Annotated in this window: 212 protein-coding genes and 6 pseudogenes (1 of these 218 cut by a window edge); 114 read left to right on the top strand and 104 right to left on the bottom strand. The window is 64.7% G+C overall.

Annotation, left to right across the window (positions count from 1 at the left end):
• A protein-coding gene (locus tag ACIBI6_RS08975) for an ATP-binding protein (RefSeq protein ID WP_396955711.1) crosses the window boundary here: on the top strand, positions 1-1,601 show its 3' portion. It extends 715 nt beyond the left edge of the window; the window shows 1,601 of its 2,316 coding nt (coding positions 716-2,316); the start codon falls outside the window, past its left edge; it ends in the stop codon at positions 1,599-1,601.
• Between the two features lie 1,037 nt (positions 1,602-2,638).
• On the opposite strand, the gene ACIBI6_RS08970 is transcribed toward ACIBI6_RS08975, so the two are convergent.
• The gene (locus ACIBI6_RS08970; protein WP_396955710.1) at positions 2,639-3,130 is read right to left on the bottom strand and encodes a MarR family winged helix-turn-helix transcriptional regulator; all 492 of its coding nucleotides are present in this window, start codon (positions 3,128-3,130) and stop codon (positions 2,639-2,641) included.
• A gap of 80 nt (positions 3,131-3,210) precedes the next feature.
• Here ACIBI6_RS08970 and ACIBI6_RS08965 point away from each other — a divergent pair, with 80 nt between their 5' ends.
• From ACIBI6_RS08965 to ACIBI6_RS08950, 4 genes are all read left to right on the top strand, one after another.
• Positions 3,211-4,584 (top strand): chloride channel protein, encoded by a 1,374-nt coding sequence (locus tag ACIBI6_RS08965; RefSeq protein ID WP_396955709.1) that lies wholly within the window; start codon positions 3,211-3,213, stop codon positions 4,582-4,584.
• A gap of 111 nt (positions 4,585-4,695) precedes the next feature.
• Positions 4,696-5,322, top strand: coding sequence for a TetR/AcrR family transcriptional regulator (locus tag ACIBI6_RS08960; protein WP_396955708.1), 627 nt, complete (start codon positions 4,696-4,698; stop codon positions 5,320-5,322).
• Positions 5,297-6,034 (top strand): ABC transporter ATP-binding protein, encoded by a 738-nt coding sequence (locus ACIBI6_RS08955; protein WP_396955983.1) that lies wholly within the window; start codon positions 5,297-5,299, stop codon positions 6,032-6,034. Before ACIBI6_RS08960 ends, ACIBI6_RS08955 begins: the two co-directional genes overlap by 26 nt.
• Before the next feature lie 92 nt (positions 6,035-6,126).
• Positions 6,127-6,603, top strand: a complete 477-nt coding sequence (locus tag ACIBI6_RS08950) for a nitroreductase family deazaflavin-dependent oxidoreductase (protein WP_396955707.1) — start codon at positions 6,127-6,129, stop codon at positions 6,601-6,603.
• On the opposite strand, the gene ACIBI6_RS08945 is transcribed toward ACIBI6_RS08950, so the two are convergent.
• Positions 6,604-6,720 (bottom strand): multicopper oxidase domain-containing protein, encoded by a 117-nt coding sequence (locus ACIBI6_RS08945; protein ID WP_364346596.1) that lies wholly within the window; start codon positions 6,718-6,720, stop codon positions 6,604-6,606.
• A gap of 253 nt (positions 6,721-6,973) precedes the next feature.
• On the opposite strand from ACIBI6_RS08945, the gene ACIBI6_RS08940 reads away from it, so the two are divergent.
• Positions 6,974-9,127: a hypothetical protein gene (locus tag ACIBI6_RS08940; protein WP_396955982.1), complete on the top strand. Its 2,154-nt coding sequence runs from the start codon at positions 6,974-6,976 to the stop codon at positions 9,125-9,127.
• A 464-nt stretch (positions 9,128-9,591) separates the two neighbouring features.
• Here ACIBI6_RS08940 and ACIBI6_RS08935 read toward each other — a convergent pair.
• Positions 9,592-10,805: pseudogene (locus ACIBI6_RS08935) on the bottom strand (FAD-dependent monooxygenase).
• Between the two features lie 313 nt (positions 10,806-11,118).
• Here ACIBI6_RS08935 and ACIBI6_RS08930 point away from each other — a divergent pair.
• Genes ACIBI6_RS08930 through ACIBI6_RS08920 form a run of 3 tightly spaced genes read left to right on the top strand, consistent with a single transcriptional unit; the run spans position 11,119 to position 13,458 of the window.
• On the top strand, positions 11,119-11,571 hold the full coding sequence (locus ACIBI6_RS08930; RefSeq protein ID WP_396955706.1) for a CBS domain-containing protein: 453 nt from the start codon (positions 11,119-11,121) through the stop codon (positions 11,569-11,571).
• A gap of 28 nt (positions 11,572-11,599) precedes the next feature.
• Positions 11,600-12,889, top strand: a complete 1,290-nt coding sequence (locus ACIBI6_RS08925) for an SLC13 family permease (RefSeq protein ID WP_396955705.1) — start codon at positions 11,600-11,602, stop codon at positions 12,887-12,889.
• Positions 12,890-12,906: 17 nt separating this feature from the next.
• Positions 12,907-13,458 (top strand): TerD family protein, encoded by a 552-nt coding sequence (locus ACIBI6_RS08920; protein WP_396955704.1) that lies wholly within the window; start codon positions 12,907-12,909, stop codon positions 13,456-13,458.
• Positions 13,459-13,641: 183 nt separating this feature from the next.
• Here ACIBI6_RS08920 and ACIBI6_RS08915 read toward each other — a convergent pair whose 3' ends face one another.
• Positions 13,642-14,280, bottom strand: coding sequence for a winged helix-turn-helix transcriptional regulator (locus ACIBI6_RS08915; RefSeq protein WP_396955703.1), 639 nt, complete (start codon positions 14,278-14,280; stop codon positions 13,642-13,644).
• A gap of 68 nt (positions 14,281-14,348) precedes the next feature.
• Between ACIBI6_RS08915 and ACIBI6_RS08910 the strand changes: the two genes are divergently transcribed.
• Together ACIBI6_RS08910 and ACIBI6_RS08905 are read left to right on the top strand one after the other, a co-directional pair.
• The gene (locus ACIBI6_RS08910; protein WP_396955702.1) at positions 14,349-15,230 is read left to right on the top strand and encodes an alpha/beta fold hydrolase; all 882 of its coding nucleotides are present in this window, start codon (positions 14,349-14,351) and stop codon (positions 15,228-15,230) included.
• Positions 15,227-16,753, top strand: coding sequence for an MFS transporter (locus ACIBI6_RS08905; RefSeq protein WP_396955701.1), 1,527 nt, complete (start codon positions 15,227-15,229; stop codon positions 16,751-16,753). The genes ACIBI6_RS08910 and ACIBI6_RS08905 overlap by 4 nt, the downstream gene beginning before the upstream one ends.
• 128 nt (positions 16,754-16,881) lie before the next feature.
• On the opposite strand, the gene ACIBI6_RS08900 is transcribed toward ACIBI6_RS08905, so the two are convergent.
• From ACIBI6_RS08900 to ACIBI6_RS08890, 3 genes are all read right to left on the bottom strand, one after another.
• Positions 16,882-17,415, bottom strand: coding sequence for a hypothetical protein (locus tag ACIBI6_RS08900; protein WP_396955700.1), 534 nt, complete (start codon positions 17,413-17,415; stop codon positions 16,882-16,884).
• Positions 17,416-17,432: 17 nt separating this feature from the next.
• Positions 17,433-17,867 (bottom strand): MarR family transcriptional regulator, encoded by a 435-nt coding sequence (locus tag ACIBI6_RS08895; RefSeq protein ID WP_396955699.1) that lies wholly within the window; start codon positions 17,865-17,867, stop codon positions 17,433-17,435.
• Positions 17,868-18,151: 284 nt separating this feature from the next.
• Entirely contained in the window at positions 18,152-19,084 is a 933-nt protein-coding gene (locus ACIBI6_RS08890) for a haloalkane dehalogenase (protein WP_396955981.1), read from the bottom strand.
• Between the two features lie 216 nt (positions 19,085-19,300).
• On the opposite strand from ACIBI6_RS08890, the gene ACIBI6_RS08885 reads away from it, so the two are divergent.
• A complete protein-coding gene (locus ACIBI6_RS08885; RefSeq protein WP_396955698.1) occupies positions 19,301-19,495 on the top strand; it encodes a hypothetical protein in 195 nt (64 codons plus the stop codon).
• Between the two features lie 438 nt (positions 19,496-19,933).
• Here the strand turns inward: ACIBI6_RS08885 and ACIBI6_RS08880 are convergent, their stop codons facing one another.
• From ACIBI6_RS08880 to ACIBI6_RS08870, 3 genes are all read right to left on the bottom strand, one after another.
• Complete coding sequence (locus ACIBI6_RS08880; RefSeq protein WP_396955697.1) at positions 19,934-20,767, bottom strand: SDR family oxidoreductase; 834 nt, start codon at positions 20,765-20,767, stop codon at positions 19,934-19,936.
• A gap of 490 nt (positions 20,768-21,257) precedes the next feature.
• The gene (locus tag ACIBI6_RS08875) at positions 21,258-21,974 is read right to left on the bottom strand and encodes a class I SAM-dependent methyltransferase (protein WP_396955696.1); all 717 of its coding nucleotides are present in this window, start codon (positions 21,972-21,974) and stop codon (positions 21,258-21,260) included.
• Between the two features lie 215 nt (positions 21,975-22,189).
• On the bottom strand, positions 22,190-22,924 hold the full coding sequence (locus tag ACIBI6_RS08870; protein ID WP_396955695.1) for an SDR family oxidoreductase: 735 nt from the start codon (positions 22,922-22,924) through the stop codon (positions 22,190-22,192).
• A gap of 316 nt (positions 22,925-23,240) precedes the next feature.
• Between ACIBI6_RS08870 and ACIBI6_RS08865 the strand changes: the two genes are divergently transcribed.
• Positions 23,241-23,402, top strand: coding sequence for a hypothetical protein (locus tag ACIBI6_RS08865; RefSeq protein ID WP_396955694.1), 162 nt, complete (start codon positions 23,241-23,243; stop codon positions 23,400-23,402).
• A 354-nt stretch (positions 23,403-23,756) separates the two neighbouring features.
• Here ACIBI6_RS08865 and ACIBI6_RS08860 read toward each other — a convergent pair whose 3' ends face one another.
• Together ACIBI6_RS08860 and ACIBI6_RS08855 are read right to left on the bottom strand one after the other, a co-directional pair.
• Positions 23,757-23,960: a hypothetical protein gene (locus ACIBI6_RS08860; protein WP_396955693.1), complete on the bottom strand. Its 204-nt coding sequence runs from the start codon at positions 23,958-23,960 to the stop codon at positions 23,757-23,759.
• Positions 23,961-24,182: 222 nt separating this feature from the next.
• A complete protein-coding gene (locus ACIBI6_RS08855; RefSeq protein ID WP_396955692.1) occupies positions 24,183-26,921 on the bottom strand; it encodes a LuxR C-terminal-related transcriptional regulator in 2,739 nt (912 codons plus the stop codon).
• A gap of 473 nt (positions 26,922-27,394) precedes the next feature.
• Between ACIBI6_RS08855 and ACIBI6_RS08850 the strand changes: the two genes are divergently transcribed.
• The 7 genes and pseudogenes from ACIBI6_RS08850 to ACIBI6_RS08820 all read left to right on the top strand — a co-directional run bounded on the left by ACIBI6_RS08850 (position 27,395) and on the right by ACIBI6_RS08820 (position 32,250).
• The gene (locus ACIBI6_RS08850) at positions 27,395-27,634 is read left to right on the top strand and encodes a hypothetical protein (protein ID WP_364346563.1); all 240 of its coding nucleotides are present in this window, start codon (positions 27,395-27,397) and stop codon (positions 27,632-27,634) included.
• 157 nt (positions 27,635-27,791) lie between these two features.
• The gene (locus ACIBI6_RS08845; RefSeq protein ID WP_364346561.1) at positions 27,792-28,760 is read left to right on the top strand and encodes an alpha/beta fold hydrolase; all 969 of its coding nucleotides are present in this window, start codon (positions 27,792-27,794) and stop codon (positions 28,758-28,760) included.
• Positions 28,757-29,647, top strand: coding sequence for an alpha/beta fold hydrolase (locus ACIBI6_RS08840; RefSeq protein ID WP_396955691.1), 891 nt, complete (start codon positions 28,757-28,759; stop codon positions 29,645-29,647). Before ACIBI6_RS08845 ends, ACIBI6_RS08840 begins: the two co-directional genes overlap by 4 nt.
• A 450-nt stretch (positions 29,648-30,097) precedes the next feature.
• Positions 30,098-30,583 (top strand): anthrone oxygenase family protein, encoded by a 486-nt coding sequence (locus ACIBI6_RS08835; protein WP_396955690.1) that lies wholly within the window; start codon positions 30,098-30,100, stop codon positions 30,581-30,583.
• A 92-nt stretch (positions 30,584-30,675) separates the two neighbouring features.
• Positions 30,676-30,804 (top strand): annotated as a pseudogene (locus ACIBI6_RS08830) (TetR/AcrR family transcriptional regulator); the annotation flags it as partial.
• 121 nt (positions 30,805-30,925) lie between these two features.
• Positions 30,926-31,531: a hemerythrin domain-containing protein gene (locus ACIBI6_RS08825; RefSeq protein WP_396955689.1), complete on the top strand. Its 606-nt coding sequence runs from the start codon at positions 30,926-30,928 to the stop codon at positions 31,529-31,531.
• 86 nt (positions 31,532-31,617) lie between these two features.
• The gene (locus ACIBI6_RS08820) at positions 31,618-32,250 is read left to right on the top strand and encodes an MspA family porin (protein ID WP_396955688.1); all 633 of its coding nucleotides are present in this window, start codon (positions 31,618-31,620) and stop codon (positions 32,248-32,250) included.
• Positions 32,251-32,898: 648 nt separating this feature from the next.
• On the opposite strand, the gene ACIBI6_RS08815 is transcribed toward ACIBI6_RS08820, so the two are convergent.
• The 5 genes from ACIBI6_RS08815 to ACIBI6_RS08795 all read right to left on the bottom strand — a co-directional run bounded on the left by ACIBI6_RS08815 (position 32,899) and on the right by ACIBI6_RS08795 (position 37,552).
• The gene (locus ACIBI6_RS08815) at positions 32,899-33,987 is read right to left on the bottom strand and encodes a serine hydrolase domain-containing protein (RefSeq protein WP_396955687.1); all 1,089 of its coding nucleotides are present in this window, start codon (positions 33,985-33,987) and stop codon (positions 32,899-32,901) included.
• Entirely contained in the window at positions 33,987-34,514 is a 528-nt protein-coding gene (locus ACIBI6_RS08810; protein WP_396955686.1) for a pyridoxamine 5'-phosphate oxidase family protein, read from the bottom strand. Before ACIBI6_RS08810 ends, ACIBI6_RS08815 begins: the two co-directional genes overlap by 1 nt.
• 257 nt (positions 34,515-34,771) lie before the next feature.
• Complete coding sequence (locus ACIBI6_RS08805) at positions 34,772-35,716, bottom strand: transposase (RefSeq protein ID WP_396955685.1); 945 nt, start codon at positions 35,714-35,716, stop codon at positions 34,772-34,774.
• Positions 35,717-35,730: 14 nt separating this feature from the next.
• Positions 35,731-35,853 carry a hypothetical protein gene (locus tag ACIBI6_RS08800; RefSeq protein WP_396956002.1) on the bottom strand — a complete coding sequence of 41 codons (123 nt, stop codon included), beginning with the start codon at positions 35,851-35,853 and terminating at the stop codon, positions 35,731-35,733.
• 358 nt (positions 35,854-36,211) lie between these two features.
• Positions 36,212-37,552 (bottom strand): lipase family protein, encoded by a 1,341-nt coding sequence (locus tag ACIBI6_RS08795; RefSeq protein WP_364346553.1) that lies wholly within the window; start codon positions 37,550-37,552, stop codon positions 36,212-36,214.
• A 358-nt stretch (positions 37,553-37,910) separates the two neighbouring features.
• Between ACIBI6_RS08795 and ACIBI6_RS08790 the strand changes: the two genes are divergently transcribed.
• The 3 genes from ACIBI6_RS08790 to ACIBI6_RS08780 all read left to right on the top strand — a co-directional run bounded on the left by ACIBI6_RS08790 (position 37,911) and on the right by ACIBI6_RS08780 (position 41,081).
• Positions 37,911-39,140 carry an NAD(P)/FAD-dependent oxidoreductase gene (locus ACIBI6_RS08790; RefSeq protein ID WP_396955980.1) on the top strand — a complete coding sequence of 410 codons (1,230 nt, stop codon included), beginning with the start codon at positions 37,911-37,913 and terminating at the stop codon, positions 39,138-39,140.
• A 278-nt stretch (positions 39,141-39,418) separates the two neighbouring features.
• Positions 39,419-39,763, top strand: a complete 345-nt coding sequence (locus tag ACIBI6_RS08785) for a hypothetical protein (RefSeq protein ID WP_396955684.1) — start codon at positions 39,419-39,421, stop codon at positions 39,761-39,763.
• A 103-nt stretch (positions 39,764-39,866) separates the two neighbouring features.
• Complete coding sequence (locus ACIBI6_RS08780) at positions 39,867-41,081, top strand: FAD-dependent monooxygenase (protein WP_364350171.1); 1,215 nt, start codon at positions 39,867-39,869, stop codon at positions 41,079-41,081.
• A 191-nt stretch (positions 41,082-41,272) separates the two neighbouring features.
• Here ACIBI6_RS08780 and ACIBI6_RS08775 read toward each other — a convergent pair whose 3' ends face one another.
• The 6 genes from ACIBI6_RS08775 to ACIBI6_RS08750 form a co-directional block, all read right to left on the bottom strand.
• Positions 41,273-42,268 carry a hypothetical protein gene (locus ACIBI6_RS08775; protein WP_396955683.1) on the bottom strand — a complete coding sequence of 332 codons (996 nt, stop codon included), beginning with the start codon at positions 42,266-42,268 and terminating at the stop codon, positions 41,273-41,275.
• Between the two features lie 11 nt (positions 42,269-42,279).
• Positions 42,280-42,921 (bottom strand): hypothetical protein, encoded by a 642-nt coding sequence (locus ACIBI6_RS08770; protein ID WP_396955682.1) that lies wholly within the window; start codon positions 42,919-42,921, stop codon positions 42,280-42,282.
• The gene (locus tag ACIBI6_RS08765) at positions 42,914-44,182 is read right to left on the bottom strand and encodes a hypothetical protein (protein ID WP_396955681.1); all 1,269 of its coding nucleotides are present in this window, start codon (positions 44,180-44,182) and stop codon (positions 42,914-42,916) included. The genes ACIBI6_RS08770 and ACIBI6_RS08765 overlap by 8 nt, the downstream gene beginning before the upstream one ends.
• Positions 44,179-44,493 (bottom strand): hypothetical protein, encoded by a 315-nt coding sequence (locus ACIBI6_RS08760; RefSeq protein ID WP_364350183.1) that lies wholly within the window; start codon positions 44,491-44,493, stop codon positions 44,179-44,181. The genes ACIBI6_RS08765 and ACIBI6_RS08760 overlap by 4 nt, the downstream gene beginning before the upstream one ends.
• 234 nt (positions 44,494-44,727) lie before the next feature.
• The gene (locus ACIBI6_RS08755; protein WP_396955680.1) at positions 44,728-44,883 is read right to left on the bottom strand and encodes a hypothetical protein; all 156 of its coding nucleotides are present in this window, start codon (positions 44,881-44,883) and stop codon (positions 44,728-44,730) included.
• A gap of 729 nt (positions 44,884-45,612) precedes the next feature.
• Positions 45,613-46,539: an LppP/LprE family lipoprotein gene (locus ACIBI6_RS08750; protein ID WP_364350189.1), complete on the bottom strand. Its 927-nt coding sequence runs from the start codon at positions 46,537-46,539 to the stop codon at positions 45,613-45,615.
• 713 nt (positions 46,540-47,252) lie between these two features.
• On the opposite strand from ACIBI6_RS08750, the gene ACIBI6_RS08745 reads away from it, so the two are divergent.
• Positions 47,253-48,008, top strand: coding sequence for an alpha/beta hydrolase (locus tag ACIBI6_RS08745; protein WP_364350192.1), 756 nt, complete (start codon positions 47,253-47,255; stop codon positions 48,006-48,008).
• Positions 48,009-48,286: 278 nt separating this feature from the next.
• Here ACIBI6_RS08745 and ACIBI6_RS08740 read toward each other — a convergent pair whose 3' ends face one another.
• The 5 genes from ACIBI6_RS08740 to ACIBI6_RS08720 form a co-directional block, all read right to left on the bottom strand.
• Positions 48,287-49,510 carry a Fic family protein gene (locus tag ACIBI6_RS08740; protein WP_396955679.1) on the bottom strand — a complete coding sequence of 408 codons (1,224 nt, stop codon included), beginning with the start codon at positions 49,508-49,510 and terminating at the stop codon, positions 48,287-48,289.
• 58 nt (positions 49,511-49,568) lie between these two features.
• On the bottom strand, positions 49,569-50,777 hold the full coding sequence (locus ACIBI6_RS08735) for an AI-2E family transporter (protein WP_364350199.1): 1,209 nt from the start codon (positions 50,775-50,777) through the stop codon (positions 49,569-49,571).
• 16 nt (positions 50,778-50,793) lie between these two features.
• Positions 50,794-50,997 (bottom strand): hypothetical protein, encoded by a 204-nt coding sequence (locus ACIBI6_RS08730; protein ID WP_364350202.1) that lies wholly within the window; start codon positions 50,995-50,997, stop codon positions 50,794-50,796.
• 287 nt (positions 50,998-51,284) lie between these two features.
• On the bottom strand, positions 51,285-52,118 hold the full coding sequence (locus tag ACIBI6_RS08725) for an RNA polymerase sigma factor SigF (RefSeq protein ID WP_364350205.1): 834 nt from the start codon (positions 52,116-52,118) through the stop codon (positions 51,285-51,287).
• Positions 52,119-52,295: 177 nt separating this feature from the next.
• Positions 52,296-52,676, bottom strand: coding sequence for a hypothetical protein (locus tag ACIBI6_RS08720; protein WP_364350208.1), 381 nt, complete (start codon positions 52,674-52,676; stop codon positions 52,296-52,298).
• A 172-nt stretch (positions 52,677-52,848) separates the two neighbouring features.
• On the opposite strand from ACIBI6_RS08720, the gene ACIBI6_RS08715 reads away from it, so the two are divergent.
• From ACIBI6_RS08715 to ACIBI6_RS08705, 3 genes and pseudogenes are all read left to right on the top strand, one after another.
• On the top strand, positions 52,849-53,712 hold the full coding sequence (locus ACIBI6_RS08715; protein ID WP_364350666.1) for a DUF1206 domain-containing protein: 864 nt from the start codon (positions 52,849-52,851) through the stop codon (positions 53,710-53,712).
• A gap of 335 nt (positions 53,713-54,047) precedes the next feature.
• Entirely contained in the window at positions 54,048-54,476 is a 429-nt protein-coding gene (locus tag ACIBI6_RS08710) for a hypothetical protein (RefSeq protein WP_364350211.1), read from the top strand.
• A gap of 14 nt (positions 54,477-54,490) precedes the next feature.
• Positions 54,491-58,768, top strand: a pseudogene (locus ACIBI6_RS08705) (HAD-IC family P-type ATPase); the annotation flags it as partial.
• Positions 58,769-58,791: 23 nt separating this feature from the next.
• Here the strand turns inward: ACIBI6_RS08705 and ACIBI6_RS08700 are convergent.
• Positions 58,792-58,917, bottom strand: a complete 126-nt coding sequence (locus ACIBI6_RS08700; protein WP_396955979.1) for an Rv1535 domain-containing protein — start codon at positions 58,915-58,917, stop codon at positions 58,792-58,794.
• A gap of 66 nt (positions 58,918-58,983) precedes the next feature.
• Here ACIBI6_RS08700 and ACIBI6_RS08695 point away from each other — a divergent pair, with 66 nt between their 5' ends.
• Positions 58,984-59,250: a hypothetical protein gene (locus ACIBI6_RS08695; RefSeq protein WP_364350214.1), complete on the top strand. Its 267-nt coding sequence runs from the start codon at positions 58,984-58,986 to the stop codon at positions 59,248-59,250.
• Positions 59,251-59,841: 591 nt separating this feature from the next.
• Here ACIBI6_RS08695 and ACIBI6_RS08690 read toward each other — a convergent pair.
• Positions 59,842-60,561, bottom strand: a complete 720-nt coding sequence (locus ACIBI6_RS08690; protein WP_364350217.1) for a helix-turn-helix domain-containing protein — start codon at positions 60,559-60,561, stop codon at positions 59,842-59,844.
• A 121-nt stretch (positions 60,562-60,682) separates the two neighbouring features.
• On the opposite strand from ACIBI6_RS08690, the gene ACIBI6_RS08685 reads away from it, so the two are divergent.
• The 3 genes from ACIBI6_RS08685 (at position 60,683) to ACIBI6_RS08675 (ending at position 62,238) form a co-directional block, all read left to right on the top strand.
• Positions 60,683-61,108, top strand: coding sequence for a hypothetical protein (locus tag ACIBI6_RS08685; protein ID WP_364350220.1), 426 nt, complete (start codon positions 60,683-60,685; stop codon positions 61,106-61,108).
• Between the two features lie 5 nt (positions 61,109-61,113).
• A complete protein-coding gene (gene folE / locus ACIBI6_RS08680; protein WP_396955678.1) occupies positions 61,114-61,710 on the top strand; it encodes a GTP cyclohydrolase I FolE in 597 nt (198 codons plus the stop codon).
• Positions 61,711-61,827: 117 nt separating this feature from the next.
• A complete protein-coding gene (locus tag ACIBI6_RS08675; RefSeq protein WP_364350226.1) occupies positions 61,828-62,238 on the top strand; it encodes a hypothetical protein in 411 nt (136 codons plus the stop codon).
• A 91-nt stretch (positions 62,239-62,329) separates the two neighbouring features.
• Here the strand turns inward: ACIBI6_RS08675 and ACIBI6_RS08670 are convergent, their stop codons facing one another.
• Complete coding sequence (locus ACIBI6_RS08670; RefSeq protein ID WP_364350672.1) at positions 62,330-62,599, bottom strand: DUF1876 domain-containing protein; 270 nt, start codon at positions 62,597-62,599, stop codon at positions 62,330-62,332.
• A 234-nt stretch (positions 62,600-62,833) separates the two neighbouring features.
• Between ACIBI6_RS08670 and ACIBI6_RS08665 the strand changes: the two genes are divergently transcribed.
• The gene (locus tag ACIBI6_RS08665) at positions 62,834-65,068 is read left to right on the top strand and encodes a protein kinase (RefSeq protein WP_396955677.1); all 2,235 of its coding nucleotides are present in this window, start codon (positions 62,834-62,836) and stop codon (positions 65,066-65,068) included.
• Here ACIBI6_RS08665 and ACIBI6_RS08660 read toward each other — a convergent pair whose 3' ends face one another.
• Complete coding sequence (locus tag ACIBI6_RS08660; RefSeq protein ID WP_364350232.1) at positions 65,069-65,791, bottom strand: TetR/AcrR family transcriptional regulator; 723 nt, start codon at positions 65,789-65,791, stop codon at positions 65,069-65,071. It lies immediately after the preceding gene.
• A 217-nt stretch (positions 65,792-66,008) separates the two neighbouring features.
• Between ACIBI6_RS08660 and ACIBI6_RS08655 the strand changes: the two genes are divergently transcribed.
• The 4 genes from ACIBI6_RS08655 to ACIBI6_RS08640 all read left to right on the top strand — a co-directional run bounded on the left by ACIBI6_RS08655 (position 66,009) and on the right by ACIBI6_RS08640 (position 70,011).
• On the top strand, positions 66,009-66,686 hold the full coding sequence (locus ACIBI6_RS08655; RefSeq protein WP_364350235.1) for a hypothetical protein: 678 nt from the start codon (positions 66,009-66,011) through the stop codon (positions 66,684-66,686).
• 222 nt (positions 66,687-66,908) lie between these two features.
• Positions 66,909-67,199, top strand: a complete 291-nt coding sequence (locus ACIBI6_RS08650) for a hypothetical protein (RefSeq protein WP_364350238.1) — start codon at positions 66,909-66,911, stop codon at positions 67,197-67,199.
• Between the two features lie 310 nt (positions 67,200-67,509).
• A complete protein-coding gene (locus ACIBI6_RS08645) occupies positions 67,510-68,616 on the top strand; it encodes a terpene synthase family protein (protein ID WP_396955676.1) in 1,107 nt (368 codons plus the stop codon).
• Between the two features lie 117 nt (positions 68,617-68,733).
• Positions 68,734-70,011, top strand: a complete 1,278-nt coding sequence (locus ACIBI6_RS08640) for a sensor domain-containing diguanylate cyclase (RefSeq protein ID WP_364350244.1) — start codon at positions 68,734-68,736, stop codon at positions 70,009-70,011.
• Positions 70,012-70,145: 134 nt separating this feature from the next.
• On the opposite strand, the gene ACIBI6_RS08635 is transcribed toward ACIBI6_RS08640, so the two are convergent.
• Positions 70,146-71,429: a helix-turn-helix domain-containing protein gene (locus tag ACIBI6_RS08635; protein ID WP_364350247.1), complete on the bottom strand. Its 1,284-nt coding sequence runs from the start codon at positions 71,427-71,429 to the stop codon at positions 70,146-70,148.
• Positions 71,430-71,487: 58 nt separating this feature from the next.
• Positions 71,488-72,396: an AMP-binding protein gene (locus ACIBI6_RS08630; RefSeq protein WP_364350250.1), complete on the bottom strand. Its 909-nt coding sequence runs from the start codon at positions 72,394-72,396 to the stop codon at positions 71,488-71,490.
• A 301-nt stretch (positions 72,397-72,697) separates the two neighbouring features.
• Here ACIBI6_RS08630 and ACIBI6_RS08625 point away from each other — a divergent pair, with 301 nt between their 5' ends.
• Entirely contained in the window at positions 72,698-72,904 is a 207-nt protein-coding gene (locus ACIBI6_RS08625) for a hypothetical protein (protein ID WP_364350253.1), read from the top strand.
• 47 nt (positions 72,905-72,951) lie between these two features.
• Positions 72,952-73,110: pseudogene (locus tag ACIBI6_RS08620) on the top strand (glycosyltransferase family 1 protein); the annotation flags it as partial.
• A gap of 125 nt (positions 73,111-73,235) precedes the next feature.
• Here the strand turns inward: ACIBI6_RS08620 and ACIBI6_RS08615 are convergent.
• Positions 73,236-75,455 (bottom strand): MMPL family transporter, encoded by a 2,220-nt coding sequence (locus tag ACIBI6_RS08615; protein ID WP_396955675.1) that lies wholly within the window; start codon positions 75,453-75,455, stop codon positions 73,236-73,238.
• Between the two features lie 276 nt (positions 75,456-75,731).
• On the opposite strand from ACIBI6_RS08615, the gene ACIBI6_RS08610 reads away from it, so the two are divergent.
• The 4 genes from ACIBI6_RS08610 to ACIBI6_RS08595 are packed head-to-tail and all read left to right on the top strand — an operon-like array spanning position 75,732 to position 77,483.
• A complete protein-coding gene (locus ACIBI6_RS08610) occupies positions 75,732-76,157 on the top strand; it encodes a hypothetical protein (RefSeq protein WP_364350259.1) in 426 nt (141 codons plus the stop codon).
• A complete protein-coding gene (locus ACIBI6_RS08605) occupies positions 76,154-76,453 on the top strand; it encodes an SH3-like domain-containing protein (RefSeq protein WP_364350262.1) in 300 nt (99 codons plus the stop codon). The genes ACIBI6_RS08610 and ACIBI6_RS08605 overlap by 4 nt, the downstream gene beginning before the upstream one ends.
• Positions 76,450-77,157 carry a thiocyanate hydrolase subunit gamma gene (gene scnC / locus ACIBI6_RS08600; RefSeq protein WP_364350265.1) on the top strand — a complete coding sequence of 236 codons (708 nt, stop codon included), beginning with the start codon at positions 76,450-76,452 and terminating at the stop codon, positions 77,155-77,157. The genes ACIBI6_RS08605 and scnC overlap by 4 nt, the downstream gene beginning before the upstream one ends.
• The gene (locus tag ACIBI6_RS08595) at positions 77,154-77,483 is read left to right on the top strand and encodes a ScnB (protein ID WP_364350268.1); all 330 of its coding nucleotides are present in this window, start codon (positions 77,154-77,156) and stop codon (positions 77,481-77,483) included. Before scnC ends, ACIBI6_RS08595 begins: the two co-directional genes overlap by 4 nt.
• 18 nt (positions 77,484-77,501) lie before the next feature.
• Here the strand turns inward: ACIBI6_RS08595 and ACIBI6_RS08590 are convergent, their stop codons facing one another.
• Both ACIBI6_RS08590 and ACIBI6_RS08585 read right to left on the bottom strand, forming a co-directional pair.
• Positions 77,502-77,831 carry a cupin domain-containing protein gene (locus ACIBI6_RS08590; protein WP_364350271.1) on the bottom strand — a complete coding sequence of 110 codons (330 nt, stop codon included), beginning with the start codon at positions 77,829-77,831 and terminating at the stop codon, positions 77,502-77,504.
• Between the two features lie 1,290 nt (positions 77,832-79,121).
• Positions 79,122-79,616, bottom strand: coding sequence for a MarR family winged helix-turn-helix transcriptional regulator (locus tag ACIBI6_RS08585; protein WP_396955674.1), 495 nt, complete (start codon positions 79,614-79,616; stop codon positions 79,122-79,124).
• A gap of 253 nt (positions 79,617-79,869) precedes the next feature.
• Between ACIBI6_RS08585 and ACIBI6_RS08580 the strand changes: the two genes are divergently transcribed.
• Positions 79,870-80,304, top strand: coding sequence for a helix-turn-helix domain-containing protein (locus ACIBI6_RS08580; RefSeq protein WP_364350277.1), 435 nt, complete (start codon positions 79,870-79,872; stop codon positions 80,302-80,304).
• Here ACIBI6_RS08580 and ACIBI6_RS08575 read toward each other — a convergent pair.
• The 4 genes from ACIBI6_RS08575 to ACIBI6_RS08560 all read right to left on the bottom strand — a co-directional run bounded on the left by ACIBI6_RS08575 (position 80,284) and on the right by ACIBI6_RS08560 (position 85,918).
• On the bottom strand, positions 80,284-81,513 hold the full coding sequence (locus ACIBI6_RS08575; protein ID WP_396955673.1) for a helix-turn-helix domain-containing protein: 1,230 nt from the start codon (positions 81,511-81,513) through the stop codon (positions 80,284-80,286). The genes ACIBI6_RS08580 and ACIBI6_RS08575 overlap by 21 nt on opposite strands.
• Positions 81,514-81,722: 209 nt before the next feature.
• On the bottom strand, positions 81,723-82,754 hold the full coding sequence (locus ACIBI6_RS08570) for an alpha/beta hydrolase (protein WP_396955672.1): 1,032 nt from the start codon (positions 82,752-82,754) through the stop codon (positions 81,723-81,725).
• A gap of 250 nt (positions 82,755-83,004) precedes the next feature.
• On the bottom strand, positions 83,005-84,552 hold the full coding sequence (locus ACIBI6_RS08565; RefSeq protein ID WP_396955671.1) for a glycosyltransferase family 39 protein: 1,548 nt from the start codon (positions 84,550-84,552) through the stop codon (positions 83,005-83,007).
• Positions 84,553-84,613: 61 nt separating this feature from the next.
• On the bottom strand, positions 84,614-85,918 hold the full coding sequence (locus ACIBI6_RS08560; RefSeq protein WP_396955670.1) for a condensation domain-containing protein: 1,305 nt from the start codon (positions 85,916-85,918) through the stop codon (positions 84,614-84,616).
• Positions 85,919-86,249: 331 nt separating this feature from the next.
• Between ACIBI6_RS08560 and ACIBI6_RS08555 the strand changes: the two genes are divergently transcribed.
• A complete protein-coding gene (locus ACIBI6_RS08555; protein ID WP_396955977.1) occupies positions 86,250-87,266 on the top strand; it encodes an alpha/beta hydrolase in 1,017 nt (338 codons plus the stop codon).
• 9 nt (positions 87,267-87,275) lie between these two features.
• Here the strand turns inward: ACIBI6_RS08555 and ACIBI6_RS08550 are convergent, their stop codons facing one another.
• Together ACIBI6_RS08550 and ACIBI6_RS08545 are read right to left on the bottom strand one after the other, a co-directional pair.
• A complete protein-coding gene (locus tag ACIBI6_RS08550; RefSeq protein ID WP_364350292.1) occupies positions 87,276-89,711 on the bottom strand; it encodes a hypothetical protein in 2,436 nt (811 codons plus the stop codon).
• A 504-nt stretch (positions 89,712-90,215) separates the two neighbouring features.
• Positions 90,216-91,772, bottom strand: a complete 1,557-nt coding sequence (locus tag ACIBI6_RS08545) for an amino acid permease (protein ID WP_364350295.1) — start codon at positions 91,770-91,772, stop codon at positions 90,216-90,218.
• A 344-nt stretch (positions 91,773-92,116) separates the two neighbouring features.
• Here ACIBI6_RS08545 and ACIBI6_RS08540 point away from each other — a divergent pair, with 344 nt between their 5' ends.
• A complete protein-coding gene (locus tag ACIBI6_RS08540; protein ID WP_364350678.1) occupies positions 92,117-93,394 on the top strand; it encodes a lipase family protein in 1,278 nt (425 codons plus the stop codon).
• On the opposite strand, the gene ACIBI6_RS08535 is transcribed toward ACIBI6_RS08540, so the two are convergent.
• Positions 93,348-94,385, bottom strand: coding sequence for a GlxA family transcriptional regulator (locus ACIBI6_RS08535; protein WP_396955669.1), 1,038 nt, complete (start codon positions 94,383-94,385; stop codon positions 93,348-93,350). The genes ACIBI6_RS08540 and ACIBI6_RS08535 overlap by 47 nt on opposite strands.
• Positions 94,386-94,438: 53 nt before the next feature.
• Positions 94,439-95,317: an alpha/beta fold hydrolase gene (locus ACIBI6_RS08530; RefSeq protein WP_396955668.1), complete on the bottom strand. Its 879-nt coding sequence runs from the start codon at positions 95,315-95,317 to the stop codon at positions 94,439-94,441.
• A 257-nt stretch (positions 95,318-95,574) separates the two neighbouring features.
• Between ACIBI6_RS08530 and ACIBI6_RS08525 the strand changes: the two genes are divergently transcribed.
• Positions 95,575-95,937, top strand: a complete 363-nt coding sequence (locus ACIBI6_RS08525) for a cupin domain-containing protein (protein WP_364350304.1) — start codon at positions 95,575-95,577, stop codon at positions 95,935-95,937.
• A gap of 4 nt (positions 95,938-95,941) precedes the next feature.
• Here ACIBI6_RS08525 and ACIBI6_RS08520 read toward each other — a convergent pair whose 3' ends face one another.
• Both ACIBI6_RS08520 and ACIBI6_RS08515 read right to left on the bottom strand, forming a co-directional pair.
• Positions 95,942-97,228 carry a hypothetical protein gene (locus ACIBI6_RS08520; RefSeq protein WP_364350307.1) on the bottom strand — a complete coding sequence of 429 codons (1,287 nt, stop codon included), beginning with the start codon at positions 97,226-97,228 and terminating at the stop codon, positions 95,942-95,944.
• Entirely contained in the window at positions 97,228-97,449 is a 222-nt protein-coding gene (locus ACIBI6_RS08515) for a hypothetical protein (RefSeq protein WP_364350310.1), read from the bottom strand. The genes ACIBI6_RS08520 and ACIBI6_RS08515 overlap by 1 nt, the downstream gene beginning before the upstream one ends.
• Before the next feature lie 289 nt (positions 97,450-97,738).
• On the opposite strand from ACIBI6_RS08515, the gene ACIBI6_RS08510 reads away from it, so the two are divergent.
• Genes ACIBI6_RS08510 through ACIBI6_RS08495 form a run of 4 tightly spaced genes read left to right on the top strand, consistent with a single transcriptional unit; the run spans position 97,739 to position 101,883 of the window.
• A complete protein-coding gene (locus ACIBI6_RS08510; RefSeq protein ID WP_396955667.1) occupies positions 97,739-99,046 on the top strand; it encodes an ABC transporter substrate-binding protein in 1,308 nt (435 codons plus the stop codon).
• A 2-nt stretch (positions 99,047-99,048) separates the two neighbouring features.
• Positions 99,049-99,894 (top strand): carbohydrate ABC transporter permease, encoded by an 846-nt coding sequence (locus ACIBI6_RS08505; protein ID WP_396955666.1) that lies wholly within the window; start codon positions 99,049-99,051, stop codon positions 99,892-99,894.
• Entirely contained in the window at positions 99,891-100,745 is an 855-nt protein-coding gene (locus ACIBI6_RS08500) for a carbohydrate ABC transporter permease (RefSeq protein WP_364350319.1), read from the top strand. Before ACIBI6_RS08505 ends, ACIBI6_RS08500 begins: the two co-directional genes overlap by 4 nt.
• Before the next feature lie 46 nt (positions 100,746-100,791).
• Positions 100,792-101,883: an ABC transporter ATP-binding protein gene (locus ACIBI6_RS08495; RefSeq protein ID WP_364350322.1), complete on the top strand. Its 1,092-nt coding sequence runs from the start codon at positions 100,792-100,794 to the stop codon at positions 101,881-101,883.
• Here ACIBI6_RS08495 and ACIBI6_RS08490 read toward each other — a convergent pair.
• Positions 101,875-102,111, bottom strand: a complete 237-nt coding sequence (locus tag ACIBI6_RS08490) for a hypothetical protein (RefSeq protein WP_396955665.1) — start codon at positions 102,109-102,111, stop codon at positions 101,875-101,877. The two genes, ACIBI6_RS08495 and ACIBI6_RS08490, sit on opposite strands and share 9 nt — an antisense overlap.
• A 6-nt stretch (positions 102,112-102,117) precedes the next feature.
• Positions 102,118-102,747, bottom strand: a complete 630-nt coding sequence (locus ACIBI6_RS08485; RefSeq protein WP_364350328.1) for a hypothetical protein — start codon at positions 102,745-102,747, stop codon at positions 102,118-102,120.
• 712 nt (positions 102,748-103,459) lie between these two features.
• Between ACIBI6_RS08485 and ACIBI6_RS08480 the strand changes: the two genes are divergently transcribed.
• The 8 genes from ACIBI6_RS08480 (at position 103,460) to ACIBI6_RS08445 (ending at position 112,170) form a co-directional block, all read left to right on the top strand.
• Positions 103,460-104,260: a DUF1460 domain-containing protein gene (locus tag ACIBI6_RS08480; protein WP_396955664.1), complete on the top strand. Its 801-nt coding sequence runs from the start codon at positions 103,460-103,462 to the stop codon at positions 104,258-104,260.
• 131 nt (positions 104,261-104,391) lie between these two features.
• On the top strand, positions 104,392-105,393 hold the full coding sequence (locus tag ACIBI6_RS08475; protein WP_396955663.1) for an Acg family FMN-binding oxidoreductase: 1,002 nt from the start codon (positions 104,392-104,394) through the stop codon (positions 105,391-105,393).
• Positions 105,390-105,608 carry a hypothetical protein gene (locus tag ACIBI6_RS08470; protein ID WP_364350337.1) on the top strand — a complete coding sequence of 73 codons (219 nt, stop codon included), beginning with the start codon at positions 105,390-105,392 and terminating at the stop codon, positions 105,606-105,608. Before ACIBI6_RS08475 ends, ACIBI6_RS08470 begins: the two co-directional genes overlap by 4 nt.
• A gap of 68 nt (positions 105,609-105,676) precedes the next feature.
• Complete coding sequence (locus tag ACIBI6_RS08465) at positions 105,677-107,413, top strand: GAF domain-containing sensor histidine kinase (RefSeq protein WP_364350340.1); 1,737 nt, start codon at positions 105,677-105,679, stop codon at positions 107,411-107,413.
• 139 nt (positions 107,414-107,552) lie between these two features.
• Positions 107,553-108,467, top strand: a complete 915-nt coding sequence (locus tag ACIBI6_RS08460) for a universal stress protein (RefSeq protein WP_396955662.1) — start codon at positions 107,553-107,555, stop codon at positions 108,465-108,467.
• A gap of 129 nt (positions 108,468-108,596) precedes the next feature.
• The gene (locus tag ACIBI6_RS08455; protein ID WP_364350346.1) at positions 108,597-109,937 is read left to right on the top strand and encodes a DUF5933 domain-containing protein; all 1,341 of its coding nucleotides are present in this window, start codon (positions 108,597-108,599) and stop codon (positions 109,935-109,937) included.
• A 151-nt stretch (positions 109,938-110,088) separates the two neighbouring features.
• Positions 110,089-111,231: an AI-2E family transporter gene (locus ACIBI6_RS08450; protein WP_364350349.1), complete on the top strand. Its 1,143-nt coding sequence runs from the start codon at positions 110,089-110,091 to the stop codon at positions 111,229-111,231.
• Between the two features lie 150 nt (positions 111,232-111,381).
• Positions 111,382-112,170 carry a glutamate racemase gene (locus ACIBI6_RS08445; RefSeq protein WP_396955661.1) on the top strand — a complete coding sequence of 263 codons (789 nt, stop codon included), beginning with the start codon at positions 111,382-111,384 and terminating at the stop codon, positions 112,168-112,170.
• Positions 112,171-112,175: 5 nt separating this feature from the next.
• On the opposite strand, the gene ACIBI6_RS08440 is transcribed toward ACIBI6_RS08445, so the two are convergent.
• On the bottom strand, positions 112,176-113,024 hold the full coding sequence (locus ACIBI6_RS08440) for a 3-hydroxyacyl-CoA dehydrogenase (protein WP_396955660.1): 849 nt from the start codon (positions 113,022-113,024) through the stop codon (positions 112,176-112,178).
• Between the two features lie 284 nt (positions 113,025-113,308).
• Here ACIBI6_RS08440 and ACIBI6_RS08435 point away from each other — a divergent pair, with 284 nt between their 5' ends.
• Both ACIBI6_RS08435 and ACIBI6_RS08430 read left to right on the top strand, forming a co-directional pair.
• The gene (locus ACIBI6_RS08435; RefSeq protein ID WP_396955659.1) at positions 113,309-113,548 is read left to right on the top strand and encodes a hypothetical protein; all 240 of its coding nucleotides are present in this window, start codon (positions 113,309-113,311) and stop codon (positions 113,546-113,548) included.
• Between the two features lie 118 nt (positions 113,549-113,666).
• Positions 113,667-114,029, top strand: a complete 363-nt coding sequence (locus tag ACIBI6_RS08430) for a helix-turn-helix domain-containing protein (RefSeq protein ID WP_396955658.1) — start codon at positions 113,667-113,669, stop codon at positions 114,027-114,029.
• A gap of 189 nt (positions 114,030-114,218) precedes the next feature.
• Here the strand turns inward: ACIBI6_RS08430 and ACIBI6_RS08425 are convergent, their stop codons facing one another.
• From ACIBI6_RS08425 to ACIBI6_RS08405, 5 genes are all read right to left on the bottom strand, one after another.
• Positions 114,219-114,812 (bottom strand): ATP-dependent Clp protease proteolytic subunit, encoded by a 594-nt coding sequence (locus ACIBI6_RS08425; RefSeq protein ID WP_364350364.1) that lies wholly within the window; start codon positions 114,810-114,812, stop codon positions 114,219-114,221.
• Positions 114,809-115,414: an ATP-dependent Clp protease proteolytic subunit gene (locus ACIBI6_RS08420; RefSeq protein WP_364350367.1), complete on the bottom strand. Its 606-nt coding sequence runs from the start codon at positions 115,412-115,414 to the stop codon at positions 114,809-114,811. Before ACIBI6_RS08420 ends, ACIBI6_RS08425 begins: the two co-directional genes overlap by 4 nt.
• 72 nt (positions 115,415-115,486) lie before the next feature.
• Positions 115,487-115,762 carry a DUF2277 domain-containing protein gene (locus ACIBI6_RS08415; RefSeq protein WP_364350370.1) on the bottom strand — a complete coding sequence of 92 codons (276 nt, stop codon included), beginning with the start codon at positions 115,760-115,762 and terminating at the stop codon, positions 115,487-115,489.
• Positions 115,763-115,836: 74 nt separating this feature from the next.
• Positions 115,837-117,432, bottom strand: a complete 1,596-nt coding sequence (locus tag ACIBI6_RS08410) for an SMP-30/gluconolactonase/LRE family protein (RefSeq protein WP_396955657.1) — start codon at positions 117,430-117,432, stop codon at positions 115,837-115,839.
• A gap of 12 nt (positions 117,433-117,444) precedes the next feature.
• Positions 117,445-118,284, bottom strand: a complete 840-nt coding sequence (locus tag ACIBI6_RS08405) for a mycofactocin-coupled SDR family oxidoreductase (RefSeq protein ID WP_364350376.1) — start codon at positions 118,282-118,284, stop codon at positions 117,445-117,447.
• Positions 118,285-118,464: 180 nt separating this feature from the next.
• Here ACIBI6_RS08405 and ACIBI6_RS08400 point away from each other — a divergent pair, with 180 nt between their 5' ends.
• The 9 genes and pseudogenes from ACIBI6_RS08400 (at position 118,465) to ACIBI6_RS08360 (ending at position 128,407) form a co-directional block, all read left to right on the top strand.
• On the top strand, positions 118,465-119,739 hold the full coding sequence (locus tag ACIBI6_RS08400) for a cytochrome P450 (protein ID WP_396955656.1): 1,275 nt from the start codon (positions 118,465-118,467) through the stop codon (positions 119,737-119,739).
• Between the two features lie 100 nt (positions 119,740-119,839).
• Positions 119,840-121,051, top strand: a complete 1,212-nt coding sequence (locus ACIBI6_RS08395) for a CaiB/BaiF CoA transferase family protein (protein ID WP_396955655.1) — start codon at positions 119,840-119,842, stop codon at positions 121,049-121,051.
• A complete protein-coding gene (locus ACIBI6_RS08390) occupies positions 121,048-121,494 on the top strand; it encodes a Zn-ribbon domain-containing OB-fold protein (protein WP_396955654.1) in 447 nt (148 codons plus the stop codon). Before ACIBI6_RS08395 ends, ACIBI6_RS08390 begins: the two co-directional genes overlap by 4 nt.
• The gene (locus ACIBI6_RS08385) at positions 121,491-122,690 is read left to right on the top strand and encodes a thiolase family protein (protein WP_396955653.1); all 1,200 of its coding nucleotides are present in this window, start codon (positions 121,491-121,493) and stop codon (positions 122,688-122,690) included. The genes ACIBI6_RS08390 and ACIBI6_RS08385 overlap by 4 nt, the downstream gene beginning before the upstream one ends.
• A gap of 31 nt (positions 122,691-122,721) precedes the next feature.
• Positions 122,722-124,190 (top strand): annotated as a pseudogene (locus ACIBI6_RS08380) (aldehyde dehydrogenase family protein).
• On the top strand, positions 124,187-125,425 hold the full coding sequence (locus tag ACIBI6_RS08375; RefSeq protein ID WP_364350394.1) for an amidohydrolase family protein: 1,239 nt from the start codon (positions 124,187-124,189) through the stop codon (positions 125,423-125,425). The pseudogene ACIBI6_RS08380 and the gene ACIBI6_RS08375 overlap by 4 nt, the downstream one beginning before the upstream one ends.
• A gap of 255 nt (positions 125,426-125,680) precedes the next feature.
• The gene (locus ACIBI6_RS08370; RefSeq protein WP_364350397.1) at positions 125,681-126,292 is read left to right on the top strand and encodes a TetR/AcrR family transcriptional regulator; all 612 of its coding nucleotides are present in this window, start codon (positions 125,681-125,683) and stop codon (positions 126,290-126,292) included.
• A gap of 10 nt (positions 126,293-126,302) precedes the next feature.
• Complete coding sequence (locus ACIBI6_RS08365) at positions 126,303-127,373, top strand: phosphotransferase family protein (RefSeq protein ID WP_396955652.1); 1,071 nt, start codon at positions 126,303-126,305, stop codon at positions 127,371-127,373.
• A complete protein-coding gene (locus ACIBI6_RS08360; protein WP_396955651.1) occupies positions 127,370-128,407 on the top strand; it encodes a phosphotransferase in 1,038 nt (345 codons plus the stop codon). Before ACIBI6_RS08365 ends, ACIBI6_RS08360 begins: the two co-directional genes overlap by 4 nt.
• A gap of 87 nt (positions 128,408-128,494) precedes the next feature.
• Here ACIBI6_RS08360 and ACIBI6_RS08355 read toward each other — a convergent pair whose 3' ends face one another.
• From ACIBI6_RS08355 to ACIBI6_RS08345, 3 genes are all read right to left on the bottom strand, one after another.
• Positions 128,495-130,111 (bottom strand): MFS transporter, encoded by a 1,617-nt coding sequence (locus ACIBI6_RS08355; RefSeq protein WP_396955650.1) that lies wholly within the window; start codon positions 130,109-130,111, stop codon positions 128,495-128,497.
• A gap of 49 nt (positions 130,112-130,160) precedes the next feature.
• Complete coding sequence (locus ACIBI6_RS08350; RefSeq protein WP_396955649.1) at positions 130,161-131,708, bottom strand: AMP-binding protein; 1,548 nt, start codon at positions 131,706-131,708, stop codon at positions 130,161-130,163.
• A 348-nt stretch (positions 131,709-132,056) separates the two neighbouring features.
• Positions 132,057-133,904, bottom strand: a complete 1,848-nt coding sequence (locus ACIBI6_RS08345; protein ID WP_396955648.1) for a hypothetical protein — start codon at positions 133,902-133,904, stop codon at positions 132,057-132,059.
• Between the two features lie 268 nt (positions 133,905-134,172).
• Between ACIBI6_RS08345 and ACIBI6_RS08340 the strand changes: the two genes are divergently transcribed.
• Positions 134,173-138,948, top strand: a complete 4,776-nt coding sequence (locus ACIBI6_RS08340) for an HAD-IC family P-type ATPase (protein WP_396955647.1) — start codon at positions 134,173-134,175, stop codon at positions 138,946-138,948.
• Positions 138,949-139,109: 161 nt separating this feature from the next.
• Here ACIBI6_RS08340 and ACIBI6_RS08335 read toward each other — a convergent pair whose 3' ends face one another.
• Genes ACIBI6_RS08335 through ACIBI6_RS08295 form a run of 9 tightly spaced genes read right to left on the bottom strand, consistent with a single transcriptional unit; the run spans position 139,110 to position 145,637 of the window.
• Entirely contained in the window at positions 139,110-140,936 is a 1,827-nt protein-coding gene (locus ACIBI6_RS08335) for a complex I subunit 5 family protein (RefSeq protein ID WP_364350417.1), read from the bottom strand.
• Positions 140,936-141,283 (bottom strand): cation:proton antiporter subunit C, encoded by a 348-nt coding sequence (locus tag ACIBI6_RS08330; protein ID WP_364350420.1) that lies wholly within the window; start codon positions 141,281-141,283, stop codon positions 140,936-140,938. Before ACIBI6_RS08330 ends, ACIBI6_RS08335 begins: the two co-directional genes overlap by 1 nt.
• Positions 141,280-142,020 carry an MnhB domain-containing protein gene (locus ACIBI6_RS08325; protein WP_396955646.1) on the bottom strand — a complete coding sequence of 247 codons (741 nt, stop codon included), beginning with the start codon at positions 142,018-142,020 and terminating at the stop codon, positions 141,280-141,282. Before ACIBI6_RS08325 ends, ACIBI6_RS08330 begins: the two co-directional genes overlap by 4 nt.
• The gene (locus ACIBI6_RS08320) at positions 142,017-142,259 is read right to left on the bottom strand and encodes a hydrogenase subunit MbhD domain-containing protein (protein WP_364350426.1); all 243 of its coding nucleotides are present in this window, start codon (positions 142,257-142,259) and stop codon (positions 142,017-142,019) included. The genes ACIBI6_RS08325 and ACIBI6_RS08320 overlap by 4 nt, the downstream gene beginning before the upstream one ends.
• On the bottom strand, positions 142,256-142,552 hold the full coding sequence (locus ACIBI6_RS08315; protein WP_364350429.1) for a monovalent cation/H(+) antiporter subunit G: 297 nt from the start codon (positions 142,550-142,552) through the stop codon (positions 142,256-142,258). Before ACIBI6_RS08315 ends, ACIBI6_RS08320 begins: the two co-directional genes overlap by 4 nt.
• Positions 142,545-142,808, bottom strand: coding sequence for a monovalent cation/H+ antiporter complex subunit F (locus tag ACIBI6_RS08310; RefSeq protein ID WP_364350432.1), 264 nt, complete (start codon positions 142,806-142,808; stop codon positions 142,545-142,547). Before ACIBI6_RS08310 ends, ACIBI6_RS08315 begins: the two co-directional genes overlap by 8 nt.
• A gap of 5 nt (positions 142,809-142,813) precedes the next feature.
• The gene (locus tag ACIBI6_RS08305) at positions 142,814-143,278 is read right to left on the bottom strand and encodes a Na+/H+ antiporter subunit E (RefSeq protein WP_364350435.1); all 465 of its coding nucleotides are present in this window, start codon (positions 143,276-143,278) and stop codon (positions 142,814-142,816) included.
• Positions 143,275-143,841 carry a hemerythrin domain-containing protein gene (locus ACIBI6_RS08300; RefSeq protein WP_364350438.1) on the bottom strand — a complete coding sequence of 189 codons (567 nt, stop codon included), beginning with the start codon at positions 143,839-143,841 and terminating at the stop codon, positions 143,275-143,277. The genes ACIBI6_RS08305 and ACIBI6_RS08300 overlap by 4 nt, the downstream gene beginning before the upstream one ends.
• Positions 143,838-145,637, bottom strand: coding sequence for a thiamine pyrophosphate-requiring protein (locus ACIBI6_RS08295; RefSeq protein ID WP_364350441.1), 1,800 nt, complete (start codon positions 145,635-145,637; stop codon positions 143,838-143,840). The genes ACIBI6_RS08300 and ACIBI6_RS08295 overlap by 4 nt, the downstream gene beginning before the upstream one ends.
• 123 nt (positions 145,638-145,760) lie before the next feature.
• On the opposite strand from ACIBI6_RS08295, the gene ACIBI6_RS08290 reads away from it, so the two are divergent.
• On the top strand, positions 145,761-148,610 hold the full coding sequence (locus ACIBI6_RS08290) for an FAD-binding and (Fe-S)-binding domain-containing protein (RefSeq protein WP_396955645.1): 2,850 nt from the start codon (positions 145,761-145,763) through the stop codon (positions 148,608-148,610).
• 1 nt (position 148,611) lies between these two features.
• Here ACIBI6_RS08290 and ACIBI6_RS08285 read toward each other — a convergent pair whose 3' ends face one another.
• On the bottom strand, positions 148,612-149,868 hold the full coding sequence (locus ACIBI6_RS08285; RefSeq protein ID WP_396955644.1) for a serine hydrolase domain-containing protein: 1,257 nt from the start codon (positions 149,866-149,868) through the stop codon (positions 148,612-148,614).
• A 101-nt stretch (positions 149,869-149,969) separates the two neighbouring features.
• On the opposite strand from ACIBI6_RS08285, the gene ACIBI6_RS08280 reads away from it, so the two are divergent.
• The 8 genes from ACIBI6_RS08280 to ACIBI6_RS08245 all read left to right on the top strand — a co-directional run bounded on the left by ACIBI6_RS08280 (position 149,970) and on the right by ACIBI6_RS08245 (position 155,774).
• The gene (locus tag ACIBI6_RS08280) at positions 149,970-150,299 is read left to right on the top strand and encodes a plasmid stabilization protein (protein WP_364350450.1); all 330 of its coding nucleotides are present in this window, start codon (positions 149,970-149,972) and stop codon (positions 150,297-150,299) included.
• Positions 150,300-150,306: 7 nt separating this feature from the next.
• Positions 150,307-150,933, top strand: coding sequence for a UdgX family uracil-DNA binding protein (locus ACIBI6_RS08275; RefSeq protein ID WP_396955643.1), 627 nt, complete (start codon positions 150,307-150,309; stop codon positions 150,931-150,933).
• On the top strand, positions 150,930-152,690 hold the full coding sequence (locus tag ACIBI6_RS08270) for a glycoside hydrolase family 15 protein (protein WP_364350456.1): 1,761 nt from the start codon (positions 150,930-150,932) through the stop codon (positions 152,688-152,690). Before ACIBI6_RS08275 ends, ACIBI6_RS08270 begins: the two co-directional genes overlap by 4 nt.
• Before the next feature lie 9 nt (positions 152,691-152,699).
• Positions 152,700-153,671 (top strand): SDR family oxidoreductase, encoded by a 972-nt coding sequence (locus ACIBI6_RS08265; RefSeq protein ID WP_364350459.1) that lies wholly within the window; start codon positions 152,700-152,702, stop codon positions 153,669-153,671.
• A gap of 74 nt (positions 153,672-153,745) precedes the next feature.
• Complete coding sequence (locus tag ACIBI6_RS08260) at positions 153,746-154,309, top strand: hypothetical protein (RefSeq protein WP_396955642.1); 564 nt, start codon at positions 153,746-153,748, stop codon at positions 154,307-154,309.
• On the top strand, positions 154,310-154,561 hold the full coding sequence (locus tag ACIBI6_RS08255; RefSeq protein WP_396955641.1) for a BON domain-containing protein: 252 nt from the start codon (positions 154,310-154,312) through the stop codon (positions 154,559-154,561).
• Positions 154,562-154,583: 22 nt separating this feature from the next.
• Positions 154,584-155,306 (top strand): metallophosphoesterase, encoded by a 723-nt coding sequence (locus tag ACIBI6_RS08250; protein ID WP_364350468.1) that lies wholly within the window; start codon positions 154,584-154,586, stop codon positions 155,304-155,306.
• A 12-nt stretch (positions 155,307-155,318) separates the two neighbouring features.
• Positions 155,319-155,774, top strand: a complete 456-nt coding sequence (locus ACIBI6_RS08245) for a hypothetical protein (protein WP_364350471.1) — start codon at positions 155,319-155,321, stop codon at positions 155,772-155,774.
• Positions 155,775-155,778: 4 nt separating this feature from the next.
• On the opposite strand, the gene ACIBI6_RS08240 is transcribed toward ACIBI6_RS08245, so the two are convergent.
• A complete protein-coding gene (locus ACIBI6_RS08240; RefSeq protein ID WP_396955640.1) occupies positions 155,779-156,420 on the bottom strand; it encodes a TetR/AcrR family transcriptional regulator C-terminal domain-containing protein in 642 nt (213 codons plus the stop codon).
• A 92-nt stretch (positions 156,421-156,512) separates the two neighbouring features.
• On the opposite strand from ACIBI6_RS08240, the gene ACIBI6_RS08235 reads away from it, so the two are divergent.
• The 7 genes from ACIBI6_RS08235 (at position 156,513) to ACIBI6_RS08205 (ending at position 161,882) form a co-directional block, all read left to right on the top strand.
• Complete coding sequence (locus ACIBI6_RS08235) at positions 156,513-158,015, top strand: FAD-dependent monooxygenase (RefSeq protein ID WP_396955639.1); 1,503 nt, start codon at positions 156,513-156,515, stop codon at positions 158,013-158,015.
• Between the two features lie 451 nt (positions 158,016-158,466).
• Entirely contained in the window at positions 158,467-158,871 is a 405-nt protein-coding gene (locus ACIBI6_RS08230) for a hypothetical protein (RefSeq protein ID WP_364350480.1), read from the top strand.
• 113 nt (positions 158,872-158,984) lie between these two features.
• A complete protein-coding gene (gene atpB, locus ACIBI6_RS08225) occupies positions 158,985-159,656 on the top strand; it encodes a F0F1 ATP synthase subunit A (RefSeq protein WP_364350681.1) in 672 nt (223 codons plus the stop codon).
• An 83-nt stretch (positions 159,657-159,739) separates the two neighbouring features.
• On the top strand, positions 159,740-159,997 hold the full coding sequence (locus ACIBI6_RS08220) for a F0F1 ATP synthase subunit C (protein ID WP_040687366.1): 258 nt from the start codon (positions 159,740-159,742) through the stop codon (positions 159,995-159,997).
• 6 nt (positions 159,998-160,003) lie between these two features.
• Positions 160,004-160,507: a F0F1 ATP synthase subunit B gene (locus ACIBI6_RS08215; RefSeq protein WP_364350484.1), complete on the top strand. Its 504-nt coding sequence runs from the start codon at positions 160,004-160,006 to the stop codon at positions 160,505-160,507.
• Between the two features lie 3 nt (positions 160,508-160,510).
• Positions 160,511-161,119, top strand: coding sequence for a hypothetical protein (locus tag ACIBI6_RS08210; protein WP_364350487.1), 609 nt, complete (start codon positions 160,511-160,513; stop codon positions 161,117-161,119).
• Between the two features lie 43 nt (positions 161,120-161,162).
• Positions 161,163-161,882: a Mut7-C RNAse domain-containing protein gene (locus tag ACIBI6_RS08205; RefSeq protein WP_396955638.1), complete on the top strand. Its 720-nt coding sequence runs from the start codon at positions 161,163-161,165 to the stop codon at positions 161,880-161,882.
• Positions 161,883-162,216: 334 nt separating this feature from the next.
• Here the strand turns inward: ACIBI6_RS08205 and hutC are convergent, their stop codons facing one another.
• Entirely contained in the window at positions 162,217-162,972 is a 756-nt protein-coding gene (gene hutC / locus ACIBI6_RS08200) for a histidine utilization repressor (RefSeq protein WP_364350493.1), read from the bottom strand.
• A gap of 125 nt (positions 162,973-163,097) precedes the next feature.
• On the opposite strand from hutC, the gene ACIBI6_RS08195 reads away from it, so the two are divergent.
• Entirely contained in the window at positions 163,098-164,531 is a 1,434-nt protein-coding gene (locus tag ACIBI6_RS08195; RefSeq protein ID WP_396955637.1) for a purine-cytosine permease family protein, read from the top strand.
• A 241-nt stretch (positions 164,532-164,772) separates the two neighbouring features.
• Here ACIBI6_RS08195 and ACIBI6_RS08190 read toward each other — a convergent pair whose 3' ends face one another.
• From ACIBI6_RS08190 to ACIBI6_RS08170, 5 genes are all read right to left on the bottom strand, one after another.
• Positions 164,773-165,072, bottom strand: coding sequence for a hypothetical protein (locus ACIBI6_RS08190; protein WP_364350499.1), 300 nt, complete (start codon positions 165,070-165,072; stop codon positions 164,773-164,775).
• A gap of 345 nt (positions 165,073-165,417) precedes the next feature.
• Positions 165,418-166,719: a glycosyltransferase 87 family protein gene (locus ACIBI6_RS08185; protein WP_364350502.1), complete on the bottom strand. Its 1,302-nt coding sequence runs from the start codon at positions 166,717-166,719 to the stop codon at positions 165,418-165,420.
• 197 nt (positions 166,720-166,916) lie between these two features.
• A complete protein-coding gene (locus ACIBI6_RS08180; protein ID WP_364350505.1) occupies positions 166,917-168,491 on the bottom strand; it encodes a hypothetical protein in 1,575 nt (524 codons plus the stop codon).
• Positions 168,492-169,030: 539 nt separating this feature from the next.
• The gene (locus ACIBI6_RS08175; protein WP_364350508.1) at positions 169,031-169,432 is read right to left on the bottom strand and encodes a nuclear transport factor 2 family protein; all 402 of its coding nucleotides are present in this window, start codon (positions 169,430-169,432) and stop codon (positions 169,031-169,033) included.
• A gap of 68 nt (positions 169,433-169,500) precedes the next feature.
• Entirely contained in the window at positions 169,501-170,796 is a 1,296-nt protein-coding gene (locus tag ACIBI6_RS08170; RefSeq protein WP_396955636.1) for an MFS transporter, read from the bottom strand.
• Between the two features lie 164 nt (positions 170,797-170,960).
• On the opposite strand from ACIBI6_RS08170, the gene ACIBI6_RS08165 reads away from it, so the two are divergent.
• The 4 genes from ACIBI6_RS08165 to ACIBI6_RS08150 are packed head-to-tail and all read left to right on the top strand — an operon-like array spanning position 170,961 to position 173,963.
• Positions 170,961-171,977, top strand: coding sequence for an alpha/beta hydrolase (locus ACIBI6_RS08165; RefSeq protein WP_396955635.1), 1,017 nt, complete (start codon positions 170,961-170,963; stop codon positions 171,975-171,977).
• Positions 171,978-171,988: 11 nt separating this feature from the next.
• The gene (locus ACIBI6_RS08160) at positions 171,989-172,246 is read left to right on the top strand and encodes a hypothetical protein (protein WP_396955634.1); all 258 of its coding nucleotides are present in this window, start codon (positions 171,989-171,991) and stop codon (positions 172,244-172,246) included.
• An 8-nt stretch (positions 172,247-172,254) separates the two neighbouring features.
• Complete coding sequence (locus ACIBI6_RS08155; protein WP_364350520.1) at positions 172,255-173,340, top strand: S-(hydroxymethyl)mycothiol dehydrogenase; 1,086 nt, start codon at positions 172,255-172,257, stop codon at positions 173,338-173,340.
• Complete coding sequence (locus ACIBI6_RS08150) at positions 173,337-173,963, top strand: MBL fold metallo-hydrolase (protein ID WP_396955633.1); 627 nt, start codon at positions 173,337-173,339, stop codon at positions 173,961-173,963. Before ACIBI6_RS08155 ends, ACIBI6_RS08150 begins: the two co-directional genes overlap by 4 nt.
• On the opposite strand, the gene ACIBI6_RS08145 is transcribed toward ACIBI6_RS08150, so the two are convergent.
• The 3 genes from ACIBI6_RS08145 to ACIBI6_RS08135 all read right to left on the bottom strand — a co-directional run bounded on the left by ACIBI6_RS08145 (position 173,964) and on the right by ACIBI6_RS08135 (position 176,232).
• On the bottom strand, positions 173,964-174,422 hold the full coding sequence (locus ACIBI6_RS08145) for an SRPBCC family protein (protein WP_396955632.1): 459 nt from the start codon (positions 174,420-174,422) through the stop codon (positions 173,964-173,966).
• A gap of 38 nt (positions 174,423-174,460) precedes the next feature.
• Positions 174,461-175,303, bottom strand: a complete 843-nt coding sequence (locus tag ACIBI6_RS08140) for an alpha/beta fold hydrolase (RefSeq protein ID WP_396955631.1) — start codon at positions 175,301-175,303, stop codon at positions 174,461-174,463.
• Between the two features lie 89 nt (positions 175,304-175,392).
• Positions 175,393-176,232, bottom strand: a complete 840-nt coding sequence (locus tag ACIBI6_RS08135) for a DUF72 domain-containing protein (RefSeq protein WP_396955630.1) — start codon at positions 176,230-176,232, stop codon at positions 175,393-175,395.
• A gap of 99 nt (positions 176,233-176,331) precedes the next feature.
• Here ACIBI6_RS08135 and ACIBI6_RS08130 point away from each other — a divergent pair, with 99 nt between their 5' ends.
• Positions 176,332-176,643: a pyrimidine/purine nucleoside phosphorylase gene (locus ACIBI6_RS08130; protein ID WP_364350535.1), complete on the top strand. Its 312-nt coding sequence runs from the start codon at positions 176,332-176,334 to the stop codon at positions 176,641-176,643.
• A 5-nt stretch (positions 176,644-176,648) separates the two neighbouring features.
• On the opposite strand, the gene ACIBI6_RS08125 is transcribed toward ACIBI6_RS08130, so the two are convergent.
• The 4 genes from ACIBI6_RS08125 to ACIBI6_RS08110 form a co-directional block, all read right to left on the bottom strand.
• A complete protein-coding gene (locus tag ACIBI6_RS08125; protein WP_364350538.1) occupies positions 176,649-177,497 on the bottom strand; it encodes an NAD-dependent protein deacetylase in 849 nt (282 codons plus the stop codon).
• A 58-nt stretch (positions 177,498-177,555) separates the two neighbouring features.
• Positions 177,556-178,104 (bottom strand): YceI family protein, encoded by a 549-nt coding sequence (locus ACIBI6_RS08120; RefSeq protein WP_364350541.1) that lies wholly within the window; start codon positions 178,102-178,104, stop codon positions 177,556-177,558.
• A gap of 100 nt (positions 178,105-178,204) precedes the next feature.
• Positions 178,205-179,305: an LLM class flavin-dependent oxidoreductase gene (locus tag ACIBI6_RS08115; protein WP_396955629.1), complete on the bottom strand. Its 1,101-nt coding sequence runs from the start codon at positions 179,303-179,305 to the stop codon at positions 178,205-178,207.
• A gap of 88 nt (positions 179,306-179,393) precedes the next feature.
• Entirely contained in the window at positions 179,394-180,095 is a 702-nt protein-coding gene (locus ACIBI6_RS08110) for a TetR/AcrR family transcriptional regulator C-terminal domain-containing protein (RefSeq protein ID WP_364350547.1), read from the bottom strand.
• A 53-nt stretch (positions 180,096-180,148) separates the two neighbouring features.
• Between ACIBI6_RS08110 and ACIBI6_RS08105 the strand changes: the two genes are divergently transcribed.
• From ACIBI6_RS08105 to ACIBI6_RS08095, 3 genes are all read left to right on the top strand, one after another.
• On the top strand, positions 180,149-181,606 hold the full coding sequence (locus ACIBI6_RS08105; RefSeq protein WP_364350550.1) for an MFS transporter: 1,458 nt from the start codon (positions 180,149-180,151) through the stop codon (positions 181,604-181,606).
• 181 nt (positions 181,607-181,787) lie between these two features.
• Complete coding sequence (locus ACIBI6_RS08100) at positions 181,788-182,576, top strand: hypothetical protein (protein ID WP_364350553.1); 789 nt, start codon at positions 181,788-181,790, stop codon at positions 182,574-182,576.
• A gap of 162 nt (positions 182,577-182,738) precedes the next feature.
• On the top strand, positions 182,739-182,870 hold the full coding sequence (locus tag ACIBI6_RS08095; protein WP_396955628.1) for a hypothetical protein: 132 nt from the start codon (positions 182,739-182,741) through the stop codon (positions 182,868-182,870).
• Between the two features lie 5 nt (positions 182,871-182,875).
• Here the strand turns inward: ACIBI6_RS08095 and ACIBI6_RS08090 are convergent, their stop codons facing one another.
• The gene (locus ACIBI6_RS08090) at positions 182,876-184,006 is read right to left on the bottom strand and encodes a serine hydrolase domain-containing protein (protein ID WP_364350559.1); all 1,131 of its coding nucleotides are present in this window, start codon (positions 184,004-184,006) and stop codon (positions 182,876-182,878) included.
• A 127-nt stretch (positions 184,007-184,133) separates the two neighbouring features.
• Positions 184,134-184,787 (bottom strand): SDR family NAD(P)-dependent oxidoreductase, encoded by a 654-nt coding sequence (locus tag ACIBI6_RS08085; RefSeq protein ID WP_396955627.1) that lies wholly within the window; start codon positions 184,785-184,787, stop codon positions 184,134-184,136.
• Between the two features lie 205 nt (positions 184,788-184,992).
• On the opposite strand from ACIBI6_RS08085, the gene ACIBI6_RS08080 reads away from it, so the two are divergent.
• The 3 genes from ACIBI6_RS08080 to ACIBI6_RS08070 all read left to right on the top strand — a co-directional run bounded on the left by ACIBI6_RS08080 (position 184,993) and on the right by ACIBI6_RS08070 (position 188,651).
• Positions 184,993-186,537, top strand: a complete 1,545-nt coding sequence (locus ACIBI6_RS08080) for an LCP family protein (protein ID WP_396955626.1) — start codon at positions 184,993-184,995, stop codon at positions 186,535-186,537.
• Between the two features lie 125 nt (positions 186,538-186,662).
• Positions 186,663-187,877: an Ig-like domain-containing protein gene (locus ACIBI6_RS08075; RefSeq protein WP_364350568.1), complete on the top strand. Its 1,215-nt coding sequence runs from the start codon at positions 186,663-186,665 to the stop codon at positions 187,875-187,877.
• Between the two features lie 138 nt (positions 187,878-188,015).
• Positions 188,016-188,651, top strand: coding sequence for a TetR/AcrR family transcriptional regulator (locus ACIBI6_RS08070; protein ID WP_396955625.1), 636 nt, complete (start codon positions 188,016-188,018; stop codon positions 188,649-188,651).
• Between the two features lie 46 nt (positions 188,652-188,697).
• On the opposite strand, the gene ACIBI6_RS08065 is transcribed toward ACIBI6_RS08070, so the two are convergent.
• The 4 genes from ACIBI6_RS08065 to ACIBI6_RS08050 form a co-directional block, all read right to left on the bottom strand.
• On the bottom strand, positions 188,698-190,728 hold the full coding sequence (locus tag ACIBI6_RS08065; RefSeq protein WP_396955624.1) for a CocE/NonD family hydrolase: 2,031 nt from the start codon (positions 190,726-190,728) through the stop codon (positions 188,698-188,700).
• A gap of 240 nt (positions 190,729-190,968) precedes the next feature.
• The gene (locus ACIBI6_RS08060; protein ID WP_396955623.1) at positions 190,969-192,426 is read right to left on the bottom strand and encodes a flavin-containing monooxygenase; all 1,458 of its coding nucleotides are present in this window, start codon (positions 192,424-192,426) and stop codon (positions 190,969-190,971) included.
• On the bottom strand, positions 192,426-193,826 hold the full coding sequence (locus tag ACIBI6_RS08055; protein ID WP_396955622.1) for a wax ester/triacylglycerol synthase family O-acyltransferase: 1,401 nt from the start codon (positions 193,824-193,826) through the stop codon (positions 192,426-192,428). Before ACIBI6_RS08055 ends, ACIBI6_RS08060 begins: the two co-directional genes overlap by 1 nt.
• Positions 193,827-193,860: 34 nt before the next feature.
• Positions 193,861-195,186, bottom strand: a complete 1,326-nt coding sequence (locus tag ACIBI6_RS08050; protein ID WP_396955976.1) for a cytochrome P450 — start codon at positions 195,184-195,186, stop codon at positions 193,861-193,863.
• Between the two features lie 620 nt (positions 195,187-195,806).
• On the opposite strand from ACIBI6_RS08050, the gene ACIBI6_RS08045 reads away from it, so the two are divergent.
• From ACIBI6_RS08045 to ACIBI6_RS08030, 4 genes are all read left to right on the top strand, one after another.
• Positions 195,807-196,712: an SGNH/GDSL hydrolase family protein gene (locus ACIBI6_RS08045; protein ID WP_396955621.1), complete on the top strand. Its 906-nt coding sequence runs from the start codon at positions 195,807-195,809 to the stop codon at positions 196,710-196,712.
• Between the two features lie 238 nt (positions 196,713-196,950).
• Complete coding sequence (locus ACIBI6_RS08040; RefSeq protein WP_364350586.1) at positions 196,951-197,541, top strand: TetR/AcrR family transcriptional regulator; 591 nt, start codon at positions 196,951-196,953, stop codon at positions 197,539-197,541.
• 97 nt (positions 197,542-197,638) lie between these two features.
• On the top strand, positions 197,639-200,086 hold the full coding sequence (locus ACIBI6_RS08035; protein WP_364350589.1) for a glycoside hydrolase family 3 C-terminal domain-containing protein: 2,448 nt from the start codon (positions 197,639-197,641) through the stop codon (positions 200,084-200,086).
• A complete protein-coding gene (locus ACIBI6_RS08030) occupies positions 200,083-201,003 on the top strand; it encodes an alpha/beta fold hydrolase (protein WP_364350592.1) in 921 nt (306 codons plus the stop codon). Before ACIBI6_RS08035 ends, ACIBI6_RS08030 begins: the two co-directional genes overlap by 4 nt.
• 1 nt (position 201,004) lies before the next feature.
• Here the strand turns inward: ACIBI6_RS08030 and ACIBI6_RS08025 are convergent, their stop codons facing one another.
• Together ACIBI6_RS08025 and ACIBI6_RS08020 are read right to left on the bottom strand one after the other, a co-directional pair.
• Entirely contained in the window at positions 201,005-201,802 is a 798-nt protein-coding gene (locus ACIBI6_RS08025) for a helix-turn-helix domain-containing protein (protein ID WP_364350687.1), read from the bottom strand.
• 51 nt (positions 201,803-201,853) lie between these two features.
• A pseudogene (locus tag ACIBI6_RS08020) lies at positions 201,854-201,988 on the bottom strand (Ada metal-binding domain-containing protein); the annotation flags it as partial.
• A 104-nt stretch (positions 201,989-202,092) separates the two neighbouring features.
• Between ACIBI6_RS08020 and ACIBI6_RS08015 the strand changes: the two are divergent.
• Positions 202,093-202,512 (top strand): nuclear transport factor 2 family protein, encoded by a 420-nt coding sequence (locus tag ACIBI6_RS08015; RefSeq protein WP_364350595.1) that lies wholly within the window; start codon positions 202,093-202,095, stop codon positions 202,510-202,512.
• An 85-nt stretch (positions 202,513-202,597) separates the two neighbouring features.
• Here the strand turns inward: ACIBI6_RS08015 and ACIBI6_RS08010 are convergent, their stop codons facing one another.
• Positions 202,598-203,959, bottom strand: coding sequence for a lipase family protein (locus tag ACIBI6_RS08010; RefSeq protein WP_396955974.1), 1,362 nt, complete (start codon positions 203,957-203,959; stop codon positions 202,598-202,600).
• Between the two features lie 487 nt (positions 203,960-204,446).
• On the opposite strand from ACIBI6_RS08010, the gene ACIBI6_RS08005 reads away from it, so the two are divergent.
• The gene (locus ACIBI6_RS08005; RefSeq protein WP_364350601.1) at positions 204,447-205,079 is read left to right on the top strand and encodes a TetR/AcrR family transcriptional regulator; all 633 of its coding nucleotides are present in this window, start codon (positions 204,447-204,449) and stop codon (positions 205,077-205,079) included.
• A 32-nt stretch (positions 205,080-205,111) separates the two neighbouring features.
• The gene (locus ACIBI6_RS08000) at positions 205,112-205,966 is read left to right on the top strand and encodes an SAM-dependent methyltransferase (RefSeq protein ID WP_364350604.1); all 855 of its coding nucleotides are present in this window, start codon (positions 205,112-205,114) and stop codon (positions 205,964-205,966) included.
• A 1-nt stretch (position 205,967) separates the two neighbouring features.
• Here the strand turns inward: ACIBI6_RS08000 and ACIBI6_RS07995 are convergent, their stop codons facing one another.
• From ACIBI6_RS07995 to ACIBI6_RS07965, 7 genes are all read right to left on the bottom strand, one after another.
• Entirely contained in the window at positions 205,968-206,678 is a 711-nt protein-coding gene (locus ACIBI6_RS07995) for a haloacid dehalogenase type II (RefSeq protein ID WP_364350607.1), read from the bottom strand.
• Positions 206,679-206,681: 3 nt separating this feature from the next.
• Positions 206,682-207,320, bottom strand: a complete 639-nt coding sequence (locus tag ACIBI6_RS07990; RefSeq protein WP_364350610.1) for a class I SAM-dependent methyltransferase — start codon at positions 207,318-207,320, stop codon at positions 206,682-206,684.
• A 394-nt stretch (positions 207,321-207,714) separates the two neighbouring features.
• Entirely contained in the window at positions 207,715-208,179 is a 465-nt protein-coding gene (locus tag ACIBI6_RS07985) for an Rv3235 family protein (RefSeq protein ID WP_364350613.1), read from the bottom strand.
• Between the two features lie 270 nt (positions 208,180-208,449).
• Complete coding sequence (locus tag ACIBI6_RS07980; RefSeq protein ID WP_364350616.1) at positions 208,450-209,643, bottom strand: ROK family protein; 1,194 nt, start codon at positions 209,641-209,643, stop codon at positions 208,450-208,452.
• A 27-nt stretch (positions 209,644-209,670) separates the two neighbouring features.
• Complete coding sequence (locus tag ACIBI6_RS07975; RefSeq protein ID WP_364350619.1) at positions 209,671-210,912, bottom strand: ABC transporter permease; 1,242 nt, start codon at positions 210,910-210,912, stop codon at positions 209,671-209,673.
• Entirely contained in the window at positions 210,909-211,679 is a 771-nt protein-coding gene (locus ACIBI6_RS07970; RefSeq protein ID WP_364350622.1) for an ATP-binding cassette domain-containing protein, read from the bottom strand. Before ACIBI6_RS07970 ends, ACIBI6_RS07975 begins: the two co-directional genes overlap by 4 nt.
• 76 nt (positions 211,680-211,755) lie before the next feature.
• Positions 211,756-212,838: a substrate-binding domain-containing protein gene (locus tag ACIBI6_RS07965; protein WP_364350625.1), complete on the bottom strand. Its 1,083-nt coding sequence runs from the start codon at positions 212,836-212,838 to the stop codon at positions 211,756-211,758.
• A 239-nt stretch (positions 212,839-213,077) separates the two neighbouring features.
• Between ACIBI6_RS07965 and ACIBI6_RS07960 the strand changes: the two genes are divergently transcribed.
• The 3 genes from ACIBI6_RS07960 (at position 213,078) to ACIBI6_RS07950 (ending at position 215,232) form a co-directional block, all read left to right on the top strand.
• Entirely contained in the window at positions 213,078-213,344 is a 267-nt protein-coding gene (locus ACIBI6_RS07960) for a hypothetical protein (RefSeq protein WP_364350628.1), read from the top strand.
• 673 nt (positions 213,345-214,017) lie between these two features.
• Complete coding sequence (locus tag ACIBI6_RS07955) at positions 214,018-214,797, top strand: hypothetical protein (RefSeq protein ID WP_396955620.1); 780 nt, start codon at positions 214,018-214,020, stop codon at positions 214,795-214,797.
• A gap of 36 nt (positions 214,798-214,833) precedes the next feature.
• A complete protein-coding gene (locus ACIBI6_RS07950; RefSeq protein WP_396955619.1) occupies positions 214,834-215,232 on the top strand; it encodes a hypothetical protein in 399 nt (132 codons plus the stop codon).
• Positions 215,233-215,294: 62 nt separating this feature from the next.
• Here ACIBI6_RS07950 and ACIBI6_RS07945 read toward each other — a convergent pair whose 3' ends face one another.
• From ACIBI6_RS07945 to ACIBI6_RS07930, 4 genes are all read right to left on the bottom strand, one after another.
• The gene (locus ACIBI6_RS07945) at positions 215,295-215,795 is read right to left on the bottom strand and encodes a CGNR zinc finger domain-containing protein (protein ID WP_396955618.1); all 501 of its coding nucleotides are present in this window, start codon (positions 215,793-215,795) and stop codon (positions 215,295-215,297) included.
• A gap of 175 nt (positions 215,796-215,970) precedes the next feature.
• Complete coding sequence (locus tag ACIBI6_RS07940; protein ID WP_396955972.1) at positions 215,971-216,318, bottom strand: GNAT family N-acetyltransferase; 348 nt, start codon at positions 216,316-216,318, stop codon at positions 215,971-215,973.
• A 28-nt stretch (positions 216,319-216,346) separates the two neighbouring features.
• Entirely contained in the window at positions 216,347-217,627 is a 1,281-nt protein-coding gene (locus ACIBI6_RS07935) for a sensor domain-containing diguanylate cyclase (protein WP_364350640.1), read from the bottom strand.
• A 24-nt stretch (positions 217,628-217,651) separates the two neighbouring features.
• Entirely contained in the window at positions 217,652-218,461 is an 810-nt protein-coding gene (locus ACIBI6_RS07930) for an SAM-dependent methyltransferase (RefSeq protein ID WP_364350643.1), read from the bottom strand.
• 302 nt (positions 218,462-218,763) lie between these two features.
• Here ACIBI6_RS07930 and ACIBI6_RS07925 point away from each other — a divergent pair, with 302 nt between their 5' ends.
• From ACIBI6_RS07925 to ACIBI6_RS07910, 4 genes are read left to right on the top strand one after another with little or no spacing between them, the layout of a single operon-like run.
• A complete protein-coding gene (locus ACIBI6_RS07925) occupies positions 218,764-219,735 on the top strand; it encodes a cation diffusion facilitator family transporter (RefSeq protein WP_364350693.1) in 972 nt (323 codons plus the stop codon).
• A 45-nt stretch (positions 219,736-219,780) separates the two neighbouring features.
• On the top strand, positions 219,781-220,872 hold the full coding sequence (locus ACIBI6_RS07920) for a MerR family transcriptional regulator (RefSeq protein WP_396955617.1): 1,092 nt from the start codon (positions 219,781-219,783) through the stop codon (positions 220,870-220,872).
• Positions 220,869-221,366 carry a hypothetical protein gene (locus ACIBI6_RS07915; protein WP_364350649.1) on the top strand — a complete coding sequence of 166 codons (498 nt, stop codon included), beginning with the start codon at positions 220,869-220,871 and terminating at the stop codon, positions 221,364-221,366. The genes ACIBI6_RS07920 and ACIBI6_RS07915 overlap by 4 nt, the downstream gene beginning before the upstream one ends.
• 6 nt (positions 221,367-221,372) lie before the next feature.
• Positions 221,373-221,915, top strand: a complete 543-nt coding sequence (locus ACIBI6_RS07910) for an AAA family ATPase (RefSeq protein ID WP_396955616.1) — start codon at positions 221,373-221,375, stop codon at positions 221,913-221,915.
• 115 nt (positions 221,916-222,030) lie between these two features.
• Here ACIBI6_RS07910 and ACIBI6_RS07905 read toward each other — a convergent pair whose 3' ends face one another.
• Positions 222,031-222,921 (bottom strand): sigma-70 family RNA polymerase sigma factor, encoded by an 891-nt coding sequence (locus ACIBI6_RS07905; protein ID WP_396955615.1) that lies wholly within the window; start codon positions 222,919-222,921, stop codon positions 222,031-222,033.
• A 125-nt stretch (positions 222,922-223,046) separates the two neighbouring features.
• On the opposite strand from ACIBI6_RS07905, the gene ACIBI6_RS07900 reads away from it, so the two are divergent.
• Both ACIBI6_RS07900 and ACIBI6_RS07895 read left to right on the top strand, forming a co-directional pair.
• Positions 223,047-224,750, top strand: coding sequence for an MFS transporter (locus ACIBI6_RS07900; protein ID WP_396955614.1), 1,704 nt, complete (start codon positions 223,047-223,049; stop codon positions 224,748-224,750).
• Between the two features lie 268 nt (positions 224,751-225,018).
• Positions 225,019-225,774 carry an alpha/beta fold hydrolase gene (locus ACIBI6_RS07895; protein ID WP_364350660.1) on the top strand — a complete coding sequence of 252 codons (756 nt, stop codon included), beginning with the start codon at positions 225,019-225,021 and terminating at the stop codon, positions 225,772-225,774.
• Between the two features lie 70 nt (positions 225,775-225,844).
• On the opposite strand, the gene ACIBI6_RS07890 is transcribed toward ACIBI6_RS07895, so the two are convergent.
• Positions 225,845-229,591 carry a type I polyketide synthase gene (locus ACIBI6_RS07890; RefSeq protein WP_396955613.1) on the bottom strand — a complete coding sequence of 1,249 codons (3,747 nt, stop codon included), beginning with the start codon at positions 229,589-229,591 and terminating at the stop codon, positions 225,845-225,847.
• Between the last annotated feature and the right edge of the window lie 9 nt (positions 229,592-229,600).

The raw sequence follows: 229,600 nt of genomic DNA, 5'->3' as shown, positions 1-229,600 counted from the left end.
TGGTTCAACGGTTCGGCCAACGGATTACCGAGCTCGCCGCAGCGCACGGCCTGCAGGGTTCCCGACACCGATCACTGCGGTCGATGGTCGACTGGAGTTTCGAACTGTGCACCACCACCGGCCAGGTGCTGTGGCGGCGGATGGCGGTCTTTCCCGCGACTTTCGACCTTGACCTGGCGGAGTCGGTGTGTGCATTCGGCGAGCTGCAACCTGCCGACGTGATCGACGCCATCGAGCGTCTTGTCGGGCAATCGGTTCTGTTGACTGATCGCGGCGCGGGCACCATGCGATACCGGTTGCCCGCAGCGGTCCGGGAGGTTGCGGCCGAACTGGCCGAGAACGCTGGAGAAACCACGCAACTGCAGCGCCGTCACCGCGACGCCATGCTGGAGCGGGCCGAGCGCACTGTACAGCGATGGTGTGGGCCCCAGCAGGCTGTCCTGATCGAACGGATGCGACTTGACCACGCCAACTACGTTGCGGCACTGCAATGGAGCGCGACGACGGCAGGTGAGGAGCGGACCGCTCTGCGGCTCATCGCAGCGCTTCGCTACCACTGGATGTCAGGAGGGCATCTGGCCGAGGGCCGCATGCGGGCCCAAACGATGTTGGCGACGACAAGCCAGACATCTCCCGACCGGTTCGACTGTCTGTGGGTGGCGACATGGATCGCGCTGATACAGGGCGACTATGGTCAAGCCAAACAGTGGCTTGATGAACTCACCGCCCTTGCAACGGAACTGGGCATCCCAGGGCTGGAGCGCTATGTCGATCATTGGACGGCGTTGCTGGCGATGTTCACCGGCGATGTCGACCATGCGCTGCCGCTTTTCGAACGCGCGGTCGACCGACACCGCGCCGCGGGGGACCTGGAAATGGAACTCACCGCACGGTACATGCTCGTCGGCGAGCTCGCGTTGGCCGGCCGGGCCGAGGAGGCTCTGGCGCTGAGCTCCGACACCGTGACGTTGTGCGACCGGCATGGAGAGAAAAACGCACGAGCGTACTCGGATTGGGGTGCGGGAGTGGCCTTATGGACGCTCGGGAAGTTCGACGAGGCCGAGCAGCACGCTCGCCGCGTGTTGACTGTTGATCGAACGATGTCCGATGGCATTGGCGTTGCACTCTCGACCGAACTGCTGTCCTGGATAGCCCGCGATCGCAAACAGGTCGCCCGTGCCCGCACGCTCTCGGCGGCCGCGCGCCACGTGTGGCGCTCGTTGGGCACGTCGATCAACGCCTTCGGACCGCAACTGTCGGGATTCGTCGAAGCCAACGCCCGGCCTCCGCAGGGCGGAACACCGGAGGTCGATTCAGAGGATGTGCCGCGCCGGTTCCGCGATCTCGACGATGTGATCGATTTCGTTCTCGGCGTTGCCGCGGGTCGCCGCGGCGTCCGCTCAGCCACTATGAGCCTGCTGACGCCGCGGGAACTGGAGGTGGCTGGTCTCATCGAATCGGGACTGTCGAATCGCGAAATCGCGCAGCGACTTGTGATCTCCAAGCGCACCGCGGACGGCCACGTCGAACGGATCCTCGCCAAGCTGGGATTCAGTTCGCGCGCGCAGGTCGCCGCATGGATGGCACGGCGCGCGTCATAACGACAAATCATAGCCACGACCGACAGCCGGAATCCATGTCACTCCGGGCCTTTGGCCGTATCGGGCCGCACGGCGCAGCCGCCAGCGAGTGTGCACTCCTCAGTGTCTGAACGGCATCCGATCCACCGTCAGGGCAAGGCAGTACTGCACGCTGCCACTGCCGCACCGAGGTTCTCAAAGACATCAAGCACCACCGCGCCTAGCACACGCTGTGACGTGAAGTCAGATATGTCAACAGGTATGGGTGCAGGCAATCGCAGCGGTGCGGCGCCCCTCACGTAGAGGGGACGGTGGGAGCGTGCAACACAGTGACGATTACTCGGTCAGCCAGGTCGCGGTAGATCCGCCGACGTGTTGGTGTCGCCGAATTCCGTCTGACGAAACAGTAAGGCCGACAGCCATGTCCGAATACCTCTCCGCCACGGCCATTTTGATGTTGGTGCTGTCTCCGCTCATCATCCCGCTCGCGGTAGCCGTGATGCACGGACTTGCCCGCGGGGTTTCGACGGCACGTGCCGCTCGCATTCAGGCGATCGAATCGGCGCAAACGGCGTCACGGAAGAGACCGCAACCGGTCACTACGCAGCTGACGCACGGTCGTTGCACAGTTGAGGCACCCGGAATGTTTGCTGCAGAGCATCGAAGACCCCCATACCTCCTAACCTCACCGACGATCGACGACGTGTCGGTGCCGCCGTGTCCCCACCGAGGCGCAGATAGTCGGGATCTGATCGGGAAGGCTTCACTGCCCGCCAAAGGCAAATTCATCACCGCCGACTGATCCCAGACTCCGAATTATCGGCCGCCCGACCGAGGCTGGATGCGCCTGACTCCGAATGCATCGGTACCAGGCCCCCTGTCGTCCTGTGCGTGATGCCGTGTTCGACGGCGATGACCGACTTGCTCGCCGAAGCCATGGTCAGCATCACAGAGCCGACCGAGAAGGCTCGTGGCTGCCGGAGCCACTGCTCACCACTGCGGGATGTGGCCGCGGACGTCGTACTCTCCGAAAGCGTGTCGATGGCGCTGATGCTCGTTTACAGCAGGTACGGGTGACTGCTGTCGACTGTGGTGAGCTGGCCGCCGGCTGTGGTGAATGCGTTCAGGGCTTTCACGAGTCCATGCCGTTGCGCCGCCGGCATCTTCTCTACGACACCTTCGATTTCGCTGCGGCGGCGCGCGGTGACCTCATCGAGAACATCGCGTCCACGCGGGGTCAGATCGATGATCAATTCGCGGCGGGTCTGCGGATTCGGTTGGCGGGTGATCAGTTCCGCGGCCAGCAGCCGTTCCACCATGCGGGTCGCCGTCGAGGGCTGCACGTCGAGTTGATGGGCCAGGGTCGCGAGCTTCACAGGTCCCTGGGTTGCGAGGATCACCAGGGTGCGGAACTGCGCCAAAGTGATCGTGTCGTCGACATGTGCGATCGACCGCGCCGAGATGGCCACCAGTAGTCGCGAAGCGGTGAGCAGGGCATCGGTGACCTCGTCGACCGAGTCCTGGGTGATAGAGCGGGCTGGCGTCGCCATCGTCCTCCTGTGTCAGAGTGGGCGAACAGATTTTACCGCCTAGCAATGATTGTCTATAGCAACTGTTGCATACTGCCAGGATGGATCGCGCGGACGAGCGCAGGCGAGCACGGCGCTCGGTCCCGCCGCCGCAACGCGCGTCGGCGCTCCGATGGCTGCGGGAAAGCTCCTCGGCGGCAGCGCTTATGGCAGTGCCGATCGGCGCGATAAGCGGGTTCGGTGGGGTCGCATTCCGCTATTTGGTGGCGGGCTTCACTTGGGTGTTCACCGGACGGGCGGACTATCCGGGGTTGGACCGCGTGGCGGGTACGCCGTGGCCGGAAGTGTGGTTTCTATTGCTGGCTCCGGTGGTGGCCGGAGCCGTGTACGGGCCCATCCTGCATCGCTTCGCAGCCGACGCTCACGGTCATGGAGTGCCCGAGGTGATACACGCGGTCGCCGAGCACGACGGCCGCATTGCGCCGCGGGCAACGCTGGTGCGAGCGCTAGCGTCGGCGGTGTGCATCGGCGGCGGTGGGTCGGCGGGTCTAATCGGGCCGGTCGTACAGATCGGATCGGCGACCGGATCGGCTGTGGCGCAGACCTTTCGGCTCGACGCGTCGCGGATGCGGCTGTTGGTCGCCTGTGGGGCCGCTGGGGGTGTCGCGGCCGCGGTCAACGCTCCCTTGGCCGGGGCGTTCCTGGCGTTGGAGTTGATTCTGCACAGTTACACCGTTGAATCGGTTATCGCGGTCGCGTTGTCGAGTGCGGCGGCCAGCGTCATCGGGCAGGCGATGCGCAGCGATGAGCCGTTGCTGTCGCTGCCACAGTTCGCTGTTCACGATCCGGTCGAATACGTCCTGTATCCGACGCTCGGCATTACCGCCGGAGTCGTCGGCGTGTGCTTTTCGAAAGTGCTGTTTCTGGTGCGACGCCTGTGCGATCGGGTGTGGCGAGGACCGGAGTGGGCACGTCCCGCCGTGAGCGGGCTGGCGTTGGGGGCAATGCTGCTGGCACTGCCACAGCTGTATGGGGTGGGCTATCCAGTGCTCGAGGCCGCGATCCGAGGCCGCTACGCGATCGGGCTGGTGCTGGTGTTGCTGGTGGCAAAGATGCTCGCGACCAGCCTGACCCTCGGCATCGGCGGTTCCGGTGGCGTATTCGCACCGACGCTGTTCATCGGCGCAATGGCCGGAGTCGCGTTCGGGGATATCGCCCATCATCTATTGCCCGATGCCACCGCATCCGCAGGCTCCTACGGCTTGATCGGCATGGGCGCCGCGCTCGGCGCCGCCACCCGCGCCCCGATCACAGCGGTGACCATCGTGTTCGAGCTCACCGGCGAATACCCGAGGATCCTGCCACTGCTGGCCGCGGTCACGATGGCCACTCTCACGGCACGACTGTTGTCGAAGGACACGATCTGCACGCGGACTGTGTCGCGAGACGACACCGATGTCGAACGCGCGCATTGAAAGGCCGATCACCAGAAATTGCCTATAGCAATTGTTGCATAGTGCTACTATTGTTGATTGGGTAACCGCCCAAGGCGATTGCCCAATACGGGCTCCGATGGGAGGAAATCCGTGGTTACGGCGGCTGAGCAGGGACAGGAAACGCGCGCCAAGCTGATGGCGGCGGCTGTTGAGCTGATCGCGGAGCAGGGATGGGGTGCGGTGACCACTCGGATGGTCGCCGAACGCGCGGGTGTGCGCCCAGGTTTGGTGCACTACCACTTCCCATCGGTGACCGACCTGCTGGTCGATGCGTCGTTGCAGTTGGCACGCACGGAATACGACGCCGTGATGGCCGGGGTGCTCGCGGCATCCGGACCTGCCGCGATGACGCAGATGCTCATCGCGATCGGTTCCTACACCGGGAAGGACACGGCAACGGTGGCGATGAGCGAGATCATGCTGGCCGCCACCCGCCATGAGCGGCTGCGAATCGAGTTGGGGCGCTTCGTCGCCGAAGCGCGCGCCGCGATGACCGCATGGCTGCGTGAGCAGGGATCGACCGTGGACCCGGAAGCCACCGCAGCGGTGGTATTAGCACTTGTCGACGGCCTGATCCTGCACCGCATCATAGACCCCACCTTGCGCGCGGTGAACGTGACCGGCCCGCTGCTCCGGGCGGCGGGATTGACCGAAATCCCAGATAGCGAAGGAATTTCCGGTGACCGAACAGATGCATACGAGCTCACCGACGACTGACCGACCGCGCGGTGGATTCCACCTGCACGCAGTGTGCAAGACCTACGGCAAGGGCGAGGCCGCCGTGCACGCCCTCACCGATATCGACCTCGACGTCGCACCGGGCGAGCTGGTGGCGATACTGGGTGCCAGCGGCTCGGGCAAGACCACGCTGCTCAATATCATCGGCGGCATCGAATCAGCCGACAGTGGATCGGTAATCGTTGCGGGCCAAGATATTTCGGGAAAACACCCGGCGGCTCTCGGGGAGTTCCGGCGCGATCACGTCGGCTTCGTGTTCCAGTTCTTCAATCTGATCGCGAGTCTCACCGCGCGGGAGAATGTCGAGGTCATCGTCGAGCTGACCGGCCGCGGCGAGCGGCGCCAGGTTCCGGATCTGCTGGCGGCGGTCGGGCTGAGCGACCGCGCGGATCACTTCCCGGCCCAGATGTCGGGCGGTCAGCAGCAGCGGGTGTCGATCGCGCGTGCGCTGGCGACCGACCCGGACCTGGTACTGGCCGATGAACCCACCGGTGCGCTGGATGTCGCCACCGGACGCGGTGTACTCGGGTTGCTGCAGCGCACCAGCCGCGCGGGCCGCGGTGTGGTGATGGTTACCCACAACGAGGTTGCCGCCGAGATCGCCGACCGCGTGGTCCGTATGCGCGACGGCCGCATCGTCTCTGCCGACACCAACGCCGCCCCCGTCGATGCCGCGACCATCAGGTGGTGATCGGTGTGCTCCTGGCATCGAATCGCGTGCTGCCCAAGAAGATGCTGCGCCCAGTAAGCCCGGCTGCTGAAACCTACTGGAGGAGAACGGAAATGGCCTCACCGAACCTCGCCACCCAGCTCGGTGCCCGAGCCCTGCAGACCCGATGGCTGGTGCGAGCGCCCATCTGGCTCTACCGAGCCGGGCTCGGATTCCTGTTCGGCACACGGATGCTCATGCTGCAACACATCGGGCGCACATCCGGCGAACGCCGATTCGTCGTACTCGAGGTCGTCGACCGGCCCGCGCCCGACGAGTTCGTCATCGTCTCCGGATTCGGCACGAAAGCCCAGTGGTACCGCAATATCCAGGCACATCCACACGTCCGGATCTCCATCGGCATCCGACGCAACCTCGCCGCGACCGCGACTCCGATGACCAACGACGAATCGTCCACCGCGCTCGAACATTACATCCACCACCACCCCGGCGCCTGGGACAAGCTGCGCGAGACCATCGAACACGCAACCGGCAGACCGGTCGACACGCTGCCGATGGTACGGCTGAACGTATCGAGGGCCGCGTCCTGATCACGATCGAGCACGGACCTCGCGGCGAGTGGTCATACCTTCCATCATGTGGTCGTCGACATGGCAGCGGAATTTCCCGGATACCGGGTTATCGGGGCGCATGTCCGCGGTAATCATGCCGGCGGCAGTAGCACGGCGACGTCGGTGCGATGGCCCGGGATCACGACGGTGCTGCCATGCCGGTGCGGGGTGTGCGGTCGGTCTCGCTGCGCCGCCGACCGCCCGAGAAATATGCATATGGCAACTGTTGCAGAGTGCCTCTTTCCGGTAGGGTCTGGAGCTCGTGGTGGCTGGCGCGGCAATCGAATCGCGGAAAGACGTGGGCAGATGGGCGGCGATTACCGCACTGGGTGTGGTCACGGGCTATGCGATGGTGCTGCTCGCCAACGCCCGCCACTTCTACACCGACGACACCGAATCCCAGTACGGCCCGATGTGGGTGATGCTCGGCAGGCAGCTGCGCGGGGGCCACTTCCCCGCGCTCGTGCCATGGGAATGGATGTCGGGCAACTACTCGATGGAAGAGGCGGGCCTCTACAACCCGCCGCAACTGCTGGTCGATCTGATCGCGCCCTCGGTCGACAATCTCGCCCTCTACGTCACCGTGGTGAAGCTGATCTTCTCGATCATCGCCGCGCTCGGGGCCTACCGGATCTGCCTGGTCTACAGCGCCCGCCCGCAATGGGCCGCGGTCGCGGGTGTGGCCTTCCCGTTGAGCGGATGGTTCCTGTTCTTCGACGAGGCCAGTTGGGCAACCTCGCTCACCGGTACCGCGTGGATGGTGCACGCCTGGGCGTCGGCGGTCCGCTACGCGCGGGGTCGTAGTGGACCGATTCCGGTCTTTGTCTTCCTGTATCTGGCGATCTCGGTCCAATATGTGTTTCCCGCAGTCGAATCCGCGTTGATGATCGTCGCGGTCGCGGTGGGTGAGGCGATCTACCAGCGGCGGTGGGCACCATCGCTGCGGCTGCTGCTCGCCGCCGGATGCGCGGGCTTGGCGGGCCTGGAAACCTACCTGCCCGGAATGCTGTCCTCGCCGGTGACCTGGCGGGGAAACGAACGAATTCTCAACGACCCCTTTCTGACCGTGCCGTGGTCGGAATCGCTGAACGCGAGCCTGCCCAGTACCGTGCCCGCGTTCACCGGCTGGTGGGGATATGTGCAGCCGCTGCCGATGGTCTATATCGCCTGGTTCGTTATTCCGGCGCTGGCGTTCATCGACTGGCGGGCAGCTCGAGCCTCGGCACGCGAGCTCAGCGGGGTCACTCTCTTCGCGACAGCGGTACTGATGTGGTGCGCCGGGCCGGGCCGCATCGGGCCACTACGGTGGCCGGCACGCGTGCTGCCGATGGTCGCTCTCGCACTACTGGTGCTGGTGTGCGTATTGCTCAGCCGCTACGGCAGCTTCGCGCACTGGCGCCAACGCGGGATCGCCGCTGGCGTGCTGATCGGATTGCTATTCGTGCGTTCCTTTTCCGCGGACCCGCACGATGTGCTGCGGCATCTCGCCGCCGCCGCGGCGGTCGCGGCGCTCGGGGCCGCCGCGGTCTGGCTCGTCCGCACCCGAGGCGTCGCCATCGGATGCGTGCTGACCATCGTGTCCATGTTCCCGATCGCCTACTGGCAGGTGCACAGTGCGCCACCAACGCCGATGTCCTACGGCTTCCCGGAGCGGCGTTCGGAAATGACGGCCACGTTCCCCCATTTCGACGGTGTCACACTGCAACTCGCCGACCGCGCGCTGTTGCGGGGTGACGACATGAGCCTGGCCGGCGCCTACGGATCCCTGTCCTTCGGCAACTACGCGAAGAACATGGGACTGGACTACGTCAACGCCTACACCCCGATCGGCTATGCGGCGTTCAGCGCCATTCTGTGCATGGGCTGGGACGGCAGCACCTGCCCGGACGCCTACCGACGCGCCTTCGATACCGAATCATCCACGGGCCGAACGATTGTCGACCTGATGAAGGTCGACAGGGTTGTGCTGCAACGGGCGCAGTATCCGGAGGCGGGCAACCATCCCGCGCCGCCCGGCTGGAATTGGGTCGACTATCCAGGTCACGAGCGCTACATCTGGGTCCTCGAACGAGACGGCGGCCCGATCTCGACCAAGAACGGCCTCATCGCCGACACCACCGACGTCACCGCCACCTCGGCCGAGCGCACCAGCCTCACCAGCAGGATCCGGGTGACCTCGGCCAACGGCGGCCGGGTCGTCTTCGCACGGCTAGCCTGGCCCGGCTACCGAGCCACCCTCGACGGCCGCGACATCCCATACCATATGGTGGCGAAAACTTTTGTCGCCCTCGATATTCCAGCTGGCACGAACAACAGCGAACTGATCCTCACCTGGCGACCACCAGGCTGGAAAATCGGCATCGCGACCGCGCTGGCCGCGATCGCGGGAATCTGCGCATTGCAGTGGGGACACCTCCGACCGCGACGGCGTGACGAAGACCTGCCGTCGTCGCAGGACCACGTACCGGACGAGCCAGAGCGGGTATTGGCGAGCGTCTCATAGCAGCTGGGGCTACTTCCCGAACTCCGACGCTGATCATGCCATCGTTCGCCGAAATACTCGTCGTCGGCCCTCGATGATGTCCTCGGACAGCTGTCACGGCTGGTGCTCCTGGATTGGTCATGCAGATGCGGGAGCCGGTTCAGGATCTGGCGTCTGAGGCTCGAGCCCAGGAGCGGGTGCCGGTGGTTGGCTGCGCAGCCTTGCCAGTTCCGGCCTGCGCTTGCTCTGCCAACTGGTTGCGCTGGGCGTCGGTCATCTGTGAATAGCGCTGCACTGCAATGGGTATCGCCCGATTGAATGATTCGACGCACGTGAGATCGCGGACGCTGCCTTTACCCGCGAGAATCGTGCCGATCTGCTTTTTCGGATCGGGGTCCGCGCTAGCCGCTATGGTGCGCGACACCTGGGACACCTGCCGCGAGACCGTCGCATCACCGTGCGCGACGTCGAGAATCGGTTGCGAACTACCCGCGAGCTTTGTCGAATCCCGCGTAGTCCTTGACGGTGATCGAGTCGTGCAGGCGCACCCCTTGGCGTTGAGTTCGGCGGCGGCACGGGCGAGCGGTGCGGGCAAGATGTCGATCAGGCGCACCGCCTGGACCATTGCCCACCGCTGGTAGCGTCGGGCGGGGACGATAGTCTTCGCGGCGGCAACGGCGAAACGACGGCTGCGGCCGACATAGTCGCCGATCTCGTGTTCATATGCGGCGAACGCGGCGGTGTAGTCGCCGGAGTGGGCGGCGAGTTCACCGGCGAGAACATAGGCACCTACCACGGCCATGCTGGTGCTGCCGCCGACCGCCGGGCCTGGGCAGTACGCGGCATCACCGACCAAGCTGACCCGGCCACGCGACCAAGTGTCCAACCGCAGTTGCGTGATGGAGTCGAAGTAGAACGACGGGGTGTTCTCCAGCTCGGCCAGCAGCCGAGGCACCTGCCAGCCCATATCGCCGAAGTGCTCGCGCAGCAACTGTTTCTGCCGCTCGATGTCACGATAGTGGTAGTCCAACGGTTGCGGCGGGCGCAGAAAGAACCCCGCGCGCCCATCATCGATGTGGGCGGCACCGTAGACGCCAGCGACCCGACCGACGTCCACAATCATCTCCATCACCCCGTCCAGATTCAAGTAGTTGGGGACGGAGAAAATCGCCAGATAGGCGCCGAGCCAGGTGGAAAATCGGGACTCCGGGCCGAAGACCAGTGCCCGCACATTCGAGTGCAGCCCGTCGGCTCCGATGATCACGTCGAAGCGCTGCGCCGGACTGCGTTCGAAAGTGACATCGCCGTCGTCGCCGATCGCGGAGATCGAGTCGGCGTAGATGTAGTCGACATCGGAACATGTTGCGTTGTAAAGAATTTCGCTCAGATCATCGCGCATGATCTCCACATGGTTGTCGGAGACAGCAGTGAACAACTTGCGCAGATCCAGCGTTACCTGACGCGCGGCAGGCCGATGGATCACGAGCGTATCCGTCCCGGTGGCCTTCGCCCGGACCTCTTCGGCTACTCCCATCCGCTCCACGATCGCCATGGCCGGTCGGAACAGATCCACGGCGTGGCCGCCGGTCTTGCGCGGCGCTGGCGCGCGTTCGACAACGGTGACGTCGAATCCATACCGGTTGAGCCAGTAGGCGAGCGCGGGTCCGGCGATACTAGCCCCCGAAATCAGAATACGCATCGGTCCACCTGGTCATCGAACTCATCGGCCCCACAGCGGAGATCCATATTCGATCCTGCACCTCCCCGACCGGTCTCGGACCGAATCGAGCGCTACCCTCCGCGCCCACGGATTGCCCAGCTGGCATTTTTACGGCATCTTTACGGGTGGTGCGCCGGGAAGTCTGGTCGGCAACCCGACCCGGTCGGCGGGTCGGGCGGTTCGGCGAAGGGGTGGCTCATGGTGCTCACGCGGGCGTGCGCTACGGCGATGGTTGATCGTGGCGACGGCGGATTGGTGTCGGTGGGGGCTCGGGTGGTCGTATCGTGCTGGTGTGCACGCAAGTCAAATGGCCGAGGACTATCCGTCGGTGACCAAGGATTCCGAGGCGTCGGCGGCGGCGAGGCTGCTGGCCGAGCATCGGCTGCCGGGCATCGTGGTGACCGACACCGACCAGGTGCCCCTAGCGGTGCTACCGGCGTCGCAGGTGGTGCGCTTCCTGGTACCGGGATATGTCCAGGACGATCCGTCGCTGGCCGGGGTGCTGTCGGAATCGGTTGCCGATCGGGTCGCGGAAGCGTTGCGCGGCAAGACCGTTGGCGATCTACTCCCGGAATCGAAACCCAAACCCGTCCTGCCGGTGGCCCGCGCCGACGACACCGTGATCGAAGTCGCCGCCCTGATGGCCCGCTGCCGATGCCCGTTGATCGCGGTGGTCGACGGAACCCGGATGATCGGCGTGATCACCGCATCACGGTTACTACAGGTGGCGCTCGCCACAATCTGATCGGTGAGCCGCGCGCGGGTGACCCACGGTGACCGCCGTCGCGGTCACCGCATTCGTAGTGGCGTATCTGCTCATCGCCACCGAACGCATCCACAAAACCAAAGCCGCGCTCGGTGGCGCGGCGGTGATCCTCGCACTGGGAGTGCTCGATTCCGGGGAGGCGTTCTTCTCCCACGACACCGGCGTCGACTGGGATGTCATCCTGCTGCTGTTCGGGATGATGATCATCGTCGGGGTACTGCGTCAAACGGGCGTCTTCGAATACACCGCGATATGGGCGGCCAAGCGCGCCAAGGGATCCCCAGTCCGCATCATGATCCTGCTTACTCTGATCACCGCCGTCGCTTCGGCGTTCCTGGACAACGTCACCACCGTGCTATTGATCGCACCGGTCACCCTGCTGGTGTGCGACCGACTCGGCATCCGCGCCGCACCATTCCTGATCGCCGAAGTATTCGCCTCCAACATCGGCGGCGCCGCGACCTTGATCGGCGACCCACCCAACATCATCATCGCCAGCCGAAGTGGATTGTCGTTCAACGCCTTCCTCGTACACATGACGCCGATCGTGATACTGGAACTGGTGGTGTTCACCCTGGTGCTACCGATGCTGTTCCGCGGCTCCTTCGACGCCGCCCCTGAACGGATCGCCGATGTGATGGCACTGGACGAACGCGAAGCCATCCGCGACCGCCGACTCCTGATCGAATGCGGCATCGTGCTACTCGCGGTGTTCACCGGATTCGTGGGTCACTCCCTGCTACACGTCGATCCCTCGGTGGTCGCGCTGCTCGGCGCCGGGGTGCTGGTCCTGATCTCCGGCACCGAACCCACCGACTATCTGTCCGGGGTCGAATGGGAGACGTTGCTGTTCTTCGCCGGACTGTTCGTGATGGTCGGCGCGCTGGTGAAGACCGGTGTGGTGGAGACGATGGCAGGCTGGGCCACCGACGCCACCGGCGGTAACGCGCTGGTGGCTGTCATGTTGATACTCGTGGTGTCGGCGCTGCTGTCCGGGATCATCGACAACATCCCATACGTCGCGACGATGAGCCCATTGGTCGCCGACCTCGCGGCCGGAATCGACAACCCCGGGCACACCGACGCCCTGTGGTGGTCGCTGACGTTGGGCTCGGACTTCGGCGGCAACCTGACCGCGGTCGGCGCCAGCGCGAACGTCGTGATGCTCGGCATCGCCGCCCGCGCTGGAGCACCCATCTCGTTCTGGGAATTCACCCGTAAGGGTGCGGTCGTCACCGCCATCACCATCGCGGTCGCCGCACCGTATCTGTGGTTGCGCTACTTCGTATTCGCCTGACAACAAGGGAGAAACCATTGTTCGTAACGCTGCGCGACCAAAGCGGAGCGGCGCTCAACCACGTCACCATGGCGCTGGGCTGGGACCCCGTCCGCACCAGCCGCTGGATGCGCTCACGGTCGGTCGACATCGACCTGAACGCGGCGGCGCTGCTGTTCGCCGGCGACCAGATCAGCGATGTCGTCTACCACGAACAACTCAGCTCCCGCGACGGATCGGTACGCCACCTCGGCGACAGCACAACCGGAGAAGGCAAGGGCGACAACGAAATAATCACTGTCGACCTGACCCGACTACCACCGGGGGTCACCACCGTCGTCTTCATCGTCACCTCCTACTCCGGCCAAACCTTCGACCAGATCGAGAACGCGTTCTGCCGCCTGGTCGACGGCGTGTCCGGCACCGAAATCGCCCGCTACAGCCTGACCGGCGGTGGAATCCACACCGGCCTGGTCATGGGCAAACTGTCCCGCACAGACGCCGTATGGCGGTTCGACCCGATCGGCGAAGGCATCCGCGCACAACATCCCGTCGAGGCCATACCCCAACTGCGGGCATTCTTGATCTAGCTGTTGTGGGACAGAACGTTGATGTCGTGACCGCGTCGGCGCCGATACCGGAAAGATGGTTGTCGGCGAACCTTCTCTCAGCTTGCTCGGCGAACCAGTGCCTCGCTGGCAGACGTACCAGCGGCGAGTGTCCAGCGGAATCGGCAAGCCAGCTTGGGGGTGGTCACGACGCACGGAGCCGCGTCATTGGGGGGCTTGTCGCGCACCGAAGATGGCTCGCAGGGCTGTCTCGTCACCTTCGATGTCGACGAGCGTACGGATCGCGTCGAGGTCGAGCATGCCTGCCGCCAGGCCGAGAACGATCGCGGCCTCTGCGCGCACGACGGCATCAAGAGCTCGACCATCGTGCGGGCTGACATCTAGGCCCGAGCGGGTCGACCGCACCTGAAACATCTGACCGTCGATCCCAACCCCGACCGTCGATGATCGATCTGCATCCACCTTGCCGCGGAGCAAGGCCGGGAGAGCCACGGCCAGCCATTCGGGACGGAAGCGGTCGTTGGCGGGGCCACGCACCATCAGCGGCGTGGACCACCGGATGAGCCCTTCGATCGGCTCGCGCAACCCGGCACCCCACGCGGTGAGTGCGTACATCACCGCGTTGCCATGTTCGGCAAGCCGGCGCTCCACGACGCCTGCGGCCTCGAGGTCGCGGAGCCGGGCGGAGAGCAGATTGGTGGCCACGCCGGGGAGCCCATCGAGCAGTTCGCGGTAGCGGGCGGGAGCCACCAGGAGCTGGCGGACGATGAGCAGATTCCACCGGTCGCCCACGACATCGAGCGACCGGGCAAGACCGCAGTACTGGCCGTAACTTCGACTCATCTCCACCTGCTTGACATTCTAAAGTTCACGTGACTATATCAAGTGTAGTCGCGAAGTGAGGTGGAGTCATGACCGAGATGGAAAGACCTGCATGGGTTGACGACGAACTGTTCCCGTTCGAGAGCAGGTTCGTGGCCATCGACGGGCACACGATCCACTACGTCGATGAAGGTTCGGGGCCCATACTGCTGTTCCTGCACGGAAACCCGACCTGGTCGTTTGTGTATCGCGAGGTGATAGGTGCACTGCGAGACGAGTTCCGCTGCATCGCACTCGACTACCCCGGCTTCGGCCTGTCAACGGCCCGCCCGGACTATCGGCATCTACCCGAGGAACACATCCACATCGTCACCTCCTTCGTCGACGCTCTGGCTTTGAGCGAGATCACCCTCGTGGCCCACGACTGGGGTGGCCCCATCGGTCTCGCCACTGTCGAGCAGCGGCCCGCCGCCTTCGAGCGTCTGGTGCTGACCAACACCTGGGGCTGGCCGATGAATGGTGATCCGAAGGCGCACATCGCCTCTCACGTGATGGGTGGCCCCCTGGGGCGTCTGCTGATCAGGCAGTTCAACCTGTTCGTCGAGGCGACGATCCCCATCGGGCACCGACTGCGGAAGCCGACCGTCGAGGAGATAGGCCACTACCGCAAGGCGCTTGCCACCTCCGATCGGCGCCAAGCGTCAGCCGTACTGCCCCGGTGTATTACCGCCAGTCATGCCCTTCTCGCCGATGTCGAAGCCGGCCTTCCCGGCCTCGCGTCACTCCCGACGCTCATCATCTGGGGCAACGCCGACGTCGTGTTCGGGGACAAGGAGCGACGGCGATGGGAGCAGCTCGTCCCCAACCACCACACCGTGATCGTCGAAGGCGCAGGGCATTTCGTGCAGTCCGACGCACCTGACCGGTTCGCGGCCGCGATCCGCGACTGGTGGTTGAAGCAACCCTCGTGAGTCGCAAGGCCGGAATCCTTGTTTCGGTCTACGTCGCGGTGCTCGCCATCAACCTCGACATCACGATCGTCAATGTCGCGCTGCCCAGCATCGCGACCGAGTTCGATGTGGGCACCCGTGGACTGCAGTGGGTCGTCGACGGCTACAACCTCGCGTTCACCGCGTTGGTGCTGGCGGCGGGCAGCGTCTCGGATCGCCACGGACGGCGACCAGCACTCCTGGCTGGGCTCCTCGGATTCGCCGCCGCTAGCGTGGTAGGAGCCATGGTCGACAGCCCGGTCGCGCTGATCGGGGCACGCTTCGGTATGGGAGCGTTCGCCGCGCTGATCTTCCCCACAACGCTCTCGATCATCACCAACACCTTCCCCGACCGCCGACAGCGCGCCGCCGCGCTCGGCGGGTGGGGTGCGATCGTCGGGGTCGGCGTCGCCTCCGGCCCAGTTACCGGCGGATTGCTGCTCGAGCACTTCTACTGGGGCAGCGTGTTCTGGGCACTGGTGCCACTCGCGCTCGTGGCCGCTGTTCTCGGATTCCTGCTGGTGCCCGAATCCCGCGACTGTTCCGTGCCTGCCCTGGACTTCCGGGGCCTGGCCATCTCGATCGCCTTGCTCGGAGTGCTCGTATACACGGTGATCGAGGCCCCCGAGCGCGGTTGGCGTAGCAGCGCCACGGTGATCGGGTTCGCGATCGCGCTCGGACTGACGGTCGCTTTCGTGGTGGCCGAACGCGCGGCCGAGCACCCCATGCTCGACGTCCGGCTGTTCACGGATCGACGCTTCAGCGCCGCCAGCGCAGCGGTCGCGGTCACCTTCTTCGCGCTATCGGGCTTCATCTTCCTCATCACCCAGTACTTCCAGGTAGTCCGCGAGTTCGGCCCACTTTCCACCGGCGCCCGCATTCTCCCGGTCGCGCTATCGATCGCGGTTGCCTCGGTAGTCGGCGGGCTGCTCGCTCCGCGCTTGGGCACACGCGCTGTGGTGGTCACCGGGCTCCTGTCGTTCGGCACCGCCATGGCGTGGATTGCCGGAACCGCGGACGTCGGCACGCCCTACTGGACCGTGATCGTCCCGCAGATGATGTTCATGGGCCTCGGCATGGGTCTGATCTCGACCCCGGCGACGGAGTCGATCATGCTCGTGCTACCCGCGTCTCGGGCGGGTGTCGGCTCGGCGGTCAACGATGCCACTCGCGAGTTGGGCTCGACACTCGGAGTCGCCGTGGTCGGCTCTGTGTTCTCATCGATCTTCGGTTCCCGCCTGCTCGACAGCGCGTTCGCTACGACCGGGCAGGCTGCTGAAGCCGCTGACTCGGTGCCGGTCGCATTCGGGATCGCCGCACGCAATCCGAGTTTGCTCACGGCCGCGCAGGACTCGTTCCTGTCCGGCCTCTCCGTAAGCTGCGCCGTGGTCGCCGCACTCTGCTACGCGGCGGCCGTTGCAGGTCTGGTCGCGCTGCCAGGCCGACGGTTCCCGCACGTCCTTCCCGCCCAGGTGAACGAATCCAACTCGACGACCCTGGCCTGAGCCCCGGCGCCGCCCAATGGCGTGAACGCTGCCGCACGCGCAGTGAGAAAGACATCCGAGATTCGATGCATCCCCCTGTCGCCGGAGTCGGCTGACCGTCCTTGCGAATTCCCGGACACCGGAGCACGTCACGGACGAGTGGTCATCAGCAAATCAACCACGTAGGTCTCTTCCACCGCCTCGCCGGGGAACATCTCCCGTAGTCGCCTGCGCTCCTCGAAGAGAAAGGCACGCTTGTCCTCCTCGGCAAGGACAAGGAACGCCGAGCGACTGGTGATGTTGGAAAGGTGCAAGTCGAGCGAGACCACACGACTCCACCGCACCTGGCGGCGCGCGACTCGCAGCCCCGACAGACCCGCGAGCCGGATGGCGTCGCCGTCGTCAGGACGCGCCCGAGAAGACGGCTTCACTCCGCAGTGGTACGCGATCCGCTCGTGCTGCTCACAGATCCAAGGCACTCCGGACCGCAGCGCGGCACGGAATCGGCAGCAAATAGCGCCGACACGCCACCTACGCGAGAAGCTTGGAAGCCCCATCGCTAGCTTTACGCTTTCATCGCAGATGACTGCCGATAGCGCCGGGACGGCCGAAGGGCGAGCTAATTCACCGAGGACGAAGCCGCGCACGAGCGTACTACCGACGGCCAGAAAAACCAGCAGCACCAATGGGCTGCTACCCCTCAGCCTTCCGCCAACTCCTCCGCTGCCTCGTGCCCCACCTCGCCGGTCCGCTGCAGGAAGTCTGCGATCACTTCGAGCTCGGCCACCGAATATCGAGCACATAGCTTATCCATGCGGTTGTTCATCCCGGAGAACAACTCGAACAATTCGGAATTCCGTTCGCGCACAGCACGCAACATGACCGCACGACGATCCGAGGACTCTGGATCACGCTCGCGCACGATCCATCCCCCCTTCTGCAACCGATCCAAAATCCCCGTCATCGTCGCAGGATGCAACCCGGCACGACGTGCCAGCGCCGTAGGTGACAGCGGGCCATATCGGTTGATCAGATCCAGGCACGTCCAATCGACATCCTTGACCTCAACGCGGCCACCAAACCTCCGATTGAGCAGCGACAACTGAATATTCAAGTCACGCAACGCTTCCCGCACGTCAGCCGTCAACCTCCGCCGGCTACGCGTCGGAGCACGGCCTGCTACTGAACTCATCCTGCGCCACCTCGCCCACGTTTATACGGCTTACATATCATACGCAGAACCGCGCAAGCATAGAAATGGCGCGCCGACGTGACCGAACCACGAGCGAACGCGCATCATCAGACCGGAATGACGTTGAAGACCGCAATTCGATGTGCCCCCGCCGCCATGTCGGCACCAAACAACTCGTTCGACGGGCGGTTTCCGCCACGGCCGGGACGGCACACCCCGCGACCGGTTCAGCGAGTCGATCGGATGAATTCGTCGACGATGGCGGCCAGAGCGGCCCCCTGATCTTCCTGCACAAAGTGACCAGCGTTGGCGATCGTGACGTGCGGTTGCCCAGCGGCGCCTGGAACGTGCTCACGAAACTCCCGGTCCCCACCGCCGACCCCGTAATCCTTGTCGCTGAACGCGCACAAGAACGGGATCCGCATCGTCCCGAGCGCGGCCCACGCCTTGCGGTTCGCCGCTGCCGCGTCGTCGAACGGCGCGATGGGCACCAGTAGGGGAAATTGGCGAGCGCCCGCCAGATACGACTCATCGGGAAACGGCGCGTTGTACGCCGCCAGGACCGCCGGATCGAGATCGGTCACGGTGCCGCGGTCGACGACCTGGCCGATGTCGAAGGGATTCGAACGCTGACTGAGCTGAAGCCACAGCGCAAAGGAACCTCCGAGGTCCTGGTCGCCGGTCGGGAACGAGGTGTTCGTCGCGATCACGCGACGAAACCGCTCTCGATGCTCCGCCAGCAACCGCAGCCCCAGCAGACCTCCCCAGTCCTGACACACCATCGTGATGTCGTGAAGGTCGAGGCGATCGAATACCGTTCGCGCCAGCCAGTCGACGTGGCTCTGATACGTGTACACGAAACGGTCGATGGGCTTGTCCGACTTGCCGAACCCGACGAGATCAGGCGCTACACAGCGATGCCCGGCGCTGACCAACGGTGGTATCACGTGCCGGTACAGGAAGCTCCACGACGGCTCTCCATGTAGCAGCAGGATGGTCTGCCCCGACGCTCGCGCCGGGTCGACAGGACGTTCGTCGAGATAGTGCACCCGCAGCTGCGTGCCAGCGCCATCACCAGCGTCGATATCGGTGTAGTGCGGTGCAAACGGATAGCCGGGCAAGCCTTCGAACCGCTCTTCCGGCGTGCGCAACACCGACATCGTCTGCGCAGCACCCACGCGAACTCTTGCGTTGGCCATCGTCAGGCTCCTCACTCTCGCACGGCCGATACCCTACGAACTACAATATTTTTATCATATTATATGAACTTCATATAGCCTCAAATGAGGCTTGCAGCGGTCCCGTACCGGGGCCCAACGTGTGCTGATCACGAATATCCCCGGGTCAGTGGCGCGAAAGGCGACACGTTGGCGCGGATGGTCAGCGACTACAAACGGTGGCGTAGCGGCCTGAGCCACAACTGCTTCCGTCACGGCGTGTTCGCGCCGGCGCCAGCGCTGGCGGAGGCGTTCACCACCGTCGAGTTGAACGGTGAGGCTGCCCCCGGTCCTGCGAAGGTCCTGCATCGACTGCTGGTGATGATGGCGAGGGCTTCCAGGTGGGACGCGTGACAATGCCTCCGGTGTCCCGAAGACCTCCCTGCACCGCTACCTCAGATCAGCAGTGGTCGGCGGCGACATTGCGGTCACCGGCTAACCCCTGGAATCTACTGCGGCACAAGTGGTCCGGCTCCTCGATGAGGTGGATCCGGCCACATTCACGACGGAACGAGACCGCGCTGGTGGTATGTGTCGAGTGCTGGCGGCCAGGGCCTACAACCACGAAAACAGTGGTCGTGGCCGAAACTGCTCCACAACCATCCGCCTGCATAGTGTCCGCGCCCTGGGGGAACACACGCGCCGATCACACGCCTTGACCTACGGAAACTGGCTCGACGAATCGTTCTCACCCACCGAGAAGCCACGTAAAGCACATGACCGCATCGACAGCGCGCTGTCGTGCTCGGCCGCACACCCCTCCGCCGTGCGTCGGGAGCTGAATACTGCGGGTTATGACCAGTCATCCTTGTGATCGGCTACCCAGGTGGCGAATGGGAGAGCTGGACGGCCGAGGATGTCCTCGACATTGCTGGTCACCGTGAGCGGCTGTTTGATCTCGCGGGCGTATCGAGCCATCAGGGCGTCCACGAACCGCTTGTCGAGCCCGTGCGCGATCATGCCCTTGGCGGCCATCTCGGAGGGAACCTCTTGAAAACCCAATGGCCGGTCGAGCGTTTCTCCGATGATGGCGACAAGCTGGTCCATACGCAGCGCCTCGGGGCCGGTAATCGGGATCGTTCGGCCGAGCAGCGCATCATCGACCATGGCACGTGCGATCACGTCGGCGACGTCCCACTCATGGATCAGTGGCTCAGCGAATTCGGCGAACGGACCGAACACCATGTCGCCGTTGGCAACCTGACCGGACCACATCGTAAGCGTATTCATCGCAAACGAACTCGGTCGCACGCTCACCCACGGCAATCCGCTGTTCACAACCGCGCGTTCGACCTCGGTATTGCGGTCACCGTTGAACCACGAAGGCTGCAACGACACGTCGTCGTCGGCGTTGATCGCCGACATCACCACCACACGTCCGACACGGTGTTCGGCGGCGTGAGCGAGCAGGCTCGCGATGTCGTCCTTAGTCGCTCGCGGATGAACAAAAAGGGAGTCGACGCCCTGCAGGGCGCAGTCGAGATCGTCGACTGTCACTGCGTGGGCCCCTTGGGGCAGGCTCACGTTGGACTGTCGGGTCACCGCCCTGACCTGCGCTCCACTCGCAAGGAGCGTGTCCATAAGCGGTCGACCGATCACCCCTGTTGCGCCGGTGACGAGATACATAGCAGCTCCTTCTCGAGTTGGTCCCGGATCAATCCGGCCGACATGAACCATTTTATCTCATAAAATATTGATTTCATATAATATGGGAGACGTAATCGCCGCGGTTCCGTCATGGTCGGTGTCGAACAAGGGGTGAGTCGCCGTGTCGGTCTCATCGAACGGTCTGTTCGACCCGCCGGGTCAGGAATCCTCCGCTCGGGTCGAGGTGGCTCGAGCGCCCGGCCGCACGCCGCTCGGGCCTCGGCATCACGGCCGAGAAGCCGCAACAACTCTGCGGGTCGAGTGAAAGTAGAGGTAGCCGTCGAGGTCGAGGCGGTTGACGGCGCGCAACGCCGCAGCGGGGGTCGCCGGCTCGGACGATCGCGACGGCTCGGTTGAGCTCGACCACCGGGACGTATGCGCCGCGCCCGCGCAGCGTAAACGTCCGATCGGGCTCAGCCGACACCGCGCTGGGTCAGTGCTGTACGAGCCACCCGCACTGGCGAGTTCGTCAGAGCCGCTGCGCTTCCAGTGCCAAGACGGGCATCAGCATCAGTCCGTCATCAGTGAATTCAGGATGGAAGTTGTACTGTGCGAACTGATTCAACAACGACTCAGGCGGCCTGGTGCCCTCCATACGGCCGGCTCGCAGACCGACGATCGACCAGTCCGGCGCCGTGAACGTGGTACGCAATTCGTCCTCCGAGATGGAATACAGCCCGAAGGTTTCGACACCGTCGGCGAAGTTGGCGCTGAATTGGATCAACCGGCCGCCAGGTTTGAGCACCCGGGTCAGCGCGGCCACATGCGCGCGGCGCTGCTCGGGATTCAGGCAGTGAATGAGCTGACTGCTGACGACCGTGTCGAACCGGCCGTCATATCCGTCGAGGACGGTTGCGTCGGCGACCTCGAACACCATCGACACCCCTTGCTCCGCCGCCCGGCGGCTTGCCTGGTCGATCGCCGTGGCCGCGATGTCTAGCCCGGTTACCTGGTACCCGAGACCGGCCAGGTAGATGGCGGTATCGCCCGGTCCGCAACCGGCGTCGAGTACCTCGCCGGTGATACTGCCCCCCTTCTCGAACTCCACGAGCAGCGGCTGCGGCCTACCGATGTCCCAGGGCACCCGCTCGAAGCTCAAGCCCTGGGCGGCTGTTTCGCCGCGGTACACCAGGTCGAAGTCGACTCCGCCTGATTCGTTGTTCGATACTGCACTGCTCTCGGCCATCTGGCCTGGTCCTTTCTAACAAAACGGTCGACGTTCGGCGACTATGCGACTGCGCGGGTTCCGGTGGCGGATCCGGTTGGACACGCTTTTTTGCCTGAACCAACGGGGCGGCGCAGGGGGCACGCCGGCTACTGTCGCGACGCCGGCGACGGTGACCTGTATCCCGCGCTGTCAACGGCCAAGCCCGTGAGATGTCGCGGTGCATGGCCGGCCTGTCACGCTGTGAGGCCCCCGTCGGCGGCGATGCTCTGACCGGTCACCCATCGAGCATCATGAGAGGCCAGGAAACCGACGACATCGGCGATGTCCTCCGGCTCACCGAAGCGGCCCAGTGGTGTCCGGGCGGCCCGCTCCGTCAACATCTCCTTCATGGGCTGCATCGCATCGGTATTCGTCGGCCCCGGCAGTACGCTGTTCACGGTGATTCCCCGTGGCCCCACCTCGCGGGCGAAGGCCCGGACCAACTGTTCACCCGCCGCCTTGCTCGCGGAATACAACGACATGGACGGGTCGCTCGCCCGGGTGGCCGACGACGAAATGTACACGATCCGGCCGCCGTCGCGTACTCGCTCGGCAGCCTCCCGGAACGCGACGAACGTGGCCCGGGAGTTGGCGGCGAACGACCGCGCGTAGTCCTCGTCGGACGCCCGGGCGATCGGCCCGGCAGCGAACCCGTAGGCATTGTGCACGAACACATCCAGCCCGCCGAACCGGCGTTCCGCAGCATCGAACAGCGACGTCAGCTGAGCCGGATCGGTCACATCCGCCTGCACGACGGTGGCCCGCCCACCGGCTACTTCGATCGTAGAGGCGACCTCCTCGGCAGTCTTGGCATTGCTCTTGTAGTTGACGACGACCTTCGCCCCGTCTGCAGCCAGACGCAGCGCGATCGCCCGGCCGATGCTGCGCCCACTGCCGGTGACAACGGCGACACGATCGGTATTCGACATGAAATTCTCCATTGATAGGTGGATGAAGCTCAGCAATCTGCGTAATCAGCGGTCGGCACGGCAGGGAACGCACACCTGGAGTCGCGGTCGTGGCGCCTGGCGTTCGGCCGGAGCCTCGATGATCCTTCGAGGCGCTACCCGAATCATATCTTGTCGAATTGATATTATATGCTTTCGATATCATCTTATCGAAATATCGCGGTCGTCGCAACCATGCTGAGCCCGACCTTCTCGGTCTGAGCCAGTCTCGCGCTAAGCCCACCTTTTAGCGGCGATTAGTGCCTCTACCAGCAGTGGTCTGCTGGTTTGGTTGACTATGCGCTTCTGGGCCGACGGCGACCTCGCGGGCGTCGACACCCGTCAGGATTCGGTCTGCGAACGGGGCGGCATCCGCATGTTCTTCCATATCCTCCGCGCGATAGCCGAATTCGAGCATTCTCTGATTGATCAGCCGTCATGCCCGAACTCACCGACGTGAGCCCGAACGCGAGCGTGCTCGCAATCGCCGAACGTGCCGCTGATCTCGTGATCCGGGATAGGTATCCGCGAATATCTCGACGAGATCCAGCTACGTCGCTGCTTCGACGACAGGACGACAGCGAGCCCGAGCTCATCAGCGAAGACGATCTCGGGCAGCTGCGGGTCCCGGCTCAGCCTGTGACAATCTCCACACGCAGGTAGCTGTAGACGGTCTCCCGACTGATCCTGAACCCCTTGGCCAGCACCGACTTCCGCTCACCCGTCAGCACGTTCGCGCAGCCGATCACACCGACCGCGACCAGGGTTGTTCAACCGGTCGCCCGACAGCTCACTCAGCCGTGACACGGTGCGCTTACAGAACTGATCCTCGAAAAGTCGCCCGCGCCGAACTGATCAGACGGTCGATCCGCCCCGGCGTCGTCAGTTCGATCCGCTCGGCCCGGTAGCGCACCAACAAGGCCTCACGCAGCTGCTCGTCACGCAACTCCACCGGACACACCTCGGCCGCCCTCGTCACCGAGGCCGGCTCGGACTGTGACGCCCAGGGGACACCCATGCTCCGTACGATCGGCTAGTCAATAGTGTTGGAGGAGAGGAAATTTCGTGTAGATGCTCTGGACGCCAGCGCCTTCTCGGTGACCCAGCTGGTTGTCGAAGCTGATTTCGTGCTCGGGCCGATTGACGGCTCGTGCAGGATGTGAACCAGACGTTGCGTTGGACGCGAAAATCGCAGGCCCGCACCTCCGTTGAGCTGCCTCGGTGAAGGTGAAGCGCTGCTCTAGCGAATCAAACCCAGTTGCCGCGCCCGGGCGACAGCCTCGGTGCGGTTGACGGCGCCGAGCTTGCCGAAGATATGGGTGAGGTGTTTCTTGACGGTGTCGACACTGACCACCAACTCATCGGCGATCCGCCTGTTCGATCTGCCTGCGACCAGCAGGCCCAGAACGTCGCGCTCACGGGCGGTCAGTTGCTCGACCAAGCCCGGCACCAATGCCGCGGCACTCGACCCGGAACCTTGGACGACGTGCTTGTGGCTGAGCGCTTGCAACACACGGGCCACATATCCGAGGGGCACGCCGCGGGCTGCGTGGTCCGCCTGCTGGGCCGCGATCAGTCGGCGGAGTAGGACGCCCATCGGGGCACCCTCGTCGGCGAAAACCCGAACATAGCCTTGCGGGCAGGCGAGTGTGAGCGCATTGGCCAGTGCGTCGACAGCGCTTTTCTCCGCACCGCGGGCGGCGAGGGCCAGCGCCTGTAGCGCCTGGATCTCGATGATGCTCCCCACACGGCCTTGGGTGGCCGCCGCCGTTAGCATTTTTTCCAACAGTGCAAGTGCCGGGTCGGGCAAGTCTTGTGCGAGCAGCAACCGGGCCAGCACCAGATACTCAGGCTCCCGGGAATAGTCCGGCTCGCCCTCCGCGCTCAGGTCGCGTTCCTTCGTCCAATGGGCCGCCGCGACAACGTCGCCCTGTGCGAGGTGCAACCGCGCCCATTGCACTGGAATGGGGTTGAACAGGTCATCCATGGCTGTGCCCAACGTGAGCTGCTCGGCCTCGCCGATCGCTTCCATGGCCCCGGCCGGATCACCCTTGGCCTGCCGAATCCAGGCCAGCGTTGCCAGCCCCGCGGCCAGCGGCTGAGTGTAGGTTAGCTGCCGGCAGTGTGGGATGCCCTCTGTTACGTCCCGGAGGGCCGCATCAAGCTCGCCTCGCTGGTAGGCCACCTCCGCCATGCCGACGTACCCCATGCCAGCAGTCGACAGAGTGGACACACCGGGTCGTGCGGTGATCTCGAGTGCCTGCTGGTATGCGCCGAGTGCTGCGTCCAGGCGGCCTTGGGCGCGCTGCACCTGGCCGAGGTGGTAGTAACCTCGAACAGCCAGGGAACACTCGTCCGCCGCCTGCCACTGGGCGATGCTCGAGGTGAAAGCCTGCTCGGCTTCTTCGAGCCTGCCACGCAGCCATTCGGCCAAGCCCAGTTGCCACCAGGTTACGGACTCCAGCATCCACTCGTCCTCGCCGAGTTCGGCCAGTGCCCGTGCGGCGAACGCGGCCGTTCCCTCGGCATCGCGGTGCAAATAGGCGAGCCAGGCACGACCGAGTGCGATCGCTGCGGGGACGTTCGCCAGCCAGCTCGCGGGTCTGCCGACCGACGGCTCGAACGGCTCTTCACCAGCGTCTGCAGACGTCCGCTGAGCAGCGTCGAGCCGCGGCCCAGCCGCATCCATGTTGCTACCCACGAGCGCCATCCACGCCTGTGCCAGGCACAGGCGGGGCCGTGACTGGATGAGCTCGGCGGGCAGTTCGGAAAGCCAACGATGCACCGTCGCCTGCTCGCCCTGACGGAAGATCCCGTCAAAGTACCGTTCGATCATCCGCGCAGCCCAGGCTGTGTCGTCCGCACGTAATGCGTGGTGTACGGCCTCATCGGCGAGGCCATGCGCTTCGCACCAGGCCGCCGCGTTCCGGTGCAGCGCTGAGGCCTGTCCGGGCTGTTCGTGCTGCAATTGGGCGCGGAGCAGCTCGGCAAACAGATGGTGATAGCGCCACCAGCCGCGTACCTCATCCAGCGGTACGAGGAACAGGCCGGCCAGCTCGATCCCTTCCAGCATCTCCTGACCATCCGCCCGGCCGGTGACGGCGTCGCAGAGCTCCCCGCTGAGGCGCTCGAGCACTGAGGTCTCCAGCAGGAACCCGCGCACCTGCTCGCTCAGTTGCTCGAGAACCTCCCCTGCCAGGTAGTCCAGGATGTAGCGGTGGCTGCCGCTGAACGCTGCTGCGAACTGGGCGGGATTCTCCTGGCTTCGCAGCGAGAGGCCGGCCAACTGCAGTCCGGCTGCCCAGCCCTCGGTGCGGGCGGCAAGCATCGTTACTACCGCGTCGGGCAAGCCGCCGCCAGTCGCTCCACGCAGCAGCGCCGCCGCTTCGTCCGGTGCGAAGCGGAGCTCGTCGGCGCGCAGTTCAGCCAGCTGACCCCGGGCCCGCAACCGCGCTAGCGGCAGCGGCGGGTCGGACCGGCTGGCCAGCATAAGCCGCAGACCTGTCGGCGGGTGCTCCAGCAGAAGCGTCAGCGCGGCGTGAACCGCCTGTGCATCAATCAGGTGGTAGTCGTCGAGGACCAGCAGTACCTCATCCTCACCAGACCAGGCGTCGAGTTCGTTGATCAGCGCCGTCACCAGTCCTTCGAACGAGGTTGGGGCAGGCGGGCCCAGCAGCGGGCCGACCTGCTCGCCGATTCCCGGGCGCACCCGATCGAGCGCCGCAACCACGTGCCGCCAAAACCGCGCCGGGTCATTGTCCGCCGCATCAAGCGATAGCCAGGCAACCGGCCGTCGGCCACTTCGAGCCCATTCGGCCAGCAAGCCCGTCTTGCCGAACCCTGCCGGAGCGCAGACCAGGACCAGCCCCGGCTTCAGATCTGCGTCGAGCCGACCCACGAGCCGCGGGCGGGGCACGAAGCCCAGGCGCAGCCCGGGCACACGCAATTTGGTGGCTAGCAGCGCATCCTGCTCGGACATGGCACCTCGTAACGGGTAAGCCGCGGGCGGGCTCAGCCGTCGGTAACCCACCGCTCAGCACGTCCAGCGATGGTTAGCTCGGTTGCTGGCTGGGCCGATTGTAATGGCGGCCAACCAGGCACTCCCGCTGCGGACCGCCCGGCATGGGCGGCAACGAGAGAATCCTGGGCCTGCCCTAGTACCACTTTTGGGCCGGACGCGTCTTCGGAGATTCCACCTGTATATCCACCTTTGGGTGACGCGCCGGTCCGGGGGCGTTCGTAGCGTATCGGTTACGGAAATGGCCATCAGCGGGAGGAATCGGGAATGGATGCGCTCAGTCTCGACCAATACACGACCTGTCCCTCAGGCGCCGGGGAGGCGCTCCCTACGCGTAACGCGTTGCCCCATGCCATGGCCGCCGCCCTCTGGCTCCTCGAGCGGCAGCGCCAATGCGGCCGGGCATTGGTTCTGTGCCAGGACCGTGAGCGGGTGTGAAGGGCTCGGGATGGCCGGCGCATTACGAGATCCGCGTCGATGGCCTCCTCGACGATCGGTGGGCCGACTGGTTCGGCGGACTGCAGGTCAACGGCGAGGCCAGTCAGACCGCCATCTTTGGCCTGATTGCTGATCAACCCGCATTGCACGGTGTTCTGACCAAAGTCCGCGACCTCGGGCTATGTCTGGTCTCGGTGCGTCGGCTGAGCCCCGACGAAGCCAGGGATGGAACGTAGCAATGAGACGCAACCGGCACTCGGACGCCGGGGCCCGATTCTTTCACCACATCCCGCGGGCACCCGAGATAAGGAGCCCGTCACCACCAGCGACGCGGATACCGGAGCTAGCAGCCATACCGATCAGCACCCAACTATCAGAAGAGGAAAGCTCCAAATGACCGAACAAGACACACCCGAGTCCGTCGATCGGGAGAAGGTTCGATTCGTCAGCGGCGACACCGTATGTGCCGCCTGGCATTATCGGGGAACCAACGGCGCCTGCGTGATCATGGCAGGCGGGTTCGCGGTACCCAAGGAGCCGGCCACCGACCAGTTCGCGAAGCGATTCAACGATGCGGGGTTTGCGGTCCTCGCCTTCGACTACCGCCGCGTCGGTGAGAGCGACGGGCAGCCACGCCTCGCCTTTTCGGCCAGAAACCAGCTCAACGATTGGCAGGCCGCGATCGACTTCGCCCGGACTCTGCCGGGAGTCGATCCGACCAAACTCGCGGTCTGGGGGTTCTCCGCCTCCGGCGGTCACATCTTCCGGGTCGCGGCACGCAACCCGCAGCTCGGCGCGGCGATCGCACAGACACCGAACCCCGACGGTCCGGCCCTCAGCCGCAACGCCATGCGCCACCAGAAGCCACTGGCGATGCTACGTTTCACCGGCCGGGGCGTTGTCGATGCCCTCGGTAGTCTCGTGGGGCGTCCACCGCGATTGGTGCCGCTCGTCGGAGAGCCCGGGACCGTCGCGATGCTCACGACGCCGGACGGACTCGATACCGGACTCGCACTGCGTTCGCACATGTACCCGGACTGGCAGCAGACGGTCGCTGCCCGTACCGCGCTTCGCTTCACTCTCTATCGGCCCGGCCGCGCCGCGTCCCAGGTGCAGTCGCCGCTACTTGTCATGGTCTGTGACCGCGATCAGACGTCGCTCGTCAAGCCATCCGTGAAGGCGGCGAGCCGCGCTCCACGCGGGGAGCTCGTCGAAATATCCGGTCCCCACTACGCCCCGTTCTTGGATAAGCACGAGCAAGCCGTCGAGGCGCAGTTATCCTTCCTGCACCGGCACCTATTCGATCATCCGGCAGCGAATCACTCCGGCATCCCCCATACCTCGCGGAAGCAAAAGGTATGAAGCAGATCGAGCTGTCCGCGGGAACTATCGACTACCAAGACACCGGCGGTGACGGCCCCCCGATTGTGCTACTGCACGGATTGATGATGGACGCTTCACTGTGGGACGGACCAATTGCCGAACTATCCCTCGACCACCGATGCGTGGCGCCGACATTGCCGCTCGGCGCGCATCGGCACGGGATGCACGCCGAGGCTGACCTTTCTTTGCCCGCGATAGCCCAGCTGGTCGCGGAATTCCTCGACCGCCTCGACCTGTACGACGTGACCCTCGTCGGCAATGACACCGGCGGCGCGCTTGTCCAGCTACTCATGGGCGATGGCGCTGTACTCGCGCGACAACGCGTGGGGCGGGTCGTACTCGTCTCGTGCGAGGCGTTCGACAACTTCCCTCCCGGGCTGACCGGCAAGCTGCTCATGCTCACCGGCAAGCTCTCGCCAGCACTGTTCGGGCTGTTCATGCAGCAAATGCGGTTCCGGATGCTCCGGCACAGCCCGCTCGCGTTCGGGTGGCTTACCAAACGCGGAGACGCAACGGTCGCCGGTTGGATGGAGCCGCCCCTGACTCAGCCGGAGATCCGTCGCGACACAGTGCGAATGCTGCGAGCCGCGGCGGCAGATACGAGCTTCTTGCTCGCCTCAGCCGAGTATCTGCCGAGCTTCGACCGCCCCGTCCTCGTGGTTTGGGCGGCCGACGACCGGGTGATGCCACCCGAACACGGCAGACGCCTGGTCGAATTGTTCCCCCGCGCACAGTTGATCGAGATAGCAGATTGTTACACTCTCATCCCACTCGACCAACCAGCCAGACTCGCCCGGGTCATCCGGCAGTTCGCTAGCCCATCACGTACAACCGAGCCGCCGCGCGGAACATCCCGGTCAGCGTGACTCGCCCATGTACGTCGGGACAAAGTGGATAGGTTTTGGGGATTCACTCGTCCGACGTGGGTATCCCGATCTCGTTGGGGCACAACGGATCGATGTGACACCTGGCGATCTGCTTATTTGATCGCCAACCGTTGTCGGCACGAGAAGTCCGGCCTCATTCGGTTTCGAGCTGCGAGGCTGCCGCATTCACCGGGTCGCACTACGGCCGCTTCGTCGGATGTCCGTCTTCGTTGTAGCCGGAGCGAGCCCGTGAACATATTTGACACATATATTATGAGATAGGTAATTTATGAGTTAAATAGTGAATGTTGGGCGCCACGGATCACGGATCTGGATACCGGGTTGTCCGAAGTGATCGTCGTCGGAGCGATGGCTCGGCGGCGACCACGGCTACCCCACCCCGGCCGAGATCCGGAACGCCGGGGTTGCCCAGTAAGGAGTATCAGCGTCATGGGTCCTGCCGCCAAGATTGCCCAGTTCGCCGGGCCAGTGTTCACCGGGCTCTATGCAGGCTCTCTGCTCACCCTGCTGGTCCTCGAATTGGAACTGCGACGCTTCGACGGCTCGGTGTACACGCAGGTAGCGCAGATCAATCTCATCGGGATCCCGTGGCTTTCCGGTGCGACGTTGATTCCCGCGATGCTGTGCGCGGCACTGTCGGTGGTCGTCACGATCCGGCGGCCGGGGGCGGACAAGTGGTGGGCGCTATCCGCGTTGATGTTGTTGTTGACCGTGTTCGTTATCTCCTCGGCGATCAACGTTCAGATCACCGCCGCGGAAGGTGCGTGGAACGTCGGGGCTCCGCCAGCGGACTGGGCTGTTCAACGAGATCACTGGCAGGTCGCGCACGCGATTCGCACCATCGCCGCCACCGTCGCATTCGTATGTCTGAGTGTGCTCGCGGTCTCGGGCCGTCGACAAACCGGTAAGGCCTGACCGGCTACGGCCATATTGGAGGCGCGACATCCGCACATGCGGCTGCCTCGTTTGGAATGAGTAGATGACGAACGGCTCCTGGATGGTCGCGTTGGACGGAGATCGGCACCCGCTACAACATCGGTCTGGTGCGAGCGTTGCGCACGCAAGCGATCGACGCGGGTCCGATCCGGCCACAGCCAGTGGATGCGACGGCTCACGTCTTACTGGGAGCCGCGTAGGAAGCGGTTCTCTACCTTGCCCGCTCGCACGATGCCTTGCAGGCTCGCCCTAACCCACGGGCGTTCGTCCCGTCGGAGCCGAAGAAAACGCATTTGCCCTGTGGTACTCGAAAGGTCTGTCATGCCCATTGATTTCGCCGTCATGTACGCGACGCACGATGCCTTCCGCCGCGACCTGAGGCGACTGGCCGCGGCCGCGAAGTCCGGTCTCGCCGACTCGCCTGGCGTCCGGGCCGGATGGGCGAATTTCAACCGGCAACTGCATGTTCATCACAGCGTCGAGGACGCCGCGCTATGGCCGCGTGTGCTCGACGCGCTGCCCGGTCGCCCGCACGACCGGGCACTGATGGCCGAGATGCAAGCCGAGCACGCAGCACTGGACCCAGCCCTGGCCGCCGTCGAAAAGGGGATGCGCCGACAGTCTGCCAATCTGTCGGAGAGCATCCACAAGCTGACGGAGATTCTGGGTCAGCACATGGCACACGAGGAAAGCAGTGCGTTGCCACTCATCCAGGAAGTCTTGACTCCGAAGGACTGGGATGCCTTCCGAGGCGCGATGGCACGAAAACAGGGTCCATCGGGTGCCGCGGTCTACATCCCCTGGGTTCTCGATGACACAACGCTTGAACAGCGCCGTCGTTTCCTGGCCGCGATGCCCGGCCCGGTCGCCCTGATCAACCGGTTGCTGTGGGAACGCCGCTATCGCAACCAGCGATGGTGGCACTGATCCGGGATAGCGATGTACCTGACGGAAGACATTGGTTCCACGTAGTTCGGCGTTGGGTCGCCTACAGAAGTTACGGAAGGACATTGATGAAGGGCTCGATTGCAGCGTTGCTGTCTGTATCGGTCGCCGCGATATTCGGCACTTGCGCCACTGCTTCGGCGGACCCGATCGCGGATAAATCTCGCGCTGTCGGCACCGTGGACGGCTGGGAACTGCAGATCACGAAAGTTGCGGAAAGTGTGGAAAGGCAGCCGAATCTGGCTGAATCGCCGTTTACGCACGAGGGTTTCGTCAGCCTCACCGCGGCCGCTGATATCACAGGATCCGGGCGGACAGCGGTGAACTCCGGGACAGTACAGTTGGGGTATCAGTTGGGCTGTCAGGCCGATGTCACCAACGGTCTCACTGCCGGTCTGGCCGCCATGGCAGGGCCGAATGTGATGGTGACGGTCGCGCCCGCGCCCGGAGTCGCGGTCGGTGCCGGGGCACAGCTCATGCCGAGTTTGGCTGTGAATATCAAGCCCGGCACCATCACCTCTATTCCGCTCGGCGCGAAGATGCTTGCTGGAGCGCATGGTTCGATATCTGTCGATCAGGTGGAGATCAAGATCGACGGATGTCTCGGCCAGGTCAGTCTGCGTTCCTTCGCGATCATAACGATATCTACAGCTACTGCCGATAGTTCGACAGCCGTTTACGGGGACCCGACGTGGTTGTGATGCGCACTCCGCGATTCTGGCAGGGCTGGAATCTGGCTTGCTGCGTTTCGGCATCGCTGGTAGCCGCGGCGGCGTCTGGACACGCCGCCCCGATTGTTCCCGCGTCCCCGAACGTGAAATGTGAGACCTCGGACTCGGCTACGGGATGCGACGCTCCTGTCCCAGCCGGGCAGCAGGGTGACCAGGGCCCACGGTTCGATCCTGCGCCTGTTCCACCCCCGGCGGTGCCAGCGCCGGGTCCCGGCGTTCCGGCCAGCCCGCCTGCCGCAGCACTGGTTCCGCTGTCACCTGGACCCGGCGGCGACGTGCCGATCGTCCCGGCAAACGGCAACTGACCCCCTCTCGCCTCCGGACTTACCGGCGGCGCGGCCGCAGTGTGAGGATAGACCTCGCCCCTCATCACTGCACTTACTCGTTTCCATCAGCCGGTGATCCATCGTGTCTTGCGTCAACTATCTGGCAGGAACCGATCCTGGATGATTTCTCTTTCAGATCGAGGGCCATGGCATCTGTAGCCGCGGAGGCGATGACTGCTTCTTGCGTCGTCCCGCTAGAGCGATGGTTGGGGCTGGTTGCGCGGGGCGGAGGCGTGCGTGATTTGCGGAGGCGGGCAGGACGTGGACGCGGGGTCCTCTTGTTCTCGAGAACTCAAGAGTGTGGGTTGATTTCGGCTGTGGTCAGGTCCGTGAGTCGCTGGGCGGTGTCGAGGTGCGGGGTGAGGCGGGTTTTGGTCATGGCGAAGGAGATGCCGGTGGCGGTGTCGGCATAGACATAGCTGCCGCCACCACCGACCCAGCCGAACGCAGTCGATCCCTCGTCCGGCCGAGCACCGAGGCGTCCGAGCAGATAGCCCAGGGCCAGTCGCGCGGGGTTCCCGAAGACCTGGTCGGTGCCCTCGAACGCTACCGCCGTGACCTCCGTGAGGTGGTGTGCATCAATGAGCCGGCCGTCGAGGAGCGCGGCATTCGCGGCGGCGATTCCTCGCGCGGTGAAGGTGCCGACCGACGGGATATCTGCTTGCAGGATTTGGTGACTGTTGCCCATAGCAGCGGTTGGTCGCATTTCCCATGGCGCGAGAATGGCATCGCTGTCGGGTGGGGCGACCGGGTGCGGTGTGGCGTCCTCGAGGCGTGCCAGCCGGGCCAGGTCGGTTCGGGGCACACCGAAAAACAGGTCGCCGTCGATACCCAGGGGCGCGGCGACCCACTCGTGGAGGAGTTGCCGCATCGGTTTGCCGGTGGCCCGGCGCGCGATCTCGCCGACGAGGAAACCGAAGGTGAACGAGTGATACCCCGTCTCGGTCCCGGGACGCCAGCGTGGTTCGGCCTCGGCGATCGCGGTGCAGACCCGTGACCAATCGGGCAGGTCGGTGGGTCCGATGTTGCGAGGCATCGCCGGCAGACCGGTCGAGTGGGTGAGCACATGCCGGAGGGTCACGGAATCCTTGCCGCGTGCACCGAACTCCGGCCACAGCTCGACCACCGGCGTGTCGTATCCGACCGCGCCCGTCCGGACGAGCAAGTGCGCGATGAGTGAAGCCATGGCCTTGCCGGAGGAGAAGCTGAAGAACGGAGTTTCCGGCGTCACCCGGCGACCGGTCGCGCTGTCGGCGATCCCAGCGACTGCGTCGACAACAAGCGTGCCGTGCCGGTAAACGGCAATCTGCAGGCCGGTTTCGGCGCCGGTATCGACGAGTTCGTCGAGGACACTCTGGATCTTGTGCTGCAGTGCGGTCATCATCGTCTCCGGCTCGGCCACGTGTAGCGGGTCTGACTGGACTTCGGCAGCTTGCCGAACGCGAATCCGACGGTCGGCGCGACTCGATACAGCCGGGTATCACCCGCGATGACGGCCTCACCCAACCCATACCAGGCACCATCAGGGTCGGTCAGATGCGTGCCGTACTTCCGCTCGAAGTCCGCGACGGCCTGTTCACGCTCGCAGCGCTCGTTCACCCGCGACGCGACACCCTCGATGACGACGTCCACACCGGTCAGCGCATTCGTGCCGGTCGTCAGCAGGCAGTGAGGGTTGTGCTCGAGGTTGAGCGCCTTGCGTTCCCTGTCGCCCGTGGTGAAGCACAACCCACCCAGACTCCACGCCGCCAGCAACGGCGTCACGTGCGGTCGCCCGTCCGGGCGCACTGTGGAAAGCCAGAACACCTCCGCCGCACCGACGACCGCCAACGCCGACGCCCACGGCGTCGCCTGCGCGTCCGGAGACGAGAACGGCCCCAGCACAACATCCGGTTCACAGTCTGACATGTCACCTCCTTCGGTCACCGAGGCATGCGACACCAGTGAAACAGTGGCAGCAAGCCGACCTCCACGCTCTCCAACAGGTTTTGCGTGGCTACTGATAAAAGACATGAACGCGCCGGGAAACTCATCGGTTAGCACAGGTATCGGCAAGCCGTTCCGGCGTAACCCAAGTGATGCGGTAGATCGTCGCCGACCCCACTGCGGGAAGACATTGACGCCGAGGCACGACGTCAGACCGAAGGGTTACCCGACGCAATCATTCAGCCAGAGCAGGGACCCGCGTCCGCTGCCTCCTCACTGGCGGTGGCTGAGAAGGCCGTAATCGGTGTTCGATCGCCGAGCGCCTGGTGCGGTCTGATCCAGTTGTAGATAATCCGGAATCGGTGGACTTCCATGTCCAGAGCGTCACCGTCGGTGATCACTCCGCGGAACAGGTGCTCGTACTTCAAGGTGCCGAAGAGCCGCTCGATCACACCGTTTGTCTGCGGTGAACGCACCCGCGTGCGAACATGCCGGAGCAACGGGTCCGGCCCAGCGAAAGCGGTCTTGAACACCTCCCCGCGAAAACAGGGACCGTTATCCGACACCACCGCGATCGGGGCGGGCACCATGCCGAGCACTTCGCCGGCCGGACCGATTACCTCGGTCAGCCCTCGGTCAGCCCGCAGGTCACCCAGCCCGAGAACTCTCTCGGCCTCGGTGACCGCGAGCGTCAGGCAGGCGAGTGCGTCGGCGCCGCGGGCGGTCGGTGTCACGGCGACCGCTATGCAGTACTTGGTGGCGTAGTCGATCACCGCGCAGATCCGCCAGATACCGCCACCGGTTGTCTCGAACTCGCTGAAATCGGTCTGCCATACCCGATTGCGTTGCGTGGGTGGATCGCGGAATACCTTGCGTCGCAACACTGCCCATGATTTCCGGTCGGCGCGATACTCGCGTGGCAGCAGCAAACCGCGACGCCTCAGTGCCCGCTCCACCGTCGAGGTGGATACCTCGTATCCGTCGGCGCGCATCATGGCGGCGATCTTGCGATGTCCCCAGGCCGGCCACTCGTCCGCATACTTGGCGGCAATGGGCTCGAACCGCTCCACCTTGGGCGCTGGCCACGGCCCGCGCGGCGGGGCACCGTTACGCAGGCGTGCCCTTCGTCGGCGATAGGTGCGTTCGGGGATACCGGCCAGCCGGGCGAACCTCGAAACCGGCACCCCTTCTGCCGCTCTCAGGGCTTCGAGGTCAGCGATGGGACCTGATCCACCAGCGCGGCACCATGCTGCCAGCCCCGCAACTGCACCGTCGCCTCCGCCAGCGCATCGAGATCGACAGTGAGCACCTTGACCGCCACGACACGATCAAGCAACGCCTGCGTGCAACGGAAGACGACGCCGAAACCACCACGACCGAACCGGACACGTCGCGCTGCGTCGCGAACGGATCGGCATCGGTCATCGACTACACCGACCCATCTCCCCTACGTGGCATCCGAATTATGAGCGCCCGGCGAAGGGTTCGATCGTGGACGCGGTCCAAACCCCACCCCGATCGCTTTTCCGCAAGAGGTCACGAGAGCGATCGGGGGTTGGCTGGGGGTGCGCCGCATCCAAGTCGGGCTGGTGTCGAGGCATCCGGCCATGTCCGCTGTGCCGGAAGGCGTGTGCTCTGATCCGCCGACTCCGGCGAGTCGGAGCACACGCACACACCGGTCAGTCGATAGTGCAGCCGGCGACCGGTTTGTCGGCGAGCCGATCGAGTAGGTACGTGATCGCGTTATCGGGTCCGAATCCGTCGATGATCTCGGGTCCGAAATGGTTGGGGATTGTTGCGCCGGAGAAGATCGGCGGCAGATCGTTGGTGCGGAAGGTGACCGCCGCCCCCTTCGCGCACCATTCCTCGGCCAGCCGACGAGCCTGCCCGTACGGCACCGTGTCGTCATTGAGGCCGCTGGTGATCAGAACCGGCGTCCTCGGGGTCAGACTGCCGACATGCATGTCGGCCAAGGCGGGCGCCGCTTCCGGAATCGCGTCGAGATGCTCTGTCAGCGAACGGCCATCGATTGTCAGCGTGCTCGTTTTCAGGAAGGGCTGACGGGTGATGACATCCCCGATGCATTCGGTGCTCAGCGTATCGAGCATGGCGCGTCCAGCGGGGCTGGTCACTCGGTCGACCGCTTTGTGCAGGTCGGGATAGCGAGCGAGCAGTCCGTTGATCGCGAAACCGATGGCGCCACCGATAAGTGCGCCGTCGATGCGCTGCAGGATCGCGGCAAGGTCGGCGACCGGCCCACCTGCCCAGGTGCCTTTGAGGTTCAACTCCGGCGCATAGTCCGGTTGCATCTCCGCCGCCCCCGCTGTCGCGCCCCCGCCCTGGGAGTAACCCCAAAACACCACGGGGGTTTCCGGTCCGACACCGCCCAGGTGCTGCGCCGCGCGAGCACCGTCGAGGATGGCGTGGGCGCCTTCGATCCGGTTGGCGAAAGTGTGCATACCCGGTGTCCCGAGTCCGATGTAGTCGGTCACCAGGACACGGGCGCCGAGAGCACTCCACACCGCGGCCGACGGCGCTTCCTGATTTGCCGACAGCGACACCGACGGGTCGGCGGTGATGGTCACGCCGGTCGAGAACGCCACCGACATCGCGCAGTGGTCGGCCTGACCGGCGGTCCCGGGACCGATCACCACGGTCGGGCGCGGACCCGAGCCTCGCCACGGGTTGGTCGGCTCCACATAGGTGCCGGTCACCGCGGCCGGGGAACCGTCCTGGTATCGCGTCGTATACATGATGCGCTCGGCTCGAACCGGCCACCCGGTAACACTGGGAGGGGCCGCGAACACGGTCATCGGCTCGGTCTTGATCACCGCGCCCGGCTGCGACGAGAACTGCTCGGGTGGGGTGTAGAACGCGCTCACCGGCGCGGCCGCCGCCTGCGGCGCGCTGGTTCCGACCCCGGCCACCACGGTCCCGCAGGCCACGGCCGCCACCAGAGCCAGCCGTCCGGTGTATGTCGACAATCCCGGCGCGGGACGCCGCCAACCCTGCTGCTGCATCAATAACCCTCTTCAACTCCCACCCTGGCGCCGTCGCCAGAGTGCCCTAGGCCGCATAACACTCGACGGAATGAGACCCGCCACAGCTGCGCGCTACGGGACAGTAACATAGTTACTGATCGCTCCACAGCACGCCGGATCAGTGTCAGCGACTCTCACTCGTGTGTCCGCGCGATGACATCGTCGATGACGACGCCGTCGAGCAGTCGGTAGAACTCCTCGGCGTCGATGCGTTTCGACCGCGAACGGCACAACATGATCACGCCGTGGCCGCCCCACTTTCAGCGCCCTGACCAGCAGCATCAACGATCACGGAGTCCGGCTGGAGTATTAAAATGACGATGTGCAGCGCGCTGCGGTGACCGATCCTTCGCCTGTGGTGGTTCTCGGGTCCGGGTTTGCGGGTCTGTGGGCGGCGCTCGCGGCGGCCCGGCGGCTTGACGAGCTCGGAGTAGCGGTCGGAACCGTCGATGTCACCATGATCAGTTCCACGCCGTACCACGACATCCGCGTGCGCGACTATGAGACCGATCTGAGCACCTCCCGCATCCCGCTGAGCGCTCTTCTCGATCCGGTCGGAATCAAGCACATCATCGGCGAAGTGACGGCGATCGATGCGCTGGCGCGCGTCGTGGAATCCACCGCTGGCGCTCACGGATACGACCGGCTGGTGCTCGCGTTGGGCAGCCAGGTGGTCAAGCCCGATATCCCCGGCTTGCGTGAGTTCGGTTTCGATATCGACACCCATGACGCAGCGACCAGACTGCAAGCCCACCTGCGCCGGCTTGCAGAGGGCCCCGCTGACCCGGCGGCTGCGACAGTAGTCGTCGTCGGGGCAGGTTTGACGGGGATCGAAGAGGCGACTGAGCTGCCCGCGATGCTCGCCGACGCCTTTGCCACGCGTGCGGTCACACCGCGGGTCATCCTGATCGACCGCAACCCGTTCGTCGGCTCGGACATGGGCGCGTCGGCGCGACCGGTCATCGAGGCGGCGCTGGCCTACATCGGGATCGAGACCAAGTTGGGCGTCGGGGTCGTCGCCATCGACGAGCGCGGCGTGACGCTGTCCTCGGGTGAAGTGGTGGCCGCCGCCACCGTCGTATGGTGTGCCGGCATGCGAGCCAACCCGCTGACCGCAGACTTCGGGATCGAACGTGACCGGCTGGGTCGACTCCCTGTCGACGATTATCTGCGGGTCCGCGGTGTGGCCGGGGTATTCGCCGCCGGTGACGTCGCCGCCGCAAAAATGGACGACGAGCATATGTCTGTGATGTCCTGCCAGCACAGCCGCCCCATGGGCCGGTGGGCGGGATACAACGTCATCGGCGATCTTCTGGGCAAACCCATGAAACCGTTGCGGATCCCTTGGTATGTAACGGTTCTCGATCTGGGACCGGCAGGCGCGGTGTATACCGAGGGCTGGGACCGCCACATGGTCGCGTGCGGCGAGGTAGCTAAAGACACCAAGCGCGCCATCAACACCCGGCGTATCTATCCTCCTTTGAGCCGCGACCGCGACGCACTGCTGGCCGCCGCGGCGCCCGAACTGCAGGCCGCGCCCGAGCACGGACCCGAGTCCACCCATTGAATACCGGGCGCGCTGATGGAATCCGACAGAAAGCGACGACCTCGGTGATGACGGATGCCTTACGCGCAGCACGTATCTCGCGCCCGACGCAGCCACCACCAGCACCGATCCCGGCTCACACCATGATCACGAAGTCCGGCTGGTATTAGGACCAGGGTATATCGGGGGTAGCCGATGGGAATGTGGCGGGATTATAGATGGGGCAACGCGGCGACTTCTAGAGTTCGGCGAAACCGCGTAGAATTCGAGCAGGTCGGGACAGCATCTGGAGCCCTATCATGACCGAGAGAAAGAATTCACACACGAAGTTCGCCCGGCTGGCGGCCGCCGCCGGTATAGCCGCAGCTGCCGCGATTCCGGTCGTCGCAGCCGCGGCGCAAGCGCCTTCCGCGCGCGCAACGACGCCCACGTCTGCAACCCAACTCGTCGACAACCCCGGTTGGGGTCACGGCGGCGGCGGTTGGGGAGGCGGCGGTTGGGGTCACGGGGGCGGTTGGGGTAATGGGGGCGGTTGGGGTCACGGCGGCGGTTGGGGAGGCGGCGGCGGTTGGGGAGGCGGCGGTTGGGGATGGAATCCCGGCTGGTGGAACCCATTCGGCTGGGGTGGCTGGGGTAGCTTCTAGCGCCGGTAACCGAGCCCGGACACGCACAGCGTGCCGGGCTCGGTCGCATCGAGTACCGATCATGTGAAGCCAGGATCGACCACCGGGCTGGACTGGTGACGAGATGAAGATTGTGTGTATCGGTGGCGGGCCGGCCGGTTTGTACTTCGCTATTTCGATGAAGCGGCGCGACCCGGCCCATGACATCACGGTGATCGACCGCGAGCCGCCCGGGTCCACCTATGGCTGGGGCGTTGTGTATTGGGACGACCTGCTCGACATTCTGTATCGAAATGACCTCGACAGCGCCCAGGCAGTACGTGCCGGGTCGGTCCTATGGCGTGAACAGGCAATCCATGTGCGCGACGACCAGACCGCACATTTCGGGGGCTACGGGTTCAGCATGGGGCGCGCGGCATTGCTCGACGTACTTTCCCGACGGGCGAGCGAACTGGGCGTCGATGTCCAGCACGGGCAAGAGGTCCGCGATCTGTCCGGCTTCGACGGCACCGATCTCATCGTCGCCTCCGACGGCGCGAACAGCCAGGTACGGCAGCTGGGTAATCATCGCTTCGGCACCTCCGTCACATTCGGTGAGAATCGATATATCTGGCTCGGTACGGACAAGGTCTTCACCCGATTTACCTTCGCCTTCGAACACACCTCGGCCGGTTGGATCTGGTTCCATGCCTACCCGTCGGTTGCCGAGAAAATCAGCACCTGCATCGTTGAGTGCCAACCGCGGACTTGGCATGGACTGGGATTCGATTCCCTGGACAACCTGGAGAACTCGAGCGTTCTGGAGAACATATTCACGCGCCATCTCGACGGTCACTCGTTGATCAGCAAGACACGGGGCGAGTTCGCAAGGTGGAGCCGCTTTCCCGAGGTAACCAACAAGACCTGGTATCACGACAACGTGGTGCTGCTCGGCGATGCAGCGCACACGACGCACTTCACCATCGGTTCGGGCACCCGGTTGGCAATCGTCGACGCCGTCGTGCTCGCACAGAACCTGTACGAGCATGCCGAGGTCGCCGATGCGCTGGAGAACTACGATGCGCAGCGGCGCGCTGCGCTGCGCCCGATACAGGCCGCCGCCCGTACCAGCATGATCTGGTTCGAACACGCCGACCGGTATCTCGACCGCAGCGCCGTGCAGTTCGCCTATGCGATGGCGGCTCGGCACGGGCTACAAATGCCGTGGCGATATCAGCAACACCTGCTCACACAGGTACCCACCGTGCGCAAGATCCGGCGTGCCATCGACTCCGGACATCGGTGGTGGCGGGCTGCCCGACGGGGGGAACTCGCGATGGCACCGCCGGTGCGCTGGTAAAGGTGTTCGGCCAACTTCACCAGGCTGCCGGGCTGTGCCGGTGCAGCACCACCATGCCCTCCAGGCGGCGACCAGGGCGCCATGTCTCGCGTTTTTCGCAGGTGCTCGGACCAGCGCGATCGCTGCCTATTGGCCGCCGGCGGCGCCGACTGCCCGGCATAGCGGCAGAGGCGTGGATCCGTGCTTATAAGCTATAGGAATTCCGTCTGCACGCGAAGGTCGCGACGACGCACTGCGGGCAGGAAGTAGTCGCTGAGATTGTCGGGGCCCGGGCCATCCCCTCCAAATAACGCCAGGGGTAGCATCACAGAAAAATACAAAGTCATAAACCAGACTTTTGTCAGTCTGCCATATGACGGAAACAAACCGTCGCCGGGCTGAATCACGCAGAGACCGAACAGCGCTTTCCCGACCGTCGTGTGAAATACTCCTTGCAGTATGACTCGATTAACAAAGGAAGTTGTCAACCACGCGCCAAGCGCAACGGCTCCGGCAAGCGGTATCACACCTTTACCGAAAATGACGACTGCAGCGGCAGTTCCGAAATGCAATAACCAGTCGAACGCGAATGCACAGACTCGACGCAATGTACGAGGTGATGGGTAACGGCGATCATCTTTACCGCCGAATCGTGCCAGGCCGGCTTCCCTGACATCCATACGCTTGGGTTCCGATATATCACCTCTATAATAAGCGTATCGCAGATTTGCTCCCCCCGGTGTCGAGAGGACTCCACGTTTGCGCGGATCGCCTGCGAACCACACTATCGAAGACCCGTTATCGACTACCTCTCCTATTTGATGAACCCAACTGCTGACGATCAATTGTGAGATCCGAGTGTCGTTGACATCTTTCAACTCGACCCACTCGTACCGGCCGTTGGTGACGTGGCCGACTCGATACTCCAGCCAAGGGTGCCGCAGCAATATCTGCCTTGTCCGTCTCCTGATCCATACCATGCATCCGCCGATAACCCCTGTGCAGGACAGGATTATCGACAATATGCTCCCGAGAGCGGACAGGCGGTGGGCCAAATGGCTGTGGCCAGGATCGCCCAAATTGATGAAGATTACCGATGCTGGAATGCTGGCGACCCCCGCGGCCAGAGCCATCCACGGCAACAGCGCACCCTTTCGCAATTCGGCGCGTGTCGCTGGCCAAGATGCGGCCGACGATGATGTTTCCACGATGAAAGACCTCACAAGTCCAGCGACGAGGGGCGGGGCGTCGACCGACTATGCGCCCGGAATTCGATCGACTGCGCCATATCGACCATCATCTTTCGGAATTCCGGACCATAGTCGACTGATGCGGTCGATAATTCGACAGCAGCAAGTGCTGACCCGTCATTCGACGGCACTACCGCTTCGAGTTGGTAGGTGGCCGTTGTGTTACTCACGTACGGTCTCCCGGGAAGTTCCGGCGTTGGGAGCTCTGTGACTCGTTCAGCGAACATCATTGGCCGACCCCCTACATCTACCATTTCGATATCATATGTTTCCCCGGATTCGGCCCTGGACTCGACCAGATTCGTCAAGGCCAACCGTGGGTTGATCGTCTCTCCGCCGGTTTCATAAACGCAGACGGTGATGCATGAGGTGATCAGGTTTCCGTCTGATGTCAGGTGCCGACCTATGCCGCAGTACCTCGCATCCCTGTGTGCCAGCTCGGCGAAGAGCGTTGCCGCAGTGGGTAAGATAGCCTGAGCCATGGATTTCATGGTCGACGCCTGCATTTCTCCAACGATCTCCCGAGCAACGCCGATCCGACTCTCGATATCGGTCAGAGGCATTTCCATGAAGCCATGCGGAATCCAGATGTCTACCATTGTCTCAGCCATTTCCACTGTTCCCAATATTGAAGAGGCCGAGCCCTGCCTTCCCTGCGCGTGAGAACAGTTCGATGCCAGCCGCCGAGGTTCCCGCCTCGAACTTGCCGGCTTGGCCGAAATCCTCGAAGAAGCTAGTGAAGTCACTCATGGATCGGGTCACCGCCGACGGCATCAGCGGAACCTTATCGACAACATTCGGAACACCATCGATAATTTTCGTTGCTATTCCCGGCGCCTGCGCTCCCTCTGTGAATGCCCGTACTGCAGGCGCGAGTTCTCCGAGTTCGGTAAATGCTTTCACACCCTTTACCGCGCCTCCAACTCCAGGTATCACACCTAGGCTGTCAAGACCCACCGTCATCCCTATCTTCTTCAGTGCATCACCATTGAAATCCCTAGAAAAGACATCCTTGAACGCGTCACGGACTTCGGGGTCGAGAGCATCCGTTGCGAGGACACCTAGACCGGCGACGAGCGCGATGCCTGCGAAGATCGCGTCGGCGGGCGGTGGTGTCACCAGCGCGAGCAGGCCGGTAACCGCAGTTATTCCTGCCAAGACATCGTGGATCTGCTGTCGGTGATCGCTGATCCACCGGCCGACACCTTTTATCGCATCGGTGATGCGATCCCAGATGCTCTTGTCCGGTGGGCTGGGCGCGAAATCCTTTGCGGCCGCATCCAGTTCACCGGCGATCCGCCGGGCTGTGCTGTCGTGTGCGCTTTCGAGATCTCGCGCACGGCGGATGATCGAATCGACGTTCCCTTCCCAGGTGTCAACTGCTGCGACGGCGGCATTGACCTGCGCGGTGGCGGCGTTGAGGCGGGTCTGGGCGGCCTGCAACTCAACCGGATCGGTGAAGGTCATGCTGCCCAGACCCAGGTCTGTGTTCGACCGAGCTTGTTGCAACGTTTGCAGTGCACTGTTGTACTGCCCTTTGGCCTCGGCGGCTTCGGCTTCCAATGCCTTGGCGGTGTCCTGGAAGCCCACCAGGTCCGTGTGCCATTCGGCGAGCAGGCCGACGGCCTTTTCGAGCGAGTTCTGTGCGTAGCCGAGGTCTTGGGCAAGCGTGGCATCGAAGTTGGCACGGAAAGCGTCGCCGCCCTCACCCTGCCAGACGTTCTCGTTGCTGTTGCGCAGACTGTTCAACAGCTGGTTGGTTTCCTTGACCGCGTCCGCGGCTGTGCTGATCTGCCCGTGCAGCCCTGCGACGTCGTCAGGCGCGCCCGGAACCGGGTTGAAACCGATGTAGGGGTACGGGTTCTGGCTCATGCTGTGGCCGACGGGCTCGGCTGTCCGTCAACGGCGCTCGTGGCTTGCTCGACCACCTTGGCGAATGCCTGATCGGTCTGTTGATACGCATCGAGGCACTGCGCGACGCCGTCCGCGGTTGCCTTGGCGGACTCGCCGATCCGCTCGATGCCGAATCTCCATCGTCGTTGGAAGCTGTCGGCGGCATCGTTGAGAGTCTTGGTCCCGATGTCGCCGTGGCTGCCGTCCTTCATCGCGTTCATCGCATCGTTGAGAACCTGCTCGGCGCCGCGTAGAGACTGAACTGTCTTGCTCAACACATCGATGTCCACCTGCAGAAACCCGGCCAAGTCAACACTCTCCTTCACGCAAAGTCATCTACATGCCGGCCCAAAGATCTCGCTCGCCGGTCCTTGCGGGCGGTTCACGGTTGGGGAACCGAGTTCCAGTCGGGTTAGGCACTTGTATCAGTACTGGACGCACCGCCTTCCGAAACGGTTCCATCGAGTGAACATTTTGTGCCAGTGCTCAATCCGGGTTTGGTGCGCGGCCCCCGTAACGCCGGGCTACGAGTGGTCTTCGTCCGCCTCGCGGATGCGTTGGGCGACGTGGTTGATCCAGGTGGTGAAATGTGAGGTCAGCTCGGGTGGACGGTGGTCAACGGGTGGGGTGAGTCTGTTGACCTGTGTGGTCGCCGCGACCACGACGGGCGGCCAGGACACCCTGGCCCGACTTCCACTTCGGCCGCCCGCCATGACAATCCGCGAGCGTCCAGGGGCGCACCCCGATCAGAGAGCCGGACCCGACCGTTCGCGACACGACCCCCACAGCGCCCACCGAAAACCCCTCATTCATCCAGCGGCACGGACACCCGGAGCCCGCGTCGGCAATACTTCCGGTGCGTGAGACCACCAGCAGCACATCATGTCTCGATTCCGGACCGCACGAGCCAGCGGACCGGACACCCACCAACGGACCCGGTAATCCAACCCGACCCCAGCCGCCAGCGGACCCGATAGCCACCGGCCAGGTCCACGTGACACCGCGCGGTCAAGCTCGGCGGTTGAAACGGAACTTGCGGATGCTGAACCGTCCCCATCATGTCGAAGCGTTACCCGACCCGAGGTTCGCGCGGCTGCGGGCGCTGCGATCGGCTCCGCCACCGGCTCCTTCATCGATCCCGTGCCCACCCTTATCGGCGCCGTGATCGGCGGGATCGTCGGCTCGATCAACCCGGACGTCATCCCTCAGATGCTGCCTTGATCCCCTAGGGCACATCCTTTTCGTCGAGTCCGAGCAGCGCACGCTACTCGGACTCGACTCGATCACCGCCCCTGCACTCACCTTGTGGTGCGGATAGACAACTGCGTTCCACTCCCACTAACGGTGAATCCGCTGTCTTCGTGGTTACTCGATGTGCTGAACGGTCTTGGGGAGCAGCTCACCGACGCTCAGCGGCAGATCTTGTCTGCGACATCGGCGGGCACGCCGATTTCGGTGCAGTGCAGCGCACTGCCGAGGTCCACAGGCTTCCAGCCTCCGTCGGCCGCTATGTAGTGGAACAAGACTTGGGCTCGGTTGACAGTATTGTTGTGGGTTCCCGTATGGGCCATCGCCCACTCACCCGCACAGTCGATTCGATCCTCGAGTTCGATCGGCGTCGCCAGCCGCGACTCGATGTCGGTGCCTCGCAACGCTTCGAGCAAAACGGCCTTGGTAACCGGACACACCGGCGGCGAACTCGCTGAACTAGGATCGATCACCTCCGTCGGGAAATCACGGTCCGGGGTCACGGTGCGATCGTCGGCGCCCAAGGTGAGAGTGACGATGGCCGGCCCACCCGAGGGACAGCAACTGGCGTCCTTACCCGTCAGCCAACGGTACTGGACCCCGACACTGCGATCGGACGAGCCGACCACCTGTGTATAAGCAGTCGACTTCTTGGTCGCGGTGCCCAGATAACCCGCGTGGTTGAACAGCATCACGTGCCAGGGTGAGCTAGCGGTGCCGCGCGGAGTCCCAGCGAGCACCCAAAGTATGGCGGGACAGGCGCCGACGGAGGCATCAGTGCCGCTGTCTGCGTAGAACCCGTCGCCACCGACCCCGGTACCGAGTGTGCCGAGCGCGGCTGTGACCACCGCCGACTCCAGATCGACACATCTGCCCTTTCCGGCAGTGGCAGGAGCATTGTCACCAGCAGGCTGCGTGGCACCTGGTGAGGGCTGAGTGACGGGAGGCTGAGCGGATCCCGGCACGGCAACGGTAGCGGAATTCGACACCGACGACCCCCCGGACGTCTGCGTCGTCACGCCGTCCTGACAGGCCGCCGCCAAGGTCACCGCCGCGGCCGCAACGATAATGCCGATGATCCTTTTCATCGAGAGTCCTTTCCCCTCTGTACTACCGAGCATTTCGTGTCCCGAATGAAGATCGTTGCGCCCCCGCTTTCATGGGCACGCCTGCCTGCGTCCCGCATTCGTCAACTGGCCGACGGCATCACCGAGGACGCCGAACCCAGGACGTACAGGATCGGATCGAGCAAAACCGCGTCGACCGAGTCAGCCACGGAGGGCGAATCGCGACGCGAGATCCGTTGTAGCTCAGTGCATCCTGCAATGCCGAGATACCGCTGATCCAACCGGCCATGGTGTGACTCGCAGTGATAGTGGCGGTGACTTCGCTTTCTCGGGTGGCACCGATGAGACCCGGTGCAGGTTCGTGGCCTGGGCCGCAACCGAGATCCAGTTTCGCCTCCCATGCCAGGATGCACGCGGTCGCGAACATCTATGCCGATGTGCGGCCGATCTTGGTTCAGGTCGGAGGTGGAGCAAACCCTTCGTACGCGCCCGGCGGCGACCAGCATGGCACCCTGCGGTGCTCCAGGCCTTGCGCGTTGGGTCCGCCGAAAATTGTTGGGCGCAACGACGCGCGGACTGATAGCGTGCCGAACACCGTGACACACTGCGAGGAGGTGAGACCCATGAACACAGCAGCAACGTGGGTGCTCCCACTCGCCGTCACGGTCGGGCGATTGACATAGGTGTCGCCGGGAGCGCCTGAACCACATGGCAATCCCGAAGGACAACACACCATGCATTTCACCTCGGAGACATCGGCGAACGGTGTCATCGAACGCAACTTCACTCTGGATGGCGTCACCGGCGTGCTCTTCTCGCCCGCCTCCGGCCCCGATGGCGCACCCCTGATCCTGAGCGGTCACACCGGTGGCCTGCACAAGCGAGCACCAGGGCTCGTGGCCAACGCCCACCACCTCGTGACCACGTGCGGGTTCACCGTCGCCGCCATCGATGCGCCCGGACACGGCGACCGACCGCGCGACGCTGAGGACGACGCCGCCCGCGCCGCATTCGCGCGGGCTCGGGAAACAGGAGAGCCGATGGGCCCGATCATTGTCGACTACAACACTTCTCTGGCGAAACGCGCCGTGCCGGAATGGCAGGCAACTATCGATGCTCTGCAGGCACTGCCCGAGATCGGCACCGCGGCACCGATCGGCTACGGCGGCATGACACTGGGCGTCTCGATCGGACTGATGCTCACCGCGGTCGAACCCCGCATCAGCGCAGCGTCATTCGGCCCGGTCTTCGTGTACGAGGCGCTGACCGAGGCAGCCAGGAAGATCACCATCCCTGTCGAGTTCGTGCTCGCGTGGGACGACGAGGGAATCGACCGCGAACCCGGCTTGGCGTTGTTCGATGCCTGCGCTTCCCGGGAAAAGGCGATGCACATCTATCCAGGTCCGCACAACCGCATGCGCGGATTCGAGGCGGACAGCCGAGCCAGGTTCTTCGCCAATCATCTAAACCGGGTCAGCACGCCGGTCTGATGTGACAGGTACCGGCGCCCGGCTTTGGGCTGGACGCCGATACCGGCTGTCACGTCCCATCTTTCGTTCGAGGCGATACACACGCTTATCTGTTCGGGTACCCACCCACGTGCCTGCGCTCGGCCTCATCAGCGCCATCTGACGGCGCGAGAACACCGCCAAGTCGGCGGCGCGCGAATCGGCCTGGCACACAACGTGGGCGGCCCGACTGCCGTCGCCGCGGTAACCATGCTGGCGGCACACGACCTCTGGAACTGACCCGACGGCGGCGGTCCGCGCTAGCGCCGGTAAGGATTGTCGAGGATGGTCGGGGTGCCGGCGACTTCTGATACGTGTCCCGGGTAGTCCGGTCCGGCCGTGTAGAAGCGTGCTCGGGTGCGACCGACGGGCTCGAGCACCCGGAGTGCAACGAGATCGCGCAGATCGCGTTGCGCCTGTTGCAGACTCAGGCCTTCGGCTTGTTCGTAGCGGGTCCGGCGAACCCGGCCCGACATCGCGACATCATGCAATGCGCTGACAACTCTTTCGTCCTGGTGGATACCCGCGACGTACTCCTCGAGCAGCGTCCATACCGTACCGGACCGGCCCCAGCGGGCGTGTACCGTTTGCGCCTGCTGGTGGTAGGCGGTGAGATTGAACCGAATCCATTCGGACACATCCTGATCCGGCTGATAGGTGCTGCCTCGTCGGCCGAGAACCTGGTAGTACTCCCATGTGTTACCAGGTCTGCCGAGCCATGCCTCGATGGACGAAAATTCCGGTGCGAGAACACCTTCCCGCGCGATCATCAGTGTTTGCAGTGATCGTGACATGCGTCCGTTGCCGTCGGCCCACGGATGGATGGAGACCAGATGTAGGTGCGCCATCGCCGCGCGCACCAGCGGGTGGGTGCCGTTGTCGCCGTTGAGCCAATCGACGAGTTCCTCCATCAAGGTCGGCAGGTGCTCGACGTCGGGGCCGGTATAGGCGGCGATACTGGGATCGCGGGCGTCGGTCACGTATACGGGGCCGCGGCGCCACCGCCCGGCCGGGCGGCGTTCGGTATGCCGATGCCCTTGCAGCATCCAGTGCAGAGCGTTCAGGAAGCCTTTGCTGTAGGCGAAATCGCCTTCGTCGTGGAGCGTCTGTATGTAGGTCATCATCCGCTCGTAGGCGAGCGTCTCGGCCCTGTTCTCCTCGGAGACCTCAACATCTCGCTCGCCTGCGATCAGATCCTCCACGTCGACGGTGGCGACTTTGAACCCTTCGATGGAATTCGATGCGGCGACGGCATCCGCGGTGAGGAACTTACGCAGCGCACCCGCCCATTTTCCGGGTTTGGCCTGGATTTCATGACGCAGTTTGTCGCGCATCCGGTCCACGTCGGCGAGGACGCGAACATCGGATGCGGTCAGAGCGGGCGTCGGGAACAGCACGACGCTACAATATAATGACGTAATCATTACGTCAACGTGCGGCGCGCAGGTGGGATGGAACTGGACGACCGGGTCAGCAACGTCCATGGTCAGTACAGGTTCGTGTTCAAGTCGCCTCTTCGCGCATTCAGACGAACGCTGATAGCTAGCGCTCGTCCAAAGACGGCAACATCGTTTCACTGATGATCAGCAGCACCGCGGCAGCGACCGGGATGGCGAGTAGCGCACCCACGATCCCGAGCAATGCGCCGCCGAGCAGAACCGACACCACCGTAACGATGGCGGGAACCCGGACCGTTCTGCCGATGATTCTGGGGACCAGTACGTAGTCCTCGAACATCCGCAGGATGATGAAGAAGCTGATGGTAGCCACTGTGACGGGCAGGGATACGGTGAGCGCGACGAGGGCCACGATGATCCCGGCGATGGTGGAGCCCACTACGGGGATCAAGTCGAGGACAGCGACCAGGACGGCCAGCAATAGCGGGTAGGGCACGTCGAAGATCAGCAGCCAAATGAAGGTCAATACCGCGGTTATCACCGAAATGACCAGATTCCCGAGGATGTAGCCGCCGACCTTCACGAAGATCTCATCGCCGATCAGAATCGCCCGCGGTCGGCGCGAGCGTGGAAACAGTCGATAGATCGAAGCGCGAACCTGCGCGAAATTGGCCAGGAAATAACCGGTCAGCACCGCGACGATCACCGTGCCGCTGACGATGCTGAATACGAGGCGGCCCGCGCCGAGGACACCCCCGGCCAGCTTCGAAGGATCGGAACCGAGCCCTTGCTGGACTCGGTCCTGGAGATGGAACCGAGTGTTGAGCGTGTCGATGAGTGGATATCGGTTAGCTAGATGGTCGACGTAGTCCGGAGCGTTGTGGACCAGCGCGCTGCCTTGGGTGACCAGCGGAGGTATGGCGGCCGCAAGAAACCCTGCCAGCAAGCCGATCGCGACCACGAATACCGCGGTCACTGCGGCCCATCGCGGAAACCAGGGCCGAACCAGCCACGACACAACAGGTTCGAGGCCTATTGCCAGGAACAGCGCGATGGTGATCAAGACCAGCACCTGACTCGCGGCGATCATCGCTTGAATCGCGCCGTAGGTCACCGCCACTCCCGCCGCGCCTGTCATGCCGACCATGAACGGCGACCGCGGATCGAATCGTCGCCCGGGCTCGCCCAGCGGGTTGCGCGTCGTCCGAGCCTGCTGCGCCGCCGCTTCCGCGGCGACGATCGGTCCGCCTTCGTCCGCAGTGTGGGGTTGCCCGACCAGGTCCCTGTGGCCCTGCTCCGCCTCGCCGGGAGTGCGGCGCTCCTCAGTTCGGCCTTGTTCGTCGTCCTCGTTCATCGTGTGATCGGACGACTTACGGGCTGGGTTGAGGGACGTTGCAGTTGGTGACCTTGGGGTTGACCCCCGCATAGTTCAAGGGCCCGGCGATGACCGTGACCGCGATCGTTCCCACGCTTGCACAGTTCTGCTCCCGATCGGTGAAGTAGCCACGTTGACCCGCCGCGACCACCCCGATGATCAGCCACACGAGTACCAGCAATGGCACTAAACGACCCATCACCCACCTCCTCCGGGCACCGGTCGCAAGCCACCGTGGTTCACCCGAACGGTGTCTCGCATTCGCTTCTGGCGGATCGAGTTCGTCCCGACCTAGTGCCCTCCGCGGATTGACGACCACGCCGTTTCGGCGCGGTCGACCAGTGACTTCCCCGGTGATACCAGTCGAAACAGGTCGGGCGATACGAAGTCGGCCGCACCGAGTTGGCAAGGATCTCGGCGGGTTTGATCTCGACGCTACTCGGCTACGACCGATCACCACGTTCGCACGACTGGCAGCGACCTGGATCAGGCGACTTCGCGGCGACTATCCGCGCCGATTGCCTGTTCCCGCAGCGTGTGCAGAGTCTTGGTGAGGATGCGGGAGACCTGCATCTGGGAGACGCCGAGACGCGCGGCGATCTGGCTTTGGGTCTTGGATTCGAAGAAACGCATGATCAGCACCCGACGTTGGAGGTCGGGAAGCGCAGCGATCAACGGACGCACCGACATCGCGTCTTCCAACAATCGGTAGCACGGCTCTACGGCGCCGAGGGTGTCGATGACCGAGAGGCGAGTGCCTTCGTCGTTATCGCCCACCCCGATGTCGAGCGAGTTGGTCTGGTAGGCATTGGCCGCGACCAGCGCCTGAGTGACCTCACCGAGTTCGAGGTCGAGTTCAGCGGCGATCTCCCGCGCGGTCGGCATTCGACTGAGCCGCTGCGCCAGGCTCTCCACGGTCGGCCGAATCAGCGCTTGCAGTTCTTTTGCCCGGCGCGGAACACGCAGCGCCCAGGTGTGGTCGCGGAAGTGGCGCCGCACCTCGCCCATGACAGTCGGCACCGCGAACGACAGGAATGAACAGCCTCGCGTGATGTCGAAACGGTCCACCGCCTGCACCAGCCCTAGCCGAGCGATCTGCTGCAAATCGTCGAATTCCGTGCCGCGGCCGGCGAACTTGCGAGCGATGTGGTCGGCCAAGGGTAGACACCGACGCACGATCTCCTCACGCACGACCTGCCGATGAGAGTCGCCAGGCTCCAAGGCAGCCAGCTTCTCGAACCATGGCTCGATGTCGTCGTAGCTGTCCCCGGCACCGGTGGCGTGTCGGGATCCTTCGTTGCGAACTGTCGTTCTACTCATCCGAGATTTCCCCTCACTTCACATGAAGTTCGATGTCAGTGGGGTACCACCTTTGTCGTAATCGAAACGTGATCAAAGGGCGTCAACCGCCCCACAACGCAGTCACTCACCTGTTCGCGCTCATCTTCCCGAGCCCGAACAGTCGGCGAAACCTCGACATCAGGGTTGTGCGATGGGTTATTCGGGCTCAGCCCCCTGACGCGTCCCACCTGACTTCGAGTCCGGATCTATTTTGTCCGCGCGCTCCCACTCCTTATCCAGGTCGGTTCGCGAATCCTCCGCCGCGCTGCGATGCACGTGCGCCTGCTGGGCAAGCCGCTCGGCCTGCGCCGCCTTGGCCTCGCCCTCCGCCTTGACCACCCGGGCCTTGGCGGCAGTCTCCTGCGCCAGCGCCTCCCGTTGACCGACCTCGAATTCCTGTTCCGCCGCCCGGTCACGGATGCCCGCGGCTTCGACCCGATGGTGTTCGCGACGTTTGCGCATCAACACCCATACAGCCACAAGCAAAATGACCACAGCCGCGACGACGATGATCACGATCACAATGGTGGTGCTCATCTTTCGACTCCTCGCACCCTCCCCCCTCTACCCTAACGCCACTCGACCACCCCCGAACTGGGAAAATGAGCGACCAGACGCCCCGCCGACCCGGCCCGGACCTACCGCCGGCAGGGAAGGCGGCGTTACGCTGGCAGCGCCTTTCACCACCACGGATATGGGGGCGAGCGCCATGCCTGACAACAATCCGTCCTCGACGTCTTCCAGCGCACCGCCGTCCGCGTCGAACGACAAGGTGTCCTCCAGGACAGGCCGGCTGGCCCAGAACAGCATCTTCGAACGCCTCGCCCGCACCGGCTTCGTCGTGAGTGGCATCGTGCACCTGATCATCGGCTACATCGCCATCCGGATCGCTTTCGGTGGCCCAGCTGGCTCCGCCGACCAATCCGGGGCCATGGCGGAACTGGCCGCCAAGCCAGGCGGCCTGCTCGCCCTGTGGGTGGGCGTCGTCGCGTTTGCACTGATGGCACTGTGGCGGCTCGCCGAAGCGGCACTCGGCAGCGCGTCCAAACCCCAGCCCGACAGCAAGAAATCCGAAACGTTCGATCGCGTCAAGGCGTTCTCCCTGGCAGTCGTCTACTTCGCATTCGCGGTGTCCGCGTTCGGATTCGCACGCGGCAGCGGCAAGTCCAGCAGCGCACAGAGTGCAGGCTTCACCGCCCGCCTGATGCAAACCACCGCCGGCACGATCGCCCTCATTGCGATCGCGCTGATCATCATCGCGATCGGCGGCTACCACATCTACAAAGGAGTGAGCCAGAACTTCCTCGAAGACCTCGAGGGCACGACCAGCGACCTGGTACGCCGGCTGGGCACCGTCGGATACATCGCGAAAGGGCTGGCCATCGCCGCCATCGGATTGCTGGTGATACTCGCCGTCAACCGATCCGAGCCCGACAAAGCCACCGGACTCGACGGCGCCCTCAAAACTCTCGGGGCCCAACCCTACGGGGCAGCGCTGCTCATCGCGGCCGGCTTGGGCATCATCACCTACGGCCTCTACAGCTTCGTCATGGCCCGACAAACCAAGATGTAGTCGGGCACAGCCCCCGAGCAACCGCAGCCAGTCCGATCTCGAGGCAGCTGTCGATCAGTTCTACCCATCGCCGTCTCACCTCGGTTGCAGTCCGGCGCCAGCCAGGTTCCGGCCCAGCCAAGTTCCGGCCCCAGCCAAGTTCCGGCCCCAGTCAAGTTCGCTTCCGGCAGGTTCGGTGGACGCGACCGCGTCGGATTGCTGTCTAGTAACTTGCAAGCTGTTGACGGAGGCGTAGCCGGTGGACATATCGGCCTAACCTTGATGTTGTCCCCTCCACTTGGGATAAACTCCCATTAGCTCGCTGGTGTCCATATCGTGAACACGACGGAGTGATGATGAACATTTCCGACGGCGTGGTGGACGTGATCGCTCGGACGGCCGATGCGACGACGGCGGCGGCCGGGGCCGTGGGCGGCGCTGCTGTCGAGGGCGTGATCGGCGGTATCCGAGGTGCTGCGGTCGGCGTGAAGAACGGGTTGGGCAGCGGCAGCCACTCGGCACCAGCGGCAGTGTTGACGTTGGCGGCGATCGGTGCCACGGGGCTGGTGGACTGGCCGGTGCTGCTGGGCGTCGGCGGCGCTGCCCTGGTGGTCCATCATCTCGGGCAGCGATCGGGTCGACTGCAGGCGCCCGCCGACGGCGATCGCGCCGAACAGACCTCGGGCCGCACACAGAAGGCGAACACACAGCCCACCACTACAACGAAGGCGACCCCCGCGTCCAAGAACGCGGCCCAGGCGCGACGCTCGCCGAGCAAGCGTTAGTCCGCGACGTGGACCTGGGCCTACTGTTACGGACCGCGTCGTCACTGCCCCCGCGCGCCGTCGGCTCGGGTGTGCGGGCGGCCGCGGGCGCCGCCGCCGCGAGTGTGGAGCTTGTCACCGTGCCGGTGCGCACGATGCTCGATCGCCGGCTGGTCGAGGCTGTCACCGAGGCTGCGTCGGAACTGCTCGGTGGTAGACCGGCCCGGCGACGTTGGTGCGGCAAGCGCCGCTGCTGGATCGAAGTGCGTGGCCTGGGCGGACGCGAGCCGCGCGACGAGCTGGGTCCCGCGGTGCTCGCCGCAGTGCGTTCGCATCGGGGCGTGATCTCGGTGGCGCTCAATTATCCGCTGTCGCGGGTCATCGCCGAGGTGGACGACCCGACTGTCGTCGACGAGCTGTGCGCAGTGGTGGCCGCTGCCGAACGCCGGCATCAGTCCGGTTCGGGTCTCCGGCCGGTTGACCTGCCCGCCGACGGTATCGTGCTGGCCGACAGCGTGGTTTCGGCGGCGGTGAACGCCGTGAGTCTGGGTGTAGCGTTGGCCGGCCGAGTGGGCGGTTGGCGGCGGTTGCCAGCAGGCCTCAACGCCGTTGTCGCGCTCGTCGATTACCAGCCGCGGCTGCGTCGCGCGGTCGAACAGCGCCTCGGCACCAGCGCCGCTGATAGCGTGATCGCGCTCGCCGCGGCCGCCGCGGCCGCCGTCACCCAGCAACCGGCGTCACTGGGCGTCGAGGTGTTCATCCATATTGCGAGAGCCGCCGAGACCCGCGCCGCGGCCACGCTCTGGCAACGCCGCGAGCCCCGTCTCGCGGCGCACGCGGGATGCGTCGACAGTGTCCGCTCCGGAGACCGACCGACACCGCTGCCGCCTGGACCGGTCGAGCGCCACGCAGACCGCAGTGCGGCAGCGCAAGCGGCCGCCGCACCAGCGATCGGCATTATCACGGCCGACCTCGACGCCGCCGCCAGCGCCGTCACCGTCGCCGCGCCGAAAGCGGCTCGCACCAGCCGGGAGTCGTTCGCCGCGACACTCGCCCGCGGCCTGGCCGACCGGTACGGTGTGCTGTCCTTGCGGCCACGGATGTTCCGACGCCTGGACCGGGTCGATGCGGTGGTGGTCGATCCTCGCGTGTTGTGCTGCGAGGAACTGCGGGTGGCCCGCATCCGCGATGTGCCCGAACACGAGCGGGCGGTGGCGTGGCAGTGGGCACAGGATCGATTGGACCGTGGCACATGGCAGCCCGGGTGGCACCCGGTCCCGCGGCCGCTGTCCGGCAATGGCGGAGGCGGCGCGGTGCTCGTGCGATTCGCGCATCATCCGCTGGCTTCGGCGGTGCTGCGCGAAGCGCGCCGCAGCGGTGCGGAGGCGGTGTCGGTCGACGTCGATATGCTCGATGACCTGCGGTCGTCGTTCGACGATCTCGATCCGGTGCCCGGATCCCTCGATGAAGCGCTCGCCGAGGCAGTGCACCGGCTGCAGCGGGAGGGCCGCACGGTGGCAGTGGTGTCGAGCGCCGCGGCCCAGGCACTGGCCGACGCCGACGTCGCGATCGGTGTCACCGCGGGCGGGCCGCCGCCGTGGCACGCGGATGTGCTCGTCGACAACCTGCAGGACGTGTGGCGGATCTTGCACGCGCTGCCCGTGGCCCGTCAAGCCAGCGAGCGCGGCGTCGAAATCGCCGCCGGCGCTTCCCTACTGGGTGCATTGCTGATGATTCCCGGGGTCCGGGGCCGCGGCTCGGGCCCGGTCAGCGCCGGCGCCGCCGCTGGCGCATGGACGGGATACCGGCTTGCCCGCGCAGCGCTCGAAAGCCCACCGCCGCCTACCGCGAGCGTGCACGAATGGCACGCCATGTCCGTCGAACACGTGCGTCGTGTGCTGGCGCCGCAGGCAGCCGAAGCGGACAAGCGGGCGGAGTCGGCGGCTGCGACCTATCCCGCGCAGTCGGTCATCGCGCCGGTGCGCCGAGCGATCGGGGATTTCGCCGGCGCGATGCGCGCGGAGCTGTCCGACCCGTTGGTCCCGGTGCTAGCGGTGGGTTCCGCGGCCAGCGCGGTGCTGGGTTCGCCCATCGACGCGATCCTGGTCGGGTCGGTGCTCGCCGGAAACGCGGCCCTGGCCGCGACTCAGCGGATTCGCGCCGAACGGTTGCTGCGGCGACTGCTGGCCGCCCAAGCCCCACCGGCTCGCAAGCTGGTCGACGCCGACCGCTACGCGATGGTCGACGCCACCGACTTGCGCCCCGGTGACGTCATCGAGGTACGGCCCGGTGAAGTCGTGCCTGCCGACGCGCGGCTCACCCACGCGCTCGACGTAGAAGTCGACGAGTCGTCGTTGACCGGGGAATCGCTGCCGGTGCCCAAGCAGATCGACGCCACACCGGCCGCGCCCGTCGCCGAACGAGCCTGCATGCTCTACGCCACCACGACGGTGGTGGCGGGCACCGCGGTCGCGATCGTCACCGATGTCGGCGAACAGACCCGAGCACATCGTGCCACCGCCCCCGCACACGAAGACAGTCCCGCTGTCGGCCTGCAGACGCAACTGAAAGATCTGACGAACAAGGCGTGGCCGTTCAGCCTTGTCGGCGGCGGATTGGTCACCGCGCTCGGGCTGTTGCGGCGCACGGGTCTGCGCCAGGCGGTCAGCAGCGGTGTCGCCGTCGGCGTGGCCGCGGTCCCGGAGGGGTTGCCGCTGGTCGCGACGCTGGCGCAGCAGGCCTCAGCGCGGCGACTGACCCACGCGGGCGCGCTGGTGCGAAGTCCGCGATCGGTCGAGGCCCTCGGCCGTGTCGACATGGTGTGCTTCGACAAGACCGGGACGCTCAGCGAGAACCGACTCCGGGTGACCAGGGTGTGTGCCGCTTCCGGTTTGTCCGCCGACGATGTGCTCATCCACGCCTTGCGGGCCACCCCGCTCGCCAACGGTGAACCGCACGAACACGCCACCGACCGCGCGGTCGCCGACGCCGGGCGACACCTGAACCACGGCGAGCCGGCGGCGCATCTGCCGTTCCGGTCCGGTCGCGCGTTCTCGGTGTCCGTGCACGATACGCAGTTGTCGATCAAGGGAGCGCCGGAGGTGGTGCTCGCCGCGTGCGTCGATACCGACGAGGCGGCACAGCGGCAGGTGCGCGAGATGGCCGCCGAGGGGCTGCGGGTGATCGCCGTCGCCACCCGGGAGCTTTCGGCGACGCAGGCCCGCTCGGTTCGTGACGACGCCGATGCCTTCGCCGAATTGTGCGGCAACGGACTGCGGTTCGCCGGGTTACTGGGCATATCGGACACACCGCGCGCGGACGCGACCGAGGTGCTGGCCGAGCTGGCCGACCGCGGCATCGGGGTGCGGCTGATCACCGGCGACCACCCCGTGACGGCCACCGCGATCGCGGCCGAAGTGGGCATGCCCATCGACGATGATCAGGTGATCAGTGGGCCCGAATGGGAGGCGCTGTCCCGGCACGAACAACAGCGGGCGGTGCACAGTCGGCGAGTGTTCGCCCGGATGTCACCCGAGCACAAGGTGCAGATCGTCGAGACGATCCAGCGGCTGGGTCACGTGTGCGCCATGGTCGGCGACGGCTCCAACGACGCGGCCGCCATCCGCACCGCAACCGTCGGTATCGGCGTGGCCGCACGCGGCAGTGACCCCGCCCGCACCGCGGCGGATGTCATGCTGCTCGACGGGCGAATCCGTGCACTGCTGGACGCCCTCGACGAAGGCCGACAACTGTGGCGGCGCGTGCAGTCGGCGGTGGCCGTATTACTCGGCGGCAACGCCGGCGAGGTGGCTTTCGCGATCGCCGGCACTGCCCTCACCGGCCGGGCACCGCTGAACACCCGCCAATTGCTGCTGGTCAACATCCTCACCGACGCGCTGCCCGCCGCTGCACTCGCGGTCAGCCCGCCCAGCGCCGAATCGCGGTACACCGGCCGCGGACCCGACCGAGCCGCATTGTGGCGGACGATAGCGGTGCGGGGCGCGACGACCGCCTCCGCCGCCATGGTCGCCTGGGTGCGGGCGAAATTCACCGGCCGAAGACGGCGCGCCTCGACGGTCGCGTTGGTGGCATTGGTCGCCACACAGTTGGGACAGACGCTCATCGACTCCCACAGCCCGCTGGTCGTCGCCACCGCAGCCGGCTCCCTGCTGGCCCTCGCCGCGCTGATCAGCACCCCAGGAATCAGCCAACTACTCGGCAGCACACCCCTGGGGCCGATCGGCTGGTGGCAGGCGCTGTCCACCGCCGCCGTCGCCACCGTCATCGCGGCCATCGCTGCCCGACTGTTCACCACGGGCGGGCACCGGGGGGATAATCAGTCGAGGATCTCGATGACCCCCAGACGCCACAGCACCGCGTACAACTCGCGCAACGGCACTGCCAGCACCTGCGTCAACGCGCCTGTCAAAGGATCTGAGCCAACGCCCACACCAGTACTCATCACACTGGACACCATGCGGATGCCAGGAGTCGAATACTCGAACACACCATGACCGGGAGGCAACACATGGCCGAAAAATCACCAACCGGCCACCGAGACGCCGTCGACCGGGTGCTTTCCGCACAAGGTTTCGCGGTGGATCTGCCGATGCTTGGCCGTGTCCGCATCCCCCGGCCCGAGCAGTTGGCGTACTACGGTGCTCTCGGCGCCCTGGCCGCCGCGGAGATCATCGAATGGCCCGTCGTAGTTGTCCTCGCGGCTGGGCACTGGCTGGTGCAGAATCAGCACAACCGCGTCGCCCACCAGATCGGCGAAGCGCTCGAAGACGCGTAGACCAGCGCATCAGTCAGACCTCTCCCACACGCACTGCCTGCGACAACGACAACCTCGGTGCACGAATCATCGAATACCGCGGCGACGAACTGGGATCGGTCGAACCGAACGGCGGATTGCTCGATCCCGCCAGGAGTACGTCGACTTCGTTGTCAGCGCGCTCCGCACGTCCCCGTGGGCGTGTACTGACAGGGGTTCTCGGTGCGACCCCGGTACTGATCGTGGCCACCGCTGTTGGAGCGCACTCCGGAACCGTAACCGCTGTTGAGCTGACCGTGGTCAGTGCTGTTAGGGCGTGTCCCCGATCCGTAGCCGTGACCGCCTCCGGGACTGTGCGAGTCCCGAGGCCCGGCCGTGGCCGCGAAAAGGTGCGGCGAGGCGACCGTCAGCATCACCAACGCGATGGCGAACAGCGTCGCGACAACCACACGACGCACCGTCCAGAACTTCGTCGCGATCTCCATCAGCTTCTTCCCCTCAATTAACGTACCGCTATATAACGACACATTAATCGATGGTACGTCGTAAAGGAAGGCGTCCTTCCGGATTTGTGCACAACTAAGACGGTCACGCTCGGTCGTGACAGTCAGGTCATGCGGGCGCAGAGCGAGCCGTGTCCGACGTGACGGGACGGAGTTGGACGCAGCATTCGCCGGCTTTCGGTGCCAGCTCCGCGGTCACGGTGTCGGCCCGCAGGCCGGTGAGCACGCCGGTGAGATAGGCGTGGTTGAGTCCACACACCAGTTCGGGCGCCTGCGCGGCCAAGGGATGGAACGGGCAATTGCGAAGCCGGATGCAGTTCGGCGCGGCGCGGGCGGGTTCGAATCCGTGCTCAGCGAGCAACCCGTGGAGCAGGGTGAGGGCGCGTTCCGCACCGAGCCGACCGGGCCGCAACCGCTCCCGCATGGCCGCTCCGATGCCCACACCACGCTCGACGGCCACCCGTTGCGCCGCGGCTCGAGCGGTCTCGTCGGAAGTCTCGGTGAGTACCGCGCCGATCAGGATGTCGGCCAGTACCTCGTGGCGGCGCTCGGGGATATTCACCCGGACCTCGGTATCGGTCGGCTCGTACACCTTCGGTGCCCGCCCGACCCGCCGGACCCCGTCGACTTGTTCGTAACGGGCCTGCAGCAGTCCGGCGTCGACGAGCTTATCGAGGTGGAATGCGGCCAGCTTCCGTGAGATTCCGACCTCCTCGGCGGCTTCGTCGCGGGTGACCGGGCGCCCGGCAGCGCGGATGAACCAGTACATGCCTCGGCGCAGCTCGTCCTCCAGCGCGGCCACCGCGCCGATCGCCGATTCACTGGTCACACGACCACAATAACGCCGACCGGTGTTGGCCGAAACATGCTGGGTACCCGACCGGCGAGGTAACTTGACCGATCCAAGCAATTACACCAATAATCTTTGGTGTAACTAGTCAGGAGGCATCATGGGTATCGCAGCATTAATCCTCTGGCTGCTCACCGCCGTAGGTGGGTTCGTCCTACTCGGCACCTGGATCGCCAAAGGCGGTGCACGCCAACCGAGTGCCAGCCACCTTCCCGTACCGGTCTTATTCGGACATTTCGCGCTCGCCGTCGCCGGGCTGGTCGTGTGGATCGTCTACCTCGTCCTCGACAACGACGCCCTTGCCTGGATCGCATTCGCACTGCTGATCCCGGTGGCACTGCTGGGATTCGTCATGCTGCTGCGTTGGCTGCCCGTCTACCGCGCACGCACCGAAACCGCAGCGACCGCAAACCCCGAACCGGCCGAGAAACACTTCCCGGTGGCCGTCGTCGGCGGCCACGGCGTCCTTGCCGTCACCACCGTGGTCCTTGTATTGCTGACCGCGCTCGGCGTCGGTGGGAGCTGATCATCGTGTCCCATCCCGCGCTGCGAGTAGTCCACGACCCCGCCAGCACCATCGACTTGGCCGCCGCCGAGCTCGCCGCCCGGAACTTCCTGACAGCGCTCGGCGTCGGCCTCGACGACGAACACCTGCACGCCACCCCCGGTCGGATGGCCCGCGCCTACGCCGAACTGTTCACCCCACGCCCGTTCGATCTGACCACCTTCCCCAACGACGAAGGCTATGACGAACTGGTGCTCGCCCGCCGCATCCCGCTGCGGTCGGTCTGCGAACACCACCTGTTACCTTTCGTCGGCGTCGCACACGTCGGCTACCTCCCTGGTGACCGCATCCTCGGGCTGTCCAAATTCGCCCGCATCGTCGAGCATTTCTCCCGCCGCCCCCAAGTCCAGGAACGACTCACCAAGCAGATCGCCGACTGGCTCGCCGAACAGCTTCAGCCCAAAGGCGTCGGCGTTGTCATCGAAGCCGAACACACCTGCATGACCCTGCGCGGCGTACAAGCAGCCGGAACCACCACCGTCACCTCCACCCTCCTCGGCTCCCTCCGCGAAGACGCCCGCTCCCGCCAGGAGTTCCTCTCCCTCACCGGCATCACCCCCTGACTGGTCCGGAGACCTCGTCGGACCGAAGTGCAGGTCTATTCCGCCGTGGCCGAGCCCATGTCTGCGCAGCACCCATTACCGTTGCGGGGAAGCGTGACCCATCCTGGGAAGGCATGCATGTCGAGAACGATCCTGTACCCATCAGACGAGTTGATCCGAACCGTGACCGCCACCCTGCTCGGAGCCAACGAGCAGTGGGACTCGACTCCCCTGTTTTTCGGCCTCACCCTGGCGGGGCCGGATCAGATCGGCGTACTGACACAGCCGACGTCCGCTGACCCGCCGTTCCAGGATTTGGCGACGCTGGTGTTCTCGCAGGCGCCCCGACAGACGCTGTGGGGGTTCGGATTTCACTCGGAAGCGGTCCTGATGCGGACCGCCGACGCGCGGGGCAACCTCTGGACGGCATCCCGGGGCGACCCAGGAGCCGATGTCGTGGAAACGTTCCGGTCGGCCGAAAACGGTGTACCGGACGATCCGATCGATCGAGAGCTGTGGGTTGCCGCGGTTGCACTGGCAGCGCTGTGACGCCTTCGACTTCGGAACCGGTCAGGCCAGCACGGACCCCAGCACCGTCGGACCCCAGCACTGTCGGACCCGAGCCCGGCCTGGTCGGATGTCAGGCTTGCAAGCCCTGAACCGGCTTGTGCGTGTGGGCTTCGATATCCGTAATCGCCGCGTGCAGCAGTTGGTGGGCCAGATCTTGCAGTGCACGGGCACAAGCGAGCTCATCACCGATGGCAGGAATGTTCTCGTCGGCGGGATTGGTGTGAGCTGACCCGGCGGCGACCAACGGCTCATCTCCGCGGCCGATCAGCTGGGCTTTTACTTTGGTCAGGCGGTCGAGTTCTTCGATGGCGATGGCGATGTTCCAAGTTTTCGACGGCATTCGCACTGCCCTCCAGATCAGTAGGGACTGTGTCGCTTCACCTCCAATATCGCACCACCATGCTCGCGCACACCATGCTCGGTTCGGCGAATTCGGCGACCATGCGCTCGTATCGGGGCGATACCCTTAGGCAGGGAGGTTTGGCGGAAAGGAAATAATGTCGGGCAACTGCGACATGGACCGCATCACGCGTAGCCGCCAGCTGATCGTCCGGCGCTGATCTCCGAGCGACCGATGTACGAGCCGACCGATCTGGTCGATCCAGCTGCGCGAACCCGCACAGCGCTTGCCGCTGCGGTGGCGCGGTTTTCCAAGGCTTGGGCGTCCGAGTCCCCACCAGACCTGGCGGCGTACCTGCCGCGTGCGCAGGCTGAGCGGCGCACGGTACTGATCGAACTGATCAAGATCGATCTCGAATACCGCTGGCTTCGTTATGACTTTCCCAAACGACTGATCGAATATCGTGCGGAATTCGCAGAGCTGCAAGGTGGTCCGCTTCCGGCCGAGCTGGTCTACGAGGAGTTCCACGCCCTGCGCCGCGGTTCACACGCAGTCGATGCGGCCGGCATGCTCGCCGAGGCCACCGCCACGGCGGCCGGCCCTGAGCTCGCACAGCTCACCAGCGACTACCGCAGCACGATGATTGCTCGTCCAAGTGCCCAAGTGGTTCTCGACGCCATCGATGTCGGCCACCGGATCGACGATTTCGATCTCCTGATGCGGATCGGGGCGGGCGCCTTCGCCCAGGTCTATCTCGCTCGACAACAATCAATGCAGCGACTGGTCGCGGTCAAGATTTCCCATAACCACGGCAACGAGCCGCAGACCCTCGCGCAATTGGACCACGAATACATCGTGCGCATCTTCGACCAGCGACTCATCGCCGACGGCGAGCTGAAGCTGCTGTACATGCAGTACCTCCCTGGGGGCACGCTGCTCGACGTGCTGCGCCTACAGCGCTCGACGCATCCGGAATACCGCAGCGGGCAACTGCTGCTCGATGCCATCGACAAGGTACTTGCCGATAAGGGCGAGGTTCGGCCCACGGAATCAGCTGTTCGGACACAGCTCGCCGCACTGACATGGCCGGAGACCGTCGCCTGGCTGGGCCGCCGACTCGCGGACGCGCTGCAGCACGCGTCCGACCGAGGGGTATTGCATCGAGACATCAAACCCGCGAACGTACTGCTGAGCGCCGAGGGAATCCCGAAGTTGGCCGACTTCAATGTCAGCTCCAGCAAACACCTCGGGGGGACAAGTCCCCTGGCGTACTTCGGCGGATCACTGGCATACATGTCGCCTGAACAGCTCGAAGCCTGCCATCCGGACTTCCCGGCGACCGCCGCCGACCTCGATACCCGAAGCGACATCTACGCGCTGGGTGTCATGCTGTGGGAGTTGCTCACGGGACACCGACCATTCGCGGACGAAACCTCGGCCGGCGAGTCGCAGACATCGCTGGCCCGCATGCTCGAACTGCGACGCCGACCCGTCGAGTCGACGTTCTTAGCGGAGCTACCCCCGGATTGCCCCATGGCGTTGCGCCGGGTGCTGTTGAAGTGTCTTTCGCCCGAGCGCGAAGACCGCTACTCCTGCGGTTCGGAATTGGCCCAGCAGTTCGACCTGTGCCTCGAGGAACGAGCGCGCGACCTTGTTTATCCGCCGCCGAACAGTTGGCGGGCACGACTTTCGCGATGGCCAACCCCCGTCCTGTGGTTATCTTCGCTGGTCGGCGTCACCCTCGCTACGGTCTACATGGCCGTGCACGTCCAGGAACTGATCAGAGAGCGGCTCTCCGATGCCACCAACGCGCAGCTCGACGAGGGTGTCATCATTTTCGTCCTGTGCGCCTCGCCGCCGGCCATCCTCATCTACGCATACATGTCGCGCGATTTGATCGCGGTTCCTCGTGGCTTGCGCGCCGGCAGACGCTACGACGAGGCAATGCTCGCGCGGGTGCGGTCGCGAACACTGTTCTGGGGCGACCTGTGTGCGATGAACACCCTGCTGTTCGCGGTTTGCGCGACCGTGACGGGGGTGATGTTGCTTCGCTGGTTCACCGACCTACCGGCGCGGCTAATGGTCCATGCTGCGGCGACCGTTCTGGTGGCGGGCACCATCTCCGTTGCCTACACATTCTTCCTTTCCACGTTCTACGTCGTGCGCTGTGTCTATCCCGTCTACCTGCGCCACGGCCGCACATCGGCGCACGACGCCGCCTATTTGCGGGCGCTGCGTCGCAGGATCACGGCCTATCTCGCGGTGACGGCGTCGGTGCCGCTGGTCGGAGTGCTGGCTGGATTCACCGCCCTCGAACCCGAGGAGCTTCCGCTCGTACGCGATTCGGTTCTGGGGTTGTGCGCGGCCTCCGGGCTCGCGTTCGTCGCGGCTTATTGGTTGTTCCGCAAGCTGGATGCAGACCTGCGCGCGCTCGAGCGGGTGGTCTCGCAAAAGCCTGATTCTCGCTGATCAGCCGTTCTTATCGTGGTCTCGAAGGCTTGCGGCGGACTCGTCTCGTTCGGGCGAACCCGGTGCGGTGATTATTTTGATCACTGCTGCGACCAGGCGGCCGTCGGGATCCTTGAGGCGCGGTAACGATCTGCGATTCACCAACAGTGATCCGAGAGTGAGATCTACCAATTCGGCACCGACCTGCGCGGCAGATCGTCGCCCTTCCGGCTCGAACCACGTCCACGCCCATTGGGCGGCACCGAAGATGAGCAGGCTCCGGATACTGGTATCGACGGCGCGGAACTCACCCGACGCAACGCCGGCATCGACCACGCCGTGCAGGATTCCGAGGTAACTCCTGCGCAGCTTGCGCCCCTCGGAATTCTCATCCTCCTGCGCGAGCCGTGCGACCTCACGCTGGAAGGCGACGGTCCGATTTCGATCGTGCACCTGATAGAGCATGGCCGCGTGCAACAGCCCGGCAAGCTGCTCGGTCGACGTAGCGAACTCGGACACGATGCGCTGTGCCTCATCGAGGCGGCGCCGCATATAGGAAACATGCAGGGCCTCCAATAACCGCGCCTTTGTGCCGTAGTGATGCACGATCAAGCCCTGTGAGATGCCCAGCTCGCTTGCGACTCCGCTGAAACTGGTCCCGTCGTACCCCTTCTCGGCGACATGGCGCGTGAAAATATCGAGAATCGCGCCCGACTTGCCCGGTCCCGTCGCACGCTCACCCACTGACCCACCCCTCCTCGGCCGAATTTCCGGAGACTCTAGCACTCACTGACTGCCCAGCCAGTCGTTGACTGAGTGCGCAGTCAGTATTAGCATTATGCGCCGAGCCGCAGCGACGCGCTCGTCGCATCAACCATTCATCTCGAAATAGTCGAGCACGACCTATGAATCAGTACGCCCATACCGCCGAGGCGGAACATCGAGCCTGCGAATACTTCGCATGACCAGCCTCTCTGCCAGCACCGCCAACATCTCGACGGCATCGCCCGAGGCGGCGACCGCTACCTCGGCGCCGGCCGCAGATGGTGGTCCACAGCGCCGTGAGCACTCGCTGCCGGAAGGACATGTGCTCCCCATGGATGCGGGTATAGCGGCGCAGGGTGATGGCACGATCGATGCGGCATCGGTGCTGTCGCCGGACCAACTGTTGGCCGCGATCGCCGGGCGCCTCACCGAGCCGTTCCCAATGATCGCGTGGGCGAGAGAACTCGGCGATCTGCACGCTGCCCTGATTTCGGCGGTTTTGAATCCGCAGCGACATCCGCCCGAGGTCACCGAGACAGCCCTGCATGCGGATATCGCGAAGGTCATCGACAAGATCAACTCTTGGGCGGCCTCCTACGTCCGCCACAGCCGATGCGCCCGCCGCTACACCCACACCTTCGGTGAGGTGATCAGTCATGTCGCGAAGACCTACGCCGAGGCGTGGTGGACGGTGCTGCACACCGACTGCGAGGAGCTTCGACACTCGGCATGGGTCCATCTCGGCGAGGTCCGTGACGGCTATGCGCACCTCATCGGCGATATCCGGGCAGGCCGCGTGCAACTGCCACTGGGCTGGCGAGGCATCCGCCACACCCGGCAATCCGACGGCGTGGAGGACCCGGTCAGCGGGTGACGCTTGCGGACCGGTCGGCGAGACGTTCGGTCGTGCCCGTCCTCCATCGACTCGCGCAGGTCGGCGAAAAGGTTGTTTGCGCGAGCCAGTTCATGGCTACTGCTAGGTGGATGCCGGTGCCGATGGGGCCACCGGCTGACGATCAGGGCTGGAGACCGGCCTGCGAGAAATGCGGTTTGCCCACCTCGGCCGACTGTAATGACAGCGGAAGGAACCAGACAGATGCTGATGCTCACCCCTAATGCCATCGAGGCAGTTCGCACCATCACCTCCGCAGAGGGCACGCCGACCGATGCCGGGCTGCGGATCTCCACGACGGATGGCGCCGAGACGATGTCCCTCGCGATCGCCGCGGAACCGGCCGAACAGGACCAGGTCTTGACTGCGGAAGGGTCGCGGATCTTCCTGGACGAGCAGGCCGCCGCCTTCCTCGACGACAAGATCCTCGACACCGAATTGGACCCGAACGGCCAGGGCACCTTCGTCCTCGCCCAGCAGGACCCAAGCCTGTAGTCCGGCTCGGGGGATCAGAACCGCCGTCCAGGCCGGGCGTCCGGGCGGCACCGTCGTGTGGCGTGGGCCAACTGCACCGGTGAACTCCCGGTGCGGCACTGGCCGGCGATACGCGCTGGCACATCTCAGACGCTGGGCTGCCCTGCCCGGACCACCTCGAGTACACCCGTTCTCCGGCAAGACCTTTCACCAGATAATCGAGTGAAGCTATCTGGCTTACGATCGTTTATCATTTGATTGCCTGGTGCGGCCACTGCCGGATTCGGTCCGGCACTCTGTCGAGGCGCGGTGTGGTCGGGGAGGGAGTTTCGTGGTTGGCGAGTACACGCCGGTGGTCGAGGCGCGGCTCGCCACGATGCAGGCAGAGTATGCGGAGTTGGTGCGCGCGCGGCGGAGGTGGTCGCTGCGCGAGCTGTTCAGCACTTCCGACCGCGACATCGTCGACTTCTGTGCGGGTTTCGCGCCGAATCGGTTCGGGGAGCAGGCATGTGCGGAGGTGGAACAACTCTGCCGCCGGTACGGGATTTGGTTGGACGCCGGGGGCGCGCACTACAACAGCATGACTCCGTACCTGCATCCGCATGCTGTCACCGCGGAGCGGATGACGACTATCGGGATCTACAACGCGATCCTGTTCTGGCTCAACGATACTGTCGGCCGGGAGAAGTTCGCCCATCTGACCGATCCCGAAAAACAGCAGGCCCGCGCGACAGTGGATCAGCTGTGTCAGCTGCTCGATACACGTTGTGCCGCAACGAATCCCACCCCCGTAGCGGCCGCGACACTGGAATTCCTGGAGCGGGTCGGGCCTCGGGCGGACCCGGACTGGCTGACTCGGTTCCTGGATTCGACCATCGGCCATCTGCGTCCGGCGATCCGGGATCAGAACGCCCGCGCCCGCGGCGAGCTGCTCACCGTGGCGGACTACATCGACCTGCGTGCGCAGGTGTCGGGTATGTATCCGGCGATCGCGCTGTGCGAGTTCAGTCGCGACGCATATCTGCCGTGGGATGGGATTCGCGCCGTCGGTCTCGACGCCGATCTGCGGCAGTTACGGCGCGCGACCGTGGAGATCGGAGCGTTGATGAACGACATGTTCTCCTTCGAAAAGGAATGCATCCACGACGGCGCTGATTTCAATTTGATCCCGGTCTGCCTGTTGAACACTCCGGGCGCCAGCCTTGCCGACGCCGTGCACGACGCCGCACGACTCGTGCGCGACCGGCTGAGCGAATTCCGCAAGATTCGGGCCAGGATCGATTGTCGGTGCGCGGAAATCACCGACAGCTACGTCGCTGAGCCGGTATCAGCCCATGTCGAGGACCTGCTCGGGTGTGTGCAAGCCACCTGGGTATGGCAGAACACAACCCTCAGATATAAAGGGACGTCGATCTTCGGCGAAAACCATCGCTCGTGAATCTTGTTCTAGCCGGAAATTTCCACACGAAACGGTATCCACCGTCTATCGTTCGTTGAACACAACGCCGCTCTCGGTCAGGGGTTGACGAGCGGCGCGAGGTATCGAAGGGTTGTGGTGGACGACTCCCAGTGTGCGGCACTGGCTCGAACCTGGTGGCAAACACTTGCCGCCGTCGACGGCATGCGTATGCCCGATGACTTCGGATACCAACAGTTATCCGACCTGATCGTTGAACTTTCCACAGCCCTCGATGCCGAACCCTTCGACGTGACCGTGGGCGCCCGAGTCGGGGCGGCACTATCGGCTGCGCACTTGGCCGATGGCCGAGTGCCCACGGTGTCGGCACAGGTGTTGTGCCGGCTGGCCGACTACACCGCTCGGCCCGATGCCGGACAACGACTCGCCGGACTGCTGGCCGCTCTCGGACAAGGCCATCAGGCACACCTGGATCAGTCTCGTGCGCACCATCACTCGACCGAAAACAACAACCGCGACGAACAGGACGCGAGATATCGCATCCTGTTCGACAATACGACCGTCGCGATCGCCATCGGCGACACCAATGGCACACTGCTGGAAGCCAATCGGGGCTTGGCCGACATGATCGGCGTACCGGTCGAGGCGCTGCGCGGGATATCGGTGTACGACTTCGCCCATCCCGACGACCGAGACGATATCCGCGCCCTGCTCTACGACAAACTGGTTCCATCCGAGGAAGGCACGGTCAGACTCGAGCGTCGACTGGTGCGTGCTGACGGCAGCGTCGGTTGGATGTCATTCGCCATCTCCTATGTCAAAGGCATCGACGGACAGCCCGACTACCTGCTGGCCATCGGAGCCGACATCACCGAGGAACACCGGCTCCAACTCGAACTTCGTCGGCAGGCCCGACATGATCCCCTCACCGGCCTCCCGAACCGACGCTACCTGCTCGAGCGGATCGAAGAACTCATCACGGCCGCCGACGAAAGCGACCGGGCTGGACTGTGTTTCGCCGATCTAGATCACTTCAAACATGTCAACGACCGCTTCGGACACGGAACCGGCGATAAAGTCCTGGTCGCGGTGGCCACCCGCTTGCATGACAAACTGCGCGGATACGATTGCCTCATTTCCCGCCTCGGCGGCGACGAGTTCGTGGTGCTGATCCCGCCACCAGCCACCACTGACCAAATAACAGGCATCGCGAACCAACTATTGTCGGTATTTCCCGACCCCATCACCATCGACGGCCAGCAGCTGCGAATAGCGGCCAGCATCGGTGCCGTGATCACACCGATCGCCGGCGCCAATGCCGAATCCCTGCTCGACGCGGCCGACGCCAGCCTCTACTACGCGAAAACAAACGAAAAAGGGCATTGGGTCCTGCACACCCTGCAAGCGCCGACCTGAGTCGACAGGCTCGAGCCCGAAGTATCCACCGACGAATTCTTATCGGGCCCCGATGTTCATCGACTTGTTCGACTGAGACCCGATGCTCGTCGACTTGTTCGACTGAGAATCGACTCGCCGTGCCGTCTCCGCGGTCAGTCCGTATTCGGCCGCAGCACCGCTGTGCCGTACCAGTGGCAGATCAGCAGCGCAAGCTCGACGTCCAACCGGTCGTCGGTGATCACCCGCCCGCGCCGCGAAACCGCCCGCCCAACCCGGTATTTCACCGAGTTGAAATGTAGATCCAGCTCCGCGGCAGCCGCCTTGTAACTGGATCCGGTGCGCAGGAACACCCGCAACGTCTCGCGCAACCGGGCATCGTTATCGGTATCGGCAGCCAATTCGCCCAGCACCCCGCCCACCCATTCGCCGACCTCCGCGCCGCCGCCGAGCAACGCCGCGGCCGACAACCCCGGCTCGCTCGCCGCGATGATCCTCAGTTCCACGCCGCCGCGCGCGAGCGCAACCGAGCGTGCGCGCAGCGCATGCCGATGGGACCGACGGAAGCCCGACACCCCCTGGCCCATGATGCCGATCGCCAGCCGTGGTGCGTCCGGACGCTTACTCGCGAAATCACAGACCCTGGCCACCGCATCGGACTGCTCGGACCGATAAGGCAGCCAAGCCCAAGCGCTCATCCGGTCAGCGGCCCCGAACAGCGGCGCCGCCGCAGTGCCGACCGCCTCGGCCAGCTCACGAACGAAGCGTTGCAACCGACTCAGCTCGTCACTACTCGCACCGGTGTCGGGATACCAGAGGATCAGCGCCAAGTGATGCCACCGCAGCGGGTAGCGGATGGATTCGGTCGCGGCATCAACATCGACCGGCTTCCCCCCGGCCAGCACCTCACGCACGCGCACGGCCCGAGCGCTGTTGCGGCTCTCCAGCCACTGCTCGCGCTCGGTCTCATACACCGCGACGACCTGCTGGGTAATCCAGTCGATGTATTCGAACAACGTCGTCGTGATCGCCTCCACCACCGTGATCCGATCCGCTGGCGCGATACCTGTCGCCCGTACTTCGGCGAAGACCAACTCTGTCATCCGACGCTGGCCGACCCGATAAGCGCGCACCAGGGCATTGAGCGGAACTCCATGCTGGGCAAGACGTCTGGCGTATTCGATGGCCGCCGTGGGAGCGTTGATCCGAGCCAGTGGTATGTCGTGCTGCAGCGCGTGCAGGAGGGTGTCGACATTGCCTTCCACGCTGGCGCCGAGCAGTTCGATGGTGCGGGGATCATCCCGCAATTCGGGGATATCGTCCTCGAGACCGCGCCGCAGGATCGCGCTGATATCCGTCACCCGCTCATTCATACGGGCGGCGATCCCCGCGACAAGGCCGCTCACATCGACATCACCGTCGCGACGAAAACTCGTCACCCCCCAACGGTAGTTACTCGACGGTTGCCGTGCGGGAAATTGCTGGGTTGCGCTCTGATCAGCTCGCCCGGCAGGAGTACTCCGACGGTGTCCATCGCGCGGGAACTTCGGAGACGTAGCCGTCGATGATCGGTACTCCGTAGCGGCGTTCGAATTTGGTCAGCAGTTCGACGTCGGCCGGCGCCGCGCCGCAGATGGCGAATCGTACCGATGCGGCGTTCGGCCGGATTCGGTCGGGCAGATCCGATAGCAGGGCGTACATGGTCGGGACTGCGGAGATGTAGGTGGCGCGGCTGCGCTCGATCCGGTCGAAGAACGTCTTCGGGCTGAAGGCCACGGTGGCGCGGCCACCGGCGAGCAGCGGCGACAAGGTGCCGACCACGATGCTGTTGACGTGGAACAGCGGCAGGTTCAACAGGCTGTGGTCGGCTCCGGTGAGTTCGAACGCCTCGATCACCATTGCGCACATGGCGTTGAGGTTGGCGTGGTCGACCGTCACGCTGTTGGGTTTGCCTGTGGTGCCGTTGGTACAGAAGAGCAGCGCCAGTGCGTCGTTGCGGGGGCGTGCGGGTTCGGCGACATCGTGGTCGGCGGTGGTGAGATCCTCGGCGGGGATGACGGCGCGCACCGGTGCGTCGGTGCTGGTCCGCTGCGCGGTGATCAGGACCTTGGCGCCCGTGTCGGTCAACTGGCAGTCGGCTTCCGCGGCGCTCAGCGACGGGTCGATAGGCATGACCGTGGCACCCACACGCCAGGTCGCGAACAGGGATACGACAAAGGCGGCAGTGTTGGGCAACATGATCGCAACCACGTCGCCGCTCGATACTCCGGCGGCGCGCAGGGTAGTGGCGGCGCGCCGCACGGCGTCGAGGAATCCTGCGTTGTTCAGGTCGGTGCTGTCGTCGGCGACGGCGGCTGCGTCCGGTGCGGCGGCCGCACGAAGGTCCGGCAGAGTCGAAAGATTCATAGGCGGTCCTAAGGGGTGGGTGCGGGGAATGACGACAACGATAGGAATCACGCCGTCGCCGGACACCGTCGTGCGTGAACGAAATTCGCCGCGGGCATTGTCACCGGAGGACAATTGTCGCCAGTGACCGCGTTATTCCGGGCCGGGTAGCGGTGTCAGAAGACATGCGGTTCGGCAGCATCACGAGCTATTCGCGTTCGGCGGTGGAGTGCTTTCACATATAGCGTCGGTTTGCTCGTACCGACGCCGGGTACGACCGACTGACCCAACCAGAGTGCATTCAGCCGGAAAGGCGGAAAGCATGATGATCTGTCCAGGAACCCTCCTCGTACCCGCCGCCACGGCCGAGCAGGCCGCGCCTGTCGAGGTCAAGGCGATAAGGCACAGTCCGGTTCCGTACGCGGAAGTCGAGCCGCGCGGCGGCGGTCGGCGCCGGCCCATGCTCCTGCGCGACCTCGAACGCGACTATCGACTACCCACACCCGGGACTCTCGCGGTATCGCAGTGACCGATGCGCTGGTGCGCACGGGCGCCCGCTGCGGCCGATCCGCCGGCATCATCGGTGTGGCATCGGTGCCGTCCTCGCATGTCTACGTTCGGCACCTGTCGCCGGTATCCGCCGACCGCGATGTGGTGCGCTTGCCGGATCCGCCGCCCGCCGACGGCCGCGAGGTGCCCGGCGGCTGGTTGCCGGTCTGCGCACACGCGCCGGGACCGCATCGAGGTGCGGCCTCACACCGCCATTGGCGGCCGACGCTGCGGGACCATTGCGCATGCGGGAATTCGCCACCGGCGTCGGCGGCAGCGAACCCGTCGATCGCTGGGGCCTCTGGCAGGCGTCATGATGCTCCGGTAATGTCCTGCGGCACTTCGGCTTCGGTGTGGTGGCCAAATCGGCGTTCGAGTTCGGCTCCCTCGATGTCGAGGTCGGGGACGTAGCGCGCGAACCAGCGCGGGTGGTACCACATGCGGTTTCCGACAATGGCCATGACGGCGGGGACCAGGGTCAGTCGGACGATGAACGCATCGAGCAGAACACCGATCGCCAGGGTGAAGGCCAAGGGCTTGACGATCGGGTTATCGGTGGTGGTGAACGCGACGAATACCGCGAACATGATCAGTGCCGCCGCGGTGACGACGCGCGCGGAGTGGGCGACGCCGTTGCGCACCGAATTGATCGCCTCACCGGTGCGTGTGTACTCCTCCTTGATCCGGGAGACGACGAAGATCTGATAGTCACTGGACAGGCCGAAGATGATGGCCAACGTGATGATCGGCAGGAAGCTCAGCGTCTGCGCCTTGGTGACGTCGAAAAGACTTGCACCCCAGCCCCATTGGAATACCGCGACTTGCGCGCCGAGGGCGGCGAAGACCGACAGGATGAACCCGACGATCGAGGACAACGGCACGAGGATCGTGCGGAACGCGATCGTGAGCAATACCAGCGCCAAGCCCACGACGACCGCGAGGAAGATGGGTAGCGCCTTGGCCAACTGGTTCGAGGTGTCGATATTCGCGGCGGTGGTACCGCCGACCAGATATGTTGCGCCGGTGCCGCTTTCGATGCGGTTGCGATCGTCGCGCAACCGGTTCACCAGATCGGTCGTCGCCGAGTCGTTGGGACCGGTCTTCGGGATCACCTGGATCAGCAGCAACCCGTTGCCGGAGCCCGCGGGCTGCACGGCGGCGACGTCGGACTCCTGCCGCAGTCGGCCCATCAGTGTTTGTCCGGCGTCGGGGCTGGTGGCGGCCGACAGGTCGGTCACAACCAGCAGGGGCCCGTTGAAACCGGGGCCGAACGAATCACTGACGATGCCGTATGCCTTGCGGGCGGTGCTCGACTCCGACTGCGTTTCACCGCTGGGCAATCCGAGGTCCATGCGCGTGGCCGGGATGGCCAGGACGACGAGAATCGCGATTCCGACAACCAGCATCGGGATCCGGAAACGGGTGACGAATCGTCCCCATGCGTGCCCGAATGTGCGTTCGGGTTCATAGGCGGCGATGCGCGCGACCTGCTCCGGCTTGCCCGGATGCAGCGGCGGCGAGATGAACTTGGCGACCATGTCACCGGCGAAGCCCAGCAGCGCGGGCAGCAGTGTCAGCGCGACCAGCATGGCGACCAGTACCGCACCCGCCGCCGTCAGTCCCATCACGGTGAGGAACGGAATGCCCGCGACCGCCAGACCGCACAATGCGATGATCACGGTGACCGCCGCGAACACCACCGAACTTCCCGCGGTCCCGACCGCCAGCGGAATCGACTCGGCCGCAGCCATTCCCAGCACGATCTGGTGCCGATGCCGCGAAAGGATGAACAGCGCGTAGTCGATGCCACAGGACAGACCGAGCATCAGAGCCAGCGATGTCGCCGCCGAGGCCACGTCGACGAAGGCGGCCACGCCCAGAATCCCGGTGAGCCCGATACCCACACCCACCAAGGCTGTGATGATGGGCAGTCCGGCGGCGACCACCGCGCCGAAGGTGATCAGCAGCACGATGAATGCCGCGACGATGCCGAGAATCTCTGGGGTATGCGGGATCTCGGCCGTGAAACCCGGATACACCGCACCGGAGAATTCCACCGTGAGACCGGCATCGCGAGCCGAGTCGGCGATGTGATTCACCTCGTCGAGGGTGTCCTCGCCGACCTCCCCCGCCGGCACCGAGAACTGCACGCTACCCAGTGCCACGCGTTGATTCGGCGATACCACCTGCGCCTGAAACGGGTCGATGACCGCCGCGACCTGCGGCAGTCCCTTCAACCCCGCCATTACCTGCTCGATCTGTGCGCTCGCCTGCTGGTCGGTCACCTTGGCCATGCCGGGGGTTTGGAAAACAACCTGCATCTGCGCGCCACTGAACGCGGGCATTCGCTGCTGCAGCAATGACACGGCATCCTGCGACTCGGTGCCGGGGACGGTGAAATTGTCGTTGGTCTTACCACCGGTTCCGCCGGCGAACACGATCGCGCCGACCAGCAGGACGATCCATAGTGCCAGCACCCACCAGCGGCGACGTGCTACGGCCTGACCGAGCGCGAATAGATACCGGGACATACGGGTCCTCTCACCGAGACACCAATTGACACATCAGCAGAGCGATCGCGCACAACACCGGCACGGTATCACATCAACTGATGATTTCCTCATAAACGCTGCAATGGTCAGCAATCCTTGATCGGGCGGCGAAATCTTCAATCGAACGATCTTGACGTGTAGCCTTGGCAGTCGGATCAACGCAATTTGAATAGGGCTCGCGGCCCCGCAGCCGGGTGTGCGCAGTATGCGATCACCCTGCCGGGGGAACATCGGATCCGTCACTACGGAGACCTCATGAGTTCACCGAATCGATTCGACGAAGTTCAAACTCGCGTAGCAGATCTCGCTCCCGTGTTCCACAAACCGCTGGACTCGCCGTACGAGATCTCCAACGAATTATTTGCCGCACTCCGACACGTCCTGCACGACGTGGGCGGACAGCCGGATGTGCCGATCGAGTACCGGGAAAAGGCCGAAGAATCCTGGGAGATGAATACCTACGTCACCTGCGAATGCCTCGGCTGGCGTGGCGTGTGGAATTCCGAGGAACGCCGAAGGGCCGAGAACGATCTCGGCGCGACGCTGTATTTCGGTCTGCCCTACTACGCGCGCTGGGCGACCGTCGCGGCGAAGGTGCTGATCAACAAGGGTTTGATCACCCCGGACGAACTGTCCGCGAAATTGGACGATGTACGCGCACGGTTGGAGACGGGGCAATGACCAGGAAGTACGAGATCGGCGATCGCGTCCGTGTGCGAAACGCGACGTCGATGTTCCACACCCGCACCCAGGCATACACCCGTGGCCGCACAGGTGTCGTCGTCGAATACCGGCCAGAATGGGTGATTCCCGAGGACGAGGCGTGGGGACGTGCGGACGGTCGCTTCGAACCGTTCTACGTCGTGCGGTTCCGCCAGACAGATCTTTGGCCCAAATACACCGGCTTCGAGGTCGACACCCTGGAGACGGAGGTCTCCGAGCGCTGGCTCGAGCCCGCAGAGGAGGATGCCAAGTGAGTCAGACCCACGATCACGGGGCGCACGCGCCGATCCAGACGAGCTCACAGATCAGCGAGTTCGAGATTCTGGAGACGGCGGTTCGCGAGCTCGCCATCGAAAAGGGCCTCTTTTCGCAAGAAGACCATCGACGGTTCTCCGAATGGGCCGAATCGGTCGGTCCGCACGGTGGGTCGAAACTGGTCGCGAAGGCGTGGACGGATCCCGATTTCAAGGCGCGTCTGCTCGCCGACGGCACCGAGACGTGCAAGGAAGTCGGCATCGACTGGCGTGACCCGACCGGATCCGGCACGCCGAGCGACTACACCTTCTTCTACGTGCTGGAGAACACGCCCGAGGTGCACAACGTGATCGTCTGCACGCTGTGTTCGTGCTATCCGCGGCCGGTTCTCGGCATGTCACCGGACTGGTACCGCACTCCCAATTACCGTCGGCGCCTGGTGCGTTGGCCCCGTGAGGTGCTCGCCGAATTCGGCCTGCACATTCCGCCCGAGGTCGAGGTCCGGGTGCACGATTCGAATCAGAAGTCCCGTTTCATGGTGATGCCGATGCGCCCGGCGGGCACCGAGGGCTGGACGGAGGAGCAGCTGGCGGCCATCGTCACCCGGGACACGATGATCGGCGTTGCCGTGCCGCAGGTCGATTGGACCGCGCAGGCACCGCCGGATCAGGTCGAGGCGGCCTCGGGAAGGGGTGGGCAGTGACGAGCAGTCCCTACGACGTTCTTCTGCGGACCCTGGATCCCGAGTCGCGACGAGAGAACGCGCTTCCCGAACTCGATCGCAAGCCCGACCCATGGGAGTCGAGCATGCAGGCGACGTGCGAATGCCTGTCCTGGCGTGGCGCATTGGACAATCTGGAACGCCGCCATGCCGAGGATGCGCTCGGAGAGACGATCTACCACGACTTTCCCGTACACACCCGATCGGTCGTCGTCACGGCTCACACGCTGATGGATCGTGGATGGATCGTCCCGGAGGAGTTGCACGCGCGAATGGACGCGGTGCGGGAGCGGTTCAACCAGGACTAGCGCGGCACCCGACGGCTTTCAGCCCTCGGGGTAGAAGACGAACAGTGTGCAGCCGGTCGTCGACTGCGGAATGTGTGACGATCCGGCCGGAGCGTGGATGAACGATCCGGCCGGATAGTCGCGGAATCCGTCGTTGAATGTGCCGGATACTACGAAAACCTCCTCCGGTCCGGGCTCGTGCAGATCGATGCCCTCCCACGAGGTGCCCGGATCCATTTCCAGTAGGTACGCTTTCGCGCCGTTCGCCCCGCGCCACAGCGCCCGCGAGCGAATGCCCGGGAACAGCTCTCGCACAGGTGAATCCGCGACGGTCGTCCACTCGTATCCAGGGAACTCGATGATCTCCATATCTCTGCAACTGCTGGTTTCGGCCGCTCTATTCCACGAACGGATCCGGACCCCCGGTTTGTTGGCATAGTCCCAGTTGCTGAACCGTTCCATGGGCAGCGGCCGCGAACCGCAACTGATGCAGACAGCAACTGTTGCATACTGCCGCTGCCAGGTAGTGTCTCGAACTCGTGGCATCAGCAATGGCGGCGCCGTGGGGCGGCTGCGGGGGTGCTCATCGGGTTCCTGTTGCTGCGGTCGTTCTCGGCAGCGCCCGCACTGCTGGTGTGGCATCTGGTCGCGGTCGTCGCGGTGACCGCGCTCGGGGCCGCGGTGCTGTGGGTGATCCGCACCCGAGGGGTCGCGGTGGCCTGCCTGCTGAGCATTGTGGCGATGTTCCCGATCGCCTACTCCCAGGTGCACGGCGCACCGCCGACGCCGATGTCGTACAACTTTCCGGAACGGCGCTCGGACATGCGGGCGGCCTTCGCCGATTTCCCCGGTGTCACACTGCAACTCGCCGATCGCGCACTTCTGCAGCCGAGCGATATGAGCCTCGCGGGCGCGTACGGCTCCCTCGCCTTCGGCAACTACGCCAAGAACCTGCGCTTGGATTACGTCAACGCATATACCCCGATCGGATACGCTGCCTTCAGCGCGCTGCTGTGCATGGGTTGGGACGGCAGCACCTGTCCAGACGCGTACCGGCGCGCGTTCGCGCCCGAATCATCCACTGGCAAAACGATTGTCGATCTGATGAAGGTCGATCGGGTCGTCCTGCAGCGGGCCCAATTCCCCGATGCCCCCGACCATCCGGCCCCGCCGGGCTGGAAGTGGGTCGACTATCCGGGGCACGAACGCTACATCTGGGTACTCGAACGCGTCGACGGCCCGCTTTCGACCCGTAACGGTCTGATCGCCGATACCGAAGGCGTGCAAGCGAGTTCGGTATCGGGTGACAGCGTTACCAGCCGAATCCGGGCCACCTCAACCGGCGGCGGACGCATCGTTTTCGCACGCCTCGGCTGGCCCGGTTATCGAGTTACGCTCAACGGCAACGAAATTCCGTTCACCACCGTGGCAGGCACGTTCATCGCCATCGATATCCCACCGCATACCGACAACGCGGAATTGCTCCTCACCTGGCGGCCACCCGGGTGGAAGATCAGCATTGCGGCGGCACTTGCCGGACTTGCCGCATTGCAGTACGCCCATATCCGGCCCAAGCATCAACTCTCGGACGTCGCGCCCGACGTGCCGATGCCTGACGAACGTGAGCACGAAGCGGACCTGGTAGTCGCACGTCAGGCCCTACAGCGGGTACGCCTGCAGTCCCTTGGCGGCACCGCATTCCTCCCCCGCCGTGGTGAACGCGGTCAGCGCTCGCACCAGCCCCTGGCGCTGGGCAGCGGGCATGGTCTGCACTACGCGGGCGATTTCGGCGCGACGGCGCGCGGTCACCTCGGCGACGACGCGTCGCCCGTGCTCGGTGAGATCGACGATCTGTTCGCGCCGGGACTGCGGATTGGGTTGGCGGGTAAGCAATTCCGCGGATACGAGCCGCTCGACCATCCTGGTCGCGGTCGATGGCTGCACATCCAATTGCTGGGCCAAGGTGGCCAGATTGCTCGGGCCCTGAGTCGCGAGGATCACCAGCGTGCGGAACTGCGGCAGCGTGATCGTATCGTCGACGTGCGCGATCGAGCGGGCCGAGATGGCCATGAGCAGGCGGGACGCGGTCAGCAATGCGTCGGTGACCTCGTCGACCGAGTCCGATGGTGTCGAGCGGGCTGAGGTCGCCATCATCCTCCTCCGTCGGTGCGATGTTAGGACCTTACCCGCACCGGACAGCCAGACGTCGCCCGCGTGGTCCGTGAGCGGGCACGGTAACCTGCGAGGCCGATGTTTCGATCCGTTTCCTACCAGGCAGTCACGGGTAATCAACCGAACACACTTGCGATTCGACTTCGGACCCGATGGGCTGGAGCGGTTTTCGTCGACAGCGCAAATCGAACCGATGATCGGTTCACCAGGACAGCGAAGAAGATGGGCACCTCAGATGGCTGATTTCGCCGAGCGGTTGAACAAGCTGTTCGAAACCGTGCATCCCCCGGGCCGCCGCTCGCATACCAATGCCGAAGTCGCGGACGCGTTGACGAACTCCGGGTACCCGATCTCGAAACCCTATCTGTCCCAACTACGGTCGGGGCAGCGCGCCAACCCCTCCAACGAGACCATGACCGCCCTCGCCAAATTCTTCAAGGTCAAACCGGACTACTTCTTCAATGACGTCTACGCCGCCAAAATCGACCACGATCTGGAACTGCTGTCTCAACTTCAGGGCTATCACCTGCGCCGACTATCGAGCAGAGCTTTCGACCTTTCCGAGGAATCGCAGAATCTGCTCGCCACCATGGCGGAAAAACTCCGGGCGAGCGAAGGATTACCGGCCGCACCGCCGGATACCGACGACTCAGGACCCGACCAGGCATAACGCCGCGCCCGGTGCTTGCCTCGACGGAAAGTCCGCGAAGGTGCAGGCGACCAGGCTCGATCTCAGATACCAGGCGTCGGTGACGTTTTCGGGGTCGAGTCCGGTCAATTCGGCGATTCGGATGAGGCGGCGGCGCACGGCGCTGGTCGAGACGCCGAGCCGGCGGGCGGTCGGCGCGCGCTTGCCCTGCGCGGCGAAGTAGGTGCGCAGGGTGTCGAGTAGTCCGGGCTCGGTCTGCAGCGGATCGAGGATCGCCCGCAGATGCTGGTAGCCGGGACCAGGCTGGATCAGTTGGTACTCATGTGCCAGATCTTCGAACCGGTGCAAACCGGGTCCACGATCCAGGCGCAGGGCGAGATCGAGCAGTTGGTGCACGCGGTCGGCCGCAGGGGGAATCCGGCCACGCGGCGACGCCGTGAATGTCGCGGTGACCGGGGCGGCAGCGGCGCGCATCAGCCGGGCGACCAGGTCGACCAGCCATTCTTCGGTAATGGCCGCGAATTCCGTTGGGACCAGGATGGTTCCGCCATCGACACTGAGCAGCGATAGCACCCGGCATTCGCCAGTGGTCGCCAATTCGGCTTGGACGCGGCGCAGTTTGCGGCGCGCGACCACCCTGGAATCGAGTCGAGCATCGTTCTCGTCGGGATGCGGCCCCAGCGCGACCGCGATCACAAAGTAGGACGACGAAAGTTCGGCGCCGCATCGGTGTGCCATCGTCGGATCCGCTTTTCCGGCCAGCAGCGCCGATGCCAGTGTCTGCGCGGCGACTCTGCGATCACCGGTCATGGCACGCACTTCGCCGACGTACCCGCGCAATACCGCGGTCGAAAGCTCCTGTGTCGCTTGGATCAGGCGCGCGCCGTCGGTGTAAATCTCCTGCCGAACCGACTGCGGCCGATCGGCGGCAACGAGTTCGAAACCGGCTTTGATTCCGGCGTGCATGACGTGCTGGATCAGTGCGATCGGCAACTCCCGATCCGCCATTCTGGCCGCGATGGTCTCGAGCCGCGCCACGGCTCGCTCTGGTACCGGCCTGCCCGTGCGGATCGCGGCCGTGAGGCCTTCCAAACCGCAGCGTGCGACCGTGATCAGGTCGCCCTGAACGGCACCACCGAGGCCTTCGACCGATGCGCTTTCGAGACGGTTCACGATCTTGCGCGACAATGCCGAGTAATTCGGCTCGAAAGAATCATTCGTGACCGTCATGGCATTTCCCCTGAGATTCGCACTGACCGGCAGGCCGGGCGCGGCATGGTCGGCGAGAATTCACCAGCCATCGTGCTCCCTGCCGAAAATCGACGCTACCGTCGGTCGGTCACGCTACGACAGATTATCGCCGTGCGATACGCACCTGGCAGCCGATGGTGAAGCGACACAAAAAATTCGCCGGATTTCGATGACGCTTACCGAGTGGCTCACTTGATCAGTGCCGCTTCGAATATCGGCCAGGACTTGTGCAGATCCTCCTGCCAATAGCCCCACGAATGCGTGCCGTTCGATCGGAAATCGAAGGTGGCGGGAATGCCGAGGGATTGGAGTCGGTCGTGCAGTTGGTGGGTGCACATGTTCATGACCGCTTCCAGCGGCACTCCGAACATCACCTGCCACACGAGCTGGATCAGCTCGCCTCGCGTGCCTTCGGGGGTGTCCAACGGTCCGAGTGCCCCTGTGCCCGCGGAAACGTAGATGGCGGTGCCGCGCAGCCGATCGGCGTGCAGGTAGGGATCGTTTGCGGCCCATGTCGGATCCGAGGGCGGGCCCCACATATTCAGTGCATTGCCGCGCCACCGCGCGACGACCCCGGTGACGAACGCCTGTCCCTGCGGGTCGCTGGTTCGGACACAACCGCTGTAGGAGCCGATCGCCCGATAGCGACCGGGTGCGGCCAAAGCGAGTTGGAAGACCGAGGTCGCGGACATCGAAAGCCCGGCAATGGCGTTGGCACCGTTGCCATTGAATGCCTGGTCGATGAGCGGCGGCAATTCCTCGGTCAGAAAGGTCGTCCAGCGTTGCCGCCCGAGCAGCGGATCGTCGGATTTCCAGTCGGTGAAATAGCTGCCCGCACCGCCGATGGGGATTACGACATTGACCGGTTTATCACGGAAGAAGTCAGCGACATCGGTTTCGTCGTACCAACTGCCACCGACACCGCCATTGGCGCCGTTGAGCAGGTACAGCGTGGGTGCTGCGGTGTGCTCGTCGCGGGCGCGCAACACCTGCACGGGGAAGATGGTGTTCATCGCGGCCGAATACACCGATATCTCGATCAGGCGGTCGTTTCGTTGCCGGATGCGGACCAGGCGCGATCCGTCGGCCGACACCGCTATAGGTTTCGGCGGCGGCTGGGCGTGCACCACGGCGACAGGTGCGCCGAAGACGCCGAGAACCGTTGCGACACAGAGCAAGCGGATTCGAGCAGGCTGGGTGCTGTCGATGGAACCGATCACGAGCGCTCCTGATCGGCGTGCGTCATCTACCAAGCGCAGAGCGAGTGTTCGCATGCGGCCAGCAATGGACGCGCCACCAATTAGGTGACGCGCCCGCCACCGTCCGGGTCGCCGAATGGATCGGTGGCCAGGCGTCGACGATAAAGACCCGTGACCAGCTCCAATTGCTCGGGGAGCAACAGCGGGGCCGACAAGGCCGGTACGAATCGCGGATCCAGTGCTCGGAACTGTCATCGGTAATTGCCTAGTGTCAGATGCCCGGGTCGAGCACGTTGGTGATCAGATGCGGCCAGGTTTCGGCCCATGGACGGATGCTGCGGTCGCAGCGCCAGATGACGATGTTGCGGTTGATACCGGGAAATCCGAGGCGATCATCGAGGCGCTTCAATGGACGAACATCCCAAAACGTCTGTCGCAATAGCGGTTCCGCTGCGTCGGCGGCGACATACAGCACAGTGGTATCAGTCTCCGAAGGCTTACCGAAATAGGCGAATCCACGATTGGGGCTGTAGATCGGAGGCAGGTCCGGGCTGCCGAGTCGGTCCAGCACGCTCGCTGCCCAATAGGTTTGCGTGACAATGACCGTGTGGGCGCGGGCGCCGAGATCTATTGTGCGGTAGGCGGCATCGACGGACGCCGTAAGTTCCGACCAGCCGCTGGAGCCGAATACACGCATTCGGGTGGACAATTCGCTTTGCGTATTCGTCGGCCGGTCCAGGGCACCCGACGATACCGGTAACAGAAACACCACGGCGACAGCGATTGTCGCGGCGAGCGCAGCCATGGTGATCCCCGTCGCCTTCTCCCACCGGCTGAACTCACGGGCCTGTGCCCACACCGCGCCTGCGGCGAACAGAACCGGAAGCAGCCCCGCGACGTAGTACGCGCGCGTCCCGGTCACCAGCACGAACCCGGATTGGACGACAACGGCGACGACGATGAACCGATAAGGCCGCAGTGCGGAATGCCGGACCAGCGCCCAAATGCCCACCACGGCAAGGAATCCACCGATACCGGTCAGCATCGCCAACTGCATCGGCAGTCCCGCGATGCCGCCGGTCGCGGCCTGCTGTTCGGCTCGTATCGTCGCGCCCATGGCCAGTTGCGGCCACCCATGCCGCGCCTGCCACCCCAGTCCCGGTAGGACCGTCGCTAGCGAGAATGCGGCACCGAACCACAAGGCCGGCCGCCGGAGCAGATCTCGCGGACCGAAAATCATGACGCCGATAGCGATTCCGGCGCCCAACACCGGAGCCAATAGTTTCACCTGTAGATCCAGCGCGACGACCACGGTGGCGGCAATCAGAAGCCGATCGTCACGGATCCGAATCCAGCGCACTATCAGCCAGATCAAGACCGCAACCAGCGTGGCATCGAGAGCGAAGGTCGACAGCGTGGCCGACTGGGTGATCGCGAACGGACAGCACGCGTAGGCAAGAGCCGCGAGTACCTGCGCGATACGCCCGCCGCCGAATTCGCGGGCGGAGGCGGCGGCGGTCACGATTGCCAGCACAGCGGCCACGATCGACGGAATGCGCAGTGCGACAAGCGAACCCGGCGCTATCCAGTCCACGCATCGAGCGAGAAGTGGTAGCAATGGCCCCTGGTCGACGTAGCCGAAGGCGAGCCGAGCACCGGCCGATAAGAAGTACAGTTCGTCACCGAAGTAGTCGTATCGGTCCGCCCGCGCGACCAGGACAACCGAGACGAGCCCGGTAATCGCGGCTACCGGTCGCAATGCGAACGGCGGCAAGGTATTTCGCAGTTCGGCGTGCCGTGTGGCAGCGGAAGTCGTCACAAGCGCCTCCTCGACACGACCCCCCAGGCCGTGCGGGTCGTCGCATCGCAAACCCGGACGGTCATGACAAGACGTCGACCCGCACGGCATAGTCACCGTCCGCGACCACAGCGGTAACGACGGCGGTCAGCGCCTTCGCGTACCGATCGATCGACGCGTGCGCCTGGGGGGTGTCGGGAAACATCAGGGTCAGGGTGGTCACCTCGTTGAACCGATTTATCCAGAGGTACACCTCGCTCGCGCTGGCCCGATTGCCGTACAGACCGCCGTTGATCCGATCGAACATTTCCGCACCCGCCATCCTGCGGACATCGACATATGACAGCATCGGCGCGGTCCAGCCCGGCTTGGTCCGGATGCCCAGCTCCGGGGTGACCAGCTCGAGCACCCGATGCGGTGAAATATCGGTCAGATCCTTGGCACGCTCGGCCGCATCCTGGACCGAGGCAACGAGCGAAGTGAAGGTGTCATCGGGCCGGATCGCCGCGGTGACCGGAATGAGGTTGGTGTACCAGCCCACCGAGGTCGCCTCGCCGGGGGTGGCGCGAGTATTGGCCGGGGCGAGGCCGAAATACCAATCCCGACCGGTCAATTCGAGCTCCGCCATGGCCAGCGCGGTAAACAGTCCGCCGATGAATCGGCCACCGTGATCCTGGCAGACCTGTTCGAATCGCACGGCGTCGGCCTCGCTCATCAGCGGCAGCGTCACCTGCGCGCCACGGATGCCGCCGTCGGCCAGTCCGAGGTCCAGTGGAAACGACGGCATATCACCGTCATTGAGCTGTAGCAGCTCGACCCAGTGCCGGATCTGCGGTGATTCCAGCGTGAGTTGTTCATTGAGCCGGCGTTCACGCGCACAGTATGCGAGGTGGCCGTCGACCGGCGCGGAAGGGACTCGGCCGCCGGACAATTCATTGCCGTACAGCATCAGCAGATCGACGCAGGACAATGCCTGCGCGAGCCCGTCGGTATGCAGATGATCCACGGCGGCGTACACCGTAAATGAATCACCGTGATCGATCACGCCGAAACTGAAGCAATCCCATTCGAACGGACCCGATGTTTCGGCCTGCACCCGCTCGCGAATCGCATCGCTGTCAAGGAATTCTTCGTGGTCCGTCGCGACGAATTCGATATCATCCGGCCGCACCACATGCCGCACGACCCGACCCTCGGCGGTAAACGAAAACCAGCTCGAAAACGTGTCGTGGCGACGCAGGAATGCGTTGAATGTCCGGGTCAGCGCTTCGCGGACCGGAGCGCCGGGAATATCGAAGGCAATCATGCACAATCGCGATGCCCGAACGCCCGCATCGGCATTGCGATGCGCGGTCCGCAGATATGCCTCCTGCTGGTAAGAGGGCATTGTCGGGTGTATCGGGGCCGTCCGCACCGCCGCCCGCGAACTCGGTGACGCCATCCATGTGGTGAGCCGACCGCGCTCGGGATGCCATTCATCGAAGAAACCGAAATTGACCAATGGATGCCCTCGATTCGTGAAGCCAGGAGAATGTCAGTCAACGGCATGTATTGCCGATCGACCATGGCCGGGCGCGAACTTTGTGATGTTCCCCAGAACCAATGGATTTCGCCGAAAGATCGTCCAAATAGCCTTATCTGCGCTGGTAATCGCCGACTATCGTGGCCACGCAATAGATCGTGGGAAGGATGAGCGAGTGCGAACTGCGACAGGGCTCATGACGCTCATCTGCGCAGTGGGTCTGGCCGCCGTACCCGTGACCGCACGATCGGAACCCAGCGGACAGATCACGGTCGCCGCGGCCACCGCCGCCGCACGCCCGGCCGCCGATGGTTCCGCTCTCGCGGGCCTGGTCGAGAATGCGGACGGCATGCTCGACCTGCGCGTCCACTCGGCCGCAATGGACACCGATATCCTCGTCAAAGTGCTTCGGGCGCCGGATAGTTCGGCGCCCGCCCCCACGCTGTACCTACTCAACGGTGCCAGCGGTGGCGCGGACGCCAGTAGTTGGCCCGAGCAAACCGATATCGTCGAGTTCTTCCGCGACAAGCAGGTCACGGTTGTCACCCCGATGGGCGGCAACGGCAGCTACTTCACCGATTGGCGCGACGACGATCCAATCCTGGGCCGCCAACGCTGGACAACCTTTCTGACTCGGGAACTGCCGCCGATCATCGACTCGGCCTTCAACGGCAGCGGCGCCAACGCGATCGCGGGGATCTCCATGGCCGCGACGTCGGTATTCCAGCTCGCACTCGCGGCACCCGGGCGCTACCGGGCCATCGGCTCCTACAGCGGTTGCGTGCAGACCAGTGACCCACTGGGCCAAGCCATGATCGACGCGGTCGTACTGCGCTGGCGCGGCAATCCGAGCAATATGTGGGGGCCGCCGAACGATCCGGCCTGGGCCGCCAACGACCCCTATGTGCATGCCGAAATGCTGCGCGGCACAGCCGTTTACGTCTCGACCGGCACCGGCGTTCCCGGACCGCTGGACACCCTCGACGGCCCGGGAATCCGGGACAACGCGGGCAAACTCGTCGGCCAGCTCGTCAACGGCGGCGTGCTGGAGGCCATCACCAACCAGTGCGCGCACGCACTGCGCGAGCGCCTCCAACAACTGAACATCCCCGCCACCTTCGACCTGCGCCCCACCGGCACCCATTCGTGGGGCTATTGGCAGGAAGACCTGCACAAATCGTGGCCGATGATCCGCGACGCGCTGCGCGGATAGCGCACCAACTCAATTCAGCCGAGCGCCCACCCTGGCCATCGGCGGGGCCCAGCGGGGCCGCTGCGGACTGCCTTGCCTCGGCGGCGTCGGCGTGTTCGTCGCTGTTCGTTTGGCCCCGCTCAATGCTTGGTCGGTGAGAACCGTATCGGAGATGTGGCCACGAGCCACGCGGAGCAACTCTTGATCCGCTGGATTACGCAATACATTGTTGACGCTGGTCAAGACAAGGTCCGCCTGCCTGCTGCCGATCTCACCCAACATGCGCCTGGCGGCGAGGGCGTCGTTCGCGAATGGACCACCAGCCAGTGGGCCCGACGTGACAGTGCCGCCGCCGGCGACTGTTTGGAGAGCTCGGGCCGCGTCCTCTGTGGGTGTGCCCAGGTATGCATTGACGAATTGCTCCTCGCCCGCGGTAAGGGTGACACCTGCGGGCGCCGAGCGCCGATACCGGAATGCGGCGGCCTGCAAGGTGGCGAGATCCGCCGCGACTTCGCCGGGAGAACTGCCACCGTCGATGAGTCGAAGCGACGAGTCCTGGACACGTTGGACTGCGGCCACCGCGCGACCGAGATGGTTATTGGCGAGCGTCCAGCCCTTGGAGTTGTCATCGACGATCGACCACGAGCGAATGGCGTTGAACATGATGTCCTCGTCGGTGAATCCGGCGGCGAGCAATGCCGCAGGCGCATCGGTGATCTTCCCGCCGATATCCACCAGACCCTGCAGCGCCGCGGCCGCGCCGCGCACGGTATTGATGCCGCCATTCGGCGCGGCAAGCGCGGCCTCCCGGGCAGCCCGCGCGAATACGGGCCGGTGCACGTATGCCTGTGCATAGGAACCCGTGGGTCCACCCACACCTGGCGCGCCCCAGAATCCCCATTGGCCCAATTGCGCCTCGCGCTCCATCCGGGCGAACGGCCGCAGCGGTGAACGGGTCTTTCCCCAGAGCCATTCGGTCGCTGGCGAACCGCTGACCGTGCTGAAAGCGGCAAGCACAGGCAGCATCCCCGCCCGCATGGAATGTCCAGCCCCGACCGTGCCCATACCGAGTGCGGTCGCGCTACCACCCGAACCCCGTGCGCCACTGCCTTGCGCCGCCAGCGCGAACCGATTGGCGATCCACTCGTTGCCCCGATCCAGACCCGCGCTGAGCCTTTTGAGCTGCAGGATCGCGACAATCTCGACGATCGCGCCGATGATGAACACCACCATGACCTGATCGCGGGCCAGCGTGAACAGGTCTCGCAGGATCAGTACGTAGACGCCGAGAAAGATGGTGTAGGCGGTCATGCGCGCCGCGGCTACGAAGCCGTCGACTACATTGCGGATCAGGAACGTCTGGGTGGGTCCGTAGATGAATCCGCCTGCGGCGAAACCGAAGATCGACATCAAGCCGTGGTAGATGGTGTCGAGTGCGGCACGGATCACCTTGATCGCCAGCACCGCCCCGAAGGCCAGCAGGATCGCCCCGGCCAGCAGCAGCAATAGGCCGGTGCCGATCTGCTCGAAATTTGGATTGTCCATCGACTCCTCGGCCGCGCCGTCCCCGCAAGCGCCGATGCCCTTTTTCACCCGATCTTCGCTGCGCGCCGTGACACCGGCCGACCACGCCGCACGACATGCGGGCTGATCATCGACCACATGCCCGAAGTTCCAGACCTGCAGCGGACGACGGGCGAAGTTATCGGTCAAGGTGCCCTGCATGGTCGCCACCATGCGCGACGGATCGACATTGCTATCGCCGTTCAACCCGGCCGCCACCGAAATGCCGAGATCGCGGCCCTGCGCCAGCAGACCGTCCGATGCGAGCACATCGGCCAGTGGCTCGGCCAGGAATATCGGCCCCAGCACGGCGACCATGAGCATGGTCCCCATTTGGAGAGTGGCCTTGGAGTACAAGCCGCGCACGACGAACCACGCGACGAAGAACGCACCGAGCGTCGCCGCGGTCACCAACATGATCGGCGTCGCGATCTGGCCGGTCAGGCTGTGCGCTACCCCGAGCAATGCCTTGGAGAAGATGTTCAGCCACTGGAAACTCAGGGCGTAGCCGATCAGCCAGATTGCCGTGATCACAATGATTTTCCAGCCCGCGAACTCCAGGCCGATCACCAGGGATATCGCGGTATTTCCCGGACTCAGTACGCCGCCGTGATCGGTGGCGAAGACATAGCTGGCAGCCTCGACGCCCGAGGAATCGGAGACGTGAGTCCAGCCGAGTGCACTGCCCACCGACGATCCGGCGGTGCGGGTGCCGCTCTCGGCCGCGGCCGAGGCCGTGGCGCCGAGCAGACCGGGGAAGACGACCAGAACGAAGACAGTGAGCAGGACCCCGACCGTCCAGCGGCGCCGGCGCGTAGCGCGGATCCACCTACGACACCGCAGCAGCACCGCGGGCAACTGCCAACGATCCGGATCCCAGTAATCCGATCTCCAGTTGTTCACCACTACAACCTGATTCGTTTCCGCGCACCCGAATCGCAGGCACGGCATGGCCAGACGAGCATCGAAGCGGACAAACCCTCGGAGCTGCTCAACAGTCTCCGGAAACGACCACCCGAACGCTAACCACGCGCCGTGAACGACCCCCCTCCACTCAGTGAACAGCGCACAGCGAAATCAACAGAGCCCGTTGGGTTTTCGTTTTCATCGCGACCGGAGCTGTTCACTGTTTGTTCGCCCCGCCAGGTCGCGGAATATTCGCGCTGGCGACGCATCATCAGGCGCGGATGCCGCCGTAGCGGTGCCTATGGTGCTGCTCGACTGAGCGTGCATGCCGACTGAAGCGGCTGTAGCCCAGCATTTTCCAGAATAGCGACCTAATCTACCGGTCTGTCCCGGCTTGGACCGCTAGTTCGATCGAGGAATAGCGACGATTGCCCGTCTATCGCTGTGACCGCGAGCGTGCAGCATCGCGAAAATCATCGGATCTCCCGATGAATACCGACCCTACAGCGGATCCGGGTTGACGTAGCCGGATTTCGGCGGCTCGATGATCACTTCCGGTTCAGCGGAGGGGCCGAGCGGCGGACGCTCGGCGACTACCGCGAACTGGCCCGTATGGTGTTCGCGGATGCGGGCTATTCGCAATACTTTTCGGCGAGCGAGGAACCAGCCACCGACCAAGGCCGGGCCCAGGATGACGATCATGGCGAGTACGGCGCTGCGCTGAACCATATCGCCGCTGGAGGCCATCAGGATTACCACGGCGGCAAGGAAGAGCAGGGTCGCGACATCGGTGTAGGGCGCGCCGGGTAGCCGGGAGGCTGGACGCCAGGCCAAACCGCGCCGCCACTCGCGCCACAGTCGCAGATGACAGAGCACGACCGCGGTCCACGACACAATGGTGCCGAGCGCCGATACGTTCAATACGATCTCGAAGGCCTGGTCGGGCACCACCGCATCGAGCCCGACCCCGACCAGGGCGATCGCGCCGGTCGCGAGGATGCCGACGTAGGGTACGCCCGTCCGCGACATGCGCGACGCCACACCGGGTGCGCTGCCGTTCATCGACATCGAACGCAGAATCCGGCCGGTCGAGTACAACCCGGCGTTGAGACTGGAGAAGGCAGCGGTGAGCACGATCAGATTCATGATCGAACCGGCCGCTGGCACACCGATTTTCGCGAAGAACGTGACGAATGGACTTTCCCCGGCCCGAAAGACCGTATAAGGCAATAGTAGTCCGAGCAGTACCAGCGAGCCGACGTAGAATAGTCCGATACGGGCGATGACGGAGTTGATCGACCGCGGCATGATCGTCTCCGGATGCTCGGCCTCGCCGGCCGCAATGCCGACCAATTCGACTGCGGCATAGGCGAATACGACGCCCGTGGTCACCGTGACCAGCGGCAGCAGGCCGGTCGGGAACAACCCGCCGTGCTGGGTGATCTCCCCTACACCGGTCGGCGCCCCCTGAATTGTGAAGCGGCCGGCCAGGAAGATGGTACCGACGATCAGGAAGCCCACCAGGGCCAGGACTTTGATCAGCGCGACCCAGAACTCCAGTTCGCCGAACCAGCGCACCGAGATCAGATTGGTACTCACAACCGCGATCAGCGCGACGAGCGCGATCACCCAGTGCGGGACGCCCTCGAACGCGCCCCAATAGTGCACATAGGTGGCGATGGCGGTGATATCGACGATCCCGGTCATGCACCAGTGGAAGAAGTAGGTCCACCCGACCGCGAAAGCCAGCTTCTCCCCATAGAACTCGCGCGCATAGGAGACGAACGATCCAGCGGAGGGCCGATGCAGCACCAATTCGCCGAGCGCGCGCAGGATGAAGAAGACGAATACGCCACATACGGCGTACACCAGGAACAATCCCGGTCCGGCGCTGGCCAGTCGCCCACCGGCACCGAGAAATAGCCCGGTGCCGATCACCCCGCCGATCGCGATCATCTGCACTTGGCGCGCGCGCAGCGATCTGCGATAACCGACATCCTCGGCATGCAGCGCATCTGCGAGCGCCGATAATTCAACTGGTCCCCGAACTGCGATCACGACCAGGCCTTCCAGTGCGGGAAGTCATGTCGCGGAAGAATGTACCGTTATTTAGCGGTACATTCAATGAGTTTGTTTGAAGTTTCAACGGGTACCCTAGCGGGTCCGATCACATCCGAGACTACCGGCCAACCGGTTCGTGCAGATGCACAAAAGCCGAGGTCGAGGCTCTGCATCATGCCAATAGCCCCGCGCCGTCAATTGCGGTGAGCTGAATCCAGCACGCCGAACCCATGATCGGCTGGCGGATAAATGGAGATTCGGAGGATGTGGTGAAGCGATCTCGGCGGCGGCTCACGGTGCTCGCGGTGGCGGCAGGTCTGGCGGTGGCGGCGGGTCTGGCGATGGGCAGTTTCGGGGTGGCGGCCGCCGATCCGGCATTCCCGCCGAATTTTCCGCCGGATCAGAATCAGCTGCCGCAGTTGCCGACCGAGCCGCATATCTACGATCTATTGCCGATCCCGTCGCCGGATCAGGACCCGTGGTACGACGATCCCGCGGATCTCGCGTCGTATCAGCCGGGCCAGATAGTGCGCAGCCGCGAAGTGCAGACGCGGGTGCTCGGCATCCCCTTCCCGGTGTACACCGAACAGCTGCTGTTCCGCTCGAACGATGTGCACGACAATCCGATCGTCACCGCGACAACCGTTGTGGTGCCCGGCATTCCATGGCAGGGCAGCCCTCGGCCCGTGCTGTCCTTCCAGGAGGCGATCGACTCCACCGACTCGGCCTGCAACCCCTCGCACACCCTGCAGACCGGCACCATGAAGGAGTCCGCGCTGGTGATCTCCTGGCTGGCACAGGGTTTCGCGATCAACCTGCCGGACTTCGACGGGAAGTTCAATACCTTCAACACCTACGCCGAGGGCAAGATGGTCCTCGACAGTCTGCGCGCGCTGAAGAACGAGCCGGGCCTCGGACTCACCGATTCCGGCATCGCGCTGTATGGATATTCCGGGGGCGGTTCGGGTTCCATTCGCGCGGCCGAGCTGCGAGCGAGCTACGCACCCGATGTGCGGCTGCTCGGCACCACCATCGGTGGCACGCCTGGCGACCTGGTGGCAGAGGCCTGGTATGCGACCCAAGCGGAACCCGGGCTCACCGGTACGAGCAACTTCACCATGTGGCTCGGCTTCGCGAGTCTGGCCCGGGAGTATCCGGACGTCTTCGATCCCGCCGATCTGCTGACCACCGAGGGGCAGCAGATCATCAAAGACGTCCGAAGTCGTTGCTACGCAACCATTGCACTCACCGGTGTCTACCGACCCATCAGTGCCTACTACCAGCCCGGCAAGTCGCTGGAATCGTCGCCGGGGATCCTTCGAGTCCTGCAGGACAACAGCTTGGGCAGATACCTTCCGGATACACCGATCCTGTGGTGGCACGGCCTGTGGGATGAACTGATCCCACCGTCGGTAGTGCTGCCGACGGTCCAAAGCTATTGGGAGCGTGGCGCGGATCTGCGCTTCTACACCGTTCCGGTCCCCGAACACATCGTCAATGCCGTCACCGGCTGGCCGCCCGCGGTGGCCTGGACCAGCGCGGTGCTGCGCGGCCTGCCGCCGGGGCCGAAGTTCAAGGCGGATTTCCAGCCGCTGCCGCCCGGCTTTCCCGGAAGCTGAAAACGGCTGTGTCCGAACCGGTGATCGCAAAATGTTGCCGGTATCGGTCGGGTGTAGTGGCCAGCTGCCGCGAGAAGACCCGGTGCAGCGTCTCACCGTATTTGTAGCCGACCGCTTTGGCGATCGCGACAACCGTCAGATCTGTCGTCTCGAGCAGTCGCCGGGCCGCCTCGACACGTAGATTCTCCACGAAAGCAGCTGGCGTACTGCCGGTTTCGGAACGAAAGGCGCGGGCGAAGGCGCGCTCGCTCAATCCCGCCCTCGCTGCCAACGCGGCGACACTCAAGTCTTCGTCCAAATGGTCGGGCAGCCATTGCTGCACCGCCCGGATCGCCGGGGTGCGCGCGGGCTGCGCACGTAGTTGGGCGCTGAATTGCGCTTGGCCGCCGGGTCTTCGGGTGAAGACGACGAACCATCTGGCAATCAACTGCGCCACCTCGGTGCCGTGATCCGCCTCGACCAGGGCGAGCGCGAGATCGATGCTCGCGGTGACCCCCGCCGAGGTCCACCGGTTGCCATCGTTGACGTAGATCCGATCCGGCTCGACCAGCACCCGGGGGAAACGCTCGGCCATCACCGCACACGCGCCCCAATGCGTTGTCGCACGATAACCGTCGAGCAATCCGGCACCGGCCAGCAGGAGCGAACCGGCGCATACCGACGCCACCCGCCGCGATCGCCGGGCAATGGCCGGAAGCTCGCGCACCACCTGGGCGGATACCGACGAGACGAAGGCGCCGTTTCCACCGATCACGATCATGGTGTCGATCTCGTCGTCACCGGTGGCGATCTCGGGCAGGGCATGTTCGACATGCATCCTCAGACCACCCTCCACCGCGACGGTGCCCGCCCGCGGCGATGCCGTCACTACGTGGTAGGCCGGTGCGCCGAGGATGGCGTTGGCGGCACCGAAAATGTCCATGGGACCGGCCAATTCGATCAGCTGGATGCCGTCGTAGACCACGAGGACAATCGTGCGGGGCGTCGACACGTCCCTATCATCACCGCACACCCCCAGGGCTGTCACGGCAATGTGCAGTCCGATCACCCCGCGTGCCGGACCGGCGCGACCACACCGGCGGCATGCCGTCCGAGGAAGGGAATGATCAGATCGGCGACGCGGTCACCGAACTGCGCGTGCGGATAGTGCCCGGCGTTCTCGATGACGACCACCTTGCCGATGCCCATGGGCATGGCCGCGACGATCGCCATGGCTTCGGCCTTCGGGTCCGGGAAATCGGGATCCTCGGCACCCATGATCAGCAGCGCGGGCCGGTGCACCTGCGACAGCGCCGCCTCGGCATCGGCCGGAGTGGTCTTACCGGCCTTGCGGAACTCGCGCCACCGACCGGGTTCGCGCAGGGTCGTCAGCACGCCGTCGAGGTAGCTCGGAAAGTCCTCGGGCTTGGTCGGATACGCGATATCGAGGTACCCGCGCCACAACCGAGGCGAGCCCAACAGCAGCGTGCCCATCAACCGCACCAGACCGCGCCGGTATCGCGGCACCGTCCACAGAGCACCGATATCCAGTCGCTGCCTCTTGGTGAACGGGTTGATCTCGACGATGGCACTGACCAATTCGGGCGCCTCGGCCGCGGCAATGGTCGCCGCGCCGCCGGACAGAGAGTGGCCGACGATTACCGCCGGGCCGCCGAAATGCCTTATCACACTGAGCAGATCGCCCGCGACATCGGTTCGGTTGATGGCCGCCTTGCCGGTCACCGACGGCCAGCCGGGGCTGGATTCGCCGTGCCCGCGCAGGTCGGCATTCACCACCTGGTAGCCCGCGGCGACCAGTCGCGGTACGAGATGGCGATAGTCGTGCCGGGAGGTTCCGATGCCGTGCGAGAGCACCACCAGCGGTCCGTCCCCAACGACATCACAGGCTATCCGGCCCTCCTCGAATGTCACGAACTCGGTCATTTGTCTTACCTTCCAGGCGTTTTCGAAAGGTCGCGTGACGCGCGATGTGCTCGAATTGAACGCCGGAATCGCCCCTTTGTCGGTAGCCCCGACCGGATCGGTCAGATAGACAGCGGATTTCGTCAGTCCCTGATCCAACCGGCCCGACCGGCTGTTAGCGCACCTCAGCGCGAGCTACCTTGCAGCTAGCACAGCGGCTAAGATGTGATTGGCGTCACATTTTATAGGTCGGGGCAACGATACCGAGGAGGACAATCATGTCCGGACTGGTGCAAAAGAGTTTCGACAAGCCCGAAGAGACCCGCTTGTTCGAGGAAGGCAAGGGCAAACTCGATCTGGTCAATCTCGACGGCGGCCCGGTCGGCCGAGCGGTTTTCGAACCCGGTTGGCGGTGGTCGCAGCACGTCAAGCCGATCGCCCAGACCGACAGTTGCGAAGCAGCCCATATGGGCTACTGCCTCTCGGGCCGACTGATGGTGGCCATGAACGACGGCGAACAACAGGAATACGGCCCCGGCGACTTCATGATCGTCGCACCCGGACACGATGCCTGGGTCGTGGGCGATGAACCGTGCGTCATGCTCGACTGGCAGGGTGTCGCCGACTACGCCAAGCGGTGAGCACTCAGTCCCAACTCGGCGCGGCGTCGTAGCGGCGGCGCATCTGACGGCGACGGTAGAACACCTCGTCCACCGAGAGCGTCGTGGTGGTCACCGGCGCCAAGCGGATGTTCAGGCCGAGTTCCCTGATGCGATGCTCCAGATCGATGCGGCGCTCCGGCGGCAGGTTGGACCACATCGTCTCGAAGCGGCCACGAACCGGAGTGTCGGCGGCGGCGATCAGGTCCAGCAGCAGCGGCCAGTAGTGGGCCTCGGTGGCGATGCCGGGCAATGCGGACACCATCGCATCGTTCATCTGCGCGAGCAGCGCTATCATCCGGCGCTGGATGCCGGCGTCGGCGTGTGCCATCAGGCTGAAAAGTCCACGCCAGAGGTCGGATTCGATGCGGCCCTCCAGGCTGCCGACCAGTCCGGCCAGCGCCGCGTCGTTCGCGATGATCGGATTCGCCGCCAGGGCCCCCAGGGCCCACTTGCTCAGCCGTCCGATGAAGGTCAGCAGCTCCGGTGCCGCACCGGCCCGGAGATAGGTCGCGATGAGATTGCCGATCATTTCGGTGGACCCGACGCTGAGCAGAACATCGCCGATCGACGCGGACAGATCGGCCTCGCAGCGCGCGAACGTGGACAGCGCGGCCAACTGCAGTCCCGTCGACCCGGTGAGCACGGTGTGCACCATCCGCGGAACCCGCTGCCGCGGCCCGGCCAGCAGTTGACGAAAGATGGCGCTCACACCTGTGACGGAATAGGCGTATGCGGCGGAGAAGATCAGGCCCTCGTCATCGAGCACGCCCTGTTCGAAGGCCACACACAGGGTCGGTGTGGCGAAGGCGTCGAGGAACGGTCCCGCTGTGATGTAGTCCTTGCGGGCCAACATTTCGTTGAGAATCCGCACGATGGGTTCCGGCGGTGCCACCTCGGCGAGCTGGCCGACAGTGCGCGGATCCATATACGGCGCACAGTCGGCCACATACGCGGGCGCCAGCATGGCAACCGTCTCGGCTGCCTTCTTCGGATGATCGACACCGACCGCACCCGCGGCCCGACCCGTCATCATCGGCGGCACGAGGCGCTGCACCAGCGGCATCGAGATGCGCAGCGGAATGATCGGCACCAGTTTGCTGATCCGCTCGAACGTCTCATTGTGCTGGTCGAAGATCAGTCCCGCCAGCCGTTCCTGGAGTTCGTGCAGATTCTCACTGCCCAACCGCTCCAGATGCGCAAGTCGCTCCACTGGCGCATGCAAAGTCCGTGACAGCAGGACGATCTGGGCACCGGTTACCAGATCACTCATCAGCCGAGCCGGCTCCCGAACATGATCTTCTTCGTCACCGCACGGAACGGTCGGGGCAGCGCGCCGACCATCTCATCGACGGCCTCGATGAGCGCCGCCGTCTCGAGTTGCTTAGCCGCGCGGAACATCTCGAGCAGTTCGGCGGCCTCCTGTTCGGTGATCAGCCCGGTTGCCGCCAGCGGCCCGCGTAGTTCGTGTTCTAGGTCGGTCCTGGCGGTCATAGGGCTACCCGTTTCTTCATCTATCGCAACGTCGATCACTCGTGAAAGCCCCGAGCATAGGGGTCTCGGCGACCGGGCGGGGCAGTGCGTAAAGAATTCGTTATCCAAAGATCTTCATAACTTTTTTGAAAGGGATGGCTTCCTTTTTATTTGTGCCGCAAGACAACTCGGGTTTTGTTCTCAGTCACGGGAAGTTGCGCGTTCGGCTGTGTGCGCACATCTGTTTGTATCTGGGCATGATGGATCGGTGTCGGCTCGCCAAGGTCCATTCCTGCCTCGGGAGCCACACATGCCCACGTCCGGCCTGACGCGCCGGTCGTTTCTCGGCGCGACGGGTATCGGCACCCTCGCGCTCACCGCCGCGTGCACCGGCTTCGCCACCACGGGAAGTGGCGGCATGCTCTTTCTCTCCACGCAATTCCGCCCCGCCGACGAGGCCGAGCGGTTTCGCAACCTGCTCGGCAAGACGGCACCGGGCGTCAGCTATGTGACCATCGAGGAGAGTCCGTTCGCGAGTCAGGTGCGCAGCCAGGTCGGGGCGGGCTCGACGCAGGTCGGTCTGCTCGGCGGGTTGCACGGCGATATCGCACCGCTGGCCGACGGCTATCTCGAGGATCTCACCGGCCTGCTCTCCGATCTCGGCAACCGCGGCTGGCCCGCCGCCTACCTGCAACTGGCGCGCGCCGGTACCGACCGGACGTGGTACATCCCTTGGGCCACAGCCAGTTACGTACTCGCCGCGCACGCCGACGCACTGCAACACCTGCCGTCGGGCGCGGATGCCACGGCCCTGACCTACGACCAGTTCCTCGACTGGGCGATCGCCGCGCGCCGCGCCAATGGCAACCGACCGATGCTCGGACTGCCCGCCGGGCCGAAAGGACTGCTGCATCGCTTCACCCAGGGTTATCTGCTGCCGTCGTTCACGGCCGGTCAGATCACCACGTTCCGCTCGGCGGAGGCCGTGACGGCCTGGCAGTACTTCCGCGAACTGTGGGCCAATTGCGCACAGTCGAGTACGAATTACGACTTCATGCAGGAGCCGCTGGCCAGTGGCGAGGTACGCATGGCCTGGGACCACGTCGTGCGCCTGGTGCACGCGCCCGAACACGACCCGCAGGATTGGCGCATGCTGCCCGCACCGCGGGGCAAACACGGTCTCGGCTATATGGCCGTGGTCGCCGGGCTCGCGATTCCCAAGCGCAGCACCGATGCCGAACTCGCGCAGCGCACCATCAGCGCGCTGACCAAACCGGAAGCCCAGATCGAACTGCTGCGCTCCAATGGCTTCTTCCCGTCGGTCGACACCATCATCCCGGACGATCTGCCCCCGGCGGTCGAACTCGAGGCCGATGCCGTGCACCGGCAGCAGCAGGCACAGGGCGCGATCCTGTCGCTGCCGCCGGTCGGTCTCGGTCAGCGCGAGGGTGAGGTGAGCAAGGTGTTCAAGGACAGCTTCCGCTCGATTGTGTTGGACGGCGCCGATATTCGAGCCACACTCGATCAACAGGCGCGGGTGCTGCAGGGCATTCTCGACGAGCTGAAGGTGCCGTGCTGGGCACCGGATCCCGTCGCCGACGTCTGCGGGGTGGGGTAGGTATGCGAGCGCGTCTCGGTTCCCCGTGGATTCTGCTGCTGCCCTCGATCGTGCTGCTTGCGGCGTTGTTCGGTTGGCCATTGGTTCGGGCGGTCTTCGACGCGTTCAGCGACGATCACGGCTTCACGATCGCGCACTGGCGGCGCTTGTTCGACGATCCGTATTTCCTTACCTCGCTGCGCAATACGCTGCTGTTGATCGTGATCGTGGTGCCGATCCAGTTGGTGCTCGCGGTTGGTATGGCGCTGCTGATGCAGGCGCGGCCGCGGTTCGCGAGCGGTCACTTCTACCTGTGGTGCGTGCCGCTGGCGATCTCCGAACTGGCCGCCGGACTGGTGTGGTTGTCGATCTTCGCCAGTCGCGGATACCTCAACTCACTGCTGGTCTGGCTCGGGCTGTCCGAGGACGGCGTGCAGTGGTTGAACTATCAGCACACCGGCACCATGCTGCTCGCGGTGGTGATCGCCGAGATCTGGCGGGCGACCTCGCTGGTCTTCGTCATCGTGGTGGCGGGCGTGCAGCTGATTCCGCGAGATTACGACGAGGCCGCCCAGGTGTTCGGCGCGAACTTCTGGCAGCGGCTCCGGCACGTGACGCTGCCCCAGCTCGGACCGAGTCTGCAGGTCGCGCTGATCCTGCGCACCATTCTCGCGTTGCAGGCCTTCGCCGTGGCGCAGGCTCTCACCGGGCGCGACTTTCCGCTGCTGGTCGGCGAAACCTACGAGTGGTACTCGAATCTGCAGAATCCGGCGGTGGCGAGCGCGGTTTCGCTTGTGGTGCTGGTCATCTCGCTCGGGACCGCGGTGTTCTATCTGCGGACGGTCAGGGCGCCGGAGGGGTCGCGATGAGCGAGACCAGGGTGCTACCGCCGATCGATCGCGCACCGCTGCGCCGACGCCGGTGGCGGGCCATCGGAGTGCAGGTGGCGTGCATCGCGGTGACGCTGTTCATGGCGCTGCCGATCGTGCTGATCGGACTCGCCGCGGTGTCCTCGCGCGAGGCGCTGAACGAGTTCCCGAAACCATTGCTGCCCAGCGAATTCTCCACCGAGACGCTGCAGTCATTTTTCCGCGCCACCGGAACCGTTCCAGCACTGGGCAACTCGGTGCTCGTCGGGCTCTACACGGTCTTCTGGTCGCTGGTCATCGGCGCGCCCGCCGGATATGCGTTGGCCCGCAATGTTTTCCGCGGCAAGGACACCTATCAGATATTCATCCTGTTCGTGCGGGCGCTGCCGATCGTAGTGCTCTCGGTGCCGCTGGCCACGATGTTCCTGCGGCTGGACGTTTACGACACCGTCTTCGCGGTCACGCTCGTGCACACCACGCTAGCGCTGCCGACCACCGTGCTCATTACCGCGAGCATTTTCGTCGCGGTACCGGCCGATCTCGAGGAGGCGGCGCGCGTATTCGGTTGCACACGCTGGCAGGCGGCGCGCAAAGTCGTTGTGCCGCTGGCGCTTCCCGGGCTCGCGGCATCGTCGATCTTCACCTTCGTGCTGTCGTGGAACGAGATCCTCGGCGCGACCATCGTGACGCTCGGACATCGCACGCTGCCCGCGCAGGTGCTCACCACGCTCGGTGAGGCGTCGACGCCGTACCGGTTCGCGGGCGGGTTCGCGCTGATCATTCCGGCGCTGGTCTTCATCTTCGTGATGCGGCGCTACCTGGTGAACATGTGGGGGACGACGCTGAGATGACAGAGGTTGGGATGACAGAGGTTGGAATGACAGGGGTGTACGGCATATGGCCGAGGTGATTCTGCGGGATCTGGTGAAGACCTACCCCGGCAGCACGACGCGCGCCACCGACCAGGTCTCGCTCGAGACCGCCGACGGCGAATTCATGGTGCTGCTCGGGCCCTCCGGCTGCGGTAAGACGACGCTGCTGCGCATGATCGCCGGGCTGGAACTGCCCGACTCGGGGCAGATCGTGATCGGCGGCAAGGATGTCACCTACCTCGAACCGCGGCGGCGCAATCTGTCGATGGTGTTCCAGTCCTACGCCGTCTTCCCGAATAAGAAGGTCGCCGACAATATCGGCTTCGGTCTGCGGGTGCACGGCGTGCCAACCGAGGAGATCCGACGCAAGGTCGCATGGGCCGCGGATCTGCTGCAGCTCACGCCGTACCTGGATCGGTACCCGGCGAAGTTGTCCGGCGGCCAACGCCAGCGCGTCGCGGTGGCACGCGCGATCGTCATGGATGCCGATGTGCTGCTCATGGACGAGCCGCTATCCAATCTGGATGCGCTGCTGCGACTTTCGTTTCGGGCCGAGCTGAAGAAGTTGGTCGGCGAGCTCGGCACCACCACGATCTATGTCACCCATGATCAGGTCGAAGCGCTGTCGCTCGGCGATCGCGTCGCGGTCATGCGCGACGGGCTGATCGTCCAATGCGGTTCGCCGACAGCGGTTTACGACGGACCGGCGACCGAATTCGTCGGTGGATTCCTCGGCAGCCCCCCGATGAACTTCCTCACCGGGATCGTCGACATCGGCGAGGCCGGACCGCATATCGATCTCGGCGGGCAGGCACTATCGGTGCCCGCCGCGCTCGCATCGTTCAACGGTAAGAAGCTCAACCTCGGCATCCGGCCCGAGGCCATTGTCGTCGGCGCCGAAGCGGGCACCGATTCGGTGCGCGCCGAACTCCAGGTGCTGGAGCCGCTCGGCTCGTCCACCCTGCTGACCACCGATGTCAGCGGCCAGACCGTCAAGATTCAGACGCAGCCCGGCTTCCGGGCCGACCAGGGCGATGCGCTGAACCTGCACCTGCCGGCGCAGGCCTGTCGCTGGTACGACCCGGAAACCGGATTATTGCTGGAGAGCTCAGTGTAGATATCCGGTCGAAACTTCGCCGTATCCGATCAATTCGACGCCCGAATACTGTGGAGTCAATCCCTCCATGGGTACCGGTGCGCCATCGAGAGTCAGTTTTGCCTGCTGCAAGATGCGGCAGCTCGGTGAACAAATATTGTGGATGGCCATCGCGCGCCGCGCCTGCCCCGGCGTCAATTCACCCGGATCGGTGAAACAGTCGCCGATATTGGAGATTATCGATCGCATTATCGGCTAACCAACTCTCACGGGCACGGCTGATACTTGCACGATCCGACCACGGCCGGCGGTGAGCGACACCAAGGCGATATTGCCGATAGCGGTAATCAGTGGACCCGCGACCGTAGCGAATTGATATCCACTCGCCAGCAGCACTCCCAGTACACCGAGCGCACCAGCGAAGGCATTCGCGGCGAACATTTGCCAGGTTTCTTCCTGAGGCTTCGACCAGGCGTGCCGCAGCGTCGGAATGGTGGCGATGAGATTGGCGCAGATAGCCACCACCGCACCGAACGTCTTCTCCGATATTTCCACCGTGACCAGTACACATGCGATGGAAGAGAGCAAACAAGCCCAATCGATATTGTCCCCGGGTCGCAGACTCACGCCACGGCGCAGACCGAGGGCGATAACGGCGACATTCATACTCGCCGACGCAGCATTGATGCCGGCCGCAAGATATGCGCCCGCCAGATATGCGACCACCGCGAATACGATATTGGCAGTACACCAGGCCACCCAAGACGCCATCCGCGGTCGCGTGACGCCGTCCATAATTCCGACCAGATATGCGACCACTCCATACAGTGAGATGCCGACGCTCACCAAAGCTGCCGACGTACTCGGACTCCAGAACTCACTCACGTGCACCATTCCTCGTTTTTCGCGCAGACATGCGCAAGACAGCCACAACCGGCAATTCAACCCGCATGCGAACACACCGAAGGAGACAAATCCGGTGCGACGATGGGGACCGTATCTGCCGTGGATGAACACTTCGGGATGATTTGTTCGTTCGCGATTGAAACTATCGTTACACGGAGGTTCCGGCGCGACAAACGCGACAGGTCGGCCGTAACGAACTTTTACGTCGGTAACTGACGCTTAACAGGATTGGTTACTGAGCTCACATCGATGCGGAATCGACATCAACGAGCGCGGTTTCGAGGGCAGACACACGAAGACCCCAGCCGTAGCTGGGGTCTCCCGTGGTTACGCCGACCGTTGTGCGAGTCGAAACCTCTGCACCCCGGCCTCGGTAGTGAGCCTGCCACACTTGCCGGGAATCGTCGCGCCGAGCGTGACGCCTGCGGGACGTCGCAGCGCGCGTGCATCTGTAAGTCCGGTTGAGTCGCTCCCGACCAGGCAATATCCATCGACCGAAGCTTTGCTAAGATAACGAAACGGCAACTTCGTGATCATCCCGTGTCCGAACTGTTCGACTCGGAATGTAGGGCTCATGACAGGATCCCGATGGATCATGCAGCCGCAGTGCCGTTTTCGAGTTCGGCAACCGAAGAGCGCCGGGCTCGGACTACCGTGGCAGCAATGACCGCTCACCCTGCTGGAGGCCTTTTTGCGCAGCATCGCCCGCATATTGCTCCTCATCTCAGCGCTCCTCGGCATCGCCATGCCGACTTTGCCCGCCGCGTTCGGCGCACCGGTCACCGATGACTTCACTGCCGGAAAGATTGACGAGTTGCTGGCAGTGCGGACTGCCTCGCCGGGCTCGAGCAAGGGTGAGCTGATCGAACGCTTGTCGGCTCGCCTGCTCGGGACGCCGTATGGCGCGGATATGCTCATCGGCTCGGCGGACCAGCCCGAACAGTTGGTCATCGACCTGCGGCGGGTGGACTGCTTCACCTATCTCGACTATGTCCAGGCGCTCAGCAGGTCCAACGATCGCGACCAGTTCGTCGCGAATCTGATCGCGACCCGCTACACCGACAGCCGCGTCGAGTTCCAGCAGCGTAAGCACTTCTTCAGCGATTGGTCGCATACCGCGCGCATCGCGGCCACCGATATCACCGGCACGCTGAGCCCGACCGCGGTGACCGTCACCAAACACCTCAACGCGAAAGCCGATGGCGGAATGTATCTTCCAGGCGTGCCGGTGGTCGATCGCGATATCACCTACATCCCCAGTGCCGCAGTAGACGAGGGCGTCATCGGTGGGCTCCGCACCGGTGACTACATCGGCGCCTACGCCGACCAGCCGGGACTCGATGTCACCCACGTCGGAATCTTCGTCATGACACCGAGCGGCCCGGTCTTCCGCAACGCATCCTCACTCGCCGCAAACAACAAGGTGGTCGACTCCCCCTTCGCCGAATACGTGCGCACGACCCCGGGCATCATGGTGCTGCGCGCGCAGTAGCCGCACATCCGTCCGGGGTGTGATCAGTCCGAGGTCGGCATCGTGGCGGCGATACAGCGGTGACCATGGACCTTCGAGAACGGGCGTAAGGCCCATATCGAGCGGCACAGGACGCGAAGACACTCGATGGTATGACCCATACCAGCGCTTCTCCCGTACGTTCGGTGCCGGACCACCAGACAGTGCTGGCGGCGATGCGCTTGGCCAGCCGAGCACCGTCGCTGCACAACACCCAGCCGTGGCGTTGGATCTTCGACGGGGTCCGACTGCAGCTGTATCGCGACGACGACCGCCTGCTGACCTCAGCAGATCCACTCGGTCGACAGCTGGTGATCAGCTGTGGCGCGATGCTGCATCACGTGCGTACCGCCTTTGCCGCCAAGCGGTGGCACACCGATACCACGCGGCTGCCCGATGCCGGGCGCTCCGACTACCTCGCGGTTATCGAGTTCCGGCCCTGGCCCGATCCGCCGGACGGCGTGCTGGCCCGTGCCGGCGCCATCGATCGGCGACGTACCGACCGACTGCCGCTGCTCGCGCCGACCGGCCTGTCACAGCTCCTGCACACCGGAAGAATGCTGGTGACACCGCACGACCTCGCACTCGATGTCCTGGACGAGAGTGCCCGCGCGAAACTGGCAGGTGCCTCCGACCACGCCACCGCGGTCCGCCGCTACGACACGGAATACCAAACCGAATTGCATTGGTGGGCTGGACATTCCGGCGACCTGGAAGGTGTCCCGCGCGAATCCTTGGTCTCCGATGCCGAATTCGCCCGCGTCAGTGTGGGACGCGCCTTCCCGGCGGCGCCGCATTCGGCCCGCCGCGGCGATCTCGAGGACCAGGCGCGACTGTTGGTGCTCAGCTCACCCGGCGAGTCGGTCACCGCGTGGCTGCACACCGGCGAAGCACTTTCCGCTCTCCTGCTGGAATGCACGACCGCCGGACTGGCAAGTTGCTCGATGACCCACATCACCGAAATGCCCTCGGCCCGAAAGATTATCGCCGGCATGCTCGCCCACCCCGGCATCCCGCAGGTAATGATCCGAGTCGGCACCGCACCCGACGACGAACCCGAAACCCCACCGGCACCGCGCCGCCCGCTCACCGACATCCTGACGATGCAGCCTTGAATCGAATACCACCAGCGTGCTGGAGCCGCGGCCGGACGGTGCGCGCCGGGCAGGCGGGCGACGATATCGGCGCGGGCATGCCGGCGCTCTACAAGCTGGCCGCCCGCGCCGGACTCGCCCCGGCCGGCCCCCGTCGACGATCTGTCCGGCAGCTCGAGATCTCGAGCGGTTCGGTCGACACACAGGTGCCCGGACCGACGTCGGTGGCCGCATGATGCTCTGCCGCGACCTGCTGTTTCGCCCGGTGTGACATGGGATACACCACCGGAGCAGAATACGCATTATGGAAGACAAATCGACCGTGTCCGGCCAGCCGCCGGTGACGGAAACTTTGTCTCAGCTGCGGCTGCGTGAACTGCTCGGCGAGGTCCAAGAACGCATCGCCCAGATTGTCGGTGTCCGCGATCAGATGGACCGTCTGATCGAGGCGATGCTGGTGGTAACCGCCGGATTGGACCTGGACAACACGCTGCGCTCGATCGTGCACACCGCCATCGAGCTGGTCGACTCCGAATACGGCGCGCTCGGCGTCCGCGAAACCGACGAGACCAGCAACGAGCTCGCCGAATTCGTCTACGAGGGTATCGACGACCGGACTCGGGTCATGATCGGCGATCTGCCGCGCGGTCACGGTGTCCTCGGCCTGCTCTTCGAACAACCGAAACCCATTCGGCTGCTGGATCTTTCGAAGCATCCATCATCGGTCGGCTTTCCCGCTCACCACCCGCCGATGCATTCCTTCCTCGGCGTACCGGTGAAGGTGCGCGACGAGATCTTCGGCAACCTGTACCTGACCGAGAAGGCCGGTGGTCAGGAATTCACCGAGGACGACGAAGTCGTGGTGCAGGCGCTGGCCGCCGCCGCGGGTATCGCCATCGCCAACGCCCGCCTCTACGAACAATCCCGGACCCGCCAGCAATGGCTGGAGGCCAATCGCGATGTCGCTACCGAACTGCTCGCCGGCGGTGAACCGAATGAGGTGCTGGAGCTGGTCGCCGACCGGGCGCTGCAACTGACCCAATCGGCGTGCAGCTTCCTCGCACTCCCCGAAGATCCGGATATTCCACCCGACGAGGTGACCGACCTGGTCGTCGTCGCCGCGGCCGGTGTCGATGCGCACAAGCTGACCGGACAACGCATTCCGATAAACGAGTCGGACTCGGGCATCGCATTTCGGGACAACCGGGTCCTGGCGGTCGACCGGCTGAAATACAGCCTGCGGTTCGGTAAGCCGACCGAATTCGGTCCGGCGCTGGTACTGCCGCTGCGGGCCGAACAGACGGTCATCGGTGTGCTCACGATCCTGCGCCCACCGGGGTCCGGGCCGCTCGACACCGCCGGGCAGGCAATGATGGCTGCCTTCTCCGCCCAAGCCGCACTGGCACTTCAACTGGCCCAGAGCCAGCGCCGCAACCGCGAACTCGATGTGCTCTCCGACCGCGACCGGATCGCGCGCGATCTGCACGACCACGTGATCCAGCGCCTCTTCGCGGTCGGTCTCTCGCTGCAGAGCACCGCCCAGCGGGCCCGGGTACCCGAGGTCAAATCTCGGCTCACCGAGACCATTCAGGACATCCAGTCGATCGTGCAGGAAATCCGGCATTCGATCTTCGATCTGCACAGCAGCACCGCCGCGGATGCCCCGACGCTGCGCAAGCGGTTGCACAGCATCATCGCCGAAATGATCGGAGAAAGCGGGTTGCGCACCACGGTTCGGCTGGCAGGACCGGTCTCGGTGTTGGAGCCGCCGCTGTCCGAGGACGTCGAGGCGGTGCTGCGCGAGGCGGTGAGCAATGCGGTGCGGCACGCGTCGGCGACGACGGTATCGGTCCAGCTGCGGGTGCGCGACGATGTCACCATCGAGATCATCGACGACGGTGTCGGCATACCCGACGACTTCGAGCGCATGAGCGGATTGGCGAATCTGGCGGCCCGCGCAGAGCAGGCGGGCGGCAGCTTCAGCATTACCAACGGCGAGGACGCAGGCACGGTGTTGCACTGGTCGGCGCCGCTGCCCTGAGCTGGCTTGCCGGGCTCAACCCTTCGCATGAGCGGTCTTTGGACCCTGTGGTTTGTGACCAACGCCAGGCGTGCGCGAGGGCCTCGGATTCCTAACCTACGAGTAGCCGATCTATCGGAAACCCGAAGGGAAACCGACGATGACCACCCAGCACCACGATCCACATCGGCTGGCGTCGGCCGAAGTAGTGGTCGGAACCGACAGCTCCGAAGCGGCCGATCTCGCCGTCCGATGGGCCGCCGAAACCGCCTCCCAGCGGGGTCGACGTCTGCGCATTGTGCACGGTCTAGACCTCGCGGCAGCGGGGTCGGTCTACGGGATCTACGACGTGATCATGCCGCCGGTTATCGATGCGATCCGACGCGAAGGCGCGGACATGCTGCGTAGGGCCTGCCGAATGGCCCATCAGGTCGATCCGGATCTGATCGTGGAAACCGAACTTTCCGAAGCCAATCCGGCACATCTATTGATCGAGCTCTCCGAGGCGGCGCATCTGGTCGCGATCGGCACGGCGGGTTCCGGTGGCACCCTGAGCTATCTCGGATCGACGCTGCTCGCGGTCGTAAGCCATGGCCGCGGCGCGATCGTGGTCGTGCGTGACACCGGCGCCGAACAGCGGACCCGACGCGTCGGCCCGGTCGTGCTCGGCGCCGACGGCGGACCGGTCAACGCGGGTGCCGTCGGGGCCGCTTTCGCCGAAGCCAGCGAACGCAGAACCCGACTCGTCGCCGTCCACGCTTGGAGCGACCTGGATTTCGGCCGCTTCACCGGACTCCCCTACGCCGTCTGCCATCACGACGCCGAGACCGCCGGACAGGCGATCCTGACCGAACAGCTCACCGGCTGGCAGGAGAAGTACCCGGACGTGCAGGTCATCCGCAAGGTGTACCTGTCGGGGCCGCGGCAGGCACTGCGCGAATGGTCGCGTTCGGCGCAGCTGCTCGTCGTCGGCAGCCGAGGGCGCGGTGGATTCCGCGGACTGTTGCTCGGCTCCACCACCGATGAGCTGGTGCAGACCGCGCACTGCCCGGTCATGGTCGTCCGCCCGCAGTAGAGCGCGGTACTCACCTGGTCCGAAGCAAGCTCGGCGCTGACCCCGTCCGCCGCAAGCGCGCGCGGCGAGTTCCCAGGGTGCGTTAATCGGGGCGCACGGTGATGTTCACATCCTGTTTACGATGTCGGGATGCTGATTCAGGACGCGCAGGAGAGATCGGTCGCACCTGCGGGGGAAGTGGGGACGGCGCGTCCGTGGCGATCTCGGTTGATCTGGGGCAGTTTCGTCGGCGCGGTTGTGGTGCTGGTCGCGGGGCAGTTGATGGCCGTGCATATCAATGCGCTCGGCCCGTTGACCAGTCTTTCTTGGGACTATGTCGGACGACCCAAGTCGGCGACGACGCCGTGGGCCGGGTTTCTGTTGGCGCTGATCGGCGTCTCCTGGAATGTGCGGGTGCGTGCGCTGGCCGCGGCGGTCGGCATCGATGTGGTCTTCGTGATCATTCGGGCAATCGAGGGGCGGCTGTTCACGGTCGGCAACGGTCCGACCATTGTGCTCACCGCGCTTGCGGTGATCGCGGCCGTGCGCTGGACCGGTGCTCGGCGCGAAACCGCGCTGCGCACAATCGCTCTCGGTGCACTGCTGATCCTGGCGACCAAGGTCGGCGAGATCTGGCTGGACATCACCGCATGGGCCTGCCCGACTGTGCTCGATCCCTATGCCGAACTTGCCGATCACGCGCTCGGCAATCCGTCGTGGCTCATCGGACAGGCGCTCGACGCGGCGGGACCGGTGCCGCTGGGTGTGGTGCGCTGGGTGTATTTCGAACTGCCGGTCGCGGCCATCGTGGTCGCCGCGTGGCAGCTGCGGGGCGTGACCGCGGGTGTGTGGCCGCGGCACTATCTGGTGCGCACATTCCTGACGCTCGGCGTGGTCGGCCCGCTGTTCTATGTGGTCTTCCCCGTGGTTGGGCCGGTGCTCGCATTCGGCCCGCAGGGGCAGGGTTTCGAGCTCGCCGATGTCTGGCCGAATATCGTTCCGGCACTGCCGTCCTCGGTCGATTCGATGCAATTCGACGGCATCACACCGCGTAACTGCATGCCGTCACTGCATACGGCGTGGGCGCTGTCGCTGTTCATCCATTCTCGGCGCGGGCCGCTCTGGTTACGCTGGGGTGGTGCGTTCTGGCTGGTCTGCACCCTCGTCGCGACGCTCGGCCTCGGTGCTCACTATGGCGTCGACCTCGTAGCGGGCGCGGCGCTTTGCCTGACCGTCGAATCCGTCCTGCGTGATCCGGACCGGGGTTGGGACCGCGGTCGAGTGCAGGTCGTCGCCTTCGGTATCGCGATGTTCGCAGGGGTGCTGCTGTGCGTACGTTTCCTCGCGCTACCGATGGCGAGTTACCCGTTCCCGTTCGGGGTCGCGATCCTCGGCGTATTCGCCGCGCTGGCGTTCACCTTCTACCGGACCTGGTTCGCGCAGGAGCTCTCGGACGCCTCGGAAAAGGCCGAAAAGGTACTGAACCGCTGATTTGTGCGCAGCGTGCCGGTCATCGCGCCGTCCGGTAGGCGACGGTGCCGCCGCCCGCTGCGGACCCGAAACCCATTGCGCGCCAGCACTGATGAAATCGCCTTTTCGCGCAATCCCCGCTCTGTGCCGTCTCCCGTGCCAGACTGACGGCGTGAGTGAGCAGGACGGCACCGAGAAGACCCGCCCACCGACCCGCGATCGCGGCGACGCGATCGGCGCCGGACTCATCTGGCTGGCGAAATGGTCGCTGTGCATTGTCGCGATCGCGGCGGGCGCGTGGGTGCTCGGGACCGTCGTCGCCGCCCTCTGGGTGGTACTGCTGCCGCTCGCGCTGGCACTGATCGTCGCGACAATACTGTGGCCGCCGACCCGCTGGCTCACAGCGCACGGCTTTCGGCCTGGCGCCGCGGCATCGGTCACCCTGCTCGGATTCATCGGAGTCCTCGCCGGTGTCATCGCGCTGATCGTCCCGTCGGTCGTGGACCAAGCCCCGGAACTGGCCGATAAATCCACCGAGGGCGTCAATAAGGTGCGTGACTGGCTGCACGGTCCGCCGCTGCGCATCCGCGACGAGCAGTTGCAAGCCGCGGTGGAGGCGATCACGCAGCGGCTGAAGTCCAGTTCGGAACAGATCGCCTCCGGCGTCTTCACCGGCGTGACCACCGCGACCTCCACGCTGGTGACGCTGTTCCTGGTGCTGGTACTGGCGTTCTTCTTCATCAAAGACGGTCCACGGCTGCTGCCGTGGCTGCACGCCGTACTCGGTAGCCGCGGCGGCAGGCACCTCGAGGAGGTGCTGAACCGGATCTGGTCCACCCTCGGCGGATTCATCCGCGTCCAGGCGCTGGTGAGTCTGATCGACGCGGTATTCATCGGCGCCGGGCTGGTGATCATGCACGTCCCCCTGGCATTCGTGCTCGCGGTAATCACCTTCATGGGCGGTTTCGTGCCGATGGTCGGCGCATTCGTCGCCGGGGCGCTGGCGGTGCTAGTGGCACTGGTCGGCAATAGCGTGACCACAGCGCTGATCGTGCTCGGCATAATCATCGCCGTCCAGCAATTGGAAGGCAATGTGCTGCAACCGGTTCTGCAGGGCCGCAGCATGAAATTGCATGCCGTGGTGGTCCTGGTCTCGATCACCGCGGGCGGCTCCCTCTACGGCATCATCGGCGCCTTCCTCGCGGTGCCGGTAGCGGCCGTGATCGCCGTGATAGCCCGCTACCTCGGCGAACAGATCGACGTCGTCACCGCACCACCTGACGAATCCCCCGAGCCCGAGCCCGCCCCGGAGTAGCGAAATCGGTCAGTGCGACGGGCAGCCGCACCCCGACGCCCTCGCCCATCTGCGAAACGGCTGCCGCAGCGCCAATGGGTTGTCCCGAATAGGGTCTTGGCCTATGCGGGATAGTCACTGGCTCTGCGGCAGCGATCTGAGTGGGCGGGCGTGATCGTGTTGCGGCGGCCGATCGCGGTGTTCGATGCGGGGCTCGGGAGTTATTCGGCGGTGGAGTTGTTGCATCGCAGGCTGCCCGATCGCGACATTGTCTATCTGGCCGATCGAGCCAGTTTTCCGTATGGGGCGAAGGAGCGGGCGCAGCTGCTGTCGGTGGTTTCGCGGGCGGTGGAATTTCTTGCCGGATACGAGCCGAGCGCAATTCTGTTGGCCTCCAATGCGCCCTCGGTGACCATCCTGGACGAGCTGCGCAGTCCAGTGCCGATTTTCGGTGTGCGGCCGCCGGTTCGGGAGGCGCTCGCGGTTGCCGATGAGGTGGCGGTGCTAGGTGTGCGCTCGCTGGTACAGAGTCCGGAAATGCGCGAATTCCTCAGTGTGCAAGCGGGTTCCGCCGCCGACCGTGTCCATGCCGTGAATGCCTCGCCGCTGGTCGAACTGGTGGAGAGCGGCGAGTTCCTGTTCAACCGCGAACACACGGCGCGGCAAGTCGGCGCATTCTTGGACGACCTACTCGCCGCGCATCCCGGCATCAACGCGGCGACACTGTCGAGCACCCATCTCCCTTGGCTGCGTGACTATTTCGAGCGGGCCCACCCTGAGCTGCGGCTATTCGATCCGATCGAGGACGTGGTCGACCGGATTCGCCCGCTGTCCACACCCGGGAGCGGCGCTGTTCTCGGCCTGGTGACCGAGAACGAGCACTACCCGGCGAGCGAATTCCGCGAAATGCTCACCCGCCTCGGCATCGGCCTCGAAATGCATCCGGTGGTCGTGCCGTAAACGAGCTATGCGGAGTACTTGTAGAAACCCTCTCCGGTGGCGATGCCGAGCTTGCCCTTATCGATGTAGTTGGTCTTGAGCCAGGCCGCGAGCTCCTGTCCGTCCTCGCTGTTGACCAGGATGTTGTAGGGGGTGGTCAGGCCGATGATGTCGAGCATCTGGAATGGCCCGACCGGTGCGCCCGTACCGATCCGCCAGGTCTTGTCGACCGCCTCCGGTTCGGCGAATCCGCCCGCACCGAGGGCCATGGCCGCATTGAGCAGCGGTACCAGCAGCGAATTGAGGACGTAGCCCGCCTTTTCCTTGTGCAGTTCGATCGGTTCCATACCGATCGCGGTGGCGAACTCGACGACCGCCCGAAAGACCTGCGGATCGGTCTCGGCTGTGCCCATTACCTCGGCGGTGTTGTACCGCCACACCAGATTCGCGAAGTGCAGCGCGAGGAATTTGTCGGGACGTCCGGTGTAGTCCTTCATATCGCTGGGCAGCAGGGTGGACGAATTGGTGGCGAAGATCGTCTTCGCCGGCGCGAGTTCGCCCAGTTGCCGGTAGGTCTGCTCCTTGATGGTCAGCACCTCCGGCACCGCCTCGATCACAAGGTCGGCATCCTGCACGGCCGCAGCGAGATCCGTCGTCGAGACGATGCCCGCCTCCGTCTTCTCGGCCTTGCTATCACCGCCGGGCACTTCGATGCGATAGGTCGCCGCAAGCTTGGCGAAGCGGTCGCGGGCACCGGCGATGGCCTCCTCGCTGATGTCGTAGGCGGTGACATCGAATCCGTGGAATGCGGTCTGGAATGCGATCTGCGATCCCAGCACCCCGGTTCCGAGAACGGTCACCTTGCGAATGGTCATTGCTATCTCCTTCCTCCGCGGGGCAGAAGTCCGCCCCGGGATGTCATCGGTGTCGTCGAGGGAGATCATCGCTGGTCGGGCACCACCGCGGCGATGCATCGCCGCAACATCATGACTACCTATCGCGTCTGCGAACAGCTCGCGCGGTGCGCGCGGATCGGTCCCAGCTAACTCACAGCCACGGGCTAGGGTGCGCAAATATCGCGATTCCAAGATTGTCTTGTCGGTCCGGATCGGACGGGTCGACGGTCTCGGACGGAGACCCGACAACAGGAGGAACGTGGATGAAGATCAAGTCGAAGCTGGCGAAGGGTGCGATCGCGGGCGGTGTGCTGGTCGGGCTGCTGGGCGTTGGTGCGGGTGTGGCGAGCGCCGATCCGGGACAGGGTCAGCGTCCAGGTATCGAGCAGCAACAGCAGGGCCACGATCAGCGGTCGGACCAGCGCCAGGACCAGCAGCGGCATGATCAGCAGCCACAGAGCCACGGCTTCTGGTTCTTCGGCCAGTGGATTCCGCTGCCCTGATCCCGACCCGATGCGATGCGAAAGGCCCTGTGTCCGTTGAACATGGGGCCTTCGCCGGTTTGTCCGCCCACAGCGTAATCCCCGGCCGGATCGGCGGCCGCGGTCGTAGGCTCTGCCTATGACCGAGCTGCACTCGATCCAAGGTGGACGCGAAGACCGACCTCGGCACACCGAGGAACCACTGTGGCGCGAGGTGCTCGGGGAACGGCTGCGCACGTTGCGGCAGGAGCAGCGCGAGACCTTGGTCGAGACCGCCGGTCGCGCGGGTATTTCGCCGCAGTACCTATCCGAGGTGGAGCGCGGCCGCAAGGAACCGTCGAGCGAGATGATCGCGGCGCTGGCCGGTGCGCTCGGCACCACCCTGTTCGGTCTGACCGAGCAGGTGGCCGACGAATTACGGGCTCATCGTCGGCTCACCTTCGCCCGCCGGTCTATGCCGCGCACCAAGGCCCGGCCCACGCTCATGGCACTCGCCGCCTGAGTCAGGGTTGCCCGTCGCCACACTCCGCCGCACCGGCCACTCGCCACGGGCCGTGGGCCGAACTCGCCGCCCAAGCAGCGGCCAACCGGACGCTGGCCCCGCGGCCGCCGAGGTGAGTCGGATGGCGGCTCGAAGTCCAACCACCATTCGACCTGCGCGCGGCGCAAGCCCGCGCGCGGCAGACGCTGATCAGATGGCGCGGGCACCCAGCACGTTGTCGACCAGGCCGTAGTCGACGGCCGCGTGTGCGGTGAAGACGCGGTCGCGGTCGGTGTCGTGACGTAGCCGCTCGGCGGGTTGCCCGGTGTGCCGCGACAGGATCGACTCGATTTCGGCGCGCATCCGCACCAGTTCGTCGGCCTGGAGGATCAGATCGGGAATCGCGCCCTGACCGCGGGCGGCTGGCTGGTGCAGGACCACCCGGGCGTGCGGCAGCAGGGAGCGGCGACCGGGTTCGCCTCCGGCCAGCAGTACCGCACCGACAGCGATGGCTTGGCCCACGCAGGTGGTCGCCACCGGAGCCTTGATGAATTGCATGGTGTCGTAGACCGCGAGCATTGCGGACAGATCGCCGCCCTCGCAATTGATGTACAGGCTGATCTCCTGCTCCGGACTCTCCGACTCCAGGTGCAAGAGTTGCGCGATGAGTGCGTTTGCCACACCGGAATCGATCGGAGTGCCGAGGTAGACAATCCGCTCGGCGAGCAGGTGCGAGTAGATATCGGTGATCCGCTCGCCGCCGCGCGGATGCTGGGCGATCACATTGGGAATGGTGTAAGTCATGCCGAAATTCCGATCCGCTGGCGCTGCGGCACGATCTGCCCGAACGAGCCGACAATGTGGTCGATGAAGCCGTACTCCTTGGCCTGCACCGCGCTGAACCAGCGGTCGTGCAGCGAATCCTCATAAATTCGGTCGTACGGCTGGCCGGTGTCGCCCGCGATAATGCCGAGCACCGTCTCCACGGTGTAGCGCAGGTCATCGGCCTGCACCTCGACGTCGACCGCACTACCGCCGATTCCGGCCGAGCCCTGATGCATCAACACCCTGGCGTGCGGAAGCGCGAACCGCCGCCCAGGTGTACCCGCGGACAACAGGAATTGCCCTGCGCTGCAAGCCAATCCGAGCGCCAAGGTGGAGACTTCGCACGGCACCAGCCGCATCACATCGCGAATGGCCAGCATTGCCGGAACCGAACCGCCCGGGGAGTGGATCCACAATGAGATCCCCGCATCGGCATCCTCGGCCGCCAAGGTGAGCAGCTGTGTCATCAGCAGCGTGCCGTTATCGTCGTCGAGCGGACCGTCCAGCACCAGAATCCGCCTGCTGAGCAGCTGCTCCCTGGCGCGCCAACTGAACAACGGTGTCTTGTCATCGTGAGCCATGACTCCACCGTGCCGCGCGCCTACCGGAAAAATCTCGCCACGCTGCCCTCAGCAGATCTGCTCACAGCAGCGTCAGTCGTGCGAATGCGCATGAATGCGCGCCTGCACCTCGGGCCGCCGCAGCGGCGGCACGTTCTTCGGCGGCACCTTCCGCTCAGGCAATTGTTCGAGCAACCGCATGGTCGCGGCGGCGATCTCCTCGACTGCGGCGTCGACCGCAGGGCGCGTAGCTGCGGAGATGCTCGACAATCCGCCGACCTTACGGACGTACTGCAATGCGGCAGCATGCACTTCTTCCGGCGTGGCGGCGGGCTCGAGCCCACGCAGGGCAGTGATATTTCGGCACATAACCTGAGGCTAGCTCGGGTTGGTCTGGGATTTAAGGGGCCGACCGGCGATGAGTTCGGCGGCGAACGACACCGCTACTCCACCTTTCGGATTGCCAGCACACTGCCCTCGGCGTCGGCGGACAGGTAGAGGGTGCCGTCCGGCCCGGCCGCGATCCCGGCGAAGGGACCCTCCGGCCCGAAGAACGGCGGTATCCCTCGCAGTGGTTTCGGGGTGATACCGGGCGGAGCCCCGACGGGCAGACCACGGGCTATGGTTTCCCGGGCGTTGCTGTCGAGATCGACGCTGAGCAGAGTCTTGGCCCCCGCATCGACGAGATAGAGCCGCCCGCCGCGTACCAGGATGCCCTGGGGCTGGTTCAGATCGTCCACCACCGTGTCGACGCCGGAGCCGATGATCGAGACAATCCGTCCGGCACCCGATTCGGCGACGTAGCAGGTGCCGTCCGGACCGAACGCCACGCCGACCGGCTCCCGCAGGCCCGAGGCCAGCACCTCGACCTGGCCGGACCGGACCGAAAGCACTCTGCCCGTGCCGAACTCGGCGGTCGCGACGAGCCCGCCCGGTGCGACGGCCACGCCGTAGAGTTGATCGAAGCCCTGCGCAAGGATTTCGCTGTCGCCACTCGCGGGGCGGTAACGGGCGACCGCGCCATTGGCGGTGGTGACGATGAATTCGCCGCCACCGACGGCACTCACACCGCGCAGGTGTCCCGGAAAGCCCGGCAAAGAGAGCATTCCCAGTATTCGCGGCTCACCTCCCGGGCGCAGGACATAGAAATAGGTCCAGTCGGCGATATAGAGGTTGCCGTCCTCATCGACGGTCAGATCCAGCGGCCAATTCAATCCGCCGGGCAATATCGCTCGAGTCTCACCACCGCCGAGGATCTCGGTGATCTCCCCGGTGAAACTCGAGACGAACAGCCGGTCGCCCACGAAAGTACAGTTGTCGAGTCCGGGCGGGAGGGCGGCCAGGACACTGCGCGCACCGGTGCGGGGATCTATGCGCAATACCTCGCCGGAATACACCTGGGTGGACACGATGAAGCCCTCGGAATCGAACTTCACGGAATCGGGGACGCCGAGGTCACCCGCGACCCGCTCCGGCTCGCCGCCCTCGGGATCGATCCGCCAGATGTCGTTGCTTCCCATGACCGGGTAATACAGCAGGCCGTCGGGTCCGACCTCCATGGCATTGGGCATGGCGAGGTTGTCGAGCAGTACGCGCGGCGCGCCGCCGGACAGATCGAGCTCCATCAGGCGGCCGCCGACACGACATTCGTTCACGAACAGACGCCCCCGGTGCACGGTGATGCCGTTCACGGCGGGCAGGTCGTCGCGCAATATCCGGGTGCGGCCGTCGGTGCCGCGCGTGCTCACGCGGCCTTCCATGGGCTCAGTGGCGAAGAGATCGCCCTGTGGGCCGAAGTCCACATCATCGGGACCGATGACATCGCCACCCTTGGCGCTGATGGTCTCCAGTAGGCCGGTCTCGACATCGAGGGCGCTGATCTGACTGCCGGTGACCTGCGCCACATAGATGCGGCCGTCCGGACCGGTGCGCAGGCCGTTCGCACCGAACAGTCGGCTCGGTGGAGTCAGCCGTTCCAGCCGCCAGCCGTCGGCCAGGCTCGGTGTAGCGGTGCCGGTGTAGCGCGTTTCGTGAAACACGATGGGCCCCAACTACTTCAACATGCTCCCGGCATCGACTGTCATAGGTAGACCGGTCACATATCGGGCTTCGTCCGACGCCAGGAACAGCACCGCATTGCTGATATCCACCGGTTCGACCCAGCCGACCGGGAGCACGTGCATTTGCTGCGCGACCGGGGCGAGATCGTCAGGGCCGGGGTTCTCCAGATCCGGACGGAACAGCCGCAGTGTGCTGTCGTTCATGAACATCGGGGTGTTGACATTGGTCGGGTGCACGGTGTTGACCCGGATGCGGTGCCGTCCCAATTCGACGGCGAAGCTCCGCATCATGCCGACAACCCCGTGTTTGGCGGAGACATAGTGACCGATGTTCTGGTGAGCCTTGAGTCCCGCCACCGAGCTGGTCAGGATGATCGACCCGCCGCGCCCGCCCGACAATAGGTGGGGCACACCGGCTTTCACCGTCTTCCAGACGCCGGACAGGTTGATGTCGATCACGGCGTCCCAGTCCTTCGCATCGGTCTGGTCCAGTGTCGCGCCACCGATGCCGATACCCGCATTGGCCACGATGATGTCCAGCCGGCCCAGCTGCTCCACACCACTGTCCACTACGGCCCGCAGCGAGTCGAAATCCCGGACATCGACCTCGGCCGTGATGATGCGGCGGCCCAGGCCCTTCACCAGATCCGCGGTCTCGGCGAGATCGTCCGGTGTGGACGCCGGAATGCCGCTGCTTCCACCGACCGGTTTGCACACGTCGATCGCAATGATGTCGGCGCCCTCCTGCGCCAACCGCACCGCGTGACTACGGCCCTGACCGCGTGCCGCACCGGTGATGAAGGCGACCTTGCCGTCGACCCGCCCGCTCATGAATAACCTCATTCGTCGCAGATCGAGCACGTCGATGCTCGATACCCATCTGTCAGTCGTTCACTGACCGATTCTCAAGAGTTTCACTCCCGAATGCGAGAGTATCATTCTACTCTAATCGAGAGTGGCATTCTCGAGTTATCGCCGCCGCCCTTCTTCGCCACGAAAGGCTGACGAAACATGACCGACCTGGCGTCCGTCGACTACTTCTCCGATCCGGCCATCGCTCAAGACCCGTACGAATACCTGGACTACCTGCGCAGTCGGAACCCCGTATTCCGGGAGCCTCACCACGGGGTCGTGGTCGTCACCGGATACCGAGAGGCCATCGAGGTCTTCCGCAATTCGGATGACTTCTCGGCCTGCCTCTCGGTGAGCGGGCCGTTCCCGCCGCTGCCGTTCCAGCCGGAAGGCGAGGACATCAGTGCCCAGATCGAGGCACATCGGCCGCAGTTCCGGATCTCCGAACACATGGTCACCATGGATCCCCCAGATCACACGCGCACGCGTGCGCTGCTGGCCCGGCTTCTGACGCCCAAGCGGCTGAAGGAGAACGAGGAGTTCATGTGGGATCAGGCCGATCGGCAGTTCGACGAGTTCCTCGCCAACGGTCGCTGCGAATTCCTCGGTCAGTACGCCAAACCGTTCGCCACGCTGGTCATCGCCGACCTCCTCGGCGTACCCGACGGCGACCGCGACGAGTTCCGGGCCCGGCTGGCCGGTCAAACGACTCCGGGCAGTATCGAAGGATCGATGTACCAGGACGCACCGGGCACCAATCCGTTGGAGTGGTTGGACGACACCTTCAGCGCGTATATCAGCGAGCGACGAAAGAAGCCGCGCAACGACATTCTCGGCACCCTGGCGTCGACGCTGTATCCCGATGGGTCCGAACCGTCGGTGATCGAACTCGTGCGACCGGCGACGTTCCTGTTCGCGGCTGGACAGGAGACGGTTACCAAACTGCTCAGCGCAGCGGTGCGGGTCCTCGCCGAGAAGCCCGAGTACCAGCGGATGCTGCGCGAGGACCGCAGCCTGATCGCCGGGTTCATGGAGGAATCACTGCGCATCGAGAGCCCCACCAAGGTCGACTTCCGGCTCGCCCGCACACACACCACCGTTGGCGGTGTGGACGTCCCCGCCGGGACCGTGGTGATGCTGTGCATCGGCGCGGCCAATCGCGATCCCCGCAAGTTCGAGGACCCCGACGAGTTCCAGCTCTACCGCCGTAATGCCCGCGAGCACATCGCGTTCGGCCGCGGCATCCACACCTGCGCGGGTGCACCGCTGGCTCGGATGGAAGGGCAGGTCACGTTGAACCGGCTACTTGATCGAGTCATCGACATCACCATCGACGAGACCTTCCACGGTCCCGCGGGCAACCGCAGCTACCAGTACGAGCCGACCTTTCTGCTACGCGGACTGCGGGAGCTCCACATCGCCTTCTCCGCCTAATGCGGTCTTCCCAAAATGAGAGTCACGTTCTACTCTATTCGAGAGTACCGTTCTACTAATAGCGATAGTCGCGTTCTATACGTTATGCGGGAGGTGATCAGTGGACTCCGACGCGTTCACCGGCGTGCGGGTTGTCGAGCTGGCGCAGTGGGTGTTCGTGCCCGTGGCGGGTGCGCTGCTGGCCGACTGGGGCGCGGAGGTCATCCGGGTCGAACGTCCCGACGGCGATCCGTATCGCCAGTTGGCCACGCAGGGCATAGGCAGCGACAGCGCCGGTGTGAATCTCTCTGTGGCCCTGGCCAATCGGGGTAAGCGATCGATCTCCATCGACCTGCACTCCGAGCGCGGCCGCGAACTGCTCGACGAGATACTGGCCACGGCGGACGTCTTCCTCACCAACTTCCGGCCGGGCGCGCTGCGCCGGCTCGGACTGGACTCCGACAGGCTGACGCGGCGCCACCCCCGGCTCGTCTACGCCCGGGGCCACGGCTTCGGCGGCCGAGGCCCCGGCGCGGATAAGGCCGGCTACGACTCCTCGGCGTTCTGGGCCCACGGCGGCGTGGCCCACATGCTGACCCCACCGGAGCGGGACTACCCGATCAGCCAGCGCGGCGCGATGGGCGACCGAAACGGCGCGATGGCCTTGGCTTTCGGCGTCGCAGCGGCACTTTTGCGGCAGCAGCGCACCGGCTCGGGCACGGTCGTCGACGTCTCACTGCTGGCCACTGCCATGTGGATGCTGTCCTCCGATGTGCTCTCCGCGCTGGCCGGAAACCCGCCACAGGCGGTATCCGGCCGCGGCGGTTCGGTCAATCCGCTCGTCGGTGCCTACCGAACCAAGGACGGGCGGCACATTCAACTGGTCTTCCTGGAGTCGGACCGGTATTGGGCGGAATTCTGCCGCCTGATCGGGCGCGACGACCTCGTCGACGATTCCCGCTTCGTGGATCTGGCCGCCCGCGCCACGCACCGCGACGCCTGTGTGGCCGAACTCGAGACGGAATTCGCCAATCGCACCTTCGACGAATGGAAGCAACTGCTGTCGGGACTGGACGCGCCATGGGCGCCCGTGCAGGCCGTGGCGGAACTGCTCGACGACCCGCAGGTGCTGGCCAATGGATACCTCGGCGAGGTCGATATGGACAACGGCCAGTCCTACCCCCTGCCCACCGGACCGGTGCAGTTCGACGAACGACCGCCCACCCTGCGGCGCGCACCCGAACACGGCGAGCACACCGAGCAGTTCCTACTCGAGTTGGGCTACTCGTGGGATGGGATCATCGGGCTCAAGGACGCGGGGGTGATCCCGTGACGGTCGCGCGTCCACTACCGATCCCCGACGCCCTCACCGCCGACTTCTGGTCGGCAGCCGGGCGGCACGTCCTCACTCTGGCTCGATGCGGCCGGTGTGACCGGTTCGCGCTGCCGCCCGGGGAAACCTGCCGTCGGTGCGGCACCTCCACACCCGATTTCCGGTACGAGCCGGTGAGCGGGCGCGGCACGGTGCGGTCGTGGACGGTGATCCGAAAAGCGTCGCTGCTCGGCTTCGCCGATCAGGTGCCGTACCTACTCGTCGATGTCGAACTCGTAGAGGCGTGCGGAATCCGCATGATCGGACGGCTGCTGAGCGGTCCGGACACCGTTGTGCGCGTGGGTGATCCGGTACGGGTCACCTTCGAGGACCTCACCGATGACCTCGCTGTTGCGGCCTTCGAGCTCGCGACGAACGCGGGCAGCACAGCGGTGACCTCGTGACCGGGCGATTCCCCGCGGGCGGCCGGGTCGCCGTGGTCGGATACGCACACAGCGCCGTGCGACGCCGATTCGATCGCCCACTCGGCGCGGTAGCCGTCGACGTCGCACGCACGGCGATCGCCGACGCCGGACTCACACCCGATGCGATCGACGGATTCGTAACCTCCGCCATGTTTCCGACCGCGGGCGCACACGCCGTGAGTGACGGAACCAGCACCGTAACCGCCAACTGGCTGGCCGACCGGATCGGCACCGGCCCGCGGTACGTGGCGAGCTTCCAGGGTGTCGGCCAGATACCGGGTTCGGTGGCGTTGGCGGTCAACGCCATTGCCGCCGGTGCCGCGGATTACGTTGTGCTGCATCGGGCTCTGCACAATCCGGCCGGTGGCTATCACGACAATCCGCTGACTGCCGTCGCCGGGCCGCAGCAGTGGACCGTGCCGCAGGGCTACGGCGGCCCATTGCCGATGATCGCGTTGCCCTACAACGAATACCTGCAAAGGTACGGCGCCGATCCGGACGCGATGGCGGCCGTGGTGGTCGAGGCGCGCAAGAACGGGGCAACCATCCCATGGTCGTACTGGCATGGACGGCCGCTGAGCACCGACGACTATCTTGCGGCGCCCATGGTCAGCGACCCGGTGCGGCGCCCGGACTGCGATATTCCGGTAGACGGCGTGGCGGCCTTCGTGCTCACCTCCGCCGAGCGCGCCCGCGACCTGCCGCACCGACCGGTGTATATCGCCGGGTACGCGAGCAGCGGCCCGACACCGCCGCGGTTGCCGTCGCACTGGCCGCTCGACGACATCATGGCCGGTGGCGCCGAAACCGCGCGGCGACTATGGGCGACCGCCGGGGTGGGCCCCGGCGAGGTGGACCTGCCGCAGCTGTACGACGGGTTCTCACCCTTCGTCTACTTCTGGCTGGAGGCACTGGGCCTGTGTCCCGTCGGCGAGGCGCACCGCTTCGTCCGCGACGGCGGCATCGACAGCGACTCCCCTACCGGGCTTCCGATTCTCTCCGGCGGCGGCGCCCTCGGCAACGGCCGCATGCATGGCATTCCACAGATGCTCGAGTGCTATCTGCAACTGGCCGGGCGGGCGGGCGCCCGGCAGCGCGCCGCCACGGTCGCCCTCGCCTGCCATTCCTCACCGCACTACGGCGGCGCCGTGGTCTACACCAGCGAGCCGTTATGACCTGCACTGCAAGGGAAATGGAGACCAGAACATGGCGATGATCCTCGCCGAACGGCGATCATATGTCGCCGGCTCCTGGGTGACCGGTGATGACGTTGTCGCCGTGGAGAATCCCGCCGACGAATCACTCGTCACCGAACTCGCCGCCGCTCCGCTGACCGAGATCGGACGCGCGATCACTCAGGGGCGCCGAAGTTTCGACAGCGGAGTCTGGGCCGATGCACCGGCGACCGAACGCGCCCAGACGCTACATGCCTTTCTCGATCATGTCGAAAAGGCTCGAGAGCAACTAGTGGCGACCATGGTTGCCGAGGCCGGCCAGCCGCTCGCGTTCGCGGAGCAGTCTCAGTTCCTGTCCGGAATGATGCTGGCCCGCAACACAATAGAGTTGTACCTCTCGATGCGGCACGAGCAGGCCGGCCAAGTCCCGGTCGACGAACTCACGCGAGGCCGGGTGGCGTTGAGCGTCCGGCGCCACGAGCCGGTCGGTGTGGTCACCGTGATTACGCCCTATAACGCGGCGTTCGTCCTGGCGTTGCAGAAGATTATGCCCGCCCTGATGCCGGCAATTCGGTCATCCTGCGGCCGAGTCCACTGACACCGATCTCCTCGCTCATCTTCGGCTCCGCGGCCGAGGCGGCGGGCCTGCCGCCCGGCGTCTTCAGTGTCGTGGTGGAGTCCGGATCGGCCGGTGCGCAGCTGTTGACCAGCCATCCGGCGGTCGACATGGTCTCGTTCACCGGGTCGACCGCTGTCGGTGCCCGAATCGGGGCACAGGCCGCACCGACCATCAAGCGGGTGGCGCTGGAGCTCGGCGGCAAATCGGCACAGATCTATCTCGCCGACGCGGTCACGAAGGCTGCTGCGGGCGCTACCGCGGTGGTCGCCCGGATGGCCGGCCAGGCTTGCGTCGCCGCCACCCGGATGCTGGTACCGCGAGAACACAAAGACGAGGTGCTCGAGGCCGTCTCGCGCGCGTACGCGAATCTGACGGTGGGCGCGCCGACCGACCCGGCCACCGCGATGGGCCCGCTCATCAGCGCCGCGCATCGGGGACGCTGTGAGCGGCTGATCGAACAGGCCGTCGGCGCGGGCGCCATCGTCGGGTACGGCGGCGGACGGCCCAAAGGACTCGACCGCGGCTACTACATCGAACCGACCGTGCTCGATGTGCCGGACAACTCGAATCCCGCCGCGCGGGAAGAGATCTTCGGCCCGGTCCTGGCGGTGCTGGGATACCGCGATCTCGACCACGCCGTCGAAATCGCCAACGATAGCGACTACGGCCTGTCCGGACAGGTCTACAGCACCGATGCCGCCGCCGCGACCGCGATCGCCCGGCGACTGCGCACGGGAGCGGTCAACGTCAACACGGCACTGTTCAGCGCCTACGCACCCAGTGGCGGCTACAAGCACAGCGGCCTCGGCCGCGAACGCGGCCCGGACGGAATCCGGGCATTTCAGGAACTCAAACACCTTGTCATCGGAGAACTCCGATGACCGAAGCCCGACCCGAAGGAGTAATCGTGCCCTCCGACCTGAATCTCGATTGGTTGATCTCGGTCGACGACCACATTCTCGAACCCCCCAACCTGTGGCTGGACCGGGTGCCGCGCGCGGACCGCGAGCGCGCACCCCATATCGAGGTCGACGCCGACGGTATGGACTGCTGGGTATACGACGGCAAACGCTTCCCCAGCTCCGGCCTGAGCGCCGTCGCCGGGAAGTCGAAAGAGGAGTTCAGCCCGAAACCGTTGCCGTACAGCGAGATGCGACCCGGCTGCTACGACGCCAAGGCCCGCATCGAGGATATGGACCGCGCGGGAATCCTTGCCTCCTTGTGCTTTCCGACGGTGACCCGGTTCTGCGGCCAGCTCTTCTCCGAGGCCAGCGATCGCGAGTTCGGCTTCGTCTGCCTACAGGCGTACAACGACTGGATGGTCGAGGACTGGTGCGCCGCCGCACCGGGCCGCTACATCCCGCTGGTGCTCATTCCCCTCTGGGATCCGAAACTGGCCGCCCGCGAACTGGAACGCTGCGCCGCCAAGGGGGCGACCACTTTCGCCTTCTCGGAAAACCCCGCGCCACTGGGCCTTCCGACGATTCACGACGCCGGCGGGTACTGGGATCCGGTGATGGCCGCGGCCAACGATTTGGAGATGGTGGTGTCGATGCATGTCGGATCGTCGTCGACCGTGCCCCAGATCGCTCCCGACGCACCGTTTCTCGCGAATCTCGCCTGGGGCGCGACCCGCACCTCGGGAGCCATGCTGTCCTGGCTGTTCAGCGGAATGTTCCAGCGTTACCCGAAACTCAAGATAGCGCTGTCGGAAGGCGAGATCGGCTGGATGCCGTATTTCCTGGAACGCGCCGAGCAAGTGCTCGACAAGCAACGTCACTGGGTGAAGAAGGGCGTGCGGTTCGGCGAACACGCGGCGAGCGGCAACATCGATCTGGATACCCTCGATATCCGCGCCACCTTCCGCGACCACATCTTCGGCTGCTTCATCGAGGACAGCCACGGCATCGCCAGCATCGACGTCCTCGGCGAGGACAACATCATGTGCGAAACCGATTACCCGCATTCGGATTCCACCTGGCCCAACTGCATCCAGAGCGTGAGACACCTCATCGGCCACCTGCCACCGGAAACCCAGTACAAGATTCTGCGCGGCAATGCCGAACGGCTGTACCGCTTCACTCCGGCCGCACCACCGGTGCTGGCGGCAGTCTGATCCGACTGTTGCCCATCCCGGCCGGTCGGCGATCGGCACCGGCCCGACCGGCACCGTGGCCGAACGGTGCCGGTCGGGCCGACACCACCGAGGGCCGACCACGGATGTCGGGCAGGAACCAACCGCGGTTTACGGTCGTCGTATTCGCCCCGACGCGAGAGGACAACTGCTGTGCCTACACAGAAACCCCCTGCCCCCGATTCCCCCGCGGAGGCGCCACTCTGGGCCGACCGGGCGGCGGAACGCTCCCGCTCGGTGCAGCGGTCCAAGGCCCGCAGCCGGGAGCAGACGCAGTCGATCGTCGCGGCCGCACGCCGACTGTTGCAGACCGAGGGCGCCACGCTGACCACGCAGGAACTGTCCAAGGAAGCCGGCATCGCCCTGCAAACCTTCTATCGGCACTTCGCCGGTAAGGATCAGCTGCTCCTGGCTGTGTTCGAGGACGTCGTCAGCGAGCGGGCCGGCGAGGTGGAAGCCGCCGCGCGGGAGCTGCCGGACCCCGTGGCACGTCTGCGCTTTTATCTCTTCGAGATACTGCGCTCGCTGCGCGGCGACGGCGGCGGCATAACCGGGGCGCGCTTCATCACCGCCGAGCATTGGCGGCTGTACCAGCTTTTTCCGGTAGAGATTGCCGAGGCCAACCGGCCCTTCGTCGATCTCGTGGAGCAGGAACTGCGAGCCGCCGCGGCCGCCGGTTTGCTCCGCCCCGCCGATCCATCCACCGATGCCTGGCTGGCGCTGCAACTGGTCACGGCCGTCTTCCACCACTACGCGTTCGCACCCGCACCCACCAGCGTCGACGACGTCGCAGAACAGGTGTGGGCATTCTGCCTGACCGCCTTCGGCGGTCCCCCCATCGAAAGGTAACCGGACCGCAATGGAGCATGGGCCCCTGTTTTCCAAAGGCCGCGATCTCGACGCTACGGTCGCCGCGCTGCGCCCCTGGCTGGCCGATCGACTCGGCGTCGCCACGGTCGAGATCGATCGGCCCGATTACCCTCGCGGCGCGGGCTTTTCGAATGAGACCATCCTGGTCACGGCTCGCACCGGGCAGGGCGTCGAAGAGCTTGTCGTGCGCATCGCACCGGCTCCGGAACATCAGGTGTTCTTCGAACCGAAATTCCATATCCAGTACGACATCCTTACAGCTCTGGACGGGCACCCCGAAGTGCGGGTGCCGCGGGCCCTCTGGTTCGAGGACGACCCCGCGGTTCTCGGACGGCCTTTCTATGTCATGCGGCGCATGCACGGTCGCGTGCCGGTCAGCATGCCGCCGTACAACTCCTCCGGCTGGCTCGCCGAGGCGACTCCCACGCAGCGAAGAACGTTGTGGGACAGCGCGATGCGCCAGCTGACCGCGATTCACCGGCTGCCCGTGACGACCGTATCGTTCTTCGACCGGCCCGAGCACGGCGCGGCCGGTGACACACAGCACCTGTCGTATTGGCGCAGCTATGCGCACTGGGCGTTCGGCGAGGACATTCCCGATGTCGTGCAGGCGCTGCTGGATTGGCTGGGCGAGCACCGGCCGCCGCTGACCCGGCCCGGAGTGTCGTGGGGCGACGCACGCATTGGGAATATGATGTTCGACAACGACTTCCACGTCGTCGGGGTAATGGACTGGGAGCAGGCGTCGCTGGCCGGCCCGGTGGCCGACCTGGCTTGGTGGCTGCTGTTCGACGAGTCGCTGTCGGTCGGTCAGGGGGTACCGCGGCTCGACGGACTCGGCACCCGCGCGGAGACCATCGCGCTGTGGCAGGAGCAGACCGGCCATTCGATCGACCAGTTGCACTGGCACGAGGTATTCGCTCGGGTCAAGGCCGGACTGCTCAGCCTGCGCAGCCGGCGCACCATGCGACTACCGACCGATGCGGGCGCCCGCCACTTCGGCTATCTGCACCAGGCGTGCGACCTCGCGGGAATCACTGTGGCGCAGGACGTTCGATGAGTACGGCGAATAATCCGGCACCGGCCGACGAAGCGGTGGTGCTGTCGCCCGACTGGCTCACCCCGACGCTGGGCCGACGCTATCCGAATGCCGTCGCGACGGGCACCCACATCGTCGAGCGACTCGAGACCGTGGCTACCAAACTGCGGTTCCGCGTCGACTACGCACAGCAGACCGACGCCCCCGCCGCCTTGTGCGCCAAGGGCTATTTCAACCCGGCGCGCCGACGTACAACTCGCGCCGAGGGCGATTTCTATCGCCTTGTCGCACAGGATCTTCCGGTCCGCACGCCGCCGTGCGTGCATGCCGCGGTCGACGACGACACCGGACATGCCCTGGTTCTCATGCACGATCTGGTCGCCGCCGGGGCCCGGTTCCTTGATCCGACCACGACCTACAGCGCCGAGCGAGCCGCCGCGACACTCGATCAGCTCGCCGCGCTGCACGCGGCCAGCTGGGACGGGAAACGCCCTGAGCTGTCTGTGCTCTTTCCCCCTCGCCTCGTTCGATTGTCGGGTCATCTGAGCGCCGAACAGCTCCAGGGACTGCTCGATGACGGGCGGGCGCAAGGGATTTCGCAGGACGTCCGCCGCGCCGACCGCCTCATTGCGGCGATGGCGGCCATGGACCGGCTGCGCGCGGCGGAGCCGGTGTGTCTGGTGCACGGCGACCTGCATACCGGCAATATTTACGAGCTGCCCGACGGCCGACCGGGTCTCATCGACTGGCAGGTGGTCCAGCACGGGGTGTGGGCCCTCGACGTCGCCTATCACCTGGCGACGGTGCTGGACCCGGACGAGCTCGCCCGCCATGAGCGTGCGCTGCTCGACCACTATCTCGACCGGCTGGCCAACCACGGCGTCACGCCGCCGGATCGGAACCGGGCCTGGTCGCTGTATCGAGCGTATCTGCCGTACGGCTTGTTCATGTGGGCGATCACCCGTGCGGTCGACCGGCCGGTTATCGAACATCTCACCGTACGGCTGGGCCAGGCGGTCGAACGGCACCGCAGCCTCGACCTGCTCGCCGTATAAGCCCGTCGAGACCCCACTCCTGCAACATTATCCGACCTCATTCTGGTGGGTGCCGCCATCCGGCGGCACCCACCAGACGCATATCGACTACACCGCAGAGTCCGCGCCACCGGTGGCGGGCTTGCGGCCGTGCCGCATGAGTACCGCGATGACCAGGGCGATCACGGTGGTCACGAGGACAACCCAGAAGCTCTGGGTATAGCCGCTGTCGGCGAACACGTGCGGTATCGCCCGCGTCGACGACTCACCCGCGACATCGATATGCGCGACGACCGGACTGTTGTTCAGCAGCGCGGTGGCGATCGCCATGGCGACTCCGCTGCCCAGCGCCAAGGTGACCCCGAGCATGCCGGCGCTGATGCCCTGCTGCTCCGGCGGGACGGCCTCCACGATGAGATTGGGCAAGGCTGCCCAGAGAAACCCGAAGGCGACCCCCGCCACCGAATACAGCGCCAGGTAGGTCACCCAGTTGTAGTCCGCGACAACGAATCCCAGGCCGGACACGGCCAGCAGGCCTAAGGCGATGATCGCGGGGATACGGGCACCCACCCGCCGGGTCAGCAACCCGGCGAACGGACCGACGATCATACCGATCAGGCTGGCCCAGATGCCGATGTGCAGCGCGTACTCCAACAGGCTGAAGCCGTTCCCGTAGCTGTAGCCCGGATCGAAGGTGACCTCGACCGCCGCGGCGGGCAGATTCGCGCCCTTCGCCTGAGCCTGGTCGACTACACCGTCAATCACGTTCTGGCGCAGTCCATCCTGATTCGGGGATTGAGTCATGTACCCGAGGGCCATCGGCTGTACGGCGGTGATGCCGATGCTGAAGATCGCCACCAGCAATACGAGGCCGAGCTTCGGATCGAGAAGCAGCTTCATATCGATAATCGGCCGCCGGGCGCGTGATTCGACAATGAAGAACAGCATCAGCAAAGCCAGGCCGGCGATCAGCCAGGCCAGCCCGCTCGGCGTGCCCCAGCCCCAATCCTGGCCGTTGTCCAGGTAGAGCAGGGTGAGCACCGCGCCGCCGGACAACAGCACCACGCCGTAGGGGTCGACCCGGTCCGGCACTCGAACCGGGGATTCCGGAACCACGGTCAGCAGCAGCGGCGTCAGCACGAGAACGAACGCCGCCATGAACCAGAACAGTGCCCGCCAGCCGAAGCTGTCGACGAGTACGCCGCCCACCAATGGACCCACGACGCCGGTGAACCCGACACCGGTACCGATCAGGGCGAGACCGATCGGAACATACTTGCGCGGCAAGAGGTCTCGGACCAGCCCGAAGGCAATGACCTGGGTGGCCAGCGCGAACGCCGAGAGCCCCCGCCCGACCAGGAAGACGGTCCAGTTGCTGGTGAGCGCACAGATCACACTGCCGAGGAGGAACAGGGTCCCGCACAGCAGCATGATCTTCTTCTTGCCCCAGATATCACTGGCCTTGCCCAGCAACGGGTTCGCGGCGACGCCGACCAGCCCGAGAATAATGAGCGCCCAGGTGATATTGCCGCCGACGGTGTCGAAGGTCGTGGTCATCGGCTGCAATGCCGCGACCACCATCGTGTACTGCAATGGACCGACCTCGGTGTACAGGACGACGACGGCCAGGACGACACCGATGCGCAGCCGGGACGCGCCGTCCATCCGGCCGGTTTCCGGTCTGCCGGTCTCGCCCGACGCGGGAGTGGATTCGATGGTGGACATGAGAACTCCAGGAGATGAGTGACTGAGGACACGGGCTGAATCGGCGAATTCACAGGTCCCGCAGGCGCTGGCGAACGAGGTACTTGCGCACCTTGCCGCTGGCGGTGCGGGGAAAGTCGGCGACGATGAGGATCTGCTCCGGCCATTTCTGTTTGGCGAGTCCCGCATCGGCGAAGTGAGCGCGCAGGTCCTCGAGAGTCGGCGCGACCGCGCCGGAATGCAGCCGGAGCACGGCGGCGACGTGTTCGCCCAGGCGATCGTCGGGAGCGGCCACGGCGGCGGCCTCGGCGACGCCGGGCATGGTGATGAGGATGTCCTCGACCTCGAGGGCGCTGATGTTCTCGCCACCGCGAATGATCAGGTCGGTGGTGCGGTCGGTAATGGTGAGGTAGCCGTCGGCGTCGAGCGTGCCGACATCGCCGGTGTGGAACCAGCCGTCGGCGTCGAACTTGGCCGAGGTAAGGGCGTCGTCGGTGTAGCCCAAGCACAGATCCGGTCCGCGACTGAGGATTTCACCGTCGTCGGCGAGACGTATCTCCACGCCCGGCTCAGGGTCACCATCGGTGTACAGCCGCTTGCTCTGCGGGACGAAGTACTCGGACGCGGTGATGGACGGGTGCTCGGTACTGCCGTAGGACCGCGCGACCTTGATATCGAGCGCGGAGAGCCGCTCGGCGACGGCGGCCGGCACGGGCGCCCCACCCAGACCGGCGTACTTCAGCAGCCGCAGGTGCGCGGGGGTGAACTTCTCGTGGTCGAGCAGGCTGGTCAAGTAGTAGGGGACGCCGCCGGTGACGCTGATGCCGCGGGTCGTCATCAGGTCGAGGATCAGATCGGGATTCCACACGTCGACAAGATCGACCGGCTTACCGTCCAGAACCGGAACGAGAAACGCATTGAGCATGCCGATGAAGTGACCGACCGGAGCGGCGGTCACCTGCGGGTAGAAGTCGTCCGGGCGACGCGCAGCGAGCTGGCGGGCTTCGCACCCGAGGGTGCGGTGGCTGTGCACGACACCCTTGGGCGCGCTGGTGGTGCCGGAGGTGAACGCGATCAACGCCGGACCTGCCGGGTCCACCTCCGCGACCCCCACGAACGGCGCGTCGGCGAGCAGAGTGCCGAAATCGGTGCCGGGACAATCGCCGTCCACCACACCGACAATGGGAACGTCCGCGGCCACCGCGGGGTCGTAGTCGAGCTTGCCGAACCGCTGGGCCGTGATGAACACCCGCGGCCGCACCTGGTCGAGGATGTATCCGACCTCCTTACGACCGTAGATGTGCACGATGGGAACCACCACCGCCCCGAGAAACTCCGCCGCCCAGAATGCGGCGGCGGCCTCCATCCAGTTGGGCAGCTGGAAAACCACCACATCGCCGGACCCGACCCCCCGGGCGCGCAGCCCGGCCGCCAACCGCCGGGCGACCGATTCGACCTCGCCGAAGGTTCCCGACCACGGCCGAACCTCCGAATACACCTCGAATCGGGTGTCCGGTGCGGCGGTGAGTCCGCCGGCCAGAAGTTCCCCGATGCTGTGGCGGGTCCACCATCCCGCACGTTCGTATCGTTCGACCAGATCGGGAGGGACTGTGCGCATAGTTGAAGCTCCAATTGCCCGTGACGTGGAACCGGCGGATTCACTCCGCCGCACCGTCGGGAGATGCAGGATCGCCGGGCCCGACCCAACGGCGAGAGTCCGACTCTACTTCAGAGTAGAACGTAATTCTCGTTTCTGAATGTCAAATTGGCAGATCGTCAGAGTTCCATTCGCGTCACGGTCATGCGGATGCGGGATTCGGAGGCCGCGTCCGCTCGCGGCGAATCCGCCCGGACCGAAGCACGCCGGGCGATCCTGGTACCCCAGCATCAGAAATCCGACCGCTGCAGCCCAGAGGAGACGGCGGCCCCGATTCATACCGCTCGTTCGGACACGTTCAGCGGATAGTCATCGCCGTCCTGGCGCGACGGCGGTCGCCGACTCGGCGCGCACCTCGCGTCGGTAGGCGAGGTTGATCCGAGCCGCACCCCAGGACAGCGCCCAGATGAGGATCAGCGAGCAGATGAGTACGACTGTCGATGCCGCGTCGATCAGCCAGGAGGGGCGATCGAATGAGCGCTCACGTTGGAGCACAGTGATTTCGGGGACGAAGGAGCGCGTGAACTGGTCCAGTGCCGGGACTTCGGCGGCATCGATGCCGCGGTCATGAGGCATGTAGATCGGCAGTGCGGTGAGCATTCGGCCGTCGTGCAGCCGCAGGATTGTCTTCCAATTACCGTATGCCGGAACCGGTTTCGTACTGACATAATGTCCCTGGCCGACCCTGCGCAGCTGATCGATCACCAGTCCGCGACCAGGGCTCGAGGACCCGATGCCACCCTGCCAGGCCAGAATCTGCACCCACTCGGGATCAGCACCGACCAGGTCCTTCGGTGCCAACGTGATATCGGCGTTGACCATCCGACCGGCGTATGCCGCTGCGGCATCACGCAATTGGACTGTCGCGGAGGCATTTTCAGGAACATCGACGCGTAGGCCATTCGCCGTGGCAGCCGCAGTGATCAGCACCGCGGCTATCACGATGCCACGGCGAATCACGATGCGCGGAAGCTCTTCACCCCGCAGGACCATGCCGAGCAGGACGCCGACCGCACCGCCCGCGACACCCACGGGCAGCGCCATGAGCAATAGCTCCGGCCACATACCGCTCGGCCAGGAATCCACGAACACCCCCGCCACCCATAGCGATTCGAGCCAGAGCCCAATAGTGGCCGCGACCAGTCCGGTCAGCGCACCCCACCATACAGGTCTGGACATGGGCAGCAGCGCCATCAGTTCCACGATCAGCGCGATACCGAGATACAGCGGAAATACGTTGTGCGGCGCAGCGAGCAGCGGACCGACCAAGACCGCCAAAACGGTGCGGACGAAGATCGCGAATACCACCGCCGCCAATGCACCGCCGCGCCCGAGCGTGTAGCGCGCCGAAATCAGTGCGATCGTACTCGCGGCCGCGATCAGCATCGGCTGGAAAACCAGACGGAATTGTTCGACACCGAAATCGAATTCGACCTGATACACCGACAGGCCGATCAGCAGACCGCCGAAGGCGAAGGTGCGGATCAGCCACAGCAGTGGTCCGTCGGTGCGATCCGGATCGGGGCGGTCCAGGCGGCCTTCGAATTCCAGCAGCAGCACGGCGACCAGCGACAATCCGGCACCGCCGATCAGCATCAGATGCGTCGGACCCCACAGGGTGACGTCCTGGCCGAACAGTCGGTGCCAGATGTCATCGAGTGGGAAGCCGATAAGGGCGTACAGGCCGGCCCCCGCCATCAGTACGCCGCCGACCGGCGCGTACCAGTCACGGGTGATCCGAATGGCGGCCGGACCCGGTTTCTGGTCCAGCGGCAGGATGATGGCCAGCATTCCGGCCATGAACAGGAAGAACAGGCCGATCATGATGAAGTAGTGCGCCGGATTCGCTAGCGGGCCCTCGTCGCGGCCCTTACCGATATGCAGGCTCACATCCCAGATGAAGCCGAATAGCGCGGTGAGAATGGTGGCGATGAACAGCGCGAGCGGCAGCGCGACCCAACCCGGCCGGTTACTCAGCCGCCCGAGCCGATCGGCGGCAGTTTGTAGCCAGGTGATGCGGCGGGTGCGGTGCAGATACCCGACCACGACCAGCACGGCCGCGATGGCGATCGCCGTGCCGGTTAGCACCGCGACCTGGTCGAGTGCGGCTCCACCCCCCTCGGACCCCCGCGCAAATAGCGCTGTTACCTGCCTCATCACCTGACACTTTCCGGTGTTGGCGATCCTCGCGTGGCTAACCGTGCGCAGTCCGCGCCGTTGCGGGCCTCGTCCTCATCGACGGTGCCGGGCAGCCCCGCATATCACTTGGACCTTCAGTTTCCGAAGGTCGGCATGTATGTCGCATACCCGCTGGCGAGAGGGTCAATCCGGTGCCGGTGAGCGCCCTGGCGGATTGGCTGAACTCCCAGCCGACAGGCACTTTCGATGCCCGTTTGCATCCAGTGACGCCGGGTAGTTGCCGAGTATGGGTAGGCGTGATGGTTTGGCCCCGTGGTGGATCGAGGCGCCGACGGCGGCGATAACCGGTGCGGTGCGCACCGGGGTTTCGACAGCCGTCGGACTGGGCGTACAACTCGTCGAGGCACCGTTGCATGCGGCCGAAGCTGTGGCCGATGCCGCGACATCGGTCATCGACACGACCGCCGCCGGAGTCGACGAATTGGCTTCCACACCGGAGAGCCCGCTGGGCGAGGACCTGCTGGATCTGGTCGATCCGCATGAGCGTCGGGCCAACCGTCGGGTGGCCCTGCGTGACAACAATGCGACGATCGAAGTGCGTGGGCTCAGCTCCGAGCGTGGCGCGGCGCTGGCACGGATATTGGACGAGCGGCTCGGCAAGTTACGCGGTGTGCGGTGGTCACAGGTGAATGCGGTGACCGGTCGGGTGGTCGCCACGCTGCGCGACGGCGCGACCGCGCTGCCAGAACTGCTCGAGGCCATCGAGGGGATCGAGGCCGATAATAATGTCGCCGAAGTGGACTGGAGTCGCAGCGTCGAATATCCGGAGGACCGGGAACCGTTGCTGGCGGCGGGAATTCAAGTGGCGAGCGAGGTATTCGCCATTGCGGTGTCCACGGTCGGCGCACGGCTACCGTTCGGTGGTCCGGCGCGCGCGGTGCGAGCGGCGGCCACCTTCGTCGACACCCAACCTCGACTGCGGGGAATGCTCGAATCGCGATTCGGCCGTTCCCGCGCCGATATGGCCCTGACGATTGTCACCGCGATCGGAACCGCATTCGGCGAAGACGCCGCCGACGGAATTTCGAGTCTGCTTGCCGACACTGCCCAGCGCACCTTTCTACTCGGCGAGGCCATCGCCCAGCGTTTGGAGTGGCGCAACTGGGAGTCCGAAATGGTGTGCCGCGAACAACCCGACGTAACCGAGCCCCTACCGCCCTACACCCGCCCCACCGACATACCGGGCGGCCCGATCGAGCGCGTCGCCGACGAAACCGCAGCCGGATCGCTCGTCGGCACCGCCGCATTCGTCGGCCTCGGCCGCCTCGGCGATGCCGCCGACGCCCTCGGACTCGGCGCACCGAAGGCCGCACGAGCCTGCCGCGAGGCCTACGCCGCCAGCGTGAACATGGCCCTCGCGCGTGCGGGAGTACTGACATTGCACCGGGGTGCGTGGCGGCGCTTGGACCGGCTCACCACGCTGGTGATCGACGGCGAAGCGCTGCTCACGTCACGTCGACTGGTGCTCGATGTCGAGTCGGCCGATGACGAATGGTCGATGGGGAAGGTCTGGAGCGCAGCGCAGCGATTGCTGTGGTCCTCAGATGAGCAGACCCCGACAGAGAGCTGGGGCGCCACTACGAAGGGTGAGGAGGGGGCTACCAACGAAGGCAACGGACAGGCCGCATCGGGGGATAGCGAGGAGAGCGCACTCCAGGGCGATAAGCACGCCGCAACCGCGGGCAACAAGAAAGCCGCGACGAATGGCAGCAAGCAAGCCGCCATCGTGGACTACAAGGCAGCCGCAACCGACGGCGACGAGGCGACCGCGTCAGAGCACGCGGCACTGCGACTGGTGCATCCGAAGAGCGGGGCTCGTGATCGCGGGGCCACCATCCGGCCGGTCTGGCGCGAATTGCGTGCCGGTGACCGCACGGTGGGACGTGTGCTGCTCGGTCGGGAGCTCGATCCGAGTGCGCACGATGTGTTGACCGCTGCGCGGCGGGCTGGGTTGCGGGTGGTGCTCGTCGCACATGAGGATGCGAACGAATTACGTTCGCTCGCTGATGAATTCGTTTCCGCGACGACGTCGATGAGCAAGCAGGTCGAGCGGCTGCAGCAGGACGGCCAGGTGGTGGCGATGCTGAGCCCCTGCGCCCACAAAGCGTTGGCCCGAGCCGACCTGGCACTCGGATTGTTCAGGGCCCATCACTGCGAACCACCGTGGGCCGCCGATGCCATCTGCCGGGATCTCGACCAGGTGCAGCGCGTGCTCGCGGCAGTCGCGCCCGCGCGGCAGGTCAGTGAACGCGGGCGCACCCTGGCTCTGTCGGCGTGCGCGCTCGGCGGCCTGCTGCTCGCTGTCACCCCGACCAGGAAGGCTCGAACAACACCGATGGTCGCCGCACAGCTGACTGCGCTGATGACCGGGGCGCGCAACGGCATTCGAGCGGCCACATCCGCACCACCCACCACTATTGCACCCCTATTGCCTTGGCACGCACTGGAACCCAATGAAGTGCTCGCACGCCTACCGCAGCCCCCGGCCCTCGACGAGCGGGCGATCCCGGCCCGAGCCGAACAGAGCCTGATCACCAAAACTCTCGCACCGATGACGTCCTTCGCCCGCCATCTGCGCCACGAGCTGGATGACCCGCTGACGCCGATCCTCAGCGTCGGAGCCGTCGCCACCGCCATACTCGGCGAGCCGTCCGACGCCATACTTCTCGCCTCCGTGCTGACGGTGAATGCGGTGATATCGGCCGCTCAGCGCCAGCGCGCTGAAAGCGAATTGCAAGACCTGCTCGAAGGCGAACAACTCACCGGCCGCCTGATCGACCGCGCGGCGATCGACGAGGCCGAACAGAACGAAGAATCCGTGCCCGCAGACGCTCTCGCCATCGGCGATGTCTTGGTCGTCCACGCGGGCGATGTGGTTCCCGCCGATGCGCGACTGCTGCGCGTGGACGAACTGGAAATGGACGAATCCGGTCTGACCGGCGAATCGGTGACGGTCGAGAAGAATCTCGCCGCCACACCCAGCGCGGCCCTCGGCGAACGCGCCTGCATGATCTTCGCGGGCAGCACCGTCGTGAACGGAAGGGGACTGGCCGTCGTAGTTGCCGTGGGCGCCGATACCCAGGCCGGACGCGCGACCGCGGGCGCGGTGCCGCCGGATAAGGGCGGCGTGCAGGCCCAGCTGCGGCAGCTCACCAATCGCGCACTACCACTCACCCTTTCGGGTGGGGCGCTGGTCACCGCGCTGGGCGGACTGCGCGGCCGGATGCTGCGCAATGCGATCTCCGACGGCGTCGCGGTCGCGGTGGCCGCAGTGCCGGAGGGATTGCCCCTGGTCGCCACGGTGGCGCAGCTGGCGGCCGCGCGTCGACTGTCGCGCTACGGCGTGCTGGTCCGCGCCAGCCGCACCGTCGAGGCGCTCGGCCGCGTCGACACCCTGTGCTTCGATAAGACCGGCACCCTCACCGAAGGACGGCTGCGGCTCACCATGCTGGCCGACCTGGACAACCAGTGGTCACCCGATGACGAATCCGATGATGCGCGCCGACTGCTACGCGCCGCCGCCCGTGCCTGCCCGGATCCGGATGACGGTCCGGTGCTGCACGCCACCGACCGCGCGGTCCTGGATGCCGCCGAAAGCCTCGGCGACGACGCGCACCGGTGGGATCCGATCGAGGAGATCCCGTTCGAATCCAATCGTGGCTACGCCGCGGTGCTCGGCCAGACGACACGAAAATTGCGCCTGATCGTCAAGGGTGCACCGGAGGTGGTACTCCCCCGCTGCACCAAAGCTCCTACCGCGGAACCATTCTCGGACAACGTGCGCAAGCGCGCGCGGGAAGTCATCGATGACCTCGCCGAACAAGGCCTGCGCGTCCTCGTCGTCGCCCGCCGCGACCTCGCCGACCAACCCGATGATGTCGAACGCGCCGTCGACGAACTCACCCTCCTCGGCTTCCTCGGCATCGCGGACACCCCGCGCCCGCAGACGTTGCCACTGGTAACGGCCTTGCAGGACAATGAAATCGGCGTGCGCATGATCACCGGCGACCATCCGGTCACGGCGGCGGCGGTGGCCCGCCAACTCGGCATTGCCGTGGATACCGTCACCACCGGTGCCGATCTGGATCGGCTCGACGATACCGAGCAGGCCGAACTCATCGAACGCAGCACCGTCTTCGCCAGGGTCGGTCCGGAGCAGAAGGTCCGCATCGTGGCCGCCTTGCGCCGCAATGGTCATGTGGTCGGCATGACCGGCGACGGCAGCAATGATGCCGCCGCCATCCGCAGCGCGGACATCGGAATTGGTTTGGCCGCAAGGGGCTCCGCGGCCGCCCGTAATGCCGCGGATCTGGTGCTCACCGATCCGAATCCACTCGCCCTGCTGCACGCGCTGGTAGAGGGACGCGGCATGTGGCAACGCATTACCGACGCGGTGGGCGTGTTGGTCGGCGGCAATGCCGGGGAGATCGCATTCACCATCTACGGCACCGTGGTCGGCGGGCGGGCACCGCTGGGTACTAGGCAATTCCTGCTGGTGAACATGCTCACCGATATGTTTCCCGCACTGGCCCTTGCCCTTTCACCGGATCGCGACAGCCCGGACCCGCGTGATGCCGAGCACGGTGCCGAGCAACGGGCGCGGCAATTGGCCGAAATCCCGCCTGCCAGTCTGGGTCCCGATCTCGCCCGCACGATCGCGGTGCGCGGCATAGCCACTGCGGCGGGTGCCTGCACAGCGTGGACCGTCGGCCGCTACACCGGAACCCAGCGCCGCGCGGCCACCATCGGACTGGTGGCGCTCATCGGTACCCAACTCGGGCAGACACTGCTCTCCGGCCACCGCAGTCCCCTGGTCTGGGTCACGACCGCTGCCAGCGGCCTGGTTCTCGGCGCGGTGGTCATGGTTCCGGGGGTGTCGGCCTATTTCGGTTGCACGCCACTGGGTCCCGTCGGCTGGACCATCGCCACCACCTCCGCCGCCGCGGCAACCGCGGGCTCGACGGTCCTTCCGCGTCTACTGCCCGACGCTGGCGAAAGCTGACCGCGCCGGTGCCACCTCGCCTTAGGTTTCCCGCTTTCACGGACAGCCGCTGGTTCCACCGAGTCGACTGGTTTTCACGGAGCGCCGCTGGTTCCCGCGGGCCGCCGTTCGTTTCCACCGAGCGCGCCGGTCTCCCGGACAGCTGCTGGCTACCAGGCCCATTACAGCCAGCCGGTGGCAACCAGTCCGGCGACCACTGCCGCGCCGAAGACAAGCCAGGCGGCGTAGTCCCCCACATGCCCGCTGTGCAGTCGGTGTAATGCGGTCGCGGCCACGGTGACCGGACGAATCGGCGGCTTTCCGCGAGCGCGCAACGTGCCGAAATGCAGCGCGACAAGTGCTATCAGCACGGCCAGGACAGTCGACAACAGACCGAGCGCCAAGCCTGCTCCGCTCCATTCGATCTGCGGAACTCCGCCGGGATGGGCGGTCGTATTACCGAGCAGCGCCGCCGCCCGGTAAGCCTCGGGATCAACGAACGTCGCGGCGGCGGGACCGATAGCGGTTGTGAATCCCGTTGGCAGACCCAGTATTAGCGCGACGAGCAACAAAACCAGCACCGCACCCAGCATCGTGATCGGCGTCCGGTTGCGCGGCGCGGCGACATCGGGCACCTCGTGTTCCCCGGTGGTCTCCTCGGGATCGAGTTTGTGCTCGGGCACCTCACCCACACCGAAACACACCCGCAGCCCCGCACGCAACGCCGCCCCGCCGGTTATCGCCGAAACGACGATCACCAGCCCTACCAGGAAATTCGACCCATCGGATTCCTCGAGCAACGCCTTGCCCAGCCCCGCACCGAACGGCGGCAACCCTGCCAATACCAACGCCGAAAGCACAAACAGCACACCGATAGTCCGCTGACCACGCGCCCGCCCATGCAAACTGAACTCGTCCACACTGCGATACCGCGACAGCAACACACCGGTCAGCAGAAACAGCGAACCCTTGACCGCAGCATGACCCCCGAGGTACAGCGCCGATGCGGCGACACCAAGCGGTGACAGTGCGGCGAGTCCGAGAATGAACAATCCGATATGCGCGATCGTCGAATACGCGAGCAGCCGTTTGATATGCCGTTGCAGCACACACATCACCGCACCGAGCACAGCGGTAGAAATGCCCAGCACCAACAACATTCGGCGCACGCCAGGAGCGGGCAGCACAGTATCGAACACCGTCCAATACACCCGTGCCAGCCCATAAACACCCAACGGTGCCATCACACCGGAGAACAGCACACAGACCGGCGACGGTGCCACAGCATGCGCATCGGCCAGCCAGAAATGGAATGGCACCGCCGCCGCCTTGACCAACCATCCGGTGGCAATCAGCACGAATGCCGCCAAAACAAGAGCATCACCCGCCCGCGCCTCGACCGCAATTCCCAACTGTGCCAGGCCGAGTTGCCCGGTCCGCGCATACAAAAGTCCGATTCCGAACAGGCACAGGTACGCGCCGAGCGAATTGACCACCCCGAAATTCAGCCCTGCCTGCACAGATTCGGGTTCCTCGATCTTCAGTCCGGTCAACGCATACGCCGCCACGCCCATCAACTCGAAGAATACGAACATGTCGAAAAGATCACCGGTCAGCGCGAATCCGGTCATACCGGTGGCAAAGAGCAGAACCAGGGCCGGATAGTGCGCATGCAGATTGTCGAAGTAGCGCCAGCCGAACAGCAATGCGGTCGTGGTGAGCAATGCGATCAGCAAAGCCATTGCGGCACCGAGCCGATCGGCGACCAACACGATGCCGACGGTCAGCCCAGGTCGCGGCTTCCACCCACCGGACCAGGACGACACCGTGCCGGTGCCGGTCTCATACAGCAGCAATCCAGCCAGGATCGTCCCGGCAAGCGCGGTCCCGGTGCCGATCACATCGATCAGCAGCCTGGGCAATACCCGCCCGAGAGCGAGCAGCAGGCAGGAACCGGCGACCGGCAGCGCGATCACGAGTGCCGGGAGCGCCTGATCGAGGGGGACCATCAGCCACGCAGCGCGTGCAGTTCGTCGGGCTGGACGGTGCCGTGTCGCTTGGCGATCTGCACGACCAGCGCCAGCAGCAATGCGGTAACCGTCGCGGAGACGACGATGTCGGTCAGCGCCATCGCCTGCACCACCGGGTCGACCACCGGCGAGCCCGGCGGATTCGCGGACCCGAAAATCGGTGCCGAAGCGCCCTTTTGGTAGCCGATGGCCAATAGCAGGACATAGGTTCCCGATTGTCCGATGGATACGCACACCACGGTATGCACCAGATGTCTGCTGCGTACCACGCCGTAAATGCCGATCAGTAAGAGCCAAACGGCGATCACATAGGGAAATACGGTCATCGCGACGCCTGCCTCTCCGTAGTCAGATACTCGTCGAGGAACTGCGCGAGCAGTACGACGACACCACTGCCGACCGCGAGCCCGACCGCCACGCTGAACAGCGGCAGCGTACCGGCCGACAGCAGGCGGCCGAATTGCCCGAGCGGCAGAATATTCGCCAGATATCCAGCGCCACTGAGGATTCCGGCCAGCCCGAGGGCGACCACTGTGCCCATGCCCACAGCCTCGCCGAACTCGTACCAAACCAACGGACGCAGCCGCCGCAGCGCGCGGTAATTGCCCGCCACGTACAGCAAGTGCAGGCCGGTGGCCAGCACCACACCGCCTTGGAAGCCGCCACCCGGCGTGAGATGTCCGTGCACGACCACATCAGCACCGATCATCAGTGTCACCGGCAGCAAGGCATAGCCCAGAAATCGCGTCGCCTGCATAATGCGACCGAGGTCCTCCGATTGTCGTTGCGGCCGTGGCCCTTCCGGACGCAGTAGAGTCGCCGCACCGAGCACCGCCGCCACCAGGATGGCCTCCTCGCCGAAGGTGTCGAGGCCACGCTGATCGAAATTGACCGAGGAAACCGCATTGGGGCTGTGCTGCTGCAGCGACGCCTGGACCGCGGCGTCGCGATACGGATGATCGGTACCGCCGAACCCGGGCATACCGAACAGCGCGAGTCCGAGCAATACGACAAGTCCGACCCCACCGACGAGGAAGATCACCAGTCGCGCACCGTACTTCACGACCGTCGTCTCCGCTCCACGGCCCGCACAGCGAGCAACACCATCAGCGGCACCACCGCGGTACCCACCGCGACCTGTGACAACGCCACATCCGGCGCACCGAGCACGAGAAATGCCGGTGTTAACAGCGCACCGAACACCGCCAGCGATACTGCCTGGCGCTGCGGCTGGTCGGTGAATACGACGACCGTGCCCGCCACCGCGACCAGTCCGAGCGTGATCACAATCAGGGCGTTCATTGCGGGGCCTCGATCCGGCCGTCGGTGCGGGCATTGAGCCTGCCGATGGCGGCACTCAGCACCGGGGCGGTGAGCGCCAGCAGCAGGAGGGTCACCACGACGATCGCCGTGGTCAGCCCCGGCCCCTCCGCGATAAGCACCGCGAGTGCGATGAACGGTCCGGCGACCGCGCTGATAATCGACGAATAGTGCAGTCGCGCATAGACCGAACGCGGCCGCAGCGCCGCCATCGAAGCGGCCACCGCGACCAGCGTGCCGATTGCGAGCAGTGCGTCGACGAAGAAACTAGTCATCACGCACCCCCAACAGGCGCGTGAAAACCAGGGTGCCCGCGAAGGAGAGCAAGACCACCACCAACGGCACGATCAGATAGTCCGGTCTCCCGAGTCCCAGACTCAGCAATATCAAGACCACGATCAATAGCGAGCTGACCAATTGCAGCCCGACGAGCCGATGCGCCGCCGTGCCCCTGCTGGACAGCAACAGCGCAGGCCCGATCCCACCGACCAGCAGCACACCCGACGCGACCAGCCAAGGCGCGGTGGACATTTCGATCAGCCCCCGAACATCCGTCGCAGTCGAGTCTCGGGTGTCGCGAATACGTGCAGCAGCAGCTCATCGTCAGCATCGATGACCAGCGAGCCGGGCGTCGCCGAGAGCACACCGGTGATCAGTGCCGCCCGCCCCGCTCGCCGCCGCGCATCGGCTTCCGCGTCGAGTTCGTTCTCCTCGAACCTCCCGACCGGCCTGCCATGCGCGGCGATCGACAGGGCGGCCCAGCTATCGCGCACGATCGCGCTGGGGAGCGCGGCCAACAGCTGCGGAATCTTGTCCGGCGGTCGCCAATTGCCCTGCACCGCGATACGTCCCAGACGACCCGCCCAAGCAGCGGGTAATGCGAGCACGACGGCCGCGAGCAACTCTTGGAGACTGAACGTGGTCAGCGTCGCCAGCCACAGCAACACCAGCACCGCCCACCAGCCGAGGACTTCCGCCGCCGCTGCGATGCGCCCGCTCATTTGTCGTCTTCTCGATGCCAGTCCCGCACCGCATCACGCGCCCGGTCGAATATCGCCAACGGCGGACCGGCCAGCAGATTCGCCAGCGCGGATTCCCCGGTCTTCGGATGCGGACGGGTCGGCGCGACCGCTTCGGCGGCCCGCACCGAACCCGCCATCCGCTCCAATTGATGCGCCGAAAACTGTTGGCGCAATAGGGCGAATTCCTCGTGCTCCTCGCGGCTGGCATGGTCGATCACCGCCTCGGCGAATTCGGCCAGCTCGGCATCGAAATCCGGATGGTCGACACCGAGGTCGTAAAGGTTGGCCAGCGCGCGTTTGGCGTGGTTCTCCTCATGCCGGCGCTGTCCGACCATCTGGTCCGCCCCGAAACGGGCGCGGGCGGCGACCGGGTGCACGGCCTCCGCTTCGGCGCTCTCGTGCACCGCGAGCAACCGGACCAGTTCCTTGAACAGCTCCGACTTATCGCCCTGCCCGGACTTCAGTTGGGCGAGTAAGCCTTTGATCTGCCTATGTTGTGCCATCAGCAGATCGACGACGTCCTCGGTCGATGGCAAAGTCATGATGACGAATTCCGATGCGGCACGAATTCCTGCAACTTGGTCTTGGTGCCCTGCCACATCAGATGCCAACCATCCGGATCGCCGCGCATCACCGCCTCGGCGGTGTCCTTCATCTGCTCATAGGTCGCATGCGGTGGAATCGGCGGCACCTCGGGATCGCAGCGCACATCGAGCAGTACCGGACGATCCGCGCTCAGCGCCTGCCGCCACGCGTCGGCGAGATTCTCCGGATCGTCGATCGCGATCGACGGCAGCCCCATACAGCGCGCCAGATCCGCGTAGGAAGTCTCCGGAAGTATCTGTGACTCTTCGAATTTCGGAGCGCCACCCATGGCGCGCAGCTCCCAGGTGACCTGGTTCAGATCGTTATTGTGGAAGACACAGATGATCAGCCGCGGATCACTCCACTGCCGGTAATAGCGTGCGATGGTGAGCAGTTCGGCCATTCCGTTCATCTGCATGGCGCCGTCACCGACCAACGCGATCGCCGGCCGTTCCGGATGCGCGAATTTGGCGCCGATGGCATAGGGCACGCCGGGTCCCATGGTCGCCAGGGTGCCCGACAGCGAGCCGCGCGTACCGATGCGGAATCGCAGGCAGCGGGCGTACCAGTTGGTGGATGAGCCGGAGTCCGCGGTGACGATCGCATTATCCGGAAGCTGTTGCGACAGTTCCCAAACCACGCGCATCGGGTTGACCGGCTTGGCCTGCAACATCGCCTGCCGCTCGACTGTCTCCCACCAGCGGGACACATTCTGCTCGATCTTCTCCCGCCAGGAACGCTCCTCCTTGCGGCGCAGCAGCGGAACGAGTTCGGCCAGTGTGGCTTTCGCATCACCGACCAGATTCACTTCGGTCGGATAGCGCATGCCGATCATGGTGCCGTCGATATCGATCTGCACGGCGCGCGCCTGACCGAACTCCGGCATGAACTGGGTGTAGGGGAAATTCGACCCAACGATGATCAGCGTGTCGCAGTCGCGCATCATTTCATAGCTCGGCCTGGTACCGAGCAACCCGATCGACCCGGTGACAAAGGGCAGGTCGTCGGGCAGCACATCCTTGCCGAGCAATGCCTTCGCCACACCCGCACCGGTGATTTCGGCGAGTTCGACCACCTCGCGCGCGGCCGAGCGCGCGCCCTGACCGACGAGCACCGCGACCTTCGATCCGGCGTCGATGATCTCGGCCGCGCGTTCGATCTCGGGATACGGTGCGACCACCGTCGCGGTCAACGCATGTGGTGGGCTGGAGGGCACCTGCTTGAACTCGTGTTCGGGCGGTTCGTAGGGTTCTTCCTGCAGATCGGCGGGAATGATCACGGCGGTCGGCGAATGCCGGGTCATCGCCGTGCGAAACGCCCGGTCCAGCGCGTTGGGCAACTGGCTCGAGACATTGACCTCGACCAGATAATCACTGGCGACATCCTTGAACAGGCTCTGCAGATCGACTTCCTGCTGATAGCTGCCGCCCATGGCGCTGCGCGCGGTCTGACCGACGATCGCGACGACCGGGACATGGTCGAGTTTGGCGTCGTAGAGGCCATTGAGCAAATGGATCGCGCCGGGTCCCGAGGTGGCCGTGCAGACGCCGACCTTCCCACTGAACTTGGCGTAACCGGTGGCTTGGAACGCCGCCATTTCCTCGTGTCTGGCCTGCACGAATTGCGGTTTGTTATCCGCGCGACCGAAAGCGGCGACCAGACCGTTGATGCCGTCGCCGGGGTATCCGAAGACTTGGTTAACGCCCCACTCCCGTAGTCGTTGCAGGACGTAGTCACCAACCTGTTGTTTCATGAGGATCTCCTGTAGGTATCCGGGTTGGTCAGACGGGTGATACCCAGCGAATGGGCAGGCAATCAGAGGGTGTGCCGCGCGCCGAAGTGGGTAGCCGCACTGTGCCGAGAGGAGGGGTGCCGAATGATTGATCTCCCGCTGACGCGACTCGCGGCCGAACTCACTGAGCAGGTCTCCGGGGAAGTACGTTTCGATCCCGGATCCAGAGCCACGTACTCCACCGATGCCTCGAACTATCGCGCGGTACCGCTCGGCGTGGTGCTACCGCACACACCGGACGATGCGGCCGCGGCGATCGCGGTGTGCCGCGAGCACGATATGCCGGTGCTCTCGCGCGGCGGCGGCACCAGCCTGGCCGGTCAATGCTGCAATGCGGCCGTGGTGCTGGATTGGAGCAAGTACTGCGATCGGCTGATCTCGGTCGACACGGCGGCCCGCACCGCGATCGTGGAACCAGGGATCGCACTGGACCCGCTGAATGCGCTGTTGGCGCGGTACGACCTGATGGTCGGCCCGAAACCTTCGACGCATGTCAGCTGCACGATCGGCGGGATGATCGGCAACAACTCCTGCGGATCTACCGCGCAGGCGTACGGGAAGATGGTCGATTCGGTGCGGCGGCTGGAAATCCTGACCTACGACGGGTTACGGGGTTGGGTCGGCGCGGATTCCCCGGATGAGTTTCCCGAACTACTCGACGGCCTGCGGCGGATCCGCGATGAATACGCGGCGGATATCCGCGCGCACTACCCCGATATTCCGCGCCGGGTGTCGGGCTACAACCTCGATTCCCTGCTGCCGGAGCACGGCTTCGATCTCGCGAAACTACTCGTCGGCAGCGAGTCCACGCTGGTAACGGTGCTGCGTGCCGAAATCCAACTCGTGCAACGCCCGAAAGCGGTGGCACTGACCGTACTCGGCTACCCCGATATCTACGATGCCGCCGATGCGGTGCCGATCGTATTGCAGCACAACCCGACAGCGCTGGAAGGTGTCGACCACCGACTGGTCGATCTGGAACATATCGAACATCTGGCCGCAGGTGCCATCGCACAGTTGCCGGACGGAAAAGGTTGGCTGATGGCGCAATTCGAGGGTGCCGACCAGGACGAAGCCGACCGACGGGCCCAGGCGATGGTCGAGGAAGTGACCATGAAAACCGGTGCGACCTCGACGATGATCGATGATCCCGCACGAGAGGCGGAAATCTGGATGGCCAGGGAGGCAGGCCTGGGCGCCACGGCCTATCCGCCCAACAGTCCGGAAACCCATGAGGGTTGGGAGGATGCCGCGGTACCGCCCAACCGGCTCGGTGACTATCTGCGCGACTTCGAAAGTTTGCTCGACGATTTCGATTACCAGTCGTCCTCGCTGTACGGCCACTTCGGCCACGGCTGCGTGCACACCCGCATACCGTTCGATCTCCGTAGCGCGGAAGGCATTTCGAGGTACCGCAGCTTCGCCGAGCAGAGCGCCCAGTTGGTGACGCGGTACGGCGGATCGCTGTCCGGTGAACACGGCGACGGTCAGTCGCGCGGCGAACTGCTGCCGATCATGTTCGGCGATCGGGTCGTCGAGGCATTCGGCGCGGTCAAACATCTCTTCGATCCACGCAACCGGATGAATCCCGGCAAGGTCGTACACCCGCGACCACTGGATCAGGACCTGCGCCAAGGCGCGGACTATCGGCCGTGGAATCCGGTGACCCACTTCACTTTCCCGGAGGATGACCATCGCTTCAGCGTGGCTGCCGCGCGCTGTGTCGGCGTCGGCAAGTGCCGCGGTCACGAGGGCGGTGTGATGTGCCCGAGTTACCGGGCGACCAGGGAGGAGGAACACTCCACCCGCGGCCGCGCCCGACTCCTGTTCGAAATGCTCCAGGGCGAGGTGATCACCGATGGCTGGCGCTCCACCGAGGTGCGCGATGCCCTCGACCTGTGCCTGGCCTGCAAAGGCTGCCGCAGCGACTGCCCGGTCGATGTCGATATGGCCACCTACAAGGCCGAATTCCTCTCCCACCACTATGAACACCGCGTCCGGCCGATGGCGCACTACTCGATGGGCTGGATTCCGATGTGGGCCCGGCTCGCCACCGCCGTGTCCGCACCGGCCAACGCGCTGGCTCAGAGCCGGGGCCCGGGTGGGCTGCTCAAACGTCTCGGCGGCGTCGACCCGCGCCGGGACCTACCGCGCTTCGCCCGGGAGCGCTTCACCGAGAAGTTCGCCCGTCGCACACCGGACGAGCGCGGCCACCGTGGCCGACTGCTGCTGTGGCCCGACACCTTCACCAACAACTTCGCCCCCGAAATAGCCGAAGCCGCGGTGACGGTACTGGAGGCGGCCGGGTTCGAAATCGAAATACCAAGGCGCACCGTGTGTTGCGGTCTGACCTGGATTTCCACCGGCCAACTCCCCACCGCGAAACGAGTACTGCGCCGAACGCTGCGTCAGCTCGAACCCCAATTGCGCTCGAGCACCCCCATCGTCGTGCTCGAACCCAGCTGTGCCGCCGTCTTCCGCTCCGATCTCACCGAACTACTCGCCGGTGACGAAGACGCCCACCGCTTGGCGAATCAGGTCCGCACCCTCGGCGAAATCCTCACCGAACAGGCCGACGACTGGGAACCCCCGCGCATCGACGCCCACGCCATGGTCCAACCACACTGCCACCAGCACGCGATCCTGCACTATGACGCCGACCAGAGGCTTTTGACCGCAACCGGACTCGACGTCGAAGTACTCGATGCCGGATGCTGCGGCCTGGCCGGAAACTTCGGCTTCGAACGCGGCCACTACGACGTCTCGGTAGCCTGCGCGGAAGACAAACTGATGCCGGCCATCCGCAACCGCGACCCCGAAACCCTGGTCCTGGCAGACGGTTTCAGCTGCCGTACCCAAATCGAACACCTGCAACCGCAAGCCCGACCGCAGCACGCGGCACAAGTCCTCGCCGAGGCGCTGCGCCGCGAGTAATTCAGTCGGTGTCGAACAGCCGATCGGCGCGCGGAAGCTGGCCGATGGTATTGGAGATCTGGGCGACCAGGGCCCAGGGGCGCTGGGTGTCGGTGGTGGCCTTGCCGCTGGTCAGGATCGCACCGGCGAGTCCGCGGGTGGGGTCGGCCCAGCCGTATTGGGTTGTCAGGCCACTGCGGCCGAAGTGCGACTGGGTATTTCTCCCGAACTTCGAGCGACGAGCGCCCAGCTCGAAACCAGCGCGGCTTACGCGTCCGGCCAGGCCTGGTAGGCGTGGTGCGGGGCGGATCGCTTCGCGGAGGGTTTCGGGCTCGATGATCCGAACACCGTCGAGTTCGCCGCCGCGGGTGAGGATTTCGTAGAAGCGAGACAGTTCGTAGGCGGTCGTGACGATATTGCCCGACGGCAGTTCGGCGGTCAGGAAATCCCGATTCGCGGACTTGGCGGTCGCACCGTCCATCCGCCCGCCGAGTGCCTTGCGCGCCAAAAGTATCGACATTCGTGACGGCGGCGGGCCGGTCTTCACGCTGGGCACGACCTTGTCGACATCCTCGGGACGGACCCCGAAGTTGTTCCAGCGGAAGCCCAATGGTTCGAGTACCTGTTCGGCGAGATGTTCGCGCATCCGCTTCCCGGTGGCCCGCTGCACCAGCAGCCGTTGGATCAAACCGCCGGTCAACGCGTGATAGACACGGAATCGACCGGGCCGCCAACTCGGCACCAGATCGGCCAGCCCCTGTACGGCCAACTCCTCGTCGAGCACCAACTCGACGCCCTTGTACGGCGGCGTAATAAACGGCACACCCGCCGAATGCGACATCACATCGCCGATGGTGATCGCATCCTTGCCGTGTGCCGCGAATTCCGGAATGTATTTGCACACCGGATCATTCAGCGCGAACGCACCCTGTTCGACCAGCATGAACATCAGCGTCGCCGATACGCCCTTGGCGGTGGAGAACCCGCAGAACAGCGTCTCTGGCGTCGCGAGTATCTGCTCCGCATCCGGACCGTCTTTCGGCGCATTCCCCCAGCCGTGCCCGATCGCTCGGTTCAGCACGACCTTCCCGTTGCGCCGCAGACAGGTCTGAATAGCGGGCGTCGTCCCCATCCGGTACCACGCCCGCACCGATGTCCACAGCGCCGCGACATCCGCGTTCGTCAACCCAGCATCGGCCGGATCGTCCTCGTGCCCGACCGTCGTCACCGCGTCCAGATCATCGGCGACGGTCACCAACGTGCCAGGGACCACCTTCATTCGGCCAGCATATCGACGCTGCTCTCGCCGCCGATCGAGCCCACGCCGCGGTGCTGGTTTCGCGCGGCGAGCCGGGGTACTCGGCTGGCAGGAGGTGTGACATGCCAAAGGAATGGAGCAATAAGCAGGAACGGCAGTACGAGCACATCAAGGACTCGGCAGAGGACCGGGGCGAGAGCCAGAAGCGGGCGAAGGAAATCGCCGCGCGGACGGTCAATAAGAATCGCGCCCAATCCGGGCAGTCGAAGACCGCCAGCCGTTCCTCGGTAAAGGATAAGTCGCCACAGCAGCGCGGTGGGCAGCGCTCGGGCCGCAGCGGTCCGAAGGGCCCGACCCGCGACCAGCTGTACAACGAGGCCAAAAACCGCAATATCAAGGGCCGCTCGAAGATGAACAAGCGTCAGCTCGCGCGGGCGCTCGGCAAGGACTGAGACCGAGATGGCCGTGCCGGGCGCCGCGGAGTTCGTGCCGCCGCACGCGAGCCTCGCCGAATTGCGGCAGGCCTCGTGCGGCTGCCACGGCTGCGATCTCTACCGGCACGCCACCCAGACGGTTTTCGGAGAAGGCCCGGAAAACGCCGACGTGGTCATGATCGGTGAGCAGCCCGGTGACCAGGAGGACGTGCGCGGACATCCGTTCGTCGGCCCCGCCGGGCGGCTGCTCGACCGTGCGATCGCCGAGGTCGGGATCGACCGCGACCGGATCTATGTGACCAATGCGGTGAAGCACTTCAAATTCGAGGAACGCGGTAAGCGCCGTATCCACAAACAACCCGGACGCACCGAAATCGTCGCCTGCTCGGCCTGGCTCGACGCCGAGTTGCGGGTCATCGAGCCACAACTGGTGGTCTGTCTCGGCGCGATTGCCGCAAAGGCCGTGCTCGGTCCCTCGTTCAAGGTCTCCGAGCGGCGGGGAGAGCTCATCTCGACACCGGATTACGCGGTGCTAGCGACCGTACACCCATCGTCGGTGCTGCGCGCGCCCGATCGCGACGAGGCCTACACCGGATTCGTCGCAGACTTGAAAAGGTTGCGAACGGTCTGCGGTGGTATACGGCCGATGTGACGGCCGAAAATATCACCCGGCCGCATGTACTGCGCGAATACGCATTCCTCGCGGACGGCGAGCGCGGTGTGCTGGTCGGTCCACGTGGCGACTTCGCCTGGATGTGTGCACCACGTTGGCACAGCGACGCGGTTTTCGCCGCGCTGGTCGGCGGGGACGGCGCGTATTCGGTGACACCGTGCGGGCGGTACGTGTGGGGCGGGTATTACCAGACGGGCACCCTGATCTGGAATTCGCACTGGCTGGTCGGCTCCTCGGTGATCGAATGCCGGGAGGCGCTGGCCTTTCCTGGTGATCCGCATCGGGTCGTGGTGCTGCGCCGGATTGTCGCGGTGCACGGCGATGCCGAGGTCGATGTGGTGCTGCGGCCCGCCGGGCAGTTCGGCAAGGCGAAGGCAAGTGACCTGCACCGTACCGACGACGGGTTGTGGCTCGCGCGCGTCGGTGACCTCGCATTGCGTTGGACGGGTGGGGCGGCCGCGTCGGTCCGCGACGACCGCGGCTGGACCGATCGGATAACGCTGCGACAAGGCGAGATTCATGATCTCGTCCTCGAATTGTCCGATATCGCACTGCCCGACGAACCGCCGGATCCGCACACCGCATGGGCACAGACCGAATCCGCTTGGCAGCGTGGGGTGCCGAAGCTGGGCCCGTGTGCCGCGTCCCGCGATACCGCACAGGCCTACGCGGTCATGCGCGGTATGACCAGTTCCACCAATGGGATGGTCGCCGCGGCCACCACCGGCCTGCCTGAACGCGCGGACCTAGGCGAGAACTACGACTACCGCTATGTGTGGATCCGCGACCAATGTTTCGCCGGTCAGGCGGTGGCCGCCGACGGCCCACATCCATTGTTGGACAATGCGTTACAGTTCGTGGGCGAACGACTGCTCGTCGATGGGCCCACGATACTGCCGGCGTATACGGTCACCGGCCAACCGATCCCGGAGCCGAGCAACCTGGACCTACCCGGGTATCCGGGCGGTCGTACCGTCGTCGGCAACCGGGTGCGCGATCAATCCCAACTCGATGTATTCGGCGAGGCTCTGCTCCTGTTCGCCGCGGGCGCGCGGCACGACCGGCTCACCGAGGACAGCCGCAAGGCGATTTCGGTGGCCGTCGCCGCGATCGCCGAACGCTGGCGTCGACCGGATGCGGGCATCTGGGAAACCGAGGACCGGCACTGGACGCATTCCCGGCTGGCCTGCGTCAGCGGTCTGCGCGCGGTCGCCGCCATTGCCGATACCGGTGCCGACCCCGTGTTCTGTACGGCACTGGCCGACACAATCATGGCCGAAACCGCCCGCACCAGTGTGCATCGCGGCGGCGCGTGGCAGCAGGCCCCGGATGCGGCCGGTGTTGACGCTGCCCTGCTACTGCCTGCCATCCGCGGCGGCGTACCTCTCGACGATCCGCGCAGCCTCGCCACCTATCGGGCCGTGGAGCGCGAATTATGCACGGATTACTACGTTTATCGCTACCGCCACGACGAGCAGCCGCTGGAGACGAACGAGGGCGCGTTCCTGTTCTGCGGATTCATCATGGCGATCGCGGCCGCCCAACTGGGACACCATGTTTCGGCGGCACGCTACTTCGAACGCAATCGCGCGGCGTGCGGTACGCCCGGATTGTTCGCCGAGGAATTCGATGTCCGGCAGCGTCAGCTGCGCGGCAATATGCCGCAGGCCTTCGTGCACGCGACGCTTTTCGAATCCTCGATCCAGCTCACCCGATTCGGCGACGACCATGAGTAAGGAGTTGTGATGAGCTTCGAACCCCGAGTAGTGGTGATCACCGGGGCGAGTGCGGGCATCGGTCGCGCGGCCGCGCGCGAATTCGCTTCGAGCGGTTGCAAAGTCGCGCTGCTCGCCCGCGGCGATGCCGGACTTGCCGCCGCGGCCGATGATGTGCGCGCCGCGGGTGGTGAGCCGCTGACGATTCCGGTCGATGTCGCCGATTACGCGGCGGTCGAGGCCGCGGCGACGCGGGCCGAGGAGGTGCTCGGGCCCATCGATGTCTGGGTGAACTCGGCCTTCACCTCGGTATTCGCCCCCTTCGAGCAGATTGCGGCCGCGGAGTTCCGGCGGGTCACCGAGGTCACCTATCTCGGTACCGTGCACGGCACCATGGCCGCGCTGTCGCGCATGCGGGCGCGCGATCGCGGCGCTGTCGTACAGGTCGGCTCGGCGCTCGGCGCCCGCTCGATTCCACTGCAGTCGGCGTATTGCGCAGCCAAACATGCGATCAACGGGTTCACCGAATCGGTGCGGGTCGAGTTGATGCACGAGGGCAGCAATGTGCACATCACGCTGGTGCAGGCCCCCGCGGTGAATACCCCCCAATTCTCCTGGGTGCTGTCGCGATTGCCGAAGCGGCCACAGCCGGTGCCGCCGATCTACCAACCCGAGATCATTGCGCGCTCGATCGCCTTCGCAGCGAAACATCCTGAGCGCAAGGAGTATTGGGTCGGCGCGAGCACAACGGGGACACTGCTCGCACAACGGCTCGCGCCCAGCCTGCTCGACCGCTATCTCGCTCGCACCGGCTACGAGTCGCAGCAGACCGATGCCGACGCCGACGCACGGGCCGACAACCTCTGGGAGCCGGTCGACCGGTCCGGCGGACATGACTTCGGTGCGCACGGCGAGTTCGATGATCGTGCGCATCGGCGCAGTACGCAGGCATGGTTGAGCCGTGGGCTCGAGTCATTGGCCAGCGGGTTACGTCGGCATTAGGGCGCTCTGGTCGGGCTGCGCGCGAACACGAGAAAGACGCGATTAGCCGAACCGAGCGCGGGTATGGCGCACATATGGTCCCGACGATCGACCAATTACTCCACGCGCTCACCCGCGCGGTGAATACGCTGGTGGATGCCGATATCCGCTTCGCGGTCGCGGGGGGTTGCGCGGTGTACGCGCGCGGCGGGCCCGCATCCGAGCACGATGTCGACATCTTCATCAAACCCGCCGACCTGTCAGAGACCCGCAGCGCGCTGACCCGCGGCGGCTTGCGGGTCGCCGATCCGCCCGAGGACTGGCTGACCAAGGTCTATGACGGCGGTGTCCTCATCGACCTGATCTACCGGCCGAACAATCGACCAGTCACCGACGAATTACTCGATCGAGCCGACATGATGCGCATCGGCCCGACGATGGCGCCGGTGATCAGCGCGAGCGACCTGATGATCGACAAATTGCTGGTCTTCGACGCGCACCGACTGGACCTGAGCCCGCTGCTGACGATCGCACGCGATCTACGCGAACAGGTGGAGTGGGAACGGGTGCGCAAGGAAACCGACGTTTCGCCGTATGCCCGAGCCTTCCTCGGGCTGCTGGACGATCTCGGAATAATCGAGTCGAAGCGGGTGGTGTGAATGGAACAACCGCAATATCTGGTCGCACATCTGCGCCGGGCGCTGGCAGAGGATCCGCGCACCGCCGAACTCGGTGCACAGGTGACCATCCGTGGCGATGTCGTCGTCCTCGGCGGCGAGGTGAGCAGTATCGAACGCAAGCTGCAGATGGAAAACGTGGTGCGCGAACAGCTTCCACGTGCCCGCATCCACAACGACGTGCACGTCACGCCGCCATGCGCGCCGGGGGCCGCCGAGGCGCTGGCGGACTGACACCGGAAAAGGAGGGCGGCAGATGCGGATCGCGGCAATCGGTGACGTCCATCTCGGCGCCGAGTCGGGCGGCGAACTGCGCCCGGCGCTGGCGGAACTGTCCGACCGCGCCGATGTGCTGCTGCTAGCCGGTGATCTCACCCGGCACGGCACGATCGAGGAGGGCCGCGTCGTGGCCGCGGAATTCGCCGATCTCGGTGTTCCGGTCGTCGCGGTGCTCGGCAATCACGACCATCACAGCGACGCACAGCACGAGATCACCGCCGAGCTCACTGATCACGGCATCACCGTACTGGAGGGCACCGCGACGAAATTCGCGGTCGATGGACACACCCTCGGCATCGCGGGCACTAAGGGCTTCGGCGGTGGCTTCGCGGGTAAATGCGCGAGCGTCTTCGGCGAACGCGTGATGCGTGAATTCGCCGCGCACTCCGTCGACCTCGCGGAGATGCTGCGCGAAGCGCTGGCGGGCCTGCACACCGATATCACCATCGCGCTGACCCACTACTCCCCCATAAGCGACACCCTGCACGGCGAACCGCGCGAAATCTACCCGTTCCTCGGGTCCTATCTGCTCGGCGAAACCATCGATGACCAGCACGCCGACCTCGCGATCCACGGGCATGCGCATGCGGGTATCGAACGCGGCACCACACCGGGCGGCATCCGGGTACGCAATGTGGCCTTACCGGTGGTGCGCACCGCCTATGTCGTCTACGAGCTGAAGCCGGAAACAAAAGAATAATAAGGAGTACCGATGCCCTCGATCGGATCCATCGCCACGCTGACCGCGGCGACCGTGGCGGCTGCCCTGCTCGCCGCCTGCGGCGGCAACGGCCCCCTGGACCCGGCGGTGCCCGCCACCCCGACCTCCCACCCGAATATCACCATCACCTTCTCCTCCCCCGGCAGTTCCGCACAGGTGCCCAATCCGGACGAGATCACCCCGACAGCGGCAAAACAGCTGTGCGACATGCTCGAACCAGAGGTCGACCGGTGGCGCACCGAGGGTGCCCAGCTCGGCAAGCTCGGCTTCAACGGCACAGTGCACGATTGGGCGGCCCGCAACGGCGGCCTCAATGACACCGTCCTGAAGGACCGGGCGATCGTCGATCGCATCACGACCACCCAATGTCCGGACGTCCGGCAAAAGGTGCTCGACGCACTGAATATCAGCACCCTCGCCGACGGGCTCGCAGGCTTCGGCCGCTGAGCGGCTATGACGATAGCGTGGCGCGGATTCCGGCCAGGATGACCCGCAGTCCGCGCTCGTATTCCACATCTGTATCGGCGTCGAACAGCTCGGCCACCATCCGGGCGGTCCGCGGAAAGCGCTCGGCATCGACGGACTGCGCCACCCGCGCGGGATCGTAGGGATTGCCATCGGCGTACTCCGCGCCGGATTGCGCCTGTTCCTCTATAACGAATCCGATCGTGTAGTGCAGCAGTATCGGAAACACCCGCTCGGCATCCACCAGCGCGAAACCCGCGTCCTCGAGCGTGCGCAACGTCAGTTCCACGGTGCGCCACATGGCTTCGTCGCTGACATAGGTTCCGGCCAGCACCTTCGCCCCGTCCCGATACCGCAGCATCGACCGGCGCAACCGCCCGGCCACCGCCACCACCCAGTCCTGCCAGTCCTCGCCCTGCCGCGGCGCCTCGATCCCGTCGACAGCGGAAACGAATACCCGCCGGGCCATCGCATCGAGCAGTTCGCGCTTGTTCTTGACATGCCAGTACAGGGCGGGTGCCTGCACATCCAGGGCCGCGGCCACCTTCCGCATGGTCAGTCCGTCGAGACCGACCTCGTCGAGCAAATCCAACGCTGCCTCGGCGATCACCGTCGCATCGATCTTCACTGTCACCTCCTGCTGTCCGACGCTTGACAGCTTAACAATGTTCTGCTCTCCTTAACAACGTTAAATTGCTTAACAATGTTAAGGAGACCGACATGGAAACGACCGATGTGGTGATCGCCGGGGCCGGACCGACCGGGCTGATGCTGGCCTACGAACTGCGCCTGGCCGGTGTAGATGTCGCGGTCGTCGATGGACTTGCGGCGCGCACCGGCGAATCGCGGGCGGGCGGCATCCACGCCCGCACCATGGAAATGCTCGATCAGCGCGGTCTGCTCGACGAGTTGCTCCCGCTCGGCCGCGTAATGCAGGCCGGGCATTTCGGTGGCCTGCCCCTGGATTTCAGCGACTTCAATACCCGCTACCCGTTCACCCTCGCCGTGCTGCAGTCGGTGATCGAATGCGAACTCGACCGGCAAGCAACCGAACTCGGTGCGATCGTGCAGTGGGGGTCACCCGTTATCGGCTTCCAGCAGGACGCATCGGGTGTCGAGGTGGAGATCGGCGGTCCGAATCCCCGCCGGATTCGCGCGGCCTACCTGGTCGGCTGCGACGGTGGCCGCAGCGCGGTGCGCAAGCTGGCGGGCATCGACTACGTCGGCACCGACGCGACCGTAACGGGCATGCTCGCCGATGTCGAACTGGCAGATCCGCCCACACAGCCCTTCTTCGGACACCGCGCCGGTGCGGGCGATTTCTCCGCGGTGCAATTCGAGCCCGGCTGGTACCGACTGATGGTGCAGCGCCACGACCTCGTCCTGGAGCGCGGCACCGAACTGAGCTTCGAGGACTTCCGCGCCAACTTCACCGAGATCGCGGGCACCGACTTCGGTATGCACAGCCCGCGCTGGATCTCGCATTACGGCGATGCCGCCCGCCAGGCCGACCGCTACCGCGTGGGCCGGGTATTCCTGGCCGGGGATGCGGCGCACATCCACTACCCCGCGGGCGGTCAGGGCCAGAATCTGGGACTGCAGGATGCGATGAATCTCGGCTGGAAACTCGCCGCCACCCTGCGCGGCAACGCATCCGACGAACTCCTCGACACCTATGAATCCGAGCGACACCCCATCGCCACCCGCGTCCTGCACAACACCCGCGCCCAGACCGCACTTGGACGACCCGGCCCGCACACCGACGCATTGCGCGACATCATGAGCGATCTGATCGATATGGATCAGGTACGCCACCGCCTCGGCCTGATGATCACCGCACTCGATATCCGCTACGACATCAAGGGCGAGCACCCGCTCGTCGGCCGCCGCGTCCCGGATGCCGACCTCACCACCGCCGACGGCGACACTCGGGTACACGAGCTGCTGCGCGCGGGCCGCCCGGTCCTGCTGGTGCTCAATGGAAACGACGTTCCGGCGGTCCCGGAATGGCAGGACCGGGTCGAGATCATCAGCGCTGTCGGCCGCGCCGAGCATTGGGCCATCCCTGGTTTCGGGGCGATCCAAGCCCCCGCCGCCGTCCTGCTGCGCCCCGACGGCTACGTCGCATGGGCTGCCGGCGAAGCCACCACCGCGGGCTTGACCGAAGCACTCGGCACCTGGGTCGGCGGCACCGAATCCACTGGCGGCTCAACTGGTCGATGACCCTGCCCACCAACTCGACCCACCGCGCATCCGCACCACCGGCCTCAACGGCACTCGAGCCACCGCCACCAGGGGCAGCGCGCCAGCAATCAACAGTTGCCGCTAGGACGCGATACCGTGATATCGCGGCGAACACGCGATTCGATGCCGTACGCCGACGCCAGCTCGGAGTATCGGTCGTCTCTTTGTAATTCCTTTACAAAGACATGACCAAAGTTATGCACGCTGATCGAATAAACCGGGAAATAGCGACAGTCGACCCAATGACCGTTTTGTCCGATTCAACTCGGCGCGGCCGAGAGCACTGATTGCACTTGCCGTCCCCCGTGTGACACTGTCGCCCAATGGACATCGTCCGAAATCTCGCCCGAGAAAGATCAAAAACGTTGCCTTCCAAAAGGGTTGTTAATGTGTATGCTATCGATCAATTAAGACCCCACTACGAGGTGGGATGACCGGCGAAGGCGGTGTCGCAGTGGATGTCAACGCACTCCGAATGCGCCGTGCGACTGTCTTCGCGATCGGCGTCGGCGTGTTGACCCTGGCAGCTACCGGTCCACTCGACCGGCTGCTGCTCGGCCTGTTCATCTGCATCGGACTCGGACTCGGTTGGGTGAATGCACAACTGACCAGATTGACGGTCAACCGGGTCGCCGACGCCGAGAAACCGAGGAAACAGGGGTTGTATCTCTCCTCGGCGACTCGACTGATCGCAATAACCGGCGGTTCGCTCGCAGTGGGTTTCCTGGCAAGGCCGCACGGCATCGGAATCTTCTTCGGCCTGGCTGCCTTTCAAGTGATTCTGGTGTTGGTCACCGTCTTGCCTGAAGTGAAGGAGCTTCGCCAGCAATCATGACGAATCAACTCGCCTTCATCGCCCAGTCGGCGCTTCCCGTCCTCGCGGAGGAAGCGCCCGCCGAAGAGCCGAAAATCAAGGTCGGCGAACACGCGGTCGCGCATCTGTGGGGTATGGACTTCAATGTCGACACGATCATCTCGACCGCCATCGCGGCGGCGATCGTGCTCGGTCTGGCGTTCTACCTGCGGGCGAAGCTGACTTCGGGCGTACCCAACGGCGTGCAGTTGTTCTTCGAGACCGTCACGGTCCAGATGCGCAACCAGGTGGAAAGCGCCATCGGCATGAAGGTCGCGCCGTTCGCGCTGCCATTGGCCGTCACGCTGTTCATCTACATCCTGTTGTCGAACTGGTTGTCGGTGCTGCCGGTGCAGTACGGACACGGTGAATTGATCGCACCGCCCGCCTCGGATGTCAATTTCGTATACGCGCTGGCACTGTTCGTTTTCTTCATGTACCAGGGTGCGGGCGTGTATCGGCGCGGCCCCGGTGGGCACGCCAAGCAGTTGCTGAAGGGCCACACCGGATGGGGCCCGATGGTTTTCATCAATGTCATCGAGGAAGTCGCTAAACCGCTCTCGCTGTCGCTTCGATTGTTCGGCAACATGTTCGCGGGCGGCGTGATGGTCTCGGTGATCGCACTGTTCCCGTTCTGGATCAGCTGGGGGCCGAATGCCGTCTGGAAACTCTTCGATCTGTTCGTCGGAGCCATCCAGGCATTCATCTTCTCGCTGTTGACCGTCCTCTACTTCAGTCAATCGATGTCGCTGGAGCACGAACACTAGCCCTGGCGACTACTTTCGGGTCGCTCTAAACAACGACAGATCGGCGCCGCCGATCGAGCTCAGTAAAGAACAGGAAGTGAAAAATGGCAGACGCAACAACGGCAGCCATCGTCCAGGGCGCGCTCATCGGCGGCGGCATCATTATGGGCGGTGGCGCCATCGGCGCGGGAATCGGTGACGGACTCGCCGGCGCCGCGTTGATCAACGGCGTTGCCCGTCAGCCGGAAGCCGAAGGTCGCCTCCGCGGTAACTTCTTCCTGACCGTCGGTCTGGTCGAGGCGGCGTACTTCATCAATCTAGCGTTCATGGCGCTTTTCGTATTCGCTACTCCAGGTAAGTAATTAAGTATGACTCCGCGAACGGATGTTGTGGCCGAGGGGAACTTCCTGATCCCCAACGGCACATTCTTCGCCGAGCTGTTGATCTTCCTGATCGTGCTCGGGGTCATGTGGCTGTTCGTCGTTCCGCCGATACGCAAGGTATTGGCGGAACGCGAGACGAGAGTCGCGGAGACCGCGGTCGACAACAAGGAAGCCAAAGCCTTGTTCGCCGACGCCGAAGCGAAATACCAGGCGGCCGTCGCGCAGGCGCGCAGTGAGGCGGTCGAGATCAGGAACCAGGCAAGGGCCGAGGGCCGAGTTATCCTCGAGCAGTTGCGAAGTGAGGCGCAGGGCGAGGCCGACAGGATCGTCGCGGAATCCGCGACGGAACTGCGGGCTCAGGCGGACCAGGTGGCCGCGGAGCTGCGTGAGGCTGTCGAACCGCTCGCCGAGACATTGGCCGATCGAGTGCTCGGCATCAAGGATCGGCACGCCGGCTCCAGCGCCGGCCATCAGTCAGGACGAGCGTAGCCAATGAACCTCAACAGCGGCATCCTTGCCGAAGGGGCAATCCACGCAGCCGGGTCCGAGGATTCGGGCATCTTCCACATCACCTTCGACTGGCCGATCTTCTTCAGCCAGCTCTTCGGTTTCGCGGTCATCATCTTCGTCATCGTCAAATGGGTGGCACCGCCGGTGAAACGGCTGATGGCCAAGGCGCAGAACAATATTCAGAAACAGATCGAGGATAACCAGCAGGCGGCCGACCGCCTCGTCGAGGCCAAGCGTGCCTACGACAATGCGGTCACCGACGCCCAGGCCGAACTCGAGCACATCCGTGAGGATGCGCGTGCCGACGCCGAACGCATCATCGCCAAGATGCGCGAATTCGCCGATGCCGAGGTCGCACGGGTCCGCAGCCAGGGCCGCGATCAGATCGCCCAGATGCGCACCCAGCTCATCCGCGATCTGAAGGAAGAGCTGATCACCACGGTCATGGACAGCACCGAGGAAAAGGTGCGCTACGAGATCGGCGCCACCCACGTGGCCGCCGACAGCATCGACAAATTCCTCGAGGACCTCGAGGCCATGGCTAACGCGGAACCGCCGGTCCGACGCCGCGCCCAGCCCTGGGCATTGTAAAACCGGGTGGTCGCCGGACCGCATGCCCTGGCATGCTGGCCGCGTGAGCACCGCGCAGATCACGATCGATTTCGCGCCCGAATTGCGGCTGTTCGTCGCGGCCGCACAGCGGGACGGTCGCTCTGCCGTGCGGATCGACAGCGTGTCGACGCTCGGACATATCGTGGAAGCGCTCGGCGTGCCGCTCACCGAGGTGGGCGAACTGCTGGTCGACGGTCGGTCGACGAGCCCGGCGTATAAGCCCGCCGATGGCGAAGCGGTGTCGGTGCGCGCGGTGGTGCGTCCGCAGCGATTCGACGAACCGCTGCGCTTCCTGCTGGACATCCACCTCGGCACTTTGGCGCGACGGCTGCGGCTGCTCGGCGTCGACACCGCCTACGAGAATCCGGATATCGGTGATGCCGCACTCGCCACGCGCTCGGCGACCGAACATCGCATCCTGCTCTCGCGCGACCGCGGACTGCTGCGTCGACGCGAAATCTTCGCTGGCGCCTACATTTACAGTCATCGCCCCGTCGAACAGCTCGACGACGTACTATCGCGTTTCGCACCGCCCCTTGCGCCATGGACCCGCTGTACGGCCTGCAACGGCCCCCTGCACGTGACCGATAAGCGGACCCTGCGCGGGCAACTCCCGAACGAGACCGAACGCACCTACGACGCGTTCGCACAGTGCGTCGACTGTGGCCGAACCTATTGGAAGGGTGCGCATCACGCGCGTCTCGACGCGATCGTCACCCACGCCCTCCGCTTCGGCACCTGAAGCATCGCCACGCACCTTCGCGCGGCACCTTCGCTCACCACGAACCCTCGCGCGCCAGGCACCTGCCACACGCCACGCATCTCTCTTCACGCCGCGCACGGAATCGTGGACGAAAACGTGCGTGGCGCGCCGACCAATGCGCGGGACCCGTCCTCGCCCAGCCGGATCACGCTCCGAATGCACCTTCGAGGCGGCCTCGGGAGCCGGGGCAGGGCGCCCACGCCAGGTACCTTCCGTACACCGCGCACCTTTCTTTACGCCGCGCACGGAATCGTGGGCCAAAACGTGCGTGGCGCGCCGATCAATGCGCGGGACCCGTCCTCGCCCAGCCGGATCACGCTCCAAAAGCGCCTTCGAGGCGGCTGCGGGAGCCGGGATGGACCAGGCGGGCCACGCTCACCAGCGCACTGGCAGACCAGGTGCGGCGGCGGATCTGGAGGCAGGGTTCGGTGCGGCGGATGCGCAGTAGTCGGCAGTCCTCCTGACTGCCCTGCACCGCCTCGACGACATGTTCGCCGCGTACCAGCGGTGCCACCTCGCTGAGGTACCGGTTCGGGGTTATCGCGGTGAAATTCTGGTCGAGGTAGCCGGGTGCGGCGGCGGGGTTGACGTAGCGGTCCTCCACCTGGATCGGCACCTCGTCGTCGAAATGCACCAGCATCGAATGGAATACCGAATCGGTCGGCCAATCGTCGAGCAGTGGGTTGGCGGCGTCGAGGGGGTCGCTGCGCAGGAAGATGACCTCGGTGCGGTGCCGGTGGCCGCGCTGCTGGATCTCATCGGCGATATTGCGCACCTCGAACAGCGGCGATGCCACCTTCGCGGGCGCGACGAAGGTGCCGACCCCCATCATCCGAACGACCACACCGGCTGCGGCCAACTCACGCAGCGCCCGGTTGACCGTCATGCGGGAGATACCGAGCGCGTCGACCAGCTGATGCTCCGACGGAAGCTGATCCCCAGCGACCCAGCGTCCGGCGCCGATCTGCATCCGGATCAGGGTCTTGATCCGCTCGTACGCCGGTGCCGTATCGGGTCCGGACGCCGCGAACAAGACCGCCAGATCTGCATCGCCCACCGGGCGGGCCATCGCCACCACCTCTCACTAGCCTGGCCGCAACCTTAGCCGTTCCGGTTGACAGCCACTTGTATATACAGGACTATGCATCTGGGCAGGCTGCCCCAGCTGCCCTTCTCCTGAGGGAAGGCGGATCCATGCCGCACAACGACGAATTCGACGCCGGACTGCAGATCGAGCGCCGCACCATCGAAGTAATTCCGGATGCCGAACGCCACGGCACCGCGCGCAATCAATTCACCCTGTGGTTCGGGGCGAATATGCAGATCACCGCCATCGTCGACGGTGCGCTCGCGGTGGTATTCGGCGCCGATGCGCTGTGGGCGATCCTCGGTTTGCTGCTCGGCAATATTCTCGGCGGCATAGTCATGGCGCTGCATTCGGCGCAGGGTCCGCGGCTCGGGCTGCCGCAAATGATCTCCAGCCGAGCGCAATTCGGCGTCCTCGGTGCGGTGATGCCGCTATTGCTCGTAATCGTGATGTATCTCGGTTTTGCCGCGACCGGAACGGTTTTGGCCGGTCAGGCGGTGAACAAGATTCTGCACGTAGACAATTCGAACATCGGCATTCTCGTCTTCGGTGCGCTCACGGCCGTGGTCGCAGTGACCGGCTACCGGCTGATCCACGTCATCGGGCGAATCGCCACCGTGGTCGGCACTATCGGCTTCACCTACCTGACGATCCGCCTGTTCGCCGAATACGACGTCAGCGCCTACGTCGGTACCAAATCCTTCGACATCGTCACCTTCGTCCTCGCGGTCTCCCTCGGTGCCGGATGGCAGCTGACCTTCGGACCGTACGTCGCGGACTATTCGCGCTATCTGCCCCGCACGACCAGTGCGCGGACCACCTTCTGGTCCACCTTCGCGGGCAGCGTGCTCGGGTCGCAGTGGGCGATGACGCTCGGCGCGCTGGTGGCCGCCGTCGCCGGAAAAGCGTTCCTGGGCAATCAAGTCGGATTCATCGGCGATCTCGCGGGCCCATCCGCGATCGCGCTGCTGATCTACCTGGTGATCGTGGTCGGCAAGCTCACGGTGAACTGTCTCAACGCCTACGGCGGGTTCATGTCGATCCTTACCTCGGTGACCGCGTTCAGCGGTCAGTCGCGCACCACCCAGGCCACGCGAACGGCCTATATCGTGGGCTTCACCGTGGTGTCGATGCTGATCGCCATCGGGGCCAGCGCCGACTTCCTCAATAACTTCAAGAACTTCGTGCTCGTCCTGCTGATGGTGTTCACGCCATGGAGCGCGATCAACCTGATCGACTACTACCTGATCTCACGCGAGCGCATCGACATCCCGGCGCTCTACGATCCGGACGGCCGCTACGGACGCTGGAACGTCACCGCCCTGGCCTGCTACACCCTCGGCATTCTCGCCCAGATCCCGTTCCTCGCACAGAAGCTCTACACCGGCCCGATCACCGATATGCTCGGCGGCGCGGATATCTCCTGGATCGTCGGCATCGTCTTCACGGCGGCCATCTACTACCCGCTCGCACGTCGCACGAGCAATCCGCCGGACCGGATGATCAATCCCACGGGCACCGTGGATGCTCCGGTGTCCTGAGAACGATCACTCGGGAACTTTTACGAGTTCCATCGCGACCGCGCGGCATTCGAAGAGCATGAGCGGCAGCCGCATACCCGTGCCAACCGAGTTGTCCTGAAAGGCCGACCGCCCCGACCCGCAACAGGGCCGGGGCCCACGTCCCAGGGGGACCGGGATCAAGCCACGGCGTTTCGCTGCGTCGCCGGTTGGATCGGGTGCTCGAATTCGATCGAGCCACCGCTGTTTTCGCGACCCCGACCTACGACGCGTGGTGCGTCGGGTGGTAGTGCTCCCAGGCGTCGGCCAGCGACTTGCGCACGTCGTGGGGCAGGTAATCCCGGATTTCCGCACACAGATGGACGCTGTTGCCGCAGTCGTCGCACCAGATCCGGACCGTACGCGCGTCCTTGGCAACGGCTTCGGCGATCCAGTCGGCCCGCATATTCCCGTGGTCGACGGTGGCTACCCATCTGTCCCCGTAACCATCGACATCCTGATGGATGGCATTGACCATGGTCACCGCGAACATCGGGTTGGGCTGAGCCTTCTTCTTCGTCATAGCGGGAACCCTCCAGCCCTAGAGCGAAATGTTCGTGCGGCTTCAGCAACCGGTTGGTGACCGATTGCTTCGCGACGCAGGAAGCAACCGTAACTCCGGCCGACCCGCCCGGCAAGAGTCCGTTTTCGGGTGGAAACCGAAGGGAATCCGCAGGTAAAGAGATCGCAAAGGACCTAGCCGCATCGTCGGTATGGTGGGGCGGCCGCCTGTGCCGCCACACTGAACGCCTGCCTGATTTCGGCCACAGCAAACGAGTTTCCGGCGCGGTTCCCATGCCGCGGCCCGATCTCCATCCAGCGCCGGCACTCCGGAAACCTGGCCCGCGCTACCGGCTTCCGGGATTGGTCAGGGGGAAGGCGTTGGGCACGAAGGGGAGTCCGAGTTGCGACGGCGCGGGAGCGGGAACCGGATCGAACGCTCGGCCGAGTGCTCGCTGAGCGCCGACCAACCGTCCCTGCGCAGGTGTATCCACGCCGCGATCAGGACGATGAGGAATTCGATGACGTAGCCGTTGATCAAGACCTTGGTGATCGGCCACCACGGCGGCAGCAGGAACACTCCGATCGACACCCAGGTCTTGCTCCAGTGGTACGTCCACGCGGCGGTCACGGTGAACAGCACCGCCGCCGCCACCCACCAGCGCCAGTTGTCCAGCCCTTTATGCACGAGGAAGACGAACAGCGGCACGAACCACACCCAGTGGTGGCCCCAGGAGAACGGCGACACCGCACACGCCGTGAGACCGGCCAGGGTGATCGACAGCAGCCGCTCACCACGCTGATACAGCGCCGTCGTGACGGTCAGGCTGGCGATCGCGACCGAGATCGCGATGAGCAACCACAACCACACCGGCGCGGGACCGCCGAGCAGGTGCGCGATGACACCGCGGATGGACTGGTTGGACGGGTGGTTGTCGGCCGCGATCCGGTTGGATTGGAAGAACGTCGAGGTCCAGTACTGCCGGGAATCGGTGGGCAGGATGACCCAGGCGAAGGCGATCGAGGCGAGGAAGGTGACGAATGCGGTAAGCGCCGCGCGCCACTGCCGCAGGACGGCGAAGTAGGCGACGAAGTAGATCGGGGTGAGTTTGATACCCGCCGCGAGTCCGACGCCGAGGCCACGCAGTTTGCTTCGGTCCTCGCGCAGCGCGTCCAACAGCACCAGCAGCATGAGCACCAGGTTGATCTGGCCGAAGTAGAGCGTCTGTCGGACCGGCTCGATGAATACGCAGGTCGCCGCGATCAGCACGCTGACCACTACCAGCCGAGTCGTGATCCGATAGCCCAGCAGCCGCCAGCTGAGCAGCACACAGGCGATGAGTACCGAGAGGTTGACCGCGAGCCAGGTGTTCGTGACGTACCCCCACGGCACCATGTAGATCGGCACGAACGCGATGGTGGAGAACGGCGTGTAGGTGTACAGCAGGCCGCGCATGGTCGGCTCGGTGTACAGCGGAATATCGTGCACGATGCGCCACGCACCGTCCCGATAGATGTGCACGTCCAAGCCGCCGACCAGGAACCCGCCCTTGTCCAGGAAGGGATCGATGGTGGTGAAGAGCAGGATCACCGACAGCAGGGCGCTCCCGGCGAGCAGGTATATCGCTGGTCCCGTACGCGGAAACTCCAGCTTCCGGGTGTCTCGCACCGATCCGCTACGACCGAGGCAACACCGTCGCAGGATTCGAGGTACAGGATCCTGTTGGGTGATAAGACCTCATCACGACGACCGATCCATCCCTTCGTCCCGCACCTGCTGCACTACGGCGATAGCCAGTTTTTACCGTACCTAATGACCCGCGCCTGCATCATGCCCCGAAGTGCCGGGGCAAGCAAGCGGCGGGGTCATCGTTGCCGGCTGGCCCTGGCCCGCCTGCGCTCCGCCTGTAGTTCGGCAAGTTCTTGTTCGAGCATCTCGGCGATGCGGAACTGCCCGGTGTCGTGGATATCGGGCGTGCGAACCACCTGCAGGTGCGAATCCGGCTCGGCGGGGGCGTTGCCCTTGCCGCGCGAGTTCTCGGTCGTCCTGCTGTCCTTGCGGCCCTCGAGCGAACTGGGCTTGCGCGCCGTGGCCGCGCTCGACCCGTTGCCCCTGCGCAGTGCCGACACGACCGACGGCTTGCTCTCCGCGGCGGGCTTGTCCTGGCTCACCGGGGCGGCCTTGCGCGCGGGCGCCTTGGCGGGCTGCGCTGGGCTCTCGGCCTTCGCGACGGGCTTGGTCTCGGCGATCGGTTCCGGCTCGGGCGGTGCGAAGGGGTTGTTCTTCGGGACCACCGGCTTCGCGGCCACCGGCGCGGTCGGCTCCTTGACGACAGCGGCGCGGTTCTCGGTCTTCGCCGGAGCGGGCCGCTGCTGAGGCTCCGCATTGTCCGGCGCCTGACCGTTGGTCGGCGCGGGACGCTTCTCGGGTGCGTCCGAGCCCTCTTGCGCGGCAGCGCTTTCCCTGTCGGTCGACTCCTCGACCTCCACCGCTTCGGCCTCCACGATCTCGTCGGCTGCCAGTTCGGCGTCCTGTTCGGCACTTTCGGCGGCCGTCAGCACCCCGTGTTCCGCGGACTCCTTCTCCGCACCCGGCGCCACCAGGGCCGCCTGGGTATTCGCGCGATAGGACGCGATCGATGGCATCGTCTGCTTGAGTTGTTCGGCCGGATCGGGCAACTCGCGGACCTGCTCGGTGGCCCGGTAGATGGCCAGGCCGTAGCGTGCGCTGGCCGCGTCGTGAATGAGCAGGGCGACACCGATCATCACCGGCGCGACCGCGTGCACACCGGTCTCGTACCATTCCCCGTCGCGCAGGTAGGGGTAGGTGTTGAGGGTGACAGTCAGTGACAGCAGGGCGATTTCGGCCGCGGCGACCTGTCGGCGGTTGTCGATCACGCCCCATTCGGCGACCTTATTGGTGCCGACCATGATGATGATCAAGCAGACGCTGATCATCGCCTCGATGAGGTAGCTGAACCAGTACAGCGGATCGCCCGGTCCGCCCGGCGCGATGTTGTGCTGCACATTGACCGCGGACCACAGCATGCCCGCCGCCACCACGCCCGCCAGCGCGCGCAGTGACCATCCCCGGTGCCGGTACAGCGACGCCAATTTGGCATGCGGGCTGGACTCTCGCCGCTGTGCCGCAATTGCCTTGCGGGCTACCAATAGATCTCTGATGTCGGCCTTCTCGATCGCTTCCGTGGTCTGCCTGGCGCGGTCGGCCGCGGAGGCCGCGGCCTGAACCTGTTTCCATCGCTGCGCGCGATCCTCGCCGCGAATCTTCTCCGCTAGCTCACGCTCGGCGACCAGTTCGTCCTCGGAGAGCGCCTCGGTAAGCGCGGGATCGAACTGGTAGGCCAGTCGACCCCGGGCCCGCTCGACCCTTCTCGCGAGCTGTCCGACCTCGTCCTCGACGGGATGATGCTCGATGGTCAATTCGACTCCCCGCGGGAGAGATTCGACGGCAGACAAGTGATCACGCGTGGGAACGGCACCAGACATTCATAGTCGATTCACCGTTGCCAGCGAAACTGTCAATTTGCCGCCGGTGGGTTGTCCTCCGGCGCGCCGCGCGCGACACACGCATGCGAAGTTTCGATTTAACGACGATTCGGCACTCGCGAACGCCGCTCGCGGCGCAATGAACGTACGGTTCACCGGCCCGGACTAGCTGCGGCACGACTGCTCGCCGCCGGCAAAACAGCCAACCAGTCGGTTTCCCCAAGGGGTGTCGACACATTCGGGCGTGTCGTCGCCAACTGGTCGATAGGTCAGGCGATTTCGGATCCGCTCGGGCGATGCGCCGCGACGTAGAGGGCAGTTCGATGCCCTTGCGTTGCGCCAGTCGGAACTTCAACTCCGACTCCAGCGTCCCTCCGGATGCAGATGCAATCGGCCTTGGGCAGGCCGCGAACGAATGCGGCGAGATCCGTTGACATGCAGCCATCCCCTGGACGGCCGTCGTCGGAATTGGTTCAGGCCGCGTCCGACAGCGCCTCGTGCCAGTGCCAGGTGTCGGTGTATTGGTGCAGTACGAGGAGCTTTTCGTCGGCGATATGCCAGATGTGGGCGAATTCGGCGGCCACATGCTTGCCGGTGGCGCGCGCGGTGCCGCGGTAGTGGCCGGTGACAATCACGGTGTCCGGGTGTGCGTCGAACCATTCCTCGGCGAAGGGCGCGATCTCGTATTCGCGGAACACCGGCTGCCAAATACCTGCGAGCGCCGCCTCAGGGCTTTGTGCCTGCGTGACGGTCACGCTGGGCATCCCCGGGGCCACCCACCCCTGGAAGCGCGGATGCAGCGCATCGAGGATGCCTGCGGGATCCCCCGATTGCGTTGCTTTATAGAACTTTTCGACTACGTCTCGGTTGCTCATATCCTCATATTAGAGTGATCGTTCCATATCGACCAGAGGCGGCAGACGGTGATCCGTGGCACAACTCGTCAGTCGCGGATGCGGGATCGCAATGCGAGTACGCCCGCGGCCGAGCCGATCATGGCGAGGCCGACGACCCACAGTCCGGCTCGCTGGGTACCGGTGAGGTCCTTCAGCGCACCCGTGACATACGGTGCGACGAATCCGCTGATATTGCCGATGGAGTTGATCAGGGCGATACCGCCCGCCGCGGCCGCACCGGAGAGGAAGCTGCTCGGCAGCGCCCAGAAGGTGGGCAGCGCGGCGAGCACTCCGACGGCGCAGACGGTGACCGCGACCATGGCGGCGAACGGGTTGCCCAGATACAGTGCCGCCGGGATGGCGAGCCCACCCACCAACGCGGGTAGTGCGACATGCCAGGCCCGCTCTCCGGTTCGGTCGCCGTGCCTGCTCCACAGCACCATCACGACGGCGCCGATCACGTAGGGCACCGCATTGATGAGCCCGCGCTGCACCACCGAATAGTGGGTGCCGTACTGCTGTTGGAAGCCGTTGATGATGGTGGGCAGGAAGAATCCGAGCGCGTACAGGCCGTAGACGATGCCGCCGTAGATGAAGGCGAGGCCGAGTACGCGGGGATGGGTGAGCGCCTTGCGCACCGTCCAGTGTTCGACCCGCGCCGCCTGCTCTTTGTCGAGTTCGCGGGTCAGCCAATCTCTTTCGGCCTCGGACAGCCACTTGGCCTGTGTGGGACGGTCGGTGAGGAAGAACCAGGTGACCACCGCCAGCACGATCGCGGGCACGCCCTCGACCAGGAACATGAATCGCCAGCCGCTGAGGCCGAAGACGCCGTCGCCGTACTGGATGATCAGGCTCGATACCGTCGAGCCCAAGGCGGTCGAAATCGGCACCGCCGTCATGAACAATGCGACGATCTTCGCGCGCTGGGTCTGCGGAAACCAGTAGGTGAGATACAGCAGGATGCCGGGAAAGAATCCGGCCTCCACCACGCCGAGGGTGAATCGCAGGATATAGAGCCAGGTTTCGTTGGGCACGAATGCCATGACGGTGGCGACCACACCCCAACTCACCATGATTCTGGCGATCCAGCGGCGGGCGCCGAACCGGTGCAGCGCCAGATTGCTCGGCACCTCGAGTACGAGATAGCCGCAGAAGAAGATGCCGGAGGCGAAACCGAAGGCCGTCTCGGTCAGACCGAGATCCGTTTTCATACCGCTGGGCCCGGCGAATCCGATATTGACCCGGTCCAGGTAGTTGATGAAATACAGCAGCCCGAGAAAGGGCACCAGTCGAATCGTGACCTTGCGCAACGTCGCGCGGGACACCTCGGGCGTTCCATCCATTCGCGAACTCTCGACCCGCGTCCACCCTGGAGTCAACTTCCCAGGCCCGGCGATACGAATGTGCAGCGACGGGCGGACCCGGCAGTCGACCTACCGGCCGCCCGGCTACTGTCGCAGACAGGCGTGACATCGGGAAAGGCCGAGCCGGGAGAGGTTGGTAGTCGATGGGTGTTGGTGGTCTTCGATTGGCCTCGGTTGTCGCCGCCATTGTGCTCGGATCCGTTCTGGCAGGACCTCGTTCGTACGCGACACCGGGATCGGTGGTGACCGGGGATGGGTCGAGGATTACCAACATCCGGGTTCGGGATGATCGGCATCTCACGTTGACGGTGTATTCGGGGGCGATGGGACGGGAGTTTTCGGTGCAGGTGCAGCGGCCTGCGGATACCGGGGCGCCACGGCCGACGTTGTATCTGCTGGCCGGGGTCGATGGTGGGGAGGATGGCGCGACATGGGGTACGAAGACCGATGTCATGGGGTTTTTCGGGGATAAGAACGTCAATGTGGTGCAACCGCTCGGTGGGGCCTACAGCTATTACGCCGATTGGCGAGTGGCGGACCCTGTGTTGGGGGTCAACAAGTGGCAGACGTATCTGACTCGGGAATTGCCGCCGTTGATCGACGCTGCGTTGGGCACCAATGGGCGCAATGCCATTGCGGGGATCTCCACTTCGGGTACCTCGGTGCTGTCACTGGCGATTTCGAATCCCGGGTTGTACCGATCCGTCGGCGCATTCAGCGGGTGCGCGCAGATCAGTGATCCGGTCGGGCAGGCGTTCGTCGCGCTGTCGGTGCGCAAGGGCGGCGGTGATCCGGTGAATATGTATGGACCGCCGCAGGATCCGATGTGGGCAGCAAACGATCCGTATGTCAATGCCGAAGCCCTGCGCGGGCTGAATTTGTACCTCTCGGCGGGGAGTGGACTGCCCGGGCCGTACGACAATCCCACCGATCCGCATACCCAGAGCTGGGCAGAGGGTGGGTTGCCCCTGCAGGTGACGATGGGCGGTGCGATCGAAGGGTCGACCGCTTGGTGCACCCGCAACATGCGGACCAGGCTGAATCAGCTCGGTATTCCCGCCACCTACGACCTCGAACCCACCGGCACCCACTCATGGGGTTACTGGGAACACGCACTGAAGGATTCCTGGCCGGTTCTCGCTAATGGACTCGGCGCCTGAACCCCCTGAGTGTGACGCCCGACGTACTCGACCAGGCGAACGCTGTCCGCAGGCTGTACCCGTCCTTGCGTCTCGACCTCGCCGACGCCGTCATCGTCGCCTTGGCGGCCGACTACGAAACCGACGGGGTCCGCACACTCGGCCGGCGAGACTTCCGAGCTCTGACGCTCGCTCACGCAGCACAAAACCTTTTCGCATACTGCCCGACGATCTCTTATACCTCGGCAATCGACAACGGCGATACTTATGGGGCACTCGGCGACATCTAGGAGGATTTGTGTCCGAAACCGTGCGTGGCGTGGTTGCCCGTAGTAAGGGCGCACCGGTCGAGCTCGTCGATATCGTGATCCCGGATCCCGGGCCGCACGATGTCGTGGTGCGCATCCAGTCCTGTGGGGTGTGCCATACCGATCTGCACTATCGCGAGGGCGGTATCAACGACGAGTTCCCGTTCCTGCTCGGGCATGAGGCGGCGGGCATCGTGGAGACCGTCGGGGATGCGGTAACCCATGTTGTCGCGGGCGATTTCGTCATTCTGAACTGGCGCGCGGTGTGCGGTGAATGTCGGGCGTGTAAGCGTGGCCGCCCGTGGTACTGCTTCGCCAGCCACAATGCGAGCAAGAAGATGACCCTCGCCGACGGCACCGAACTCAGCCCGGCCCTCGGCATCGGCGCATTCGCGGATAAGACGCTGGTGCACGAGGGTCAGTGCACGAAAGTCGACCCGGCTGCCGACCCGGCCGTCGCCGGACTGCTCGGCTGCGGCGTCATGGCCGGTCTCGGCGCCGCAATGAATACCGGCAATGTGTCGCGCGGCGATACGGTCGCGGTCATCGGCTGCGGCGGTGTCGGCGATGCCGCCATCGCCGGTGCGCGACTGGCGGGTGCGCGGACCATTATCGCGATCGACCGTGATCCCCAGAAGCTCAGCTGGGCAACGGAATTCGGTGCGACCCACACAATCGATGCGACCGAGACCGACGTCGTCGAGCAGATCCAGCAATACACCGACGGTTTCGGCGCGGATGTAGTCATCGACGCGGTCGGACGCCCGGAGACTTGGAAGCAGGCCTTCTACGGACGCGATCTTGCGGGCACCGTCGTGCTGGTCGGCGTCCCGACCCCGGATATGACCATCGATATGCCGCTGATCGACCTGTTCTCCCATGGCGGCGCGCTGAAATCCTCCTGGTACGGCGACAGTCTGCCCGAACGCGATTTCCCGATGCTGGTCGATCTGTACCTGCAGGGCCGATTGCCATTGGAGCGCTTCGTCACCGAGCGCATCGCCCTGGACCAGGTCGAAAAGGCCTTCTCCGCAATGCATGCCGGTGAGGTGCTGCGTTCGGTGGTGGTCTGGTGAGCCTGCGCATCGATCGCGTCGTCACCTCCGGCACCTTCTCACTCGACGGCGGCACCTGGGATGTCGACAACAATGTGTGGCTGATCGGCGACGATACCGAGGTGATCATCGTCGACGCGGCCCATGATGCCGACGCGATCATCGAAGCCGTCGGCAACCGCAATGTCGGCGCGGTCGTCTGCACCCACGGTCACAACGACCACGTCACCGTCGCACCGGAACTCGCGAAACGCCTCGACGCCCAGATCCTGCTCCACCCCGGCGACGATCCGCTCTGGCGGATGACCCACCCATACATCGACTACCAATCACTGGCCGATATTCAGCGAATCACCGTGGCGGGCACCGATATCGAGGTCCTGCACACACCCGGTCACTCCCCCGGCTCGGTCTCGCTCTACCTGCCCGAGGCCACCGCCCTGTTCACGGGCGACACCCTGTTCAACGGCGGCCCCGGCGCCACCGGCCGCTCGTTCTCCGACTTCGGCACCATCATCGAATCCATCCGAGACCGCCTGCTGACCCTCCCGGAGGAAACCACGGTCCACACCGGCCACGGCGACGGCACCACCATCGGCACCGAAAAACCCGCACTCGCCGACTGGATAGCCCGCGGGCACTGATTACTGCTCGACGTATGCCTTGATGCGCTCGAGGGTTTGACGCATGCCGTCCCGGTTCGTCTTACCGCGGGCGCGCCCGGCCACCCGCCAATAGAGGCGCAGCGGGAGGTTGTTTTCGTTCAACTGGAACGATTCGGTCACGTCGGTGCCCCCCTCCACGGGCGTGAACCGGTAGCGCCAGGTATTGACCGCCGTCCCGCGCGGTCCGAGCACGGTGAATGCGAACTCACGTCCGGGCTCGCACGCGACGATCCGGCAGACGGTCCAATACTTCAGCCCCCAGCCATTGCGGTTGACGTGCCCGCGGAACTTGACGCCGACGGCGGGAGCCGTTGCCCCACCGAGCCATTCGGTGTCGAAGGTCTCCGGTGAGAACGTCCCGGTATTCGTGATATCGCTGACCAACCCCCAGATCTTGTCTGCGGGTGCTGCCATTCGAACCGTCACGCTATCGTGCATGCCTGCACGCTAGCAGGCGCCTTCTCAGACAGGTCCGCTCAGTGCGGATCGATATCGGTCCAGAAGGCGACCAGGTCGGCGCAGACGCGGGCCGAGCGCTCCTCATTCGGCAGGTGGCCGACACCGTCGTAAACCGCGGTACGCGCACCCAATTCCTCGGCATAGCGTTCGTGCACGCTCGGCGGCCACAGATCACCGGAGTTGCCATAGGCGACGAGAATCGGCAGGCCGGTGGCGCGCAGCGCGGCGGTACAGTCGGCCGGGCCCTCCATGACCCGCATGATGCCGACCAAATTCGCCTTCTTGGTGGTGAAGATGCGGTTGCGCAGGAATTCGAGTTCGGCGGGCGGAACCAGCGCCGCCACAGCCCTACTCATCTGCTCCCACAGCGCTTGCTGGCCACCGCTTTCGATGAGTCGGGCGACCAATTGTGGTGGCGCGAAGTTGATACCGGAGGCCGAGGACGGACCGGAGGCGAGCAGGGTGAGGCTGCGGAAGCGGTCCGGATGCGCGGCAAGTGCGGCACGGGCGACATAGCCGCCGAACCCCTGGCCCACCAGGTGAATCGGTGTGTCATTCGAGATCTGGTCGGCGACGACGATCAGATCGTCGACGAAACCGGCCATCGTGTATTCGGATACGTCATCGGGACCGTCGGACCGCCACTGCCCGCGCTGATCGTAAGCGACACAACGGAATCCGGCTGCGGACAGAATCGGCAGCATGGCCTCGAAGTCCTCTTTGGAGCCGGCGAAGCCGGGGACCAATAGGACCGTGCCACGCATCTCGACGTCGTGCGGCGGCACGGATTCCCAGGCGGCCAGTGTGCCCGCCCCGCCGTGCAGGGTGAAGGATGTGGACTGCGCGGTGGCATGGCTCATCGGTTTCCTCCATCGTGCTCGGCACTAATGCGGCAACACCTCCATTCTAGCCGAGCGCACATTCGGGATTGTTATTTATTCGAGATATTTCAGAATAAGGTCATCGGCTCGGTCGGAATGGGGTCGGGCAGCGGCTCGAGTTCGGGCAGGCGGGCGCGCACCTCGTCGTGGAAGCGGCGGGCGAGATGCAAGGAGGAGGCGCTGTCCGGGGTGTGGATGAAAACCGTTGGTGAGCGGCCCTCATGCAGCCATGCGACGACGATCTCGAGCCACGGCTGCCAGCCGGCAATCGTGCGCTCGGCCGAATCGCGGCCGTGATAGCGGACGATCGGGAATTCGGTGAGCGCTTGCGTACGGCGCGGCACCCGCGGTTTCTTCGCCCGCGCCTCGGCCTCCGCGGCGCTTTCGGCGGGTCCTTCGAAAAGCAAAGTGGTGTCGAAGGGCACCCATTCGGCACCTACGCGCGCGAGCAGCTGCTCCAATTGCCTTGCGGCGCTGTCATTTTCGAAGAACGCGGGATGACGGACCTCGACGGCGGATCGGTACGAGTCGGGCAACGTGCGCAGGAATCCGGCCAGCGTCCCGAGATCGGTCGGTCCGAATGAGCCCGGCAACTGCACCCACAGTGCGTGGATGCGCGGACCGAGCGGCTGCATCGCATCCAGGAAAGTGCGCAGTTCCACCTCCACACCCTGCAGCCTGCGCTCGTGCGTAATCGGCTTGGGCAGTTTGATGACGAATCGGAAGTCGGGATCGGTCTGCTTCGCCCACGACTCCACTGTGTTGCGCGTCGGCGTCGCATAGAACGTCGTATTGCCTTCCACCGCAGTGCACCACGAGGCGTAATGCCGCAACCGCTCGGCCGCAACCGGTTGATATTCCTGCCATGCCGCGTGCGTCCACATCGCACATCCCACGTGAAGCCGCATGACAGCGACGCTAACGCACCCACCGGCCACCCATCCGGGCGGTCGAGGCGGGTTCACGTACGCTGACGGCTGCACCTCCAGCACCTCGGGAAAGAGATCATGACGCGGTTCGAGAACGTCAGTGTGGCCAAGAAGGCCAATGTGTACTTCGACGGCAAGTGCATCAGCCACAGCATCGAGCTGGCCGATGGCACCGCGAAGTCGGTCGGCGTCATCCTGCCGTCCACCCTGACGTTCAACACGGTCGAGCCGGAGATCATGGAGCTGATCCAGGGCGAGTGCAACGTCACCCTTGCTGGTGAAACCGAAGCCGTGACCTACCGCGGCGGCGAATCGTTCTCGGTGCCGGGCAACAGCTCATTCGAGATCGAGGTGCTTTCGGCGGTGCACTACGTCTGCCACTTCGGCTGAGCCGCTCAGACGGGGACCGCACCCAGGGAATCTGCCAGCGCGGTCAACACATCCGCGCACCCGGCACCGACGGTGAGCGCGGCGAGTTCATCACCTCGGGTCCGGCCGCGATTCACGATGACGACCGGCTTGCCCTGTTTCGCCGCATATCGGACGAACCGCAGCCCGGACATCACCGTCAACGACGATCCCGCAACCAACAGCGCGTCGGCCGCCTCGACCATTTCGAATGCGGCGGCGACGCGCTCCTTGGGGACGTTCTCCCCGAAGTACACGATGTCCGGTTTGAGCATGCCGCCGCAGCGCGCGCAGTCCACCATCCGGAAATTCACGGTATCTGCGACCACAGCGTCCGCATCGGGCGCGACCTCCACCCCGGTGGCTGTCGCCGATGCGGCGAAACCCGGATTGGCCGCCTCCAACCGCTCGGCCAGGGTCATCCGCGAAATCAAAGCGGCGCAGCCGAGGCAGCGCACCCGCGCATACGTTCCGTGTAGATCGATGACCTGGCGATGCCCCGCCTTCGTATGCAGCAGATCGACATTCTGCGTAATCAACCCGGTGACGATGCCGGCCCGCTCCAACCGTGCCAACGCTCGATGCGCCGCATTCGGCCGTGACCCGTCCATGGCCCGCCACCCGATGTGATTGCGCGCCCAGTACCGCTGTCGAAATGCCGTATCCCCCACGAACTGCTGATATGTCATCGGTGTCCGCACCGGCGACCCCGGCCCCCGATAATCCGGAATCCCACTGTCGGTGGACACACCTGCCCCCGTCAGCACCGCGACCCGCCGCCCCGCCAGCAGCCCGGACAAGCGCTCGACAGCGGATGCGTCGGAATCAGCGGACATGGAATTCAGAGTAAGCGTCGCCGCCCGATCGGTAACCCCGGGCGGCGACGCGGTCCGATCAGGCCTGCAGGCCGACCTCGATCTCCAGGGTGAGGGTGATCTTGTCGCCGATCACCGCGCCGCCGTCGGGCAGCGGCATATCAATGGTGATGCCGAAGTCGCGGCGGTTGATGACGGTCTTGGCCTCGAAACCGGCGACCGGGCCCTGGCCCATGCCCGGGTTGACGCCGAGGAATTCGACGTCGAGGGAGACCGGACGGGTGGTGCCGCGGATGGTGAACTCACCGTCGACCACGAAATCCTCACCATTGACACGGAATCCGGTCGACTTGAAGGTGGCTACCGGGAAGTCGGCGGCGTGGAAGAAGTCGGCGGTGCGCAGGTGCGCGTCGCGCTGCTCGTTATCGGTGGTCACCGAATCGACCACGATCTCGGCCTCGGCCGAGGCGGTGCCGTCTTCATTGATGACCAGCTTGCCGGAGAAGTCGGCGAACCGACCGCGAACCTTGCTGACCATCAGGTGACGCACGGTGAATCCGAGGGTGGAGTGAGCGGTATCGATGACCCAGGTGCCTGCGGTCAGGGCTTTTGCGGTGGTGGTCGACATTGTCGGTCTCCTCGTGTAGTTGAGATTTCAATTACTTGGATATGAAACAGGTATTCAGTTCTGGGATCAGGACCGGCGCGCCGTTGCACCGGGGATCAGGTCACTGCGCGACCTCCACGGCCTTGCCTCGATCCCGGGCGGCGACCAATGACGCATGAGTCGGCGCATCCGGGACATGAGCCGGACGCAGTGCGTCGAACTCCTTGCGCAGCACCGGAACTACCTCCGCGCCGAGCAGTTCGAGTTGCTCGAGCACCGTTTTCAACGGTAGACCCGCGTGGTCCATCAGGAACAGCTGTCGCTGATAGTCGCCGAAGCTTTCCCGGAAGGTCATGGTCTTTTCGATGACCTGCTGTGGACTGCCGACGGTCAGCGGCGTCTGCTCGGTGAAGTCCTCGAGCGACGGGCCGTGGCCGTAGACCGGCGCGTTATCGAAGTAGGGCCGGAATTCGCGCACCGCGTCCTGAGAGTTCTTGCGCATGAACACCTGTCCACCCAGGCCGACAATGGCCTGGTCGGCGGAGCCGTGGCCGTAATGCTCGTAGCGGCGCCGATACAGCTCGATCAGGCGCTGGAAGTGGCCCTTCGGCCAGAAGATATTGTTCGCGAAGAAGCCGTCGCCGTAATAGGCGGCCTGCTCGGCTATTTCCGGACTGCGGATCGACCCGTGCCAGACGAACGGCGCTACGCCGTCCAGCGGTCGCGGCGTGGCGGTGAACGCCTGCAACGGAGTACGGAATCGGCCCTCCCAGTCGACCACGTCCTCGCGCCAAAGCCGGTGCAGCAGATGGTAGTTCTCGATGGCCAGCGGGATGCCTTCGCGAATGTCCTTGCCGAACCAGGGGTAGACCGGACCGGTATTGCCGCGTCCGAGCATCAGATCGACGCGACCGTCGGCCAGATGCTGCAGCATGGCGAAGTCTTCGGCGATCTTCACCGGATCGTTGGTGGTGATGAGTGTCGTCGCGGTGGACAGCTGCAACCGCTCGGTCTGCGCCGCGATATAGCCGAGCATCGTGGTCGGCGACGATGGCACGAACGGCGGGTTGTGGTGCTCGCCGGTGGCGAATACGTCCAGGCCGACCTCTTCGGCCTTGCGCGCGATCGCGACCATCGCCTTGATGCGCTCGTGCTCGGTCGGGGCCCGACCTGTCGTCGGGTCGACCGTTACGTCGCCAACGGTGAAAATTCCGAACTGCACGTCGCCTCCTCTCGGAAAGTCTGACACCTATTTGGTGGATATGGCAACCAACAGGGCGGTGTCGTCATCTATTCCCGAGGGTTACCGGTCACTTGCGCAGCCGCGATTCCAGGCCGTCCATCACACAGAGCAGACCGAAATCGAAGGCCATCGCGCGGGCGGTCTGATAATCGGCGGGTTGCATCTTCCGGTAGTCGTCGAGCATCTCCGGATAGTCGGAGGCGAGCTCATCCATGACGTCGAGCACCATGTCCTTGTCGAAACCCTTGTCGCCGAATGCCTTCGCCGCAGTGATCTCCGGGATGACCTGCCCGAGTACGTAACTCGTCACGGTGCCACTCGCGAGGTAGATATCGACGCCCGTGAATCCGGCGTCGATGAAGGTGCGGCGCAGTCGATCACTGAGTTCGAAGGCCTTCGGGCCGACGCTCGGCAGGGAGCCGATCAAGGCGGTCACCCATGTGTGGTCGAGCATGGTGAGCCGGAAGTTGTAGGCATAGGTCGTGACGACCTCACGCCACGAGGCCTCGTCGGGATCCGGGATTCGCACCAGACCCCAGATCTCGTCGAGGACGAGTTCGAGCAGTTCATCCTTATTCGCGACATGCCAGTAGAGACTGGTCGCGCCCGCATCGAGCTTGGCTCCGAGCTTGCGCATGCTCAACGCGCCGAGGCCCTCGGCATCCAAAACCTCGATTGCGGCGGCGACGATCTGGTCGCGGCGCAGTCCGGCCGCCTTCGGCTGGCGTGGCTCGCGGGTCCATACCGAGGAGAACTGCTGCTTTGTCACCCGGTCAGCATAATTCTCTCGCACATTGTGCGATTCTATCGTACGGTGTTCGAGTGGAATCGAACGTTGTACGAGATCCTCGCCGCTGGTGGATTCTGGGGGTCCTCTGTCTGTCGCTGCTGGTGCTGATGATCGACGGCACTGTGCTCAATATCGCTATTCCGTCCCTGATCCGGGAACTCGACGCGACGCCGTCGGATATCCAGTGGATCCTCGACGCCTACGTCCTCGTCTTCGCTGGACTGTTGCTCACCGCGGGCAGCCTCTCCGACCGGTTCGGGCGGCGGCGCATGCTGGTGCTCGGGCTGGCGCTGTTCGGCGCTGCGTCCCTTGCCGCCGTCTTGGCCACCGAGCCGTGGCAAGTGGTCGGGGCCCGCGCACTGATGGGCGTCGGCGGTTCACTGCTGATGCCATCGACCCTGTCCATTCTCATGACCACCTTCGCCGAGGACGAGCGCCGTAAGGCGATGGCGGCATGGTCCACTGTCTCGATGGTCGGCATCGTCCTCGGGCCGACGCTGGGCGGCTTTCTGCTGCAGCACTATTGGTGGGGCTCGGTGTTCCTGCTCAATATCCCGGTCGCGGCGCTCGCGATTGTCGCCGCGCTGGTCCTGATGCCGGAATCCACCGGTGAGCAGCGACCGGTCGACCTGATCGGCGTGCTGCTTTCCATCGTCGCGCTCACTTCGACGGTGTACGTGATCATCGAGCGCGAGTGGAATATTCCGATGATCGGCCTCGCCGTGGTCACGGGACTGGCATTCGTGGTCTGGGAGAGCCGGTCCGCGCATCCGATGCTGCCGCTGGCGGTATTCCGCAATCGCGATTTCACCGGCACCTGCTGCACACTGCTGCTGATGGTGTTCGGTATGGGCGCGATCATGCTGATGCTCACCCAGTATCTGCAGTTCGTGCTCGGCTACGGACCGATGAAGGCGGGTCTTGCCCTGCTGCCGTATGCGGTGGCCGCAGCGGTGTGCAACGGTCTCGGCGCGACGCTGGGCAAGAAGTTGAGCAATAAGACACTCATCGTCGCCGGTCTACTGGTCATGGGCGGGGCGTTCGCGATTCTGGCCGTCGGTTCCGGATATTTCGCGGTATTGGCCAGCATGCTGGTCATGGGGATCGGCGGCGGTCTGGCGGGTCCGGCCGCGTATGCCGCGATCATGAGCGCCATTCCGCTGGCACATGCGGGCGTCGGCTCGGCCATGAACGATACGTTGCAGCAGGTCGGCATGGCGATCAGCATCGCGATCCTCGGCAGCGTACTGGCCGGTGTGTTCACCGCGCATATGCCCGACGACACGCCCGAGGCCGCCCGTGAATCCATCGGCGCCGCTTTCCAACTCGGATATGCCGAACCGGCCAAGGAAGCGTTCACCGATGCGATGTCGACCGGCGCCTGGATCAGTGCGGGCTTCAGCATCGCCGCCGCCCTACTGGGACTGGCGCTGCTGCGGACACGTCCCGCGCCCCAGATCGACACGCCGGAGGAAGTAACCGTGTCATAGCTGACATCGATTTTTCGTTCCGAATCAGCTGGTTTCGCACCGCAGGCTCGGCTAGGCTCCCCTCGACCTCGCTGCCCGCACATCTGAGTACATTTGCGCGGGAAGCATCTCGAGCAGGAGAGTCGAGCCTGCGCGGGCGTTTGCGAAGAGCGAATAATCTGATGACTGAACGGAATTCCGAATGAAGCTTTGCGATAGCACTGCGGCGGCGATCCTTGTCATCGGTGCCGTGACCTTGGGCGCCGGAGTCTCGCATGCCGAGCCGGTCGCCGCACCCCCGCGGCAGGACATCACTTACTCGGTCAAGCTAGCCGACAAGACCGTCGTCGCCAGCGTGCGCGGCGGCACCTTCACCCTGTCCAAGGCGACGGAAAGCGAGCTCGCGGCGGGCGGCGAGGGGCGGCTGGTCGACAAAGACGGCACGCTGGTCGATAAAGACGGCAAGGCCGCCGATCTCGCCGATGTGGTCGATGTCGTGGATCTGGCCGATACCGACGGCCACGTCGTCATGACGCTGCCGCTGCGATTCCGGATTGCCGATACCGAGATCCCGGTCAAGCCCGTGGTCGAAAAAGACGGCACGGTACTGGAACTGGCGCCGGAGAAGCCCGCCGGACTCGACATCTCGCAGCCGCTGGCCGTCAAGCCGGTGGCATCGATGCCCGAAAACCAGCGCGCCCGTGATGAATTCGCCACGCAATTCGGCCTGGCCTCAGCGGTCGGCGGCTTCGTCGGGACCGCCATCGGCGCGGTCATCGGATGTGTCGCAACCATTGCCGCCGGCTGCATCGTTGGCCTTACCACCGGTGCGGCCCTCGGCGGGATCGTCGGCACGATAGCCATAGGTGGACCGGTACTGATCGCGTCCGGCGTGGATTACGTCAATACGATGTTGGCTCCGGACGGCGCCACGCGTTTCGCGGACAAGACGACCCAACCCGCGCCGACCACTACGGCCGCGCCGAAATAGGTCATCGGGTATACGCGGGTCGCTGGCCAACCGAAAGGCCAGCGACCGCCCTGCCGCGCGCAGCGGTTCGCCCGAGTACAGGGTGCGGCTCAGAATGAACGCACCCTCGAGTGCGCTCAACAGCGCGAAGGCGAATCGGCGCGCCTCAGGGGCGTCGAGTCCGTGACGGACGAATTACTGCCGAACGGCAAACTGGTCGAGGTCGACGACGCCTGCGTCCCGTCCGTGCTCGACCGCCCGGAAGCCGTCGCCACGGCAATGTCGGCCTTCCTGACCGCCGTACCGCACACCTGACTCCCTCACCCACAGAAGGCGGCGTCTACCAGGCCGTCCAGGGCGGGCTTGTAGCCGAGGCCGAACAAGGGCGGGACTTGGTTGAGGCTGACGGTTATCGAGCGGCCGGGGGTGTAGCCACCGAAGACGAAGAACCCGTCCATGGCGCCGCCGTGGCTCCAGATATCGACGCCGCAACCGTTGGTGCGATGGAACAGACCGAGACCGACATCGTCGGGCAAGGCTGGATCGCCGCCGTGGATGGTGTGCTGCATTTCGGCAAGTTCGGTTGGGCGAAGCAGCTTTCCGGTGAGCAGGGCGGTGAAGAAGCGGTTCAGGTCGGCATCGGTGGAGACGAGCGCGCCATCGGCCAGGCCCCAGCCCGGGTCGATATCGGTGATGTCGACCTGCACGCCGTTGAAGATCTGATACGCGCGCGGGTGTGGACCGCGAATCACATTCTCCTGCGGGAATGCGGGCCAATAGGTGTCGCGCAGTTGCAGGCGGTCGAGAACCCGGGAGGTCACCTCGGCACCTACCGGCCGTCCCGTGATCTGCTCGATCAGTTTTCCGGCCAACAGGTAATTGGTGTTGGAGTAGCTGAAAGCCGAACCGGGCGCGAACATAGCGGGCATATCCAAACCGAGTCGGATCAGCTGATCCGCGGTTTGGTACCGCTGCAATGCCTCGACCGACCCCCAGTCCAATCGAACGAGATAGTCCGGAATACCGCTGGTGTGCTGCAACAGATTTCGGACGGTGATCAGATTCCCGTCACCGCCGGGGCCGCGCACCACACCGGGCAGATAATGCTCGATCGGAGCGTCGAGCTGGATTCGCCCCTCCCCCACCAATTGCAGCACCACGGTCGCCACGAAAGTCTTGGTATTGCTGGCGATTCGGACCTGTGCGTCATCGGGAAATGCCTCGTGCGTCACGAGATCGCCGACACCGCTATCGAACTGGGTCGCGTCGCCGTCTGCGGTGACGACCAGCTGCGCACCTGGAACGAAAGCCGAATGGACCAGGCCATCCAGCCCGGCTTGCAGCACGTTGAGGCGCACCGGTGCCGGTTGAGCCGAGGACGCCGCGAGATGCGGCAGCACCGAGATCATCAGTGCGGCGAGCAAAGCCGTCGTTACCTTGAACCGCCGCATTCATCCTCCGTCGCCAGGGTCCGCGCGGCCTTTGCTTCGGCGCGGACGGTGATACCCGCGCGGGGTCCCATCCGGTTCGCAGAAGAGACCGGCGCGGGCGCGTCGTTGGTCGGAATGTCTCGTCGGATCAGCCGTCATAGGACACATGCGGCGTCCAGTCGTCGAGGGGGCGGACGGCGGCGGTGTGCAATGCCGCGGCAACCCGCTCCCGAGTAAATGCCCCCGCACCGAGTACACCGTTGATCTGCACCGCGACGGCCCGGAAACCATCGGGTGCCATGGTGGTGTCCAGACTGGTGACGAGATTGCGCACCGCCGCCTTCTGCACGCCGAGGGAGGCGGCCTGATTCCACGGCTTATCCGCCGCCGCGCTGCCCGTTACCAGCACACGCGCACCATCGGCGAAGAACGGCCGCGCGGCCTGCACCGCGGGCAGCAACGCCGCGGCGCCGATCGTGAAGTCCTCGATCAACTCCGCGACGGTCAACCGCAGCGGATCCGCCTGCCGGAAGATGCTCGGGTTGAAGTGCAGCACGTCGATCTGCCCGTGCCGCTGGCCCACCTCGGTCACAATACGAGTGACATCCTCGGGATCGGCCAGATCCACACCGACACCTTCGGCATCGAAACCCTCGCCCAGCAATTCCTTCGCCAACGGCTCGGCCTCCGCGACGGTCCGACAGGCCAACACCACCACATATCCATCGCGCGCGAAAAGACGGCCGACGGACAATCCGACGCCGGGACCGGCACCGAGGACGAGCAACACTGGAGCAGCCATGTATACGAGACTAGATCGTGAATCCGTGCAGATCACACTGTCCGATTCTTGCCCGCCCCGAGCGGCGTCGGTAAGACTGGAAAGGTTGAGCAGACCCTAGCGAGTGCAACTAGTCGGTAGCGGGCATAACCCGGGCGTGCGCTGTGTCGAATACCCGAAACGAAAGCTGAGGCGGCGAGAATGATCCGGGACCCAGGTCGCCGCCATGGATGACGACACCGTCGAGATTCCCAAAATCACCGAAACTCGACGCCCCAGACACCGACGAGCCGAACCGAAACCCCATCGCGGCCGCAATGCGGCAAAGATCGCGATGCGCGTTCTGACCTCGATCGCCGCGCTCGCCGTCCTGTCCGGCACTGGGTTCGCCTGGTCGGCCAAGACCGAATTCGATAACGGTTTCACCCACACCGATGCGATCGGCAAGGATGCGCCACACTCACTCGGCGGCGATCTGAATATCCTGCTGATCGGCCTGGATACCCGCAAGGACCTCGACGGCAACGACTTGCCGAAGGCAATCCTGGACCAGTTGCACGCCGGCGACGGCGACAATGGCGGCTACAACGCGAATTCGCTCATCCTGCTGCACATTCCCGCGGATATGCACAAAATCGTCGCCTTCTCCATTCCGCGCGACGACTATGTCGCGGTATCCGGCATTCCGGGCTACGACCACGCCAAGATCAAGGAGGCCTACGGGCTGAAAAAGGCCGCCACCGAGACCAAGCTGGAAAACGCGGGCATGAAGGACAAGGTGGCTCTGGAACGCGCGGGCCGCGAGGCGGGGCGGGCCTCCATCGTGCAAACGGTACGCAATCTGGTCGGCGTCCCCATCGACCGCTTCGCCGAAATCTCGCTCGTCGGCTTCTACGACCTCGCCGATAAGCTCGGCGGCGTCGATGTCTGCCTCAACCACGCGGTCGACGACAGTTACTACTCCGGCGCGGTCTTCCCCGCGGGCCCGCAGCACCTGGATGCCGCCAATGCGCTGTCTTTCGTGCGCCAACGCCACGGATTGGAGAACGGCGACCTCGACCGCACCCACCGCCAGCAGGCCTTCCTGACCTCGGTCGCCAAATCGCTGAAGGACACCGGCACGCTGACCAACTTCAGCAAGCTCTCCGGACTCATGGACGTGGCGCACCGCGATATCGTGCTGTCCGACGGCTGGAACCTGCTCGACTTCGCCCGTGACCTCGGCTCGGCGGGCTCGATCTCGGTCGAATTCCGGACACTGCCGGTGCTGCGCTACGACAATATCGACGGTCAGGACGTCAATATCGTCGATCCGGCGGCCATCAAGAAGGAAGTGCGCGCCGCCTTCGGCATCGAAACCACACCTGCCACCTCGACGCGCACCCCGACCAGCATCGTCGATGTCCACAATGCGAGCGGATACAGCGGCCGAGCCGCCCAGCTGTCCACCGCGCTCACCAAGCGCGGCTATCCGGCGGGCACCGTGGCCACTGGCACCCGCGCCGACGGTACGACCTCGACCCTCACCTACGGCATCGGCGCCGAGACCGATGCCGCGCAGCTGGGCGACCTCATCGGCCTTACCCCGACCGCATCGCCGAATGCCGAACCCGGCCACATCACCGTGGTCGTCGGCACCGATTTCACCATGCCCGCCGAACTCGTGCCGACCACCAGCGCGGCGCGGACCACCACCTCCGCCGAGCCCGTGCCCGATGCGGGCAAGCCGGTCGCGACCACGATCGGCAGCAGTGTGCCATGCGTTAACTGACGCCGGAGTCCGCGCAGGTCACACCCGCAGCGGCGAAATGGACCCGAAACGGCCGGTAAACTACGGCACGGGCCAGTATGTCGTAGGTACGCCGCAGGGAACGTACGGCGAAACACAGGAGAGTCATGTCGAGTCGCCGCTTCCGGTGGAAAGTCGCTGCGGGTTTTGCATTGGTGACGACGTTGCTCGTCGCCGGGTGTTCGTCGAAGTCGGAAACGCCGACCACCCAGGCCGGACCGCCGCCGCCCCCGATCGTCATCACTCCGGGCGGTGGCAACAATGTCGATCCGCTCGCACCGGTCGTGGTTACCGCGAATGACGGCATGCTCACCTCGGTGAAGCTCACCAATGAGGCGGGCCGTTCGATCGAGGGCATCTACACGCCGGATAAGACGGCGTGGAAGCCTGTCGATCCGCTCGGCTACGGGCACACCTACACGATCAGCGCCGAAAGCCTCACCATCACCGGCCGCGTCGGGCCGACCACCTCGACCTTCAGCACGCTGGCGCCGAACAACCAGACCAAGGTGTATATGACCACCACCGGCGGCACACCGCTGGCGGACGGTGGCACCTTCGGTGTCGGCACCGTTGTGGTCGCGCATTTCGATGAGGATGTCCCGGATAAGGCCGTCGCGGAGAAGCGGCTCTCGGTGACGACCAACCCGCCGGTCGAGGGTTCCTGGTACTGGCTCGACAGGCGCAACGCGCACTGGCGGCCGCAGCAATACTTCGCACCGGGCACCAAGGTGACCGCCGCGGCCAACATCTACGGCGCGGACCTCGGCGGCGGCCTCTACGGCCAGGAGGACACCAAGACCACCTTCACCATCGGCCCATCGCATGTCTCCATCGCCGATGACAACACCAAACAGGTGCAGGTCTTCGAGAACGGCAATCTGATCCGCACCATGCCCACCTCGATGGGAAGGGGCGGCAGCGAGGTCATCGGGGGTAAGACGCTGACCTTCTGGACCCAGCCGGGCATCTACACCGTGATGGACAAGGGCAATCCGGTGATCATGGACTCCTCCACCTATGGCCTGCCGGTCAATTCCCGGCTCGGCTACAAGGAAGCCATCGGCTGGGCCACCCGCATCAGCACCGACGGCATCTATCTGCACCAGCTCGATTCCACAGTCTGGGCGCAGGGCAGCCAGAACCTCTCGCACGGCTGTCTGAACCTGAGCGCCACGAATGCCCAGTGGTTCTACAATTTTTCTATTCCGGGCGATGTGGTCGAGGTCCGCAATACCGGCGGCGCACCGCTCGAGGTTTGGCAGAACGGCGACTGGGGCATGCCGTGGGACGAGTGGCTCCAGGGCAGCGCCCTGCACTGACCTCTTTTGCGGGCCGCACCAGAATTTCCGGACGAAAGTATCCGGTGTGGCAGAATCGTCGGCATTATGACCGTCTTGACCAGCGCTTCTCCGGACCGATTACCCCGAGGGCCGCATCGCTTGACCCGGGACGAAGTCGTGACGTCACAGCGCGAGCGGCTATATCTCGCCGCTTTGGAGGCGGTCGCCGAACTCGGCTACGGCCCGACCACGATCACCGATATCGTCGGTCGGGCCCGGGTGGCCCGGCGGACGTTCTACGGGCTGTTCGAGAGCAAAGAGGAATGCTTCACCGCCGCTTTCGATTTCGCGGTCGATACGATCACCCACGAGCTCGACCGGGTGGTCACCGAATCCGGCGCTGCTACCTTCGATGAGTTGGTGCGCACCACGCTCGAGACCTACCTGGAGTTCCTCGCGGCCGAGCCCGCCGCCGCGCGGGCGCTGCATATCGAAACCCTCGCCGCCGGACCGGGACTCATCGCCCGCCGGGCCCGCACGCATCGGATGTTCGGCTACCGAATGATCGCGGCGGCCCGAATCGGCGTGCGCGCAGGCGAACTTCGCGCCGAACCCGACCCGGGACTGCTCGACGTCCTGCTCGGCGGTATCGACGATCGCGTCCGCGCCACGCTCATCGAATCCGGCCCGCACAACCTACCGGCGCTGGCCCCCACCCTCACCCGCGCCGCCCTACTCCTACTCGGTTCCGGCCCCACCCCGACCACCGCCGCACCGACGGTAGTCGAAAGGCGGCCCGAGCCCACTCCGTGAGCGACCATTCGACCATGGTTGACACCGTCATCGCGGCGAGACCGGGCTACCAGCCGGGGTCGGTGTCGACTGGAATGTTCAGCCAGCTCGGCTGATTCGGGTCCAGGTCGAGGTGCTGGGGGCGCAAGCCGCTCTCATTCAGCAAGGGGCGCAAGGGAAGACTGCTCGGGAAGTTTCCGGCGTAGATGTCGACGCGCAGCCGGTGCCCGGGCTGCAGCACACCGTCGGTGGCGAACAGGCCGATATCGATGACCGTCGGCTGGCCGGGCACGATCGGTTCACGGGTGTCCAGGGTCAGATAGGGATACGGGTCGGTGTAGTCGCCATTGGCCGAGCGGGTGGCCTTGCTCTGGTCGACGGCGCGCAGGGATGCGGTGCGTTGGCCGTGTGTCCATTGGGTCGAACGTCCGTCCGGCGCAACGTCGTTCAGGGTTACGTTCCAGTACCCGTCGGTGGCATCCAGGACGGTATCGAGGTGTATGGCGATCGGGCCGGAGATCTGCGTCGGCACGGCGACCGGCGCACTGGTGAAGGTCAGACCATTGGTCTCGGCGATCCGCGAATCCTTCGTGCAGATATCCGGGAGCGGCAGGATGCCCGCCGTCCCCTGTGCACCGTCGCGTGAGCACAGCGTGGTGAGGCCGGGCGCGATCGTAACCCGGGCTGGTGCGCCCGGCTGCCCGGTGAGGCTGCCGTCGTAGGCGCTGCCCGGCGCGGTGCCGGAGGCCGCCGCGTTCAAATACATACGGCGGTAATCCATATCGGGCCGCGGGAAGGCCGTGGTGTGGGTCCAGCCGCCGCCCTGCTGCCACAGGGTGACCTGGTCGTAGTCATCGATACCGTTATCGATGCCCTTGAGCCACTTGTCGAACCACGCGCGCTGCAATACGTCCAGGGCCGCCGGTCCGTCGGAGTCACCCATGCCCGAGCCGGTCGTGATGTGGTAATTGTTGTCCATCACCAGCTTCTTCTGGCTATCGGACACATTGATGGCGTTGTAGACCCGCGGCGATGAGTAGGCGAAGATGTCCTGCCAGCCGCCGTAGACGAAGGTCGGCACATCGATGCGATCGGGATGTCCGATCCAGGCGGTGCGCAATGGACTTTCATCGTCGAGTACCGAATGCATCTCGGGCGGAATCTGATCCATGCTCTGAGTGCCCAGCGCCATGATGATCATATTGAAGAAGGTGAACGGGTCACGGACGCGGTCCGCCAGCCAGGTCCAGTCGAACTTGCCCGCCAGCATGGACACCACATCGGGAATCAGCTTCGTGCCGTCCACGGCGAGCAGCCACTCCGGGATGAAACCGATGCCGAGTGCGCCACCGGGTGCGGCCACGTCGCGGATCAGATCGCTGCCCGGCACGATCGGGAAGATCGCCTGCAGCGCAGCGGGTCTGCGCTCCGCGGTCTGCAACTGGTTGATAGCGGAATAGGAGATGCCGCTCATCCCGATCTTGCCATTGGACCAGGGCTGCGTCGCCGCCCAGTCGACCACCTCGACGCCGTCCTGCTGCTCGCGATCGCCGAACACCTGCCATATGCCTTCGGAGAAGCCGGTGCCGCGCACGTCGACGACCACCTGGGTGTAGCCGCTCTGCACCAGTTTGCGATCCACGGCGAAGGTGCGCGCGGTGCCGCCCGCCAATGCCTGTGCCAGATCACTGATTCCGCTCAGGCCGTAAGCCGAGAGATCGAAGCTGTGTAGTGCCTGCATCAGCGGCTCCGCCAGGCCCGGGATGGCCAGCACGGAGTCGGCGATATTCGCCATCAGCTTGGTGTAGGGCGTGAGGTTCACGATGGTCGGCGTCGGCTCGACGATCGGGCGGCCGGAGGCGTCGGCCGGATGGTAGACATTCGCCTTCAGCACCGTACCGTCACTCATGGTGATCGGAATGTCCCAGTCGATGTAGACGTTCGGATACTGTTGCGACCCTTCATAGTTCGCGGTGAATTGCGCATCGAGGCCCAGGGTGGCCTGGGTCGGCGCGGCCGCGACCACGGCTGCGGCAAACACGATGAAGGTGGCTATCGCAGCAGCCACTGCCTTAATCGGACGTCGACGTCGGATCATGTTTGCCAAACCCTCCCGGCAATGAGGAACTACCCCGTTCCCATCATCGAGTGGGTACAGTAACGTGCATCACCATTGGTACGCAACCGTGACTCATTACATCGCTCTGTGCAGCACGCCTTGCACTGTGGACCGCAATTAAGTTGCCGGGCATTCTCCCCAATCGGGGGTGCGGCAAGCGGACCGGCGTCCCCTTGCCACAGCCCCTACGTTGGGGATTCTTCGCAGGACTCGCCCCGCTTACCGTCCAGTATCCCAATCCCCCGGCCGGATGCGACGCCGGTCGCGTCGGACGCTGAACGTTCCGCCCGGCCAGGTCAGGGTGTTGGTACCGTCCTCGTCGATGAAGTAGCTGGTGCAACCGCCGGTCGACCACACCCGGGTGCCGAGCAGTTTCCGTGCGCGCGTGACCCATTCGCGCTCGGCTCGCTCGGACGGGCTGTAGCGGCGAATTCCCTTGGCCCGCATATACTCGATCGTCCTGGCGATCAGCTTCGTCGTCGGTTCGATGGCGAGGAACTGCGAGGTATGCGGCAGCGCCGTATTCGGTCCGGTGACCGCGAACAGATTCGGCAGGCCCGCGAATGCGATGCCGCGGTAGGCCCGAAAACCATCGTGCTGGAACTTCTTTCGCGTCGAAGTTGTCGCGGTACGGAAGTCCGGGAAGTGCGCGATGGAATCCTGGACGTGGAATCCGGTGGCCCACACGATCGCATCGACTTCATGCAAGTCACCGTCGGCGGTGCGGATGCCGGTCGCGGTGATTTCGGTGATCTTCTCGGTGCTCAGCCGCACATTCGGGCGGGCGAATGAGCTGTAGTACTCGTCGGAGACCATCGGTCGCTTGCACCCGAAGGCATAATCGGGCGTGAGTTTGCGCCGCAGCTCGGGATCGGGCACCTGTTCGGCCAGCACCTTGCGGACGACCCACTCGTATACCGAAACCAGCCGCGGATGGAATTCGGCGAAATGCATGGCCTCCAGGAACAGGAAGACGAATCCACGTGCCGCCAGGCGAATCGGTGGCACTGTGCGCAGTATCTTGCGCACCGTCGGCGGAATCGGCCGGTCCAGACGCGGAATCACCCAGGCCGGAGTGCGCTGGAACGAGATGAGCTCAGCCGCCGACTTCGCCAGCGCGGGCACGATCTGTACCGCGCTCGCCCCGGCCCCGACCACCGCGATCCGCTTGCCCGGCGGTTCGAATGACGGATCCCACTTGCTCGAATGCATCTGCGGCCCAGCAAAATCGGAGCGACCGGAGATATCCGGAATCGCTTCGGCGTGCAGCGAGAAGTACCCCATGACGACGGTACGCGCCCGGACCAGTCTGCCATCGCTCAGCCGCAGCACCCACTGTTCGGCCTCGTCGTCGAAATCGGCCTCGGTCACGTCGCTGTTCAGCTGCACATGCCGTCGCAGATCGAAGGTATCGACGACCTGCTCTGTGTAGGTGCGCAATTCTGGCTGGGTCGCGTACACGCGGGTCCAATCCGCGTTCGGCGCAAAGGAATACGAGTACAGCACCGATGGCACGTCAACCGCGCAGCCGGGATAGACGTTATCGCGCCAGGTGCCGCCGATGGCGTCGGCACGTTCCAAGATGACGAAGTTGTCATTGCCGAGGCGGCGCAGGTTCACCGCGACACCCAGCCCGCTGAAGCCCGAGCCGATAATCGCTACATCGAAATCCGACATTATCCAGCGGCTAACTGTGTACGGTCCGGCAGGAGCAGGTCGGTGAGTTCATCGAGCGCGGCGTCCATGGCCGCGGTGAGGTACGACATCGGCGGCAGCTTGTCCTGCACACCGAGGACGCCGAAATGCAGCCCACCCGAATAGCCGATGCAGGTGAAGTTCAGCGGATTGCCGTGCATCAGCAGTGAAATCGGATAGATCGTCTCGAGTCGAGCGCCGTTCCAGTACAGCGGGTTTCGTGGTCCCGGCACATTGGAGATGCCCATGGGGTGCGAGGACGCGGTGTTGGTCAAGCCGAAGCTGAGCCCGAGGATCCACGGCAGGGTGACCGCGAGTCCGTAGCCGATGACCTCGTTCGGAGCCATCTCGCCCATATGTTGCTTCGCGGCGCGGATGTAGTACTTGACCGCACTCAGCCGATCACGCGGATCGGCGATATCGGTGGCCAGCGCGGTGAACATCATGCCGGCGCGGGTGCCGGCGCGAGCGTCGTCCTCCTCGCGTAGATCGGTAGGCACGCCCGCGGTCAACGACTCTTCGGGCAACGTAGCGTGATCGGTCAGGTAGCCGCGCAGTGCCGTACTCACGAGGTACAGCACGATGTCGTTGATCGTGCAGTCACCCGCCTTCGCCAATCGCTTGAACAGCGCGAGGTCGTAGCGACGCCTGGACAGATCGCGCGCACCGGTGATGGTGCCGTCGAGAACGGTTTCCGGCTGCTGATATGCCTTCTGCGCCATCGTCTTATCGCCGCGTGCACGTCGGAATGCATCGCGGGCGGCGGATCCGACACCGCGCAACAAAGCCAGTACGCCGGTCAACGCGGCGAGCAGGGCACGGAACGGATTCGCCTTATCGGCTTCCGCCGATTCGGCGGCCGGGCGCACCGTGAACAGGTCCGGCACATCGCGGGCGTCGGCATCCTCGGTGAACGTATCGGTGAACAACCGCATGGCCGATGCGCCGTCGAGCAGGCTGTGGTGCACCTTGAGCAACAGCGCGAAACGGTCCTGCGCCAGTCCTTCGATGACGTGCAATTCCCATGGCGGACGGCTCATATCGAGCTGCTTCTGATGGATCGACGACACGAGCTCGGTCAACTGGTCCTGGCTGCCCGGCTCCGGCAGCGTCCACTCCCGGATGTGCTCGCTCAGGTCGATATCGTCGACCTCACGCACCATGGCCGCGACACCTGGCGGCGGGAACTTCAGCGGACGGAAGTTCCACGGTTGCGGCAGGCTCGCCGGTGCGTCCAGTCCGGCCCGCCACTGTCGCAGGAACTGGGCCGCCCCGCCCTCGGGCGCGGTGAATTCCAGTAGGAAGGCGATATGCATTGGCATATCGGGTGATTCGAGCGACAGCCAGACACCGTCGGTCGCGGTCAGTCGATGCAACGACATCTACATCCTTAGAGTGTGCTCGGCGAATGGGGAGTCAGGCGGGCCGTCGGATCAGTTCGAGATCGAGATCGATGGGGATGACGGCGAAGTGGAAGCGATCCCTCGGCGGCTGCGCACCTGCGGGCAGACGCACCTCGAAGTTGCGGCAGACCATGCCGGTCACATTCTTGATCTCCAACATCGCCAACCCGCGTCCCGGACAGAACCGCGGACCGGCCCCGAACGGAGTGGAGACCTCGGGCCGATGAGTGCCGTGGCCGCTGCGCAGCCAGCGATCCGGATCGAAGCGCAACGCGTCCTCGAAGTTCTTCTCTTGCAGGCTCGCATGCTGCACATTGACGATTACCCAGGTGCCCGCCGGGATGTGCACACCATCGATCGTGGTGTCGACGGCGGCCTCCAGTCCGACGATCGGTGTCGTCGGCCGTAGCCGCATCGATTCGGCGACAACGGCTTCCAGATACGGCTGTCGGTCCAGTGCCGAGGGAATCTCGGCGACTTCCTCCCGAATCCGTTCCCGCACAGCCGGATTGCCCGCAAGGTGGTAAAGCAGCCAGGCCATGGCATTGCTGGTGGTGTCCTGACCGGCGATGAGGATGGTGAGCGCCTCGGCGAACAGTTGGTCATCGGTGAAGGAGGTGCTGCCGTCCTGCGCCAAGAGGAAGGCTTCGATGAAATTGGTCGGCACCGCAGGCAGATTCGCGCGGGCGCGGCTGATGACGCCGGTGAGATCGGTGCGCAGTGCGGCCAGCGCGCGCTCCAGCGCCCGGTCGTCCGGAAGTTTGACATAGCGCCAGTACGGGAGCGGGCTATTGATCCGCCGGTTGATGAGCGGGAAGATCAGCTCCAGGTGCCGCTGGATGATGTCGCCGGACTGTTCGATGGTGTTGATGTCGTAGTCGAAGGTCAGCTTGGCGGTGACGTCCACCGTATAGCGGGTCAGGTCGGCGCGAATATCCTTGGGCGACTGCCGTTCCCAGCGCCGTTGCAACCGTCCGGTGATCGTCTCCAGGGTGGGGTGGAAGCTGCGCAGATGCGAGGCATTGAAGGCGGGCATGGCCAGCTTGCGACGCAGCCGCCATGCCTCCCCTTCCAGCGAAAACAGTCCGTTCGAACCCATTTCGTCCATGACCGATTCGATTGCCGACTGCCGCCGGAATCCACCGGGTCGGTCCCGGAAGATCTCCCTGTTCAGATCGGGATCGCTCACGACAACGATGCGCCGTCCCGGCATCTGCAACTGGTAGAGCGGGCCATACTCATCGCACCACTCGTCGAACTGACGGTGCAGCAACGAGGGGCGCATCTGTGGGAGATTCCCCAGCAACGGCCACCGGCTCGGCCCCGGGAGATCATCCACGGTCTTGGCAGGTGAGATCGAGACGGACAAAACCGGCGCCTAACGTCGAACGGATCTGATGGAGGCTTGGTCTAGAAAAAAGCGCGAGAATCTAGTCTCGGAGCACAAAGAAAGGTCTGCCGAGTTTCTGCGTGAATGCGACCAGAGTCGGAGAATAACGACAGCCTCCCCGCAGTCGAAATATTTGGCCAGACCATGTGGGCAGCCTGCTGCCAAGAATGCCGAGGCGGGCGATGACTCAGCATGAACAATGGCGACGTTAGCCAGTGCGGGCAGGCGGTGTCAACCCAGACGATTCGTCATCGTGGACTTTCCGCAGGTAGAGATTGAATAGTGAGGAACGCAACAGTGCCCCACCCGACGACATGGATCTGAAACGATGCCTAGTCGCTGACAGCGTCGCGAAATGCGCTATCCCCCAACATCGCCCGAGGCATCGGCGTGCAGCCGAGCGCAGCGACCAGAAAATGGCAGCGGGAAAACCAAAAATTATTCGGGATTGACGAATTGGCGCTAGACTCAGTCCGGATTGGTCGGATGTCCAGGTTCGATCCCGTCGGCGCGAGTTACTCCTGGGAGTTCAGATCCGAATTCGTCCGGTCATGGGTTCACGAGGAGACATGATGCAAGTTTTCGGCAGCTGGACCCACCCACTCGGAAAGGTGCGACCGGCGGTCACCGCAGCCGCGATCGCAGTCGCGGCGAGCGCCGCTATCACCGGGCAAGCGAGCGCCGAACCGACCGCGGACACGCACTATGTGGCTCTCGGTGATTCCTTCGCCGCGGGCGCGGGCGTATTTCCGCAAACCGAACTCGCCACATGTTCACGGTCTGCGGTCAACTATCCAACGCTGGTCGCGAAGGAACTCGGCGTCGCGACCTTCAAGGACGTCACCTGCGGCGGGGCCACCTTGGACGACCTCACGAGCCCGCAGCGCGGCGTCGTCTCCGGAACCGCCGCCCCCCAGTTCGATGCGCTGACACCCGACACAACCTTGGTCACAATGACCATGGGCGGCAACGATATCGGTCTGGCGAAGCAGGCTCTGCTGTGCGGCAATATCTTGCCCGAACCCTACGGCACGTCGTGCACGGACACCTTCACGGCGAACGGCGTCGACACTTTCGCGGAACGAACCAGCGAGTTGGCACCCGTCTACGGGAACGCGATCGATGAAATCCGCTCGCGCGCACCCGAAGCCACGGTCGTGATCGTCGGCTACCCGACCGCGTCGCGCGCTGGAGCCTGTCCCGCGCAGCAGCCCGCATGGCCGCGCGACGCCGACTACCTCCAGGATGTGCTGGTCAACCTCAATACGCTGTTGCGCAATGTCGCCGCCGCACACGACGCGATCTTCGTCGACACGGCCACCTCCAACATCGGACACGATATGTGCGCCGCACCGGAGCAGCAGTGGATCAACGGGCTGATCCCCTCGCTGTCGACTCCATCCATCGTCCCGCTGCATCCCAACACTTTCGGTGAGCAGAACATCGCACAGCAGGTTGTCGCCGCGCTGCGGTGAGATCGCGGCACTGGGCGCGGTACAGCGCCCAGTGTCCCGTCACTGGGACGCGGTGTCGTGAATCGCGAGCCGATCGGTCAGCCGAGCAGGGTTGATGCCCAGTTCCTCCCAGACCGCACCGCGTGAGGTCTATCAATGCTAGATCTAGCATTGATAGCTGGTAGACGCGCCGAAACCGCCGCTGTCAATGGCGATTCGCTAGTCTGCGAACAATGGACGCAGCAGAAGAGCGCACCGCATGAGACGGACCCCGGGCCGGGCCGGTCACGAGGATCGTCGTCGAGCGATCCTGGAGGCAGCCCTCGAGGTTTTCGCGGAACGCGGCTATCAAGGCGCGACCATTGCGATCGTCGCAGAGCGGGTCGGGCTCAGCCAGCAGGGTGTGCTGCACTACTTCCCCAATAAGCAGACGCTACTGGCGAATGTGCTCGCACTGCGGGATCAGAACGATCTCGATGTCCTGCTCGCCACCGCACAGGGTCGTTCGACAACCCTGGAAATCCTCGCCGAACTGGTGGAACGCAATGCCGAGCGACCCGGAATCGTGCAGTCGTTCACGGTGCTCGCGGCCGAAAGCGTCACCCAAGATCATCCGGCGCGCGAGTATTTCGTCGATCGATACGCAAAGGCCCGGGAAATGCTGACGGCCTTCCTGGAGCGTGATCTGGGCGGTGATCCGCCGCGCGGTGTCTCACATAGAGATGCCGCAGTGTTGCTGATCGCGGTGCTGGACGGGTTGCAACAGCAGTGGTTGCTATCGCCGGATGATGTGGATATGTCCGCGCTGCTGCGCAAGTTCCTGCAATTGATCCGCCCAGAATCGCAATGATAACGTATTGATTACTTTACCTACCGCCTGCTAGGTAAAGCCTTCATACTTCGAGGTTAGATGCCCGCGCTTCAGCCGAACAAGGGAGTCGACCGACATGGCGAATCACCGAGCCGATCGCGAGGCAGTAGTCGAAAAGGCTTTGGCCGCACTGGATCTGGATTCCCGTTGCCGCCTGCTCGCCGGACAGGACATGTGGTCCCTGCCCGCGATTCCGGAGATCGGGCTGGCGTCCGTCGTGATGTCCGACGGTCCGATCGGCGTGCGCGGTGTGCACTGGAGTCCGGAGGACCCTTCGATCGCCCTGCCGAGCCCGACCGCACTGGCCGCGACCTGGGATCCGACTCTGGCTCGGCAGGCCGGGCAACTCCTCGCGCAGGAGGCACGACGCAAGGGCGTGCACATGCTGCTGGCACCCACGCTCAATCTGCATCGAAGTCCGTTGGGCGGCAGGCATTTCGAGTGCTACTCGGAGGATCCGCTGCTGACCGGGGCTATCGGCGCGGCCTATGTGACCGGTGTTCAGGAGGGTGGTGTTGCCGCGACACCGAAGCATTTCGTGGCCAATGATTCCGAGACCGACCGATTCACCGTCGACGTGCGGGTATCCCAGCGCGCACTGCATGAGCTATATCTGGCCCCGTTCGAAACCGTGGTCGAGCAGGCCTCGCCGTGGGCATTGATGGCGGCCTACAACAGCGTCAACGGGGTCACGATGACCGAGAACAGCGCATTGCAGAACGAAATCGTGCGTGCGCGTTGGGGTTTCGATGGCGCAATCGTGTCCGACTGGACGGCGGCTCGCAATACCGTCGGTGCGGCCGTCGGCGGACTCGATATCGCGATGCCGGGTCCGCAGAGCGTCTTCGGGCAGGCTCTCGCGGAAGCCGTTCGCGCAGGCGAGGTTCCGGCCGAGACGATCGAGCAGATGGCGCGACATATGCTTCGGCTCGCCGCTCGGGTCGGTGCGTTGGCCGGGGCACCACCACAAGTCGCAACCGTGCCTGGGGCGCTCAACGGCGACGCGCTGGCTCGCGAGATCGCACAACGCTCGATTGTGCTGCTGCGCAACGAGAACGGCGTCCTGCCGTTCGGCACGGTCGGTCGCATCGCGGTGATCGGCCAGACCGCTGACCAGCCGAGGGCGCTCGGTGGCGGTAGCGCCCAGGTGTTCCCGCCGCATACCATCTCGCCACTCGAGGGCTTGCGGGCAGTACTCGATGCGGATACCGAACTGGTCTATGCCGTCGGCGCGGACCCCCGAGTCAAGATTCCCGCCGCCGAGGAGGGTTTCGATCTGCGGGTCCAGCTCTATGGCGCCGGTGACCGCTTGCTCGGCGAGCATCCGCTGCCGGAAGCCGCGATCGAATGGATCGGTGAATTCCCGGACGGTATCGCGGTCGGGGAACTGCATCGGGTCGATGTCACAGGAACCTTCACGCCACGAGCGACCGGAACGCATACGATGGCCATCGCGGGCGTCGGGGCGTTCCGACTGACGATCGGCGATATGACTTGTTTCGACGAAACCATCGTCGCGCAGGGCGATCCGCTGGCCGCCTTGCTCCGTCCGCCGGAGACGCTTTTCGATGTCGAACTTACTGCGGGACAGCGAGTTTCGGTGCATGTTACGCATACCGTCACGACGATGCCGGAAATGCCCATTGCCTTCGAGAAGTTCTCGCTCGGCCATCAGGAACCGAATATCGACCCCGAGGCGCTCATCGAAGAAGCGGTCGCCGCGGCGGCTTCGGCCGATGTGGCCGTGGTGGTCGTCGCCACTACGCCCGAGGTGGAGAGCGAAAGCTTCGACCGCACATCGCTTTCGCTGCCCGGTCGACAGGACGAGCTCGTCGCGCGGGTCGCCGCCGCCAATCCTCGCACCGTGGTCGTGGTGAATACCGGCTCACCCGTACACATGCCGTGGGCCGAGGATGTCGCGGCTGTCCTGCTCACGTGGTTTCCGGGACAGGAAGGCGGCGCCGCACTGGCCGATGTGCTCATGGGCCGAGCCGAGCCGAGCGGACGGCTGCCCACCACCTGGCCCACGCATCAGGATGACGCGCCGGTACTGAATGTCACGCCGACCGACGGTGCCCTCGCCTACGAGGAGGGTGCCTACATCGGATACCGTGCGTGGCAACGACTTTCGATCGCGCCGGCGTATTGGTTCGGACACGGAATCGGTTACACCAACTGGGAATACGAGAGCGCTGTGTTCGATCCTGATCCCTTGGCCGAGCGTGCGCTCGGCACGCTGACTGTTCGCGTTCGCAATGCCGGCGATCGTCGCGGCCGCGAAACGATCCAGACATATATCGCTCATTCATCGCAACCGGACCGACGGCTGGCCGCCTTCGCGGTTGTCGAAGCCGAGCCGGGGGAGACCGCCGAGGTGGCGCTCCCGATTCCCCGCCGAGCCGCCGAATCCTGGGACGAGGCAACCGAAACCTGGGTACTACCCACCGGCGCCTACGACCTGCTGACCGGCCGATCGGTTGCCGATATCCGCCTGACCACCGCTATTCAAGGATTGCACGCATGAGGTTGCACCGAATCACCTTGTTCCTCACCGGATTTGCACTATGCGCTGCGGCGATGCCGATGGCCGCCGCCGAGCCCGGACCGTATCCGACCGCCACTTGGGAGCAGGTGCAGGACGAGGAGACCCGCTGGGTACAGGAGGGCAAGGTCGAAGCGCCCACGCCGCCCGGAGTCAACCGGTACGACTGCGTGCCCACCGTCCCTGGCGCGGTTCCCGTTGTCCTACTGCATGGTTTCGCGGGCGACGAGTACCGAGCCTGGGGCTATCTCGGACCGGCCCTCGCCAATGCGGGCCTGTGTGTCTATTCCTTCTCTTATGGGGGCAGCAATGCCATGCAGGGCGGCGGCAATGGTCCGCTGGCCGACTCGGCGATCGAGGTCAAGCAGAAACTGACCGCGCTGACCACCCGGCTCGGCGCATCGAAGGTCGACCTGATCGGTCATTCCGAGGGCGGCATCATGGCGCAGTACATCGTGAAAACCGACCCGGATATCGCCAGTGATGTCCGTTCGGTGACCACCATCTCCTCGCCGACACACGGCACGCTCGGCAATCTCGGCGCGACCCTCCTCAATACCGGAAACCTCCGCGACGAACTTCCGGTCCCGCCCGCGGTGAAGGATCTATTGGCCGGATCGGCCTTCCTACAGGAGCTCAACTCCGGCCCCATCACCGTCCCCGGCGTCACCTACACCACCATCAGCAGCCGTTTCGACCCGATCTCGTCCCTCGGCCAGGCCCAGGCCATACTCGCGGAACCCGGTGTCGACAACTACGTCCTCCAAAACGTCTGCGCCGCCAGCAAAGCCGGACACAACGGCACGGTCTTCTCACCTACCACCGCCGCACTCGTGCTCAATGCCCTCGATCATTCGACCGTGCGCCCGATTCCATGCCAGCACGACTCAACCGGCTAGTTCACGAGGGCGAAAGCATCGCTTGTGCACCAACGGCATCCAGACCGTTCAGGTCGGCGGGGGCAAGCGCCGTCGGCGTCGGGAAGAGGTAGGAAAGGCCGAACTGCTGCAGGCCGCCGATGGGCGTGCCATAGGCAGTGACGAGATCGTCGAGAACATCTCTGTCCGACACCATGCCGCGTATGTCGTCCTCGAATGGATCCCATGGCTGGCCCGCGAGCAGCCGCTGCACTCTGGACACGAGGTGGATCAGCCCTTCGATATGCGGCACGTGCAGCACGAGTCGCGCGGCATCTGTTGTGGCCGAGCAGATTTCGATAACTCCCGGATCGTCGTCCATGACAATCGTTCGCCGATAGCAAGTCGACGTTGCACTTTCGACACCAGCGATAGCGGTCTGCGCGAGCTGTGCCAATCGCCGCTCGATATTCGTACCCTCCGCAACCGGCACCCGCAGCGCGAGACCACCATCGGCGACCAGACGGTCCGCACGTCGCCGACGTTTGCGCAGTTCGACGGGTGTTGCGCGAAATATCGCGACCATCACCCGGTTGAACTGACGCAGGCTCCCGAATCCAGCGGCAAAGGCGATATCGGTGACCGACAGATCGGTATCGTCCAATAGTCGTCGCGCGAAATGCGCACGCCGCGAGCGAGCCAGCTGATCCGGCGTCGCGCCGACCTGCTCATGGAACATCCGCCGCAGATGACGTTCCGAAACCGCAAGCCGCGCGGCGAGTTCCGCCTCATTGCCCTCGTCCAGTGCACCGTCGGCAATGAGATCGACAGCGCGACACACTAATTCGGACGCAATCGCGGGATTTCCAGCACCACGATAGGGCCGACAGCGGTGGCAGGACCGAAACCCCGCCGCCTCGGCACCCGCAGCCGAGGTGAAGGGGATGATATTTTCCGCCCGCGGACGGCCAGGACACGGCGGCAAACAGTAGATGCCGGTCGTGACGACGCCTTGGAACGATCCCATACCCCGAGTCTGCGCGCCGGGCCGCACACCGACCAGCCATATCCGGACACGACCTGTCCGGATATGGCGTGGTCGGCGGCGCCGCGCCACCCAGGATTGGTCGAATGAATGTACTGACGAGCAAAGATACGATCATCCGGGCTTGGCGCGAATTCGCGACGCAGGATCCCGACCGCATTGCCGCGGTATTCGCCCCGGACGCCGAATGGCTCGCCCCGCCGCAGAACGCCACCGCCCGCGCCATCGACGGCACCCATCACCTCGTCGGCCGCGACCGCATCGTGCGCTTCCTGACCAGGGAGTTTCCGACCGTCTTCGTCGCCGATCGAAGTGTGGAGTTCACCGCCATCATCGCCGAGGGCACGACGGTCGTCGTCGAGGAGCGGATGCGCGCGACATTGATGAATGGCAATCACTACGACAACGACTACTGCTTCGTCTTCGAATTGCGCGACGGCCTGATCCACCGCGTCCGCGAGTACATGGACACCCGCCGGGCGGAGGAATTGTTCAGCGCCGACTGAGAGTGCCGTCTCTCGGCAACTTCGGCCCGATCTCCGGCAGCCTGGACGATTGAACCTCCGGTCCGGATCGGACCGGAGGTTCAACTCACTTCACACCGATCGGCTTACCGAAGAATGAAGCGAAGGTCTCACCAAAGGTTGCCTTCAGCAGCTCGATTCCGTTCGGGTCCAAGGCCAACCAGCCGACATCAGCGGTGCTGCAACCCTGTTGCGCTGGAACACCATCGAGCCGATCACGCAGCCACAGGAGAGCGGGCGCAGTGCCCGAAACCTCGGTGACAACATGCTCGGCGAAGTGCTCGCGGGTGTATTGCACACTCGCGGAAGGACTTTGGCAGTAGGCATCGACCAGAGCATTCACCTGCCCCACCGGGATGATTTCATCCGGATTGCCCTGCCAGATGTACATCGGCATATCGGGTACCGACTTACCCATGCGGGTCTTGTCGAGCACGTCGACGACCGCCGGGTGCTGGATCGGATCGCCGGGCACCCGGAGCATGCCCTTCAGGTTCAGGAACGGCAGCAACGCGGATACATACTGCACACACAACCCGCCCTGGACGGTCGACACCGCCTTACCGAGCAGATCGATATTCCCCTCGATGAATCGGGCGAAATCCGGGTATTCGCGGGTGAGCCCGTTGACGGCGCCCAGGACCAGACCGGAGGTGAGCTGATTGTTCGCGACATTCAGCGTCACACCGAGATCGGCGGGCACACCGCCCTCGGCCGCACCAACGATATCGAGTTCGGGCGCATAGCCCTGCTTCAATTCGGCCGCGTGACCGGTGGCAATGGCGCCGCCGGAGTAGCCGTACATACCGATCCGGGCGTCGGATGCGAGCCGCATCGGCTCCAGATTGCGCGCCGCACGGATGCCGTCGAGCGTGATCCGCCCGGCCAGCGGTCCGGCCGCATAGGCATTGTTCGGTCCCTGATGATCGGGAATGACGACCGCCCAGCCCTGCTGCACCGCCCCCTGCGCGATCACCCACTCGGCAGGCGCGACGATCTGCCCGACGAACGGGCTGACCGAAAACTGTTGCACCGCATAGGAAGGAGCGCAGTATCCAGCCAAAGAATCTTCGGCGATCTGCATCGAGACGAGCTTGTCCGGCGCCGAACCGCGCGGCTTCACCACCGTCGCGACGGCCGCGATCGCCTCGTCCCGGCTGTTGTTCGAGCGGTAGGAGACCTGCCAGGCATCGACATTCACCGGGATCAACCCGAAGTTGGCGACATTCACCTGCCGCGCCGCGATGATCTCGCCCGGCGCCTTGCTCGCCACCAATTCGGCGGCCGGATGGTAGAAACCCGGATCCAATTCGGGCGGCAGCGGGAACGGTGCCGCAGGTTGCACCGCGACCGGTTCCCCCGGCGGCTCGGCGACCGTGACCGCGGTCGTCGCGAGCAGTGCGATGGCCGTGACTGCGGCCGAGAACATGATTCGCCGGGCACGACCCGCCAGCGGATTGATCAACTTCCATCCCCTTCACAGACTGTGAGACCACTCCGTCTCACATGTGGGCGACTATGACATAAGAGTGATGTGGATCGCAACAACGACCGCATAGGTGGGCAGTGACATAGTCCTGATTTGGCGACTCGATATGCCGAGCGGCCGCAGATGACGTAACTTTCACCGAACCGGCCGGTTGGTGCCGGACAGCTTGCTGGGGAAGCTCCGAGGAAATATGCACGGTCCCAATGAACCGGTCTCGACGGTTCTGTACTACGTCTTCTTGCTCTTCTATGGCGCACAGGATGCGCTGGGCAGGGCCTTCATCCTGGGCTGACCCGAGCCGCCACAGCACACCGAGCAGTCCGCGTGACCGCTCGGATACCGTGGTGCCTGTGATCGAGCACAGCGAGGCAACCAAAGGCGAAGCACCCTTGGTCGCAGCGCAGCCGAGCGCTTGCGAGGTGCAGCTGTGACCATCGTGGACAGGCAGTACGGCGGCCGCGCAGTGAGCGAGCGGAAGGCCGAGCGACGGCAGCGATTCCTGGACGCCGCCATCCGCACCTTCGCCGAGCGCGGCTACGCGGACTGCTCGCTGGCCGATGTGTGCACCGCGGCCGGGCTGTCCAAGCGGCAGTTCTACGAGGAGTTCCAGACCAGGGAAGATGTGCTCATCGCGTCCTACGACTACATCCAGGACCAGTCCGCGGCGGTGGTCGGGCAGGCCGTCGCGGCGCTGGGTCCGGATACGGATATCGCAGCCGGGCTCACCGCGGTGCTGACGGCGTTCATCGGTTCGATCAGCTCCGACCCGTACCGGGCCAAGGTCGCCTTCATCGAGGTGGTCGGGGTCAGCGAACGCATGGAACAGCACCGACGTGAGCGCCGCCACGCCTGGGCAGCGGCAATCGAGGCGCTGCTCATCTCGATCGCGGGCCCGGACATCCGCGTCCGCGGTGGAATCACCTGGGCGGCAAGCGCACTCATCGGCGCGATCAACGGCGTCGCGCACGAATGGATTCTGGCCGACCCACGCCCGCCGATCACGCAACTGGTCGAGGTGCTCGCCCCCATCGCCACCTCGCTGATCATCACCGAGGAATAGCGCGGCGGGCAGCGGCCACGTAGGTTCGGCGTATGCAACTCGGTCAGCCAAGTCGCACCGCCCTGGCCACGGCCTACGCGCGCGCCTACCACCAGATCGCGAGCGAGCCGCGCATCTTCACCGATCCGCTGGCCGTTCGAATCGCGGGAGTCACGCCCGGTCAACTGGCCGATCTGGAGACCGCGACGATTCAGGACGACTCGGACCTACGCCGCCGACGCCGTCTGTTCCTGGCCGCCCGTGCGCGCTTCGCCGAGGACACCGTTGCCGATGCGGTAGCGACGGGCACCCGGCAGGTAGTGATTCTCGGTGCAGGACTGGACACATTCGCCTATCGCAACCCGCATCCGGATGTGCGGGTATTCGAGGTCGATCATCCCGATACCCAGGAATGGAAGCGGCAGCAGCTCGATTCGGCGGGCATCGAACTCCCGGCGTCATTGACCTTCGCCCCGGTCGACTTCGAAAGCCAAACGCTCGCAGCAGGATTGGCTGCGGCCGGATTCGATCGGACTCGGCCGGCCGTATTCGTCTGGCTCGGCGTCATCATGTACCTGACTCGCGACACGATCCTGGACACCCTACGGTTCGTCGCGGGCCAGGCGACACCGGTGCGGTTGGTCTTCGACTATCTCTATCCCGCTTCGGCATCCACGCCCGAGGAGATGGATCATCGCACCGCGCGCGCCGATCTGGTGGCATCGATCGGTGAGCCATGGCTGAGCTTCTTCACTGCCGATGAGATCGCAAATATCTTGCTGGAGACAGGATTCGATCAGCTCGACGATCGTGACGCACCCCACCTCATCGCCGGCTACCTCGGTATCGCGCCGCGAAAGGCTTCTGCTGTTGCGCCACATGTGCTGTGTGCCATGCGAACCGGGTAGATCAGCAGTCGAGTTGATCTGCGAGATCGAGGAAGTCGGTGGCGTTGATGTCGAAATCGTCGTCGAAAGAGACGTCCACGTCACCACCTTTGCCGAACTCGAGCGGACGTGCGACGAAGGCCGTCCGGAAACCCAGTGCGCCCGCCGCCTGAATGTCGTACTTGTGGCTGGCGACCATCATGATCTCGGAAGGTTCCAGCCCCAGATACCTTGCGGCCATGCGATACACCGTGGGGTCGGGCTTGAACGCGCCCGCCATCTCGGCGGTGAACACCGCATCCCACGGCAGCCCGGCGCGCTTCGACATATTCACCACGGCGGCGACATCCGCGTTCGACAAGGTTGCGATCGTGAATTTGCTTGCGAGCCTGTTTAATCCGGTGACCACATCGGGCCAGGGTTCGAGTCGCTGCCAGGCAAGGGTGAGATCCGCGCGTCGGTCGGGCGATAGGTCGATCCCGTAGTCACCCAATAGGCCATCCAGCGTGTTGGCGTAGACCGAATGCACGGTGACCCAGTTGTCTCGGTCGGGCTTCGCCTTCCGCAGGGCGGCGAAGTACTCGGCACGCCAGTGGTCTACGAAACCGGGCCAATCGATGTGGCGATATCGGGCACCACCGATTCTTCGAGCTTCGGCGCAGACGGTCGAATGAAAGTCTGTGGCCGTACCCTGCACATCGAAAAGCAATGCCCGCAACATAATTCGCACCATTCCCTATACGCGCTGGACCAGCAGATAGCTGCGCCGACTCGGATGTTCGGCATCCGGATGCGGTTCCCGGTCCAGGCGCGCCTCGAGGGCCAGACCAGCCGTCGCCAAGGCTTCGGATTCTGCAGACGGGTCCAGGTAATGGAAGGTGAGGTCAACCTGATGGCCCCACCAGTCCGTAAGCCTCTTGGCCCCGCCGATCGGAATGTCCGGGTCGCCGGTGTGAAATGCAATGAGCGCATGACCACCCGGACGCAACACCCGCGCGAACTCCGCATAGGCCGCCGCCCGTTGTTGCTCGTCCAAATGGATCACCGCGTACAGACAAACCAACCCCGCCAACGACTGCGCCCGCACCGGCAGCGCAGTCATGTCAGCAGCACCAACCGCCACCGAATTGGTCCGCCGCGCCACCGAACACATCGCAGGCGAAAGATCCATACCAACCGCCCGCACCGCGCGTCCCGCGAGATACGCCGCGACATGCCCCGGCCCACAACCAATATCCGCAACCACACCCCCGTTGGTGAGCTCGGCAAACACTCCCAATATCCCCCGATCCAACGGCTTACCCCGCAACTCGTCCCCAAGCTCATCGGCATAACGCTCGGCCACCAGGTCATAACTGCGTCGCGTGCCGATCATCCAGCCAGCGTAGTTCCGGCCCGCACCCCGCGCCCGCCGTGGACTAACGGCCTCGGGAAGACCGCGGCGCGCCCAGGGCAGACGAACCTCGAATGTGGCGGCGCCCGTCGTAGTCGGCGTCCGTTGTGGAGGCACGCGCCGCCCACACCGCCGAGCGTCCACACATACGCCGACGCCGACGGCAAGGACAGCACCGCCAAGCCGGGCACATGCCGCAGCCCGCGTCCGCAGACATCCACGTCGCAGCGCCGGACGCGGACGGTCGCGAACTAGGCATCAGCGGGGCCCACCCGATGCCCGTCCGCGGATTCATTGCATCGACACGCCAGGAACAGTCCGGACACGGCACGGACCGAAGTCCGCACCGTGGCGACTACTGGCTGCGCGTTGGGATTTACCGCACCCGAAAGACAGTCAATTTCCAGTCCGTTGAGCGGGTGCGGGCGATGCGGGCGGCGATGGCGAAGTGTTGGCGGCCGCGGTCGTAGGAGGCGAAGACTTCCGCGGTCGAGGCGTCGACCATCATGAGGCTCGCACGTTGGAGCACGGCGACACCGAGCGTTCGGCCTGGTGCGAGGTCGGCTCGAACTATGGTCCGGACCGCGGAGACCACTGCGGGCGTGGCCATTCCGGCGAGTTGGGCGACGGGGCGGCGGTGGTCGAGTATCTCGAGCGCCAGCCGCAGCGCACGCTCAACGAATTGCTGTGCCGTCGAATCCAATTCGACGACCGGAGGCAACTCTGCGTGCCCGGCACTGAGCGCCCGCCGCACACCCGGCGGGCCGGATCGTCCGGTCTGATCATTCCGCGATAACGGCGTGCGGCACGGTGACGCACGCGGCGGATCCTCGAATTCCACGCGGCTCCCGGCCGCACGGTACGGCAACAACGGCGGCTCAGTCCTCGGTGCATACGAAAGCCCCGACGGATGTCTCTCCATGCAACACCCCCAATTGAGTTCGAACTACTACCCCCGAGCTCGGACCGCGCCAGCATTCCACGAATATCCCCGCAGGTAAACCACCCAAGCGACCGCTCTGGCGTCAACACAATCAAGGTCAGGTGGCACTGGTGGAGCAGGCCCAAGTCGGCCGATGCCCGCACATATTCCACCTGATCTTGATACGAGTCAGGTGGAGATGCGGGCGAGGGTTTGCAGCGGGTCGGTGAGGACGTCGGCGAAGGCGAGTTCGGCGGCACCGACCAGAGGGGCATCGTCGGCGAGGGCAGAGGTGCGCAGGCGAACCCGCTCACGGACCGCGAGCAGGCCGTTCACTGCAAGCCGGCTTCGGACCTGCGCAGCGGAGGCGAGATATATCTCACGGAGCACACCACCGAACACAATCATCGTCGGATTGAAAATATTGACCAGGTTCGCAACGCCATATCCGAGCCAATCCCCAACCTGGTGCAACGCATCTCGGGCAGTGGCATCACCACGCGCGGCGGCATCCACAATCGCCTCCACAGCCGCACGCCCGGTGAGATCCGTCCGCCCAGCAGCCGCGATCAAGGCGAGCTCCCCCGCCTCGGCCTCCAAACAACCATGCGACCCGCACGTGCACGCCCGCCCACCCGGATTGACGATCATGTGCCCGACCTCGCCCCCATAACCGCCCTCACCACCGAGCAGCTTGCCGCCCATGATGATTCCGCCTCCGATACCGACCTCGCCGTGCAGATAGATCATGTCCGCGACCCCGACGCCGACACCCCGCTCACGTTCGGCGAGCGCACCGAGGTTGGCATTATTGCCGACCACGACGCGCAACCCGAGACGCTCCGAAAGCCGCGCCCCGACCGGCACATCCACCCACCCGATATTCGGCCCGTACCGAACGACCCCGTCCTGCTCACGCACCATCCCGCAGAACGCGACTCCCACACCCACACACATGGTCTCGGGCCCGGACCCGCGAATCATGTTCTCCGCGAGATCCACCAGCGCACCGATCACATCATTCGGATCGAATGCGCCGCTGGGACGGCGTGTTTCCCGACGATCGAGAATCACCCCGCCCAACCCGACCCGGGCCACCGCGAGCCGATCCGCCCCGACATCCAGCGCCACCCCATAAACCCGCTCCGATTCCGGCCGCACCACCAACGACGGCCGCCCTGCCTTCCCCGTCTGCCCCGGCAGCTCCTCGCTGACCAGACCGGCCGCGGCGAGGTCGGCGGTCAGCGCCAGAATGGTGCTGCGATTGAGCCCCATCCGCTCGGCGAGTGCCGTCCGCGACATGGGTCCGCTCGAGTGGACATGCCGCAGCAGCACGGCAAGGTTCTGCCGCCGGATCTCGTCCGGGGAAGGTGCAGCTCTCATTCGGGCGAACCTCCTCCCGGTTCTCGGTCAACTTCCTGGCAACGCACGCTTGCGCGACAGCGCATCCACTCCCGCTGCCAACAGCAGCACGAATCCTGTCACAACGAATTTGGTGCCCGCGCTGTAGCCCATCAGGCCCATTCCGTTATTGATCACCGCGACCACCGCCGCACCGAGCACCGCGTCGAGCATCCGCCCACGCCCACCGAACAGACTTGTACCGCCGATCACGGCCGCTCCGACAGCGGTCAGCAACACATCGCTGCCGCCGGTATTCGGATCCACGGAGTTGGCCCGTGATGCCGCGATCAGCCCGCCCACCGCGGCCATTGTCGAACACAGCACGAAGGCACAGATTTTGATCCGATCGACCGGAATGCCCGCCCGCCGAGCCGCTTCCGCACTGCCGCCGACCGCATAGATATGTCGGCCGAACGAGGTGCGGTTGAGCACGAACGTCCAAAGCAGTAGCAGCGCAACGATCAACGGCACCACGATCGGCATGCCCTTGAGCGAGTTGATCGCCGGATTGCGACTGCGCTCGTCATTGAGAATCAGCACCGCCGCACCCGCCACCACGGCAACCGCCGCGATCCGCAACGCGATCACCGGCGCGGTCTCACCGGTGAGACCGAGCTTGGTACGCGCGCGCAGTTTTCGGTATTGGATTACCGCGAATCCGGCCAGCAACGCCGCGTACATGACCCAGCCGAGCCAAGGCGGCACATTCTTATTTGCGATCGCGACGATCGTCTCATCGTGGATCGAGATATTTCGTCCGTTGTCCATGATCTTCAGCGCGACACCCTGCAATGCCAGGAACGCCGCCAATGTCACCACGAACGAAGGGATTCCGATCTTCACCACGATCGAGCCGATGGTCAGCCCGATCGCGACGCCAGTGAGCAGCGAGGCGAGAATCGCTGCGTACCAAGGCCATCCCTTATCGGTGAGCAGTACCGCGAGCACCGCTGCACACACACCGCTGGCGAATCCGGCAGACAGATCGATCTCACCGAGTAGCAATACGAAGATCAGCCCCATGGCGATCACCGCGATGGCCGCGCCCTGGGTTAAGAGATTCGCGAAATTGCCCTGCGTCATGAACACCGGCCGCGCGATCCAGAACACCACCGACAGCACCGCCAGCGCGATAATCGACGGCAGCGCACCCATATTCCCGCTGCGCACCCGCCCGATATACGTGTTGACCAGCTCGATCGCCGGCGAGGACGTGGCCTCCAACTTATCCGTAACCACGGCGCTCATACACTTGCTCCATTTCCGAGGCCGAGACTTCCGCTGCGACCGGCGGTGATCAGTTCGACGACCTGCGCGTGCGTCACGTCGGCGGTGCGCACCTGGGCCGCCATACGTCCGAGATACAGCGCTGCGATCCGATCCGAGACCGCGAAAACGTCGTTCATATTGTGCGAAATCAACACCACCGCAAGGCCTTTATCGGCCAGTCGGCGAACCAACTCGAGCACCTGCTGGGTCTGCGCGACACCCAGCGCGGCCGTCGGCTCGTCCAGGATCACCACCTTGCTGTTCCACAGCACGGCTTTCGCGATCGCGACCGTCTGACGCTGACCGCCGGACAGACTTGCCACCTGCTGTCGCACCGACTTAACCGTCCGAACCGATAAGCCCGCCAAAGTCTTTCCGGCCAGCTCCTCCATCCCGTACTCGTCGAGGACCAGGCCGTGCTTCTTCTCCCGGCCGAGGAACATGTTCTGCACGATGTCGAGGTTGTCGCAGAGCGCGAGATCCTGGTACACGATCTCGATGCCGAGGTCGGCTGCCTCACGCGGACTGTGCACACGCACCGGCCTGCCCTCGAACAGGAATTCACCCGAATCGATCGGGTGGGTGCCGCCGATGCACTTGACCAGGGTGGACTTGCCCGCGCCGTTATCGCCGACCAGCGCCGTCACCTCACCCGAGTACGCGGAGAACGCGACCTCGTGCAAGACGTGGACGGGACCGAAACTCTTTTCTATCCCGCGTAATTCGATGACCGGGGTATCCGGCATGGGTGCAGCTCCTCAAGTTGGGGGCGCCCCTTCCGCGGTCCCCTCATCGAATCGCGGAAGGGGCGGGGTAACACGATCAGCGGACCCCGTTATCCGCGCAGAGCTTGGCGAATTCGCCGGTGCACAGCTCGGCCTTGGTGACATAGCCATCCGCGACAACATCGTTCACGTTGTCCTTGAAGATGGCCTTCGGTTCCAGTAGCACCGCAGGCACTTTCGCATTAGCTTCCGGATCGTCGACGGTGCTGTTCGCCTCGCCCTTCTCACCCTTCGCGAGTGCGATCGCCAACTTCGCACCAGCATCGGCTTCCAACTTGATGGCCTTGTAGACGGTCATGCACTGATCGCCCGCGAGCACGTTCTGCAAGCCCTGGACCGTGGCATCCTGGCCGGTCACCGGGATCTGGCCGTTCAGCTTCTGCTTCTTCAGCACCGCGATGGCGGCATTGCCGAGCCCGTCGTTGGCTGCGACCACGCCGCCGAGATTCGGTGTGCCGGTGAGCATCTGCTCGAAAATTGTGCCCGCCTTGGTGTTATCCCACTCCGGCACCGCCTGATCCGGCCCCTTCACATACTCACCCGAGTCGAACTTCGGCTCGAGCACGCTGTCGTAGCCGTTCTTGAACAGCGTCGCGTTGTTATCGGTCGGGCCACCATTCAGATACGCGATGATCGGATTGACGGCCTTCTTATCGGTGAGGCACTTGGCCAGCCCGTCCCCCATCAACTTGCCGACCTTGACATTGTCGAACGACACATAGAACGGTGCCCCGCCGCCGAGAGTCAGTCTGTCGTAATCGATTACGGTCACACCCTGCGACTTCGCCTTCTGGATCACGGCCTTGCCGGTCCCGCTGTCGAGGTTGGTGATCATGAGCACCGAGGCGCCATTGGTGATCATCTGATCCGCGATGGTCTGGAAGGCGTTCTTATCCCCCTGCGCGTTCTGGATATCCGCCTTGATCCCCGCCGCGTCGAACGCCGCCTGCAGATACTTCCGATCCGCCGTCTCCCACCGCGCGGAGGTCTTGCTGTCCGGCAGGATCACCCCGATCTTGGCGCCCCCACCCCCGGAGTCTTTGTTGTCGTCCCCGCAGGCAGTGAGCGAGGTGAGAAGCGCGACCGATACGGCCGCAATGCCGAGGATCCCCTTACGCATGAGGGTGAGCCTTTCGTCGAACCACCGCCCGATCAAGCCGGGCAGTCGAGCAAGAGCGAATGTTGTTCGATGCAACATATTGCACCGCGGGCCGAAGCACAGCCGTTTCGCAAAGATATTTGTTGTTTGCGATAACAATCCGGTTTCAAGCGCAGAACGCGCCACTCAGGATGACGAAGTGGTCGACCTCTCGGCGCGACTCCTATCGGGGCTCGTGCACGATGCGGGGAGGCCCTCCGATGCTGCGCAGGATCCTCCCCTCGGCGCTTCCATGGACGACGTTCCTGCCCGGGAGCGCGGTTGAAGACCTCCTCCGACAATTGGTCTCGACCTTGCAAGCATCGGTTTCGATCGACAACCTCGCGCCGGTCTCCCAGCTACTCGTCGAATGGCGCCACACCGCCGAGATCTACGCGGATCCAAGCCTCCTCGAGGCCGCAACCCGAAAGCTCGGTGATGACGGAGGGCCAGTGCCGCGCCCCGAATCCGATCAAGGCGCGGTGTGAGCCCGAAACGGCACCGTGATCCGTTTCCTCTACGAACCCGATGACCACCCCACCGGCTTCGCCGGCCCGGAATTCGGCCCCGACGGCACCCCGAGCGCATACCGGAAGCCGCGACTCGGCAGCGATTCGTAATCAGCGAACGGCGAGGGCCCACCGTCTTCAACAACCAACAAGCTCCGTTGGCGCATCCCCTCGAGTTCTCTCGGCGACCAAGTCGATGAACGGTACGTGCTTCGTGACGTGGCCGGAGCCTGGGGCGGGAACGTTCCAGGCTTGTCCGGCGCAATATCCTCGGAGTGGACGGTCGTGAGGAGTTGCGGTGGATAGATGTCCTGTTGGGGTCTCTGGTCGAAATCGGTGGCGTGAGCACGGTGCATGGCGTGGGGCGGTGCGCAGGGCCGAACTTCCTGGAGGGCAGCCGGTTTGGGTCGTCAGTGGGTATGACGAGGTAGCGGGGCTGTTGGGCGATGTGCGGCTGAGTGTGGATAAGCGGTATTCAGGGGGTGGGTATTCGGGGTTTTCGTTGCCGCGTGCGTTGGATCGGAATCTGCTGAATTTGGATGGTGCCGAGCATATTCGGATACGGCGGCTCGCTGCGCCCGCGTTCTCGCGGAGGTCGGCCGATTCGCTTCGGGAGGTAGTTCAGCGGATCAGCGCCGCCACGTTTCGTACGATGGACGAAACGGTCAGTGGCACAGTCGATTTACTGAATCAGCTCTGCGTTCCGGTGCCAGCACTCGTGATCGGTGAACTGCTCGGTGTGCCAGCTGATCGGCATGACGCGCTGCGCGATGCCGCTACCGCGATGGTGACGTTCGACACTGCGTCGAAGGAGTCCGCCAGCCGACTGGCGGAGGCGGTCGAATGGCTGGCAGGGACATTCACAAGCCTGGTGCGGTCCAAACGCGACGAGCCGGGCGATGATCTGATCAGTGGATGGGTGTGGGCACGTGCCGATGCGGACCTCCTGTCCGAGGATGAGCTGATTTCGCTGGCGTTTCTGATGATGCTGGCCGGCCTGGAGAATGTGGTTCATTTGTGCGGCAACATATTTGCCGCGCTCTTGGCCGCTGATGTACCAGACGACTGGATGGCTCGGCGTGGCGAGTTGATGGAGGCTGCCAATCCGCTGCCGTTCGCGATTCGGCGATTCGCCGTCAGCGACTTGATGATTGGCGACCAGATCATCCCCAAGGGCGACACCGTGCTCTTGTCGGTATTCGGTGCCGATTCGGATCCTGCCCGCAATGGGCGACCGAGCCTGATGTTCGGGCGCGGACCCCACTATTGCCTGGGCGCACAGGTCAGCGATCTGATCGTCGACGCGGTGGTGCCGGAGTTGTTCGTTCGGTATCCGCGAGTGCGCCTGGCTGTGCCGGAATCCGAGCTGGAGTATCGGGCATCATGGCGGTCTCATGGATTGGAGGCGTTGCCGGTGCGCCTCCGGGACTGATCCGAGTCCCAGGAGAATTCGGCAAGAATGCATGGCATGAACGAAATGGTTGAAGTCAGGGCGACGAGCGCGGCTCCGGATCGTGCGGTCGACAATCCGTCCGACGAAGCCGTGCACGACCTGCTCGCCGACATGAACTTCAGGTATCCGTACATCATTGTCGAACGCCCGAATCTGGTGCCGCTCGGCCACTTTTACATCCAGGTTCATATGGATGACCAAGTGGATCCGGAGGATGGTCACGGATACTTCATCGAATACCGCGACGGCGGGCCCGATCAACATTTCCGAGCCACGGTGCACGATACGGCGCCGTGGGACAGTCCATACTCGCCCGCCTTCGAGTTGGTAGTGAAAGTGGTGCAGGACTGGGCTTCTCAGCGGCCGGGGTGGCGGGAGGCACTGTCGTGGGAGCGGATCAACCTCCAGGCCTAGGCGGATCCTTTGCCGACGGGGACGCGATCGCCAGCAGAATGCGGTCAGCCGCTCGCCCAAGATCAGGCGGAGCGACGGGTTCGATGCTCGGCGACGTGCACGCGGGTCGAACAGCGGGTCGAACAGTATCTGCGCCTGCCGTTGCGTGAGGTGTCGACGAAGACAATGCCGCACCCTTCGCGAGCGCAACCTCCGATGCGGCCGGGATCCTCGCAGAAAAGCTCCGCGAGCCCGGCCGCGGTGTACGCCTTGACGCGCTCATCGGTCGGAGCGTCCTCTCGGGCGTAGTGCAGGTGCGGCGCGCGGCCGTCGTGGGTGGAGATGTAGGGCTGGCTGGTCGTTTCGGCCAATAGGGAGTTGAGCAACTCGACGCTCGGTTCGGTGAAGACCTCGTCGAGCCGCGCGATCCAGCGGCGCAGCTCGGCGGTCTGCCGGATGTTGAGGGTGCCGAGCGGCTTGTATCCGGAATCGGCGAGTAGCTGCAACAGATCTTGCCGCGGGTCCGCGTTCACCAGTCGGGCGGCGAGTTCGGCCGCCGCGCCTCCGTAAGGGTTGAAATGCACTAAGTCATTACATCAGGCTGGATGCATGATCGCTACCTGCCCGTCTTGCTCCTGGTCGTCGCCTACCCTCGTGTCGTCGCACGGCGCCATCAGCTACCTGCGTTGCATCTGCGGGCGGTGGCTGATCAGCGAGCACGGCTCCGTGGTGGCGCTGGCAGGGACCAGCACGATGGGCCTAGCTGCCCGCCCGCCACTCCGGAGCCGACACTGACCAGACCTCCACATCGAGCCGCTGCCCACGAGGCGGGCAAAACTCCCACAGCACACCGTCTTCGGTCATTCCCAACCGCCGAGCCACGGCGATGCCGGGATGATTCGGTGACGCGACCAGCCACCCCACGCGGTGGATGCCGCGCTCCTGGATTGCCCAGTCGATGATCACGCGGGCGGTCCGGGTCGCCAGGCCACGGCCCGCGGCCGAGGGCTCCAGCCAGCAGCCCGCTTCGGCGACGCCGAGTGCGAGGACCATCGTCCGGAACAGGACGCTGCCGACCAACTTGCCCTCCAACCGGATCCCATAGATCCGGCCGGTGTCGGCCGCCCGTTGGTAGCTAATGCCGGAGCCGGCGTCCTCCCATGGCCTTGTTGCGGTACATCGCGGTGTCGACGGCGTGCATCATTTCGTCGATATCGGTGGGGCGGTCTTCGGCGAAAACCGTTCCGATGCTGGCGCCTACGACCACGGGCCGCCCGCCCACCTGGATCGGCGTGCCGAGCCCGTCGAGCAGCAGCGCGGAAATTGCTTCCAATTGCTCTGTGCCAGTGCACTTCTCGACGAGTACGATGAACTCGTCGCCGCCGATTCGCGCGACCAATCCGCCGACGGATTCGGCGGATTGCCGAAGCCGCTGGGCAACGTCGCGCAGCACCCGATCCCCTATCGTATGCCCCCACACATCGTTGACTTCCTTGAAGCCGTCGAGGTCCAGATAGCAAACACCAACTGGTGGAATGGCATTGGCCAGTCGATTGAAGAACAGGACACGATTGGGCAAGCCGGTCAGGCTGTCGTGGTTGGCATCGTGCCACAGCTGGTCGGCCAGTTGTTTGCGTTCGGTGACGTCGACGGCGACACCGATCAGGAAGCGGACCCGCCCACTGCTGTCGCGGACCGCGGACATGGACAGGTCGATGCTGGTGATGGTGCCGTCGCGGCGGAGATGGTCGGTTTCGAGACGGAAGCGGTCGGTCCGACCGCTGAGTAGGTGCTCCAAATTGGCATATGCGTCACCGATATTCGCGGGACCGAGCAATTCGGCGACCGACCGACCGGGCATCATCGCCGCGGGTAGTCCGAGCATATCGGCCATGGCCGCGTTCACCTCCAGTACCCGACCGGTGACGTCGACAGTCCCGATCCCAACCGACGCTCCCGCGAAGACCGCTTCGAACCTGGCCTCCGACAATTGCCTTCGCACCTCGGCCTCCTGCGCGGCCGAAAACGCCGCTGCGAGTGTGGTTTCCTGCTCCCCTAATGCCGCGTTCCGCAGCGCAGAGGTGAAACCCGCGGCGAACTCGGCAGCGACAACTATCGCACGCTCGCGAACTGGCACGTAATCGGATTCGGTTCCGGTGGGGCAGATTTCACGAACCATATCCCGGCAGATAACCAGAACCGAACGGCTGACGGCGATCTGGTCACGATAATTCGCCGTGACGAGCACCGCGGCGGCGTCCTGGGCAACCGTGACCTCCCGCGTCCCGCGCAGGGCCGCGATCAGCACATCGGCGAGTTCCGCTAGCAGAGTTTCGATTTGGCTTCGGGTGATGATCGGAGCGACAGCGCCGTCGAGCGCATCCGCCCATCGCATCGCCAGCTCACGCGTCCCCACACGAACCCCCTGCCACGGCTCCGGTCAGACTTTCCGGCCGACGCCCGCCAGGCCGAGCGATCGGCCCGGCGTCTCGTATAGGTCGCGTTCGGATTCCGGCCGCCAGGCAGGTAACTCGACGACACCGGGCTCGACCAGCTCCCACCCGTCGAACATCGCGCAGATACCGTCCTTCGAGCGGAAGTGGATGCCGACGCGGGTCACATCGGCCGCATTGCGACCGAGCTTGCCCGCGTCCTCGGGGCGCAGCTCCGATGTCAGGTGTGAGATCGCGACGTAGCTTCCGGTGGGGACAGCCGCATGCAGCGCGGAAACCTTCTCGACCGGCAGCTCTTCGTCGGATACCAAGTGCAGCACCGCAACCAGCAACACCCCGACCGGTTGCGCGAAATCGATGCGGCCGGTCTCGCGGACTCGGGCGAGCAGCTCATCGGGCTTGCGCAGGTCGGCTTCGATGGCGGCGACCTTGTCGTTGTCCACCAGAATCGCGCGGGCGTGGGCGACCGCGACCGGATCGATATCGGCGTAGAGCACGCGAATCTCCGGATCAATGGACTGTGCGACCTCGTGCACATTGCCCGCCGTCGGAATGCCCGAACCGATATCGAGGAACTGACGCACCCCCTGGTCGGCCAGGAAGCGGACCGCACGGCGCAGGAAAGCCCGATTGCTCAGCGCCAGACGGGGCAGGTCGGGCACCAGTTGTTTGCCGGCCTCGGCGGCTTTGCGATCGATCTCGAAATTGTGTGAGCCGCCCAGCAAGGCGTCATACATCCGTGCCGGGCTCGCCTGTTGCATATCCACGCCCTCGGGCGCCCACGCAGGCCTGTCCATCGCATCCCCTCTGCATTCACCACCGGACCAACCCATCCAGGTCCGCACCGCCGGATACCGCGTTGTTGATCACCGAATGGTGCAGTCCGCATAGTAGTCGGGCCGGTCGGTCCGAATGATCACGAATTCGCCACTGTTGACCTGGGCCTTCGAGCGGCGATTCATATTCACACATGCGCATGAGTGCAACATCGACTACGCTGTCGGACGGCAGCAATATCAAGCGGAAGGAGCGTTCGACTATGGGCGAGCAGTGCGTGTCGCCGAAGCGGTCGGCAGCGGTGGTCGGCGAGGCTGAGCACATGGATCATGACCACGCACACTCCGGCCATTCGGACAAACACGGCCACAGCCACGACCACGGCGTCTCGGCGGATTCGAATCCGCGCTGGCTGGCCATCGCGCTCGGCTTGATCGTCGCGTTCATGGTGGCGGAGGTGGTGGTCGGCCTGCTGGCGCAATCGCTCGCGCTGATCTCCGACGCCGCGCACATGCTCACCGATGCCGCCTCGATCGTGCTCGCGATGATCGCGATCCGGTTGGCTCGACGTCCGGCCCATGGGCGATACACCTACGGGTTCAAGCGGGTCGAGATCCTTTCGGCGCAGGCGAATGGGATCACGTTGCTGCTGCTTGCGGCGTGGTTCGTGTATGAGGGCATCAATCGGCTGATCAATCCGCCGGATGTCGAAGGGCCGCTCGTGTTGATCACGGCGCTGGTCGGGATCGTGGTGAATATCGCAGCCGCGTGGAGCATCAGCCGGGCCAACCGGACCAGCCTGAATGTCGAGGGCGCGTTCCAGCACATCCTCAACGACCTCTACGCCTTCATCGGAACCGCTATCGCGGGCGCGGTGGTGTGGCTGGCCGGGTTCGCCCGCGCAGATGCGATCGCGGCGCTGGTCGTCGCGGCATTGATGATCAAGGCGGGCTGGTCTTTGGTGCGGGAGTCGGGGCGGATCTTCCTGGAGGCCGCGCCCGCTCATCTCGATCCCGACGCCATCGGAGCGCGCATCGTGGCGGTCCGGCAGGTAACCGAGGTCCACGACCTGCACGTCTGGCAGATCACCTCTGGACAGGCGTCGCTGTCGGCGCATGTCCTCGTCGACGACGCTGCCGACTGTCATGCGATTCGTTCGATGATCGAGACCGTGCTGCACGACGAATTCAGGTTGGAGCATACGACTTTGCAAGTGGACCACTCGTCGGATCTGGAGGTCTCCGCCGACGATGCGCACTGCGCCGATGCGCACGGGCCGGTGCACCGGTCCTGATCGCCCGTTTGACCTTCGACCTACCCGAGACTCCATGATGAGCGGGTGGCGGGCGATGGGTTGATCACGATTGGCGGGTTGGCGCGGGCCTGTGGGCTTACGGCCAGTGCGCTGCGGTTTTATGACGATTGCGGGTTGCTGGTTCCGGTTCGGGTGGATGAGGTGACCGGATATCGGTACTACAGCGACGCGCAGGTCGATCGCGGGGTGATGATTCGGCGGCTGCGGGGAATCGGGGTGCCATTGGATGTTGTTTCGGAGATTTTGAACGGGGACGGGACGCGGGCCGGGCGGCTGCTCGAGGACCATGTGGCGGAACTTGCGCGGCGAGCCCGGAATGCGGCTGCGGTTGCGCGGGTGATCAAAGAGGAGATCGGGGCGGGCGCGGTGGTATCCGCCGCGGTGTTGGCGGCGGCCATCGAGCAGGTACGGTCGGCGGCCGCTCTGGATCGTGAAATACCAGTGCTGTCTGGGGTTTTGGTGGAGTCGCGTGCGGATTCGGTTACGTTGACGGCTACGGATCGGTATCGGCTGTCGACGCGGGCAATGGTGCCGGTGCGGCCGGGTGGGGCGTGGTCGGTGGTTGTCGATGCGGGCGAGTTGGGTGGAATCGGTTCCTGGCTGCGGGAATTGGATGAGGTGACTGTGCGTGCTCTGGACGATGGGCTCGTTGTGACCGGTCGCGGCTCCGAGCGCCGGTGCGGGACCATCGATGCGGCGTTTCCGGACTATCAGGCGATGTTGGCGGGGCTGGGTACGGTTCGGACACGGGTGGTGGCGGGGCGAAGTGCGCTGCTCGCAGCGCTCGAGGCGGGCGGCGCGGCGCCGGTTGGCTTCGCCGTCGATCGGTCAGGTCTTGTTGTGAGCTGCAATGGGCAACTCAGGCCTGGTTCGCCTGGCTATCCCGAGTTACTCGCACGCCTGCACATTCCGGCAGTGGTTACCGGACCGGGTATCGAACTTGCCTTCTCCCCCAAGACATTACGACCCGCATTGGCGAGTGCGATCGGTCCGGAAATCATGCTCGATATCGCTGCGGCCAACGCACCGGTGATCGTTCGTTCCGCGACGGACGGTGAGCTGACCACGCTCGTCATGCCGACTGCCATTACGAATTCGAAGGAGTGTGGCGCATGAATCCCGCTGGTGAAACCATGGCCGCCATCACACAGGCGGTCGAGCTCGGGCGAACAGGCTCGCCGGACGCTGCGCGGGAGGCGCTGCTCGGGATATGGGCGACGCTCGGTCCGCAGGGTGATCCATTGCATCGGTGCACATTGGCGCACTATCTCGCGGATCTGTATGACGATGCGGCACAGGCGCTTTGCTGGGATGTTCGGGCGCTGGACGCGGCGGACAGTCTGACCGATGAACGGTTGCATCGGCACGATGCGAGTCTGGATGTGCGGGGCTTCTACCCGTCGCTGCATTTGAATCTGGCGGACAACTATCGGCGGCTCGGGTCATTCGCTGCGGCGCAGTGCGAGATCGACGCGGCGCGAGGGTGTGTGGATACGCTCGGCGATGACGGTTACGGGGCAATGATCCGCACCGCCATTGATGAAGTCGCCGAAGCGATTCGGATGCGAACTACCGCTCGACGTGTCTCCGCTCCAAATGGACGCGGGTAGCTGCCCATGAGTCGCTTGCCCACCCTCGTTGTCGTGAGCGGACCGCCGGGCGCCGGTAAGACAACACTCGCGCATGCGCTGGCCGCCAAGGTGGGGTGCCCCGCGATCTGCCGGGACGAAATAAAGGAAGGCATGGTGCACGGGCGGCCGGATTTCGCGGCAAAGCCCGGCGACGAGTCGAGTCTTCGCACACTGCCGACGTTCTTCAGTGTGCTGGAGCTGTTGTTGCGAGCGGGCGTCACAGTGGTAGCGGAGGCGGCATTTCAAGATCGCCTGTGGCGGCCGGGGCTCGAGCCGCTACGTGGTCTCGCCGCGATGCGAGTGGTGCAGTGCGAGGTAGAGCCTGGCATCGCGATGGCGCGAATTCATCGACGTCAGCGCGAAAACCCTTTGCGGCGAGCACATTCCGGGCCGGGCACTGTTGCATCCGACGTCCACCGCGTGTTCGACCGTATATCGCTGGATGTGCCGACGATAGAGGTCGACACGACGGACGGGTATCGACCTGGACTCGATGAGATCGTGGCATTCGTCAACGGCCACGGATGACCGATCTCCTAGGCCGAATGCGGTCGCTCGGGCGGGCATGCCGTCGCGAACACGACAGCGAAATCGAATTCCTGCCAGGTCATCAGCCCGACGAACTGTTCCGGAGTCCGCGGACCTACGTCTCATCAGGAACGGCGAGAGACATGTCAGCGATACGGTTCGGGTCGGCGATGATCTCGATGGTGGCTATCCGATGGTCGGTGATAGTGAAGGCCAGAAGGAGGTTCAGGTTTCCGCCGGGGGCAACGACCAGGCCCATGTGGCCATTGATGAGGGCGGGACGGGTGTAGGGGGCCTGGCTGGAGAACATCAGGGCGCTGGAGGCGACGCGGCGAGCGCCACTCATGCGGATCGGGTGTCCGCTGGGGGCAGCGACATCATCGGCGTGCAGTTCGACGTCCGGGTCGAGTACGGCGATCAGCGCATCGAAGTCACCGCTACGGGCGGCCCGCAGGAAGGCATCGACGACCACACGTTCATCGGCGATGCGGTCGGTCTCGGCCAGGGGCGCGCCACGGACACGGCGGCGGGCGCGGGCAGCCAGTTGTGCGGCAGCGGCTGGCGTACGTCCCAGGATGGGCGCGAGTTCGGCGTACGGCAGATCGAACAGGTCGTGCAAAACGAAAGTCAGTCGCTCAGCCGGAGTAAGGGTGTCGAGCACGACCAGTAATGCGAGCCCGACCGAGTCGGCCAGCACCGCCTCTTCCTCCGGATCCACGCTGTCCGCGGGGATGGCGGGCAACTCGGTCGGTAGCGCGCCGACCGGGTCTTCGCGGCGGGCTTTGCGGGCCCGCAACATATCCAGGCAGATGTGGGCGACGACCGCGGTCAACCAGTTCCGCAGGTTGCGCACACTTTCGGTGTCGGCGCGGTCGAGTCGCAGCCATGCCTGTTGCACGGCGTCGTCCGCCTCGCTCGCCGATCCGAGCATGCGGTAGGCGACCGCGCCGAGGTGGGCGCGGTGGTCTTCGAAGCGCTGCGCGAGCCACTGGGTCTCCTCGGACATCGGCGATCTCCTTCCGTCCGATTCGCGTGTCATGTCGACGGGTCGTGCTCCGTCATATCTATGACGGACGAAACCGCGGTGACATGACACGCCCACGGCCCCCTCTTGGACAGAAGGGCGAACTGATGCGCACGACATCCGAACTGCGCCCGACACCGGATCGACGGCGCTGGCTCGCACTGGTGGTATTGCTGGTGGCCGGGTTCATGGACCTGCTCGATGTGACGATCGTGAATGTGGCGCTGCCGACGATCCAAAGCGATCTGAACGCACCCTACGCGGATCTGGAGTGGGTGGTGTCGGGTTATCTGCTCGGATTCGCGGCGTTGCTGATCACCGGCGGCCGACTAGGCGACCTGGTCGGCCGCAAAACTATCCTGCTTGTCGGCCTGACCCTGTTCACGCTCGCATCGCTGGCATGCGGGATCGCCCCGGACCCGGCGTGGCTGATCGCCGCACGAATAGTCCAGGGCGCGACGGCCGGGCTGATGATCCCGCAGATCCTGGCGATCATGCACGTATCGTTCCCCGCCGATGAACGCGGGAAGGTGCTCGGAATCTGGGGCGGTGTGCTCGGCTCGGCATCGGTGGCCGGATTGATCGTGGGTGGAATCCTGGTGCAGGCCAACCTTTTCGACTGGGCGTGGCGGCCGATCTTCCTGGTCAATGTGCCTGTCGGAATGCTCGCGATTCCCGCGGCGATGGTGCTGGTGCGGCAGTCCCGCTCGGCCACGGCGGATCGATTGGATCCGATCGGCACCGTCCTCGCGATCGGCGCGGTCCTGCTGCTGGCATACCCACTGACCGAGGGACGCACCCTCGGCTGGCCGGTCTGGACCTTCGCGCTGATCGCCGCCGCCGCGCTGGTCCTTGTGGCATTCGTCGCCTTCGAGCGACGCCGGACCGCGACCGTCGGATCGCCGCTGGTGGTGCTGAATCTGTTCCGGGAGCGCACATTCAGTGTAGGTATGGCTGTGTGGCTGTTGTTCTGGATCGCTCTCGGCGGCTACTTCCTGGTGTGGACGCTATATCTGCAAGCGGGGCTCGGCTGGACGCCGCTGCGGGCCGGGCTGAGCGCATCACCTTTCGCGGTGGCCGCTGCGGCCGGAGCCGGATCCAGCGTGCAGGTTTTTGTGCCGCGCTACGGGCGGATGGTGCTGTTCGCGGGCGCGATGATCAACGCCGCCGGGTTCGGGCTCTACCTCTATCTGGCCGCGCACTACGGCTCCGGCATCACCTCCGTGCGGATGTTCGCACCCCTCGCGATCAGCGGATTCGGGTTCGGACTCTTCGTCGCACCGACAGTCGACCTGATCCTTTCCGGAGTTCCCGGCCATGATGCCGGGTCCGCGTCCGGACAGTTGTCGACCATTCAGCAGGTCGGCATGGCGCTCGGTGTCGCGCTGGCCGGAGTGTTCTTCTTCACCCAACTCGACAACACCTCCGGCCACGGCACCACTGCCACCATCCCCACGCTCCAACAGCAGCTCACCAACCTGGATATCCCCGCCACCGCTCGAGACCAGATACTTGGTCAGTTCCGCGCCTGCGTACACGATCGCTCCACCGCCACCGACCCCACCGCCGTGCCGTCCAGCTGCCAGCCCCGATCCGGACAACTCGATCCACTACAGCAAGCACTCACCAGAGCCGGGCGAGAAGCCAACGCGCACAATATGTCTCGCACCTTCGCACAAACGCTGTGGTGGGCCATCGGCATTCTGATCGCCGTCGCCGCGGGAGTGTTCGCGCTGCCGCGGCGGTTGACCACAGCATCCGAAACAAGTTGGCCCGGTAGGGATTCGGTTGCATCGGATGCCATGCACTGAGACGGCGCGGACAGCCGCCGCAACGCATGGCTCTGGCCGCAAAAAGCCAGCCATCCGGTCGGGCACCCGCAACAGTGCCAGCGCCGAAACCACCAGTTCCACATAGCCGGGGCGGCCTCCGCCTATACACCCATGGCGGGTATGTTCGTTGAATGCACTCCGCTCCGATGCCCCTGGTCCATGAGTCACATATTCGTTGTTGACGGCTCGGATTTATTTCGCCTGTTCGAGGCAGTCTCGCTGAATCCAACGAAAGGCTCTCTACCATATGGGCAATAGCTGGCTACGTCGCCTGTCCACGTCCCCGGGGAATGGGTCCCATAAATTGATCTGCTTTCCTCACGCCGGTGGCTCCGCCATATCCTTCGGGCCATTGGCCGGGTGCATGGGATCAGAATATGACGTTCTTGCTGTCCAGTATCCCGGACGACTGGACAGAAGACATGAACCGCTCATCGATAATATTTCAGACCTCGTCGATGGTGTACTTCCTGAACTGATAGAAACGGTTGAGGGTGCCGAGAATTTTTCCATATTCGGCCACAGCATGGGATCTGTCGTAGCTTTTGAAGCCTGCCGACGGCTCGAGCAGGAATTAGGAGCGACCGCGAGAGTCCTCTTCGCCTCCGGTCGACGCGCCCCGTCGTCGACGCACTCCGAACAAGTGCACCTGATGAGCGATCCAGAAATATGTGAACTATTACTGAGCGTCGGCGGCACACCATCGGCGTTGCTCGAGGATCCTGAATTCCGAGAAATGATCCTGGCGACCGTCAGAAACGACTACCGAGCTATCGAGACTTACGAGTGCACTCCGGACGCGACAGTCAGCTGCCCCATGGTGGCAATTGTCGGCGATCGCGACCCCGATGCAAGTTTCACGGAAGTAGAGGCGTGGAGTTCGCACACCTCTGGTAGCTTCCTCGCGAAAGCATTTCCAGGCGGTCATTTCTTTCTCGATGCGAATCGCCGCCCCGTCGCGCAGCTGATCCGCGAGCACAGCTCACAAGCGCTGTTGAGCTAGACGAGCGTCGTCGCGGATTTTGGTGGAGCCACGACTGGGTGAGCATTCGCTCACCCAGTCGTTACTACTGCTAGCTCATACCCTTTTCGAGCCAGCCCTCGATCGCTTCCGCAACATCCACTGAGCCGTCCTCCAGCATCGTGAAATGATCCGCCTGCACCGACACAACGGTTTGCGAATCCCACGGTTGAGCCTGCCAGTCCACACGATCCGACGAGCTTCCCAGGAATGACTGGACACACTGGACGAACAAGGTCGGCGTGACGATGGAGCCGGGCACCATCTCGCGCAGCAGCTGCACATACCGGCTCATACCCGTCAACCGAGCCTGGTCGAAGCGACCGAACGTAGCTTCGTTCGACACCATGTGTTCTGCCATCTCCCGAAGCAGCCAATCGCCGTCATCGTGGATCCTGTAGGTGTCCAACATGACCAGGCCAGCAGGCACTGGGCGGCCGGTGGCTTCCAGGAACTCCGTGACGAGGTAAGCCAGCAGGCCGCCCGAGGAATATCCGAGTAGTACGAACGGCTCTCCCTGCGCTGCCTCGAGCAGACAGCGCGCCACTCCTTCCAATGCCGTCGTCGGCGTAGCTGGCAGTGGCTCGCCCGCACCGAAGCCGATCAGCGGCAGGACCACGACGTCGCGGGCAGTTCGCAGATGCGATGCGATGCGGGCGTACTGATGCGCGCCACCGGTGGCCAGTGGCGGATTGAGGCAGATGATGCGGGGCAGAACAGAACCCGAAGCCAGTCGTGACGGCACCGGCAATCGGTCCAGTTCGTCGGCCGAAGAGAACTGCTCACGTAGTTCCGCCGCCGCCCTCAGCAGAGCAAAGCCGTTACGAGCCTGGCCGTTCTCTACCGCGCCACGGAACATCCCGTACAGCGAGTCGTCTTCGCCAACTCGACTATTGCCCTTCTGTGAGTCTGTGTTGAGCTCCTTTTGCAGGTATCGGGCCAGTGCCGCCGGCGTCTTATGATCGAAGATTGCAGCGGTCGACAGCGTCAGACCGGTGGAAGCATTGAGGGCACTTCGCAACTCCATGGCAGCCAGTGAGTCGAACCCCGATTCGAGGAAGTCCCGCTCGGGGTCGAGAGCCTCGGCGCTCTCATGCCCCAGCAGACGGGCAGCGTTCTCGAGTATGTGCATCCGAAGCCACCGCTCCTGTTCGGAATCGGACAGGTGCGTCAGATGCCTGCGAAGCGCTGTCCCGTCCTGCGTTCTGCTGCTCGGCCGACGCCCGGTCTTCTTGGCCAAGTCGCTGAGCAGCGCAGGCACCGAGTCCCGAGCGCGCAGTACAGCTAGGTCGATCTCGACCGGTACAAGCACCGGACGCTCGGTAGTCGATGCGGCATCGAACAATTCGAGTGCTTTATCGGCAGTCAGCGGCGTGAAACCTTGGCGACGCATACGCTGCCGGTCCACCTCGCCGAGCCACTGCGAAAGTCCGGTTGCGATGTCCCACATGCCATAGGCGAGCGAAGTGGCCGGCAATCCTTCGGCGTGACGGTGCGTCGCAAGAGCGTCGAGGAACACGTTGGCCGCCGCATAACCTCCCTGGCCTGCGGGCAGTATCGAACCTGCCACCGACGAGATCATGACGAAGGCGGACAGCTCGGCTTCGCGGGTGAGCTCGTGCAAGTACCATGCGGCATCGGCCTTGGCGCCGAGCGAATGGTCGATCTGCTCCGGCGTCAAGGTATCGACCAGACCGTTGTAGGCAACGCCCGCCGCGTGCACGATCGCACCCAACGGATGCTCCGCGGGTATCGAAGCAAGCAGATCACGCAGTGCGTCACGATCTGTGACATCGCAGGCAGATACGCGAACCTCGGCACCGAGAGCACTGAGTTCCGCGATGAGATCCTCGGCGGCTGCCGGTCCGCGTCTGCCCGCCAACAGCAGGTATCGCACACCGTGCTCGCTCACCAAGTGCTTGGCGATGTGGCGACCGACCCCGCCGGTACCACCGGTAATCAGGACGGTCCGTTCGGAATCCCAAGGTATCCGCCGCTCAGATTCGGGCGACGCGGCGCGAATGAGCCGCGGCACCCGTGTTCCATCCGCATGGACAGCCAGTTCCGGCTCGCCTGTCAGCGCCGCGGCTACAAGATGATCCGTCGTTGCCGCTTCGCTGGCCTCGACGAGCACGATCCGCCCCGGGTTCTCCGCCTGCGCCGCACGCACCAGACCCCACACCGCCGCCTGAGCCGGGTCGCCCGTGGCGCCGGTGACCACAGCCAAAGTGCTTGCGGCGTACCGTTCTTCGCTGAGGAACTGCTGGACGGCACCGAGCGTGCGGTGCAGAGCCGTGCGCAACTGGACCGGCACGTCCACACCTTCGACCGGGGCCCGGAAGAGCAAGACCGAGGCCGACTCCGCCGCGCCCCACTCGGCCCAGGCGACTCCCGCCACCGATCGCAGCTCCGGACCGGGCCGCCAAATGAGCTCGTACAGCGCGTCATTCGAGGACAGGGTTGCGGCCGATAGCAGTTCGACGGACAACGGGCGCGACGTGAGGGACCGCGCGGACAGCAATGGCGCGCCACTTGAATCGGCCATTGCCAGGGTGACTTCACCCTGATTCAGCACGGTCGACCGAACCCGCACCCGCCGCGCGCCTTCGGCGTGCAAACGCACCGAAGACCAGGTGAATGGAACGAGGGTCTGCCGCTCGGCATGTTCGTCCACGCTCCGCGAACCGGCGACGGTCAATGCGTGCAGCGCCGCATCGAACAGGGCCGGATGTAGGCCATAGCCTCGAGTCGAGACCTGCTCGGGCAGCGCGACCTCAGCGTAGAGTTCCTCGCCGCGGCGCCAAAGGGCTTGCAGCCCTTGAAAAGCGGCCCCGTAGTTGTACCCGTGATCGGCGAGTTCATCGTAAGCGCCATCCAACTCCAGTTTTGTGGCACCGAACGGTGGCCACTGAACAAAGTCAGCCCAGTCTTGTGGCTCGTCGGTCTCCTTGCCCGGGTGCACACTGCCTTGCGCATGGTGTGTCCATGAGACTGCCGGATCGTCGTGGTCCTTACGCGAGTAGATGTCGAGCCGCCGGCGACCGGTCTCATCACTGTCACCGACTATCACTTGGATCTGTACTCCGCCATGCCCTTCGAACACCAGCGGCGCCCGAAGCGTGAGCTCCTCCAGTTCTGGACAGTCGACCTGGTCTCCGGCGTGCATGGCCAGTTCGACGAACCCGGTGCCAGGCAGCAGCACCGTGCCGAGCACGTCATGATCGGCCAACCAGGGATGGGTGACCGTCGACAGGCGGCCGGTGAGTCTGACGCCCCCGCCCTCCGGCTGCGCCACCAATGCACCCAGCATCGGGTGTTCGGTAGACCGTAGGCCGAGCGCGGATGCCTCTCCTGTCTGCGGTTGACCCGTGACCCAGAAGCGGCGGTGCTGGAAGCTGTACGTCGGCAGATCTGTCTTCGCGCCTCCGGAACCAGCGTAGTACCTGGTCCAATCCACCGTCGAACCCGCGACGTGCAACCGGGCGAGGCCGGTCAACACGGTCGATGGGTCCGCGTTGTGGCGTCTGGTCAAAGCGATTGTGGTTACGGTGTCGAGGATCTGGGTGATCATCGGGGTCAACACCGCATCAGGCCCGACCTCGGCGAACCTCGACACACCCATACCCGCCATCGCGACAACCGCATCAGCGAAGCGCACCGCCTCACGAACCTGACCCACCCAATACGACGCATCACACATCTCATCCACAACCCGCACACCAGTCACCGTCGACACCAACGCGATACTCGGCCGGTTGAACACCAAACCCTCGATCACCGTCGCGAACTCAGCCAACATCGGCTCCAT

Source organism: Nocardia sp. NPDC050412 (genome assembly GCF_044458825.1).
Taxonomy (GTDB): Bacteria; Actinomycetota; Actinomycetes; order Mycobacteriales; family Mycobacteriaceae; genus Nocardia.
Note: the sequence above shows the minus strand (reverse complement) of the source record. Positions and strands in the feature narration are given on the sequence as shown.

Coding starts and splice junctions, on each gene's coding strand:
- ACIBI6_RS08970 (WP_396955710.1), bottom strand. CDS start 3,130: ATGGCGACGCCAGCCCGCTCTATCACCCAGGACTCGGTCGACGAGGTC.
- ACIBI6_RS08965 (WP_396955709.1), top strand. CDS start 3,211: ATGGATCGCGCGGACGAGCGCAGGCGAGCACGGCGCTCGGTCCCGCCG.
- ACIBI6_RS08955 (WP_396955983.1), top strand. CDS start 5,297: ATGCATACGAGCTCACCGACGACTGACCGACCGCGCGGTGGATTCCAC.
- ACIBI6_RS08950 (WP_396955707.1), top strand. CDS start 6,127: ATGGCCTCACCGAACCTCGCCACCCAGCTCGGTGCCCGAGCCCTGCAG.
- ACIBI6_RS08945 (WP_364346596.1), bottom strand. CDS start 6,720: ATGATTACCGCGGACATGCGCCCCGATAACCCGGTATCCGGGAAATTC.
- ACIBI6_RS08940 (WP_396955982.1), top strand. CDS start 6,974: ATGGTGCTGCTCGCCAACGCCCGCCACTTCTACACCGACGACACCGAA.
- ACIBI6_RS08915 (WP_396955703.1), bottom strand. CDS start 14,280: ATGAGTCGAAGTTACGGCCAGTACTGCGGTCTTGCCCGGTCGCTCGAT.
- ACIBI6_RS08910 (WP_396955702.1), top strand. CDS start 14,349: ATGACCGAGATGGAAAGACCTGCATGGGTTGACGACGAACTGTTCCCG.
- ACIBI6_RS08890 (WP_396955981.1), bottom strand. CDS start 19,084: ATGTCGGTGTTGCGCACGCCGGAAGAGCGGTTCGAAGGCTTGCCCGGC.
- ACIBI6_RS08885 (WP_396955698.1), top strand. CDS start 19,301: ATGGTCAGCGACTACAAACGGTGGCGTAGCGGCCTGAGCCACAACTGC.
- ACIBI6_RS08880 (WP_396955697.1), bottom strand. CDS start 20,767: ATGTATCTCGTCACCGGCGCAACAGGGGTGATCGGTCGACCGCTTATG.
- ACIBI6_RS08875 (WP_396955696.1), bottom strand. CDS start 21,974: ATGGCCGAGAGCAGTGCAGTATCGAACAACGAATCAGGCGGAGTCGAC.
- ACIBI6_RS08870 (WP_396955695.1), bottom strand. CDS start 22,924: ATGTCGAATACCGATCGTGTCGCCGTTGTCACCGGCAGTGGGCGCAGC.
- ACIBI6_RS08865 (WP_396955694.1), top strand. CDS start 23,241: ATGCGCTTCTGGGCCGACGGCGACCTCGCGGGCGTCGACACCCGTCAG.
- ACIBI6_RS08860 (WP_396955693.1), bottom strand. CDS start 23,960: ATGGGTGTCCCCTGGGCGTCACAGTCCGAGCCGGCCTCGGTGACGAGG.
- ACIBI6_RS08855 (WP_396955692.1), bottom strand. CDS start 26,921: ATGTCCGAGCAGGATGCGCTGCTAGCCACCAAATTGCGTGTGCCCGGG.
- ACIBI6_RS08845 (WP_364346561.1), top strand. CDS start 27,792: ATGACCGAACAAGACACACCCGAGTCCGTCGATCGGGAGAAGGTTCGA.
- ACIBI6_RS08840 (WP_396955691.1), top strand. CDS start 28,757: ATGAAGCAGATCGAGCTGTCCGCGGGAACTATCGACTACCAAGACACC.
- ACIBI6_RS08835 (WP_396955690.1), top strand. CDS start 30,098: ATGGGTCCTGCCGCCAAGATTGCCCAGTTCGCCGGGCCAGTGTTCACC.
- ACIBI6_RS08825 (WP_396955689.1), top strand. CDS start 30,926: ATGCCCATTGATTTCGCCGTCATGTACGCGACGCACGATGCCTTCCGC.
- ACIBI6_RS08820 (WP_396955688.1), top strand. CDS start 31,618: ATGAAGGGCTCGATTGCAGCGTTGCTGTCTGTATCGGTCGCCGCGATA.
- ACIBI6_RS08815 (WP_396955687.1), bottom strand. CDS start 33,987: ATGACCGCACTGCAGCACAAGATCCAGAGTGTCCTCGACGAACTCGTC.
- ACIBI6_RS08810 (WP_396955686.1), bottom strand. CDS start 34,514: ATGTCAGACTGTGAACCGGATGTTGTGCTGGGGCCGTTCTCGTCTCCG.
- ACIBI6_RS08795 (WP_364346553.1), bottom strand. CDS start 37,552: ATGCAGCAGCAGGGTTGGCGGCGTCCCGCGCCGGGATTGTCGACATAC.
- ACIBI6_RS08785 (WP_396955684.1), top strand. CDS start 39,419: ATGACCGAGAGAAAGAATTCACACACGAAGTTCGCCCGGCTGGCGGCC.
- ACIBI6_RS08780 (WP_364350171.1), top strand. CDS start 39,867: ATGAAGATTGTGTGTATCGGTGGCGGGCCGGCCGGTTTGTACTTCGCT.
- ACIBI6_RS08770 (WP_396955682.1), bottom strand. CDS start 42,921: ATGGCTGAGACAATGGTAGACATCTGGATTCCGCATGGCTTCATGGAA.
- ACIBI6_RS08765 (WP_396955681.1), bottom strand. CDS start 44,182: ATGAGCCAGAACCCGTACCCCTACATCGGTTTCAACCCGGTTCCGGGC.
- ACIBI6_RS08750 (WP_364350189.1), bottom strand. CDS start 46,539: ATGAAAAGGATCATCGGCATTATCGTTGCGGCCGCGGCGGTGACCTTG.
- ACIBI6_RS08745 (WP_364350192.1), top strand. CDS start 47,253: ATGCATTTCACCTCGGAGACATCGGCGAACGGTGTCATCGAACGCAAC.
- ACIBI6_RS08740 (WP_396955679.1), bottom strand. CDS start 49,510: ATGGACGTTGCTGACCCGGTCGTCCAGTTCCATCCCACCTGCGCGCCG.
- ACIBI6_RS08735 (WP_364350199.1), bottom strand. CDS start 50,777: ATGAACGAGGACGACGAACAAGGCCGAACTGAGGAGCGCCGCACTCCC.
- ACIBI6_RS08730 (WP_364350202.1), bottom strand. CDS start 50,997: ATGGGTCGTTTAGTGCCATTGCTGGTACTCGTGTGGCTGATCATCGGG.
- ACIBI6_RS08725 (WP_364350205.1), bottom strand. CDS start 52,118: ATGAGTAGAACGACAGTTCGCAACGAAGGATCCCGACACGCCACCGGT.
- ACIBI6_RS08720 (WP_364350208.1), bottom strand. CDS start 52,676: ATGAGCACCACCATTGTGATCGTGATCATCGTCGTCGCGGCTGTGGTC.
- ACIBI6_RS08715 (WP_364350666.1), top strand. CDS start 52,849: ATGCCTGACAACAATCCGTCCTCGACGTCTTCCAGCGCACCGCCGTCC.
- ACIBI6_RS08710 (WP_364350211.1), top strand. CDS start 54,048: ATGAACATTTCCGACGGCGTGGTGGACGTGATCGCTCGGACGGCCGAT.
- ACIBI6_RS08700 (WP_396955979.1), bottom strand. CDS start 58,917: ATGAGTACTGGTGTGGGCGTTGGCTCAGATCCTTTGACAGGCGCGTTG.
- ACIBI6_RS08695 (WP_364350214.1), top strand. CDS start 58,984: ATGGCCGAAAAATCACCAACCGGCCACCGAGACGCCGTCGACCGGGTG.
- ACIBI6_RS08685 (WP_364350220.1), top strand. CDS start 60,683: ATGGGTATCGCAGCATTAATCCTCTGGCTGCTCACCGCCGTAGGTGGG.
- ACIBI6_RS08675 (WP_364350226.1), top strand. CDS start 61,828: ATGTCGAGAACGATCCTGTACCCATCAGACGAGTTGATCCGAACCGTG.
- ACIBI6_RS08670 (WP_364350672.1), bottom strand. CDS start 62,599: ATGCCGTCGAAAACTTGGAACATCGCCATCGCCATCGAAGAACTCGAC.
- ACIBI6_RS08665 (WP_396955677.1), top strand. CDS start 62,834: ATGTACGAGCCGACCGATCTGGTCGATCCAGCTGCGCGAACCCGCACA.
- ACIBI6_RS08655 (WP_364350235.1), top strand. CDS start 66,009: ATGACCAGCCTCTCTGCCAGCACCGCCAACATCTCGACGGCATCGCCC.
- ACIBI6_RS08650 (WP_364350238.1), top strand. CDS start 66,909: ATGCTGATGCTCACCCCTAATGCCATCGAGGCAGTTCGCACCATCACC.
- ACIBI6_RS08630 (WP_364350250.1), bottom strand. CDS start 72,396: ATGAATCTTTCGACTCTGCCGGACCTTCGTGCGGCCGCCGCACCGGAC.
- ACIBI6_RS08625 (WP_364350253.1), top strand. CDS start 72,698: ATGATGATCTGTCCAGGAACCCTCCTCGTACCCGCCGCCACGGCCGAG.
- ACIBI6_RS08615 (WP_396955675.1), bottom strand. CDS start 75,455: ATGTCCCGGTATCTATTCGCGCTCGGTCAGGCCGTAGCACGTCGCCGC.
- ACIBI6_RS08610 (WP_364350259.1), top strand. CDS start 75,732: ATGAGTTCACCGAATCGATTCGACGAAGTTCAAACTCGCGTAGCAGAT.
- ACIBI6_RS08605 (WP_364350262.1), top strand. CDS start 76,154: ATGACCAGGAAGTACGAGATCGGCGATCGCGTCCGTGTGCGAAACGCG.
- ACIBI6_RS08590 (WP_364350271.1), bottom strand. CDS start 77,831: ATGGAGATCATCGAGTTCCCTGGATACGAGTGGACGACCGTCGCGGAT.
- ACIBI6_RS08585 (WP_396955674.1), bottom strand. CDS start 79,616: ATGATGGCGACCTCAGCCCGCTCGACACCATCGGACTCGGTCGACGAG.
- ACIBI6_RS08580 (WP_364350277.1), top strand. CDS start 79,870: ATGGCTGATTTCGCCGAGCGGTTGAACAAGCTGTTCGAAACCGTGCAT.
- ACIBI6_RS08575 (WP_396955673.1), bottom strand. CDS start 81,513: ATGACGGTCACGAATGATTCTTTCGAGCCGAATTACTCGGCATTGTCG.
- ACIBI6_RS08560 (WP_396955670.1), bottom strand. CDS start 85,918: ATGCCCTCTTACCAGCAGGAGGCATATCTGCGGACCGCGCATCGCAAT.
- ACIBI6_RS08555 (WP_396955977.1), top strand. CDS start 86,250: ATGACGCTCATCTGCGCAGTGGGTCTGGCCGCCGTACCCGTGACCGCA.
- ACIBI6_RS08540 (WP_364350678.1), top strand. CDS start 92,117: ATGGGCAGTTTCGGGGTGGCGGCCGCCGATCCGGCATTCCCGCCGAAT.
- ACIBI6_RS08530 (WP_396955668.1), bottom strand. CDS start 95,317: ATGACCGAGTTCGTGACATTCGAGGAGGGCCGGATAGCCTGTGATGTC.
- ACIBI6_RS08525 (WP_364350304.1), top strand. CDS start 95,575: ATGTCCGGACTGGTGCAAAAGAGTTTCGACAAGCCCGAAGAGACCCGC.
- ACIBI6_RS08520 (WP_364350307.1), bottom strand. CDS start 97,228: ATGAGTGATCTGGTAACCGGTGCCCAGATCGTCCTGCTGTCACGGACT.
- ACIBI6_RS08515 (WP_364350310.1), bottom strand. CDS start 97,449: ATGACCGCCAGGACCGACCTAGAACACGAACTACGCGGGCCGCTGGCG.
- ACIBI6_RS08510 (WP_396955667.1), top strand. CDS start 97,739: ATGCCCACGTCCGGCCTGACGCGCCGGTCGTTTCTCGGCGCGACGGGT.
- ACIBI6_RS08505 (WP_396955666.1), top strand. CDS start 99,049: ATGCGAGCGCGTCTCGGTTCCCCGTGGATTCTGCTGCTGCCCTCGATC.
- ACIBI6_RS08500 (WP_364350319.1), top strand. CDS start 99,891: ATGAGCGAGACCAGGGTGCTACCGCCGATCGATCGCGCACCGCTGCGC.
- ACIBI6_RS08495 (WP_364350322.1), top strand. CDS start 100,792: ATGGCCGAGGTGATTCTGCGGGATCTGGTGAAGACCTACCCCGGCAGC.
- ACIBI6_RS08490 (WP_396955665.1), bottom strand. CDS start 102,111: ATGCGATCGATAATCTCCAATATCGGCGACTGTTTCACCGATCCGGGT.
- ACIBI6_RS08475 (WP_396955663.1), top strand. CDS start 104,392: ATGACCCATACCAGCGCTTCTCCCGTACGTTCGGTGCCGGACCACCAG.
- ACIBI6_RS08465 (WP_364350340.1), top strand. CDS start 105,677: ATGGAAGACAAATCGACCGTGTCCGGCCAGCCGCCGGTGACGGAAACT.
- ACIBI6_RS08460 (WP_396955662.1), top strand. CDS start 107,553: ATGACCACCCAGCACCACGATCCACATCGGCTGGCGTCGGCCGAAGTA.
- ACIBI6_RS08455 (WP_364350346.1), top strand. CDS start 108,597: ATGCTGATTCAGGACGCGCAGGAGAGATCGGTCGCACCTGCGGGGGAA.
- ACIBI6_RS08440 (WP_396955660.1), bottom strand. CDS start 113,024: ATGACCATTCGCAAGGTGACCGTTCTCGGAACCGGGGTGCTGGGATCG.
- ACIBI6_RS08435 (WP_396955659.1), top strand. CDS start 113,309: ATGAAGATCAAGTCGAAGCTGGCGAAGGGTGCGATCGCGGGCGGTGTG.
- ACIBI6_RS08430 (WP_396955658.1), top strand. CDS start 113,667: ATGACCGAGCTGCACTCGATCCAAGGTGGACGCGAAGACCGACCTCGG.
- ACIBI6_RS08425 (WP_364350364.1), bottom strand. CDS start 114,812: ATGACTTACACCATTCCCAATGTGATCGCCCAGCATCCGCGCGGCGGC.
- ACIBI6_RS08420 (WP_364350367.1), bottom strand. CDS start 115,414: ATGGCTCACGATGACAAGACACCGTTGTTCAGTTGGCGCGCCAGGGAG.
- ACIBI6_RS08415 (WP_364350370.1), bottom strand. CDS start 115,762: ATGTGCCGAAATATCACTGCCCTGCGTGGGCTCGAGCCCGCCGCCACG.
- ACIBI6_RS08405 (WP_364350376.1), bottom strand. CDS start 118,284: ATGAGCGGGCGGGTCGACGGCAAGGTCGCCTTCATCACCGGTGCGGCA.
- ACIBI6_RS08400 (WP_396955656.1), top strand. CDS start 118,465: ATGACCGACCTGGCGTCCGTCGACTACTTCTCCGATCCGGCCATCGCT.
- ACIBI6_RS08375 (WP_364350394.1), top strand. CDS start 124,187: ATGACCGAAGCCCGACCCGAAGGAGTAATCGTGCCCTCCGACCTGAAT.
- ACIBI6_RS08365 (WP_396955652.1), top strand. CDS start 126,303: ATGGAGCATGGGCCCCTGTTTTCCAAAGGCCGCGATCTCGACGCTACG.
- ACIBI6_RS08360 (WP_396955651.1), top strand. CDS start 127,370: ATGAGTACGGCGAATAATCCGGCACCGGCCGACGAAGCGGTGGTGCTG.
- ACIBI6_RS08355 (WP_396955650.1), bottom strand. CDS start 130,111: ATGTCCACCATCGAATCCACTCCCGCGTCGGGCGAGACCGGCAGACCG.
- ACIBI6_RS08350 (WP_396955649.1), bottom strand. CDS start 131,708: ATGCGCACAGTCCCTCCCGATCTGGTCGAACGATACGAACGTGCGGGA.
- ACIBI6_RS08345 (WP_396955648.1), bottom strand. CDS start 133,904: ATGAGGCAGGTAACAGCGCTATTTGCGCGGGGGTCCGAGGGGGGTGGA.
- ACIBI6_RS08340 (WP_396955647.1), top strand. CDS start 134,173: ATGGGTAGGCGTGATGGTTTGGCCCCGTGGTGGATCGAGGCGCCGACG.
- ACIBI6_RS08335 (WP_364350417.1), bottom strand. CDS start 140,936: ATGGTCCCCCTCGATCAGGCGCTCCCGGCACTCGTGATCGCGCTGCCG.
- ACIBI6_RS08330 (WP_364350420.1), bottom strand. CDS start 141,283: ATGACCGTATTTCCCTATGTGATCGCCGTTTGGCTCTTACTGATCGGC.
- ACIBI6_RS08320 (WP_364350426.1), bottom strand. CDS start 142,259: ATGAACGCCCTGATTGTGATCACGCTCGGACTGGTCGCGGTGGCGGGC.
- ACIBI6_RS08315 (WP_364350429.1), bottom strand. CDS start 142,552: ATGACTAGTTTCTTCGTCGACGCACTGCTCGCAATCGGCACGCTGGTC.
- ACIBI6_RS08310 (WP_364350432.1), bottom strand. CDS start 142,808: ATGTCCACCGCGCCTTGGCTGGTCGCGTCGGGTGTGCTGCTGGTCGGT.
- ACIBI6_RS08305 (WP_364350435.1), bottom strand. CDS start 143,278: ATGAGCGGGCGCATCGCAGCGGCGGCGGAAGTCCTCGGCTGGTGGGCG.
- ACIBI6_RS08300 (WP_364350438.1), bottom strand. CDS start 143,841: ATGACTTTGCCATCGACCGAGGACGTCGTCGATCTGCTGATGGCACAA.
- ACIBI6_RS08295 (WP_364350441.1), bottom strand. CDS start 145,637: ATGAAACAACAGGTTGGTGACTACGTCCTGCAACGACTACGGGAGTGG.
- ACIBI6_RS08290 (WP_396955645.1), top strand. CDS start 145,761: ATGATTGATCTCCCGCTGACGCGACTCGCGGCCGAACTCACTGAGCAG.
- ACIBI6_RS08285 (WP_396955644.1), bottom strand. CDS start 149,868: ATGAAGGTGGTCCCTGGCACGTTGGTGACCGTCGCCGATGATCTGGAC.
- ACIBI6_RS08280 (WP_364350450.1), top strand. CDS start 149,970: ATGCCAAAGGAATGGAGCAATAAGCAGGAACGGCAGTACGAGCACATC.
- ACIBI6_RS08275 (WP_396955643.1), top strand. CDS start 150,307: ATGGCCGTGCCGGGCGCCGCGGAGTTCGTGCCGCCGCACGCGAGCCTC.
- ACIBI6_RS08265 (WP_364350459.1), top strand. CDS start 152,700: ATGAGCTTCGAACCCCGAGTAGTGGTGATCACCGGGGCGAGTGCGGGC.
- ACIBI6_RS08260 (WP_396955642.1), top strand. CDS start 153,746: ATGGTCCCGACGATCGACCAATTACTCCACGCGCTCACCCGCGCGGTG.
- ACIBI6_RS08255 (WP_396955641.1), top strand. CDS start 154,310: ATGGAACAACCGCAATATCTGGTCGCACATCTGCGCCGGGCGCTGGCA.
- ACIBI6_RS08250 (WP_364350468.1), top strand. CDS start 154,584: ATGCGGATCGCGGCAATCGGTGACGTCCATCTCGGCGCCGAGTCGGGC.
- ACIBI6_RS08245 (WP_364350471.1), top strand. CDS start 155,319: ATGCCCTCGATCGGATCCATCGCCACGCTGACCGCGGCGACCGTGGCG.
- ACIBI6_RS08235 (WP_396955639.1), top strand. CDS start 156,513: ATGGAAACGACCGATGTGGTGATCGCCGGGGCCGGACCGACCGGGCTG.
- ACIBI6_RS08230 (WP_364350480.1), top strand. CDS start 158,467: ATGACCGGCGAAGGCGGTGTCGCAGTGGATGTCAACGCACTCCGAATG.
- atpB (WP_364350681.1), top strand. CDS start 158,985: ATGGACTTCAATGTCGACACGATCATCTCGACCGCCATCGCGGCGGCG.
- ACIBI6_RS08220 (WP_040687366.1), top strand. CDS start 159,740: ATGGCAGACGCAACAACGGCAGCCATCGTCCAGGGCGCGCTCATCGGC.
- ACIBI6_RS08215 (WP_364350484.1), top strand. CDS start 160,004: ATGACTCCGCGAACGGATGTTGTGGCCGAGGGGAACTTCCTGATCCCC.
- ACIBI6_RS08210 (WP_364350487.1), top strand. CDS start 160,511: ATGAACCTCAACAGCGGCATCCTTGCCGAAGGGGCAATCCACGCAGCC.
- hutC (WP_364350493.1), bottom strand. CDS start 162,972: ATGGCCCGCCCGGTGGGCGATGCAGATCTGGCGGTCTTGTTCGCGGCG.
- ACIBI6_RS08195 (WP_396955637.1), top strand. CDS start 163,098: ATGCCGCACAACGACGAATTCGACGCCGGACTGCAGATCGAGCGCCGC.
- ACIBI6_RS08190 (WP_364350499.1), bottom strand. CDS start 165,072: ATGACGAAGAAGAAGGCTCAGCCCAACCCGATGTTCGCGGTGACCATG.
- ACIBI6_RS08175 (WP_364350508.1), bottom strand. CDS start 169,432: ATGAGCAACCGAGACGTAGTCGAAAAGTTCTATAAAGCAACGCAATCG.
- ACIBI6_RS08170 (WP_396955636.1), bottom strand. CDS start 170,796: ATGGATGGAACGCCCGAGGTGTCCCGCGCGACGTTGCGCAAGGTCACG.
- ACIBI6_RS08165 (WP_396955635.1), top strand. CDS start 170,961: ATGGGTGTTGGTGGTCTTCGATTGGCCTCGGTTGTCGCCGCCATTGTG.
- ACIBI6_RS08145 (WP_396955632.1), bottom strand. CDS start 174,422: ATGCACGATAGCGTGACGGTTCGAATGGCAGCACCCGCAGACAAGATC.
- ACIBI6_RS08140 (WP_396955631.1), bottom strand. CDS start 175,303: ATGAGCCATGCCACCGCGCAGTCCACATCCTTCACCCTGCACGGCGGG.
- ACIBI6_RS08135 (WP_396955630.1), bottom strand. CDS start 176,232: ATGCGGCTTCACGTGGGATGTGCGATGTGGACGCACGCGGCATGGCAG.
- ACIBI6_RS08130 (WP_364350535.1), top strand. CDS start 176,332: ATGACGCGGTTCGAGAACGTCAGTGTGGCCAAGAAGGCCAATGTGTAC.
- ACIBI6_RS08125 (WP_364350538.1), bottom strand. CDS start 177,497: ATGTCCGCTGATTCCGACGCATCCGCTGTCGAGCGCTTGTCCGGGCTG.
- ACIBI6_RS08120 (WP_364350541.1), bottom strand. CDS start 178,104: ATGTCGACCACCACCGCAAAAGCCCTGACCGCAGGCACCTGGGTCATC.
- ACIBI6_RS08100 (WP_364350553.1), top strand. CDS start 181,788: ATGAAGCTTTGCGATAGCACTGCGGCGGCGATCCTTGTCATCGGTGCC.
- ACIBI6_RS08090 (WP_364350559.1), bottom strand. CDS start 184,006: ATGCGGCGGTTCAAGGTAACGACGGCTTTGCTCGCCGCACTGATGATC.
- ACIBI6_RS08085 (WP_396955627.1), bottom strand. CDS start 184,787: ATGGCTGCTCCAGTGTTGCTCGTCCTCGGTGCCGGTCCCGGCGTCGGA.
- ACIBI6_RS08080 (WP_396955626.1), top strand. CDS start 184,993: ATGGATGACGACACCGTCGAGATTCCCAAAATCACCGAAACTCGACGC.
- ACIBI6_RS08075 (WP_364350568.1), top strand. CDS start 186,663: ATGTCGAGTCGCCGCTTCCGGTGGAAAGTCGCTGCGGGTTTTGCATTG.
- ACIBI6_RS08065 (WP_396955624.1), bottom strand. CDS start 190,728: ATGATCCGACGTCGACGTCCGATTAAGGCAGTGGCTGCTGCGATAGCC.
- ACIBI6_RS08060 (WP_396955623.1), bottom strand. CDS start 192,426: ATGTCGGATTTCGATGTAGCGATTATCGGCTCGGGCTTCAGCGGGCTG.
- ACIBI6_RS08055 (WP_396955622.1), bottom strand. CDS start 193,826: ATGTCGTTGCATCGACTGACCGCGACCGACGGTGTCTGGCTGTCGCTC.
- ACIBI6_RS08045 (WP_396955621.1), top strand. CDS start 195,807: ATGATGCAAGTTTTCGGCAGCTGGACCCACCCACTCGGAAAGGTGCGA.
- ACIBI6_RS08040 (WP_364350586.1), top strand. CDS start 196,951: ATGAGACGGACCCCGGGCCGGGCCGGTCACGAGGATCGTCGTCGAGCG.
- ACIBI6_RS08035 (WP_364350589.1), top strand. CDS start 197,639: ATGGCGAATCACCGAGCCGATCGCGAGGCAGTAGTCGAAAAGGCTTTG.
- ACIBI6_RS08030 (WP_364350592.1), top strand. CDS start 200,083: ATGAGGTTGCACCGAATCACCTTGTTCCTCACCGGATTTGCACTATGC.
- ACIBI6_RS08015 (WP_364350595.1), top strand. CDS start 202,093: ATGAATGTACTGACGAGCAAAGATACGATCATCCGGGCTTGGCGCGAA.
- ACIBI6_RS08010 (WP_396955974.1), bottom strand. CDS start 203,959: ATGTTCTCGGCCGCAGTCACGGCCATCGCACTGCTCGCGACGACCGCG.
- ACIBI6_RS08000 (WP_364350604.1), top strand. CDS start 205,112: ATGCAACTCGGTCAGCCAAGTCGCACCGCCCTGGCCACGGCCTACGCG.
- ACIBI6_RS07995 (WP_364350607.1), bottom strand. CDS start 206,678: ATGGTGCGAATTATGTTGCGGGCATTGCTTTTCGATGTGCAGGGTACG.
- ACIBI6_RS07990 (WP_364350610.1), bottom strand. CDS start 207,320: ATGATCGGCACGCGACGCAGTTATGACCTGGTGGCCGAGCGTTATGCC.
- ACIBI6_RS07980 (WP_364350616.1), bottom strand. CDS start 209,643: ATGAGAGCTGCACCTTCCCCGGACGAGATCCGGCGGCAGAACCTTGCC.
- ACIBI6_RS07975 (WP_364350619.1), bottom strand. CDS start 210,912: ATGAGCGCCGTGGTTACGGATAAGTTGGAGGCCACGTCCTCGCCGGCG.
- ACIBI6_RS07970 (WP_364350622.1), bottom strand. CDS start 211,679: ATGCCGGATACCCCGGTCATCGAATTACGCGGGATAGAAAAGAGTTTC.
- ACIBI6_RS07965 (WP_364350625.1), bottom strand. CDS start 212,838: ATGCGTAAGGGGATCCTCGGCATTGCGGCCGTATCGGTCGCGCTTCTC.
- ACIBI6_RS07960 (WP_364350628.1), top strand. CDS start 213,078: ATGCTGCGCAGGATCCTCCCCTCGGCGCTTCCATGGACGACGTTCCTG.
- ACIBI6_RS07955 (WP_396955620.1), top strand. CDS start 214,018: ATGGACGAAACGGTCAGTGGCACAGTCGATTTACTGAATCAGCTCTGC.
- ACIBI6_RS07950 (WP_396955619.1), top strand. CDS start 214,834: ATGAACGAAATGGTTGAAGTCAGGGCGACGAGCGCGGCTCCGGATCGT.
- ACIBI6_RS07930 (WP_364350643.1), bottom strand. CDS start 218,461: ATGGACAGGCCTGCGTGGGCGCCCGAGGGCGTGGATATGCAACAGGCG.
- ACIBI6_RS07925 (WP_364350693.1), top strand. CDS start 218,764: ATGGATCATGACCACGCACACTCCGGCCATTCGGACAAACACGGCCAC.
- ACIBI6_RS07915 (WP_364350649.1), top strand. CDS start 220,869: ATGAATCCCGCTGGTGAAACCATGGCCGCCATCACACAGGCGGTCGAG.
- ACIBI6_RS07910 (WP_396955616.1), top strand. CDS start 221,373: ATGAGTCGCTTGCCCACCCTCGTTGTCGTGAGCGGACCGCCGGGCGCC.
- ACIBI6_RS07905 (WP_396955615.1), bottom strand. CDS start 222,921: ATGTCCGAGGAGACCCAGTGGCTCGCGCAGCGCTTCGAAGACCACCGC.
- ACIBI6_RS07900 (WP_396955614.1), top strand. CDS start 223,047: ATGCGCACGACATCCGAACTGCGCCCGACACCGGATCGACGGCGCTGG.
- ACIBI6_RS07895 (WP_364350660.1), top strand. CDS start 225,019: ATGGGCAATAGCTGGCTACGTCGCCTGTCCACGTCCCCGGGGAATGGG.
- ACIBI6_RS07890 (WP_396955613.1), bottom strand. CDS start 229,591: ATGTTGGCTGAGTTCGCGACGGTGATCGAGGGTTTGGTGTTCAACCGG.